Source organism: Stenotrophomonas sp. YJH_SMC_17 (assembly GCF_059371655.1).
The window spans coordinates 800,249-1,003,088 of record NZ_JCAFUU010000002.1; the positions used below are offsets into that span (position 1 = coordinate 800,249).

Sequence of the window (202,840 nt, forward strand, 5' to 3'; positions counted from 1 at the left end):
TGCGCAGCGGCGCTTCGGTCAGCCAGCTCTTGGCGTTCAGCGTGGTGCCGGTCGGCGCGGCGATGGTGCGGGACGGGTCGTTGCGGGTCATGCGGCGCTCCGGTTCGTAGCGAATTCAAGGCAGGCATTGAGCACCTGCGCCAGGGTGTTGCGCAGCGGTGCGGCGTGGTCGGGGTCGAGCGGGGTGGGCCAGCTGTGCTCGTCCACTTGGTCGGGCAGTGGCTCGTGCATGTAGCCGCGGCAGGCCAGCTCCATCTGCAGGCTGTGCACACCACCGGCGACGTTGCTGTAGTGGCGGGTGATCCAGCCACCCTTGAAGCGGCCGTTGCGCACGTGGCTCATGCCACTGATTTTCAGCAGGTTTTCCACCACGTCGCTCAGGGCGTTGTCGCAGGACGTGTCCGGTGCGCCGGACGGACCAGCAGTGCCCAGGTTGAACTGCGGCAGCTCGCCGTCGAACAGGTGCGGGATATGCGAGCGGATCGAGTGCGCGTCGTACACCACCACGGTGCCGTGGCGTGCACGCAGACGGGTGATCTGCGCTGCCAGCGCATCGTGGTAGGGCAGGAAATACGTGTCGCGGCGGCGGGCGATCTCGGCGTCATCCGGTTCGCGCCCGGCGTGGTACAGCGGCTGGTTGTCGAAGGTGGTCAGCGGGCACAGGCCGGTGGTGTTCTGGCCCGGATACAGCGAGACCCCGCTGGGGTCACGGTTGAGGTCGATCACCGAACGCGAGATCGCCGAACGCACCGTGGTCGCGCCCATGCCGCGCACGAAGTCGTACAGCTCGTGCACCCACCAGTCGGCGTCGCGGCGCGCCAGCCACGGCGAGTGGTAGTCGCCGATCAGGTCGTGCGGCAGCTCGCTGCCGGTATGCGGGAAGCTGACGATCAACGGGGCATCGCCTTCGTGCACCGTCAGCCATTCGGGATGGGTCTTCATGCCTGTGGTTCCACAGTCGGCAACAGATCGGCAAGGCCCTGCGCCAGCGCACCGCTGCGCACCAGGTTCGTGGCGGTCACCATGTCCGGGTGGAAGTAGCGGTCCTCTTCCAGCGTCGGTACCTGTGCACGCAGGGTGGCACGCACGTTCTCCAGCGCGGCGCTGGAGCGCAGCGGGGCGTGGAAGTCGCAACCCTGCGCGGCGGCCAGCAGCTCGATGCCGATCACGTTGGCGGCGTTCTCGGCCATCTGCATCAGGCGGCGTGCGCCGTGCGCGGCCATCGACACGTGGTCTTCCTGGTTGGCCGAGGTTGGGATCGAATCGACGCTGGCCGGGTAGGCGCGCTGCTTGTTTTCCGAAACCAGCGCCGCAGCGGTCACCTGCGGAATCATGAAGCCGGAATTCAGGCCCGGGCGCGGGGTCAGGAACGCCGGCAGGCCGGACAGCGCCGGGTCCACCAGCATCGCCAGGCGGCGCTCGCTGATCGAGCCGATCTCGCACACCGCCATCGCCAGCATGTCGGCGGCGAAGGCTACCGGCTCGGCGTGGAAGTTGCCGCCGGACAGCGCTTCGCCGGTATCGGTGAACACCAGCGGATTGTCGGACACGCCGTTGGCTTCGATTTCCAGCGTGGTCGCGGCCTGGCGCAGGATATCCAGCGCCGCGCCCATCACCTGCGGCTGGCAGCGCAGGCAGTACGGGTCCTGCACGCGCACGTCGTTGTCGCGGTGCGATTCGCGGATGCCTGAGCCCTGCATCAGCGTGCGGAGCGTGGCGGCGGTGGCGATCTGCCCGCGCTGGCCACGGATGGCATGGATGCGTGGATCGAACGGCGTGTCCGAACCCTTGGCCGCTTCCACCGACAACGCGCCGGTGACCAGTGCCGCCTGGAACACGGTTTCGATGTCGAACAGGCCGGCCAGCGCATAGGCGGTGGAGAACTGGGTGCCGTTGAGCAGCGCCAGGCCTTCCTTCGCGCCCAGTTCGATCGGCTGCAGCCCGGCACGCGCCAGTGCGTCGGTTGCGGGCAGGCGTTCGTCACCAATGCAGGCTTCGCCCACGCCCAGCATCACGCTGGCCAGGTGCGAAAGCGGTGCCAGATCGCCGGAAGCACCCACCGAGCCCTGCGCCGGCACCACCGGCAGCACGCCCTTGACCAGCATCGCTTCCAGCAGCAGCAGCGTTTCCTCGCGGATGCCGGACGCACCCTGCGCCAGGCTGACCAGCTTCAGTGCCATCATCAGCCGCACCACACTGGCCGGCATCGGCTCGCCCACGCCGGCGGCGTGCGAGAGCACGATATTGCGCTGCAGGGTGGCCAGGTCCTCGCGCTCGATGCGCACGCTGGCCAGCTTGCCGAAGCCGGTGTTGATGCCATACACCGGCGCGCCCTTGGCGACGATGGCGGCCACCGCCGCAGCGCTGGCGCGCACCACCGGCAGCGCGGCCGGGTCCAGCGCAAGCGGCACGCCGCGATAGACCTGCCGCCACTGGGCGAGAGTGACATGGCCGGGGCGAAGAACCAGGGTGTTGCTCATGTGTTGCTCCAGGAGGCAGGCAGGTCGGGCTGCCCGCGCACCACGCGCGCGTGCAGCGGGTTGAATCCCATGCGATAGACCAGATCGGCGGGGGCGTCGATGTCCCAGATCGCCAGGTCGCAGTCCATGCCGACGGCGAGGCGGCCGATGCGCTCGCCATGGCCCAGCGCGCGCGCCGCTTCACGGGTGAAGCCGGCGATGCACTCGTCCACGGTCAGGCGGAACAGGGTGGCGCCCATGTTCATCGCCAGCAGCGGGCTGGTCAGCGGCGAAGTGCCCGGGTTGCTGTCGGTAGCCAGTGCCAGCGGCACCCCGGCCGCGCGCAATGCGGCCACCGGCGGCAGGGTGGTATCGCGGGTGAAATAGAAGGCGCCCGGCAGCAGCACGGCGACGGTGCCGGCAGCGGCCATCGCGGCAATGCCGGCGTCGTCCAGATGTTCGATATGGTCGGCCGACAGCGCGCCGAAACCGGCGGCCAGTTCGGCGCCGTGCTGGTTGCTCAGCTGCTCGGCATGGATCTTCACCGCCAGCCCGTGCGCACGCGCCGCTTCGAAGACCTGCCGTGCCTGCGCGGGCGAAAAGGCGATGTTCTCGCAGAACACGTCCACCGCTTCGGCCAGGCCTTCGGCAGCGATGGCCGGAATCATCACGCTGCACACCTCGTCGGTGTACTCCTGTGCCTCGCGGCCCGGCGGGATTGCGTGCGCGCCGAGAAAGGTGGTCACCACGTTGACCCGGCATTCCTGGCCCAGTGCACGTGCGACCTGCAGCTGCTTGCGCTCGTCGTCCAGGGTCAGGCCGTAGCCGGACTTGATTTCGATCGTGGTCACGCCTTCGGCGCGCATCGCCAGCAGGCGTGGCCGGCTCTCGCTGGCCAGCTGCCCGGACGTGGCAGCGCGGGTGGCGCGCACGGTGGAGACGATGCCGCCGCCGGCACGGGCGATGTCGGCATAGCTGACGCCCTGCAGGCGTTGCTCGAATTCGTTGGCGCGGTTACCGGCGTACACCAGGTGGGTGTGGCAGTCGATCAGGCCCGGCGACATCCAGCGGCCTTCGCCGTCGATGCGGGTGGTTGGCTGCAGATGGGCATCGCTGCCGGCGGCCCCGACGTGGACGATGCGGCCGTCGGCGCAGGCCAGTACGCCGTCGCGGATGACACCCAACCCCTCGCCATCAAGGGTGATCAGGTGGACGTTGGACCAGAGGGTATCGACGTGCATGGCATCCACAACGCGGCTGTGCTTATATGTCTATACAATATAGGCGTCCATTTCGGGTTGTCCAGCCATGTCCGATTCGCGTTCCCAGCTCAGTTTCCATGCCACCCACGCCTTGCTGGCCCAGGGCTGGGCCAGCGATGTTCGGCTGCAGGTCCAGGACGGCCGCATCACAGCGATCAGCATGGGGCAGGGCGCGCAGGACGGTGACACCCGCGTCGGCATCCTGGTGCCGGGCCTGCCCAACCTGCACAGCCACGCGTTCCAGCGCGGCATGGCCGGCCTGACCGAGATCGGCGGTGGCGACGGTGACAGCTTCTGGAGCTGGCGCGAACTGATGTACCGCTTCCTGGCCCATCTACGCCCGGACGCGGTGCAGGCCATCGCCGCCCAGGCCTACATGGAAATGCTGGAAAGCGGCTTCACCCGCGTCGGCGAGTTCCACTACCTGCACCACGATGCCGACGGCCGCGCCTATGCCAATCGCGCCGAGATGAGCGCACGGATTGCCGCCGCCGCCGACCAGGCCGGTATCGGCCTGACCCTGCTGCCGGTGTTCTATGCGCACGCTGATTTTGGTGGCGCACCGCCGAATCCGGCGCAGCGGCGCCTGATCCACGATGTGGAGGGCTTCGCCCAGCTGCTGGACGCGGCGAAGCCGTCGTTGGCCGCGTTGCCCGACGCGGTACTCGGCATTGCCCCGCACAGCCTGCGCGCGGTCACCGGCGCGGAACTGAGCGCGCTGCTGCCGCTGACCGACGGCCCGGTGCATATCCATATCGCCGAGCAGGTGCGCGAGGTGGAGGCCTGCCTGGCGTGGAGTAGCCAGCGCCCGGTGCAGTGGCTGTACGACCACGCGCCGGTGGATGACCGCTGGTGCCTGGTGCATGCCACCCACATCACTGACGACGAACGTGCGGCCATCGTGGCCAGCCGCGCCGTGGCCGGCCTGTGCCCGATCACCGAAGCCAACCTGGGTGACGGCCTGTTCCCGATGCAGGCCTTCGCGCGCGAGGGCGGGCGCTTCGGCGTCGGTTCCGATTCCAACGTGTTGATCGATGCCGCCGAAGAACTGCGCCTGCTCGAATACGGCCAGCGGCTGACCGTGCGCGGGCGCAACGTGCTGGCCCCGGATGCCACCCGTAGTACCGGTCGTTTCCTGTTTGAAGGCGCACTGCACGGAGGTGCGCAGGCCCTGGGCGTAGCCGCTGGCCTGCAGGTCGGTGCCAGTGCCGACCTGGTCGAGCTGGACGCCACGCATCCGGCGCTGCAGGCGCGACAGGATGACGCATGGCTTGACAGCTGGGTGTTCGCCGCACGTAATGGCGCGCTGCGATCGGTCTGGCGCCATGGCCGCCAGTGCGTGGCCGACGGCCGCCACCTGCAGCGCGAGGCGATCACCACCGCCTTCGCCACCGCCCTGAAGGGCGTGCTGGGCTGATCGCCTCCCGCCACAGAGATCCCATTACGTGAAGGCCAGCAAGTCCGCCACGCTCAACCAGCGTATCCGCAGCGACCTGGAAAGCCGCATCCTCAGCGGAGAATGGGCGCCGGGCTTTCGTATTCCGTACGAGCACGAGCTGATGGAACAGTACGGCTGCTCGCGGATGACGGTGAACAAGGTGCTGACCGCACTGGCCGAGAGCGGCATGATCGAGCGCCGCCGCCGCGCGGGTTCGTTCGTGGCGCGGCAGCCGCCACACCTGGAGCAGGTGGCGCTGGAAATTCCGGACATCGCGATGGAAGTCGGCTCGCGCGGCCATCAGTACGGCTACCGCCTGCTGCAGCGCGAGCTGCGTCTGGCTGAAGTGGGCAATGCCGGCGAGGTGGAGCTGGCCGGCGAGCAGGAGCTGCTGGCGATGCGCTGCCTGCACCTGGCCGATGGCCGCCCGCTGGCACTGGAGCATCGCCTGATCAGCCCCGTCGGCGTGCCCGAGGTGCTGGACATTGATTTCAGCACCACCGCGCCGGGCAGCTGGCTGCTGCAGAACGTGTCGTGGACCCGCGCCCAGCACCGCATCAGCGCCTGGGGCGCAGACACCGCCTCGGCCAAGCTGCTGGAGGTGAAGCCGGGCACCGCCTGCCTGGTGATCGAGCGCCTGACCTGGCGCGGTGAACAGCCGATCACCCGCGTGCGGCAGGTGTTCCTGGGGGACGCCTGGGACCTGGTGGCGCGCTTCGCGCCGGGCGCGCGATAGGGATTCCCTCCACGCATGGCGTGGATCAACCACGGGGTTCGCGCATCGGGATTCAGTAGATCCACGTCGTGCGCGGATGCTGCCCCGATCAGTATGTGGCGCACTGCCGCCAGCGCACCGGCTCGTTCACGCCGGGGCGGGCATTGAGCTGGATGCGCACGTTGCGCAGGGACGGGTAGCGCAGTACTTCCTCGCAGACCTGGGGCCACACCGCTTCCAGTTCGCCGGTGCGATTGATCGCCAGGGTCTGGCGGGTCAGCCAGACACCACTGGCAATGCCGGGTTTGCCAGCCAGCGCGCGGGCCAGGTCCGACTGGAAGCGCTCCAGCGTGGTTGCATCCGGATCGGGGTTGTTGCGCGCGTCGGTCGCTGGGGCGACGGCAGCCACGGGTGCAGGGACGGCCGGGAGCACTGCCGCGACGTGAGCGGGTTTGGCCGCGGGCGCGGGCGAAGGCGTCGCCATCTCCGGTGCTGCGGCAACGGGCGCGGCATCTTCCACATGCAGGCCCTGCAGGCCGAGGCCCACCAGCAGGCCCAGCGTCACTGAGCCCAGGGCGGCGATGGCGATGCGGCGCTGCGCCTCGTGCCGGGCGCTGCTGCGCACGCGGGCCTCGATATCGCCCGGCAGATAGGGCTGCAGCAGCGGCCACAGACGCGGTCCATCGAGAACTTCAACCGCCTGCTTCTCGGCAGCGCTGAGGCCGTCACGCTCCATCCGGCCTTCGGTCAGCAGCACGCCGCCCTTGGCGCCGGCCAGACGCGCCGCGGCCCCCAGCTCGTTCACTGCCGCAGTGCCGATGCGATAGGCCAGGCCGTGCTTGCACGACACCAGCCACTGGTTGGGGCCATCGCTGAGCAGGAAGTCGCTGCTCGGTTCGCGTGACTCCTCGGACGGGTCGTTCAGTTCACGCAGGCCGCGCTGTTCGCGCAGCATGCGTTTGATCAGCACGGAGAACTCGCGCCAGTGCATGCCGGCCAGTGCCTGCAGGCCCAGTTGCATCTCCTTCTGTCGCCGCTTGATCCACCAGAGATAGACAACGGCCAGGGAACAGGTAAGCAGGGCCGACAGCAGGGCCAGGATCCAGGGGAGCATGCAGGAGGTGCGCGGAAGGGGCGAATGCGGAAGACGACAGTGTAAAGGCCGCACTGTCCCGCTGGGTCAGGGCGTTCCTGACAGGAAGCGTGATGGAACGCCCAGATCGGCATACCGCGGGCACGAAAAACCCGCCAATCCTGAAGCCGTGAGGGGAGGGAACAAACGGCAGCCGAAGCGATTGGCGGGTTGCTCGCGATTCTCAATCAAAATTTATTGCATTGCAACAATCTGCGTTCAGGGCACGCTGCCGGGCGACTGATGGCTGCCCGGCGCGGGGGCATCGGTGCCCGAGGCGGCACGGTTTTCCAGCTTGGCCAGACGGGCATGCAGCGCATCGATGCGGGCTTCCAGCGCGGTCACTTCATCGGCAGTGGGCACGTGCAGGCGCTTGAGCACGCCCTGCACCTGGTCATCGAAGGCTTTTTCGACCTTGTTCCAGGTACCGGAGGCCTTTTCGCGGGCCTCATCCAGCGAGGTTTCCACGTTGTCGCGCCACCCCGGGCCCTGTTCGCTGTTGCGTTCACGGCGGCGGGCCTCCCAGGCTTCGCCTTCTTTCACCAGGCCATCAAAGAATCGGCTGCCTTCGGCCTGGGCCCGGCCCAAGGCCCCCAGGCCGGCCAGCCAGACCTGCTGGGCCGAGTCACTGAGCTTGCGCGAGAAGCGCTCGGCCTGGTCACCGAACGAGGCGTCGTCGTTGCGGCGGTCATCGTTTTCGTACTGGTTCATCGCACTTCCCGTGGGAGTTGGGTCCGGCCCGAGAGTAGCGCGCGTTGGCGTTGCACGGCCGTGACGGCCGCCGCCGGGGTTCAGCCCAGCTTTTCCTTCAGCACGCGCTGGATCTCGCCTTCGACCATGCCTTTCATCGCCGACAGCAGGAAGCCCAGCTTGGCGGTCACGCGCACGGCGCCTGGCTGCAGTTCGATCGCGCCATCCACGCCGCTGCCGGAGAAGTTCAGTACGTCGGCGGTCCAGGACGACTTCAGGCCGAAGCGCTCGGACAGCTTGGCGGCAACCTGTTCGATCGCGGCGCGTGCCTGTGCGTCGGGCAGGGCGTGGGCGTGGCGGACATCGATGGTGGACATGCGGGCTCCTGGCGCAGGGCGGGGATGATCTATGAGGGCGAGCATTGTGCGCATCGAGGGCCGTCGCGCCAAGCACTCATCGCAGGTTCTTCTTCGTTGGCGGCCAACCTGCTAGGCTGCGCCGCGTGCAGAACCTGCTTGTTCACTTCAGTCAACAACAACAGCCCGACCAGCCGCTGCGGCCCGGGGTGCAACGCATCGTGCGCCAGGCCAACGGCAGTGTGCGGCTCGGCGACGCCGGCCACGGCGCCCTGCTGCTGGCGCAGTTCTGCATGGACGATCGCGGTCTGTGGCTGCAGGTCGGCAACGGTATCCGTGGCATCCACGTGAATGGTCGCCCGGTGCGCCGCATGGCCCTGCTGCGTGCGGGCGATGCGGTGTATGTGGACGGCGTGGAAATGGTCCTGCAGGGTGAGGTGGAAAGCCTGCTGCAAGCGCCCGCACCGAAGAACGACGACGGCAACGATGAGCAGCAGCGTCTGCTGCGTGGTGTCGGCGGCCTGCATCATGGCCGCAGTTTCACCCTGTCGCGCGCCCGCCTGGTCGGTCGCGGCAATGAGGCCGACATCGCCATTGACGATCCGGCCTTCGCCGAACAGCACGCCCGCGTGGAAGTGCACGGTGATCGTGTGCTGCTGCGCGACCTCGGCAGTGCCGACGGCACCCGGGTCAACGGCGTGGCCGTGCGCCACTGCTGGCTGCAGGCCGGCGACCAGGTGGTGTTCGATGGCCAGCACCGGTTTGTGCTGGAAGTGCCGCACGACCCGCGCCGGCGGCCGCTGCCGGCCGAGGATGAGTCCAGCCAGGACGCGGAACAGGCGCCGGCGCTGCCGGTGACACCGCGCAGGGTCCGGCGCTGGCCGTGGCTGCTGGTCAGTGCGCTGCTGCTGGCCGCGCTGCTCAGTCTGCTGCTCTGGTTCGGCGCGCGCTGACCCCGCATCCGCCGGGTCCACTCTGGTGGGTGCCGACCTTGGTCGGCACGCTCCTCCGCTTGGCATGACGCCTGACGGCGTACGCCGACCAAGGTCGGCGGCTACCAGTGCGATGCTGCGGGCCAATGGATTCCAATGAAACCAAATTTCCCTTGCGCCACAAGGCCGCAAGGCTGGTGCACTGCGGCATACTAGGGGTCTTGCCCCACAGGTGTGACATGACGCGCGCGTTCAACTTCAGTGCCGGCCCTGCAACCTTGCCGGAATCGGTCCTGCGTCAGGCGCAGGCGGAAATGCTGGACTGGCACGGTTCCGGTGCCTCCATTGTGGAAATGAGCCATCGCGGCGCGGAATTCATGTCCGTGGCTGCCGAGGCGGAAGCCGATCTGCGGCGCCTGCTCGACATCCCCGACGACTATGCGGTGCTGTTCCTGTCCGGTGGTGCGACCACCCAGCAGGCGTTGATCCCGCTCAACTTCGCTGCCCCCGGCCAACGTGCCGACTACGTGGTCAGTGGCCACTGGGGCAAGACCGCGGTCAAGCAGGCCGGGGTCTACGTGGACGTCAACATCGCCGCCAGCAGCGAGGCCGATGGCTACCGCACGCTGCCGCCGCGCGCGGACTGGCAGCTTTCGGCCGATGCGGCTTATGTGCACATCACCGCGAACGAGACCATCCACGGCGTCGAGTTCCGTGATGTGCCCGACACCGGCAACGTCCCGCTGATTGCCGATTTCAGCTCGTCCATCGCCAGCGAGCCGCTGGACGTGCGCCGCTACGGCGTGATCTATGCCGGCGCGCAGAAGAACCTCGGCCCGGTCGGCATCGCGGTGATGATCATCCGCCGCGACCTGCTCGAGCGCAGTGGCCAGCCGCGCGCGGACATCTTCGATTACCGCTCGCACGTCGCCCGCGATTCAATGCTCAACACCCCGCCGACCTGGAACTGGTACCTGGCCGGCCTGGTGTTCAAGTGGATGCTGGCCGAAGGCGGCGTGACCGAGTTCGCCAAGCGCAACGCCGCCAAGGCCGCACTGGTGTACGGCGCCATCGACGGCTCCGGCGGCTTCTACCGCAATGAGGTCGCACATGCGGCCCGTTCGCGGATGAACATCCCGTTCTTCCTGCCCGATGCCGAACTTGACGTGCGCTTCGTTGCCGAAGCCAAGGCCGCAGGCCTGCTCGCGCTGAAGGGCCACAAGGTGGTCGGGGGCATCCGGGCCTCGCTGTACAACGCCATGCCGCTGGCCGGGGCCGAGGCGCTGGTCGCCTTCATGGCCGATTTCCAGCAGCGTCACGGTTGAGCAATGAACGGCGCGCACCGTCGGGTGCGTGCCCCGCAACAGGGAATTCCGATGGCAAGCAGCAAATCCAGCAAGAAGGCGCCGAAGAAGGCCGAACCAGCCAGGGACAGCGCGCCCACCAAGGCGAAGGGCAAGGCCAAGGCCGCGTCGAACCCGGCGCCCACCCTGGCGCCGCTGGCGCTGGCCGATGTGCGCTCGAAGATCGACCAGATCGACCGTGACATCCAGAACCTGATCGCCGAGCGCGCGCGTTTCGCACACCAGGTCGGCAAGGCCAAGGGCAAGCTGGCCGCTGCTGTCGACTACTACCGCCCCGAGCGCGAAGCACAGGTGCTGCGCATGGTGGTCGATCGCAATGAGGGCCCGCTCAGCGACGAGCTGCTGGTGCACGTCTACCGCGAGATCATGTCGGCCTGCCTGGCCCAGCAGGAGCCGCTGAAGATCGGTTACCTCGGCCCGGAAGGCACCTTCAGCCAGCAGGCCGTGCTCAAGCACTTCGGCCGCTCGGCACTGGGCCTGCCGATGGCCAGCATCGAGGAAGTGTTCCAGGAAGTGGAAGCGGGCAATGCCGATTTCGGCGTGGTGCCGGTGGAGAATTCCGGGCAGGGGACCATCCAGATCACCCTGGACATGTTCCTGACCTCCAACCTGAAGATCTGCGGTGAAGTGGAACTGCGCGTGCAGCAGTACCTGATGTCGCGCAGCGGCCGCATCGAGGATATCGAGCGCATCTACGCGCACCCGCAGTCGTTCATGCAGACCTCGGCATGGCTGCGTGCCAACCTGCCGAAGGCCGAGAAGATTCCGGTGTCGAGCAACGCCGAAGGCGCGCGCCGTGCCCGCAATGCCGACGACGCGGCGGCCATCGGTGGCGAGAGCGCCGGCCATGTGTACGGCCTGAAGAAGGTCGTTACCAAGCCGATCCAGAATGATGCCGACAACACCACCCGTTTCCTGGTGGTGGGCCGCAACATCTTCCCGACCTCGGGCCATGACCGCACCTCGGTGCTGGTGTTCATCCATGACAAGCCCGGTGCGCTGTTCGACGTGCTCAGCCCGTTCGCCCGCCACGGCATCAGCATGAACCGCATCGAGTCGCGCCCCTCGCACCACGGCAAGTGGGAATACGGCTTCTTCATCGACCTGGCTGGCCACATCGACGACGCGCCGATGCAGGCTGCCCTGGCCGAACTGGAAGCGCACTCTGCGCAGATCAAGGTGCTCGGCTCCTACCCGGTGGCCGTGCCCTGACTGCTGCTTCGGCGGCAACAGCCGCCGCTCCCTGATGCATCGCCGGCGCTGCCGGTGTTTACGGAATGATCGAACGATGAGCAACGCGCAACACTGGATTGCCCGCAAGGGCCAGCCGCTGCAGGGCAGCCTGACCATTCCCGGCGACAAGTCGGTCTCGCACCGCTCGGTGATGTTCGCCGCGCTGGCCGATGGCACCTCGCATATCGAAGGCTTCCTGGAAGGCGAAGACACCCGCGCCACCGCGCGCATCTTCAGCCAGCTCGGCGTCCGCATCGAAACGCCCAGCCCGTCGCAGCGCATCGTGCATGGCGTCGGCATCGACGGCCTGCAGGCACCCAGCGCACCGCTGGATTGCGGCAACGCCGGTACCGGCATGCGCCTGCTCGCCGGCCTGCTTGCAGGCCAGGCATTCGACTGCACGCTGATCGGCGACGAGTCGTTGTCGGGCCGCCCGATGCGCCGCGTCACCGGCCCGCTGGCGCAGATGGGGGCGAAGATCGACACCCAGGACGACGGCACGCCGCCGCTGCACGTGCATGGCGGCCAGTCGCTGCACGGCATCGATTTCGCCTCGCCGGTGGCCAGCGCACAGATCAAGTCCGCAGTGCTGCTGGCGGGCCTGTACGCACAGGGCGAAACCAGCGTGCTGGAACCGCACCCGACCCGCGACTACACCGAGCGCATGTTGTCCGCGTTCGGCGTGGACATCGAATTCTCGCCGGGCAAGGCCCGCCTGCGTGGCGGCCAGCGCCTCCGCGCCACGGATATCGTGGTGCCGGCCGACTTCTCGTCTGCCGCGTTCTATCTGGTGGCGGCCAGCATCGTTCCCGGTTCCGAGCTGCGCCTGAAGCAGGTCGGCCTGAACCCGCGCCGCACTGGCCTGCTGCACGCGCTGCGCCTGATGGGCGCGGACATCACCGAGGAGAACCCGGCCGAGCAGGGCGGTGAGCCGGTGGCGGATCTGGTGGTGCGCTACGCTCCTCTGAAGGGCGTGCGCATTCCGGAAGCCCTGGTGCCGGACATGATCGATGAGTTCCCGGCGCTGTTCGTGGCCGCCGCCGCCGCAGAAGGCCAGACCGTGGTCAGCGGCGCCGCCGAACTGCGGGTGAAGGAATCCGACCGCCTTGCTGCGATGGCCACCGGCCTGCGCGCGCTGGGCATGCAGGTGGATGAAACTGAAGACGGCGCCACCCTGCACGGCGGCGTGCGCCTGGGCAACGGCACCATCGAAAGCCACGGTGACCACCGCATTGCCATGGCGTTCGCCATCGCCGGCCAGATCAGTGACGGCGAAGTGCGCATCAACGACATCGCCAACGTCGCCACGTCCTTCCCGGATTTCGACGGCCTGGCGCGTAGCGCCGGGTTCAACCTGACCTGACCGGCACCGCAACCGCCGGGCCACGCCCGGCGGATCGCATTGCACGGCAGGTGCCAACCCTGGTTGGCGCGCTTTTCCGCATAAAAGGACGGAGGCCGAAGCCTCCGTCTAAACATCACGAACCCCTCGTCCGCGATCAACGCTGCTCGGTGCGGAAATCCACCGGGACCCGCACCACGCTTGCGACGGCACGGCCCTCGTGCATCGCCGGCTGGAACTTCCAGTTCTGCACCGTGTTCAGCACCGCGCGATCCAGATCACGACTGCGCTCGCCGCTGCGCGAAACGATCGCAGCATTGGCGACATTGCCCTGGGTATCTACATTCAGGCTGGCGATCACGCTGCCCTGCACGCCACTCCGCAGGGCGGCGGCGGGATAGGTGGGCATGCGATTGCTGGCCAGCGGGCGGGCCTCGCGATTGCGCACAACCGGTGCGGCCTTCCGCGAAACAGTCGCCGGGGCTGTCTGGCGCGCTCCAGGGGCTGCTGCATCTTTCACCACGGCCTGCTCGGGGGCTGGCAACATGCGTTCGCCGACAGGGGCCGGTGCCACGTCTTCCTGGTCTGAATGACGCAGCCAGAGCAGGGCGGCAGCAAACATCGCCACGATCAGCGCGATCCACATCCAGGGTGACGTGGGTTTGTGCTGCAGGCTGGAACCCTGCTGCAGCTGCGGCGAATGAAGGTCTTCGTGGGTGGTGGCAGCCATCGCTAACTCCTTCCGTCAATGGACGACGTGGGAAGTGTTGCGCGAGCCACGGACGAGAAGTGTCAGCGTTGCGTCAACGCCACCGGCAGGGTTCAGTTTGCCTGCCGGGAAGCGTTCAGTTACTGGGTCTTGAAGTCGAACGGCACTTCAATGCTGCCGGGGACGGCCTGGCCATTGTTCTGAGCCGGGGTGAAGCGCCAACGGCGCACGGCATCGGTGGCGGCACGGTCGAGCTCGCGTGAACCGCTGCGCTGGATCACCTTGGCGTTGTTGGGATAGCCGGTAGCGTCCACGTCCACGCGTACCACCACGGTGCCGGTTTCGCCGGCGCGTAGGGCGGCGGCGGGGTACGACGGCGGTGGCGACTGGCCGGCGATCGGCATCGGCTGGCTGTTGCCGGTCGTGGCCGGCGCAGCGCCCGGGGTGGCCGGGGCCGGCTCGGCGATGGGGGCGGGGGGCGGCGGGGCGGTTTCGACCAGCTTCGGCGCTTCTTCCTCGACCGGCGCTGGCTTTGCATCGGGCATGTCGCTGGAACCGGCCGCAGCGGCCAATGGTTCCGGAAGGGGCTCGATCTGGGCGGTTTCCTGCGGCGTCTGCGCGGCAGGATCGGCGCGGAAGAATTCCTTGTCGCGACCGGTCAGCCAGACCAGCACGAACAGCAGGACGCCCACCCCGAAGGCGATACCGGCGATCTTCAGGGCGTTGCGCGGGATATGCACAGTGAACGACTTGGCGGACGACGAGCGGGGTGCAGACATGGACCGGACCAGTACGGAATGGTTCGATTCTGCCACGGCGGGAATGAACCGGGCGGCAGAAATCCGTATAACAAGCGATAATCCCATCCCTGATACCCACCACGACACCTGCCATGCTTGATCCAGCCCTGCTCCGCCACCAGCCCGCCGACCTCGCCGAACGCCTGCGCACCAGCCGCGGCTTCGAGCTCGACGTGTCTGCCCTGGAGTCCCTGGAGGCTGATCGCAAGCGCATCCAGGTGCGGACCCAGGAGCTGCAGAGCCTGCGCAACAGCCGTTCCAAGGCCATCGGCCAGGCCAAGGCCAAGGGCGAGGACGTTTCGGCCATCATGGCCGAGGTTGCTGCCTTCGCCGACGAGTTGAAGGCTTCGGAAGTGGCGCTGGACGAACTGCGCGAGAAGATCGAAGCGATCTCGATGGGCATTCCGAACCTGCCAGCCGATGACGTGCCGGCCGGTGCCGACGAGAACGACAACGTCGAGCAGGCGCGCTGGGGTACTCCGCGCCAGTTCGATTTCAAGGTGCTCGACCACGTCGAACTGGGCGCCCGCAACGGCTGGCTGGACGGCGAGACCGCGGCCAAGCTGTCCGGCTCGCGCTTCACCGTGCTGCGCGGCCCGATCGCGCGCCTGCACCGTTCGCTGGCCCAGTTCATGGTGGACCTGCACACCGGCGAGCACGGCTACGAGGAAACCAACGTGCCGCTGCTGGTCAACGCCGATTCGCTGCGCGGCACCAGCCAGCTGCCGAAGTTCGAGGACGACCTGTTCAAGACCGCCGTGGGCGACTCCACGCGTTACCTGATCCCGACCTCGGAAGTGCCGCTGACCAACATCGTGCGCGACGAGATCGTCGACGCCGAGCGCCTGCCGCTGCGCATGACTGCCCACTCGATGTGCTTCCGCGCCGAGGCCGGCAGCGGCGGCCGCGACGTGCGCGGCATGATCCGCCAGCACCAGTTCGAGAAGGTCGAGCTGGTGTCGATCAGTCGCCCGGAAGACAGCGATGCCGAGCACCAGCGCATGACCCGCTGTGCCGAAGTGGTGCTGGAAAAGCTGGGCCTGCCGTACCGCAAGGTGCTGCTGTGCACCGGCGACATGGGCTTCTCGGCCATCAAGACCTACGATCTGGAAGTCTGGCTGCCGTCGCAGGAGACCTATCGTGAGATCTCCTCGTGCTCGAACTGTGGTGATTTCCAGGCCCGCCGCATGCAGGCGCGCTGGCGCAACCCGGCCACCGGCAAGCCGGAGCTGGTGCACACCCTGAACGGCTCGGGCGTGGCGGTCGGTCGCGCGATGATCGCGGTGATGGAGAACTACCAGAACGCGGACGGCAGCATCACCGTGCCGGAAGCACTGCGCCCGTACATGGGTGGGCTGGAAACCATCGCCTGACAGCCGGCGCGTTGCGCCCCCGCCCGAGCATAGGCTCGGGCGCTACAGATCCATGTAGAGCCGAGCCTATGCTCGGCTGCGCCTGCCCATCGCCGGCCGCATTGATTGTCGGCGCTCGGCGCCGCCGCCCGAGCATAGGCTCGGGCGCTACAGATCCATGTAGAGCCGAGCCTATGCTCGGCTGCTCCTGCCCATCGCCGGCCGCATTGATTGTCGGGGCTCCGCGCCGCCGCCCGAGCATAGGCTCAGGCGCTATAGATCCATGTAGAGCCGAGCCTATGCTCGGCCGCTCCTGCGCATCGCCGGCCGCATTGATTGTCGGCGCTCGGCGCCGCCGCCGAGCATGGGCTCGGCGCTACTGGGTTTCTGCTGCCCGCAGCTTCTCCAGGGGTACCCATCCCGGTTCGCCGGTCTCCGGCACGCACCACGCCCAACCGTTGAGCGTGCGCAGCCCACGCAGCCTCTGCCCCGGGTCCACATCCAGTTCCCGCGCGCAGTAATCCTCCGTGGCAAACGCGTCACCCTGCGCATCGCGACCGATCACCGGTGCCGGCACGAATCCGGGCTGCTGCCCCTCGGCCTCGCACAGGAACCAGTCCTCCCAGCCCTCCGGGCCTTCATAGCGTTCGCCCACCACCAGCGCTTGGCCACGACGCAGGGTGATCGGGTGCGGAAATTCGCTGCGGTGCGCAGTCGTCACGATGTAGTTCATGACCCACTGTACCGTTCCCGCCGGGCATGACCCGGCGCTGCCCTCCCGATCCGGTAGCACCGGGCCATGCCCGGCGGGCGGGAATCGGTCCACAAAAAAACGGCCCCGCAGAGCGGGGCCGCCAGGATGGGCCGGGATGGGGGAGGGGATCCCGGCCCGCGTTCAGCGCCTCGACGAGGAGAGAACGGCGCCGAACGCTGGAACGCTTATGCCGCGACGGCGTCTGCCGCTTCGTGCGACGGCAGTGCCGCCAGCGCGCCGGCAATGGCGTCTTCACGGTGCTGCGGCGAGTAGGCGATGCCTTCGGCACGCACGAACTCGATGTCGTTGATGCCCCAGAACGCGAACGTCTGGCGCAGGAAGGGCTCCTGGAAGTCAGCCGGCGAATCGGTGTAGATGCCACCGCGGCTGCTGACCACGATCACCCGCTTGCCGCCGGCCAGGCCGACCGGGCCGTTCTCGGTGTACTTGAAGGTGCGACCGGCCACGGCGACGCGGTCGATCCAGGCCTTCAGCGTGGACGGAACGCTGAAGTTGTACATCGGCGCGCCGATCACCACGATGTCCGCGGCAAGGAACTGCTCGAGCACCTGTTCAGCATCGGCGGTCTCCGCCGCATCCGCCTTGGCCAGCGAGCTGCTGCGCAGATGCGGTACCGGATTGGCGTCAAGATCGCGATAATCGACCTGCAGGCCTTCGATCTGCTGCTTGAACCGGGCCACCACGGCGGCGGTCAGGTGGCGGGAGACGGAGTTCTCGCCAAGCACGCTGGCGTCGAGATGCAGAAGCTTCATGGCAGTCACCTATGTTCTGGGAGGGAGGGGCGGGTAGCCCCCGCCGACGGAGAGAACGATAGGTTGTTGCAAAGGCGGGATAAAGGTGTTTGAATGCCACGTATTGTTCTAGATATGGAACTCGGGCATGCATGACCTGAATGATCTGTACTACTTCGCGATGGTGGTCGACCACGGCGGATTTGCCGCCGCCGAGCGTGCGCTGGGCATTCCCAAGTCGCGCCTGAGCCGCCGTATCAGCCAGCTGGAGACCGACCTGGGCGTGCGCCTGCTGCAGCGCTCCACGCGCCGTTTCGCGGTCACCGACGTCGGCACCAGCGTGCACCGCCACGCGCAGACGATGCTGGCCGAGGCACAGGCTGCACGCGAAGTGGTGGACCGCCTCAGTGCGGAACCGCGCGGCGTGGTGCGTGCCAGTGTGCCGGTCTCGCTGGCGCAGATGCAGCTGCCCAAGCTGCTGCCCAAGTTCCTCGAGCAGTACCCTAAGGTGCGGCTGCAGCTGAACATCAGCAACCGCCGCGTAGACATCATCAATGAAGGCTACGACGTGGCCCTGCGCGTGCGTTCGCGCCTGGACGACGACGGCAGCCTGGTGATGCGCAGCTTCGGCCAGGTGCAGGAACTGCTGGTGGCGAGCCCGAAGTACCTGGACCGGGCCGGCCGTCCCAAGGATCCGGAAGAGCTGACCCAGCACGTCACCCTCAGCATCAGCGAAGACGAAGCGCGCCAGCGCTGGGAGCTGCACGGGCCGGAAGGCGAAGTGCGCCGCGTCGACCTGCAGCCGCGTGTGGCCGGCTTCGACTTCCCGCTGCTGCAGAGCATGGTCAAGGACGGTTTCGGCATCACCATGCTGCCGGAAACCGTGTGCGCCGATGCCGTACGCAATGGCGAGCTGGAAGTGGTGCTGCCGGACTGGTCGCTGCCGCAGGGCGTGTGCCATGCCGTGTTCGCCTCGCGCCGTGGCCTGTTGCCGGCGGTGCGCGTGTTCATCGATTTCCTGGCCGAGCACCTGCCGCCGCAGCTGGAGGCCTCGCGCCTGCATTGCGATGGAGCCTGCGAGAAGGCCAAAGAGCGCATCAAGGCCAGTGCGCTGGGCGCGTTGGCGGTGGACGCCGGCTGAGGGACATCAACGGTAGCGCCGGGCCATGCCCGGCGTTGCTGTATCCGGCGGCGATCACTTCCGCCCGAACAATCTGTCCCAGAAGCTGCGTCGCGGGGCTGCCTGCGGCGCTGGCTGGGTAGCAATGACCGGTGCCTCCAGCACCGCCATCAGCGCCGCGCTGCGCGGCTTCTTCAGGAAGCGCGCATAGTCCAGGTAGCTGGTCACCTTGCTCATGTGCAGGCGCTCCGGCATCGCCGGCAAGGCGCCGCCCTGCAGCAGCACGCGTAACGCTTCTGGGCGGTCCAGCCGGATCGCCTCGAACACGGCGGTGCCTCCGCATCCAGGCTCGATCTGGTTGGCACGCTGTGGCGCATCCTTCAGCAGGTCGCGCAGCGCATCGGCGTCGTCCCGCTCCACGGCCGCCACCAGTCGTGCCAGCGCTTCAGCTTCTTCGGGTGGAAGACTGTCGCGATAGACCTGGTCGGCGATCTCGCGCTCGTCGCGCCCGTCACCGCCCTGGATGCACAGGAAATCGGTGACCAGTGCTACCGGAATGCCGGAGGTATCCAGTGCCCAGTAGCTCGGATACACACCGTCGCCCCAGCCGCTGGTGAATACGACCAGGGCGTGCGGCGAGTCCTCGCCCCAAGGGTGGTACTCGGCGCCTTCGTCGAGGCCGTCGTGGTCGATCAGGGCATCCGGCCACGCATTGTCTTCGTCACCATCGGCCTGTTCGATCAGGGCCAGCAGTGCCTGCTGGGTATCGGTGTCCATGAAACAGCCGATGCCGGCGTCGACCGGATAGCCGATGAAGCTGTCCTCATCCAGGCCGGTCAGGTCCTGCGTGGTCCAGCGCGCCATCTGCCAGTGCAGTGCGGACGCGGTGAGTGCCTGGCGCGGCTTGAACCAGACCACGGCCAGCGCCGGGCGTCCGCTGTGCACGATGATCTCCACCGGATGGCTGCCTAGCGGGGCGGTGTAGTCGGCCAGCGCCGGTGCCTCGGCCTGGACCAGCGGATCGCAGACCACCAGATGCCCGCTGCTGACCGGCAGGTGGCCGGCGAAGGTGCGGTGCAGGGCCACTGCGGCCAGCTGGGTGTCGTCCAGCAGGGTGGTGCGCAGGTTGGCCAGGTCGAGGTGGGCCATGGGGGCTCCGGATGCAGTCGAGCCCCCACCGTGCCGGATGCGAGGGACGGGGGCAAGGGTGGTCTTGGGCAAATGGCCTTCACGTGCGAGAATACGCCGCTGCCCGGGCGACCGGGACCCGATTGGAGAGATGGCCGAGCGGTTTAAGGCACCGGTCTTGAAAACCGGCGAAGGGTTAAACCTTCCGTGGGTTCGAATCCCACTCTCTCCGCCAGTCTTTGCAAAAAGCTCCTAGAAATAGGGGCTTTTTCGTTTCTACAGCCCTTGCTACCCGCCCGCTTACCCATCCACCTGCAAAGGTCGATTCTGCGCGATCTGCTGCCGAACCCAGCCTTGCACCTCGGATTGTATCCAGAGTGCGCGGCGACCGATGCGGATAGAGCGAGGGAAGCGACCGGCCTTGATCTCTCCGTAGATGAAGGTGGTCCCCATGCCGGTCATCTGGCGCACGCGATCGAGCGATAGCAGTTCTTCGAGCCTTTCAGCCGCGCCCATGATGACCTCCGATGCGGCGAGCCTTTGGCGTGCGTTCGGTCAGGCCAAGCTGGAACTGCAGTACGTTGTCGATCGGCATATCGACCGATGCGGGACGCGCGCTGCGCGCCGGGCGATTCAGTCTGCGCCATGCTGCGATGGCCTTGTCGGGGTCGGCATGCTTGCTGGTCGACCTGCAGGGGCACTCGACCAGGTGGCCACCGCCGGCGGAGGCGCAGCGCTTGTCGTGGATGTGGCGCGCGCGGTGGCCGGCGGCGCAGTTCGGCAACCCTTCCGGGTGGCTGATATGTTCCTGGGTCATGTGTCAGCTCCGATGCAAATGCGGGGAATGGCTGGCGCTACACTGGGGTGCATGAGTCAATATGCGAATTCGACGCATGCGGAGTTGTGGCTCCGCGCCAAGGCCGAGGCGGGCGCTCTTCGACAGAGCGCTGACGTTCAGGACTTGGTATTGGCCAAGAGGCCGACGACGCATTGGCAGCGGCAGCAGATCCGAGCCGCCATGGCTCCTGGCGCTGACCGATCGCTGGCCGATCTGTTGGAGGCACTGGCCAGGCAGGTTCACCACGGTGAGCACCTGGAGGGCGATGCGGCGCAACAGCTTCTGGAGCCGGGCGCGACGCTGCTGACTGTGTTCGGCCCGCGGCTCGCGATTGGGCAGAGGAATGCTCGCCACCATGTAGTTCTGGAAGCGGCAAACCTGGTGCTTCGGACGCGAGCGAAGGAATGGCTCAACGCGGGAAAGCCCGGAGAGACCCGGCATGATCGAGCTATTGCCAGCAATCGCGGCCTGGCGGCCGTGCTGGGGGAGCTTGAGGCGGAGCGGAAGCGATAGAGCGGTCATGGGAATAGGTCCAGTTGGGCCGGCAGCGCCGGTGCGCGTGGCGATGCAGGCAGTGGTGCGGGAGCGGTCGCGCGCATGCGCGCGCGCTGTGCAGCGTTGAAGGCGAACCAGAAGCCGAGGCCGTGTCGGCGTGCCCGGCATTCGGTCAGCAGCACGCGCGCTGTGTGCTTGGCCTGTGCAGCCGTGAGCTGCTGGTCAGCCATGGCAGCTCTCCGTGCGCCACGGCATGGCAGAATGCCGGCGAGTCCACAGGGGGATCAGGAAATGGATTGGTGGCTTGGCTTCAATCAGTGCTGGTCGCTGGGGGCGACATGTGTAATTGACTGGGATGCCTGGACAGTTGTTGTTGCGGTATTTGCCGCTGTCCTGTCGTGGTTGTCCGTACTGGTTACGGCTGTGTCGGCTGGATCGGTCTTCTGGCTTGGACGTCAGGCAAACCTGTTGGCAGGCACTGCTAAGGAAGCGCAAGAGCGCTATATCCGCGAAGGCCGAAAAGAGGCAGCCGATGACCGTGAACGCGAAGGGAAGGTTGTTCTTGCGTATTGCAGCGCAGAGCTGAAAGTCATGGGTCCCACGCTGGCTGGGCTGGCCGGGATGCTTAGAGGGGACGATGTCGAAGACCTCTTTGTGAGGAGCCGTGACTTCAGAAGGCAAGTAAACGACAGAGCCCGGGAGCTGTCGTGGGAGATATTGGAGAAGGTGCTTCCTCGTCTCCACGCAATTCCGCCGGCCACTGGGATGCGACTCGCTAGGCTTTTGGGCGCATGTAAATCCTTGACCACGTCTTTCGCTATTCACGCAGATGAGGTAAGTCCGCATGAAAGGGAAGATGGTCAAGAAGAATGGGAGGAATACCTTCGAACCTCCATCTCGAATCGTTTGCGGCTCGTTGTTGCCGCGCGCGAATTGGCGAACAGCCTGTGGCTTGAATCCAACGCGGCACTCGAAGGAATTGGCGAGCGGGGCTAGGCAAAAACTTGATCCGAGTTCGCTGTTGGAGTCAGCCGGCAAGGGCGCCGGGGTGACGGGCGGAGTGATGGGCGGGATGCCGACGGCCATGGCGGCGAAGAAGTCGTGGTCGGTCATGCGGCACCGCTTTTGACGCGGGCGAGGGCGGTAGCACGACGTGCCCAGGCTTCGCGTGCTGCCTCGAACGATTCGTGATCACTTGGCGAGTTGAGCCAGCGATCGCGCGCTTGGTCGTAGTCGTCATCGGCGGCAATCAGCGCATCAATGGCCTCGGCCGCTTCCTGAAGCGCATCCGCGTAGCGGCGGGTGTCTGCGCCGTCGTCAGCGGCTCCGTGGAGCGCGCTCACCGCGTGGCGGATGGCCGCGATCTTGGACGGGGCGCTCATGCAGCACCGCCTTTGACGCGCATTTGGCGCATGGCGGCGCCGAGCTGGTCGACCATTTCGCTGACGGCGCGCGCGGCGCTGTATCGGCCGCTGAGGAAGTCCTTGCGGGCGATGGCGGCTGCTGCATCGGCGTTGTGCGGGTGGTATCCGAGCCGCAGCGCGGCGTGTCGCACGGCGTCGGCTACGGCCTTGGCGCGGACGCGGCGGGTGGGGAAGTAGAGGATGGCGGCGCTCATGCTGCAGCCGCCTGCTGGAGCGCCAGCGGCTTGGAGCGGGCGATGGTGGCGGTTTCGGTCGCGCCTTCGTCGATAGCGTCGGCGCAAACGGCCAGGTGCTCGGCCAGCTCGCGGGCCTCGGCCGATGTCAGGCTGAGCAGCGCGGTGCCACCGACCTTGACGACGATGGTTCCGGCGTGAGCCCGGGTTTCGGCGCTGGCTGCGCCACGGCTGGTGGTGGTGATCGCGGCCAGGGCAATCCCTCTCAGCGGTGAAGGAACGTAGAAGGCCGCTCCTGCAGCCATTGCCGGCGAAGTTGCTACGAGCACTTGAACATAGATCGAGCCGCGATGGTCTACTTCGTGAGCCGGTTGGCCGCTTGGATCTGTTGGTGTGTGCTACGTACATTGTGGGGCCTCCATTGATCCAGAGGATGACACGCGCAACTGCGACTATGACTTGCAGCGTAGCCCCGAAGAGATGCTTGCCGTGCTAGAGCAAGCAAGGTGTGAGTGACAAACATGGAGTCTATTTCACATTTGTGAAAATTAACGTATGTTTGCTGCCCCTACTTGTTCTAAAGGAACAGAATACGTGGAAGGAAGTGCGGTGTTTAAATGGATTGGTGCGGCTACGCTGACAGCGATGGCCTGGCTCGGAGGATCATCTGAGGCATACGCACAACAGGTCACGACGCGTGATTGCAATGGTTGCAGTTGGCAGCAGATGGAGGGCGTCGCTGAGTCCTTTGCACACGGGATGAGCATGCCGTCGCACAGGATCATCTATGTGTTGAATCCCTCGGGAAACATGGCCCGCAAGTTCAGCGTCATGCGGGATCGCGAGGGCGGCATTCGTTGTGACAAGATGGAGCCGGGGGCAATGGAGTGTGAGCCCTTCATCATCGTTGATGAACTCCCCGTCGAGCAGCCGGCGATCGACTATCTGCAGTTTAAGAGGATCGTTGCTCAGTCGGTGATTACTCTGAGTGAGCCTGGCTTTCCCACTAACGTCTACGACGATATCCAGAACCCACAGCGAAGGGATGCCGTCAGTCAGTATCTAGAGCGTCGATTTGAGACCTACATATATCTCGCATCAGGCGCATACTCTCTTGGCATCAATGTGTGGGCACCGCAAGAAATTAAGTACGCTGATGGGTCTGGGGCTTCCTATAACTACAACATGACCAATCGCCGCTGGGAGCCCAACACGCTATTGTATAAGGACCGGTTTGGTAACACCGTTCCTCTAAGTGTGACCCAGCTGAGTGAGGGACGCGGAGGGGTGACTCACCGCTTCGAGTTCCCGGGAGGCAATGCGACTGATATGGGGAGCTTCGTTAATGCGCTCATCAACATTGGCGTTCCGGTCACTGGTTCGGGTAGCCGCACGATCACTTGCACTAGCACGATCCGGTTAACTGAAGTTAAAGTGATGTGCAACAAGGACTAATGAGGCCCTGAGATGCGCGTTACACCTGGACTGGGATCCACTATTGTCTTTGCGACCTCAGTGCTCGGGGTGGTTCTCTTTGGCACTGTGCTTCCGCACATCTCAGATGGGCCGCCACGGTTGAAGCCGTGGATGCTAGACGCTCTCTTAGCCTTTGGTGCAGTAGCGGTTCTTAGCGCGCCTTTTGGCTGGCGGGGCTTGAAGAACTGGCTTTCGAGTCGCATGAATTGAGGGGGCGGGCGGGGCTGACAGCTGTGCAGCCCTGCCCTTTTTACCTCGCGGCGCGTATGGCAGGTCTGGCCGCGCTGTACCAGATATTTGTCGACAAGCGGCACCCGTTCTACGAGCACCGGCTGGCGGGGTAGGGACCCCTGATCCTGTCGCGCGCGGTTGCCCGATGGCGCATGGCCGGCGCAAGGGGCATGTTAGGCCTGCCGGACCCGGGGCCGATGGCCGCTCAACCCGGGGGCGGGTGAGCAGCGCCGTGTCCGCACCAGAGGAGTGACGATCGGGCGTGAGCGTCGCCGATTTGTTCAGTCAGAACCGTCAGTGATTGCTCGAAGGCCGCAGCGAAGAGATCGATGCTGTCCAGCCTGTGTTTGGCCGCAATGCTTGGCAGAAGCCGATGCCAAGCGTTAGAGAGGTCGTTGGGTGCTGGGTGTGTCAGTACGCAGATTCGCAATGCGTACTCCATCGCCTTGAGGTAGCCGCGGTGCATCTCAAGTCCGGCCTCGCAGGTCTGGAGGCGATCAAGGATTTCCGTGATTTCGGTCGTCATGATGGTCTCGACAGGCAGGGACGGGGAAGGCGATATTCTGCGGAAGCCCAGAAGAGCCCGCTATGAGCATCCTCAATGTTCTGCTGCGTCCTGACCAGCTTCTTGTCGCGGTCGATACCCTTGCTGAGGACGCCCGAACCGGAGCCCATTCGTCCGGCGCGAAGGTTCTCCTGATCCCGCAGCACAACGTGGTGTTGGCGGCACGCGGGTCCACTCAGTTCTTCCTGCGCATCTACGAGCTTGCCCTGCAGGCAAGCTTCCGGGCAGACTTCACAATGGAGCAGCTGACAAAGGAGCTGGGGCTTGTGATCGACAAGCTCTGGCCGAGCTATGAGCGCGCTGCGGTCGACGCAGGCCTTCCGAAGCAGAGCTTGGGCACAGAGATTGTGCTTGGCGGCTGGTCGCCGAAAAGCGGGCGGATGGTGGCAACCGCCTACGCCAAGAACGACAGCGCGACTCTCGCCGTCGTGCAGCAGCTCGATGGGGGGCTTGGCCTCGCCAGGTGAACCACTACGAGGCCGCCCGGACAGTTTTGCGTCGGAGGACGTCTTGGCTGCGGCAAGGCTTCAGGCGAACTACCTCAACGAGCATATGGGCCGGCAGGTTGCCGGCGGCCGCTTGCTGATCGGCTTCCTTCAGCAGGGCCAAACCGTCATCAAGGACCTTGGGGCAATATGAAATTGACGGGGTGGGGGCGCCATAAGCAAGTGTCCCCGCTTGCGCGGGGACTGTTTCTGAGACGGTCAGGTGTCCTAGGTCGGCCTACTGCTGGCAGTAGAACTCGGCTGACACCTCGTTCACTCGGTCGTAGTAGTCATTGGGCATGTTTCCGTTGCCGGAATACACAAGCTCTGCGCGTCGCATGTAGCTGATTGCATAGGCTCCGGGCGTGCTGCATGTTGCTGGTATAGCTCCCGAGTATGTTTGACCACCAAACGTGTGCGAGTACTCTGTGCAGGAGTACCCTCCGCCAAGATGTTCGGGCTCCGGTCTGCAGTAGCCAACGCTCCCGGCGTAATTTGCTGCCCAGCCTGTGTTTGCGTCGGAAGGGCACGAGCCCAGTCCCTCTGGACCCCAGTCCCCGTAGGTGTAGAAGCCCGAGGGTCCTTCCACTCCGCCTTGGCAGGTGTTGGTCCAAGACACGATGTAAGGTGCTATACCTTCCGAATCTAACAGTAGCACCCTGCCAGTTTGGACCCACTGGCCTGCGAAGGCATTTTGGGCGAGGCCGGCTGACATCAGGCAAAGGGACGCGCCCAGCAGCAGTGGGCGGAGGGCTGAGCGGGCAGTTTTGCGGTCGTTGCGCTTCGATTTCACTTCCATCTCTCCATGAGTAGGGTAGTGCTGCACTGCTCGCGCAAGGTGGCAACAGTGCGCCTGGGGTGCAATCGGAAAACTGGCCGGTTCGGTGTAGGTAAAGCCCCACCGAGGCGAGGGGTGTGACACAAGTCCAAATGTGAGCAATTCAGCCATGTGCTCGCCTGCTTCGCAGGATCTGCGACGGCCGGTCGTATCCTTCCGGCCATGCAGTACTCCCACGGCTTCCGCACCGCCCCGATCCCATCTGGCTGGGTCCAGACGGGTGAGCGCTGGGCGCTCTGGTACAACGGCCGCGAGACGGCCAGCGTCACGCCTGATGGCCGTCCCGGGGTCCGGCTATGGATGGAAGGCCAGAAGATGTGGCAGGTGAAGGAAGTGCGCGCCGCCAACGTCCGACAGGCGAAGCGCTACGCCGAGCGCTGGTGCGCCGCCAGGCTGTATCCCGAGCTGCCGCTGCGTGAGGCCGTTGCCCGGCTGACCGACAGCACTCCGATTCAGTTGCCGCCGCCGCTGCCCGGCCTGCCGCCGACCTGTGAGCAGCAGCAACAGGCCCGGCGCCTAGCCGAGGCTGGGACGAAGGAGCTGCAGCGGATCAAGGAAGCGCTGGAGCCGCGCCGACCGCCGAAGGAGATCAAGCGCAGGGCGAGGGATCCCATGAAGGCGTGGCTCAGGGCAGGTAGAGAGCAGCTTTCCCGCGCTCGAATCTGATCCCCCGTTCAGGGGAGGCGGTAGACGCAAACTGCTTGCCACACTTGCCCTTTCACCAGAGAGAGCAATGATGAGCGCTACCAATCGGAAGACCGCCAGCTTCGGAGTGCCGTGGGAGTCGGCCTACGGGTACGTACAGGCCGTTCGCGTCAACAACACGATCTTCGTGTCCGGCCAGCTCTCGCACACGCCGCATGGGGAGCTGGTCGCGCCGGCGGAGCTGGGGTCTGACGGCAAGCCCGCCAACTTCGACACCATGGAAGCCCAGATGAGGCGCACCTACGAGAACGCCCTGGTGCTGCTGGCGGAGCTGGGTGGGTCGCTTGCGGACGTGGTTGAGGAAACGCTGTTCGTCATCGACGTGCCGGCAGCTTTCGCCGCAAGTGGCAAGGTCCGGCCGGCCGTTTACGGCCAGCCGGTGCCGCAAGTGGCGAGCAATCTGATTGGGGTCTCGGCGTTGGCCTTCCCCGAACAGCTGATCGAGATTGCCTTCCGGGCAGAAGTGCAGAACTGAAGACACGAGCGGGTGGGGCGGGTGTGCGCGCCATCCGCCAAGTCCGCGCCGTAGGCAGCGGACGCAGGGCTGGCCGCTGGGTGCGCCGACCGCCGAAGAAAAACCCAGCCTAGGGGAGGGATCCCATGAAGGCGCGGGCCAGGGCGGGGCGGTCGCAGCTCCGCTGTGGCTACTGATCAGTAAACGCTTTCCGGCTGTTCAGGAGCAGGCCACGGGCAGGGAAGTACTGGCACCACGTCGTCCAAGACCCAAGCCTATAGCGGAAAGATGATCCAATGAACGCTTGGGTTGAGGGTGCGTGCGAGGTGGTCGTAGCCTCGATTGAGCGGTTCTGCTATGTTCAGCCTATCCAAGGAGACGGATCTAAGGGGAAGGGCGTGCGCCCGGTTAAGCAAAGTCATCCTGAACGCCTACACATGGAATTTATACCGTGGGCGGTATAAGGTACTATCTTCACATCCATGAGGATGCCGAAGCCGACCTGATCGCTATCGGGCATGTCGATGCGCAGACAATGGCAGATCTTGCGGTCGTCCTTGAAGAAGTCGGGGACGACCAAGATCTGTTGGACAGACTCTCTCAACACAACTTTGAAGATCCTCATAACCCAGACTGGCCCCAGAAGCTCAGCATTTCGCGGTGGCTTAAACAGTGGTATGTCGGAAGAAATCTGTGGCGACTGAAGAACCTGGATCTTGAGTCGGACGGGCTTAGATATAGGGTTATATACGCCTTCCTGCCCAAAAAACGCACCTACATGGTCCTGGCAGTATTACTTCGCTCGGCAATCGATTATGACAATCCGCGCCATCCAAATGTTAAACGAATCTTGGCAAGCTACGACGAGATCGCCTAATGTAACGCCGCTTACCATTTCAGCAAATCTTGATGTTCGTGGCGATAGGGCGGGGCATGTTGCGCTGATTCCTCAGGTCGTATATCCCTCCAGTGCCGTTGGAATGCCGGGTTCTGTTGCAGGCACAAATGTTGCCTTTATTGCCTCTAAGTTTCACGAGGAGCCTTGCGCCCCGAAGACTTCAAAAATCTCAGACTTCGTTCGCAAGATGGAGGCCAATGGCTTCTCCGAACAAATTAAGTCAGCAAGAAGTCGCTTCGCTCACAGGGTAAAGCCTAATGCATCGGGCGGATTGAGTCTAAAAGGGCTTCGTTTAAAGCACGGACTGTCACAGGTGGAGCTTGCTGAAAAGCTTGAGACCAGCCAACCTCACGTCGCACGGCTGGAATGTGGCCGTGCGGATCCTACCCGAAACACCATGAGAAAACTTGCTTCGGTGTTCGGGATAGATATGAATGCAATCGATCAGGCATTTGAAAAGGAACATTCCAAGTGAGCATTAGGACGCTGAGCGGCTATTTCTGTGATGATATCCGCGAAGAGATTGGAGGCAAGACCTCGTTAATCGGATGCTATGGTCCAGAAATGATTGTGCCAGAGTTTCCGGTTACCCTATCCAAATTGTGTGTCGCGGTTAAAATTATCAGTCAAGGTGCGCAAGATTATAATAGTGTTCGCGTCACTGTATTGCGCGGCCAGGATGAGATTGCCTCCGCTGAAATGCCGGCTGGTGCGTTGAGCCAGCTTAAAGAAATTGCATCCGGTACTCCTCGGGGGGAGGACGTTCACCGCGTCGTTGCGGTGAATTTTGTAATGTCTCCCGTCCAGATCGAGAGTGCCACATCTCTCAAGGTTCGCGCGATAGTCAACGGTGAGTCAGTTCAAGGGCTTAGTCTCAAAGTTGATACCGTAAAGACCATTCAGACCGTTAAGAGCGGGGCCTCTGAGAGAGTTTCCGTTCCGCGGCAGCGTAAGAAGGGCGATTAGCTTTGATTTTGTTAGAGAAGCCGCTTGAATTTAAGTGGCGGCATCGACGTTCAGGGGCGGCCGAACGGAAGCGGGACTGAGGTCTTATGGGGGGCGTAGGAATCTCCCCCACTCATGCGATCCAGGCCCGGCAGAGGCATGCCCGCATAGCCTGGATGAAGGCATGGCCGTGGAAATGACGCGCTTAGCCGGAGTGCATTACTTCAGCGTAGCCACAGTATTTGGCCCACTCCGCCATCATCTTTCGTCGCTTTTCCAACATTTTTTCTCTCTTGTACGCAGCCTTGGCCTTGTCGCGTATTTTGTGTGCCAGCGCAGCTTCGGATAGGTCGTCGGGAAAGTCGGTGGTCTCGCTTGACCAATCTTTGAAAGTCGATCTGAACCCATGAACCGTGATGTGGCCATAGCCCATACGTTTCAGCAGAGCGAGCATCGCGTTCTCGCTGAGGGGCTCATTGCTGAGGTCATTGGGGAAGAGGAGGTCACGGTTAATGCGTGGCCGCGCGAGCGCCAGCGCAGGCGTAGAAAGCGGAACCGTGTGCTCTACCTTGGCCTTCATCCGGCTACCCGGTACGGTCCACGTGCCGGCGGCAAGATCGACCTCACCTAGCGTAGCTCCTAACGTCATTCCCGTTCGTGCCGCTGTGAGGATCGTGAACTCGAGGGCGCGCGCAGCTTCCCCGTGCTTTGACCGCAGGGCAGCCATGAAAGAAGGGAGCTCGGCATAAGGGAGCGCGGCGAAGTTCTCCACCTTGGTCACCGCAGTGGGTTTCGGCAAGATCACGGCCAAGTGCCCGCGCCATCGCGCTGGGTTCTCCCCACTGCGCTTCTTCTGCACGGTCATGGCATCAAGCACGGCCTCCAAGCGTTGCCGGACCCGGCTGGCAGTCTCCGTTTTGGTGGTCCAGATTGGCCGCAGCACGGCCAAGACATGCTCGGTCTCGATACGATCCACCCGCAGATCTCCCAGCACCGGCTTTGCATACGTCTCTAGTGTGCTGGTCCACTGGCCCGCGTGCTTCGGGTTGGTCCACCCTGCTTCGCGCTCTGCGATGTATTCCGTGGCGGCCTCCCAGAATGTTGGGATGCTGCCAGTGGCGACAGCCGCCGCTCGCCTACCCGCAAGTGGGTCTTGACCTGCCTGTACCATCTTCCTCGCGGCACCTGCCGCCTCCCGCGCCTCGGCCAAGCCGATCACGTGTAGCGGGCCCAAGCCCATTTCCGGGCGCTTCCCTTCAAATCGATACCTAAACACCCAGCTCTTGGCGCCGGAAGCGGTCACCTGCAGGTATAAACCGCCACCGTCCGGGTGATAGCCTGGCCTGGTCACCGTAGCCACCCCTCTCGCCGTTAGGCGATTGATCTTCAAACCCATTTCCTACCCATCCATGTACCCGCCCAGCAAGCGCGGCTTTCCGCGAAGGTGTACGAACCAGACCGGATGGTGAAACGTAGCTGGCGCAAGGGCTGAGACTGGTTTCACGAAGGCGCACGGAAGCTAGGGAACGCCCTAGATTCAGACACTCTCTCCGCCAGATAGATGAAGAAGCCGCCCACTGGGCGGCTTTTTTATGTGGCTGGCGGAGAACATCGAGCGAAAGAAGCCCCGCAGGGTTCGATGCCGGTAAGCGCTTCTGGTAAACAAACCTTGAGGTAGGTGCCGGTCAATTTGAATGTGCCGGATGCCCGCGCTAGGCTTCGGACGCCCAAGGAGGGCGACCAACGGAGTCATGGCATGAAGATTGGATTCAAGCTTGCTGTTGCGTTTGCGGCCTGTGCGTTGACCTTTGGAATCAGCAGCGCGACCGCGAAATCACCCGGGCCGTGCTCCTACTGCGAGGTTCAGTACGTGGCATGTGAGACGTCAGGTACAGATGCGAGCATCTGTTTCCGGAACTACATGCAATGCCTGCGCACCAACGGCTGCATCATCCCGTAACAGGACACCGGGGCGCTTGCAGGGTCCTTGTGATGCCTGCTGGTATCCAGACCAAAGCCTCGGCCCAGCCGGGGCTTCTTCTTTTCCGGGAACGCCATGGCGTAGAGGCGACATCCTGTTGTGGGCAGGCGTGCGTGGATGGAGCGGGATACATTCATCCCCGCCGCCCACCCTTCGGCTTGTTATGGCACAACGGATAGCTGGAGCACGATCTGAACGCCCCATGCGGACCGGTCCTGTCCACGAACACGCCCACCTTGCACACCGGGCAGCGTTCTTCGTGGATGACCGCCCCTGAGATCGCGGTCACCTCCACGGCCCCTTCCGCCACCAGTTCATCGAGGAACGGCGAACGTTTCCCCTGCAGGGTGAACATTGCAACCGACCGTCGCGCGCGCGTGAGCGCGACATAGAACAGGCGCCGCTCTTCGCTCAATGGGTAGGCATCCCCATCCGGCATCGCCAAGGAAAGCACAGGATCATCCGCACGCAGGCTCGGGAAGCCGCGGTGGACCATTCCCGGCAGGATCACGTAATCCGCCTCGCGTCCCTTCGACCGGTGCGCCGTGAGGAACTCCACGTTCATCGTGCGGCCGAATGCCGTCTTCCAATCCGAGGGCACCGCGCTGTGATCGGCGCGGTAGCGGCCCAGGACGAACACCGTCACGCGTCCATTGCGCCCTTGTGGCACCGCCCCGGACAACAATTGCTGATGCAGCTTGGTGAGGTACTGGCGAACGCCATCCTGCACCTCCTCACGCCGATTCATCTGGAACGCCTGCAGCACCGGGCCCATTGCCGGTGCAGCGGAGCGAACCTGCTTGACGATCTGCGCGGGGTTGCGGCTGATGAAGCGGCTGGAAACATCACACAGCACCTGAGGGCAGCGGAACGTCTGCTCGAGTTTCAGCACCTGGCCATGGCCCATCCATTCGCGGAATCCGGTCATCACCGAAACGTCGGCGCCGGCGAAGCGATTGATCGACTGCCAGTCATCGCCTACCGCAAACAGATAGCGGCCGGGGCGGCTGACCAAGGCACGGCAGAGCCGGGCGCGGGCGCGCGAAGCGTCCTGGAATTCGTCGGCCATCACCAGTTCGTAGGGTGATTCATAGTGGCCCTGTTCCAGCAGCCCGGCGGCCATGTTGAGCATGTCTTCGAAATCAATGCTGCGCTCTTCAGCCAGTGCATCGTCCCAGGCCTGGAAAACCGGCCCGGCGATCTCCAGGAAGCGCCGGTAGCGTTCCTTGAACTGATCCTCAGGCATCTGCCGCAGGCGCGCTGCCATATCTTCCAGCGTCAGGCAGTTGCTCTTGGCGTGCGCAATGAAGGTCCGCATCAAGCCGATCAGGTCGGCATCGGGCATCGGCCTGGCACCCTGGTCAGGCAGCTCGCGATCCGGGTTCGGGTCGAGTTCGACACCAGACGCACCCAGCCGCTCGGCCAGATCCTGCAGGGCCTGTCCACTGCGCAGGCCGAACGACGTCGTTTCGACCACTGCGGTGCCGCGTGCCGCATGCTGCGGCCGCTTCCAGTGCATCCCTTCGTTGTAGTTGGGAAAGTGCTTCGGCGGCTGGCCATCGGCATCCAGCGCAAAGTGCTCGTGACAGAGCCGGGCGTCCGGATAGTAGAAGTCCGGGCGATACTGGCGATGGGTATCCGTCGCGGTATCGAACTCGTAGCGCCGCTCGTAGTCATACGCCACGCCGTTGTAGAACAGCCAGTTGGCGATCACGCACTCTTCCAGGCTCTTTACCCGCTCGCCCTGCAGTGTGCGGATGTAGGGCCTGCCATCGCGGTCGTAGCCGTCAGCCTCCATTTCCGTGCCGAAGGATGGGAGGTCGCGACCGAACACGAGGCGGAACATGTCCCATTGGGTGCGGAAGTGGGTCGAGCGGTCCTTCAGATCGTCGACCAGTTCGACCAGCTTGTTGAACCCCTGCGTGGCGTCAGTGGCCCATTCCGGGATAGCGGGCTTGCGCCCCGTGGCCTTGGCGATGATGGCCAGGCCCAGCGCGTGGAAGGTCTGCGCTTCCACAGCGGCACCGGCAATTCCAAGTCGCTCGAATGACTGCTGCGCACGCGCCTCCAGTTCCTTGGCGGCATCCTTGTTGAAGGCGAGCATCACGATGCGCTCGGGTTCGACAAAGCCCCGATCAATGGCATAAGCGGCCTTGGCGACCAGGGTGGAGGTCTTGCCCGAACCGGCTGCGGCCACCACCTGAACCCGGTTGTCGAAGCAGATGACCGCGCGGGCCTGTTCCTCGGTCAGTGGTTTGCTCTCGACCCGATCCAGGAAACTCCTGGCCAACGCCAGTTCCCGCAGGGTCATCGCTTCATTGGCGGCGGCCCAGGCAGCGGGCCAGTCCAGATTCCAGTCGCGCAGCGCGTCCAGCGCCGCACGATGGCTGTGCCCGTGCAGATCTTCACGCACGTCCTCATCGAGGAACAGCCGCTCCAGCTCCGATGGCGGCAGGGGCAGGGCGGCGCGCTCGGCCAGCAGCGCCTGCTGCTGCTCGTGGGTGATCCAGCGGCGGCCCGTAGTGCCCCGGTCGATGAGGTCATCTGCTGCGCACAACCAGGACTGGATCTGCTGCAGTACTTCGTCAAACAAGGCCTTGCGCCCACGCCCGGTGTGGGCAAGGCGTACCTGTTGCAGGGCTGCGGCAAGCCGCGATGCTTGTCCGTTGGGCAGCCCGTCCACGCACAGCCCGTCGGTATTGCCGAGCTGCAGCGCGATCCGTGACCAGAAGACCCCTGGAATGATCTGTACCTGTGGATCATCCGCCATGCGCCGCCGATGCTGCTGGCCGGAAACCACCAGCTCGACGTGTTCGCCATCAAGCCGCAGTCGCCAATCAGGCGAGCGGGTCACACGTCGGCCCCAGCGCGAGGGGCGCCATTCCATAGACATCCAGATACTGCCCTGCAAGCGTCAATGGGGCGTACAGCGCCCCCAGCCCCACATGATAAGGGCCCCTGACGATGCGTGCGGCCTTGCCTGCGGGCACGGCATGTTCACCATTCGCCACAGCATGGGAGCTGCATCAACGGCCGTTGATCCGGATGATCCGCTTACGCGTTCACATCCACGACGATGCGGCCGCGCACCTTGCCGGGGATGATCTGCTCATAGACATCCAGCACCTCAGCGAGGCCGATCTGCTGCACGGTGCTTTCCAGCTTTTGCGGATCCAGGTCGGACGCAAGCCGATCCCAAGCGCGCTGGCGAACCTCTTGTGGAGCATTCACCGAATCCACGCCGGCCAGGGTCACGTTGCGCAGGATGAAGGGCAATACCGAGCCGTGCAGAGCGTCGCTCTGCGCCAGGCCGCACGCGGCCACGGCACCGCGATACTTTGTCTCGGCGATGGCGTTGACCAGGGTAGGGCCGCCGGCCACATCCACCACGCCGGCCCAGCGTTCGGGGCTCACGGGCCGGCTGCGCGGTTCCGAAAGCTGCGCGCGGTCGATGATTTCGCTCGCACCCAGGTTGTGCAGATACTCAGCATGCTCCGGGCGCCCGGTAGCGGCCACCACGCGGTAACCCAGCTTCGAGAGGATTGCCACCGCGATCGAGCCGACGCCACCGTTGGCGCCGGTCACCAACACATCGCCTTTGTCGGGCGTCACGCCGGCATGTTCCAGGGCCAGCACGCATAGCATGGCGGTGTAGCCCGCGGTGCCGATGGCCATGGCGTCGCGGGTGCTCAGGCTGCCGGGAATCCGGTTGAGCCATTCGCCGCGTACACGGGCGCGTTGGGCGAGGCCGCCGTGGTGGCTCATGCTCAGGTCCCAGCCATTGAGCACGACGCGGTCGCCTGGCTTGAAAGCGGCCCTGCTGGATTCCAGCACCACGCCTGCCAGATCGATTCCGGGGATGAGCGGGAATGTCCGGATGATCGGACTCTTGCCGGTGAGCGCAAGCGCATCCTTGTAGTTGAGCGTGGAGTACTCGACCTGCACCAGGACGTCGCCGTCCATCAGGTCGGCCTCGTCGAAATCGACCAGTTCCGTGGAAACGCGGTTCTCGCTCTTGCGGGTCAGCAGCGCCTTGAAACTCATGTTGGGGCCTCACGTTCAGTGGATGGCCCCATGCTAGGCTCGCACCACTATCGCAACAAGAACGATGATTTTCCGTAGGTACTATGGTTTTCCGGAGTATGCATGCGTAGCAGGCGTTGGGACGGCAAGAGCGGTTGCGCGGTGGAGGTCACGCTGTCAGTGATCGGCGGTGTGTGGAAGCCGATCATTCTTTTTCACCTGATGAGCCGCAAGCGACGTTTCATGGAACTGACGCGGCGGGTGCCCAACGCCACCCAGTCCATGCTCACCAGCCAGCTGCGGGAACTGGAGGCGGACGGGGTGGTGATCCGCCATGTCTATCCGGAGGTGCCGCCCAAGGTGGAGTACGAGCTTTCCGAATTCGGCCGCACGCTGGTGCCGGTGCTGCTGGCCATGCGCGAGTGGGGTGAAACCTATCGCGGCCATGGAAGCACGGACAGCGGTTGCTGAGCGACGGGACCGCCGATCACCCGGCCGGCCACAACGTGCCCGTGGTGGCGGGCGCGATGAATGATCCCGCTCACGTGCGCGGTTCGATGCCCACCGACGTGGCGGTGCAGACCCCGGTCGCTCAGTCGCTGCAGCAGATCGTGGCCGACAGTAGCGGATAGAGCGATGCCCCTCGCAGGAGGGGCATCACGGGTTCTACGGAGCTGCTTTCGGTTGACGCGGATCGGCGATGATCCGCGAGGGTGATCCATACAGCACCAGGACCCGCATGCCGGTGCTGAACACCGGATCGGGGCCCTGCACGACGGTCATCAGGTTGCCGTTCTCCGTCTGCACCACGTACTCGAGGCCCTTGGCCTGGGAAAGTGCGCGTTCGGAAGCTGCACCGGCGATCGCGCCCACCACCAGGCCGCCGATGGCACCGATGGCGGCAGCCTGGTCGCTGCCACCGATGGTCGAGCCGGCCACGCCGCCAGCGGCGGCGCCGGCAACGGCACCGCCTCCCTGCGAGCCGTCGATACTGACCGCGCGAACGCTGATGACCGTGCCGCTGACCGTACGGTTGACCTGTCCCACTGAACCGATGGAGTAACTGTCCGTGCGCACGTTGGGTGCGCAGGCCATCAGCATTGCCGCCACCGAAGCGGTCAGCAGCACGCCCTTCACGGCGCTTCCTGCTTGTTCGGGAACATCGGCCGGGTGATGTCCACGGTCTCCAGCGCCTGCAGGAACTGGGCGATGTTGTTCTGCGCCGAGCGGCTGATCGATTCGCGGGCGCGGATGACACCGGCAAAGGCATAGTTGAACGGCACCTCGCCCGAAGCGCTCACGTCCTGGGTGTAGACGATGCTACCGGTGGCGCGATCGATCAGTTCATAGCGGGCGATCGTCTTGGTCGTCATCGATGCCCCGAAGCTGGGAATGTCGATGGCCAGGATCTTCACCGACAGGCTCAGCTTCACCGGCGCATCGTCGCGGAACACCGCCATCTTGTTCAGTGCTTCGGTCAGCGCGTTCTGCCACATCTGCGGCACTTCATGCTGGGCCTGCGCCGGAATCTTGCCCTTGGCCTCGTCCGGGCGTGCCAGCGTGACCGTCAGCGACTTCAGTTCACCGTCGATCTTCTTGCTGCTGACCCCGACGTTCGGCACCGAGAAATTGAGCGGCGGATTGGTGGTGCAGCCCACCAGCGACGCAGCGAGGATCGCTGCGAACAGGAACTTCTTCATCCATTTTCCCCTGTGATTACGTTGAAACATCCATGGTGCGTCTTGTGCTTGTCCGCAACGTCCGTGCTGCACCGCATGCGTTGCCACCGGTGGCCTGCTGGCGTGGCTGAACGCGCGAAAGCATACCTGAATCGGGGGCGCATGCAGCGCCGCCCGATTCAATGCCTCGACCAACCCGTGGCAGCGGGCAGGGGCGACGACTCAGAAGGCATAGGCGGCCTGCACATAGACCCGTCGTGGCTCGCCCGGGAAATGCCCGTTCCGGGCGATGAAGCCACTGGCCGCATACACCTTGTCGAACAGGTTCTTGACGTTGGCCTGGAACTGCCATTGCTTCCACGTGGTCTTCCAGCTCATGTCGAACACGGTATAGGCCTTCACCGCCTGCCCATCCAGGCTGACGCGTTCGCCGACGTGGTCCGCGCCGAAGCCAATGGCCGAATGGATCGCCGGCAGGTCGTAACGTGTCCACAGGCCCAGCGTGTTGCGTGGTGCATTGGCAAAACGGTCGCCGGAGGCATTGGTGATGCCGCCCGGGCCCGCGTCCTTCACCCGCGCATCGTTGTAGGCGTAGGTCAGGTTCACCACCCAACGTTCGGTGACGTCGGCCAGCAGGTCCAATTCCATGCCGGTGCTGCGTACCAGCCCCAGCGCGGCCAACTGGTTCACGCCACCGATCACCGCGCCGGTGGCCTGCACGATGTTGCTGCGATCGATGCGATACGCCGCCATGGTCACGCTGACGCGCTCGGCCAGCAGCGATTTCAGCCCGACCTCCCACTGCTTGCTGCGCTCGGCATCGAACGGGCCACCGGCGGCCGGGTTCTGGTTTGCCGCACTCTGCGGCACGAAGCCGCTGGCCACGTTGGCGTAGACGTTCAGTCCATCGCGCACGGTAAACGTGCTGCCCAGCCGCCAGCTGAGATCGTTGCCATCGACACCGCTGCCGGCGATGCGATCCTCATCCTTGAAACCATCCCAGCGCAGCCCGGCCAGCACATGCCAGCGCGGGCCCAGCGCCAGCTCATCCTGCAGGTAACCGCCATAGCGTTTGCTGCGGGTGGACGTGCTGCGCCAGGGCAGGGCGCCCAGGTTGTAGTCGTGCCAGGTGCTGGCGCCGTACACCGGGTTGAACAGGTCGATGCCGCGCACCGGGCCCGCCCCGCGTGCCAGGTCGGCACTGTTTGCCGTCTGCGCGGTGAAGTCGGCGTCGAGCTGGTACACGTCGGCACCGAACAGCACCTTGTGTCCGATGCGGCCGGTGTCGATCCGCCACACCGCATTGGCATTGGCGGTGAACGCCTCATTGTCGCGGATCTGGTTGCGCAGCTGCCGGGTCATCCATTCGGCCACGCCATCGCGGTCGCGGTCGATCAGGCCCATCGGCTCGTGGTACATCTGGTGCTCGTTGTTGCTGAACCAGCGTGCGGCGACCTCCACGTCCAGATCGTCCCGCGGGGCGAAGCGGTACTGCGCCAGCGCCACCCTGGCGCGCATGTCGAGGAAATCGCTGGCCTCGTTGTGGTTCCAGCGGCGGTTGGTCATGAAGGTGCCGGCATCGTCCACCGGCACGCCGCGCAGGCGGTTGCCGCCCAGGTTCTGGGTGATGTCGGTGAACTGCAGCACCAGCTCGCCGGTCTGGCCCACGTCGAAGGCCAGCGAGGCATCGCCGATCACGCTTTCGCTGTCTGCGTTCCAGCGCAGGCCCCGCTCGGTATCCCCGTACAGCCCGGCGCGATAGCGGATGCTGCCGGTGGCGTTCAGTGGGCCGGTGCCCTCGACCGAGCCGGCACGGAAGCCCTCGTTGCCCATCTGCACTTCGATGCGGCGCTCGGCGGTGGCCTTCGGCTTGCGTGTCACGTAGTTGATGACGCCGCCGGCGTCTCCGCCGCCATACAGCGCTCCCGCCGGGCCCTTCAGCACCTCCACCCGTTCGATGTTGAACAGCTGTGGTACCGAGAAGCCGGCGTACGGGTCGCCACGCAGGCCGTCATACAGCACGTTTTCCTGACGGAAGCCGCGCAGGGTGACCCCGGCGTAGCTGAAGAAGCTGATGCCACTGATGCTGCGGTACAGGTCGGTGACCTGGCGTGCCGCCTGATCGTCGATCAGCTCGCGCGGAACCACCTGGATCGATTGCGGTACCAGCGCCAGTGGAGTGTCGGTGCGCGTGCCCACGGCGGCATCGTCCACCCGGTAGAGGGTCTGTGCCCGGCCGCGGACCTCGACCTTGTCCAGCGCCGTCGCGGTTGCAGGGGGTGATTCCGCGGCGTGGGCGAGGGTTGCCAAGGGTAAGGTCAGTGCGAGGTGCAGGGCGCGCTGGCGGAACAGAACGGTAGGCATGGGGGAGGTGTCGGTGATTGCAAATGAGAAAGAGTAGCATTTGCAATGCTTCGTGACCTATCCCCCGAATGCGCTATGGATGTGCACCCGGGTCTGTGTAGGGCGTGCCAGCCAGGGCGACCAGCACTCCGGTGGCGCCGCGCACGATCATCTGCACCATCGCCTCGCGGGGATCTTTGCCCAGTGCCTGGCTGGCCAGGCCCTTTTCGTAGGCGGCCACCATCGAGGCCACCAGCATGGCAGCGCCCAGACGCGCTTCCGCGTCGCCGGCGGGTCGCCCAATCGCCTCCGCCATCCACTGGGCCAGGTCGTCGGTCAGTTGCGCCTGCAGGCGCCGGGCATGCGCGACCAGTACCGGGCTGTCGGCCACTGTGGACCAGAACGCGGCGGCGCCAGGATTGATCCGCAACAACGGATGGCCGGAATCGAGCAGCTCGCGCACCAGCGACTGGAACGCCGCGAGCGGGGTCATTCCGCGCCGCGCCGCCATGCCCTCGCGCAGCAGTGCGCGCGCTTCTTCGTCACGGTCGAAGACCAGGTCTTCCTTGCTGGCGAAGTAGTTGAACACCGTCTTGCGCGAGACCCCGGCGGCCTCGGCGATCTCGGCTATGGACACGGCCTCGAAGCCGCGCGCGACGATCAGCCCGGTGGCAACGTCGGAAATCGTTTGGCGGGTCTCGGCTTTTCGCTGCTCGCGGCGGCCAGGCGGCGGGATCATGAGGGGTTCACTTGCGGAAACGTACACCGAGTGTAACCTTCTACTGGCCAGAGCGCCGGCCCGGCGCTCGTGAGGAATCCCCCCCATGCAGTACGACGTTGTCATTGCCGGGGCGGGCCCGGTGGGTCTGTTCCTGTCCTGCGAACTGGCCCAGGCCGGATGTTCGGTGCTTGTGCTGGAACAGGCCGGGTCCCCTGATTCGCCCTTGAAGCGCTTGCCGTTCGGCCTGCGTGGCTTGAACGCGCCTACCCTGGAGGCGCTGGACCGACGCGGCCTGCTGGACGCGGTGGTCGCAACGCAGGTGCTGAGGCCCGACAAAGGGCCGCCGCCGCCCGGCACCGCGCACTGGCTGGCACAGTCACGGCCGTTGGGCGGCCACTTCGCCGGCATTCCGTTCGCCTTGGAGGACGTGGACAGTGGGCGCTGGCCTCGCCGCCTGCCGACGCCAGTACCTGACCAGATGGCGGTGGCGTTGCAGTCACTGGAGGCGGTCCTGGCCGAACGTGCGATCGCCCTGGGTGTCCGCATCGTGCGTGGCTGTGCAGTGCTGGCTGTATCCCCGGATGAAGCAGGGATGGCCATTGAGACATCGGGTGCACCGGTTCATGGACGCTGGTTGGTCGGTTGCGATGGCGCCCGAAGCACGGTGCGCAAGCAGTCGGGCTTCGTGTTCGCAGGCAGCCCGCCGGAGTTCACGGGACACACGCTGCAAGTGGAGCTGGCGGACCCGACGGTGCTCACTCCGGGGCGTCAGTTCACCGAACATGGCATGTGCAATTTCAATCCGCCGGGCACGCTGGCGCTGGCCGATTTCGATGGCGGTGCAGGTCATCGCACGCCACTGGACCTGCGCACCGCCCAGGCCCTGCTGCGGCGGGTGTCAGGTCGCGAGGCAACGATCACCGCATTGCATCTGGCCACGACATGGACGGATGCCGCGCGCCAGGCAACGGCCTATCGCAGCGGCCGCGTGCTGTTGGCCGGAGACGCCGCGCACATGCATTCGCCGCTGGGAGGGCAGGGCCTGAACCTCGGCATCGGCGATGCCATGAACCTGGGTTGGAAATTGGCCGCAGTGGTGCGAGGCCAGGCCGCTGATTCACTGCTGGACAGCTATCAGGCTGAGCGCCATCCGATCGGCGCCAGGGTGCTGGACTGGTCGCGCGCCCAGGTGGCGCTGATGCGTCCGGGCCCCGGCTCGCGCGCGCTGGCGGCGGTGGTCGCCGATCTGGCCGCGACCCGCGACGGCGCCACCTATCTCGCCGAACGATTGTGGGGCGTAGCACAACCAGCGCTGTTCGATGGCGATCATCCGTGGGTTGGCCGAAGCGTGCTTGACGTCCGTCTGGCCGATGGACGTCGCATGGGAGAGCTGCTGCGTGCGGGGAAGGGCCTCCTGCTGGGACTCGATAGCGGTGTTTCGCTCGGCCCGATCATTGATCACGTGTCCCGGTCGTTTCCCTGCGTGATGTCCGCGGCGCGCGGCGCCCTGGGACTGGGCGCCGTGCTGGTGCGCCCTGACGGTATCGTTGCCTGGGCCTGCGATGCGGGCGGCGACGCATCGGGGCTGGAGTCCTCGCTGGAGCGATGGTTCGGTGTGCGGCGGTGACCGGCCCGCTAGCGGGCTGCTACCTCGGCCTGCGGGCGGCGCCCGGCTTCGCTCATCACCGAGGCCAGCTGCTTCAGTGAGTAAGGCTTGCGCAGCAGCGTGAAACCATGGCCAGGATCCCGGGCCAGCAACTCGCTGTAGCCGCTGGTGAGGATCACGGGAAGCTCAGGCAGGCGACTGCGGATGGTGCGGGCCAGATCCAGGCCGTTCATGCCTGGCATCACGACGTCGCTGAACACGACATGGAAACGGCCGGCATCATGTTCCAGCTCCTTCAGGGCCTCGTCGGCATTGCGCGCAAGTACCACGCTGTAATCCAACTCGCGCAGGGCTCCGACGGCAAACTCGGCCACGTCGACGTTGTCTTCCACAACCAGCACGCAGACGCCGTGACCATGCTGCAGACCCGGTTGCATCGCTGGCCGCTCAATTGTTCCTTTTTCCTGCGCCAGCGGCAGGTACAGCGTAAAGCGGGTACCCGTCCCGGCCCGGCTCTGTACGTCCACCTCGCCTTCTGACTGTTTGACGAAGCCGAACACCTGGCTGAGACCGAGTCCAGTCCCGGCGCCGACGCTTTTGGTGGTGAAAAAGGGCTCGAAAATGCGGTCGACCACGGCAGGGTCGATTCCCGCGCCGGTATCGGTCACGCTGATCGCGGCAAAATCGCCCTTCATCGGCGCGGCGAAGCGCACTGAAGGCACTGCGGTTACCCGCTCCACCTCGATGGTGACCTTGCCCTGTCCCTCGATCGCATCGCGGGCATTGACTGCGATGTTGATCAGTGCAGTGTCCAGCTGCGTCCGATCCAGCAGCACCGGCAACGGCGTGCCGGGCAAGGTCAACGAGACCTGGATGCGCGCACCCAGTACCGTGGTGATGATGTCCGAAAGCGCATGCACGCTCTCGCAGAGATCGAAGACCTCCGGCGACAGGCTCTGGCGACGGGAGAACGCTAGCAGCTGCGCGGTCAGCTTGGTGGCGCGGTCCGACGCTGTTGAAATGGCCTGGATGTACCGGCGCCGGTTGTCGTCCGTCGGCCAGGTGTGCAGGAGCATGTCGACCGAACCGGTGATGACCTGCAGCAGATTGTTGAAGTCGTGGGCCACCCCGCCGGTGAGCTGGCCGATCGCCTCCAGCTTCTGCGACTGGCGCAGCTGCTCGCGGGCGCGCACCAGTTCCAGGTGAGCCTCCCGTGCCTGCTCGGTGATCGCCGCCACCTGGCGGCTGTGTCGGTCCCGCTCGATCACCCGTTCGGTCTGCTCGCTGACCACGCACAGGATACCGGCGACGCTGCCGCAGCCGACGCGCAGCGGCGAATAGGAGAAGGTCCAGAATGTTTCACGCAGCACTCCGTCGCGATCCATCATCAAGGGCAGATTCTTGAAACTCCGGCTGATGCCGGCAAACGCGTCGTTGACGGCATGCACCACGTCCGGCCACACGTCGGCCCAGACATCTTCCAGACGGTTGCCCATCGCGCCGTGCAGCTTTCCCCCCAGCATCGGCAGGTAGGCATCATTGAAGAAGAACGCCTTGTCTTCGGTGCCCCAGGCAAGCCACAGGGGTTCGGGCGAATCCAGGATCATGGCCAGCAAGGTGCGAAGCTCGGAGGGCGCGCTGGTGGCCGTGGCCGAGCGGGCCCAGTCACTGTCCTGCAGCAGTCGGTAGGCGAGCTGGTCGGGTGCAGAGACAGGCAGGGGAAAAGGTTGCATGGCCGCCATGGGTACAGGAGGGGGCGCAGCATAGCCGAGCGGGTGTCATGGAGCCCTGCACACCCGCGGCACGAGGGGCAGCGGCCTCATATGCCCAGCAACGATGCCGGTTGCCAGTCCGACAGCCGGGCATGGCTGACCGGTTGGTGGCAGCCGCACCCATCGCAGCGGAACAGTGCTCCACCCGGCAGTTGTACCAGATTGTGTTCGCTGGCCGAGCTGGTCGACGAGCAATGCATGCAGGTAACAGTAAGCGCGGTGATGCGCTGCACGCTGCCTGACAGATCGAACACGGCATCGAAGGCGCGGATGACAGGGTGGCAGGGTTCCGGCATTTGAGTCTCTAGAGGATAAGGAAAGCGCATCGTTGCGGGTCGGCCGTGACGGAGCAGTCAGCTGGATGCATGGGCGTGATCAAGACAGACGCAGCAATCAGGAGCGTGGGTTTCAGTGATGCCTTTTCCCGCCGCTCAGACAGGCAATCCGCCCCAGCACACTTGTTATCTCGTAACAATTGCGCGATAGCCCGGCCCATGTGGCGATCAGGCGACGCAGATCGCCAGGATCATGCAAAGCGCCAGCATCAACACGAATACGCGCCGACTCAGTGCAAGGCAGGCCAGGTAGGCGGCCAGTGCCCAGGCACCCAGCAGCGCGCAGGCCAGCAGCCACAGCCCGATGGCCATCAGTGATCCACTTGCCAGCGCCGACAGCGCGATCGCCTTGAACAGCGCCACGCCCAGCACGCTGCCGAGCATGCCCGCCTGCAGGGCAATGGCATCGTGGCGCGCAGGGGCGGGGGAGTACATGTCGGCCGGGCTCGTTGAGTGGAAGGGCGGCGCAGGTACTGTGCCCGACCGCATATCCACGTCATGTGTTTTTCGCGTGCGCGTGGCGCAGCCGGTGCAGGCCTCAGTCGAACTCGCCCTCGGCCGATTCCAGCCGCTGCCGGTAGGCCGCCCGATGCTGGTACAACCGCTGGCATTCGGCGGATCGGTGGATGCGGCTGGCCGGTTCGTTGGCCACCGAGTCGCACATCCGCGCGATGTGGTTGTTGGCCGCCAGCTCAGTGACGAAGAACACGGCAGTGACGCCGGTGCCCAGCAGGACGAGATACAGCAGACGGCTGAGCCAGCGTGACAGCTTCCGCTGGAAATGCTGCTGGATGGTCAGGTCGAAGCGGATGATGCTGAGCACGATCCAGATGATCGCGACGAGGAAGCAGAGCGTCGGCAACAGGCCGCGCCAGATGCCTGCTTCGTACACCGACTCGCTGTAATGGACCGCGGCACCGGCACCGGCGATGGCGATGGCCAGCGCCCAGTTACGGCCCAGCGAGAGCAGGTCATCGAGCAGCTTCTCGCGGTTTCTGTTCGGTCCTGCTGCCACGTCGAGTCCTTCTGCATGCTGCGACCGGCGACGGACTGCCGCCGGCCATGCAGATGGTGGAGCATCGCTCCAGTGATGAGAAGCCCGCCCGCACGGTATCCGCCCGGGACGCCGCCGCCGTACCGACAGCGGCTGACGCCCCGTCGCGGTGATCAGCGGCTGCCGGCGACGGCGGCGTTGCGCTTCCTGTCCAGCATCACCGCCACGCCCCACAACAGCAGGCCGCCAATGGCGGTGGCGGCCCCGACGTAGCCGGTGCTGGCGGGGCTGAAGCCAGCGCTGATCGCCATGCCGCCCAGCCACGGACCGAGCGCATTGGCGGTATTGAAGGCGGCATGGTTGGAGGCGGCGGCCAGCGTCTGCGCCTCGCCGGCCACGTCCATCAGGCGGGTCTGCAGCACCGCGGCCAGCGCACCCATGGTGCCGACGGTGATGATCACCGGGCCGATCGTCCACGCTGACTGCGCGGCCAGCGGATACAGCAGCAGCATCACGATGGACCAGAGCAGCACCACGGCGGCGGCCTTGAAGTGGAACCTGTCGACCAGCCAGCCACCGGCGATGTTGCCGATGATCGCGCCGATGCCGAACACGCCCACTGCCAGTGGCATCCAAGATTCAGCCACGCCCGTGACCTGCACCAGGGTCGGCGCCAGGTAGGTGAACACGCAGAACATGCCGGCGAAGCCAACCGCGCCGATCGCCAGCGCCAGCCACACCTGAGTGGTATTGAAGGCACGCAGTTCGCGCATCGGCGAGGTACGCACTTCGTCCGGGTCTGGCAGCAGGAAGCGCGCGATCATCCCCACGGTGGCGATGGCCAGCACGCTGACCAGGGCAAAGGCGGTGCGCCAGCTCAGCTGCTGGCCCAGCCAGGTGGTCAGTGGGTTGCCGATCAGGATCGCGATCGACAGGCCCAGCAGCACGCGCGACATCGCCTGGCCACGCTGGCCGGCCGGGCTGATCGCCGCCGCCACCAGCATTGCCACCCCGAAGTAAGCGCCGTGCGGCAGGCCGGCCACAAAGCGCGCCACCAGCATCGTGCCGTAGTTCGGTGCCAGTGCACTGGCGAGGTTGCCGATGGCGTAGAAGCCCATCAGCGCCAGCAGCAGCTTGCGGCGCGGGAAGCTGGCGCCGACGAAGGCGAGGATGGGCGCACCGACGACCACGCCGATGGCATAGGCGCTGATCAGGTGGCCGACCTGGGTCTCGGAGATCGACAGGCCACGGCTGATCTCCAGCATCAGGCCCATGCTGGCGAACTCGCTGGTGCCGATGGCAAAGCCGCCCAGTGACAGGGCGAGGATGATCAGGGTGCGCTGACGGGGCGTCAGCCGCGCAGCCAGGGAAGAGTTGGGGCTCATGCGGGGGCGCGATGGGGGCGGGGAGCCGGCCATTGTACTGCTGCATCGCAGCAAGGGCAGCCGCAGTCAGGGTAAATCAGCGTTTGATCGGTGGCATGTTCGCCCACCCCGTCACCGTGCTGCGCGATCAGATGCCCAGCGCGGCCCGGGCGTGCGCATACTTGCCGCGCAGGCGCCCGGCCGTCGCCGCGTCGAGCATTGCCAGGCGCTGCGGATCGGCGTTGTCATTCAGATCGGCCTGCTTCACTTTCAGTGCCAGCGGGTGGGCGGCAATGCGCGCGTAGTAGCTGTCCGCGTCGGGGGCCGCGTCGCGGTTGAGCAGTTGCACCGCCTCGCGCAGCGGTGCGGGAAATGCCTCGATCCGGGCGGCAAACGCCGGGCAGTCTTCGGCTACGTCATGCAGCCAGGCCACCACTTCGGCGTCATCGTCGCCGCGCACTGCGGCCGCCACCCGCGCCACATGGCAGATGTAAGGCTGGCCGGCCTTGTCCATCTGGCCCGTGTGGGCCTCGGTGGCCAGTGTGCGTGCAAGTGCTACCCAGTCCATTGCAGTCTCCTTGGATGTCCGCAGACAGTTTCGCGCAGAAACCGCAGCGGTTGTGCATACGCCGATGACACTGCGACGGGCATGATGGCGGGGCAGGGGGCGCAGTGTTGACCCGACAAGGAGGAATGCGATGCAGGAATTCAGGCATGTGCTGGAAACCCGCGGCCGCTATCAGCTGGTAGCAGTGTCCTACGAGCCGGTGTACGCTCCGGGCGATGTGGTCGGCCATGCGGTCGTCGCCGACGATGGGGATCGTCTGACCGACCTGGTATCACTGGCCGAAGCGCGCCAACTGCTGTTGCAGCGGGTGCGTGAAGAGGGCGAAGAGCCCGGGCTGGAGAACGAAAACAACCTGCGGAAGAAGGCGTCGCGCTGGCGCCGCCGCTAGGCCGTCGCGCCCTCGTGCGCATCATGGAGGATCCGGGTGTTGCCCAGTAAGAAGTATTCGATCATCGCCATCATCACGCTGGCGACCCTGCTGCTTGGTTTCGTGTTTTCCGGCTACCTGACCCTGCTGTTCCTGGGGCTGGACACCAAGCTGTTCACCTGGAACACGTACTACCAGTACTACCACGCCATCGGCCAGCCGCAGGTCGCGCCGTTCGTGGGCAAGATCAAATGGGCCGGCTACGTGGGCTTCGGCCTGCCGCTGCTGGTGCTGCTGGTCACCGGCCTGGTGCTGCTGCTGAAGAAGGACAAGCGTTCGCTGCACGGCGATGCACGCTTTGCCACCGGCGCCGACCTGGCCAAGCATGGCATGTTCAAGAAGACCGGGCAGAGCATCGTGGTCGGCAGCCACAGCGGAAAGCTGGTGCGGCTGGACGGCCAGCAGTTCGTGATCCTGGCCGCGCCGACCCGCTCGGGCAAGGGCGTGGGCGTCGTCATCCCGAACCTGCTGGAGTACGGCGAATCGCTGGTGGTGCTGGACATCAAGCAGGAGAACTTCGACCTGACCAGCGGCTGGCGCGCCAGCCAGGGCCAGGAGATCTACCTGTTCAATCCCTTCGCAGAAGATCGCCGTACGCACCGCTGGAACCCGCTCAGTTACGTGTCCGATGACCCGGCGTTCCGGGTTTCGGACCTGATGAGCATTGCCGCGATGCTGTATCCCGACGGCGCCGAGGACCAGAAGTTCTGGGTCAGCCAGGCGCGCAACGCGTTCATGGCCTTCACCCTGTATCTGTTCGAGAACTGGGACGACGAGCGCAGCAGTGGTTTCCCGGGCGGCTCGGGCACGCCCACGCTGGGCGCTGTCTACCGGTTGTCATCGGGTGACGGCACCGAGTTGAAGAAGTACCTCAAGGCCTTGTCGGAGCGGCCGTTCCTCAGCGCCAACGCGCGCTCGGCGTTCGCCAACATGCTGTCCCAGGCCGATGAGACCTTCGCCTCGATCCTGGGCACCTTCAAGGAACCGCTCAATCCCTGGATCAATCCGGTGCTGGACAAGGCCACCAGCAGCAACGACTTCCTGCTGACCGACGTCCGCAGGAAGAAGATGACCATCTACATCGGCATCCAGCCGAACAAGCTGGCCGAGAGCCGGCTGATCATCAACCTGTTCTTCAGCCAGCTGATCAACCTCAATACCAAGGAACTGCCCAAGTCCAATCCGGACCTGAAGTACCAGTGCCTGCTGCTGATGGACGAGTTCACTTCGATCGGCAAGGTGGAGATCATCGCCTCGGCGGTGTCCTACATGGCCGGCTACAACATTCGCCTGCTGCCGATCATCCAGAGCATGTCCCAGCTCGATGCCACCTATGGCCGGGAAGTCTCGCGAACGATCATCACCAACCACGCGCTGCAGATCCTGTACGCGCCGCGCGAGCAGCAGGACGCCAACGACTATTCGGACATGCTGGGCTACACCACCATCCGAAAGAAGAACGTTACCCACGCCCGTGAGAAGACCCACAACTTCACCGAGGAGCGCCGTGCGCTGATGCTCCCGCAGGAGCTGAAGGCGATGGGGCCGGACAAGGAAGTGTTCCTCTACGAGGGCATACCGCATCCGGTGAAATGCGACAAGATCCGCTATTACAAGGACCGCTACTTCACTTCGCGGCTGCTGCCGAAAGTCGATGTTCCCATGCTTAACGTCTAATTCACGTCGCTAAATATGTGACATGGATTCATATTCATCGACATGAAAACGTGAGCTGAGTCAAAAATTGGGCATCTGTTCATAGATTTTCAGACTTGTCTGACATGGAATTGACGCGTGGGTGTGTAACTCTGTGTGCGTCATCCAGAAGTGCGTGTTGGATGGCAAAAGTTGTAACGCAGGGTGGCCAGGAGTTTGTGCCATGGAAACAAGGATGGTTTCGACGTTGGTGAGGGTATGCGGGTGTGTCGTCGACAGTGTCTGGCGGCCCCGCGACTTGGTTGGCAGCTTTCGGGCTGCAGGGGAGCCGGGGCAGGTGTGCTGCATGCCAGCGCGCCTCCCCGATTCCGGCGTGCGCCATGCAGCGCCGGACGACCAGGGAGCCAACGCTCGGGACTGCTTTTTCGTACGTCAAAGTGAAGCCCGTATGAATCAGGCGTTTATCGCGAAAATGTCCATCGCCGCAGTCGCGGCGCTGATGGTGGCAGGCTGTGCCACCAAGTCCGCCCCCGATTTTGGAGGCCGTTGGAAGCCGGTCAACCGCTTCGCCGCGGCCACGACCGAAATTCCGCTGTATTCCAGCTACGTCTACCAGGCCTCGCCGATGGATGGCACGCTCAAAGCCATGCTCGAGCGTTGGGCGAAGGATTCCGGACGCACGCTGGACTATCGCCTCAGCTCGGACTTCACCCTGTATGGCGCGGTTTCGAACATCGACACCACCAACGCGCAGCAGGCCGTGATCGACCTCACCGCAGCGTATGCGGCGCAAGGCATCTCCGTCTCCATCGTCGGCAACCAGATCGTTGTGCAGAGCGCTGGCTCGACGCCCACCGCGTCGGCGCAGGGCGCTGATTCCAAAAGCGGCACCTGAGTCCACATAGAAATCATCGAACGTGCCGCTCCCCGCGCCTGTCGCAGGGGCTCCACGCCCATTGATGTTTCAGCAGTACGGAAGAATCCATGTTCCGCAAGAAGGATCCCGGCAATAGTCCCAAGGTCGAGCAGTCGGTCGCCAAGGCGGTCAGCTACGAGATCACCGTGGCCGATATGGCGCGTCGCAGTGAGCGCCGTGCCTGGTGGGTGGCCACCGGCTCATTGCTGATGTCGCTCGCACTGGCTGGCGGCTACTACTACATGCTGCCGCTGAAGGAGAAAGTGCCGTTCCTGGTGATGGCCGATGCCTATACGGGTACCGCTACCGTGGCGCGACTGCGTGGCACGTTCCAGGGCGAGACCATCACCGCCAACGAAGCCATCAACCGCAGCAACGTCGCCCAGTACGTGCTGGCGCGCGAATCGTACGACTCGGCGGTGATGGGCCTGCGTGACTGGGAACTGGTGTTCGTGATGTCCAACGGCCCGGTGTCGCAGTCGATGCGGCAGCGATATGCCGGCAACAACCCGCAGAACCCGTTCGTGATGTACGGCCGGGAGAAGGCCATCCGGGTCAAGATCCTCAGCATCACGCCGCTGGGCGCAGAGCCCAATGGCAGCTTCCGCGGCGCCTCGGTACGCATCCAGCGCAGCCTGCTGGACAAGCGCACCGGTGCGTCCACGTACCTTGACAACCAGCTGGTGACGATGCGCTTCGAGTACAACCAGAACCTGGCGCTGTCCGAGCAGGATCGCATCCTCAATCCGCTGGCCTTCCAGGTCACCGAGTATCGCGTCGACAACGACTACTCGCGTGGTGTTCCGGTGCCGGACGACGGCGCCATGCAGGCGCAGGCCCAGCAGGCGGCACAGCAGGCAGCGCAGCAGGCAGCGCAGCAGGCGCAAGGCGTGTACGACCCGAACAATCCGGCCGCCGCCACCATGATCGACCCGGTCACCGGCCAGCCGGTCGCCGCACCGGTGCCGGCCAACGGCCAGGTCCCGGGCCAGCCGATGCCAGGCCAGCCTGTGCCGGGACAGCCCGTGCAGGGGCAAGCAATGCCGGGGCAGGCCATGCCCGGACAGCCGGCCATGAGGCCGGTGCAGAACAATTCCACCGGAACTGCTGATGGAGCAAGCAACCGATGAGTAGTCGAAAGATCAGGGGACGCGCGCTGGCGCTGCTGTCGATGTTGTCGCTGTTGTTTTCTGCAGCAGCGATGGCGCAGGCGGTGGACCACTACGAATACGAGAAGGACCGCATCTATCCGGTTCGCACCGGCCTGGGACTGACAACCCAGATCGAGCTGAGCCCGAACGAGAAGATCCTCGACTACAGCACCGGCTTCAGCAGCGGCTGGGAGCTGACGCGCCGCGAGAACGTGTTCTACCTCAAGCCGAAGAACGTCGACGTGGACACCAACATGATGGTGCGCACCGAAACCCACTCCTACATCTTCGAACTGAAGGTGGTGGCGACCGACTGGCGTCAGCTGGAGCAGGCGCGTCGTGCCGGCGTGCAGTACAAGATCGCCTTCGTCTATCCGAATGACACCGTGTTCGGCGTCGCCCAGGAAGCGGTCGAGGAAGAAGCCAAGCCGTTGCTGAGCGCTGAACTGGCCAAGGATCGCCAGTACAACTTCAACTACTCCTACTCGACCAGCAAGGCGAAGAAGATGGGCTGGCTGATCCCGGTCAACGCCTATGACGATAGCCGTTTCACCTATCTGAAGCTGCCGAACTCGCCCGAATACAAAACCGGCATCTTCCCGGCCGTTTTCGGTCGTGAAACGGAATACGGTGAAGACTTCGTGGTCAACACCACGGTTGAAGGCAACACGCTGATCGTGCACGGGACCTACCCGTACCTGGTCATCCGCCACGGCGACTTCGTCGTCGGCCTGCGAAGGAACGTGAAGAAATGAGTCAGCAGAACACCCCGGGCAACGACCCGAACCCGTCTCCCTATTCCCAGGGCGCCGCAGGCCAGGAGCCGCCGTCCAATCCTTACTTCGGCAACGCAACCGAACAGCAGGCCGCGCCTGATCTTGATGCAGGAGCCCCGCAGCTGCGCTCGGCAGAGGAACAGCGCCTGAACCGCAAGGCGTTGCTGTTCCTGGGCGGTATCGTGCTGCTGCTGATGGCAATGGGTTTCCTGCTGTTCCGAAAGGGGCAGGACGATGCAGCCGAGCAGAAGAAGCCGCAGGAAGAAGCACGCGCCACCACGCCGCAGCTTCCGAGCGTTGTCGGGGCGACCGAGCCGGCGCCCCCGATCGCGGTTGCCGATCCGATCCCGATGCTGCCGCCTCCGCCGCAGCAGGAAGTGCCAATGCCGGGCTTCCCGATGGGCAACGAGGCCAAGGCGGATCATGATCGCGGACCGACGCTGATGGACCGTCGCATGGGCAGCGGCTCCGGCGTGGGCGGAAGCGAGGCGGGCGGCGCCGCCAACGGCCAGAGCGGCTCCGACTACAACCAGGCGATGATCGCGGCCATGCAGGCGGCGGCCAATCCGCAAGCGCAGCCGCAGAAGGTGCGCCGTGGACCGGATGTGGAGGATGTCTCCAGTGCCACCTACATCCGCAGTCCGGATGCACTGCTGGTGCGGGGCACGTACCTGCGCTGCGTGCTGGAAACCCGCATCATCACCGACATCGCTGGCTACACCTCGTGCCTGCTGACGGAGCCGGTGTACTCGATCAACGGCCGCAACCTGCTGCTGCCGAAGGGCTCCAAGATCTATGGCGCTTACGGTGGTGGTCCCACCGGAAAGCGCGTGGAAGTCATCTGGGATCGCATCACCACCCCCAATGGCATCGACGTGGCCATGTCCAGCCCCGGTACCGATGGCCTGGGCGGCGCCGGCCATCCAGGCCAGTACAGCGCGCATTGGGGCAGCCGTATCGCCTCGGCGTTGATGATCAGCCTGCTGGCCGACGCGTTCAAGTACGCCGCTGCCGAGCACGGTCCGGAGACCACGACCGTGGCCAACAACGGCATGACCATCCAGTCGCCCTATGAAAGCGCCACCGCACGCACCATGGAGCGCCTGGCCAACGAAGCTCTCGGCAGCAGTCGCCGTCCGCCCACCGTCACCATCAACCAGGGCACCGTGGTGAATGTCTACGTCGCCAAGGACGTCGATTTCACCAACGTGCTGCATCCCCGCCGGTAACCCAACGAACGACCATGGACGCTGAAGTGTCACCCCTCGCCCTCGTCTCCAGCGACTTCCTGCGCTATCAGTACGAAGTGCTGGGCATCGCCGAGTACATGACTTCGCCGGAAGTGACGGAAATCTGCATCAACCGTCCCGGCGAGCTGTACCTGGAAACCCGGGCCGGGTGGCAGCGGGTGGAGGTGCCGAGCCTGACCTTCGAGCGGGCCCGGCAGTTCTGCACGGCGGTGGTGAACGAGAGCAACACCGGGCAGCGCATCACCGATGCCGATCCGGTGGTCTCGCTCACGTTCCCGACCGGTCAGCGTGCGCAGTTCGTGATTCCACCGGCCTGTGATGCGGGCAAAGTGTCGATCACCATCCGCCTGCCGTCCAAGCACACCAAGTCGCTCACGCAGTACCACGAGGATGGATTCTTCAACCAGATCCTGGAAAGCGACGGCAGCATCAGCGAGCATGACCGCGAGCTGCTCGAGCTGCGCCATTCACGCGAATACGCCGAGTTCTTCCGGCGTGCGGTGATGTACCGCAAGAACATCGTGGTATCGGGTGCAACCGGTAGCGGCAAGACCACCTTCATGAAGGCGCTGGTCAATCACATTCCCGACAGCGAGCGCCTGGTCACGATCGAGGACGCCCGCGAACTGTTTCTGACCCAGCCCAACGTGGTCCACCTGCTGTATTCGAAGGGTGGACAGAGCGCCAGCAATGTCACTGCCAAGAGCTGCATGGAGGCCTGCCTGCGCATGAAGCCCGAACGCATCATCCTCGCCGAGCTGCGAGGCGATGAAGCGTTCTACTTCATCCGCAACTGCGCATCCGGCCATCCCGGCTCGATCACCAGCTGCCACGCCGGCAGCCCGGAGCAGACCTGGGACCAGCTGGCACTGATGGTGAAGGCTTCCAGCGAAGGCTCGGGCCTGGAATTCAACGTGATCAAGCGCCTGCTGATGATGACCATCGACATCGTCGTCCACATCAAGGCGCATGCCGGTTCGCGCTACATCACCGGTATCGACTTCAATCCTGGGCGTGCCCAGGGGCAGGAGGGCTGAGGGATGCTGCCAGGACTTGAAATGATGGCGTGCCCGGAGATGGCCGTGTCGATGGACGTGATGCAGCACGTCATCAATGTCGAATCGTCGCGCAATCCCTACGCGATAGGCGTGGTGGGTGGAGCGCTGGTGCGCCAGCCCAAGGCGCTGGACGAGGCATTGGCCACCGTGCGCATGCTGGAAGAGAAGGGCTACAACTTCTCCATCGGCCTGGCCCAGGTCAACCGCTACAACCTGGGCAAGTACGGGCTGGATTCGTACGAGAAAGCGTTCCAGCAGTGCCCGAACCTGCAGGCCGGATCCCGCATCCTCGCCGAGTGTTACAAGCGCTCGGGTGGCGATTGGGGCAAGTCGTTCAGCTGCTACTACTCGGGCAATTTCGAAACGGGCTTTCGTCACGGCTATGTGCAGAAGGTCTACGACTCGATCCGCCGTGGGCAGCAGGTCGCCAGTAATGGCGTTGCGCCGATCGACGTGGTGAGCCGTGGCGAGCGCCGCAGCGTGAAGATCGAGCATCACCCGCAGCTGGCGTCGCCGGCACAGGCGCGCATTGTCGCCCAGTCGAACGGACCGGTGTACGTTCCTTCGGATGATCCGGCACGTGCGTACGTGGTGTACCCGTCCACCGGTGCGATGGCGCGCGGCAGTCTGCTGAATATTGCCGATCAGGGGCTGTCCAAGGTCGTCCTGGGGTCGGTGGACCGGATGATGCAGCCCCAGCAGGCAGGTCAGCAGGGCGGGGCTGCACAGCCGCAGCAGGCGCAGTTCCCGCAGGGCATGGCGCAGCGCCTGCCGTCCCAGAACAGCTTGGCAATGCCGCAACAGCTTCCTGGTGCCGCGGGCGGCACCGACAATGGCCCGGTGATGCTGCGTCCGTGGAGCGAACGCAACCTGCCGGTGGCGGAAAGCGCAGATTCGTACAACGCGCCGGCGCAGGGCGCGCCGGTGCAGCAGATTCCCGCAGGGGATGCGGCCTTCGTGTTCTGACGAAGTCGTGGTGCGGCCAGTCCCCCGGCTGGTCGATTCAGTTGTGTTAGTCCATCAACAAGGAAATCAATCCATGAAGCGATCCAATCTCGACCTCGTCCAGGCCCAGCGCACGCTGAAGACCCTGCTGATGGCAACGATCTTCGTCGGCGCATTGTTCGCCCCGCAGGTGTTCGCCACCAACGGCGCCACCAACTACGGCGGTACCGACGGCAAGGTCTGCGGCTTCTTCTCCAACATCAATGGCCTGCTGAACATGGCCTCGATTGCCGTCGTCACCATCGCGGTCATCTTCGCCGGCTATCAGATTGCCTTCGCGCACAAGCGAATCAGCGAGGTCTCGCCGATCCTGATCGGTGGCGTCCTGATCGGTGCCGCCGGCCAGATCGCCCGCATGCTGCTGGGTGACGAGTACGGCACCTGCGAAGGCAAGACCGGCATGCTGATCCAGCAGGCAGTGCTCTACTACAGTGCATAAGAACGTCGTCTTCCGCGGTTGCACTCGCCCGGCAATGTTCCTGGGCGTTCCCTACCTGCCATTCTTCATGGTGGCAGGTGGGTTGCTGCTGCTGAGCGTCTACACCAATTTCTGGTTCCTGCTCACCATTCCGGTAGCAATCTTCATCATGCGGCAGATGGCCAAACGTGACGAGATGATCTTTCGTCTGATGGGCCTGCGCCTGATGTTCAAGCTGCGGGTGCGCAACGTGCAGCAGCACGACGGCATGTGGGTATTCAACCCGAATCATTACCGCAACAAGCCGGCCCGAATGGATTGAGGTCCGGAATGGCCTGGCGGGCGCGTGCTGCCCGCCAGGCCACCTCGAAGTTCCCTGGCAGCAACTCTTTGGAAGCAGTCGTATGTTCAGCCCAGATACCTCCATCAGTGAGTTCATTCCCCTGTCGACGCATGTCGCCCCGAACGTGGTCAAGACCACGGGCGGTGACTACCTGTTGACCTGGTACCTGGAGGGGCTGCCGTTCGTCGGACGTGAGGAATGGGAACTCGAGCATCGGCACAACACCTTCAATCGCCTGCTGCAGACGCTGCGCGCGCCGGACTTCGTCAACGTGGCTTTCTGGGTGCACGACATCCGGCGCCGTCGCACGTTGAAAGGCAAGAGCACCTACCGGCAGCGCTTCAACCAGGACGTGTCCGATCAGTACATGGGCATGCTGTCCTCGCAGCGCATCATGCAGAACGAGCTGTACCTGACCATGATCTATCGCCCGGTGGTATCGGGTAAGCGCTTCGTGGAGAAGTCGGCGAACGTCGATCGCCTGCGTGCCGAGCAGGAACAGGCCATCGAGAAGCTGATGGAGCTGGCCGGCAACGTCGAGGCAGTGATCCGTGATTACGCGCCGTATCGCCTGGGCATGTATGAGGCAAAGAATGGCGTGGTGTTCTCCGAGACGCTGGAGTTGTTCGGCTACCTGATCAACCGCATCGACGAGCCGGTTCCGGTGCTGCCGGCGCCGATCAAGGATTACCTGCCGGTCAGCCGGCACATGTTCTCGGCCAAGACCGGCGACTTTGTCATCAACACCCCGAATGGTGCCAACCACTTCGGTGCCATCCTCAACATCAAGGAGTATGCCGAGGGCACCTACCCGGGCATTCTCAACGGCCTGAAGTACCTGGACTACGAGTATGTCATCACCCATTCGTTCAGCCCGATGGGGCGCCAGGACGCGCTGAAGGTGCTCGACCGCACCAAGGGCATGATGATCTCCTCCGGCGACAAGGCGGTCAGCCAGATCGTCGAGCTGGACCAGGCCATGGATCAGTTGTCGTCCGGCAACTTCGTGCTGGGCGAGTACCACTTCATCATGGCGGTCTACGGCGATACCCAGGCCAAGCTCTCGCAGAACGTGGCCTCGACCCGCGCCGAGCTGTCCAATGCCGGGTTCGTGTCGACCAAGGAAGACCTCGCGGTTACCTCGTCGTTCTATTCGCAGCTGCCGGGCAACTGGCGCTACCGTACGCGCCTGGCCAATGTCAGCTCGCTGAATTTCCTGGGCCTGTCGCCGCTGCACAACTTTGCCACCGGCAAGCAGCACAACAACCCCTGGGGTGACTGCGTCACCACGCTGCAGACCACCAACGGCCAGCCGTATTACTTCAACTTCCACGCGACCCATCCGTCGGAGAACTCGCTGGGCGAGAAGGCCATCGCCAACACCATGGTGATCGGCAAATCCGGTACCGGCAAGACCGCGCTGATCAACTTCCTGCTCAGCCAGGTCCAGAAGTACGAGCCGTCACCGACCATCTTCTTCTTCGACAAGGACCGCGGCGCGGAGATCTTCGTGCGCGCCTGCGGTGGCAACTACCTCGCGCTGGAGAACGGTGCGCCGACCGGCTTCAACCCGTTCCAGTGCGAGAACAACGAGTCGAACGTGCAGTTCCTGGCCGACCTGATCAAGGTGCTGGCCGGCAAGCGCGAGTACAGCGCCCGTGAGGAAGAGGACATCTACCGCGCGGTGGAGAGCATGCTCGATACGCCGATGCACCTGCGCAGCATGACCAACTTCCAGAAGAGCCTGCCCAACATGGGCGATGACGGTCTCTACGCGCGGATGCGCCGCTGGACCTCGGGCAACTCGCTGGGCTGGGTGTTCGACAACCCGGTCGATACCGTTGATCTCAGCAAGGCCAACATCATCGGGTTCGACTACACCGACATCATCGACAACCCTGAAGTGCGCGTGCCGGTCATCAATTACCTGCTGCACCGCCTGGAGTCACTGATCGACGGCCGTCCGCTGATCTATGTGATGGACGAATTCTGGAAGATCCTAGACGGCGAGGGTGGCCTGAAGGAGTTCGCGAAGAACAAGCAGAAGACCATCCGTAAGCAGAACGGCCTGGGCATCTTCGCTACGCAGAGCCCGGAGGATGCGCTGAAGAGCGACATCTCCGCGGCGCTGATCGAACAGACCGCCACGCTGATCCTGCTGCCGAACCCGAACGCCAGCAAGAGCGACTACATGGATGGCCTGAAGCTGACCGAGGCCGAGTTCAAGGTGGTTACCGCGCTGGACGAGCGTTCGCGCTGCTTCCTGGTCAAGCAGGGTCATGCCTCGAGCGTCTGCCAGCTCAACCTGCGCGGCATGGACGACATCCTGTCGGTGATCTCGGCCTCGACCGACAACATCGACATCATGCATCGCGTGCTGCAGACGGCAGCGGTCCGCAACCGTGTGACGGTGGACGAGCTGACCCCGGATCAGTGGCTGGACGCGTTCTACAAGAATCGAAAGGGCTCGGGCAAGCGGGCCGAACAGGATCAGGAGGAGACGGCATGAACCTGCCCACTCAAACGAACAAGGAAACTGCCATGACGACCGAAACCCAACGCAAGCCCATTCGCCGGCGTCGCATGGCGCCCCTGATGGCCGCCGTACTGACGCTGGGCCTGACCGTGAGCACCGGCACCAGCCCGGCGCAGGCGATGACCGTCTATGACCCGTTCAACTGGGTCATGAACTTCCTGCAGGAGATGAAGGCCGGCAAGGAGTACTTCGAGACGGCCGCGCGCTGGAGCCAGACGGCAGAGCAGTACGGCAAGACCATCGACAACTGGCTGTCCAAGCTGCAGAACTGGACCCAGATCATTGCTTCGCCGCTGATGCCGCCGACGCCCACACTGACCAAGATTCCCGAAAACTGGAACGTGGCCGAAAAGTGCGGTGGCGATTCCATGATCAGCATGAGCGGCCTGATGGCGGTGCTGAACATGAGCCCGGGTGGCGATATCGGCGCGCAGCAGCGTGCGATCTGCTCGTACATCCAGGTGCTTGAGAACAAGAAGTACAACGAGACCGTCGAGGTCGTGCAGATGTCCATGCCGGCAATGGAGCAGATGCTGCAGCAGCTGCGCCGGATCCGCAATGCGTTCAAGAACGAAGGCGCGCTGCAGGAGGATATCTCCAACAACACGGCAACCGCGGTCGAACTCGATAAGGCATTCAAGAAGTGGGAAACCACCGTCAAGGTCTACGATCAGCAGATTCTTGCCCTTCAGGGGCGGCAGAAGAACCTGGCCGAGCGCGCGTTGCGTGGCGAGCGCAATCCGATTGGCAGCGTCATCAAGGCCGGCGCGCTGAAGGCCGCGCTTTCGAAGTGAATCACGTGCGCAACGCACTCCAGCAGGGCCCCGATGCGGGGCGGGTGATGTGATGAGTCAGGGAATGATGCACGGTATGGTGTTCAATGATCTGTTGCACGGCACGTTGTTCGCGTCGGTGGGCGACTTCGTCTTCTTCCGGCTGATCCTGGATTATCTGCGCGACGAGATCACCAACTTCGGTAACGGTATCCTGAGCCGGATGATGACCTGGGTCGGCACGATGGCGTTGGTGCTGATGACGCTGTGGGTGCTCATCCAAGGCTTCCGCATCGTGACCGGACGGAGCCGTGACTCGATGGCTGCGCTGATGACGAACATGGCGCGCGCCGCCCTGATCGTTACCGTCGCGACGTCGATGGCGATGTTCGGAACCAAGCTGCAGAACTTCCTGACCGGCGATGTGCAGGACCAGATCACCTACATTGTGACCGGCAAGAAGTCGACCGCGGAGGAGCTGATCGACAAGAACCTGGGCTACATGCAGCTGGCACTCACGTCGGTAAGCGTGCTGGATGTGGCCGGCGACGTGGCGCTGGATAGTGCCAAGACCCGCGCGATGTGGTTCATCGGCCTGGGAACGGGCGGTCCCGCCGTGACTGCGGGTGCGATGCTGCTGCTGTACCAGATCGCGCTGGCGCTGTTCATCGGATTCGGACCACTGTTCATCCTGTGCCTGCTGTTCGAGCAGACAAAGTCGCTGTTCCAACGATGGTTGTTCTATGGCATCGGCACCATGTTCTCGATGGCGGTGCTGGCGGCGATGACCGGCATTGCCATGGAAATGGTGGCACGCGTGGCGGCTTCGTTCTGGGGCGCATCCGCGCTGGGTGCACTGCTGGGGTCGAACCTGACCGAGGGCATGAGCAGCATGGCGCTGCAGCAGGGCGGCATGGGCCTGATCCTGACGACACTGATCCTGACTGCGCCCCCAATGGCCGCGATGTTCTTCCAGGGCACCCTGGGTACCTTCATGGCATATTCGCAGATAGGCGGTAGCGCGGTGCCGACGTCGCCGGGTCCGAATGGGCAGCCGCCGGGTTCTAGTGGGTCGGGCGGAGGAATGTACATGCCTCCTGTTCCCACCAATTCGAGGGCCTCAAGTCAGGTTCCGGTTCAAGATACGATGCCTAGATTTGGAGGCGCGACCACTGAATCTCCGATTCAGAGTGGGCAGCGCGGCAATGCTGGAACAATGAATTCGTAACTCTTCGGGAATTGGAGGCCATGATGCGAACGACTTTGACCTACATAGTTCTCGTTGTATTGTTGTTATGCGTACACTCCGCATCAGGAGAAGGTGGGTGCCCCCCAGGGTCGTATCCGATTGGTGGGCAGGGTGTCCAGGGTTGCGCGCCAATTCCTGGTGCAGTTGGTGGAACGGCATCGCCCTCTGCTCCCGCTCCTGCTCAGCCGTTGGGGGAGTGGTTGACGAGATGGGGAGCCGTGGCTGAATCGCCTACGTCAAATCTCGTCGGCACCGCAGCCAATGAGTCCAGCGAGCGTCGTGCGGTGGATGTGGCGATCAAGAAGTGCGCCGCAGAGGGTGCAAAGGACTGCAAGTCTTCGGTCACCTATTACAACCAATGCGTTGCATTCGCTGTACCGTCCTCAGGAAAGGGGCAGGGCTCCTTGGATACGGCGGTAGATGCAGAGACCGTCGCTGGAAATGCAATTGGTCATTGTCGGGATACCGGAGGCGGAAAGTGCGCCGTCGTCTATTCCGAATGCTCCTTGCCCGTCTTCCGGAAGTACTGATAAGACTTCGGATAGGTCAACGGCGCAGAACGGGAAGCTGTGCAAGCGTGCGCCGCCTTTTGGGCGCGTGATCAGGGGCGGCATGACTTCCTTCAGTTGGTGCGCTTTCTGGATCACCCTGAGCGGGGGAAGTACATAGTCCCTGTCCGGCATGGATACGGTCTGGCGCAGGCGGAGGCTACGGGGGCGCCTCAAGGGAGGTGCTGGAACCAACCGTCGTGAGCACGTACAGCATCTTACGCAGATTGCACTGAGCCTCTGTTCAATGTTTAGAAGGTGCTGATCCATCGATGCTTCAGCTGGGTGTTCGGCATGCGAACCAGGATAGCCACGCTGTACAAGGTGTCCGTAGCGAATGCTCACGCGAACGACTAAGCAATCATTCACGATAACCGTGCTTTTTGTATGATCAAGTCCGTTTTTCGCTCTAGACCCCTTCGACGACCGAAATCTCCACGCAGTAAGCTGCGTGCGCGAAAGAAGTCCGGCGCATCGGGGCCATTGGCAGCAGGGCGGCATGGGCCTGATCCTGACGACACTGATCCTGACTGCGCCCCCAATGGCCGCGATGTTCTTCCAGGGCACCCTGGGTACCTTCATGGCATGTTCGCAGATAGATGGTAGCCCGGTAGCGCAGGCGCCCAGCTCAAACGGCCAGCCGCCGGGTAGTTACATGCCGCCTCAGACTTTTAATGCGGAGAAGCATGTTTCACCACCAGTAACCTATGCAACCAGTGGAAGGTCTATAGGTGAAGGCGGGTCTAGCGGAAGTCTTGGGCCTGGTACGCATGGCAAGGCTGCTGGAAGTTAGTTGAGGCTTGATCAGCGCATGATTCAGGGATTGGAGTAAACACTATGATCAAGTTCTTTCTTGCGGCCGCGCTGCTGATAGCCCCTTTTTCCGCTCTGGCGGAGGGGAGATGTCCCCCTGGGCAGTACCCTGTTGGAGGGCAGGGCGTCGGCGGGTGTGCGCCTATTCCTGGCGGAAGCAGCTCTCCCTCCACTGGATCTTCTGCGCCGGCTCCGGCCGGGAAATGGGAGACGCGCTGGGGAGCCATCGCTGAGGACAAAAAACCAGCAACTGGTGGCTTGATGGCAACCGGTGTTTCCGTATCCCAGAAATCGAAGCGAGCTGCGGAAGCGGCGGCGATCGACGGATGTGTCCGGCGAGGAGGGAGCAAGTGTGAGATTCGTCTGAGCTATCACGATCAATGCGCCGCGATCGCCGATCCGTCGCCCCGCTCGGGCGGAAAGGCTGCCGGAAATTCAATCGTTGCCAGCGCTGAAACACTTGACGAAGCTCAATCGCTCGCGTTGAAGGAATGCGCCTCTGTGAATGATGGAGGAGCGTGTGAAGTGGCCTACTCGGCCTGCAGCATGTCGGAGTTCAGGGCGTTTCGTTGATCGCCAGGTTCTGCATGATGGCTGTCAGCAGACATGCATGCCGCGTCGGAAGGGGGGGCACTATGCGTGACAGCGTCTGATATGACTTGGGCTTTTTCCAGCGTGCCCCGGAGACTTCATGCATGTTCGCAGATGGTTGGAAATTGTATCGGACGCGAGTGAGTGACAATGACTAGTCGTTTGATTCAAGTGGTCGTAGCAGCAATGCTCTGGCTGGCATTCTCGTCCGCAAGCGCGGAGGGCAACTGCCCCCCTGGTATGTATCCGATCGGAGGACAGGGAGTACAGGGCTGTGCGCCTATCCCGGGAGCAAACAATGGCGGGATGACCGCTCCCGTTTCGTCGCCACAACCGTCTGGAGAATGGATCACCACCTGGGGTGCAATTGCCACATCCAAGCGAACTTCGGATGCAGGTGTGTCGACAGGGCAGCGAAGGAAGAGTGGAGCGGAGCAGGAAGCCCTTGGCAAATGTTCTTCCGCGGGTGCGAACGATTGCGAGGTTGTGCTTGCCTACTTCAATCAGTGTGCGGCATGGGTAGTTCCCAGCGGCCGTACAGGTCAGGGTGGCTCTGGCATTGGACGAGGGCCGACACTCGACGTGGCAGAGCGCGAAGCTCAGAAAGGCTGCACGAATGATCAAGCAGGGGCATGCGAGGTTTTCTACTCGGATTGCACAAAGCCGATCTTCAAGGCGTATTGATGCTGCGGCCTCTCCGCTGTGCCACTGAATCAGGAGGTTGGGATGATGAAATGCGGTCTGGCCGGGGTGTTGGTTGCTGCTGCCGCCGGGTTTGTTTGCGGTGTCAGTTCCGCGCAGTCGCGTTGGGAGGGGTGAGGCTCGCGCTTTGGGTCCTACAGTGGGTGGGCTGCCGGGAGCCCATGCGGCGATGGTAGAGTGCGCCGAGCCGTGACCCACCGCGCCGGGTCCGCACGAACAACTGCCGGGCGCTGACGGATGGTGCATCCCGAACCGGGACCCATCAGCGTCACTCCCGCTTTTATGTGATCAAGTCCGCTTTTCGCTCCGTTCCCCCTTCGACGACTGAAGCCTCCTCGAAGTAAGCTGCGTGCGCGTCAAAATTCCGGCGCATCGGTGCCATCGAACGCAGGAGCTTTCCCGTCCATGAGGACGCTGACGACCCGCGGTGCGGGTGACGCACACCCACAACACCACCACCGCAGGGCCGGGTCTATCATCCGCTCTGGCGGACACCGGGGCCTGCGGCGCATTGCGCGGTATCCCGGCCGGCGCACGCGTACTGGCAGGACGGGATTGAAGGAGTGGCAGCGGATGCAGAACGGGAGTGGCGCGAACATGGACAATGCCCTGGCGTTCGTGCCGTCCGGCGCGAACCTGCTGGAAGCCGTGCGCGGTGATCTGACCGGCAATGGCATCGACGACCAGTTGCTGGTGATCGATCAGCCCGCCCCCGATGGCCTGGTGCCCGGAGAGCACGGTCCCAACCGGGTGCTGTTGCTGCTGCTGGGCGATGCCGCGGGACAATGGCAGCTGGCGGCGCGCAACGACAAGCTGGTGCCGTGCTCTACCCGCGGCGGCATTGCCGGTGATCCCTTCGCCTACGTGACGATCGAGGATGGCGCGTTCAGCGTGATCACCAACGGCGGCAGCCGCGAGCGCTGGAGCAGCACCTATACGTTCCGCTACGCGCCGTCCGAGCAGGTCTGTTGGGTCCATGGCGTGCAGCGCCGGGTGGTCGACACCGAGACCGAGGCTACCCACACCCGTGACTTCTCGGTGGCCGAACTGGGCAGGGTGCGGTTTGAGGACTTCGATCCATCCGTGGTTGCCGACGTGAGCTTGCCTTGAGTGCCGCGCCTGTGAGGAGGCAGGAGGACCCCACGATGATCGAGCAGGAGTTTGACCGTGTCGCAGGATAGAGAGTCGCAGTTGTTGCGACAGGCCACGGAGGCCGGCATCACCTCGTCCCGGGAACTGGCCAACTTCATGGCGCAGGCCGGGCACGAGTCGCGTGGCCTGAGCCGGCTCAATGAAAGCTTCAACTTCACCCGGGGCATCTCGCAGATCCCGGTCGAGGCGGCGTGGCGTAACGGCAATGGTGCGCTGGAGAGCGCCCGCCAGGAGGCCCTGCGTGGCCGACCGGAGCACCTGGCCGAGCTGATGTACGGCGGGCGGATGGGCAATGACGCGCCGGGCGACGCGCTGAAGTATCACGGCCGCGGCTATCTGCCGCTGGTCGGCAAGGAGAATTACGAGCGTGCCGGCAAGGCGCTGGACCTGGACCTGGTGAACCACCCGGAACTGGCTGCGCAGCCCGAGCACGCCGGCCGCATCGCGGTCTGGCAATGGCAGACACGCGTGCCGGAGGCGGCACGCGAGGATGTGCGCGAGGCCACGCGTGCGATCAACGGCGCACTCAACGGCATCGAGGCCCGCCAGCAGCGCTTCGAGGTCTGGCAGCAGAAGCTGACGCCGGACGTGATGGCGCGGCTGGATAGAGGCGAAGTCGGGGCGCCGGCGCAGCAGGCCGGTGCACGGGACATGTCGCAGCCGGGCGAGCCGGGACACGTCCTGTTCCAGAACGCACGCCAGCACCTGCAGCAGATGGGGCCGCAGAGCGGGCTGCGCAGTGCGCAGGAACTGGACAATGCGGCCGGCGCACTGGCGCTGAGCGCACAGAAGGCGGGGATGTCGCGCATTGACCATCTGCTGGCGGGCAACGACGGACGCACGTTGTTTGCGGTGCAGGGCGCGTTGGGTGATCCGGCGATGCTGCGCGCGTCCATAGACAGGGAACAGGCCGCCCAGCAGCCGTTGGCGCAAAGCAGCCAGCAGATGGCGGCCAGTGTTTCGCAACAGGATCAGGCAGCTTCGGTTGCCCGCGAGCAGGAGCAGCGCTCGCGCTCAATATGATTCAAGGGGCGCTTGCGGGGTGGAGGCCCGCAGGCGCTGGACGCACGACGCGTGGCGCTTATCGGCGCCGATAGGGAAACCCAACGTAAGGACACCACATGCGAACCGTACTTCCAGTGTTCCGGCACGCCGTTGCCAGCTTCACGTCTGTCCGGCCGAGCCCGTCGCCGGTCTGGCTCCTGTCATTGAGTCTGGCTGCCTCATTGGCGCAGGCCCAGGACGCGCCACCACCGCTGCCGGAGGCTCCGCCGATGCCTCCTGCACTCGCCATCGTGCCGTTGCCGCCGGAACAGGCCACCGAGCGCGCGCTGGGCGCCCGCTGCCCGGTTGATCTGGCCGGACGTCTGGCTGCACAGGGTGATCTGCTGATCGGTGCCTGTGAGGGGCAGATGCCGGCGCACCTGGCGGCCGTGCTGGTCGCACTGCCTGAGCAGGACATTCACCTGCCGCGCAGCTGGCGCGAGCGTGAGGTGCGCCAGAAGGTGTGGTTCAAGGCGGTACCGGGCTTTGGCCAGCGTCCGGACTTCATTGCGCGGATGGGGGATGTCTGGGTGCGTTCGCTGGAGGGCCGTGACGCCGAAAGCACGTTCTATCTGGTGTCGGCGCCTTTCCTCTGCAGCAATCCGGCGGCCGGGACCACGGTGCAGGCGCAGGAGCCGGTGCGCGTGCCGGCCGGTGAGTGCCGCGAGGCTTACATCGCCCAGCGCGTATACCAGGTGCGCGGCGATGCTGCACCGAGGGAGGTAACGGCCGAGATCATGCCGGCCATGCCACCGTTGACGGAAGCCGATCGTGCGCGCCAGCTGGCTCGCGAAGGCAGGATCACGCTGGATCACAGCAAGCTGCAGTTCGGCCCGGCCATGCGCTGGTTCGTGCAGTACCCGGAAACCGCCCAGAAGGGTGGCCCGCGTGCGTTCAGTGACTGGAACCGCGAGCACCTCGCCTTCCTGGTCTGGACCGGTGATCGCTTCGAGCTGCGCGAGAAGATCCCGCGCAGCCAGTGGCCCTGCGACCCGGTGGCACCGGGAGATCGGGCCTGCGGCGGCTTCCCGGATTCCGGCCCGGATCTGTTTGTGACGGCCGGTACCTCCGCGCCGATGGCTGCCTCCGGTCCCTGAGCGGGAGTGCCGACGTGCAGCGGGAGCCGGGATGACCGGCTCCCGCGCCATCCATCAGGCCTGCATGCTGCGGGTCTGGTTCTGCTGCTGTTCCAGTTGCTGGTCGCGCTCCAGCGCAAGGCGCTGACCGGCGGCCTGCTGGTCGATGCGCTGGCTGCTCTGCTCCAGCGGCGTGTTCATCGCCACCGCGGTATCCACCGACACGCGCAGGTGTGCCGGGTCGCCGCCCTGGCCCTGCACCGCGAAGCTGCGCGATGCATCGGCATTCATCACGACTTCGTCGATGCGCTTGCCACCTGCGGCATGCATTTCGGCCGCCAGGCTGCCGGCCAGCTGCGTACTCATCACGTCCGGCACGCGCCCGACCCGCACGTCCTGCGCATGCACGCCGCGGATCGCGTCGTTGAACAATGGGTTGCCCAGGTGGTTGGCATCGTCCATGCGCAGCATGCTGGTGTGATGGCCGTTCTTCTCCGCCTCGCGGCGTGCCGGCTCACCGGGCTGCAGCGGGCCGCGGATGTGGTCGTACAGATCGATGGCGCCGCCCGGGATGCCTCGCGCTGCACGGGTAACGCCACGGCGCAGTGACTCTACGTCGTCGCGGTACTCCTCGATCATCTTGGCGTTGTCTTTGGCCAGCGTCTGCGTTTCCGGGTGCTTGAGTGCCGAGCCGTCGCCGAGGAAGTTGCCCAGTTTGTGCGCACCGAACGAGCTGCCTGCTGCAATGAGCGGGCTGTCCGGGATCAGGGCGCGCATCGGATGGTTGCTGAAGCCGTTTGCGGCGAGTGTCTTGATTTCATCCGGCTTCGCATAGATGCGCACCTGGCCGAAATGCGGCGACGCGGCGCTGACCGGATCGGAGGCCATGACGTGGTTGATCATGGTGTTGCCGCCTTCCGGGATGCGGTAGCTGAGGCTGACCGCGCCATAGGCATTGAAGGTCTCGCCCTTGACGTTGAAATGGTGCGAGGTGATCTGGGCGAGGGCGCCGCCGAGGGAGTGGCCAGTGACGGTGACTTCGGGTGGACGCTGCCCGAGATCCTGCCCCTCCTTCTTGGCGTAAGCGATGGCGCGTTGAGTCAGCGCGATGGCGTCTGGAGCCTGCACATTGGTGCGGGCAACGACCATGCCGCCATCGGTCAGAATCGCATCGCGTGCGATTTGTTCGGTTCCGCGATGTGCGACGACAATTTCATTGGTGTCGACTCGCTGGTAGATCGTTCCCTGATAACCGTTCAGTCGATTATCAACGTGCTCGAGAATCTTGTATTTGTGCCCGTTGATCGGGACGATTTCTTCTTGGCCAGGTGCACGACGACCGACTGCATAATCCTTGTATGCATCTTCGGATAGCGCAGCATAGTCTTGGCTGTTGAGGCTCATTGGCGGACCTCGCTGGCTTCAAGCGAAGCGGAGAACAGCGCATTCCGCAGTTCAGGGCGGAACTTGGTGGGATCTTCCTGGCCGCTTGCGCCGTAATCAGGAATCTCATTCACGCGCGGATAGTCTGCGCGAGGATAGTGGCGAGTCTCGGTCTCGCCTTTGACGAAGGGCGCTGCCTCAATGAACGACAGGAAGCGGGTCTCACCCTCGGCGCCGGTGGCTTTCAACATCGCGCCGGCGCCGCTGAATGCCCATTTGCAGACGCCACGACCGTAGTAGTCCTCATCCAGCATCCGGTCGAGGTACACGGTGCCGCGATACTCGCCCTCAGCGACCCTGCGCAGCTCCACAGGTTCCTGGCTTGTGATGCGGGCGGCGGTGCCGGTTGCCGGCTCGATGTGGCCGCACTGATCCTCGTTGGTGACGTCGTACTGCGCCACGCCTTCGACCACCGCGAAATCGCCGGGAGCGTCCTTCAGGCGCAATACCAGTTCATAAGCCTTGCGCGGGCTGGGGTTTAGCTTGGCGAGGCCGCGCCCACCCTGGGCGACATCGGCTTCGGCAGCGGCACGTTCCTGGTTCATGGCGGTCTCCGGGTTGCAGGCGGTCAATAGAAGCAGAGCAAGGCACGGGATCATCTTGTGGCGCAATGTCGGCCTCCTTGGGGGTAGAGGTGAATATGACCCTGGCAGTTCATGGCGCGAGCTTCTGCACAGTGGTGGTGGTTGAGAACAGCGCGTCGCGTAGATCTTCTTTGTAACCTGAAGGATCTTCTTTGCCACTTGCAGGATAGTTGGCAGCAAGTTCTGCGCGAGGATAGGCAATCTTCGGGTAGTAGAGAGTCAATGGCGATCCAGCGTTCACGCGTTCCTTTTTGAGGTACGTCAGGAATCTCGTATCTGCCTCGCCGTTCGTAGCGCGCAACATCGCACCGACACCCGTTAGCGTCCAATGGCAGGCGCCACGCCCGTAGTAGTCCTCGTCCTGCATGCGGTCGAGGTAGAACGTGCCGCGGTATTCGTTCTCACCGACCTTGCGTAGCTCGACGGGTTCCTGGCTGGTGATGCGCCCTGCAGTGCCGGTCGCGGACAGGATTCGGCCACAGCTTTCATGATTGCTGACGTCGTACTGCGCGACACCCTCCGCAACTACGAACGGGCCCGGCGCGTCCTTCAGTGTGAGCACCAGCTCATAGGCCTGCTTCGGTGCGGGATTGAGCTTGGCCAGGCCGCGTCCGCCCGCGGCGACATCGCGCTCTGCGTCTGCGTAAGGCGAGCACGCCGCCAGTGCCAGCAACAACAGGGTCGCCGGCAGCCAGCATCGTGCAGTGCGCGATGGCGTTGCCGTGCTCAAGGCGTGTTCCTGCATCGTGCATCCATGTCCATATATCCTTCCCTGGTGACAGGTTTCCCGATTATGGGGTGCCCGGGAAACCCGGCGCCACCCGAGAGCGGGCATGAGTGCCAGAAATTTGACGCATTCAGGATTGGGTGGTGTCGCGGAAGCGCTTGCGGCACAGTCGATCTGCCGGCATCGGAACGACCGCGTACCGCCTTCGACATTCTGCTGTCGTTCTGTGACATCGATCATTAATTCACGCGATCATCACCAGGCGAAGTCTTCCACCATGAACTACACGATCCGCCCCGAATCCGCTGCCGATCACGCCGTGATTCATGCGCTCACTGAAGCCGCCTTCCGCGAAGCCCCGCACAGCAGCCACACCGAGCAGTTCATCGTCGATGCGCTGCGTTCGCGTGGGGAACTGAGCATTTCGCTGGTCGCCGAAGCTCAGGGCCAGGTGGTGGGCCACATTGCGCTGTCGCCGGTCACCATCAGCGATGGAAGCACAGGCTGGTTCGGCCTTGGCCCGATCTCGGTGCTGCCCGCGTGGCAGGGGCAGGGTATTGGCGTGGCGCTGATGGGCGCGGCACTCGACGCGCTGCGTGGACTGGGCGCACAGGGTTGCGTGCTGCTGGGCGAGCCGGCGTATTACGGCCGCTTCGGCTTCCGTGCCGAGCCAGGCCTGGTGCTGCCGGGTGTGCCTGCGGAGTACTTCCAGGCGCTCTGCCTGCAGCCTCCGCTGGCGCAGGGCGAGGTGCAGTACTCGCCGGCCTTCGAGGCGACGGCCTGATCCACGGCGAGCGCGTGCCCGTCAGGGCGCGCGTCAGACCCGACAGATGTCAGCCGTTATGCCGAAGATGGATCAGCGGATACGGACGCCCCTGCGAATCGAGCGGTGAGCGACCGGTTTCGACGAAACCCATGCGCAGGTAGAAACCAACCGCCTGCGCGTTCTGTGCGTTGACGTCGGTGCTCAGCTGTGGGGACAGGGTCAACGCGTGCTGCAACAGCTGGCGACCAACCCCGGTGCCACGCACGTCCGGATCGATGAACAGTGCTTCCATGTGGGTGCCGTCGATCAGCATGAAGCCTACGGGCCGATCCTGCGCATCGACGGCAACGGTCATCTGCGCCTGCGGCAGGAAACCAGCCACTTCGGCATCGATGGCCTGGCGGTCTTCGGCACTGAGGAAATCGTGGGTGGCGTCGACGGCGCGACGCCAGAGGTCGACGAGGGCGGCGCCGTCGTCGGCGCGCGAGGGGCGCAGGGTGGTCATGGGTTCACCAAGGTGCTTCGGAAGAACACGAAGTATGAGGCTTTCCGGTAACGCCTGCAGGCGAAGATTCATCCCGCGTCGCGGTTGCAGGACGCGGCCCGCGAGCGCTTCGACGCACGCTGGCGCCGCCTGCACGACGCGGGGCGTACAATGCGACCCCGGCGGCCATCCTGGCCCAGTTGAAACGCGAGAACCGCCATGACCGATGTCCTGGGTGTACCGGTGCACGACGCCGATGAACACTGGATGCGCCATGCGCTGGCCTTGGCCGAGCGCGCACAGCGTGAGTTCGACGAGATTCCGGTCGGGGCCGTGCTGGTTAGCGCCGACGGCCAGCTGCTGGGCGAAGGCTGGAACCTCAACATTGCCTCGCATGATCCCAGCGCGCATGCCGAGATCGTGGCCATGCGGGCTGGGGGTAAGCTGCTGACCAACCATCGCCTGCTGGGCAGCACCCTGTACGTGACGCTGGAACCGTGCGCGATGTGTGCGATGGCGGTCGTGCATGCACGGGTATCGCGCTTGGTCTACGGCGCCAGTGATCCAAAGACCGGAGCGTGCGGCAGTGTGTTCGACCTGCTCGGTGACGCGCGCCACAACCACCGGGTGGAGATCCACGGCGGAGTGCTGGCCAAGGAAGCCAGCACGCGCCTGACCAATTACTTCCGCGCCAAGCGCGGCAAGCCGCCGCTGCTGCTGGAAGACCACGTCGGCGAGGGCTGAGGGGCGAACGGGTATGATGGGCGCCTCTTTCCTTCACCGGTAGGCCGCGCGCCTGCCCAGCAACGAGGCGACACAATGGCGGACACCGGCGCGGCCAACGAGCGACTGATCTGGATCGACCTGGAGATGACCGGGTTGGACACCGACAACGATTCGATCATCGAGATCGCGACCGTGGTCACCGACGCCCAGCTCAACGTGCTGGCCGAAGGTCCGGAATTCGCCATCCACCATCCGCTGGAAACGCTGGAGGCGATGGATGAGTGGAACCGCAACCAGCACCGCCGCTCGGGCCTGTGGCAGCGCGTGGTGGACAGCACCACGACGCTCGGCCAGGCCGAGGCGCAGACAGTGAACTTCCTGGCCCAGTGGATTCCGGCCGGCCTGTCGCCGATGTGCGGCAACTCGATCTGCCAGGATCGTCGCTTCCTGCACCGCCAGATGCCGCGGCTGGAGAAGTACTTCCACTACCGCAACCTGGACGTGTCCACGGTGAAGGAACTGGCCAAGCGCTGGGCGCCGACTGTGGCTGCCGGTGTCGGCAAGAACAGCAACCATACTGCCCTCAGCGACGTGCACGATTCGATCGCCGAGCTGCGCCATTACCGCCAGTTCATGGGGGCGTTGTCGGGGTTGCCGGCTGCTTGAACGACGCCGCCGGGCATGGACCGGCGCTACCCTCCGTTCAACTCCTTGGCGCTAAGATCGGCGCCATGAACGAGCCCATCCTGCTCCCGCGCGACATCGCCCACGACGCCCGCGACTGGTCCGACCTGCAGCGGGCGGTGGCCCTGCTGGAAGCGCCGACCCTGACCGCGCGCATGGCCAACCTGGTCGGCACGCCGCTGGAGTTCGCGGTGAAGGCGCTGCCCAGCTCGGTCTCCAATCGCATCCATGGCGCCGTGCAGGCGGCACTGTCCAAGTCCGCGCAGGCCGCGCTATGGAGCATGGACAACACCCCGGGCAAAGGCGCCTCTACCCGTTGGCACAAGCTGGCGGCGGCCACCTCCGGCGCGGTCGGTGGGGCGTTCGGCTTTGCGGCCTTGTTCATCGAGCTCCCGGTATCGACCACCATCATGATGCGCGCCGTGGCCGACGTGGCCCGCAGCGAGGGCTTCGACCTGTCCGAGTTCAGCACCCGCCAGGCTTGCCTGGAAGTGTTCGCGCTGGGCGGCAATTCGCCCCGTGATGACGCCAGCGAGACCGGCTACTACCTGGCCCGCGGTTTCACCACCGATGTGATGCGCCACCTGTCGGCCGAACTGGCCGGGCGCGTGGTGACCGGCCGTGACCTGACCCTGGGCGTGGCGCCGAAGGAGGCCGGCAAGCTGCTGGCGAAGATGGTGGAGAAGGTGGCGGCGCGGTTCGGTGTGGTGGTTACCGAGAAGTTCGCCGCGCAGGCGGTGCCGATTGTCGGTGCCGCTGCCGGTGCAACGCTCAATACCATGTTCACCGACTACTACCAGGACATGGCGCGTGGCCACTTCATCGTGCGCCGGCTGGAGTTGAAGTACGGGGAAGATGTGGTGCGCACCTGCTATGACCGGGTGGCGCATGGCGGGGTATTGATCGAGCCGACGCTGTAACCGGGTTTGGGGTCAGAGCCCTTTGCATTGCAAAGGGATCCGACCCGGCAGCGCGCGGTGTCGCATCCCGTTCCGGATGAAGGGGCTCTGGCCCTTGGCCACGCCATCCTTGCCTGCCGGGCACAACTGTTTTGCCACGGCACGCCTGTTGCCTTTCGCAGGCGGTCCCCATTCTTGCAGGTACTCCCCCCGCAAGAGATGTCCGCCATGTTGTTCACCTCCCACCGTCTGGGCCCGCTGACCCTGCCCAACCGCATCGTGATGCCACCGATGACCCGCTCGCGTGCCGCCGATGGCAACGTCGCCACCGCGGAGATGGCCGCCTACTACGCGCAGCGCGCCAGCGCGGGCCTGATCGTCAGCGAAGGTACCCAGATCAGCCCGCAGGGCCAGGGCTATGCCTGGACCCCGGGCATCCACAGCCCGGAACAGGTAAAGGGCTGGCGCCAGGTGACCGATGCGGTGCACGCCGCCGGTGGTCGCATCTACGCCCAGCTGTGGCATGTCGGCCGGGTCTCGCATGTGGCGCTGCAGCCGGGTGGTGCGGCGCCGGTGTCGTCGTCGGCGTTGTTGGCGGAAGGCGTGAAGGTATTCGTCGACCCGACCGGGGCAGGTCCCGAAGCCGGAGTGGGCGAAATGATCCAGCATTCGATGCCGCGCGCGCTGCGCGAGGACGAGATTCCGGGCATCGTCGCCGATTACGCGCAGGCCGCCCGCAATGCGCTGGCGGCGGGCTTCGACGGCGTTGAACTGCATGGTGCCAATGGCTACCTGATCAACCAGTTCATCGACTCGCAGGCCAACCAGCGTACCGATGGCTATGGCGGTTCGCTGCAGAACCGGCTGCGCTTCCTGCGCGAGGTGGTACAGGCGGTAGTGGCAGTGGCCGGCGGTGATCGCGTTGGCGTGCGCCTGGCGCCGCTGACCACGCTGCAGGGCGCGGTGGACGATACGCCGCAGGCGACCTATCTGGCGGCTGCACACCTGCTCGGTGAGCTGGGTGTGGGCTACCTGCACATTGCCGAGGCCGATTGGGATGATGCGCCGCTGATGCCGGTGGCCTTCAAGCAAGCGCTGCGCATGGTCTACCCGGGCACGCTGATCTACGCGGGCAAGTACACCGCCGAGCGCGCCGGGCAGGCGTTGGCTGAAGGTTGGGCCGACCTGATCGGGTTCGGCCGGCCGTTCATCGCAAACCCGGATCTGCCTGAGCGCCTGCGCACGGGTGCAGCGCTGAATCCGCCGGATCGCGCCACATTTTTCGGTGGTGGTGCCGAGGGTTTCACCGATTACCCGGCGCTGGAAGAGGCTGTCGAGGCCTGATGCCCCTCGGTGGGTGCCGACCGTTGGTCGGCACTACCGGGATGGATCAGGGCTTGTCGCGCACCAGCGCGTCGGCTTCGACCACGCCACCATCCTTGCCGTGCAGGTACAGGTGCATGTCCTGCTGCGGATACGGAATGTTGATACCGGCCTTGTCGTAGCCCAGCTTCAGCTGCTCCAGCAGCGTCACCTTGGTGCCGAACCAGTCGGCCGACTTCACGTAGCAGCGGATGCCGAGGTTGATCGCATGCGCGCCGAGTTCGTACACCACCACGTCCGGTGCTGGCGTCTGCAGCACGCGCGGGTCGGCCTTCATCAGCGCCAGTGCGGTATCGCGTGCCAGCTGGATGTTGTCCTCGTAGCCGATGCCGATCACCAGCTCGACGCGGCGCGTCGGTTCGGCGGTCAGGTTGATGATCGGCGCGGCGGTGATCAGCGTGTTGGGAAGGGTAGTGTGCTGGTTGTCGGCGCCGGTAAGCACCGTCTGGAAGATGCGGACTTCACGCACCGTGCCGGTCTGCCCGGCGATGGTGACCACGTCGCCGACACGGAATGGACGCAGCGTCACCAGCATCACGCCCGAGGCGATGTTGGACAGCGAATCCTTCAGGGCCAGGCCAACAGCGAGGCCAGCGGTGCCGAGTACAGCCAGCAGCGGCGAGATCGGCACGCCAAGCGTGGCGATCGCCAGCACCACCACGATCACCAGTGCCGCGGCGTAGACCACGTTGCGAAGGAAACTGCCCAGCATCGGATCCACGCCCATGCGCGAGGTGGCACGCGGCATTGCGTTGGAAATGCGGCGAGCGATCCACAGGCCGATCAGCAGTACGACGACCGCGGCCAGCAACGGGAGGCCGTAGGTTTCCAGCAGGCGTTCCCAGTCGAGTGAGTGGAACCAGGGGGTTGCGGCGGGAGTGGCGGGTGCTGCGGCGACGATCATGCGGACATCCTTTGCTGCGAAGGGCAGAGCGTCCTTGGACGCCAGAAACACGAAGCCCCGCAGCGGCGGGGCTTGCGTGCAGCAGCAGTATGGGCAGACGCCGATGAACACGACGTCAGCCCGCGGCCTTCACTGCATCAGCCGTTGGCCTTCAGCTTGGCCAGGCGCAGCCAGGTATCGACCACGGTGTCCGGGTTCAGCGACACCGACTCGATGCCTTCCTGCATCAGCCACTCGGCCAGATCCGGATGGTCGGATGGGCCCTGGCCGCAGATGCCGACGTACTTGCCCTTGGCGCGTGCGGCCTTTATTGCCATCGACAGCAGCTTCTTCACCGCCGGGTTACGTTCGTCGAACAGGTGGGCGACGATCGACGAGTCGCGATCCAGGCCCAGGCTCAGCTGGGTCAGGTCGTTGGAGCCGATCGAGAAGCCGTCGAAGATTTCCAGGAACTCATCGGCGAGCAGTGCGTTGGACGGCACTTCGCACATCATGATGATCTTCAGGCCGTTCTCGCCCTGCTTCAGGCCGTTCTGTTCCAGCACCTCGATGACCTTGCGGCCTTCTTCCAGCGTGCGCACGAACGGAATCATGACCCACAGGTTGTCCAGGCCCATTTCGTTGCGCACGCGCAGCACGGCCTTGCACTCCAGCGCAAAGGCGGCCGAGAAGCTCGGGTCGACGTAACGGCTGGCGCCGCGGAAGCCGATCATCGGGTTCTCTTCGTGCGGCTCGTAGTTGCTGCCGCCGATCAGGTTGGCGTACTCGTTGGACTTGAAGTCCGACAGGCGCACGATCACGGCATTCGGTGCGACCGAGGCGGTGAGGGTGGCGATGCCCTCGGCCAGGCGGTCCACGTAGAAGCTGACCGGATCACCGTAACCGGCGATCTTCTCGTCGATCTTCTTCTTGGTCGCCGCGTCCTGGCGGTCGTATTCCAGCAGCGCGTTCGGGTGGATGCCGATGTGGCTGGCGATGATCATTTCCAGGCGGGCCAGGCCGATGCCGGCGTTCGGCAGCTGGCCGAAGTCGAAGGCACGTTCCGGGTTGGCCACGTTCATCATGATCTTCAGCGGTGCCGGCGGCATGTTGCCCAGATCGGTGGTGGTGCGCTCGAAGCCGAGCTTGCCCTCGTAGATGAAACCGGTATCGCCTTCAGCGCAGCTGACGGTGACCAGCTGACCATCTTCGATGACCTTGGTGGCGTTGCCCGAACCGACCACGGCCGGCACGCCCAGCTCGCGCGCGATGATCGCAGCGTGGCAGGTACGGCCACCGCGGTTGGTGACGATGGCCGAAGCGCGCTTCATCACCGGTTCCCAGTCCGGGTCGGTCATGTCGGCGATCAGCACGTCGCCCGGCTGGACGCGGTTCATGTCATCCAGCGTCTTGACCACGCGGGCCACGCCCGAGCCGATCTTGGCACCGACGGCACGGCCTTCGGCCAGCACCTTGCCACCCTTTTCGGTCAGCGCGAAACGCTCGATCTGCGTGGCGTGGCTGCGCGACTTCACCGTTTCCGGGCGCGCCTGCACGATGAACAGCTTGCCGCTGACACCGTCCTTGGCCCACTCGATGTCCATCGGGCGGCCGTAGTGCTTTTCGATGACCAGCGCCTGCTTGGACAGTTCCTGCACGTCCTCGTCGCTGATCGAGAAGGTGTTGCGCAGTTCGGCCGGGGTGTCCTCGATCTTCACGCGCTCGCCGGGGACATCCGAATACACCATGCGGATCGCCTTGCTGCCGAGCGAGCGGCGCAGGATCGCCGGCTTGCCGGCCTGCAGGGTGGGCTTGTAGACGTAGTACTCGTCCGGGTTGACCGCACCCTGCACGACCATTTCGCCCAGGCCGAACGAGGAGGTGACGAACACCACGTCGCGGAAGCCGGACTCGGTGTCCAGGGTGAACAGCACGCCGGAGGAACCGACGCCCGAACGCACCATCAGCTGCACGCCGGCGGACAGGAACACGTCCTCGTGCTTGAAGCCGTGGTGCACGCGGTAGGCGATGGCGCGGTCGTTGTACAGCGAGGCAAACACTTCCTTGACCTTGTGCACGACGTCGTCGGCGCCGGTGACGTTGAGGAAGGTTTCCTGCTGGCCGGCGAAGGACGCGTCCGGCAGATCCTCGGCGGTGGCCGACGAACGCACGGCAACGGCCACGTCGCCACCGCCGTTGTCGGCGCTCAGCTTGGCGTAGGCGGTGCGGATGTCCTGGTCCAGCTGCGGCTGCAGCGGGGCATCGATCACCCAGGTGCGGATTTCCTTGCCGGCGGCGGTCAGCGCGTTGACGTCCTCGACGTCCAGCGTGGCCAGCTTGTCGAAGATGCGCTTGGACAGATCGTTGTGCGCGATGAAGTCCTTGAAGGCTTCAGCGGTGGTGGCATAACCGCCCGGCACCGAAACGCCCAGACCGGCGAGGTTGCCGATCATCTCGCCCAGCGACGAATTCTTGCCGCCTACGCGGGCCAGATCGGCCAGACGCAGTTCGTGCAACCACAGGATGTTCTCGTTCAAGCGCGATGCTCCGTTTGGCCATCGCCCGAGGCGGGCTGAGTGGCCGCGTCCGTAGGAAGAAGCCGATATGATGCCGGGCAGAGCACCGTCGGCACAAGCTTGTGCTGGCGGCCTTTTTAAGCTTCGTAGGGGGTAAAAGCGCGCATGTCGACCATCCGTCCGGTGTTCTACGTTTCCGATGGAACCGGTATCACCGCTGAAACCATTGGGCATAGCCTGTTGACCCAGTTCTCCGGGTTCAGCTTCATTACCGACCGGATGTCGTTTGTCGACGACCCCGAAAAAGCGCGTGAAGCCTGTGCCCGGATCCAGGCGGCGGGGGAGCGGTACCAGGTCCGGCCGATCGTGGTGAACTCCTGCGTGGACCAGAGCCTGAGCCTGATCCTCGCCGACAGCGGCGCGCTGATGCTGGATGTGTTTGCGCCGTTCATCGAGCCGCTGGAGCGTGAACTGGCCAGCCCGCGCCTGGCCCGGGTCGGCCAGGCCCACGGCATGGTTGATTTCGACACCTACCACCGCCGCATCAACGCGATGAACTTCGCCTTGACCCACGATGACGGCATCGCAGTGAACTACGACGACGCCGACGTGATCCTGGTGGCGGTGTCACGCGCCGGCAAGACGCCGACCTGCATCTACCTGGCCCTGCATTACGGGGTGCGCGCAGCCAATTACCCGTTGACTGACGAAGACCTGGAAAGCGACCGCCTGCCGCCGCGCCTGCGCAACTACCGGCGCAAGCTGTTCGGTCTGACCATCGATCCCGACCGCCTGCAGCAGATCCGCCAGGAGCGCCGCCCGAACTCGCGCTACGCCAACCTGGATACCTGCAAGCGCGAGGTGGCCGCGGCCGAGGTGATGTTCCAGATGGAGCGCATCCCGACCCTGAGCACCACCCATACCTCGATCGAGGAGATCTCCAGCAAAGTGCTGGCCACGCTGGGGCTGCAGCGCGAGCTGTATTGAGGCGCGCGCCACGTACGCCGGGCATCGCCCGGCGCTACCCGTGGATGCTGCGCCCTGTACAGCCGAGCCCACGCTCGGCGGCTCTTGGGCCAGAACCCGGTGGCCCAGTCGAGCATGGGCTCGGCGCAACAGGGGGATCACAGTCGGTGGGTTGGCTGTGGCGCGGACCGCCCCCACGTTGAAGCACCAACGTGTAGGATCGACCCATGGCCCGAGCCTTGCCCCGTACCGAACGCATTCCCAGACTGAGCCGGCTGAGCTGGCTGATGGGTCTGTACGCGGAGAACTATCGCCATCTGGTACGCCTCTTCGAGCCGGCCGGACTGGTGGCGGGCAGCTACATTTCCTCGATCGGCGACGGCCTGGATGTGCGCCTGGACGTGATCGAATGCCACCGCTACACGGTGGAGCTGCGCCTGACCTACGACTTGGCCGACCCGGTCACCGGCGAGCCGGATCCGTCGGCCTATGTGCGCCTGTACCGCGACGCGCGCCAGGCTGAGACCACCCATTGCTACGTCGGCCGCCGCTGGCAGGACACGATGGGCCTGTACCCGCCGCCGGCGGAGCTGATCAGCCACCGCATGCGGATGAACACCTTCCTCGGCAAGTGGCTGGAATACCTGGCCGAGCGCGGCCACGGTGTCGCCACCCTGCGCCGCGCCCCTGAGGGTGCCGTCGCGCCTGCAGAACGCCGCCTGTCGCTGGTGCGCTGATCGGCCATAATCCACGGCTGACCTGCCGCTGGATGCTGCCCCATGCCGTATACCCCGATCGTCGCCACCCTGGGCTACGTGCTGTCGCCTGATCGTCGCCAGGTGCTGATGATCCATCGCAATACCCGCCCCGGTGACCATCACCTGGGCAAGTACAACGGACTGGGCGGCAAGATCGAAGCGGACGAGGACGTGGCCGCCAGCATGCGCCGCGAGATCCAGGAAGAGGCGGGCATCGACTGCACTGGCATGCGCCTGCGCGGCACCCTGAGCTGGCCGGGTTTCGGCAAGCACGGCGAGGACTGGCTGGGCTTCGTGTTTGTCATCGATACCTTCGAAGGCACCCCGCACGGTGGCAACCACGAAGGCACGCTGGAGTGGGTGGACCTGGACAAGCTGGACACGCTGCCGATGTGGGAGGGCGACCGCAACTTCCTGCCGCTGGTGTTCGACGCCGACCCGCGCCCGTTCCATGGGGTGATGCCGTACAAGGACGGGCGCATGGTGAGCTGGTCCTACAGCCGGCTGTGACCCGACGAATCGGATGGGTGCCAACCATTCCGGTGGGTGCCAACCTTGGTTGGCACGCTCTCCCGGTCAATTAATACCCGGGTGATATTGACGAGCGCAAATTACCCGGGCAATATTTGCACATCGCCCCCGATGCCGATGCCATGCCTGCGTTCCGACTGCCCCCCTTCAGCTGTTTCGACGGCCATTGCCTGGTCGTTTCCGGTACGCCGGAAGTGGCCGCGCTGGCGCTCAAACAGCTGCGCGCCGACAACGCCGCAGGTCCGTTGCTGGTATTCGACAATGCCACTGGCCGCACCCGCGATTTCGATACGCGAGGCAGCGACGCGGAACTGCTGGCGCGGGTGGCCGAAGCGTTTCCGGCGCCGCTGCAGACGGATGTTGAAACCCACGCCGATGACACCGAAGATGCACCGTCACCCCCACGTGGCCGCGGTCGCCCGAAGCTGGGCGTGGTTGCGCGCGAAGTGACGCTGCTGCCGCGCCATTGGGCGTGGCTGGCCGAACAGCCGGGCGGGGCCTCCGTGGTCCTGCGCAGGCTGGTGGAAGCGGCCAGCCGTGCGGGTGCCGACAAGGACCGGCAGCGCCGCGATACGGAGCGTGCCTATCACTTCCTGCAGGCCATTGCGGGTGATCTGCCCGGCTTCGAGGAAGCCATCCGCCTCCTGTTCGCGCATGACCGCGCGGGCTTGGAAGCGGCGTTGCACCGCTGGCCCGGGGACGTGCGCGATCACGCCCTGCGGCTGGCCTTCGATATCCCACCTGCTTGAGTACTGACGACCGACCCAGGGCGCCGTGGATGAACGACGGCGCCGCTTGATCGCGGGCGACTGCCCGCTTCCCACGTGCTTGCTTTGCTGGCGGAAACGCCGGGCAGGGCAGCGCCTTGCCCAGAGAAACCCCATGAGCCTTTCTGCACACGCGACACCTCCGGTTGCGCCGCCGCTGTCGCGCACCTACCTGGCCCTGCTGCTGCCCATGCTGATGACCAATGCACTGCAGCTGGCCGCCGGCACGCTGGACAACGTCTACCTGGGCCATCTGCTTGGCACGCAGGCGGTGGCTGCCGCCGCGGCGTTCTTCCCGGTGTTCTTCCTGCTGATGGCCCTGGTGATGGGCCTGGCGACGGGCGCAATGGTGCTGATCGGCCAGGCCTGGGGCGCCGGCCAACCGCAGCGGGCACGCGCGGTAGCCGGCAGTGCGGTGGCGCTTGTCCTGCTGTTGTCGCTGCTGGTGATGGGCGTCGGCGGCGTGTTCGCGCCGCAGATGCTGGCGGCGCTGGGGACGCCGGCGCCGGTCCTCGGCGAGGCCATCGTCTACGCGCGGGTGCTGCTGCTGAGTGCGCCGGCGTTCTTCCTGTTGTGGCTGGCGACGGCCGTGAGCCGCGCGGTGGGTGACGCAAAGACGCCGCTGCACGCACTGCTGCTGGCGACCGTGCTCGGCCTGCTGTGCACGCCACTGCTGATCCTCGGCTGGGGCGGCCTGCCGCGGCTGGGCGCGGCCAGTGCCGCGGTGTCGGCGGCATTTGCCTCGCTGCTGGCGTTGCTCTGGTTGCTGTGGCGCTGGCATCGCCTGGGGCATCCGCTGGCACCGGGCCATGAGCTGCTGCGGGCCATCCGTTTCGATGGCGCGATCATTCGTTCGATGCTGCGCATCGGCGTGCCGTCCTCGCTGCAGATGCTCAGCCTGGCCATTGCCGAGATCGTGTTGCTGGGCTGGATCAACCACTATGGCTACACCGCGACGGCGGCCTACGGTGCGGTCAACCAGTTGATGAGCTGGGTGCAGCTGCCGGCGATGTCGCTGGGCATCACCGCCACCATCCTCGCCGCGCATGCGATGGGGGCAGGGCGTGCGGCACGATTGCCCGCCATTGCCCGCACCGGCGTGATGCTGGGTCTGGTGATGCTGACGGTCGTGGTGCTGCTGGTGATGGCGCTGGCGCCATGGCTGACCGGCCTGATCCTGGCGGCGCCGGAGGTGCGTGAACTGGCCGCATTGCAGCTGCGCACGGTGGTGTGGGGCGTGCTGGCGATGGGCGGCACCACGGTGCTGGTCGGCGTGATGCGTGGCAGCGGGACTGTGCTGCTGCCGGCGTTGCTGGGCATGACAGCGGTGCTGCTGCTGGAGCTGCCGTTGGCGATGTGGCTGCAGGCGCGGCACGGGCTGACCGGCCTGTGGTGGGCGTGGCCGCTGGGACTGGTGGCGATGCTGCTGTTGCAGATGATGTGTTTCGCCAGGTGGCGCGGTCGGTTGCCGGCAGCGGCCTGAGCGCAGCGCCATTGCCGGGGCAGCCGGCCAGCGGCCGGCTCTACCGCTCGGTCGGATCGCATCCGGCGGAAATCAGCGCCGATGCGCCAGCAGCAGGTGGAAATGCTTCTCCCGCGCCTGCCCATCATTGCCGGGCGCGGTTTCCAGATGGCTGCGCCAGGCCGAGAGGCTGAACCCGGATACACGCAGCGCCAGCTCCACGGCGTCCAGTTCATGCAGCTGGAAATCAGCGGCAAATGGCAGGCTGCGCATGAAGGCCGCATCGCCAAAGGCCAGGCACAGACGGCCACCGCGGCGCAGCACGCGTGCCAGTTCATCCAGCACCGGGGCCAGGTTCGGCCAGAAGTACAGGGTGTTGACCGCCAACGCTGCATCCATCGAGGCATCGCCGACGGGCAGGGCGTGGGCATCGCCGTGGCGCATCATGGCGCGGTCGGACAAGCCAGCGCTGGCCAGCCGCCGGTTGCCGGCTTCAACCATGGCAGGGGACAGCTCGATGCCGAGGTAGTGGCTGCCCGCGGCCCGCAGAAGTTCGGGCGCGAACGCCGCATTGCCGGGGCCGATCTCCAGAATCCCTTCGCCGGGCTTCACCGCCAGCAGCCCGATCGCGGCCAGGTTCAGGGCGCCGTTGCTGCGGTTCATCGAGTCGGCCACTGCCAGCGCGGCCTCGCCATGGGGCTGCCGCAGCTGTGCGGCCAGGGTGGAAGCATCCAGCATCGTCATCGTCCGTGGAAGAAATTCGGACGTGGCGGCGGCGGGTCCGCCGGTGACCATAGCGCCGACCTGATGGCTTGGGAAGTAGGGAAACCCCGCTGCGGGGTGATGAGGAAATGTCCAGCGTCGCAGTCGGTGAGATCTGGTTGTCCACAGGGGGTGTGGATTACGCGTGGGCAACTTTGTGGATAAGCCGCGACAGGCGCCACCCCCCTAGGCTGTCAAGATGGGTGGCGAAAAATTCACCGCTGGTGAGGACAGGTGAGGGAGCGGTGAAGAATCGCCTCGGTCGGCGCTGTCACCCACGGCAGCGCTCGCGGTAACCTGTGGGCCTTGATGCTCCGTGAGACCCCATGAAACGTCACTTCTCGATGCTGCGCGAATTCCAGCTGGCCGACTGGTTCACCCTGGCCAATGCGTTCTGCGGCACCGGTGCGGTCTTTGCCGCGATGCGCTTCCTGCAGGACGGCGAACGTGGCTACCTGCTGTTCGGCATGGCGCTGATCCCGCTCGCCTTCATTTTCGATGCCCTCGACGGGCGCATCGCGCGCTGGCGCAAGTCCAGCTCCACCCTGGGCCGCGAGCTGGACTCGCTGTCCGACGTGATCTCCTTCGGCGTGGCCCCGGCGGCGCTGGCCTACGCCTGCGGCATGCAGGGCGGCTGGGACTGGCTGGTGCTGAGCTACTTCGTCTGCTGCGGCGTCAGCCGCCTGGCCCGCTACAACGTCACCGCCGAGGCGCTGGCCGGCGACGAGGGCAAGGTCAAGTACTTCGAGGGCACTCCGATCCCGACCAGCCTGGTGCTGGTGATCGTACTGGCGATTGCCGCCGGTACCGATGCCATCGGCCAGAACATCTGGTTCGGCCAGTGGCAGATCGGCCCGTGGCAGCTGCATCCGATGGTGCTGCTGTTCGCGTTGTCCGGATCACTGATGATCAGCAAGACCCTGCGCATCCCCAAGCCATGAGCCAGCCCAGCGGAGACCTGCGATGACCAGCTCGGCCAACGACGCCGGCAGCAGCGATTTCGAAGCCCTGGCCCGGCAGTACTTCGGCGCCTGGGGAGATGCCCTGCGCCATGCATCCACGCCGGGTGCACCGGCCGGTGACGACCCCGGCAGCTGGCAACGGCTGTTCGACTGGTGGGGCCAGCTGCTGCCCGAACAGGGGCAGGGCGCGCCGGAAGATGCCATGCGCCGGTTCCGCGAACAGGCGGGCAGCTGGTACGGCACGATGCAGGAAGTGGCCGCACGTTTCGCTGGCCGCGACGCCAGCAGCGCCGAAGTCGCACAGGCCTGGCGCGAGGCGGTGCAGGGGCAGGGCGACGGCATGTTGCAGTGGATGCTGCAGGGTGCGCGGGGCAGCACCCACGCCGGCGCCGCCGTGCCCGAGTTCGCCGCCTGGCTGCAACAGTTCCAGCTGCAGGCCGGCCCCTGGCTGCAGAGCCCGGCATTCGGTCCCGGCCGTGAGCATCAGGCGCGCTGGCAGGCCCTGCTGCGCGCGCAGGAGGACTACCAGCAACATTCGGGTGCTTACGTCGAGCAGATCAAGCAGGCGCTGGACGAAGCCTTCGCGCTGTTCGAGCAGCGCCTGGCCCAGCACGAGCAGCCCGGCAGCCAGCTGACCAGCGCCCGCGCGATGTTCGACCTGTGGATCGAAGTGGCCGAGGAGGCCTACGCCAAGGTCGCCATGTCCGAGCCGTTCCAGCAGGTGTATGCCTCGCTGGGCAACGCACAGATGCGCCTGCGTGCCGGCCTGCAGCGCGAGGTGGAACAGATGAGCGAACGCATCGGCCTGCCGACGCGCAGCGAGATGGACGCCGCACACCGCCGCATCGCCGAGCTGGAGCGCAGCCTGCGCCGCCTGCAGGCACAGGTGGCGGTGCTGGCGGGCACTGCCGCGGTGGATCCGGTGTCACAGCCGGCACCGGCGAAGGTGAAGCCGGCGGCGCGCAAAGCTGCGAAGAAGGCTGCGCCGGTGAAGAAGCCGGCGGCGAAGAAGGCACCGGCGAAGAAAGCCGCCGCCCGCACCCCCTCACGGGCGCGTGACCGATGAAAGGACCGCTGGGCTTCAATGCCGATGACCTGATGCAGGAGACCCTGGCCATGCAGCGCAAGCTGATGGAAGGGCTGAAGCTGCTGCCGCAGGTGGAAGACGTGGACTATGGCGTGACCGCCCGCGAGGAAGTCTGGCGCGACGGCAAGGTGGTGCTGTACCGCTTCGTCGGCGAACAGGCCCCGACCCGGCGCACGCCATTGCTGATCGTCTACGCGCTGGTCAACCGGCCGTACATGGTGGACCTGCAGGCCGATCGCTCGCTGGTACAGAAGCTGCTGGCGCTGGGCCAGGACGTGTACGTGCTGGACTGGGGCTACCCGGACCGCTCCGAGCGCTTCCAGACCCTGGAGGACTACCTGCTGCGCTACATCGATGGCGCGGTGGATGCGCTGCGCGCGCGCAGTGGTGGCCCGGTGGACCTGCTGGGCATCTGCCAGGGGGGTGTATTCGCACTGTGCTATGCGGCGCTGCGCCGGCAGAAGCTGGGCAAGCTGATCACCATGGTCACCCCGGTCGATTTCCAGACCGCCGACAACATGCTCTCGCACTGGGCACGGCAGGTGGATGTGGACCTGCTGGTGGACACGCTGGGCAACATTCCGGCCGACCTGATGAATGCCAGCTACCTGATGCTCAAGCCGTTCCGCCTGAACGTGCAGAAGTACGTCGGCCTGCTCGACATCCTCGATGACAAGGCGGCGCTGGAGGACTTCCTGCGCATGGAGAAGTGGATCTTCGATTCGCCGGACCTCGCAGGCGAGGCGTTCCGTGACTTCATCAAGCAGTTCTACCAGGGCAACGGGCTGATGAAGGGCACGGTGCGGATCGGCGAAGAAGCGGTGGACCTGTCGCAGGTGACCCTGCCGGTGCTGAACATCTATGCCGAGCAGGACCATCTGGTACCGCCGGATGCCTCGCGCGCGCTGCGCGGGCGGCTGGGTACGGAGGACTACACCGAGTCCAGTTTCCGTGGCGGCCACATCGGCATTTACGTGTCCGGGCGCGCGCAGCGCGAAGTGCCGGCCACGATCGATGGCTGGCTGAAGGCACGCGACGTGTAGAGTCGAGCCACGCTCGACTACACGGACGCTCCGATGTTCCGACGAAATCTGCTCATCTTTGCCGCGCTGCTGACCGCGCCGCTCGCCCACGCCGCCCCCGGTCCGCAGGCACAGCGCGAGATTGCCCAGTTGATTGCCAGCCTGGACGGTTCGCAGTGCCGGTTTCAGCGCAATGGCAGCTGGTACGACGGCAGCGACGCGCGCGCGCACCTGCAGCGCAAGTACGACTACCTGCTGAAGAAGGACATGGTGGACAGCGCCGAGCAGTTCATCGAGCGCGCTGCCAGCCAGAGCAGCATGAGCGGCAAGCCGTACCGTATCCAGTGCGCGGGGCAGCCTGAACAGACTGCTGCCACCTGGTTCGGCACACGCCTGAAGGCGCTGCGCCAACGCACGCCGTAGACACGAGCCCGGTGTAGAGTCGAGCCACGCTCGACCGCCTTTGCGCATTCCCAGGAGACACCGCCATGAACACCACGCCCAAGACGCTGTCGCGTTCGCTGAACGACCGCATGATCGCCGGCGTGATGGGGGGCATCGCCCATCGCTTCGGCTGGAATGCCACCCTGGTGCGAATCGTGTTCGTGCTGGTATCGATCGGTTCGGCCGCCTTCCCGGGCATTCTGGTCTACCTGATCCTGTGGCTGCTGATGCCGAACGAGGCCGATTGAGGACTGCCTTGACGCCCTCGCCGATCTGGCTGCGCCCGCTGCAGGTGCTGGGCGCGGTGTGGACGTCACCCAATTCCCTGATCGGCGTGGTCGGCGGCTTGGCCGGCATGCTCGGCGGCGCGACATTGCGCTGGAGCGGCCGTGATTGCGCATTGGTGTTCGATCGCTGGCCGTGGGGGCCGGGTGGGGCGATCACGCTGGGCAATGTGATCCTGCATACCGGTCACGATCTGGGCATTTCGTGCCGGACCTATGCGCATCAGGCGGGGTGGGGCGTGGAGCCGCTGATCCGGCTGGATGATCACGAACGCGCACACATCTACCAGTACATGGTGCTGGGGCCGCTGTACCTGCCGGTGTACCTGCTGTGTGGCGGGGTGAGTGCGCGGAATCCATTCGAGCGCGCGGCGGATCATTACGCCCGGTTCGGGCACGGCTGGTGGCCGTAGTTTCCAGCCAACGGCGCAGCCCCTCGTGGGTGGTGATGCCTGGTCGCCAAATGCAAAACCCTCGCGCTGGTCGGTCGGGGTGGGTTCGCGGGGGACGCCGTGAACCCGTCCATGGGGGCTTGGCCGCGGCATCCATGCCGCGGACACCCCCGCGAACCCACCCCGACCGCCCTCTGACAGATGGCTGAGACCTGTACCACCCACGGAAAAGAAACAGAACAGCAGAAGCGGGTCGCGCGCTGCGCTTGCTCGTGTAGAGCCGAGCCCACGCTCGGCTGCGTTCAGGCCAGTCCGCGAAGCCCAGCGCAGGCTCGGCTCCACAACAGAAAGCAGCCAGCCCACAGGAAACCGGCTTTTCGCGAACAACCAATCCACCCACGAGCGGCTGCGCCGTCGGCTGGAATCGCCACGATTCGTTAGCTGGAAGTTAAGGATCCGTAAGCATTCTGCTGCGATCCCGCAGTCATCTGCATGCAACCGATCGTCATTAGCCTTCGTGACGTTCCAGTCAGGTTCGACGCGGTAAGCTCTCCCCCGATGAGCTCGCAGCATCGCTCATCGAGTGCAGTACGCAGTAGCAATTTGGAGGAAGACATCACATGGCAATCGTTCTTTATGTCGGTGGTAGCAAGGATGGCGAGAAGGGCGTGGTGCCCTACGGCTTCAGCAAATCCCGCGCCGACACCGCGCTGGGGCCGGAGTTCTACACGGAGCGGTTCATGGAACTGCAGGGTGTCGGCAAGGTCCGCCTGATGGCCCTGGAAGGCATGCGTGACGAGATCGTCATGCAGCGCGCCGCCCGCCACTACCGCTGACCTTCGCAACACGCGGCAGGGCGCGCTCCACCATCGCGCGCCCGCGCCGGCATCCCAGCCGCGGGCCAGTCCGAGCCTATCCGCCAGGATGCCGGCGTCCAATCCGGCCGCCGCCGCTGAACCTCGCCCCGTGTCAATGCCTTGTCCGGCTCCGTCGTGGATTGCCAGAATGGGGTCTTCCCGTAACGCGGCACAGACCTGAAGCAATGCACGACGCCAAGAACGCCCAGAGCGCGCTCGCCCAGCAGATCGCCCAGACCATCGCCGACGAGATCGGTGCCCAGTCCGCCCAGGTACGTGCCGCCGTCGGCCTGCTCGACGAGGGCGCCAGCGTTCCGTTCATCGCGCGCTACCGCAAGGAAGTGACCGGCGGCCTGGATGACACCCAGCTGCGCAACCTGGAAGTGCGCCTGACCTACCTGCGCGAGCTGGAAGACCGCCGCGCCGCAGTGCTGGCCAGCATCGGCGAGCAGGGCAAGCTCAGCGACGAACTGCGCAACGACATCCTGGCCGCCGATACCAAGAGCCGCCTGGAAGACCTGTACCTGCCTTACAAGCCCAAGCGCCGCACCCGCGCCCAGATCGCCCGCGAGGCCGGCCTGGAGCCGCTGGCCGATGGCCTGCTGGCCGACCCGACGCAGGACCCGCAGGTCTTCGCCGCCACCTTTGTCGATACCGGCAAGGGCGTGGCCGACGCCAAGGCCGCGCTGGAAGGCGCGCGCGCGATCCTGATGGAGCGGTGGGGCGAAGACGCCGCGCTGGTCGGCGAACTGCGCACCTGGCTGGGCGACACCGGGGTCATCCGTGCCCGCGTCGTCGAGGGCAAGGAAACCGAAGGCGCCAAGTACCGCGACTATTTCGAGCACGCCGAAGCGCTGGCGAAGATTCCCTCGCATCGGCTGCTGGCACTGTTCCGTGCGCGCCGCGAGGAGATCCTGTTCCTGGAACTGGACCCGGGCAGCGATGCCGAAGCGGGCCACCAGTACGCCGAGGGGCGCGTGGCGCGCAAGGCTGGCATCGCCGACCAGGGGCGTGCCGCCGACCGCTGGCTGCTGGATGCCTGCCGTCTGACCTGGCGCGCCAAGCTGCACACCCATCTGCTGCTGGACCTGTTCAACCAGGCCCGCGAAAAGGCCGAAGCCGAAGCCATCGCGGTGTTCGGTGACAACCTGAAGGACCTGCTGCTGGCGGCACCCGCCGGCCCGAAGACCGTGCTGGGGCTCGACCCGGGCATCCGTACCGGCTGCAAGATCGCGGTGGTGGATGCCACCGGCAAGCTGGTGGCCACCGACACTATCTACCCGCACGAGCCGCGCCGACAGTGGGAGCAGTCGCTGCAGACGATCAAGCAGCTGTGTGCCAAGCACAACGTTGAGCTGATCGCGATCGGCAACGGTACCGCCAGCCGTGAAACCGACAAGCTGGCCGGTGAAGCGATCAAGGCCGCTGGCAACCCGAAGCTGCAGAAGGTGGTGGTCAGCGAGGCTGGCGCCTCTGTGTACTCGGCGTCCGAATTCGCGGCCAAGGAATTCCCGGGGCTGGACGTGTCGCTGCGAGGCGCGGTTTCGATCGCGCGCCGCCTGCAGGATCCGCTGGCCGAGCTGGTCAAGATCGAGCCCAAGGCGATCGGTGTGGGCCAGTACCAGCATGATGTTGACCAGTACCGCCTGGCGCGGGCGCTGGACGCACGGGTGGAGGACTGCGTGAACGCGGTGGGCGTCTACGTGAATACCGCGTCGGCCGCGCTGCTGTCGCGCGTGTCCGGCCTTTCGCCCACGGTGGCCGAGAACATCGTGCGCCACCGCGATGACAACGGCCCGTTCAAGCGCCGCAAGGACCTGCTGAAGGTCGCGCGCCTGGGCGAGAAGACCTTCGAGCAATGCGCCGGCTTCCTGCGCATCGCCGACGGTGACCAGCCGCTGGATGCCTCGGCCGTGCACCCGGAAGCCTACCCGGTGGTCGAGCGCATCGTCGCCAGCACCGCGCGCCCGATCAAGGCGCTGATCGGCGACGGCAGTTTCCTGCGCGGACTGAAGGCCGAACAGTTCACCGATGACACCTTCGGCGTGCCGACCGTGCGCGACATCCTGAAGGAGCTGGAGAAGCCGGGCCGCGACCCGCGTCCGGAGTTCAAGGCGGCGCGCTTCGCCGAGGGCGTAGAGGACATCAAGGACCTGCGCGAGGGCATGGTGCTGGAAGGCGTGGTGAGCAATGTGGCGGCGTTCGGCGCATTCGTCGATATCGGCGTGCACCAGGACGGCCTGATCCACATCTCGGCGCTGTCCGATACCTTCGTGAAGGACCCGCGTGACGTGGTCAAGGCCGGCGACATCGTCAAGGTGAAGGTGCTGGAGGTGGACGTGGCGCGCAAGCGCATTGCCCTGACCCGGCGCCTGGATGACACCCCGGGACAGGCCACCAGCCGCCCCGGCCAGCGGGAGGAGCGTGGCCAGGGCCAGGGGCCGCGCCGCGAGGCAGGTGGCCAGAACCGCGGACCGAACCGGGGCCCGGGCCATGGCGGCCGGGCCGGCCAGGCCGCGCCGCCGGCCAACAATGCCCTGGCCGAGGCCTTCGCCCGCGCCAAGCGCAGCTGAGGATCGTGCCCCCCGTCACGGTTGATCCGTAGCGGGGGACTTGTCGGTTTTCCCCGTGATTGCGCACACTTGCGCCTGAGGGGGGCGTTCGGCCTCCCCGCTGTCGCTGGGGAGGGCCATGACGCCAGCACGACCCGCCGTCTTCGTCGCAGGCTGCAGCGCTTCGCTGCGGTCGGCGCCTGCCCGTGCCGGCAGGGGACCGGAGTGATGGCGGGCCAGGGAAACAACGGCAACGGTCTGCTTGAACGGCGCCTGCAGGAGCTGGCCGAAGAGCGCCGCCGGCTGGCGATGATCATCGACGGCACCGCCGCCGGCACCTGGGAATGGAACGTGCAGACCGGCCAGATGCGGGTCAATGCGCGTTGGGCCGAAATTGTCGGCTATCGCCTGGACGAACTGGAGCCGGTCTGCCAGAAGACCTTCCTGAAGCTGGTCCATCCCGACGACATCGCAGTGTCCGATGCGGCACTGGATGAACATTTCGACGGGCGCACCGACAACTACGCCTGCCTGCTGCGGATGCGCCACAAGAACGGCCAGTGGATCTGGATCCAGGACCGTGGCCGGGTCTTCGAGTGGGATGGCCAGGGCCGTCCGCTGTGGATGGCCGGTGCGCATGCCGATGTGACCGAGCTGCAGCAGGCCCGCCACGATGCGGCCGAGACCCGTCAACGCCTCCAGGCGGTGGTCGATGCGTCCGATGAGGTGGCGGTGATCGCCACCGATACCGATGGCACCATCACCCTGTTCAATACCGGCGCGCAGCGCCTGCTGGGCTACAGCGCGGCCGAGGTGGTCGGGCAGCGCAGGCTCGATGCCTTCCACGACCCACAGGAACTCAATGCCTGGCTGCGACCGCTGGCCGATGCCGATGGCCATCTGCCAGGCGTGTTCGAGGCGCTCAGTGCGCGTGCCGACGGCCAGACCTATTCGCGGCAGTGGACCTTGCTGCGCAAGGACCGCCAGCCACGCCAGGTACGCTTGTCGATCAGCCGCATGGACGGTGCCGATGGGGCGCGCATCGGCTATGTCGGCATGGCCATCGACATCACCGAGATCCTGCAGGCGCGCGCCGAGGCACGCCTGTCGGCGGAGAAGTTCGCCGGTGCATTCACGTCGGCTGCGCTGGGCATGGCGCTGGTGTCGCTGGAGGGGCGCTGGCTGGACGTCAACGACGCGCTGTGCCGGATCCTTGGTTATCCGCGCGAGGAACTGCTGCAGGTCGATTTCCAGCGTCTGACCCACGCCGATGACCTGCAGGCCGATCTGGCCCTGGTACAGGACCTGCTGGCGGGCCGGCGCAGCCACTACCATCTGGAAAAGCGCTACCTGGACCGCGATGGCCGCATCATCTGGGCGCGCCTGTCGGTCTCGCTGGTGCGCAACGAGCATGGCGAACCGCTGCATTTCGTCTCGCAGATCCAGGACATCACCGCCCAGCGCAGCAGTGAGCAGCGCCTGTTCGAGAGCGAACAGCGCAGCCGCATCACGCTGGATGCGGTGGCCGACCTGGTGCTCAGTGTCAGCCTGGACGGCCGCATCGACTACGCCAATGCTGCAGCGGTACGCACGCTGGCCGGTGATGGCGCGTTGTCGCTGGCCGGGCACAAAGTGCAGGACGTGCTGGCGCTGACCACCGAGTACGCGCCAGGTTCGGTGCTGGACGTGTCGGTGCTGCTCGACCCGGAAAGCAATGCAGTGGACCTGCATGCCGATCTGCTGCTGCGGCTGGGCACCGCCACGGTGCCGGTGGATCTGACCCGCGCCTGGTTGCGCGATGACGAAGGCCACGTGCGCGGCGCGGTATGGGTGCTGCGCGACGATACCCAGCAGCGCGCACGCCAACGCGAGGCGCGGCACCTGGCCGAGATCGATCCGCTGACCGAACTGAGCAACCGCCGTGGCTTCGAGGCGCATCTGCAGCAGGCGATCACCCGTGTGGAACGCACCGGCCAGGCTGCATCGCTGATGTTCATCGACCTGGACCGTTTCAAGCCCATCAACGATACCTGGGGCCATCTGGCCGGCGACGCCGTGCTGTGGGCGGTGGCCAGTGTGCTGCGTCACGGCGTGCGCGATTCGGATGTGGTGGCGCGGCTGGGCGGCGATGAGTTCGCGGTAATCCTGTCGGGCTGCACGCCACGCCGCGCCGCCCGCATCGGTGGCGAGCTGCTGAACACCCTGGCTGCGCTGTCGATTCCGTGGGACCAGGGCCGGCTGCGGGTCGGCGCCAGCATCGGCATCGCGCCGCTGGCCGGCGGCATGAGCGTGGACCAGGCGGTGGCCGCAGCCGATGCCCAGTGCTACCGGGCCAAGGCGATGGGCCGCAACAACGTGCAGGTGCAGGGCGAGCTGTCCGAACTACCGACCGACGACGGCGAGCCGGCCTGAACCGGCCCGCACTCGCGGGCGCGGATGAAGGATGTTTCATTTGCCCGCGTCGGCCGATTTGGCGAGCATGGGCGAGCCTGGACTTCCGAAGTGCCCATGTCGCGCGTATTGACCATCGAGGATGACGCCATTACCGCTCAGGAAATCGTGGCGGAACTGGGCAGCCATGGACTGCAGGTGGACTGGGTGGCCGACGGCCGCGAAGGCTTGGTGCGCGCGGCCAGTGGCGACTACGACGCGATCACGCTGGACCGTATGTTGCCCGGGCTGGATGGGCTGGCCATCGTCACCACGCTGCGACGGATCGGCATCGACACGCCGGTGCTGATGCTCAGCGCGCTGTCGGACGTGGACGAGCGGGTACGCGGGCTGCGTGCCGGTGGCGATGACTACCTGACCAAGCCATTCGCCTCCGACGAGATGGCCGCGCGGGTGGAGGTGCTGCTGCGCCGCCGTCAGCGCCCGGCCAGCAACGAGACCCTGCTGTGCGTGGGCGACCTGCAGCTGGACCTGCTGGCACGCACGGCGCATCGTGGCGGCCGCAGCCTGAGCCTGCTGCCGACCGAATTCAAGCTGCTGGAGTACCTGATGCGCAACGCGGGCCAGGTGCTGACCAGGATGATGCTGTTCGAGGAAGTGTGGGGCTATCACTTCGATCCCGGCACCAACCTGATCGACGTCCACATCGGCCGCCTGCGGCGCAAACTGGACCAACCCGACACGCCCTCGTTGATCCGTACCGTACGCGGCAGCGGCTATGTCCTCAGCGAAACTGTCTGACGGCTGGCGTTCTTCCAGCAGCCGCCTGCTGGGCCTGTACAGCCTGCTGTTCGTGGCCTGGTCGTGCGTGCTGCTGGGCGTGTTGTACTGGCGGGTCTCGCTGTACCTGGACGAGCTGGCACAGTCGGCGGTGCTGCAACGCGCCCATCTGTTCGAGCATTTCAGCGGAGACGGGCTGACCGCCGCGCTGCGCGAGAACCGCCGCTACGACCTTCACGGCATCGATGCCTACGGGCTTTTCACGCCCGACGGAAAACCGCTCGCCGGCATGTTGAAGTCGTTGCCGGCGCAGCTGCCGCTTGATGGCAGCGCGCATCCGGTGTCTGGCCTGCCGATCACCGATGCCTATGCGCGCGGAAAGCGTGGTTTCGGCCTGGCGATGCCCACCCGCGATGGCCGCATCCTGGTACTGGTGCGTTACAGCGGGCCGCTGAACGAGGTGAACCATCTGATCCTTGATGCGCTGCTGTGGGGCGTGTCGCTGACCCTCCTGCCGGGCCTGCTGGGCTGGCATCTGCTGCGGCAACGCCCGTTGCGGCGCATCCAGGCAATCGAGCAGGCGACGGCCAATATCGTTGCTGGCGATCTTGGCCAGCGCCTGCCGCTGTCCAACCGCCGCGATGAGCTGGACATGCTGGCCGCCATCGTCAACGCCATGTTGGACCGCATCGAACAGTTGATGACCGAAGTCAAAGGTGTGTGTGACAACATCGCCCACGACCTGCGCACGCCCCTCACACGGATGCGCGCGCAGCTCTACCGCATGCGCCAGCAGCTGGTCGATGGCGATCCGCAGGCACTGGCACTGGAGCAGGTGCTGGAGGAAACCGATACGCTGATGGCGCGTTTCCGCGCACTGCTGCGCATTTCCGAGCTGGAAGACCATCAGCGCCGCTCCGGTTTCAGCACGCTGGCGCCGGACGCGCTGCTGCAGGAGATCCATGCCTTCTATGCGCCGCTGGCAGAAGAGAAGGGGCAGCTGTTGCTGCTTGAACTGGCCCCTGATCTGCCGGGCGTGATGGGGGATCGCGGCCTGATGTTCGAAGCGATCGGGAACCTGCTGGACAACGCGATCCGGTTTGCGCCGGAGGGAGGGCGTGTGCAGTTGTCTGCCCGGGTCGAGGAGGGCGCCACGTGCATCGTGGTGGAGGATTCCGGTCCGGGTATTCCCGAGGGCGAGCGCAGCCTGGTGTTCCAGCGTTTCCATCGCGCGGAGGCCAGCAAGGGTGGTGGCTTCGGGCTTGGCCTGTCGATCGTGGCGGCGATTGCCGGGTTGCACGGATTCCGCCTGCAGGTGGCGCAGTCCACGCTGGGTGGCGCCCGATTCAGCCTGCTGTGCCGGCCGCAGGTGCTGTAGGAGGGTGTTCTTTTGCAGGGCTTGCAGCCCTGCACCCGCCGAAGCAACGTCAATGTCGAAAGCCGGGTTTCCTGCGGGTAGGCGGGGTGGATCCGGTTGCGGGGGACGCCGTAAACCCGTCCATGAAGTGCCCCCCGCAACCGAACCCACCCCGCCTTCGCAGATTCCCGCGATCTGCCGGAACTTCCATTGGGGTCGGATCCCGTTGCTGCGCAACGGGCTCTGACCCCATGCTTGATTGTCGATACCGGATGGATTTGCTCCACGCATGGCGTGGATCTACTGGCCACCGGGAAACTGTCAGAGGTGGGGCACTGTGGGTTTGCGGGGTGTCCGCGGCATGGATGCCGCGGCAAAGCCCCAATGGATGGGTTTACGGCGTCCCCGCAAACCCACAGTGCCCCGCCAACCCCCAGCAAACCGCTCTGGCTTTTGATGTTGACGTTGCTTCGGCGGGTGCAGGGCGCCGCCCTGCCGAACCCACCCCTTTCATGAAATATGTTTCATCCGCGGCACAGCATTGTTTTAGCCGGCAGCGCCGATACTTGCCGGCCTGCGCTGCCCGCGGTGGGCAGTGGCATCGCTGGAGAGCCGCATGCTCGGGTTGGTCAAGACCGCGCTCAACAAGCCTTACACCTTCGTGGTGATGGCCATTTTCATCTGCATCGTCGGTCCGCTCAGCGCGCTGCGCACCCCCACCGATGTGTTCCCCGATATCGGCATCCCGGTCATCGCGGTGGTGTGGCAGTACACCGGGCTGTCGCCCGATGCGATGGCCGGCCGCGTGATCTCGCCCTACGAGCGTGCGCTCAGCACCACCGTCAACGACATCGAGCACATCGAATCGCAGTCGCTGGCCGGCATGGGCGTGGTCAAGGTGTTCTTCCAACCCGGCGTCGATATCCGTACCGCCAACGCACAGATCACCGCCATCTCGCAGACCATCGTCAAGCAGATGCCGGCCGGGATGACGCCGCCGCTGATCCTCAACTACAGCGCCTCCACCGTGCCGGTACTGCAGATGGCGTTCTCCAGCCCGACCCTGGGTGAATCACAGATCCGCGATCTGGCGCAGAACACCGTGCGGCCGCCACTGACCTCGATCCCGGGCCTGGCCATTCCCGCCCCCTACGGTGGCAAGCAGCGCCAGATCACCCTCGACCTGGACCCACAGGCGATGGCGGCCAAGGGCCTGTCCGCGCAGGACGTCGGCAATGCGCTGGCCGCGCAGAACCAGATCACCCCGGTCGGTACCGCCAAGCTGGGCAGCAACGAATTCACGGTGCTGCTCAACAACAGCCCCAGCGAGATTGAAGCCCTCAACGACCTGCCGATCCGTACCGTCAATGGCGCGGTGGTCACCATCGGCCAGGTCGCCCACGTCCGCGATGGTTCACCGCCGCAGACCAACATCGTGCGTGTCAATGGCGGTCATTCGGTGTTGATGGCCGCGCTGAAGAACGGCGATGCCTCCACGCTGACCCTGGTCAGCCGCATCCGCAGCATGCTGCCGCAGATCGGCGAGACGCTGCCGCCGTCGCTGAAGATCTCGCTGCTCGGCGATGCCTCCACCTTCGTGCGCGAATCGATCAGCAGCGTGGCCCGCGAGGGCATCATCGCCGCGCTGCTGACCAGCGTGATGATTCTGGTGTTCCTCGGCAGCTGGCGCTCGACGGTGATCATCGCAGCGTCGATTCCGCTGGCGGTGCTCTCGGCCATCGCGCTGCTGTCGGCTGCAGGGCAGACGCTCAATGTGATGACCCTCGGCGGCCTGGCACTGGCGGTGGGCATCCTGGTCGACGATGCCACCGTCACCATCGAGAACGTCAACTGGCACCTGGAGCAGGGCAAGGGCGTACGCGAGGCGATCCTCGATGGTGCCGCGCAGATCGTCGGCCCGGCGTTCGTATCGTTGCTGTGCATCTGCATCGTGTTCGTACCAATGTTCCTGCTTGATGGCATTGCCGGTTATCTTTTCCGGCCGATGGCGCTGGCGGTGATCTTCGCCATGGCCAGTTCGTTCGTGCTCTCGCGCACGCTGGTGCCGACCATGGCGCTGTATCTGTTGAAGCCGCATCGTGTGGAGCGGGGCACCGGGCATCATCCCGAAGATGCCTTTCTCAACCATCATGAGGGCGATCATCCTCAGCCGCGCCGCGCACGCATTACCGCTACGCTGGTGCGCTGGCAGCAGCGCTTCGAGGCCGGTTTCTCCGCAACCCGCGACCGCTACCACGCGCTGCTCGGCCTGGCGCTGGCCCATCGCGGACGTTTCCTGGTCGGCTTCATGGCCTGCGTGCTGCTGTCCTTCGCGCTGTTGCCGACGCTGGGCCAGGACTTCTTCCCGGCCACCGAGGCCAGCGCGTTGTCGCTGCACGTGCGCCTGCCGCTGGGCACGCGCATCGAGGAAACCGCTGCGGCCTTCGATCGCATCGAGGCACGCATCCGCCAGGAGATCCCGCCGCACGAGATCGATGCCGTCGTCGATAACCTCGGCCTGCCGATGACCGGCATCAACATGGCCTACAGCGCCAGCGGCACCATCGGCCCGCAGGACGGCGACATCCAGGTCTCGCTGAAGCCGGGGCACGGCGATGCGGCCGAGTATGAGAAGCGCCTGCGCGAGGTGCTGGCGGCCGCATTCCCGGGCGCCACCTTCGCCTTCCTGCCGGCCGACACAAGCAGCCAGATCCTCAACTTCGGTTCACCGGCGCCGCTGGATATCCGCATCGCCGGACCGGACGCCGCCGGCAACCGCGCCTATGCGCAGGAGCTGCAGCGTCGCCTGCGCCACGTGCCGGGCCTGGTCGACCTGCGCCTGCAGCAGCCTGATGGTTATCCGACCCTGAAGGTGGATGTCGACCGCCTGCGCGCCAATGGCCTGGGTATCACCGAGCGCGATGTCACCAACAGCATGGTGGCGTCGCTGGCCGGCAGCGGCCAGGTTGCACCGACCTTCTGGCTGAGCCCGAAGAATGGCATTTCCTACAGCGTCGTGGCGGCCACGCCGCAATACCGCATGGACAGCCTGGCCGCACTGCAGGCGCTGCCGGTGACCGGCAGCAGCGGCACGCCGCAGGTGCTGGGCGGCCTGGCTGACATCCAGCGCGGCTCCAGTTCCGCGGTGGTCACCCACTACAACGTGCAGCCCACGCTGGATCTGTTTGCCAGCGTGCAGGGCCGCGACCTGGGCGCGGTGGCGGCGGACGTGCAGAAGGTCATCGACGGTATGGCGGGCCAGCGTCCGCGCGGCACCGAGGTCGGCCTGCACGGGCAGATCGACGCGCTGCATGTGGCGTTCACCGGCCTCGGCTACGGCCTGCTGGCGGCGATCGTGCTGATCTACCTGCTGATCGTCATCAACTTCCAGTCCTGGACCGACCCGTTCGTGATCATCACCGCGTTGCCGGCCGGGCTGGCCGGTGTGGTCTGGATGCTGTTCCTGACCCACACCACGCTGTCGGTGCCGGCGCTGACCGGCGCCATCCTGTGCATGGGCGTGGCCACCGCCAATTCGATCCTGGTGGTCAGCTTCTGCCGCGAGCGCCTGGCCGAACACGGAGATGCCCCCAAAGCCGCGCTGGAAGCCGGGTTCACCCGGTTCCGACCCGTGTGCATGACCGCGTTGGCGATGATCCTCGGCATGTTGCCGACCGCGCTGTCCACCGAGCAGAACGCGCCGCTGGGTCGCGCGGTGATTGGTGGTCTGCTGCTGGCGACCTGCGCCACGCTGATCTTTGTGCCTGTGGTGTTCGCGCTGGCCCATTCCCGTAAAACCCGTACTGCTCCTGCCGGAGAAGCCCTGCATGTCTGAGTCTTTGCTGCCGCAGCGTTCGCTGCGCCGTCCCCTGGTCCTGGCCGCTGCGGTGGCGCTGGCGCTGGTGGCCGCCGGTCTGGCCCTGCGCGCACAGCAGGCGCACGCGGTGGTCGACTGGACCGAACGCCAAGCGGTTCCTTCGGTGCAGGTGGTCACTGCTGGAGAGCAGGGCGCTGCCGGTACCTTGACCTTGCCGGCGCATCTGAGTGCCTGGACCGAAGCGCCGATCCATGCCCGCGTGGGCGGCTACCTGAAGTCCTGGAGTGCCGACATCGGCCAGCCAGTGAAGGCCGGGCAGGTATTGGCGGTGATCGACAGCCCAGAGCTGGACCAACAGATCGCCCAGGCTCACGCGCATCTGCTGCAGGTGCAGGCCGATGCAGCGTTGGCCAAGGTCAGCGCCGAGCGCTGGCAGGGCATGCTGGGCAGTCACTCGGTGTCGCGCCAGGAGGCCGACGAGAAGCAGGCCAATGCGGTGGCCGCGCAGGCCACCGTGGAAGCGGCGCAGGCCGACTATGCACGGCTGCAGGAACTGGGGCGCTACCGTACGTTGCGCGCGCCCTTCGACGGTACGGTCACCTCGCGGCAGACCGACGTCGGCCAGCTGATCCGCGCCGATGACAGCGGTCGCGAACTGTTCAACATTGCCGATACCCGGCGCTTGCGCCTGATGGTGCCGGTGCCGCAGAACAGCGCGGCCAGCATCCGCCCTGGCCTGCAGGCCACGCTGCAGGTGCCGGGGCAGGACGCGCGCCACTTCACTGCCACGTTGCAGGGCGATTCCAGCGCGATCGATCGCAGCTCGGGTACGTTGCTCGCGCAGTTCGTGGTCGACAATACCGACGGCGCATTGTTGCCCGGCAGCTATGCGGAAGTGACGTTGCCGCTGCAGGGCGGGGGGGCGGGTGTGAGCGTGCCAGCGGAGGTGTTGATCTTCCGTGCCAAGGGCACGCAGGTGGCGGTGGTCGATGCCAACGACATCGTGCACCTGCGGGACATCCACATCGCCAGTGACCTCGGCAGCACCCTGCGGGTGGATCGTGGCCTGAAAGCGGGCGACAGGGTCATTCCCAATCCGCCGGACGCGTTGCGCGAGGGCGATCATGTGCGCGTGGTCGCTGGCAACGCGGAGCCTGCGCATGTCCGCAGTTGAGCGCACAGCGACACTGGCGGTGATCGGCCTGCTGCTGGGGGGCTGCTCGCTGGCGCCGACTTACCAGACGCCGGTGGTGGCGATGCCCGCCCGCTATGAGCACGCGGAGGCAGCAACCCCAGCGCCCTTGCCTCAGGCGTGGTGGCGCGCCTTCCAGGATCCGGTACTGAACCAGTTGCAGCAGCGGTTGATCGCCGCCAGCCCGAGCCTGGCATTGGCCGTGGCGCACTACGATGCGGCGCGCGCGGCCGCCGGTGAGGTAGCGGCGGCACGCTTGCCGCAGATCGGCTTCAGCACCGGCCCGGTGCGTCAGCGCCAATCCGATGACAAGCCCCTGCGCAGTGCCACCCAGCCGGCGATCTATGACAGCAACACCGCGACGTTCTCGTTGTCGTTCGACCTCGATCTGTGGGGGCGCCTGCGCAACGCTGCTGCCGCGGGCAAGGCGCGCGCCGAGGCCAGTGGCGATGATCTGGCTGCCGCACGGCTGAGCCTGTCGCAGCAGTTGGCCGGGCTCTATCTGCAGCTGCGCGGTGCCCAGGCACAGCAGGCGACCCTGCGTGGCAGCATCGAGGATTACCGGCAAGCGTTGACGTTGACCGAGGACCGCTTCCGCGGCGAGATCGCTTCGGAACTGGACGTGTCCCGCGCGCGGCACCAGCTGGCCAGCGCGCAGGCCGACCTGGACGCGCTCGACGGACGCTGCGCGCTGCTGCGGCATGCCATCGCCGAGCTGGTCGGTGCGCCCGCCAGCGGCTTCGCCGTCGCCGATGCGGGCCTGCCGTCGCTGCCATCGGTGCCGGCCGATCTGCCCAGCAGCCTGCTGCGGCGACGGCCGGACATCGCCGCCGCCGAACGCCGGGTGTTCGCCGCCAACGCAGGTATCGGCGTGGCGCGTGCAGCGTGGTTTCCGCAGCTCAGCGTGAGCGGCCTGCTGGGGGGGCAGACCTCGGGTGGCAGCGCGCTGCTCGACGCAGGCAACCGCTATTGGGCCCTGGGCCCATTAGCGGCGCTGCCGGTGTTTGATGGCGGCCGGCGCAAGGCAGCCAAGGCCGAGGCTTATGCGGAGTTCGACGCAGCGTCGGCACAGTACCGCGCCACCGTGCTCGCTGCGATCCGCCAGGTGGAAGACCAATTGACCCTGCTGCGCCAGCTCGACGCCCAGCGCGGCCACGAGCAGGATGCGGTGGCCGCCGCGCGGCGTGCCGAGCAGATCGCACATGATCGCTATACCAGCGGCGCGATCAGCTATCTGGACGTGGTCAGTGCGCAGACCGATGCACGCCAGGCTCAGCTCGGTCTGCAGGACATCCAGAGCCGGCAGTTGCAGGCCAGCGCGGCCCTCATGGCCGCGCTCGGTGGTGGCTGGTCGCAGTAGCAGCGGCAGGCGGTCTCAGCCTGTGAGAGGGCGGGGCGGAACAATCGCCGCAACCCCATCTGGAAGCGAGAACGCAGGATGATCACCTGGAATCGGAATGCCGTTGCCGCCTACGCGCCGGCCATGGTGGGCTGGTGCCTGGCACTGGCCAGTGGCCTGCGTCTGGAACAATTGCGCGACGACCGGCTTGCCCAGGCGATGCTGCCGCTGCTGCACGGCGGCGTGGTGGCGTCGCTGCTATTGACGCTGGCCTGCACGGTGGCGGCCAGCGTGCTGCTGTGGCGAGGTGGCCACCGCAATCGTGGTGGCATCGATGCGGGCACTACAGCGGCGCGGCATCCATCAGCAGGAACCGGCACGGTGCACGCTGGAAGGCGTTGATCCGGGGCACAAGGCGCTGGAAATGTTCGCTGGCGCAGTGCAGGTCGAGCGCCGCGCGGTCCGGCCACCGTTCGATGAAGATGAAATGACCCGGATCCTTCTGGTCCACGAACAGTTCATAGCCGAGGCAGAGCGGCTCGCGCTGCGTGCACGCGACCAGCTCACGATACAGCGGCAGCACGGTGTCCACGGCATCGGGACGGATGAAATCCTCGGCGATCACTTTCAGCATGTCCGGCACCTGCAGATCGGGCCCTGCAGGATAGTGCCGGCGCGTGGCCGGCACCTATCCCCGTCGCCGCAATACTGCGTCCGCGTTGACCAGGTGCACATCGTGCATCTGGTTGAGGTAGGCCTCGTAGTAGCCCCTGTGCGAGGCACCGACGATGGTCAGCATGCGGCTACCCGGGTGCTGGCCCAGCACGTCGTGCGATGGAGCGCAAGCAGGTCATCGGGTTTGCTTAGGTTGGCCTTCATCGGCTCGTCCGCGGTGAAGCGCGCCGCACTTGCCGGGTTGTCCCAGGCTGCTTGCAGGGCCGCGCTGCAGGCATTTTTCTGTGCTTCCGGGATGGGAGCGTCGCCGGTGAGGTCATCGACCGACCGTAAGCGCTCCAGGTCTAGGCGTGGCGAGCACGCCGGCGATCATGCCCACCTCGTAACGCTTGGCCGTGCGCTTGTCGAGGAACGGCACCAGTTCCGGTGTCAGGCTGTCGGCGGTGCGACGTTCGTCCTTGGGCAGGCGCAGCCATTGCACCACCGCCGAAGCAGGGCCTCGAGCAGCGGCTGCAGAATGTCCGGCGTGAAGGTCTTCGGCAGCCCGGAAAGATGGGGCGTGCCGAGGACCAGAACTTCGTTAGGGCGCCCGGCGGGTGGCCCCTTCACTGGTCTGGCTGGAAGGCGGGGCGATAGCCGGCATCGGTGGCAAACGCGCAAGTGCTGCACAGGCCAAGGAGGATGAGGCCGTCCAACCGAACGAACATGTGATCTCCTTGTCGATGTACCTCCTGCAGATGGCTGCACGTCGCCATTTTCACGTGGCGGGGTATCTCCCGTGGGTCATGCAGACATCACCGGCTCGAACTGCACCCGCTTCCGCAGCGCGTGAGTACGCCGTGAAGTACACCGCAGCGTCGGCGGAAGTTGAGACGGAAGTCGCGGAATTCCGCTAAAGCCGCCGCCGGCATCGCCGATATCCCCTCTGGATCCCGCTCCAGTCGCCCGCTGCAGGACCCCAGGCTGCCCCCGATGGGCGGCCCGCGCTGTGTGTTCCGCCGCTCCCAGATGCCGATCGCACCCGCACCAGATGTTCTTGCCAGCCGCTCGAGGGGTGCCTGCCGGTACCTGTAGTCCTTAGCAACTGAAGTTGCCGCCGGGCATCCCGCCCGTCGGGTCGCAACCCTTTGTCGGACACCGAGGATCAGACAATGCTCATTCCAGGCTTCACGGCAGGCGCGCAGGCGCCAGCCGAGCTGCATACCCGTTGGTCGCCGTGGCGCGCGCTGCTGGGCGTCCTCGCCCCGCAGCACCGCGCCAGCGCCATGCCTGCAGCGAACGATCGCTCCGAACTTGAGGCCCAGGTTGCGGCGCTGCATCGGGTGCAGGCTGTCATCGAATTCGCGCTCGACGGCACCATCCTGCAGGCCAATGACAATTTCCTGCAGGCGGTGGGCTATCGGCTGGAGGAGATCCAGGGAAAGCACCATTCCCTGTTCGTCGATCCGGAGCAGGCGCGCAGCGTCGAATACCGCGATTTCTGGGCGCGGCTGGGGCGTGGCGAGTACGACGCCGGGCAGTATCGCCGCTTCGGCAAGGGCCAGCGCGAGATCTGGATACAGGCCTCGTACAACCCGGTGCTGGACCGCCAGGGGCGGCCATACAAAGTGGTCAAGTTCGCTACCGACATCACCGCGCAGAAGCTGCAGACGGCTGATTCGGCCGGGCAGCTGGCGGCGATCGGCAAGTCGCAGGCGGTGATCGAGTTCAGCATGGACGGGCGCATTCTGTCGGCCAACGACAATTTCCTCGCCACCACCGGTTACAGCCTCGACGAGGTGCGCGGACAGCACCACTCGCTGTTCGTCGAGCCTGGCCATCGTGGCAGTGATGAGTACCGCCGGTTCTGGGAAAAGCTTGGCCGCGGCGAATACGACGCCGGGCAGTATCGGCGCCTGGGCAAGGGCGGCCGCGAGGTCTGGATCCAGGCGTCCTACAACCCCATCCTCGACCTCAACGGCAAGCCGTTCAAGGTCGTCAAGTACGCCACCGACATCACCGCGCAGGTGCATGAAAACCAGGCGATGCAGCGCGCCGTGGCGCAGACCCGCGAAGTCGTGGCCGCGGCCAAGCAGGGCGACCTGACCCGCCGCGTTGCCACGGCCGACAAGCAGGGCGCGATCGCCGAGCTGTGCGAAGGCGTGAATGCGCTGGTCGAGGCGATGGCAGCGATCATTGGTCAGATCAAGTTCGCTGCCGACACCATTGCGGTGGGGGCGACCGAGATCGCACAGGGCAACAGTGACCTGTCGCAGCGCACCGAGCAGCAGGCGGCCTCGTTGGAGGAAACCGCGGTATCGATGAAGGGGCTGGCCGAGACCGTGCAGCGCACTGCCACCAACGCGCGCCAGGCCAGCCAGCTGGCCGGCGGTGCCGCTGACGTCGCTGCGCGCGGCGGTAGCGTGGTGCATGAGGTGGTCGAGACGATGGCGGTGATCAATGCCTCCTCGCGGCGCATCGTCGACATCATCGGGGTAATCGACGGCATCGCGTTCCAGACCAACATCCTCGCACTGAACGCAGCGGTGGAAGCCGCACGCGCCGGCGAGCATGGGCGTGGATTTGCCGTGGTCGCCACCGAGATCCGCGAGCTGTCGCAGCGCTCGGCCAGCGCAGCGAAGGAGATCAAGCAGCTGATCGATGAGTCGGTGGCCAACGTCGGGGCCGGCACCGCCCAGGTCGAGAGCGCCGGCCGCACCATGGACGAGATCGTGACCAATGTCCGCCGGGTCAGCGACCTGATGACCGAGATCAGCACCGCCTCGCAGCAGCAGAGCGACGACATCCAGCAGATGAACCAGGCGGTCGACCTGATCGACCAGGGCACCCAGCAGAATGCTGCCCTGGTCGAAGAGGCGTCGGCAGCAGCGCGCAGCATGGAAGAGCAGTCGGCACAGCTGCTGCAGACCGTGGCCGGTTTCCGTGTCCAGGACGGGGCAGGGCATCCGCATGGCGGCGCAACCCTGCGGGTGGTCTAGGCGCGCGGGGCAGCGGGTGCGTCCCGGGCCTGCAGGGCCGGGGCAAGATGCACGCGGTTTCGCCCGGCATGCTTGGCGCGGTACAGGGCCTGGTCGGCACGGTCGACCAGGTTACCCGGCTCGTACGGATCACTGGCGGCCTGCCAGGCCACGCCCACGCTGATGGTCACATGGCCCTCGGCAGCGGGTAGTGCAGCGCTTTCGACCGCAGCACGCAGGCGTTCTCCCAGATGCAGCGCGTGCATCGCCTCGGGCGATGGCAGGGCCGCGATGAACTCCTCGCCCCCGTAGCGGGCCAGCAGGTCATCTCCTCGCTGCAGGCAGCCATCGAGGATGCCGACGACGGCACGCAGGCGGCGGTCACCTTCCGGGTGCCCGTAGGTGTCGTTGAGCCGCTTGAAGTGGTCGATGTCGATCATCAGCACGGCCAGGCCCCGCCCCTGGCGGCGCGCGCGGCGGTGGGCGGCACCCAGCGACTCATCGAAGCTGCGCCGGTTGCCCAGCCCGGTGAGGGGATCACGTCGTGCCAGTGTTTCCAGTTCATCGCGCTGGCGCTGGACCTCGACCTGGCTCAGCACGCTGCGCAGCGCGTAGGCGAGCATGGCGCCGATGAATCCGGCCATGGCCAGGCCCGGTTGCAGGCGGGCGACCAGCAGCGCCACCATCATCAGCAGCAAGGGCAGCATGAGTGGTACGCCGGCATCGACGATGCGCCGCAGGCTGCGGGATACTGCCACTGGCGGGCGGCGGCGACTGCCTGCCATGACCGCCAGCAGCACGAACAGTGCACTGATCAGCAGGTCCGCCCAGCTGCCGTCAGGTATCTGCGGCTGGTAGGTATTGATGTAGAGCGCCAGCAGGAAGTATCCCAGCGCGTAGATCGAGAGCGTCCGGAAGAAATCGCGGCGGTCGGGATTGTCCTCGGCCAGGAAACGGATCAGCGCGAAACAGAACACCAGGCTGTTCTGTACGCTGCTCATCGTGTGCAGGCATTGCGTCCACAGCGCTGTGTTGAGGGGCGCCATGGCCCGCATATGCAGGTAGTACAGCAGCCACAGCAGGGCAATGACTGCAAGGTCCACCGTGCGGATGCTGCGGTTGCCACCTCCGGGGCTGGCGGCCACGTAGGTCAGGGGGACCCGGTAGAACACATACAGGATCAATGACGATGCCGTCATCTGCGCCGGCGCGAGGCCGGCCACGTTCCGGTACAGCAGTGCCAGCAGGGCGAGCGAGAACAAACCGACGGCCGCGCCGAGCAGCCGCCATTTGCAGGCTGCCTGTCTGCCGCGTGCCCGCCGCACGCACGCCAGTGCGGCCAGCGAGGGGGCGGTGATCAGCAACAGGTAGGAACCGACAGGGTCCTGCGGGCCGATCAAGGCAATGACGAGAGCGTGCGTGACCAGAAAAAACAGTGCAGCACGTAGCGTCATGCATTCCCCCGCCCCCGGATCCGGCGGGATCACGATAGGCAGATGTACGTGAGGCTGGCAAGAAAAGTGTGCGCTGCGTCTAGTGTCAACCTTGTCAGCAGTCGCGGTTGTGGCGCACTGGGCTCCGGAGCCCCTCGGCGCTGCCCAGGACGACCGCCTGGACGCGGCGTGCAGTTCAGCCCCGGAAATGCAAAAGGCCAGGTCGGGGACCTGGCCTTTGATGCAGTGGTGCCGGTGAAAGGACTCGAACCTTCATGGGGTCACCCCCGGCTGATTTTGAGTCAGCTGCGTATACCATTCCGCCACACCGGCAGGCAGCGTGCGAGTGTAACCGAGGTGGGCAGGGCTTTCATAGGGGCAAGGCAGATCGAGGCGTTTCCTGTCGGCATCAGCCTTGTGATGGCTATACTGCGGCGGCTTGAATACCTCCAGGAGCGGTAGCCGATGACAGTGTTGCAGGACCTGAGGGTGCTGGTGGTCGAGAACGACGAGATGAGCGCGGCCCTGCTGCAGATGCAGCTGGTGCATGCCGGAGCCACCGTGGTCGGGTTGGCGGCGAGCGTGGCTGAAGCACTGCGCCTGCTGGAGGAGACGTCTCCGGATGTGGCCCTGCTGGACTATCGCCTGGCCCGCAACGAGACCAGCGAACCGGTGGCGGCAGCGTTGTCGGCGCGCCGTGTACCGTTCGTGCTCGCCACCGGGATGCTGGCCGAACAACTGCCGGATGCGATGCTGACCGGCATCCTGCTGGTCAAGCCGTACCTGTCGGCGGATCTGAGCGAGGCGCTGGTTCGCGCAGTGGGTCGCTCCCGCGTCAAGGCCTGACTGGCCCACGTGGAGACGGCCGGCGTATGCTGCCCGGGCCTGAATGCTCAGGCCTACAAGGAGAGTGGCATGAAGAAGTGGATCAAGCGCATGGTTGCTGCGGGTGTCCTTTCGATGGCGGTCTTCGGTGGTACGGCAACTGCCGCGTGGTGCGGCCAGCCCTGTTTCCAGCTCTACAAGAGCTGCATCGCACGCGGCGGTGAGGTTGAGCAGTGCCTGCAGGAACAAGCTTTCTGCGAAGAGGCGATGTGCGGCGGCAATCCCTGATCCAGGAACCCCGCCTCGGCGGGGTTTTTCATCTGCGCAAGGCGCTCAGCCCGCTTCTTCATGTACGTAGCGGATGTCCTCGCGGTCGTCGAGGATGCGGTACTGCTCGGCCAGGTTGTCCGGGTCGGGCGTGAGCCAGGCATCCAGGTGCTCCCTGCGGATCGGTATCACGCCGCGGTCGTGGCCTGCCGCGGCGACATCGCGTGGTGGGGTGTCGGTGATCGTGGCGAACGAGAGCAGGCGGCCTTCCGGGCCCTCCCATTCCGCCCACAGGCAGGCCAGCAACAGGTCGCGGGGCGGCTCTGGACGGAACTCCAGCACCACATCCTGCTCTTTCTCGTCCGTGCCCAGTGTGCGACCGGCAATCGCGTGCCGGGGCACGTGCTCATAGAACGCGCTGACCACCACCACGCCGTGGCGCAGGCCGAACGCGCCTCGCCAATACCCTTCCAGGCTGTCGCGCCGCGCGTTGTAGGTGCCCGGGTAGAGCACGTCGTTACGTGCGGGCTTGTCGGGGAGGCGGCACTGGTAGCGCATCGGCTTGATCACTCGCTGGCCTTTCTCAGTGACCATCACCGGCGCGTAGGTGCCGGGGAAAATGCGGTTGTCGCGCGGCAGCAGCTGCACCCGGTGCAGATCCTCCAGTCGGGCCTGGGCGCGCTCGATGCGGTTCCCGGCCACGCGCAGGTCGTTGCGTGCCTTCTGGGTGGGGCGGGTTGCCAGCGTGGCTTGGGCAATATCCCGGCGCTCGCGCTGGCGGGCCAGCTCCGCTTCCAGATCCTGGCGTTCCTGCGCATGCCACTGCTGGATTTTCGCGACGATGTCGCGGCCCTGTTCGGTGCGGGCGCCGGCAAAGCCGTCATCCATTGCTTTCGGAGTTTTCGGCCGCTTCTTGCCGGGGTCGTGCGCGTACAGTTCCGCGAATTCCTCCAGTGACAGGATGGCGCCGAACTCGCGCACCAGCTTGGCGTAGTCGGCGCGGATCAGGGCGGAATAGCACATGGGGACTCTGCTGGAGGTGGGTCGCAGCGGCTGCGACGCGGATGCGGCAGGATAGCCTGACCCTTTGGAGAGAGTGTATGAACGATTCTGTCACCTGCCAGTTCCGCGAGGCCGTGCCCACGGTGGAAGACTACTGCCAGCTGCGTGTGCTTGCCGGCCTCAGCGCCAAGAGCCGGGAAGCGGCTGAACGCGCGCTGCCCAACACCCTGTTCGGCGTGTGCGCCTATCAAGGGGCTGAGCTGGTGGCGATGGGGCGCATCGTCGGCGATGGCGGATGCCATCTGCAGGTCTGCGATATCGCTGTGCTGCCGCGGTTGCAGGGGCAGGGCCTGGGCAAGGAGGTGATGCGGCGTCTCGATGCATGGATGCAGGCGAACCTGCCGCCGTCGGCGTACGTCAGTCTGCTGGCTGATGGTGAAGCACATCGCCTGTACGCACAGTTTGGTTTCGCGCCGACCGCGCCGGCCTCGATCGGGATGTATCGCCGGTTCTGAAGAGGGGTGGCGGTGAGGTCATCCACGCATGCGTGGATAGGGCCTTCCCTGGAATCGCAGGCAAAGAAAAACCCCGGCCGAAACCGGGGTTTTCAAGAATTGGCGTCCCCACGGGGATTCGAACCCCGGTCGCCACCGTGAAAGGGTGATGTCCTAGGCCTCTAGACGATGGGGACGCACGAAAACTTCAAGTTGTAGATCCTTCGACGGCCTAATGTCGAAGTGGTGGAGCCAAGCGGGATCGAACCGCTGACCTCCTGCATGCCATGCAGGCGCTCTCCCAGCTGAGCTATGGCCCCATGAAACTCCGGATGATCTGCCGGGAGCAGAGTCCGTTTTGAAACTGGCGTCCCCACGGGGATTCGAACCCCGGTCGCCACCGTGAAAGGGTGATGTCCTAGGCCTCTAGACGATGGGGACGCACGAAAAACTTCAAGTTGTAGAACCTTCGACGGCCTAATGTCGAAAGTGGTGGAGCCAAGCGGGATCGAACCGCTGACCTCCTGCATGCCATGCAGGCGCTCTCCCAGCTGAGCTATGGCCCCGTGTTACCGAGCCGCCTATCATACCTGCGTGTTCACGTTTGTGGAAGTCTTTTTTGAACTTTTTTCGTTCCGGTTCAACCATCGCCACAAGGGCGGGGGAACCGCAACGCCACAACCTGAATGCCGGTAGGCGGTGAACAAAAAAGACCCGGTTATCGGCCGGGTCCTCGTTGTTCGTGATGAGTGGCGTCCCCACGGGGATTCGAACCCCGGTCGCCACCGTGAAAGGGTGATGTCCTAGGCCTCTAGACGATGGGGACGCAATTCTCATCAATGTTCTTCGCGACCTTTCGACGGCCTAATGCCGAAAGATTGGTGGAGCCAAGCGGGATCGAACCGCTGACCTCCTGCATGCCATGCAGGCGCTCTCCCAGCTGAGCTATGGCCCCACGTCGCTGAGGAGCGAAATAATAGCCTTGCCCTAGGGGGTTGGCAAGCATTTGTTGCACTTTTCTTCACGTGCGCTGCGACGCTGCTGTCCGTCGCCTGTGGTCAGGCATTGTCCTCGGTCAGTGCCGCCAGGATCGGGCACTGATCCCGTGCTCCGTGTCCCGGGCAGGCGTCGACCAGCTGCGAAAGTGCCGTGTGCATGCGCTGCAGCTCGGCCATTCGTTGCGCGATGTCCTGCAGGCGCGCCTGGGCGGTGTCACGCACGCTGCCCATGTCCTGCGAGTGGTGGTCGCTCAAGGCGAGCAGCTCGCCGACCTCTTCCAGGCTGAAGCCCAGCGCCTTGGCGCGTCGGATGAAGCGAAGGCGGCGCAGGTCCTGTTCGCCGAAGATGCGGTACCCGCCGGCCGTGCGGGCTGCCGTCCGCAGCAGCTGCTGCCGCTCGTAGTAGCGCACGGTATCGATGGGCACGCCCGCCTGGCGGGCCAGTTGTCCAATGTTCATGGCGGATTCCTGCGGATGCTGCGGGCCATTGTGAAGCCTGGAGCCGGCTCGAGGGTCAAGGCCGGACGCTCGCGCCGCGTATTCAGCGTACTTTGCAACTTTCTTCATAGCCCCGCTGATGGGCCAGTTCCTACGCTTCGCCTGAACCGGCCACCCGATGGCCTGCAACGAAGCGAGGAGGTGGTCTGTGGATGGAATCAGCAACGAAGGATTCGTCGAGGTCGCAGTGGTCGAGTATCCGGGGGGCGACCCCTCCGCCGCGTCGGTACTGGCCGAGATGACTCATGTCGCCAACCGCCTTGCACAGCAGCAGCGTCGGCCATTCAAGCGCGTGGTGGTCACGCGATGGATCGTACCCGCCAGCCAGACCGGCGTGCATCGCATTGCCGGTGCGGAGATGCTGGAAGCCGCCATTCCCGCGGTGATCGCGGTCCCTGGCCAGATCAGCCCGGGAACCTGCCTGCGCGCCGAGGAAGTCCTGCTGGACTGGCTGCGGGCCCATTACGACGGCGGCAGCCTGCTGGCAGCCGCCAGTGACGGAGTGGGTGTGCTGGCGCGGGCCGGCCTGCTGGCGGGCCGAACGGTCAGCGGGCCCGATCTTGGGCGGCATCCCGGTTTGCAGGCCCAGGCGGTGAGCTGGGTGCCCAGCGAACGTGCGCTGGTCGACGACGGCGATCTGCTGACGGTCGGTGGCTCGCAGGCCTGGCGGTTCCTGGCCCTGCGGCTGCTGTACCGGTTGCACGGGCAAGGCGTGGCCAGTGCGGTCGCACAGCAGTTGGGAATCGCCGTACCCGCCGGGATCCAGCAGGATCTGGAGCGCTTCAGTGCGAACTTCGCCCATGGTGATCGTGATGTGCTGAAGGCGCAGCGCTGGCTGCATACCACTGCAGCACGAGGTGCCACCCTGGCTGCCATCTGCGAGGTTTCCGGATTGGAGCCGCGGACGCTGCAGCGACGCTTCCTCAGGGCCACCGGCCTGCGACCGATCGAGTACTGCCAGCGGCTTCGTATTGCCAAGGCGCAGACGCTGCTGCAGCAGGGCGCCGGGATCGACGAGGTGGCCTGGGGTGTGGGCTACGCCGACCAGAGTGCATTCCGACGCCTGTTCCTTCGCATCGTGGGCATGACGCCGGCCAACTATCGCCGCCATGTCAGTTGCAAGCGGCGCGAGCGACCGCTGATGCCGTCGGTGGCCGGAAGCCTGCGCGGGCTGCAGGCGCCGTCGGGTGTGCAATCGGGACGAAGTGCCGCGTGATGCGTGGTGGTGGGGAGTGCTTGCAACCTGGGGGCGAGGCTTCGACCATGCAGGCAGTGGACGATTGAGCGGGTGGGCTGATGTCGAGCGTAGGGCCGGTACCGATGCCGGTGGTGTTGATCCTTGCATGTGCGTTGCTCGCAATGGGCATTGCCCGCCTGTGGCCACGCGGGAAGGGCGAAATGCCGGTGCCCTCGGCAGCCAGCATGGTGCTGGACATGTTGCTGATCGGCCTGCTGTGCGGGCGCATCAGCTTTGTCGCGCTGAATGTTGCACTCTATCGCCAGGCACCCTGGAGCATCCTGCAGATCACCGACGGCGGCTACCACCTGGGGGTGGTGCTGGTATCAGGGCTGGCCTGGGCACTGTGGCGCCTGCGGCCGTGGCGCGCACTGCGTGTACCGGTGTTGGCCAGTGCGCTGGTCGGCGTGCTGCTCTGGGCCGGTGGTGGCGCGTTGTTGTCTGCCTGGCAGGAGCGGCAGATGCCGCTGCCAATGCTGCAGGTGGAAGACCTGAAGGGCGGCAAGGTCGATCTGCAGCAGTTTCGCGGCAAGCCACTGGTGCTGAATCTGTGGGCCACGTGGTGCGGGCCCTGCCGCCGTGAGATGCCGGTGCTGGCAACGGCTCAGCAGCTCCATGCCGATGTGCAGTTCGCATTCCTCAACCAGGGCGAAACCCTGGATGAGGTCCAGGGTTTCCTGGCCAGCCAACGACTGGAGCTGGGCAATGTGCTGCTGGACGATGAGGCTGCCGCTTCAACCGTGCTGGGTGTGCAGGCCTATCCTTCGACGCTCTTCTTCGACGCCGATGGGCGCCTGCGTGAACTGCACCTGGGCGAACTGACGGCGGCCGGTCTTGAACACAAACTGCGCCGGCTGCGGTAGCCTGCGCGGGCATCTCACTACGGAGTTCCCATGTTGTCGACTTCCCTGCGCACTGCTCCGGCGGTGCTCTTGCTGCCGGTCATGCTGGCATTGGCCGCCTGCAGCCAGGCACAGACGCCACCGGGCAAGGCCGCCACGGCGCCGACGGCCGGCGCACCGGCCACGACCGCCAAGGGCGATCGCCCGGCGGTGCTGAAGGGCATCGAGAAGCACGGCTTCGAGGTCGTTGCCGAATTTGATGCGCCGGGTGGCCTGCGTGGCTTTGCCGGCGTGGTAGGTGGCCAGCAGCCTGCAGCGGCCTATGTCACGGCCGATGGCAAGCATGTGCTGGTGGGCAGCCTGTTCGATGCCGAGGGCAATGATGTGGCCGCCGAGGCGGTCGAAAAGCTGGTCGCCGCACCGATGTCGGCCAAGATGTGGACCAAGCTGGAAGCCAGTGCCTGGGTGCGCGATGGCAAGGCCGATGCGCCGCGCGTGGTCTACACCTTCAGTGACGCCAACTGCCCCTACTGCCACAAATTCTGGGAAGCAGCGCGGCCGTGGGTCGATGCCGGCAAGGTGCAGCTGCGTCACATCATGGTTGGTGTGATCCGCGAGGACAGCCCGGCCAAGGCCGCCGCCATCCTCGCCGCGCGTGATCCGAGCGCGGCGCTGCTGGAGAACGAGCACCAGTTCGACCGTGGCGGCATCAAGGCGCTGCCGAACATCAGCCGCGAGATCGCAGGCAAGCTTGATGCCAACCAGGTCCTGATGCTGGAGATGGGCTTCCAGGGCACGCCAGGCATCCTGTTCCAGGATTCACAGGGTCAGGTGCAGCGCCGCGCCGGACTGCCGCAGGGCGACGACCTGACGACGGTGCTCGGCCCGCGCTGACCCGTGTCGACATGATGACGTAGCCCACAGGCCCGCATGGCGACATGCGGGCCTGTCGCGTTCTGTGCCCCAGGCCGACACAACCGCTTGCGCATGACCTGTTCAAGGTCACGTCTGAATCGTGACTGAGATCAAGCATCGCGCCTTGATTCCAATCAAGGCCAAAAACGACAGGCGGATTAGCCTTTGACGCATGGAATACAGCGTCAACGCGCCATGGATGCCGCGCCACGGCTGCCCCGATTCGGGCAGTGTGGCACCGCTATTCACGACACTCTCACTCCCTGCTTGTTACGCAGACCGCTGCGGTCGCCACCTCTCTGGCAGCGCGGCCTTGATGGAAGCGACATGGGTACAGGCAGGGCAATGTCATCGTCCTGTTGTCTGCCGCGCGCAGGCTGACCGGTGTCGTCGACGCAGTACCCGCATTTCCAGCAACGGCAACGCGAAGCCAGGGCGGCGCATGCGTGCGCTCCAGGACCGTGATGCGAGTGTTCGTCCGGGGAGGATGCAATGCGTTTGGCGGTACTGAGTCTGGCGTGTATGGGTGCACTGGCGATCTCGCCAGCGTATGCGCAACAGGGCGATGCGGAGGATGCGCAGGCATTGCGGCGTGAGATTGCCGCCATGCGTCAGGCGCTGGAAGGCATGCAGCAACGGTTGAATCGGCTGGAGGCGCGCGATGATGCGCCGGTGCAGGCACGGACGACGGCAGCGCCTGCAACGACGCCTTTGGTTTCGGCACCTGTCCCTTCCGATGTGATTCATGGCACGCAGGTCCCGGGTGTCGCACAGCCGGTGTTGCCACAACGCGACTCCGTGGCCGATCCATCCACAGCGGCATCGCGTCCGGACAGTGCCGCGGGCCCGACCGATCCCGACCTCAAGGGCTTCTTCGCCATTCCCGGCACCGACACCGTGATCCGCATCGGCGGCTACGCCAAGCTTGATGCCATCGCCGACTCGCGCGCGGCCGGTGACGAGGACCAGTTCATCCCGTCGTCGATGCCGGTCGGCGGCAGCCACCGTGATGTGTCCAACTTCAACATCCATGCCAAGCAGACGCGCTTCAGCTTCGAGGCGCGACGCCCGACCACGCACGGCAACCTGCGCTTCTACCTGGAGAACGACTTCTTCGGCAGCAGCGACGGCTACGAGTTCCGCCTGCGTCATGCGTATGGCCAGCTCGGTAATACCTATGCCGGTTATGGTTACTCCAGCTTCATGGACCCGGACAGCCTGCCCGACACGCTGGATTTCGCCGGGCCCGGCGGCGCGGGCTATCTGCTGGTGGCGGGCATCCACCACAGCTTTGCGATGGGCAAGGGCAACACCCTGACCGTCGCCGCCGAAGACCCGAAGACCGAACTGGCCGGTGCCAGTGATGAGCGGGCCGCGGTGAACCGTCTGCCGGACGTAACCGTGACCGCGCGCATGGAGCGCGACTGGGGCCACCTGCAGCTGGGCGCGGTGGCGCGCAGCCTGGCCTACGACGGCGAGGACGAGCGCGACCGGCGCATGGCCGGCGGCCTGCAGCTGAGTGGCTCGGCCTCGGTAGGCGAGCGCGACCTGCTGCTGTTCGGTGCACTCGGTGGCCGCGGTCTCAGCCGCTACACCGCCGACCTGACCGGCTCCGGGCTGGACGCGGTGGTCGGTGCCGATGGCCGTCTCGACGCGCTGGACCTGCACGGCGGCTTCGTTGGCTACACCCATTACTGGTCCGAGCTATGGCGGTCGAACCTGATCTTTGGCCAGCTGACCCTGGAGCGGAACGCGGCACTGGCCGCCGACGCGTTCCGGCAAAGCCGCTACGGCGTGTTCAACCTGATCTGGAGCCCGGCGCCCTCGTGGACCATGGGCATGGAGCTGCTGTACGGCCGCCTGGAACAGCAGGGCGGCGCGCGCGGCGACACGGTCCGGGTGCAGGGCAGCCTGCAATACAACTTCATCAAGTAAGCGCGAGCAGTCGTACGCCAGCGTAACCGTCCCCACGCCCGGTCAAGCCGGGCTCATGCCAGTACAGGAGATTGTCATGGCAGAAGCAAAGAAAATCGGGGTGGTCGGAGCCACCTTCCTCGTTGCCGGCAACATGATGGGCTCAGGCGTGTTCCTGTTGCCGTCCAGCCTGGCCAAGATCGGCACCGCCTCGATCTGGGGCTGGCTGATCACCACCGCAGGTGCGCTGCTGCTGGCGTTCGTGTTCGCCAAGCTGGGCAAGCTGGCGCCCAAGGCGGGCGGTCCGTACGCCTATGCGCGTGACTGGTTCGGGCCGTACATGGGCTTCCAGACCAACACGATCTACTGGTTCGCCAACTGGATCGGCAACGTCGCCATCCCGATTGCGGCGGTCGGCTACTTCAGCTACTTCTTCCCGATCCTGTCCGAGCCGCTGGTGCGCTGCATCGCGGTGCTGGTGCTGGTGTGGGCGCTGAGCTTCGCCAACGTGATCGGCCCAGCCTTCGTCAGCCGCGTGCAGACGGTTACCACCAGCTTTGCGCTGGTACCGATCCTGGGCATCGCCATCTTCGGCTGGTTCTTCTTCGATGCCGACATCTTCAAGGGCGCCTACAACGTGTCCGGTGAATCCAATTTCGGCGCGATCTCCAGCGCCGCGGCGCTGACCCTGTGGGCCTTCATCGGTGTCGAGTCGGCCTCGGTGACGGCCGGTGTGGTCGAGAACCCGGAAAAGAACGTGGCCCGTGCCACCCTGGCCGGCGTGTTCCTGGCCGCAATCGCCTACATCGCCAGCTCCTCGGTGATCATGGGCATGGTGCCCAATGGTGAACTTCAGACGTCCGATGCGCCGTTCGCACTGGCCGCGGCCAAGGCAGTGGGCGGTTGGGGCGGTGCGCTGGTCAGCCTGTGTGCCTTCATCGGTGCGGCCGGTTCGCTGGGCGGCTGGATCCTGCTGACCGCACAGAGCGCCAAGGCCGCTTCCGACGACGGCCTGTTCCCGAGCATCTTCAGCAAGACCAACAAGGATGACGTGCCGGTCAAGGGCGTGCTGATCGTGGCCGTGCTGATGACCCTGGCCGTGCTGGTCACCTCCACTTCGGAAACCGCCTCGGCCCAGTTCGACGTGATCACGTCGGCGGCCGTGGTACTGACCCTGCTGCCCTACATCTACTCGTGCGTGGCCTGCTACTTCGTGGTCGAGCGCTCGCACACGATCATTCATACCGGTGCGTTCTGGACCCTGACCAGCCTGACCGTCGTGTACTGCCTGTGGGCGATCTACGGCTCGTCCGGAACCATCGTGCAGTACGCGTTCCTGTTCGTGCTGTTCATCACCGTGTTCTATCCCTTCTTCAGCGAGGAGCGCCGCCAGCAGCGGCAGCGCGCCCGCGAGGCTTCGGCGATCAGTGCCGGCGCCCAGCGTTCCTGAGTTAGACAAGGAGAATCAACGTGTACTTCAAGTCCCTGGACTATCCGGTCATTGTCATCGACAACGACTACGAGTCGCCGCGCATCGGCGGCATCCTGATCCGCGCCCTGGTGGAGGAGCTGCGCAGCAACGACCAGCGCGTGCTGTGTGGCCTGAACCTGGATGATGCCCGCGCCGGTGCCCGTACCTACGTGGCGGCGTCGGCGGTGCTGATCTCGATCGATGGCAGCGAGGAGGTGGATGGCGAGTTCCAGCGCCTGACCGCCTTCCTGCGCGAGCAGAGCGCGCGCCGCGCCAACCTGCCGGTGTTCCTGTACGGCGAGCGCCGCACCATCGAGAAGGTGCCGAGCAAGCTGCTCAAGTACATCCACGGCTTCATCTTCCTGTTCGAAGACACCAAGAGCTTCATCTCGCGGCAGGTGATGCGCGCAGCCGAAGACTACATGAAGAACCTGCTGCCGCCGTTCTTCAAGGCGCTGATCCATCATGCGGCCGAGTCGAACTATTCCTGGCACACGCCGGGCCATGCCGGTGGCGTGGCGTTCACCAAGTCGCCGGTGGGGCGTGCATTCCACCAGTTCTACGGCGAGAACACCCTGCGCAGCGACCTGTCGATCTCGGTGCCGGAGCTGGGCTCGCTGCTCGACCATACCGGCCCGATCAAGGATGCCGAGGAAGAAGCCGCGCGCAACTTCGGTGCCGACCATACCTTCTTCGTCACCAACGGCACCTCCACTGCCAACAAGATCGTCTGGCACGGCACGGTGGCCCGCGGCGACGTGGTGTTCGTCGACCGCAACTGCCACAAGTCGCTGCTGCACGCGCTGATCATGACCGGCGCGGTGCCGGTGTACTTCACCCCCAGCCGCAACGCGCACGGCATCATCGGCCCGATCAGCCTGGACCAGTTCACGCCCGAGTCGCTGCAGCAGCGCATCGCCGCCAACCCGCTGGCCAGCAAGGCCTACCAGGCCGGTTCCAAGCCGCGCATCGCAGTGGTGACCAATTCCACCTACGATGGCCTGTGCTACAACGCGGAGAAGATCGCCGACGAGATCGGCAGCGCGGTCGACTTCCTGCACTTCGATGAAGCCTGGTACGCCTATGCCGCCTTCCATCCGTTCTACGAGAACCACTACGGCATGGCCAAGGGCAAGCCGCGAGAGCAGGATGCGATCATCTTCACCACGCATTCCACCCACAAGCTGCTGGCCGCGTTCTCGCAGGCATCGATGATCCACGTGCGCAATTCGGCGCAGCGCGACCTGGATGCCGAGCGCTTCAACGAGTCGTTCATGATGCACACCTCGACGAGCCCGCATTACGGGGTGATCGCGGCCTGTGATGTGGCGTCGAAGATGATGGAGGGCGAGGCCGGCCGTTCGCTGGTGCAGGAGATGCATGACGAAGCCATCGCGTTCCGTCGCGCGATGCTGCACGTGCGTGACGATCTCGGCCGCGACGACTGGTGGTTCAGCGTGTGGCAGCCCACCAAGGTCGAGCGCAGCCTGGACAAGGGTGACACGCCGGCACCGCTGGTGGCCAAGCGCGAGGAGTGGTACCTGCAGCCGGACGCGCATTGGCACGGCTTCGAAAATCTGGTCGACGACTACGTGCTGATCGACCCGATCAAGGTGACCCTGCTGAGCCCGGGCCTGGCGATGGACGGCAGCATGGGCAGGCTGGGCATTCCGGCGGCGGTGCTCAGCAAGTTCCTGTGGGGCCGCGGCATCACCGTGGAGAAGACCAACCTGTACTCGGTGCTGTTCCTGTTCTCGATGGGCATCACCAAGGGCAAGTGGAGCACGCTGGTCACCGAACTGATGGCATTCAAGGAGCTGTACGACCGCAACGCGCCGCTCAGCCAGGCACTGCCGTCGCTGGCGGCCGACTATCCCAATGCCTACGCTGGTTGGGGCCTGCGTGACCTGTGCGATGCACTGCATGCGTTCAACCAGGAATTTGCGGTGGCCAAGGTGATGCGCGAGATGTACGTGGATCTGCCGACCCCGGTGATGACCCCGGCCGATGCCTACAACCACCTGGTCAAGGGCGAGATCGAGCGGGTCGACATCGAGCAGCTCAGTGGCCGCGTCGCCGCGACCATGCTGGTGCCGTACCCGCCGGGCATTCCGACCATCATGCCGGGCGAGCGCTTTGGCGACAGTGACGAGCCGATCATCCAGTCGCTGCGCATGGCCCGCGAACAGAACGCTCGTTTCCCGGGCTTCGAGTCGGACGTGCACGGGCTGATCATCGAGCAGGAGGGTGATGCGGTTTCGTACAGGGTGGAGGTGCTGAAGGCCTGACCGGCAACGGTCGGCCCTTCGGCGGACGATGGATACCGCGCGCGAGCAACGCATCCTGAAGTTCTCCATCGGGGTAACCATCGCAGTCAGCGCGGTTGGCTTCAGTGGTGGCCTGCTGGTGGGATCGCAGGCCATCCTGTTCGACGGCGTGTACAGCCTGGTCGACGTTGCCTTGACCCTGGTGTCGTTGTCGGTGCTGCGGCTGGTTGCGCGGGAACAGAGCCCGCGCTTCCAGTACGGCTACTGGCACCTGGAGCCGATGGTCGAGGCACTCGGCGGGGTGATCCTGTCGCTGGCCTGCGTGTATGCGCTGGCCAACGCAGTGATCGGCTTGACCACGGGCGGGCACGAAGTGAAATTCGGGCCTGCGCTGTGGTGGGCGGCATTGCTGAGCGCCAGCAACCTGGCGATGGCGGCATTCGTCGCGCAGCGTGCGCGGCGCCTGCGCTCGGCGTTGTTGTGGCTGGACGTGCGAGGTTGGCTGCTGGGGGGGCTGATGAGCCTGGCGGTGGTGCTGGCCTTCGTGCTGGCACTGGCGTTGCACGGCGGCGACTGGCACCACTGGGTGCCGTACCTGGACTCGATCGTGCTGGCGCTGATCAGCCTGGCGGTGCTGCCGGTGCCTGCGCGCAGCGCGTGGAAGGCGATGCGCGAGGTACTGCAGGTGGCCCCGGATGATCTGGACCGGCGCGTGCAGCAGGTCATGCAGGCGTTCGTGGCAGAGCGCGGCTATGCCGGTTTTACCAGCCACGTGGCGAAGATGGGGCGGATGAGCTTCATCGAGATCCACGTACTGGCCGATCCGACGACGCCGTTGGGTTCGGTGGGCCAGGTCGATGCGATGCGCGATGAGATCGCGGTACGCCTGGATGCCCGTGGCAGCACGTTCTGGCTGACCATCGATTTCACCGCCGACCCGGCGTGGACGTAGCCCTGCTTCTTTGGCGCCGGGGCCTTGCCGGGCCGGGTTCTGCTCCCCTGTAGAGCGGAGCTCATGCTCGGCTGCCGTTCGCGTGGAGCAGCCGAGCATGGGCTCGGCTCCACAACTGCCGATCGCGTGCAGTAGCAAAGCGCTGGCGTGGCGACGCAACATGCCGCGTTCGTTGCGCACGGCGGACTGCTCTGTTGCGTCGGATGTATTTGATCTCAACCCGGGTTGAGGTCGCAGACTGCCTCGCAGTTCCAACGCGCCTAGCGCAGGTAGTACTCCACCGGCACCACCAGCTCCTGCGGTGCCTTCAGTTCATCGGGAATGGGGGGGAGTGGCTGGGCGCGACGGAAGGTCTGCAGAGCTGCGTCATCGAGCATCCGCTGGCCACTGGACTGCTCCAGCCGCAGTGCCAGCAGGCGACCCTCGCGGTCGATGCTGGCCCTGACCCAGGCAGTGCCCTGCTGCCGGCGCGAGCGCGCGGCAGCGGGGTAGTAGCGGTAACGTTCCAGCCGCGCCATCAGGCGGGCTTCCCACTGGTCGCTGGCGGCGCCGGCCTGGAAGTCTGCCGGTGGCGCGTCCGGAGCGGGCGGCGCGGCCGTGATCGATGCCGGTGCGGGACTTGCATCGGTCGCGGCCGCAGGCGGGGCGACCGGCAGTGGCTGGCGGCCCGTGCCACCCGGTTCGCTGGCGGCCTGCTCTCCCTCGCGCGCCGCCGTAGGCTTGGGCGGCGGCGGTGACTTTGTGGGCTGCGAGGCGCGGGCCTGCTGCGCCTGGCTGGGGGTTTCGGCCTGGCGCTCCTCTACCGGCTGTGGCGGCGTGGCCGGTGCCAGCAGGCGCAGGCTGATGCGCACGTCCTGCTCCGGCGGCGGCAGCATCGGCGGCATCGCGACCCAGTGCATCAACAGCAGCAGTGGCAGCAGGTGCAGGACGACGGTGATCGCGATCGCCTGCCAGTGTTGGCCGCGCTCACTCATCGTCCAGCACCCACAGCAGATCGGCATCAGCTGCATCGACGGTTTCACCCGGTGAAGCCAATGCGATCACCAGCGCAGGCGTGTCCGGTGACAGGTAGCCCGGTACCCCGGTACCGCGCAGTACATGCCAGCGACCTGCTACCAGCAGCGCCGGTGCGGGCGCATCGAGCAGCACCTGGGCCATGCGCGTGTCGCGGGCCTGTTGTACGGCCAGCATCCCTTCCAGCATCGGTGCCGCGTCTGCGTGCTGGGCCAGCACCACCGCCGACAGGCGCTGGCGGGCAGCGGCCACTGGGAATCGCACGCCCTCGGTCGAGGCCAGCAGCGCATTGACCTCGGCACGCGCCAGGTTGCCACCGAACAACGGCGTGCCTGCATCGGCAGCCTCCCGTACCAGCCCGCCATACGCGGCCCACGGCCAGCGCGCATCCCAGTCCAGCAGTTCCTGCAGGCGTGCACCCTCGGCATGGTTGCCCTTGGCCAGCCAGCGCTGCACCCCTTGCAGGCGTGGCTGGCGCGCGCTGGCGATCATTTCCATCACCAGGGCGCCCTGCGGGCGTTCCCGCAGCAGAGCGTGCAGCAGCCAGCGCTGGGCGGCATGGTCTCCGGCGAGGTCATGGCGTTCACCCAGCAGCAGCCGCTGCGCACTGGCCGCACGCTGCACGAATGCGGCCTCGTCCACGCGCTGGCCATTGGCCAGATCGATCACCGAGCCCGGCATCGGCTGCGCGCCAACCATGCTCGCCAGCGCCAGCGCCAGCAGGCACAGTGGCAGCCAGCGACGGCTAGAACGCCACATTGATTCCCATCGAGACGGTACGGCCGCGGCCGTTGCCGCGGTCCAGGATCGGGCTGAAGATGCTGTCGATCGAGGCATTGTTGTCATAGGCCTTGTTCTGCAGGTTTTCGATGTTCAGCCACAGCGTGGTGTTGGCCTGGGGCTTGAAGCTCGCGTAGAAATCCAGCAGCACACCGGTGCCGCCGGTCTTGCGGGTCTGGAAGAAGTCGTAGCCCTCCTCGGTCGGGCCCGAGTACTCGGCGCGCAGGCCGGCCTGTACACGCTGCTGCCACCAGCGGCCACCCACATCCAGCGTCCAGTAGCGGTCGGGCAGGGCGGTGATGTCTTCCAGGTTGACGAACTCGATGGACGGCGCGCTGGTACGTGAGCGGGTCCAGCTCAGCGTGGCGTGGTAGTGCTCGCTGGCGTAGTGCGCCTCCAGCTCGATGCCGCGCATGCGCACGACGCCGGGATGGTTCATCCAGCGGGTCGTGGCGGTGAAGTCATCTGCATCCAGCACATCGGTCCAGGCATTGAGCTGCGGATCGCTGTCGATCGGCACCACCAGCGGTTCCATTTCCGGCGGATGCACGATCAGCAGGTACTGCGGCTTGATGTAGTCGCGGATGCGGTTGTCGAAGCGGGTGATGCGCAGCTGTGCCAGATCACCGTCGACCAGCAGCGAGTCGGTGCTGAGGTTGGCGCCGAACTGGAGGTTGCGCGAGCGTTCGCGACGCAGGAACGGGTTGGCGCCGACGCCATCGGCATCGCTCATGCCTTCCAGCGGGATCTTCTCGAAGAACATCTCCTGCACACGCGGCGGGCGGGAGGTACGGGAGACTTCGGCGAACAGCTGCAGCCAGTCGGTGGCCTGCCACGAAACCGTCAGGCTGGGGCTGAGTGCGCGCTGGGTGCGGCGCACATCGATGCCGCCGCCGTTGATATCGGCACACTGGCCCGGGACATCCGAGCAGATCGGCACGTGGCCACGGATGCCATAGCGATCCTGGCGCAGGCCGGCAGTCAGCGCGTAGACGTCGTACCGCAGTTCCAACGTGCTGAACACACTGTCCAGCTGGCTGCGACCCTGCGGGTTGGCACCGCGCAGGATGGGCGTATCGGCCACATAGATGTCCGACTGGTGCTTGACGCCGGTGTTCCAGCGCGCCTGCACGGCGCCGATATCGAAGCGGCTGGTGTTGTCGACGGTCCAGCTGCTCAGGCTGCTGTGGGTGCGGCGGCCGATGTAGCTTGAATCTTCCACCGGCGGATAGAACAGCCGGGTCTTGTTGCTGGCGAACGTCGCACGCAGGTCAATCCACGGCGTGTAGGGCGTGTAGTGATAGCTGGCGCGCTGGTTGCGCGCGGAAATCTGCCACGGGTAGTTGTGGTAGAAGTCGTTTTCGTAACGCATGTGGCTCAGGTCGAGCCGATGCTGGTCGCTGGGCTGCAGGCGCGCTTTCAGCAGCCAGCTGCTGGGCTGCTGGCTGCCCGGGTCGGCATCGTTCTTCTGCCCACGCGCGGTCGCGTATTCGCTGCTGCGGCTGCTGCTGGCAGCAGCCAGCAGGCCGAACTGGCGGTCACCGCCGTCGTCGCTGTGGCGCCAGGCACCGGCGAAGGTACGGCCACTGCCGTAGCCGTTGTTACCGTGGCGGTAGCCTGCACGAAGGCCCCAGTCGCGGCCCTCGCCAAGCAGATCGTCGATATCCAGGGTGCGGAAGTTGGCACTGCCGGCCAGCGTACCGGCGCCGTCACCGCCAGCGACCGCACCGCGCTGCACGTCCACGCCTGCCAGCAGGAAGGGGTCAACATAGGCGAACGGACCGCCCGAGCCATGCCCGGCATTGTTGCGGAAGGTCTGGGTGACACCGTCGATCATGGTGTTGACCCGGCCGGCACCGGTCATGCCGCGGATGTTGACCTGCAGGCCCGGCTGGCTGCGCGAATGGAAGCTGTGGGTGCCGGGCATCGAGCGCAGGAGGCTGTTGCCGTCCTGGTGTTCGGCCATTGCCACGCGTTCGCTGCCGACCGTGGGTGCGAAGCCATTACGGGTGGCCGGCACGTACTGGCTGGCACCGGTGCCGGGTGCGTGGCCGTGCGCGCTATCGCCCTGCACACGGAGGGGCACGGTGCGTCGGCTGCCGTCGCTGCGCTCGGCCGGCGCCGGTTCCAGAGTGGCGCGGCGCGCATCGATGAAGCGTGGGCGCAGGCCACTGCCGGCCAGCAGGCGCGACAGGGCCTGCGCATCGTCGAAGTTGCCGCGCAGCGCCGGCGCTGCATGGCCGGTGGGAAGCGCCGCGCCAACGATCAGGTCGATGCCGGTCAGGCGGCTGTAGGCATCCAGCGCGGCAGCCAACGGTTGGGCGGGCAGGTCATAGGTACGCGTGGCGGCCTGCGCGTGGGCGCTGGAGGGCAGCAGCGGAACGGTGCCGGCGCAGGCCAGCGACAGGGCAAGGACAAGAGGGCGAGGGCACAGCATCGGGGGCTCCAGGGGCTGACGCAGAGCGTCGTCATCCTGGGTAGACGCAGCCATGGGCTGGTTGTCAGGGTCCATCACGATGCTCCGCACGCGGCGGCAACCACACCTGTACGCCGTTGCCAAGGCGCAGTACGCGCACGTGCAGCTGCGCGGCCAGCTGGTCGCGGTTGCCGGCGGCGCCGTCTGCGCTGCCCAACAGAGTGACCGGCTGTTGCCGCAGTCGCGCCCCGATGATCCAGGTGTGCCCACCGTGCCAGCGGTCGAGACCCTGGGTGACCTCGGTCAGCGGCGCCGATACCCAGCGCAGCCGTCGCTCGCGCCAAGCCAGCGCACCTGCATCGGCGGCGCGCGGCAGGGCCCGCGTCTTTCCGTCGAAACGCATCTGCTGCCCCTCGGACGCTTGGACGGTGCTGCTGCCGGACACCACGCTGACGCGATGCTCGGTGACTGTGACCACGCTGTCATCACGCTGTACCGCCAGATCGAAGGCGGTACCCAACGCGGTGACGGTACCGTGCGGGGTATGCACCTGGAACGGTCGCGCAGCGTCGACGCTGACCTGGAACCAGGCCTGGCCGCGCTCCAGCTGGAGCTGGCGACGCTGTGCGTCGATGCGCACGTGCACTTCGCTGCCCGGCGAGAGCAGCACATGTGAACCGTCCGTCAGAGTTTCGTCGCGGATCTCGCCGGACGCAGTACGCAGTACCTGTGCGGCGGGTGGCGAAGCATGCCGGCTGTACAGGCCGAGCGCGCACAGCAGCAGCACCGCAAGGCCGGCTTCACCCAGGCGGCGGCGCTGCCGTCGTCGCTGCTGCCGCTGCAGGCTGGGCGTCGCCGCGCCGGCCTGCCACAGCTCCTGCAGGTGCAGGTACTGCGCCGCATGGCGTGGATCTGCCCGGCACCATTGCTCGAACGCGTTCTCATCACGGTCGCCATCGTGCGCATCCAGCCACCAGCGCGCAGCTTCGCGTGCAATGGTCTCCTGGCTCATGCGCCCGGCACCTGCTGCAACGCGACCAGGGCGCGCAGCAGATGGCCGTGCGCGGTCTGGCGGCTGATGCCGAGCTGCCGGCCGATCTCGGCCAAGGCCATCTGCTCCACACGGGCCAGCAGGAACACCTGGCGCGAGCGTGGCGGCAGCGCGGCGATGATGGCATCGAGGTGGCGCAGCTGTTCGGCATCAAGCAGGCGCTGTTCGGGCAGGGGCGCGGGATCGGCGATGGCATGCAGTTGCGCGTCCTCCAGCGCCTCTTCGCGACGGCGCTGGCGTTGCCGGTAGTGATCGGCGATCAGGTTGTGGGCGACGCGGTACAGGTACGCGCGGCCGTTGCTCAGCAGGCCGCTGGCGGCAACTTTGACGACGCGCAGCCAGGTTTCCTGGACGACGTCATCGGCATCGCTGCGTTGCGGGAGTTTACGGCGGACATGGGCGTGCAGCGGCCGGTAATGGGCCGCGCACAGCTGCGCGACATCCGTCGGTTCGACAGGCGTGGACACGGGGCGGGCGACAACTGGGAAAGGGAACAGCCCGCGGCGGCAAGGGCAGCGGCTGCACCTTACAGCAAAAGAGAATCATTTGCATCCATATGCGATGTGCGTCGACGGGTGGTGGTTGCCGCGTGGCAAGGTCAGCAGGGTGGAAGATTGGCATGCGGCCAGCACTACCGTGACGATCGTCAGAGATCGCGGTACTGGATCTGCGCGGCCAGCACACGCAGTCCGTCGGCATTGCTGGACAGGATGCGCTCCTCGCCGACACCCTTTTGCCGCTTCAACTGGAAGCCCTGGTCGGCAGGCAGCTGTGCGGCGATGCCGTCCAAGCGCTGCAGTGCATCGGGGCCGCTGCAATCGAAATGGCCCCAGTAGGCGCCATCGCGGTGAATCTGCAATCGGTAGTTCATCGCGGTATCTCCTGCAGGTCCTGCAGCCAGTGGTCGAACATCGCAGTGGCGGCTGCGGCCAGTGGTGCGCCATAGCGGCGCGCCTGCGCGCGTAGATCGTTGGGGTCGATACCGGCCTGGGCCAGCTCCAGCGTGTGGCCGATCAGCCAGCGCTCGAACTGGCGTGCATCCAGTTCCGGGTGGCATTGCAGCGCCAGTGCGTGGTGGCCAATGGCAAAGGCCTGGTGGCGACAGGCTGGCGTGCTGGCCAGGCGGCGTGCATCGACTGGTAGTTCGAACGCCTCGCCGTGCCAGTGCAGCACCGGAATGCCCTGCAGTGCCTGCAGCGGTGAGTGCTGGCCATCATCGGTAAGCAGAAGCGGCGCGAAACCGATCTCCTTGCCGCCACTGGGCACAACGCTGGCACCCAGCGCACGCGCCATCAGCTGCGCGCCAAGGCAGATGCCAAGGGTGGGGCGCTGCTGCTGCAAACGCCCTTGCAACAGCGCGATGCTATCGTTGAGGAACGGGTAAAGATCAACATCGTTGACGCTGATCGGGCCACCCAGCACCACCAGCAGGTCAGCCGCTTCGGCCGGATCGAGTGCATCTACACCCGCCTGCAGCACCTGCAGCTGCCAGCCCTGGGCCAGCAGCAACGGTTGCAGGGTGCCAAGGTCCTCGAAGGCAACGTGTTGCAGGACAACCGCGTGCTTCATGCCGGGGCTCCGCTGTTCGGCCAGTAGATGCTGTCCGGAGTGGCGCGGGCGCCGAAGATGGCCTGGCCGACACGGACCACGGTGGCGCCTTCCTCGATGGCCACTTCGAAGTCGCCGGACATGCCCATCGACAGCTGCGACAGGTCGATGCCGGGCGGGGCGGTATGCCGCAGCTGGTCGCGCAGTTCACGCAGGCGCACGAAGCACGCTCGCACACGTTCGACTTCGGGAGTGAAGATGGCCAGGGTCATCAGGCCACGCACGCGTAGCCGGTCGAAGGCTGGCAGCTGCTGCACGAATGCCTCCATGGCATCGGGTTCCAGACCGTACTTGCTGGGTTCGGCAGACGTGTTGACCTGGACGAATACATCCAGTGTGCGGTCTTCCAGCTGCAGGCGCTGCTGCAGCGCTTCAGCCACGCGCAGGCTGTCCAGCGCCTGGAATTCGCTGGCGAAGCGCGCCACGTAGCGCGCCTTGTTGGTCTGCAGATGGCCGATGACCGACCAGTGCACGTCCAGGTCGGCCATTGTCTCGGCCTTGCGCTGTGCCTCCTGCACCTTGTTCTCGCCCAGTTCGTGGCAACCGGCGGCCACCGCCATGCGGATGCGGGCGTCATCGACGGTCTTGCTGACTGGCAGCAGGCGCACGCTGGCCGGATCCCGGCCGACGCGGGCACAGGCATCGGCGATGCGTTGTCGCACCGTGACCAGGTTGGCGGCGATCTGTTCAACAGACTGGGCGACGGGCCAGTCGGCGGCGGCAAGGGGCATGCGGGTACCTCCAATGCAGGGCGGCCAGGGTGGGATACACTGGCACAGGACAAGAATTATTTTGGCATAGGACAAAATGAAAATCACCGGGCATAGCGCCGAGTCGATCTTCGACAGCATCCGCGATGGCATCGGCAAGGGCCGTCTGCCAGCCGGCAGCGTGCTGCCGCCGGTGCGCGATCTGGCCGATCAGCTGGGGGTCAATCGCAACACCGTGGCCGCCGCCTACAAGCGATTGGACGCGGCGGGCCTGGCCAGCACCGCGGGCCGGCGCGGCACGGTGGTGCGTGGCCTGCCGCCGATGCTGGCGCGCGAGGGCAGTACGCCAGGGTTGGCGTTGCAGGACCTGGCCGGTGGCAACCCGGATCCGCGCCTGCTGCCCAGCCTGCGCCTGGCCGCAGCGGCACCGCGGCTGTATGGCGTGGGTACAGTCGACCCGCGACTGCAGGCGTTGGCACGCGCTTCGCTGGATGTGGACTGCCCTGATGGGTACGCGCTGGAGCTGACCCATGGCGCGGTCGATGGCATCGAACGCCTGCTGGCGGCGTGGCTGCTGCCGGGCGATCGCATCGCGGTGGAAGATCCGTGCTTTCTTGGCAGCCTGAATGTGCTCAACGCGGTGGGCCACGCGCCGTTGCCAGTGGCGGTGGATGAACACGGTATGCAGGTCGAATCGCTGCGGCAGGCACTGGAGAGCGGCGCACGCGCGGTGCTGTTGACCCCACGGGCGCACAATCCGACCGGGGCCAGCCTGGATGCGAAGCGGGCACGCGCATTGCGCCAGCTGCTGGCCGCCTATCCGCAGGTGGCGGTGTTGATCGACGATCACTACGCACTGCTCTCGCAGCAGGCCTATCACTCGGTGCTGCCGCTGGATGGCCGGCGCTGGGCGCTGCTGCGCTCGCTGTCCAAGCCGCTGGGCCCGGACCTGCGGCTGGCCTGGCTGGCCTGCGATGAAGAGACTGCGATGCGGCTTCGGTTGCGGTTGGCGTCCGGTACTGGCTGGGTCAGTCACCTGCTGCAGGATGCGGCGACGTCGGTACTGGCGTCGGCGTCGCAACGGGCGAAGATCGCCTCGGCGGGGGAGTGTTACCAGCAGCGGCTGCAGTCATTGCAGACGCTGCTGCATGCGCGTGGCCTGCCGACGGCACAGCCGATGGAAGGATTGAACCTGTGGCTGCCGTTGCAGGCCGACAGCCATCCCCAGGTGCTGGCACTGGCTTCGCGCGGATGGCATGTGCGCGCGGGTGAGGTGTTCGCGGTGGCGGCGCCGGGGCATGGCCTGCGCATCACCTGCGCGGCACTGGGGGCGGCGCAGTTGCGGCACTTGGCCGATGACCTCGCGGCGGTGTGTGGGGTGTAGCGTCGAGCCATGCTCGACTGCCCGTCATGTAGAGTCGAGCCATGCTCGACTGCTTCTAGCAACAGCAGCCGAGCATGGCTCGGCTCTACAAAGATGAAGCAAAGCCGAGCATGGCTCGGCTCTACAGAAGAAGATCAGGGCGCGGCGTTGGCACCCGGGCGCACGTAGTAGGCCTGGCCGCTGTCATCGAGGAACATCAGTTCCGGCTTGCCCTGCCAGGAGGTGAGCATGGCGCCGGTGTTGTTCTGGTGCTTGACCATCAGGCTGGCGCCACGGTCCGGGTTGGCGACGACCTTGAAGACTTCGGTGGTGCCGGTGGCATCGTCGAGGGTGAGCAGGGCTTCGCCGCCGCGGTCGCTGGTGCCATAACCGCCGCGCTCGGAACCATCGGGGCCAAGCAGGATCAGGCCGGACAGCGCGGTGGCGCGCGGGCCTTGGGTGCGGCCCGCGCTGAGCGGATCGGGGACCGGTGCGCCGAGGATCACCCGCGGCTGGCCGCTTGCATCGTGGATGACCAGCCCGCGCGCTTCGATGATCCGCTCTGGCGATTGGCTGCGATGCAGGCTCCAGGCGGTCCAGCCGGAAACGAGCAGGGCAAGGGTCGAGACCATCAACGTGGTCAGCAGCAGTGCGCGGGGCATCGGATCGTCCTTCCTTGGATGTGCCGACGATAGCGGATGCAAAAGAGGATGGGTAGAGTCGACTGTTAGTCGACTGCTGTTCGATCAGGTCGCGGAAATCCCCGCGCTGACGCGCGCTGGTCGACTGACAGTCGACTCTACCCAGTGGCCATCATTCAGTCGCCATCACCCAGGCGACATCACGCAGCAGCCATCGCTCACTAACCTTTGCGCCGTCATTCCCGGTATCAGTGAAAATCGCGGCTGTGGCTGCGCAGGCCCTGCAGCAGCTCATCCAGGCAGTGCATGCGCTGCACGATGACATGCTGCACGCCATCAACGCGTTCCAGGCGGCCGTCGATCTGCATCAGCTGGGTGTCGACCAGCACCCGGTGCTGGCGGTCGGCCAGATGCCGCCAGACCACCGCATTGACCATGCCGGTCTCGTCTTCGAGGGTGAGGAAGGTCACGCCGCTGGCGGTCTGCGGGCGCTGGCGCATGCGTACCAGGCCGGCGATGCGCACGCGGCGGCCATGGCCGTGCCCCGCCAGTTGTGCGGCATCCAGGCAACCGCGACTGCGCAGTTGCACACGCAGGAACGAGATCGGATGGCGGCCGAGGGTGGTGCCGGTGCTGCGGTAATCGGCCTGCATGTCGTCCCATGCGCTGGGCAGTGGCAACGGCACGCGGGCTTCGGTGGTGGCGCGGGTCTGGTCGAACAGTGGCAGCCGGTGTTCTACACCGGAGATATCCCAGCGTGCGCGATGACGATGGCCGCTGAGCCCGCGCAGCGCACCGGCATCGGCCAGCAGGCCCTGATGGCGGCGGTCCAGGGCGGTACGCTGGCACAGGTCACCGACATCGTCGAACGGGCGCCGCGCACGCTCGCGCGTGATGGCCTGCACGGCCGCTTCGTTGCAGCCGTCGATCAGGCGCAGGCCGAGCCGGATCGCCGCCGGTCCCTTGCTGAAATCCAGGGTGCAGTCCCAGTCGCTGTGGCGCACGTCCACCGGCAGCACGCGGATGCCATGGCGGCGTGCATCCTGCAGCAGCTGGTCGGGGCTGTAGAACCCCAGCGGTTGGCTGTTGATCAGGCTGGCGGTGAACGCGGCGGGGTGATGGCACTTCAGCCAGCAGCTGTTATAGGTCAGCAGGGCGAAGCTGGCAGCATGGCTTTCCGGGAAACCGTAATCACCGAAGCCCTTGATCTGCTCGAACAGGTGCTCGCCGTACTCGCGGCTGAAGCCGTTCTTGAGCATGCCGGCCAGCAGCTTCTCACGATGCGGCTCCAGGCCGCCACGGCGCTTCCACGCCGCCATCGAGCGGCGCAGGGCATCGGCCTGGCCCGGCGTGTAGCCGGCCGCTTCCACCGCCAGCTGCATCACCTGTTCCTGGAACAGCGGCACGCCCAGCGTGCGTGCGAAAACGCGTTCCAGTTGCGGTGGATAGAGCGGGTTGTCCGGGTCGTTCAACGCGTCCGGTCCCTGTTCGCGCAGGATCCGGCGCCGCTCCAGATAGGGGTGCACCATGTCGCCCTGGATCGGGCCAGGGCGCACGATCGCCACCTCGATCACCAGGTCATAGAACGTGCGTGGCTGCATGCGCGGCAGCATCGCCATCTGTGCGCGTGATTCGATCTGGAACACGCCGATGGTGTCGGCGGCGCAGATCATGTCGAAGGTCTTTGCATCCTTGGGCGGGATCGCATCCATGCGTCCTTCATGCAGGCCGTGCTGCTTCAACATCGCCAGGCATTTGCGGATGGCGGTGAGCATGCCCAGCGCCAGGCAGTCGACCTTCATCAGGCCGGTGGCATCCAGATCGTCCTTGTCCCACTGGATGACGGTGCGGTCGGCCATCGCTGCGTTTTCCACCGGCACCAGGGTCGACAGCGGATGCTCGGAGATGACGAAACCGCCCGGATGCTGAGACAGGTGGCGCGGAAAGTCGATCAGCTCATTGGTCAGTGACAGCAGCCGCCGCATCAGCGGCGTGTCCGGATCGAAGCCGCGCTCGCGCAGGGTGTCCGGCAGCGGGATGCTGCCACCCCAGTGGTCCATCGCAGCGCCGAGTTCGTTGACCTGGTCCATCGGCAGGCCGAGCGCACGGGCCACGTCGCGGATCGCGCTGCGGCCACGGTAGCTGATTGCTACTGCGGTCAGTGCGGCGCGCTCACGGCCATAGCGCTTGAACACGTACTGCAGCACTTCCTCGCGTCGCTCGTGCTCGAAGTCGATGTCGATGTCCGGCGGCTCATTGCGCTCGGCGGAGATGAAGCGTTCAAACAACAGATTGCTGCGCGCAGGATCGATCTCGGTCACGCCCAGCACAAAGCACACCGTCGAATTGGCCGCCGAGCCACGCCCCTGGCAGAGGATGTCCTGGCTGCGGGCGAAGCGCACGATGTCATGCACAGTAAGGAAGTAGGAGGCGTAGTTTTTCTCGCGGATCAACGCCAGCTCATGTTCGATCTGCTTGCGCTGCGCGTCCTTGACGCCTTCTGGCCAACGCCATGGAATCTTTTCTTCGACCAGCTCGCGCAGCCAGCTGTCCGGGTCGTGGCCCTCCGGCACCAGTTCGCGCGGGTAGGTGTACTGCAGCTGCTCGAGGGTGAAGTGGCAGCGCTCGGCGATGCGCAGGGTCTCGGCCAGCAGTTCGGGCGGATACAGCTGGGCCAGCGCGGTACGCGGGCGCAGGTGGCGCTCGCCGTTGGGAAACAGGCGCCAACCGGCTTCGGCCACGCTGCAGCGGTGGCGGATCGCGGTCAGCGTGTCCTGCAGGGCGCGGCGGCGGCGTACATGCATGTGCACATCACCACTGGCCACCAGCGGCAGGCGATGGCGTTCGCCGAAGGACTGCAGCTGCTGCAGGCGGCGCGCATCGTCGTGTTCGTGATGCAGCTCCACTGCCAGCCACAGGCGATCATCGAAGCCGGCACGCAGCAGTTCCAGCTCGGTGGCCGCCGGTTGCCGGTCCAGCCACAGGCACAGCAGGCCGTCGGGCAGGCCGAGCAGATCGTCGCGCAGGCAGCGGTACTCGCCCTTGGCCGCCCGTCGCCGGCAGGTGGTGATCAACTGGCAGAGCCCGGCATAGGCGGTTTGGTCGGTGCACAGCAGGGCCAGTTTCGGCCCATCCTCGACCTGGAATTCGGCGCCGACGATCAGCGCCACGCCATGCGTCTTCGCGGCCTGCCAGGCGCGCACGATGCCCGCCAGCGAGCATTCGTCGGTGATCGCCAACGCGCGGTAGCCCTGGCCGGCGGCGCGCGCGAACAGTTCTTCGGCGATCGAGGCGCCACGCTGGAAGCTGAAGGCCGACAGGCAGTGCAGTTCGGCGTAGCCGGGCAGTTCACTGTGCATGGCGGCTCAGCCGAACCAGCCGTGCAGCATCCACGGCGCATGCGGATCGTTGCGCTCACGGAACGCCCAGCCGCGCTGGCCGTGCGCGGTTTCCACCACGTAGTAGTCGCGCCGTGCGTCGGCCTGGTCCCACCAGCCCGATTCGATCCGCTCCGGCCCGGCGATGATGCGCAGGCGCGGGTCACGCAGTGGTTGCGGGGTGTCCAGCAGCCAGCCTGGGCGCAGTGGCCAGTAAGCGGGCGGCTTGGTCGGGGGCTGGATACCACTGGCGCGCTCGGGGCGATGGTCGGCCTGTACCGCCAGCGGCTGTACGGCGTCATCGCCCAGCCGCGCGCGCAGGCGCTCGCGCAGCTGGTTCCAGGGCATCGCCTGTGCCGGCCGGGTGTCGAACAGGTCGCGCGCGGCCGGTACGAACGGCGGCAGCTGCTCGGCCTGCAGGCGCAGTGCACGGCTGCCGGCAGGCAGGGCGAAGGCCTCCATGCGGTTGCGTGCGATTTCGAACAGCAACGCAGCATCGCGTTCGGGGGCCAGCAGGCCGATGGTCAGCACGCTGGCCGGGAGCAGGTCATGCTCGAAATGCAGGTCGAAGCGCTGCACGCCGCCATCGCGCGAACACAGGAACGCTGCCAGGTCCAGTAGCAGTCGACGCAGCGGGAACAACAGGGCCTGACTGGATTCGATCTCGTACTCGAATTCGATGCGCGCATCGAACCGGTCCGGTGGCTGGTAGTAGCGCAGGGGCGCGGTGGGCAGGCCACGCAGTGCGTCCAGCTGCTGCAGCACGTCCGGTGCGAAGCGCCGGGCCAGGCTGTCGCGCGGCAGTTCGAGCACCGCACCCAGCGTGCGCAGGCCGGAGCGGCCGAGCACCGTCACCGCTTCGCTGGGCAGGCCGCAGCGCGGCAACGGCAGTTGTGCCAGCGCCGCCGGTAGCTGCTGCGCATCGATGCCGAGGCCATCGTGGACGTTGGCCAGCACGCGCGCGGCATGCGCGGTGGGTGCAGCCACCAGGCGATGGCGGAAACCGAGTTCATGCAGTTCGTTGCGCAGGCGCTTTTCGATTGTCAGCCAGTCGCCGAACAGGGCGCGGCTGGCGCCGATCTCCAGCACCAGTGCATGCGGGAAATCGAGGCTGACCTGCGAGCTGTAGGCGTAGGCCCAGCTGGCCAGCAGCTGCCGGGTGTGCTGTTCGGCGTTCGGGTCGTAGTCGTGCAGGTGTATGTCCTGCACCAGCACCTGCGCAGCCGACAGCAGCATGCCCGGGCGCAGCCCCGCTGCGCGTGCCGACGGGCTGACCGCACGCAGGACGCGACGCTGTGCCGGCCCCTGCAGCAGCACCAGTGGCCGCTGCGGGTCCGGCTGCAGGCGCAGCACGCTGTCCAGCGCCAGCTGCGGCAACAACAGGCAGGCCCAGTGCATGGCGCGACCTCAGTGGACGATGGCCAGCGGCAACGGCTGCGCCGGCGGCAGGCCGCCTCGGCACTTCAGCACCCGCACCTGGCCATGGTCGAGCTGCAGGCGCAGGCTGGCCGGAGAAGGGTTGCGCGCCGCCTGCGCCTCGCGGAACACGAAGCCCAGGCACTGGCCGCTTTCGGCGGCGACCTGCAGGCGGCGCAGGGCGCGGTCATCGGCCTGGTGTGGCCAGCACAGCACCGCCGCGCAGGCGGCAGAGCGCAGGCATTGTTCTGCGGCCCACAGCGCCTGCTTCGGCGCAGCATGGATGATCTGCAGCTGGGCCAGGTCCAGCCCGGCTGCGGCCCAGGCCGGGGCATGCGGGCGGTAGGGGGGGGCGACCAGCACGATCGGGCGGTCGCGCTGGCTCAGCTTCGCCAGTGCGGGCCAGACCAGCGCCAGCTCACCGACGCCGGGCGCCACCTGCAGTACCTCGCACAGCCCGCTGGCCGGCCAGCCGCCGCCGGGCAAGCGCGCGTCCAGCGCCGGATGGCCGCTGGCCAGATGGTCGCTGGCGGGCCCTTGGCGGGCCGGGCCGCGCCACAGCTGGCGGCCGTCAAGCAGCCGGTCGAGGGCGACGACGGCGCCCATCAGCCGATCCTCCAAGGGAGGCGCCGGGCGGGCTGGAAGCGGCAGGGATGGGCGAAAACGGCGGGCATGGCGCGAGTATCGACGGGCCGGTATCAGGGGCTGAGACCGGACATGCTACTCGCGTTGTGAGTAGAATTACTAATGAAATCGGCGGACTGGGTTTCAGGTTGCTGAAGGGTAAAAAGGAGTGCCGACCAAGGTCGGCACCCACAGCTCCCGGTTACAGGCGCACTGGCAATGCCACCGGGCGCAGCGGTGCGGCATCGCCGCCACGGATCTTCAGCGGGCCGCCGATGAAGGCGAACTCGTAGATCTTGTCGCGAGCCAGTTCGTCCAGCGCCACCAGCTCGATGATCGGCGCACCCTGCTGGGCCAGCAGGTAGGTATGCAGCGGCACGTAGTCGTCGGACACCTCCGAGGGGAAGGTCTCGAAGCTGAGGTTGTCGGCACCGACGATCATCGCGCCGCTGTCCTCCACCAGGAAGCGTGCCGCGTCCAGGCCCATGCCCGGCGGGTTGGCCATGTACGCCCTGGGCTGCTCGAACAGGCGCATGCGGCCGGTGCGGATCAGCACCACGTCACCCTGCTGCAGTTTCACCTTCTGGCGTGCCAGCGCATCCTTCAGGTCCTGGCGGGTGACGCGGTAGCTGTCCGGCAGCATGTCCACGCCCTTGGCGCCGGCCACGTCGATCAGCACGCCACGCGCGATCAGCGGCGGGAATTTCTCGATGCCGGTGACATTCCAGCCGCGGTCGCCGAGGTGCTTGTCGGCCTCGAAGCCGTTCCAGATCTTTCCATGGATGCCGAAGTGGTTCAGGGCATCGATGTGGGTGCCGGTGTGGCTGTACATCGAGAACGCGGTGCCGGTGTAGCTGCGGGTGAGGTTCATGGTCTCGCCCACGCCCATCGGATCATCCATCACCGTGCCGCGCGGGGTGTGGGTCATCCAGAACTGGTAGTGCGGGTCGCCGGCGTCCTGCCAGCTGGGCATGCCGACGTAGTACTCGGTGGCCAGGTCATAGGCCTTGCCGCCGCTGACCCGCGACAGGATCGCCGCACGCGAGGCCTCGGTGATCAGGTTGAGGCGGCCGATCTCATCCTTCGGTCCCCAGGGGCTGGTGCCGACCTGCTGGCCGGAGGGAACGCGTTCGTGCGCGGACACCGTGGTGGAAGCGGCGGTGGTGGCCACCAGCAGGGCCAGCGCGGTGGCCAGGGTACGTGGGGTCATGGGAAATCTCCTTGCAGGGTGGGGGAGGGGGCGGCTCAGGCCGCGACCAGGGGCGCCAGGGCCTGGCGCAGGTGTGGCAGCGGCAGGGTCTGCAGGCGCAGGCCGTTGTCGCCGATCACGGTGGGTATGGAACGGATGCCGAGGGCAGCGGCTTCGGCGCGATCGGCCTGCACGCGCTGGCGCACTGCGTCGCTGTGCATGTGGTCAGCGAAGGCGCCACGTCGATGGCCCAGCGATTCGGCGATATCCAGCAGGACTTCGGCATCGCCGATGTTGCGGTGCTGGTGCAGGTGCGCCCACTGCACGGCATCGAACATCGCGCCATGGGCATCGTTGCCGCCCATCAGCCCGGCGGCCTGGCAGGCCAGTGCGCCAAGCCAGCCAGAGGGATATTCGAAGTCCTGTGCGCGCATGCCTTCGATATCGATGCGCGCGGTGTCTTCATGCGCGGCGCAGTCGGTCCAGTGGCGCAGGATGACTGCCTTGGCACGCGCCATCGAGCCGAACACCTCGACCATCTGCGCGCGCGAGTCCTGCAGCACGAAACTGCGGTGGCGCACCTGGATGCCGAGTTCGGCGGAGACCTGCTGCAGGCGTGGGGCCAGCACGAAGCACCAGCCGCAGACCACGTCGTGGAAGAAATCGACCACCGGCGCGGCGGTGGTGGGGGACGGAACGGAAGACATCTGCCTGCCATCGGTGAGAGGGGAGGCGGCAGAGTAGGCAGCGCGGCGGGGCCGAAACAGCACGCCGCGGGCAGCTCAGTTTTCGCTGGCGGTTACGAATCCAGGCCGGCGCAGCCGGGCAGCTCGGCGTGCAGGAAATCGATGAAGGCGCGTACCTTGGGCTGCAGGTGGCGCGAGGTGGGATAGACCGCATGCACGAAGCGCGGCGGATAGCGGTGGTCGGGCAGCACCTGCTGCAGTTCGCCCCGCACCAGTGCCGGAGCGGCCAGGAACGAAGGCAGCGCGCCGATGCCCATGCCGGCCACCAGCAGTTCGCGCAGCAGCAGGCTGTTGTTGACGGTCACGCGCGCCGGCAGGGTGATGGTGACCTGTCCATCGGGGCCGAGCAGCGGCCAGCTGCCGGGCGAGTCGGACAGGCTGTAGGCCAGCACGCTGTGGACCTGCAGATCGTCCACTGCCTGAGGTGCCGGGTGCTGCTGCAGGTAGGACGGGGCCGCGCACAGCACCTGCTGCAGCGACGCCAGCCGGCGCGCCACCAGGCGTGAATCATCCAGCTCGGCACGCAGCCGCAGCGACACATCGAAACCTTCGCCGACTGCATCGAGCAGGCGATCTTCCATCACCAGGTCCAACGACAGCTGCGGATGCTGCTGCAGGAAGCGTGGCAGCAACGGCGACAGCGTGCTCAGCGCGAACGACTGTGGCGCATTGACGCGCAGGCGCCCGGCCACCTCACCGCGCTGTTCGGCGATGCCGCGTTCCAGCGCGTCCAGTTCGTCGAGCAGGCGGCAGCATTCGCGGTAATAGGCATGGCCGGTCTCAGTCAGGCTCATGCGTCGCGTGGTCCGTTGCAGCAGCACCACGCCCAGGTGGGTTTCCAGCGTGCGCAGCTGCTTGCTCAGCCCGGCCGGCGACATGCCCAGGTCTTCGGCGGCGCGGGCCAGCCCGCCGCGTTCGACGATGCGGCGGAAGGCGCGCATCAGGTTGAAGGAATCCATGCCGGCCCCGGGCGCGATGAAGGCGCCATTGTAGATCCACGCCATGCGTGGATGTGGGAAACGCGGTGCGGCAGGGTTGCGCCGTTTGTTCAAGCCAGCAACCCGCACGCCACGCCAGCATGCAGGCCCTCATTTCCCGGGTTGCCCATGAAACACTGGATCCTCCGCCTGTATGCCCCGTTGTTCCTGCTGGGGTTCGTTGCCACTGCCGTCGTCTGGGTCGGCCACTGCCACGGTGACCCGCTGTGGTTGCTGGCCCTGCTGGCGGCCGCCATTGCGCTCTCGTTCGCCGCCGAGCGCGCGTGGCCGTACGATCCCGCGTTCAACCACGATCATGGCGACCGCCTGCGTGACACCCTGCATGCGCTGGTCAACGAAGGCCTGAACCTGTTGTCGATCGCGGCGGTGCCGCTGCTGGCGGCGATCATTCCGTGGCAGGTCTGGCCGCTGCAGTGGCCGTTTGCGCTGCAGATACTGATGGCCATCATCGCTGCCGATCTCGGCATCACGCTGGTGCACTACGCAAGCCATCGCATCGGCTGGCTATGGCGCCTGCATGCCGTGCATCACAGCGTCACCCGCATGTATGGCTTCAACGGCCTGATGAAACACCCGCTGCACCAGGCGGCCGAAGCGGTGGGCGGCGTGTTGCCGCTGCTGCTGCTGGGCCTGCCGATGCCGGTGGCCGCGGTACTGGCCTTCGCCATCGCCATCCAGCTGCTGCTGCAGCACTCCAACGTGGACATGCGCCCGGGCATGCTGGGCCGGGTGATGGCGTGGGCGCCGCTGCACCGTTTCCACCACATGCGCTACGGCACGGCGGGCGACGTCAACTTCGGATTGTTCCTGACGGTCTGGGACCACCTGCTGGGCACGGCCTTTGCTGCACCGGGCTACCGGCTGGGCACACGCGACCTGGGCATCGGCAGCCAGCCTGACTATCCGCGCTGCTATGCCGGGCAGCTGCTGGCGCCGTTCCGCGAACTGCCGCATGGGCCGGTGCCCGAGCTGCCTGAAGGCCTGCGCCGCCGCTGAATGCGCGCCTCAGGCCGCGTGCAGCTGCAGCCCCTGCAGCTGTGCCGCACCGATGCCGAACATGCGGCGCAGGCTGCGTGACAGATGGGCCAGATCGGCGAAGCCGGCCGCATGCGCGCTGTCGGTCAGGCTGTGCCCCTGCAGATGATGTGCCAACGCGATGCGCAGGCGCTGCCACAGCACCCAGCCGCGCAGGGTCACTGCCAGGTCGGAGTGGAAGCGCCGGTGCAGCTGGCTGGTGGACAGATGTGCGGCGCCGGCGATATCGGCGGCGGGCACCGGGCCGGGCAGGTGCTGGGTGATGCGTTCCAGCGCCATCTGCACGCGGCGGTCCAGCGCCTGCGCACGGCTCAGCTGCGGCAGCCGTTCCCGCAGGGCGGTGATGTCGGTGGGCAGCGTGGGCAGCTGCTGCTGGATCTGCTCGAGATCAGCGTGGGTCGGTTCCAGGAACAGCGTGCAGCCGTCCTGTGGCGCCGAAACGATGGCGTGCGGTACGAAGGAGGGCAGCCACAGGCGCTGGCCGTGCCGTGCCACGCCGTCGATTTCCACCTGCCAGGGTGCGCCATCGCTGATCAGCAGCTGGTGGGCATAGTGCGCGTGCGTGCCGCTGTCACCGGCGTGGCCCTGCAGCAGGGCCGTGTGTGCATCCAGCAGCAGGGTGCCGGTCCAGGGCAGGGCGGGGTGGGGCATGGCGCAATTGTAGATCCATGCCATGCGTGGATGGATCTCCACCGGAATCGAATATCGCGTGTTGATTTGAAAAGCATCCACGCATGGCGTGGATCTACTGGCCACCAGCGAGCTGTCGAAGGCGGGGCACTGTGGGTGTGCGGGGTGTGAGCCGCATGGATGCGGCGACCAAGGCTACATGGACGTACTTGCGCCGTCCCCGCAGACCCACAGTGCCCCGGCATCCCACGGAATGCAGGCTTTTGACGTTGACGTTGACGTCAGCGGGTGCCGGGCGGCAGCCCGGCCGTCCCCTCACCGGCCGTGCGGGTCCGGGCGATGGTGCACGTACTCCACCACCGTGCCATCGGGATGCACCGCATTGAATGCCGCACCGGTGGGCACGACCTGCAGCGGGAAGATGATCTCGGCCCCGGCCGCCACCAACCGGTCGTGATAGGGCCGCACATCATCGACCAGCAGGGTGCCGGTGGTGGAGGTGAACGGCGCCAGCGCATCGTCGCTGCCTTCGATCAGCAGGAACGCACCCACCATCGCCAGGCGAAGCCCGGCCTCCGGGAATGGAAACCCGGCATCGGCCACCAGTCCCTGCAACTGCTCGTAGAAGGCCACGCTGCGCTCCAGCTCACCGGGCGCCACGAACACGCGGATCAGCACGCGCGGCGCGCGCTGGCTGGAGGTATCACAGCGGTCGCGCCAGAGATGGTCGAAGTCGCGATGTACGGTCATGGGCTCGGTTCGTGGCCAGGGACCCTCATTATCGGCAGCCCCGCACGGCGCGCTGATGACCGCCGGTGATGGCCTGATAACCAGCCGCGGGATACGCCTGTGACTTAGGTCCTGTTGACAGGTGTGAACGCCCTCCCACAATCTTCACAGGATTGGGTCGCTCTGCGCGGCCCGGACAGGCAGGTTGTCACGCCGGGAGGAGGGTCCCGCGCGCAGACCGGCCCGTCCTTCGGCCTGCGGGAGGTTGCCTGGCAACCCCTGCGCGGCATGAACGCTGCACCCTTCGGCGGCACTTTCCCTGGACCGATTGCCTTGGCAACGGAATTACGCCTGCCGATGAAAACGTTTACAAAGCCGCTCGCTCTCTCCCTTGCCCTGTCTGCCGCACTGGCCGCCCCGGCTTGGGCCGATCCCGCAGCCTTCACTGTCTTGACCCTGGAACAGGCACCCGACGCCGAGGCGATGCCGGCCCTGGCCGCGCAGCTGAAAAGCCTGAAGGTGGACGCGGTGAGCGTGCGTCAGGTGCAGCGCGGCATCGGCCAGGTCGATCCGCTGCAGGTGCTGGCCGATGGCCTGGGTTACGAATACCGCTTCGTCGCCGCCGGCAAGGACGATGGCCAGACCCAGCGCGGCCAGGCCGTGCTGACCCGGCTGCCGATTGCTGCCGAGTCCGGTCCTGACCAGCCAGGCTTGAACTACCTGCGCCTGGACGATGGCCGCCACACGGTGGCGGTCTATACCGATGCCGGCGCAGGTGCCGCGCAGCTGCCAGCGCTGGTCACCCGTTCGCGGCTGGGTGCACCGGCGGTGCTGCTCGGCGCGGTGGCCGGTGAATCGGCCAAGGCCGCCGGCTTCGATCCGGCGCGTGTGGCGCTGGAAGCGGACGCCAGCTACTTCAGCGACGGCTTCCAGGCGGCCAGCAGTTCACCGTTCAAGGTGGAAGGCAGCACGCTGCGTGCCACCCTGCTGACCCTGGCCTATGCCGCCGACAAACATGGCGACAGGCCGTGGATGGACACCACCCTCAACGCCGATGCGCGCGCTGCGCTGCTGCTGAAGGCGATGACCGAGGACGAGAAGTTCCAGATGCTGCACAGCTACTTCGGGCTGGGCAAGGACGGTGGTCCGTTGCCGGAGGGCGCGGTCGGTTCGGCCGGCTTCGTGCCGGCAGTGCCGCGCCTGGGCATCCCGTCGCAGCAGTCGGCCGATGCCGGCGTCGGCGTGACCAATCCCGGTGGTATCCGTCCGGGTGACTTCGCCACCGCCATGCCGTCCGGCCCGTCCACCGCCTCCAGCTGGAACCGCGAAGTGGCCTTCGCCGGTGGCGCCACGATGGGCCGCGAGGCATGGCAGCAGCGCTTCAACATCCTGCTGTCAGGCAGCGTCAACCTGCAGCGCGACCCGCGCAACGGCCGCAATTTCGAATACGCCGGTGAAGACCCGCTGCTGGCCGGTTCGATGGTCGGCGCGCTGATCCAGGGCGTGCAGAGCCAGCACGTGATCTCCTCGATGAAGCACTTCGCGCTGAACGACATGGAGACCCGCCGAAACTTCCACGACGTGCGCATCGGCGAACAGGCCATGCACGAGTCGGACCTGCTGGCCTTCGAGATCGCGCTGGAAGCCGGCCGCCCCGGCGTGGCGATGTGCTCGTACAACAAGATCAACGGCACCTACGGCTGCGAGAACGGCTACCTGATGAACCAGGTGCTGAAGCAGGAATGGAAGTTCCCTGGTTTCGTGATGTCCGACTGGGGTGGCGTGCACAGTGGTTCGAAGGCCGCGCTGGCCGGCCTCGACCAGCAGTCGGCCGGTGAAGTGTTCGATGCGGCGGTGTTCTTCGATGAGCCGCTGCGCCTGGCCGTGCACGGTGGCGTGGTGCCGCAGGCGCGCCTGAACGACATGGTCGCGCGCATCCTGCGCACGATGTTCCTGCATGGCAACTTCGACAACCCGCCGCAGCACCAGAAGGTCGATGCCGAGGCCGGCTTCGCCGTGGCCCAGCGCACGGTGGAAGAGGGCAGCGTGCTGCTGCGCAATGAAGGCAACCTGCTGCCGCTGGCCGACACGGTGAAGCGCATCGTCATCATCGGTGGCCACGCCGACAAGGGCGTGATCGGTGGCGGTGGTTCGTCGATGGTGGGCGTGACCGCCAAGGGCACCAATGCGGTGCCGGGCGTGATGCCGACCACCTGGCCGGGCCCGGTGATCTTCCACCCGTCCTCGCCGCTGGAATCGCTGCGTGCGGCGCGCCCGGACGCGACCATCGAGTACGTGGACGGCACCAACGCCGCTGCGGCGGCCAAGGCGGCCGCGCAGGCCGACGTCGCCATCGTGTTCGCCACCCAGTGGGCGGCCGAATCGGTGGACCTGCCGGACATGCAGCTGCCCGACAACCAGGACGCCCTGATCTCGGCGGTGGCCAAGGCCAATCCGAAGACCGTGCTGGTGCTGGAAACCAACGGCCCGGTGCGCACGCCGTGGCTGGCGCAGGTGCCGGCGATGCTGCAGGCTTGGTACCCGGGCATCCGCGGTGGTGAAGGCATCGCCGCGCTGCTGACCGGCCAGGCAAACCCGTCCGGTCGCCTGCCGGTGACCTGGGTGGTGGACGAATCGCAGCTGCCGCGCCCGCATATCGACGGCCTCGGTTTCAAGCCAGCCAAGCCGTTCGGTGATGTGTTCGATTTCGATATCGAAGGCGCCAACGTTGGCTACAAGTGGATGGCGGCCAAGGGCCTGACCCCGACCTTCGCCTTCGGTCATGGCCTGTCCTACACCTCGTTCGCCTATGAGAACCTGAAAGTCAGCGTGGAAGGTTCGCGCCTGGTCGCCAGCGTCGACATCCGCAACACCGGCAAGCGCGCCGGTGCCGACGTGGCCCAGCTGTACCTGAAGCTGCCGACCGGCAGCGCCACGCCGATCCGTCTGATCGGCTACGACAAGGTGAGCCTGCAGCCGGGCGAACAGCGCCGCATCCGCATCGAAGCCGAGCCGAAGACCCTGGCCCACTACGATGCGCAGGCCCGCCAGTGGAAGATCGACGGCGGCACCTACCAGGTGCAGCTGTCACGCAATGCTGCCGAACCGCTGCAGAGCGTGGACGTGCAGCTGGTGGAGCAGGTGCTGCGCTGATCCAGCGGCTTGTTGATGCTTGAAGACACGGCCCCGCAAGGGGCCGTTTCTGTTTGTGGGCTGCCAATCTCATCTTCCTGACAAGTCAGGGCTCGTGGATTGTAAAAAGTGTCACCGCATGCCAATTTGGCGGTAGGCCGAGCAAGAGGCCGCCTTCTTGTTGAATAGCCTGTTCTCGGGGAAGGTTATGGAGTTGTGTGGATCCAGAATTGTGTCTCTTGAGACTGGACTGGAATGTTTAAGTTGCTTCTAGAAGTGGGTAACTGGTGCGCGACGGGTGGGTGTGATGAGTGCGAGGTTGACGCTTTAGATTCGGTGTCAACTGGAGAGCGCAGGATTTAGCGATGACGATCTAAATTTTGTTAATATTTTTTAATCAATTGCTATTTTGCAATTTAGAGGGGGTGTTGTGGGTGATGTAATTGTTGAGCTTTCAAAACCGGCGTGGTGGATTAGTGTTGTTGTTTTTGGGGTGCTCGTAAATATTGCCTCTTCTTATCTAAAAAAATCCTTGGATGGTTCGTTTAGCAGGGCTTCGGCCTGGTGGCGAGATAGATCCATCAAGCGCAAGATCGCTTGGCGTCAGCGAGTTTTGGAGATTAAGTCGAGTGACAATGTGCGGTTAAAGATAGAGCGGCAGGAGATGCGGTGTAGGCTGCAGGCGATTCAGTTGGCAGTTATGTCGGCAATAATGATGCTGATGCCAATTTATGTGGGATCTTTGGGTGCGCCGTTTGGCAAGGTGGTTGAGGTTGCTGCTCTTGGCTTTGCTTTGCTCATATTTCTTGCTTCTTTCTATGCATTTCGAGATGCGGCAAATTGTGCAGCGCTACTCCATGATGCTGCTCAAGATTAGTTGAGAATTTTGACCTTGATGTGTCGATGTCTGGTTGTTTCGTGTAATTGGTGGCGCTGGGGGCGGAATCGGTGTCGGTAATGCAATGGCAATGCCGAAGGGCCGAATTTGGGGTGGGTTGGGTAGTGGTAAGGCCTCTATATTCTTAATGCTAAATAATTTTGTTTATTATTTGGTTTTAATTAAGGGGTTTCTTCAGATGCGGATGCATCAAGCCTAATGCGCAGGAAGTCGATCAGATGTCGCACCTTCGGTGAGGGCTGCGTGCTGTGCGGATAGACCGCGCACACGCTCTGCTGCGGGAAGCGATGATGGCGCAGCACTTGCCGCAGGCGGTCCTGGGCCAGGTCGTCCTCGATCAGCCAGCGTGGCAGCACGGTGACCCCGGCGCCGGCCAAGGCGAAGGTGCGCAGGCTGCTGGCGCCGTCGACGCGGACCACGGCATTGCCCGGATTGGTGGCGAACAGCGCGTCGCTGCCATCGGGGGCAACCACCGGTACATCGGCCAGGCGCGGGTAGCCGAGGCGGGGCAGGGCACCCAGCTGCACCGGGTCATCGGCTGCATCCGCGGAGGGCAGGCGTGCCAGCAGGGATGGAGCCGCCACCGCGCACAATGGATGCCGTTCCAGTTCGCTGGCATGCAGCCCTGAATCTGGCAGGCGGCCGAGGCGGATCGCCAGATCGAAGCGTTCGGGAATCAGGTCGGCCGGTGCCGGTGAGGTCGACAGGTGCAGCTGCAGCGCCGGATGCCGCGCACGGAAGGCTTCCAGTGCGGGAATCAGGCGAAGCTGCGCGTACTCCGGGGTGGTGGTCAGGCGCAGCACACCCTGTAGCTGGTGCTGGTCGCGCCGCGCGGCATCGATCGCTGCCTGTGCGGCGTCCAACGCCTGCACGCAGTGCTGCAGGAACTGTTCGCCGGCCTCGGTCAGGGCCAGGTGGCGGGTGCTGCGCAACAGCAGGGTCACGCCCAGCTCCTGCTCCAGCCGCTTCAGGTTGAAGCTGACCACCGCGCGGCTGAAGCCGAGCCGATCGGCTGCTGCGGTGAGGCTGCCGGCCTCGACCACGGCGCGGAAGATATCGAAGCGATCGAGGCTGACCATGGCAATTCATTGTCAAATTGGATTTGACAGTGTTGCATTTGCTGTCGTGTTTTTCCAGCAAGGCCCGCACGGCATGCTGGCCGCTTCCCTGCTGGAGCGCCGCCGATGCCGTCCCCCCGCCTGCGCCATGAGGCGATCTTCCTGCTGGTGTTCGCCCTGGATCTGGTCAATATGTTCATCGCCACGGTGGCCTATCCGGCATTGGCAGCGGAGCTGCACGCCGATATCAGCACCTTGGCCTGGGTGGGCACCGCCTACATGCTGGGCCTGAGCGTGGTGATTCCGCTGGCACCCTGGTTGGCCGCGCGCTGTGGTGAGCGTCGCCTGCTGCTGGTGGCGTTGCTGTTGTTCGCGGTTGCCGCTGTGCTGGCCGGCGCCGCACCGGGTATCGGCTGGCTGCTGGGCTGGCGCCTGCTGCAGGGGCTGGCCGGTGGCCTGCTGATTCCGGTGGCACAGGCGGCAGCGTACCGACAATGCACGTCCGACCAGCGTGGCGCGCTGACCCGCCGCATCCTGCTGGTGGCGCTGTTGGTGCCGGCACTGGCGCCGGCGCTGGGCGGGTTGCTGGTGCAGTGGTTGTCCTGGCGCGGCGTGCTCTGGGCCAGCCTGCCGTTGGCGGTGGTGGCGATCGGCCTGGTGCTGGCCTGGATGCCGGCCGATGGCGCGCGCAGTGTGCCGCGCCTGCAGGCCTATGCGCTGTCCACCGCGATGCTGGCGTTGGGCGCGTTGCTGCTGGCGCTGACCTGGCTGGGTGAACCCGGCCATTGGGCCGCCGGTGCCGTAATGCTGTTGATCGCAATGCTGTTGGCGGCGGCCCACCTGCGGCATGCACGGCAGCAGACGCAGCCCCTGCTGCGCTGGTCGCTGCTGTCCCATCGGGGCCTGCGCCTGGCGATGCTGGTCTATCTGGCAGTGCCCGGCGTGTTCATCGGCAGCCAGCTGGTCAGTACCCTGCAGCTGCACCAGGCCGGTTACAGCGCGGCACGCATCGGCGCATTGATGCTGCCGTGGGCGCTGGCCTCGGCCGTGGCGATTACTGCCAGCAAACGCCTGCTGGCCCGTTTCGGCCCGGCCACGGTACTGCGTGTGGGCATGCTGCTTCAGGCCAGCGGCCTGCTGCTGATGGCGCTGCTGCTACAGCCGGCCTTTACCTTGGCTGCGTTGTTGTACGCACTGATGGGCGCCGGTGGCAGCCTGTGCAGCAGCACCGCGCAGACGCTGGCGTTCAATGGTGTCGAGGGCGAGGCGCTGGGCGACGCCAGCGCGCTATGGAACCTCAACCGCCAGATCAGCTTCTGCCTGGGTACCGCCGCCATCGCGCTGCTGCTGGCGCTGGCCATGCAGTGGCTGCCGGCACAAGCCACCAGCGTGGCGCTGGGCCTGGCCGCCGCAATGACGCTGTTGCCGATGGCGCTGTTGCGCCGCTCGCACTCTGTTTCCCTTTCGCAACCCGGGAATGCCTGATGGACACCACTGCAGAACATGAAATCCACCTCCTGCACGACACGCTGCAGGCCTGGTTCCGTGCCGACGTCGGCACCGATGCGCTGGAGGATCTGATGGCGCACTTCAGTGCGGACTTCAGCATGGTCGGCATCGCGGGGCGGCGGCTGGATCGCGATGCCGTGCAGGCGCTGTTCGTGGGAGGCCATGGCGCGCGCGCCGGGTTGCGGATCAGCATCGAGGCCGTGCAGGCCGTGGACGCGCCGTCACCGTTGGCGGTGCTGCGCTATCGCGAGGGCCATTCGATCGATGGCGGCACGCCTGCTTGGCGGGAGTCGCTGGCGGTGCTGCGGCAGGAAGCCGGGTGCTGGCGCTGGCTGGCGCTGCATGAAGTGACGGCGGCCTGATGTTGTAGAGCCGAGCCCACGCTCGGCTGGGGCCGCCGCAACCTGCCTGAAAAGCAGCCGAGCGCGGGCTCGGCTCTACAACGGTCAGATCGTTGCGTGCCCGTCGGGCAGCACATGTGCCATCAGTCCTGCCTGCTCCCGCCGCAGAATGCAAAGCCTGCACACACTTCACGGCACAGCGCAGGAGTAGGCTTGAGGCTTTCCTGCCGGGAGGGGTTGTCCATGCGTGTGCGTGCCGTCGCTGTAGCCATTGCCCTTTGCCTGTCCAGCAGCGTGCTGGCCGCCGATACCCCGCCGATGACCCCGGACATCAGCGGCAAGCCCTTCGTCGCCCCGGATGTCGGCCGCGACTACGACAAGCGCGTGGTGATGGTGCCGATGCGTGATGGAACCAGGCTGTATACGGTGATCGTGGTGCCCAAGGGCGCACGTAATGCGCCGATCCTGCTGACCCGTACGCCCTACGATGCTGCCGGTCGCGCCAGCCGCAGTGATTCGCCGCGCATGCGCGACCTGTTGCCACAGGGTGACGAGGTGTTCGTCGATGGCGGCTATATCCGTGTGTTCCAGGACATCCGTGGCAAGTACGGCTCCGAAGGCGATTACGTGATGACCCGGCCCTTGCGCGGGCCGTTGAACAACACCCAGGTCGACCATTCCACCGACGCCTGGGACACCATCGATTGGCTGGTGAAGAACGTGCCGGAGAGCAACGGCAAGGTCGGCATGCTGGGCTCGTCCTATGAAGGTTTCACCGTGGTGATGGCGTTGACCGACCCGCATCCGGCGTTGAAGGTGGCGGCACCGCAGAGCCCGATGGTCGATGGCTGGATGGGGGACGATTGGCTCAACTACGGCGCGTTCCGCCAGGTCAACTTCAACTATTTCGCGATGCAGACCGAGAAGCGCGGCAAGGGTACGCCGCTGCCCAGCCTCGGCTACGACGACTACAGCACGTTCCTGCGGATCGGTTCGGCTGGCGACTATGCGCGCTTCACCGGCGTGGACCAGCTGACCTGGTGGAAGAAGCTGGTCGAGCACCCGGCCTATGACGGCTTCTGGCAGGGCCAGGCGCTGGACGCGGTGATGGCGAAAACGCCGTTGAAGGTGCCGACCATGTGGCTGCAGGGCCTGTGGGACCAGGAGGACATGTGGGGTGCCAACCACGCCTACCAGGCCATGGAAGGGCGCGACAGTGGCAACAACCGCAATTACCTGGTGATGGGCCCGTGGCGACACAGCCAGGTGAACTACAGCGCCAGCGAGCTGGGCGCGCTGAAGTTCGACGGCGATACCGCGCTGCAGTTCCGCCGTGATGTACTCAAGCCGTTCTTCGACCAGTACCTGGTGGACGGTGCGCCGAAGGCCGACACGCCGCCGGTGCTGATCTACAACACCGGCGAAAACCACTGGGATCGCTTGAAGGGCTGGCCGCGCAGCTGCGACAAGGGCTGTGCCGCCAGCAGCAAGCCGCTGTACCTGCGCGCCGGCGGCAAGCTGGCATTCCAGGCGCCGGCGACGGGCGAGGGTGACTTCGAGGAGTACGTGTCCGACCCGGCCAAGCCGGTGCCGTTCGTGCCGCGTCCGGTCCGCTTCGGTGACCGGGACATGTGGACCACCTGGCTGGTCAAGGACCAGCGCTTTGTCGATGGTCGCCCGGACGTATTGACCTTCATCACCGAACCGCTGACCGCGCCGCTGCGCATCGGCGGCGCGCCAGTGGTGCATCTGCAGGCCTCGACCAGTGGCACCGACAGCGACTGGGTGGTGAAGCTGATCGACGTGTATCCGGACCAGGAAGCGTCGACGCCGGAGATGGGGGGCTATGAGCTGCCGGTGTCGTTGGCGATCTTCCGCGGCCGCTACCGCGAGAGCTTCAGCGATCCGAAGCCGCTGGCGGCCAACCAGGTGCTGCCGTATCGCTTCGACCTGCCCAACGCCAACCACACGTTCCAGAAGGGGCATCGGGTGATGGTGCAGGTGCAGTCCAGCCTGTTCCCGCTGTATGACCGCAATCCGCAGACCTACGTGCCGAACATCTACCTGGCCAAGCCGGGCGATTACCAGAAGGCCACGCAGCGGGTCTGGCACAGCGCAGCGCAGGCGAGCTACATCGATCTGCCGGTGTATTGAGGCGCCGGGGGAGGGGGCGCCGGGCCATGCCCGGCGGCGCGTGGTGGTGCCGGCCGCTGGCCGGCATCGGACATGGTGCCGAAGCGTGTCGACCAAGGTCGACACCCACCGGGCACAGGCTTTCAGCCGATCTTCGACGGGCCGGTGCGCCAGCGACTGGGCACCAGACCGAAGCGCTTGCGGAACGCCGCCGCGAAATTGCTGGGATGACGGTAGCCACTGGCGGCAGCGGCCTGCTCGACCGTCCAGCCATCTTCGCGCAGGCCCTGCTCGGCATGGCGCATGCGCTGTTCGTGCAGGTAGTCGAATACCGAACAGCCGTACTGCTGGGCGAAATGGCGGCGCAGCGAGCTTGGGCTCATGCAGGCCAACTGGGCCAGTTCGAGCAGGCTGTGGGCGTGGCTGGGATCATCGTGCAGGTAGGCACGTACACGCTCCAGCCGTTCGCGCTGGCCGGCGCGCAGCGTGCGCACAGGCTCGGTCTGCAGATCCTCGGCCTGCAGGCCGACGGCCAGCAGCTGAAGGGCAACGCCTTCGCGCCACAGCGCGTCGATGCCGTCCTGCCAGGGACTGTCGAACAACTGGCCCAGCACCGGCAGCAGCGTGTGCGGAATCGCCCAGTGGCGGCATTCCAGGTGAGTGCTGAGCGCCGTGTGCAGCTGCGGCAGCTGGAACAGATCCGGATCGATCTCCGCCGGTACCATCACGCTGACGCCGCGCATGCGCGTTTCGCCGGGATGCGCGCCGGTCATTTCGACCTGTTCGCGGTGGTGCGCGGTCATCGCAGTGCCCGCGCGCAGGGTGAAGCCACTGCGCTGGGGGATGCGTACATCCACCTGGCCCTGCAGCATCACGCGGATGGCCAGCCCGGGACTCTGCTGGGCCGTGGCGACGTACGGGAAACGATTATGCACGTCGGACGCGATCAGGCTCATGCCACCACGCAGGAACTGCTCGTTGACCTCGCCATGGCCGGCCCACTGGTCGTCACGCAGGTGTTCCGGGTCGGCGCGGTAATCAAAGCCGTGGCGGTGACCGAAGCGGCGGTAATCGGCAAAAGTGAAATATCGGGACATTGCTCGGCACATGCGCAGGAGGTGGACGCTGGCGGTGCCTTGCGGATGCGCACTGCAATGCAGGCGCAGCTCCGACCGTTACCCGCCGCGATGCGGGCGGCAACGGGATGCCGGAGGGCTGGGGAAACGCCAGGTTGGGATGAGTGTGTGTCGAAGTAGCTGGAAACGTTTCCCATTGTCGCCTTGATTCACCCGCATTTGATTTCAAGATGGTCAAAACGATTGGTAAATACGGCCAAATTGAAATATCCGGAAAACATACGGAAGCGTTTTGCACGCATATCCGTACGCAATTCCATACATCAACATGAGTTGAGGTTTTATCAGTGGAACGATCGCATGCGTGCGCGATGTCAGCCCGGTCGTCACGTGCAGGCGCGTAGCGTGATCGGTTGGCGGCTGCATGCCGCACCGAGACCCCCCACTGATGGAGAACACAGATGATTGATTACCAGCTCACCGGCAAGACCGCGATCGTGACCGGCGGCGTATCCGGCATCGGCCTGGCGGTGGCGCAGACATTGGCGGCATCCGGCGCCCGCATTTCGGTCTGGGACCTGAAGCAGGACGCGGTGGACGCTACCGTGGCGACGCTGCAGGCTGGTGGCACGCAGGCGATCGGCATTGCCCTGGACGTCACCGACGAGGCCGCGGTGGAGGCGGCGGTGACGCGCACGGTGAAGGAGCTGGGCGGCGTGCATATCGCGGTCAACAACGCCGGCATCAGCGGGCCGGCAGCCAGCAGTGGCGATTATCCGATTGATGGCTGGCAGCGCGTGATCGACGTCAATCTGACCAGCGTATTCCTGTGCCAGCGTGCACAGATCCAGGCGATGCGCGCGGCCGGCACGGGTGGCAGCATCATCAACATGGCCTCGATCCTGGGCCAGGTGGGGTATGCCGGGTCCACGGCCTATGTGGCGGCCAAGCACGGCGTTGTCGGGCTGACCCAGACCGCAGCCTGGGAGCATGCGGGCGACGGCATCCGTGTCAATGCGGTCGGCCCGGGCTTCATCAGCACGCCGCTGCTGGACAAGATGGACCCGAAGGTCCGCATGACGCTGGAAGGGCGCCACGCACTGAAGCGCCTGGGCACGGCCGAGGAAGTGGCGGCGCTGGTGGCCTGGCTGGCCAGCGATGATGCCTCGTTCGCGACCGGCGCCTACTACGCCATCGATGGTGGGTATCTGGCGCAGTGAGCGGATGCGGTCAGTGGATCCACGGCATGCGTGGATGAGCGCATGCGGTGAAGAAGGCGTGCCATCGCCTTCACCCCCGTCCCACGATCGCCACGCGACGCTCCGGGAAACTCCCGGAGCCTGCCCATGGAACTCACCCAGGATGTCTCGATCCTGCTGCGCGTGGCCGCAGCGATGCTGTTCGGCGGTGTGCTCGGTGTCGAGCGCGAAATGGGCAAGCACGCCGCCGGCCTGCGCACGCACATGCTGATCGCCGGGGCCGCTGCGCTGATCGTCGGCCTCGGCGACTCGGTCGCCGAACATTTCCAGCAGGAGCGCTATCGCGACCTGCTGCAGGTCGACCCGGTCCGTCTGATCGAAGCGGTGGTGGCCTGTGTCGGCTTCGTTGCCGCCGGCACCATCCTGCGCGGCTCGCGCGAAGACCAGGTCAGCGGATTGACCACTGCCAGCTCGTTGATCATGGCCGCGGCCATCGGCATCGCCGTGGGTATCGGCAAATACGTGATTGCGATCGGCGTCAGCGTGCTGTGCGTGCTGGTGCTGGCGGTGATGCGTCGGTTGGAGAAACGGATCTCGTGAGGAATCTCGAGTTTCTGGAATGGTAAGACCAATATGGCATCTAGCGCTATGGTCTAATAGGCTCCTCGTCGGAGTAACGGTTAAATCCGTTGCGAGTGGTCTGATCGAAACCCTTATTGGTACGACCAATATTCGTCAGTCACGGCGACCCACCGCCTGCGGTGGGGACCTTCCGCATCCAGTCGAGAGTCTTCATGCAGCCCTGGCAACACCTGTACGACCCCGCCGGCAACCTGTGGTTGTCGAGCCTGATCGCGCTGCTGCCGATCGCGTTCTTCTTCGTTGCCCTGGCCGTGCTGCGCATGAAGGGCTGGCTGGCCGGCACCATCACCGTGGCCATCGCACTTGGCGTTGCGCTGCTGTTCTACCGCATGCCGCTGACCCAGGCACTGGGTGCGGCCGGCTTCGGCTTCGTCTACGGGCTGTGGCCGATCGCCTGGATCATCATCGGCGCGGTGTTCCTGTACAAGGTCTCGGTCAAGACCGGGCAGTTCGACATCATCCGCGCCTCGATCCTGTCGGTCACCGAAGATCAGCGCCTGCAGATGCTGATGGTCGGCTTCGCCTTCGGTGCCTTCCTGGAAGGTGCCGCCGGTTTCGGCGCACCGGTGGCGATCACCGCGGCGCTGCTGGTCGGGTTGGGCTTCAAGCCGCTGTATGCGGCTGGCCTGTGCCTGATCGTCAACACCGCGCCCGTGGCCTTTGGTGCCATGGGCATTCCGATCATCGTGGCCGGGCAGGTCACGGGGCTGGATGCGTTCGAGATTGGCCAGATGGCGGGCCGCCAGTTGCCCTTCCTCACCATCATCGTGCTGTTCTGGATCATGGCGATCATGGATGGCTGGCGCGGCATCAAGGAAACCTGGCCGGCGGTGCTGGTTGCGGGCGGCTCGTTCGCCATCGCCCAGTACCTGACCTCCAATTTCATCGGCCCGGAACTGCCGGACATCACCGCGTCGCTGGCGTCGCTGGTGTGCCTGACCCTGTTCCTGCGCCGCTGGAAGCCGGTGCGGATCTTCCGCTTCGACACTGAAACCAGCGCCGAGGCGGCCGCCCAGGCACTGGAAGCGCCGCGCTACAGCGTTGGCCAGATCGCCAAGGCGTGGTCGCCGTTCCTGATCCTCACTGCAATGGTCACCCTGTGGAGCATCAAGCCGTTCAAGTCGCTGTTCGCGGCCGGCGGCCCGCTGGAAAGCTGGGTGCTGAAGATTCCGGTGCCGGGGCTGGACCAGCTGGTGCAGAAGATGCCGCCGATCGTGGACGCGCCGCTCAGCTATGAGGCGGTCTATAAATTCGACTGGTTCTCTGCCACCGGCACCTCGATCATCCTCGCGGCGGTGATCGCGATCATCGCGCTGCGCATGCCGGCCCGTTCGGCGGTGCAGACCTTCGGCGAGACCGTGCGCGAGCTGCGCATGCCGATCTACTCGATCGGCATGGTGCTCGCGTTCGCCTTCATCGCCAACTATTCGGGCCTGTCGGCCACGCTCGCCCTCGCGCTGGCGCACACCGGCGATGCGTTCCCGTTCTTCTCGCCGTTCCTGGGCTGGCTGGGCGTGTTCCTGACCGGTTCGGACACCTCGTCCAATGCGTTGTTCTCGGCACTGCAGGCCACCACCGCGCAGCAGATCGGCGTGTCCGACGTGCTGCTGGTCGCGGCCAACACCACCGGCGGTGTCACCGGCAAGATGATCTCGCCGCAGTCGATCGCCATTGCCTGTGCGGCGGTCGGCCTGGCCGGCAAGGAATCGGACCTGTTCCGCTTCACGGTGAAGCACAGCCTGGTCTTCACCACGATGGTCGGCCTGATCACCCTGGCCCAGGCCTACTGGCTGACCTGGATGATTCCCTGAGCCATGCCACGCCGGCCATCCCTCTGCCGCGTGCTTCGGGCCACAATGGCGCCATGAGCATGCAACGCATTTCCGACAAGGTGGCCGCACAGCTGCGCGGCCTGGTGCAGGAACAACGGCTGCAGCCCGGTGACCGGCTGCCGGCCGAGCGCACCCTGGCGGTGCAGCTGGGGGTCTCGCGCACGGCGTTGCGCGAAGCGATCGCGCAGCTGGCCAGCCAAGGCCTGCTGACCGCACGCGTCGGTGGCGGCACCTATGTAGCCGAACCTGCGGCGCGCGCGCGGCAGGCGCTGGATGAACCGCTGGCGCCGTACCTGCCGCTGTTCCAGGGCGACCCGGAATACCGCTTCGACGTGCTGGAGATCCGCCACGCGCTGGAAGGTGCCACCGCCTGGCATGCGGCGCTGCGTGCCACCGACGAGGATCGCACGCGCATCGCGCAGGCCTTCCAGACCATGATGGACGCGCACGGCAAGGACGACCCGACCAGTGAAGCGCAGGCCGACGCGGCCTTCCACCTGTCCATCGCCGAAGCCTCGCATAACCTGGTGCTGCTGCAGGTGATGCGTGGCCTGTTCGAGCTGCTGCAGACCAACATCTCGCAGAGCCGCGAGAAGCTCTATACCTCGGCGAGGACCTTCTCGCCGCTGTCCGACCAGCACCGCGAGATGATGGATGCGGTGCTGGCCGGCGACCCGGAACGCGCGCGCGCCGCCGCGCATGCCCACCTCGAGTTCGTGCACACCACGCTGCGCACCCTCGATGACAACGAGGCCCGGCGTGCGCGGGCCTCACGTCTGCCTTCCCCACACGGTTGACCCCATGATCATTTCCGCCTCCACCGATTACCGTGCCGCAGCGCAACGCCGGCTGCCGCCGTTCCTGTTCCACTACATCGATGGCGGCGCGTATGCCGAGCACACGCTGAAGCGCAACGTTTCCGACCTGTCCGACATCGCGCTGCGCCAGCGCATCCTGCGCAACATGTCCGACCTGAGCCTGGAAACCGAGCTGTTCGGCGAAAAACTGGCGATGCCGGTGGCGCTGGCGCCGGTCGGCCTGACCGGCATGTATGCCCGGCGCGGTGAAGTACAGGCAGCGCGCGCGGCCGACAGCCGCGGCATCCCGTTCACCCTGTCCACGGTGTCGGTCTGCCCGATCGAGGAAGTGGCCCCCGCCATCCAGCGGCCGATGTGGTTCCAGCTGTATGTGCTGCGCGACCGTGGCTTCATGCGCAACGCGCTGGAGCGCGCACAGGCCGCGGGCGTGACCACGCTGGTGTTCACCGTGGACATGCCGGTGCCGGGCGCGCGCTATCGTGATGCGCACTCCGGCATGAGCGGCCCGAACGCCTCGCTGCGCCGCATCGGCCAGGCCATCACCCATCCCCACTGGGCGTGGGACGTGGGCCTGTTCGGGCGTCCGCATGACCTGGGCAACATCTCCACCTATCGTGGCAACCCGACCGGGCTGGAGGACTACATCGGCTGGCTGGGCAGCAACTTCGATCCGTCCATTTCGTGGAAGGACCTGGAGTGGATCCGCGAGTTCTGGAAGGGCCCGATGGTGATCAAGGGCATCCTCGACCCGGACGACGCGCGTGATGCGGTGAAGTTCGGTGCCGATGGCATCGTGGTCTCCAACCACGGCGGTCGCCAGCTCGACGGCGTGCTGTCCACCGCACGCGCCCTGCCGGCGATTGCCGACGCGGTGCAGGGCGATCTGAAGATCCTCGCAGATTCCGGCATCCGCACCGGGCTGGACGTGGTGCGCATGCTGGCGCTGGGGGCCGATACCGTGTTGCTGGGCCGTGCCTTCGTCTATGCGCTCGCCGCACAGGGCGAGGCGGGCGTAGCCAATCTGCTGGACCTGATCGCCAAGGAAATGCGCGTGGCGATGACACTGACTGGTGCGCACCGTATTGCCGACATCGGCCGCGATTCACTGGTCAGCCTGCCGTGAGCAGTCACGACACGGTGCTGGCGCAGTTGCGCGACGCGGTCGGCAGCCGCCATGTACTGACCGGTGACAAGGCCACGCGGCGCTTCCGTCGCGGCTACCGTTTCGGCGATGGCCCGGTGCTGGCCGTGGTGCGCCCGGGCACGCTGCTGGAACTGTGGCGCGTGCTGCAGGCGGCGGTGCAGGGTGGGGCGGCGATCATCCTGCAGGCAGCCAATACCGGGCTGACCGGTGGTTCGACTCCGGATGGCAACGACTACGGTCGCCCGGTCGTGCTGGTCAGCACGCTGCGCCTGACCGGCATCCAGTTGTTGAACGAAGGCCGCCAGGTGCTGTGCCTGCCCGGCGCCACGCTGGACCGGCTGGAGCAGACCCTGGCGCCGCTCGGCCGCGAACCGCATTCGGTGATCGGCTCGTCCTGCATCGGCGCCTCGGTACTGGGCGGCATCTGCAACAACTCCGGCGGTGCGCTGGTGCGCCGTGGCCCGGCCTATACCGAACTGGCGCTGTACGCGCAGGTCGACGCGCAGGGCCAGCTGCAGCTGGTCAACCATCTGGGTATCGCGCTGGGTGATACGCCCGAGCAGATCCTGCAGCGCCTGCAGGCCGGTGACTACACGGCCGCCGACGTAGGCGATGGCGACGGCCGTGCGGCTTCCGATCCACGCTATGCCGAGGAAGTACGCAAGGTCGATGCCGATACCCCCGCACGCTTCAACGCCGATCCCAGTCGTCACTACGAAGCCGCGGGTTCGGCCGGCAAGCTGGCGGTGTTCGCGGTGCGCCTGGACACCTTCGAAAAGGAGGCCGCCGAGGTCTTCTACATTGGCAGCAACCGCGCCGGCAGCCTCACCGCGATCCGTCGCCAGCTGCTGACCGGCTTCGAGCGGCTGCCGATTGCCGGCGAGTACATCCACCGGGATGCCTATGACATCGGCGAGCGCTACGGCAAGGACAGCTTCCTGCTGATCGACCGCCTTGGCACTTCCCGCGTGCCGGCCGCGTTTGCGCTGAAGAGCCGCATTGATGGCTGGTTCGAGCGGTTGGGCCTGCGCGGCGTGACCGATCGGGTGATGCAGGTGCTGACGGGCCTGCTGCCCTCGCACCTGCCCAAGCGCATGGGTGAGTTCCGCCAGCGCTATGAGCATCACCTGCTGTTGAAGGTGTCCGCGCAGGACGCAGCGCAAACCGAAGCCTGGCTGCGCGATTTCTTCGCTGGCCACGAAGGCGGCTATTTCCACTGCACGGCGGAGGAGGGACGCAAGGCGTTCCTGCATCGCTTTGCCGTGGCCGGTGCCGCAGTGCGCTACCGTGAAGTGCATCGTGACCAGGTGCAGGATATCGTCGCGCTGGACATCGCGCTGCGGCGTGACGACGCCGACTGGTTCGAGCAGCTGCCGGCGGATATCGACGGCCGCCTGCTGCACAAGCTGTATTACGGGCACTTCCTCTGCCACGTGTTCCATCAGGACTACATCGCGCGCAAGGGTGAAGACCCGATGGCGATCGAGCATGCGATGTGGGCATTGCTGGACAAGCGTGGTGCCGAGTACCCGGCCGAGCACAATGTCGGCCATCTGTATCCGGCCAAGCCGGCGCTGGCGGGCTTCTACCGGCAGCTTGATCCGAGCAATACATTCAACCCGGGCATCGGCCAGACCTCGAAGGCCAAGGGGTGGGGTGGCTGCGACTGCGGATGATGTAGAGCCGAACCGGTGCTCGGCTGGTGCTTGTGGTGACAAGCGGTCGAGCATGGCTCGACGCCGCCCGGGCAGCGGTTACCATCGGAAGCCCATACGGAGGAGCCGTCCATGCCCACCGCTATCGCCCGCGCCACCCTGTGCGCTGCATTGCTGGCGACCCCGTTGCTGGCGCTGGCCCAGAGCGCGATCCTGCCGCAGCAGCGCGATGCCGCCGGCAACGTGATGGAGCCGCTGGGGCAGGTGCTGATCGCGAATGAGACCGGACCGTCAGGGCTTTATGACTGCACGCGGGACGGCCATTGGTGCGTGCGCGTGCAGCCCGCAGCCGAGGAGGGTGATCGGCCCACCCTGCTTGAAGTGCTTGAAAAAGTGCAGGGCCAAGGCAAGCCCCACAGCTATCACGTCAGCATTGATGTGCCGCAGGAAAGCGAGCTGAAGCTCTGGCCTTGGATCGTGCGCCTGGCCCCGGGCGTGGGCAGCGATGAAACAGTGACCGACCCGCAGCAGCGCGTCCGCCAGAATGTGCTGGTGGGCGGCATCGTCACGTTCAGCACCATGTATTCCGGTGGAGGTGCCGACGCGTCCACGCTGCAACTGGCACGCGTGCGCCACCTGCAGGACGACATCCAGGTGGACGACGACGTGCTGACCGTGCCATGGCTGGGCAATGCGATGATCCGCGCCTGTTTCAGCGAGCAGGACAGCAAGCATCGCGCAGGCGCCTGCCACGATGAATACAGCTTTTCGGCGAAGCTGGCGCTGGATCCAGCAGGGCAGGGCATGCCCGTGCTGCGCTACCAGACCGTGGCGACCCGGTTCCCGGCCGGCGTCTCACGTTTCGAGGATTCGCTGGCCAAAGGGCCGCTGAAGCAGAAGGACCTGCGCACCGAGCAGGATCCGGCATGCACCTATACGCGGCTGTTCCGCTTCCGCGAGGGAATGTTCCACCCCGACCAGGCATTGCCGGACTGCGCCGGCTATACCGAACCCTGAGCCCTGGAAAGCCGAGCCATGCTCGACCCGCGTTTTCTGTAGAGCCGAGCCTACGCTCGGCTGTCACGGAAGCGCAGCCGAGCGTAGGCTCGGCTCTACAAAAACCGAAGCGGCGCTTACTCGCAGCGGGTGGCGGTGATGATGTTGTCCTTGTCCACGTACACGCGCAGGCGATCCTGGCGGATGTCCTTGGTGGTGATGGTGCTGGGGCCGATCGGGTTGACCAGGCCGGCGCCGCTTTCGGCAGACAAGCGGCGGATGTTGGGTTCGTTGGCCGGCTCGCCGATTGCCCAGCCCAGCTGGCTGGCATCGCACCGGCCGCTGCCCTTTACCTGCGGGCCGGGCGTACTGACGCAGGCCGACAGCAGCAGGGCCGAGGCCGGCAGCAACAGGAACAGACGGAGGGTGGACATGCGAGCGCTCCTGCGCAGGGGAGATGGCGGGAACGATAGCACCCGGCGTGCGAAAGGCGTCAGCATCACGGTCATTGCCGGCAGAGCGTGGCCATTGCATAGTGGGAGGAATGGCTGGCAGTGCGCCAGCGGGCAGGCCGGGCCATTCCGGCGCAGGTGTTGGACACGGTATGACGGCAGGCAGTTTCCGCGACAAGGGCAGGACGACGATGGCACGGGTGCTGTCCATGCTGGGCGTGGCGTTTGCCGCCTCCGCTGCCGATCCGGAACCCGCGCCGGTCGATCCCCCGGTGTTCGGGGCCTGGCGCAACCTGCAGACCGAAGCGGGCTACGCGCCTGCGCAGCGCAATCTGGCCTTTGCCATGTTGCCGCAGGCGGCGACCCGTGGCGACCGTTTCGCCATCCTCGACCGCGAAGGCAAGCGCACGGTGTGCTGCCTGCAGGTGGCCAGTCCATCGCTGGGCGTGGCCGCGCTGCGTGAGCAGTACCACCTGCCGCAGGCCTGGGTGACCGACCTGAGCAATGGCCGCAGCCCGGCACGTCCCTATGTTCCGCACGTCTACGCGATGCAGCGGGTGGACGAGCTGGCCGACTACAGCTTCGCCGATGTACCGGGTGCCTACAGCGATCTGGGGGGACTGCTGATCCCCGAAGGCGCCGCCCTGGACGCCGATGGCAGCGCGGTGCGCCTGGGCGACAGCCGCTATCCGCTGCATTTCCAGCGCCAGCCGCATGCCGACGACGATGGTGCGCTGGATCGCTACACCCTGCAGGCAGGCGAGGGCGCCGCCCCGATCGTGGTTGAAGTGCCGTTCGGCACTTATTGATTGCAGCACTCCACTGGCTAGAATGCGGCGCGGCGCCGTCTGCCGTGTCTGTTCCGTGAGTCGTTGCCGTGTCCCTGCGCCCCTTCCTGCTGTCGTCCCTGCTGCTGTTGTCCGCCTGTGCCAGCGCGCCTCCGCCGCCGGCGCATTCCGATGCGCTGTGGCGATTGATCGAGCGTGACTGCCGTGGCGCCGAAGGCCCACGGGGTGATTGCCTGCGGGTTGACGCTGCGGCGGACCGCCGCGATGTGCTGGTCAAGGACGCGCACGGTGACTACCAGTTCCTGCTGATGCCGCTGGACAAGGTCAGCGGAATCGAGAACCTCGCGCTGTACCAGCGCGGAGCGCCGAATTACTTTGCCGCAGCCTGGCAGGCCCGCAGCCATACCGAACGGGCTCTGGGCCAACCACTGCCACGCAGCGTTGCCAGCCTGGCGCTGAATTCACCCCACGGCCGCTCTCAGCACCAGCTGCACATCCACGTCGACTGCCTGCGTGCGGATGTGCTGCAGGCCCTGGATGCACATGCCGGTGCTCTGGGGGCGCGGTGGACGCAATTGCCGGTGCTGCTGCGCGGCCATCAGTACCAGGCCCGGCTGCTGCCGGGCGCGGAGTTGACCGCCAATCCGCTCAACCTGCTCGCCTATGACCTGAGCGGCGTGGACGATGTCGGCCAATGGAGCCTGGTGGTGGCTGGCCGGGACAACGTGCAGGCTGGACCGGGCTTCATCCTGCTCGCCACCCGCGTCGACGCGGGTAGCGGCAACGAGGCCAGCGGCGAAGAGCTGCAGGACCATGCCTGCACGGTGCTGACCGGTGCCGGCGACGCGCTGGAGCGGGTGCGCTAATCCCCCGCCTGGTGCTGGCTGCGCCAGATCGGTGCGGTCAGCGCCAGCAGCTGGCGATCCTGCCAGCCATCCGGCCCAAGGTGCTGATCGCGCAACACGCCTTCCTGCTGGAAGCCACTGGCGCGAAGCGCGTGGGCAAAGGGCGCGCCGCAGTACGGCGGCAGCATCACGAACAGGCGGTGCAGGCCAACGTCCTCGAACAGGAACGGGCACAGGGCCTGCAGCGTCGCATCGGTGTGGGGATGCCAATGCTGCAGTGACAGCAGCTCGGCGCAGCGTGAATGCAGCGAATGCAGGCGGACGTGCAACTGGTCCAGCACGGTGCCGTGTTCGTCATCGAATACGCCCAGCATCAGCTGGTCGTTGTCCTGCTCCAGGCGTGAGCGGTGCATGTGCGCCAGGAAGCGGGCTTCTTCGTCGATGCCGGGCTGAAGATGCCGGCCGCGGCGGCGGCGGTCGTCGAACAGGCGCCAGCTCGGCAGGTCGGTTCGCTGGAACGGGCGAAGGGTGACCGGAGCCACCCGCAGCTGCAGCAGATGGCGGCGCGACACAGGTCGGAGAACGGGGAGCTCGGATGTGGGATACGGGGTCATCATCCCTGGAACGATGGCAATGCCCGGTTCGCCAGACCATTCAAAAGATTGCAAAAACGGGGCGATCACCGGACGGAGCCTGATTCGGTTCAGGCATAAGCCCATCAGGGCTGGTCATTTCCGTTGAAACCACCCACTCAGGACAATTTCGTTACGGGATCGTTATGCGCCGCACAGGCCTCCGGCCCCGTACCACCCGCCCAACTTCCCAGGAAGCCCATGTCCGCCTCCCCCAAGGCGCTGCGCCCGCGTCCGCTGGTGCTCGCGCTGTCGTCCCTGATGCTGGTCTCGTTGCCGGCCTTCGCGCAGGAAAGCGCACCCACGTCGTTGCAGGAAGTGAAGGTCACCGGCTCGCGCATTCCGCGCGCCAGCGTCGAAGGGCCGTCGCCGGTGACGGTGATCAGCCGCGAGCAGATCGACGCGCAGGGCTACCGCAATGCGTTCGATGCGCTGAGCGCACTGACCGAGAACACCGGCAACGTGCAGGGTGAGGACTTCGGCAACACCTTCACGCCCGCGGCCAACACCATCAACCTGCGCGGGCTGGGCCCGAACCGCACGCTGGTGCTGGTCAACGGCCGCCGCCAGGCCGATTACCCGCTGGCCTACGAAGGCTCGGTGAACGTGGTCAACCTCGCCAACATTCCCAGTGCGCTGATCGAACGCATCGAGGTACTGGCTGCCGGCGCGTCGGCGGTGTACGGCTCCGATGCCATTGCCGGTGTGGTCAACATCATCCTCAAGGATCGCTTTGAAGGTGTGGATGTGAACGTGCGCGCCGGCGGCACCCAGCAAGGCGGTGGCGACAACCAACGCGTGCAGGTGGTCGGTGGCAGTTCCGGCGAGCGCTGGGATGCGCTGTTCGGCTTCGAGTTCGACGTGCGCAAGGCGATCCATGCGCGTCAGCGCGACTTCATGGATTCGCTGGAGGACGATCCGACCGGCAAGGCGCCGCAGGCGACGGCGATCGCATATCGCCGCAACGCCGCCACCGGCCGCAACATCGATCCGGGCGCCAATGGCTGTGACGCGGCGTCGGACATCTATGGCGGCAGCGTGTTCCGCGCCTTCAACCCGCGCCAGGGCTGGTACTGCGGCAGCAACGAGGCCGCCGCCAGCTACTGGACGGTGCAGACCGAGAAGCGCAACCTCAACGGCTACGGCCTGCTGACCTTCCACGTCAACGAGACCACCGACCTGTTCGCCGATCTGGCCGTGGGCAGCGCACGCATCACCAACAACACCCGTGCGCCCACCTGGACCTCGGCCCGTAATTACTTCTACAACCAGACCACCGGCAACCTGGAAAGCTGGTACCGCCGCTTCGCGCCCGAGGAAATCGGCGGCCTGCCGCGCAATGCCAATCGTTTCCTGGAAAACTCGTGGTCGTTCAACGTCGGCGCGCGCGGCCAGATCGGTGACAGTGGCTGGGATTATGAAGCGGTCTACAGCCGCTCACGCTACGAGAACCGCACCCGGCGCCCGGTGCTGCTGGCCGGCATCAATGAATACCTGCTGGGCCCGAAGCTGGGCGTACGCAATGGCGTGGAGGTCTATGCGCCGGACCCGGCACGGCTGTTCAAGCCGCTGACGCCGGACGAGTACCAGGGCCTGTCCGGCTACCAGGAAAGCCGCAATGCGGCGTGGTTGCAGACCTTCAGCGCCAGCGTCAATGGCCGCCTGTTTGCGCTGCCCGGTGGTGATGCCGCGCTGGCCGCGGTGGTCGAGGCCGGCAGCCAGGGCTACCGCAATCGCCCGGACCCGCGACTGGGCACCGGCGAGTTCTGGAACACCAGCGCCGGCATCGGTGCCGGTGGCGAGCGCGACCGCTATGCCGCCGGCGTGGAGCTGCAGCTGCCGCTGCTGCAGTCGCTGACCACCACCCTGGCCGGTCGCTATGACCAGTACCGTGCCGGCGGCGAGCACATCGGCAAGGCGACCTGGAGTTTCGGCGTCGAGTTCCGCCCGATCGAGAGCCTGTTGATCCGCGGCTCTGCTGCGACCAGCTTCCGGGCGCCGGACATGAACTACGTGTTCGCGACCGAGACCCGCGGCTACAACCCGGGCATGACCGACTACTGGCGCTGCCGCACCGCAGGCCAGTCGTACGACAACTGCGACTACAACGGCCTGTCGATCGACTACAGCAACCGCGCCAACGCGCAGCTGCAGCCGGAAACCGCGAAATCCTATGGTTTCGGCGTGGTCTGGTCGCCGCTGTCCGGGCTGGATTTCAGTGCCGACTACTACGACATCCGCATCGACAACGAGGTGACCAGCCTCGATACCAGCCGCATCCTGCGCGACGAGGCCGATTGCCGTCTGGGTCGCACGCTGGGGGGCGAAGCACGCGATATCGGTTCACCACTGTGCCAGGACGCGCTGTCGCGGGTGATCCGCAATCCGTCCAATGCAACCGTACAGCCGGACCAGGTGACCCGTGTGCTGATCAATCCGATCAACGCCGCCTCTGAATCGGTGCGCGGCCTGGACCTGAAGGGCAACTGGCGTTTCGATGCCGGTCGCTATGGCCGATTCACCACGCGCCTGGCCTACACGGTGGTGCTGGAGCACAAATACCGGCAGTTCTCCGATGATCCGGAGCGTGACATCCGCAATTCGCTCGATGACTACCAGTGGCGCAGCAAGGCCAATGGCAGCATCACCTGGAACCAGGGTGACTGGACCACCACGCTGTACGGCAATCGCTTCGGCTCGCTGCCGAAGACCGATGGCAGTGGCCGCATCGCGCCGTACATGACGTACAACGCCAGCGTGTTCCGTCAGTTCGGCGAGAATCTGTCGGTGGGCGTGATCGTCAACAACCTGCGCGACAGCCGCCCGCCGGCGGACAGGAACGGAGGCGGCTGGCCGTTCTACCCGGTCGGCAATTACGACCCCTACGGCCGTCAGTACTGGGTGCAGCTGGATTACCGGTTCCGTTGATCCAGCAGGCGAACGAAAGGCCCGGCAATGCCGGGCTTTTCGTCAGGAACCAAGCGCTCAGGCCATCAGGTCTTCCTCGATTTCCCTCACGATCACCTGGAATCGGTTGGCATCATCCCGGGAATTGCCGCCAACCTGCATCTGGTAGCAGACAGGGAGACGCGAAGGGCAGCTGCTGAAGTGGTCGATGCAGATATATTCACCCCGGGCGATCAGTTGCTGGAGATCTTCCGGTGACAACTCGCGTCGGCCGACGGTGGTGCCGTCCTCGGCCTGGGCGGTCAGGACCAGCGACTCGAGATCATCGGCAGCGCCGATTTCTGCGCCCAACCGCTTGACCTGCACCTGAAAGACGCGTCGGCAGATCAGTTTGTCCAGCCAGTGCTGCTCATCCGTCGCGAAATGAGTGTTGTCAGGCTCGGTTGCACGTGTCGCCTCCTCGTGCACACCCCGGTGAGTAAAGCTCAGCCCGGCGTAGCGCTCGTATTGTTGCAGGGAGCGCTTGCAGCCGAGCCCGTGCATGGCCAGTGCGGTCGCATCTCCTGATCCGGCTGCTGCAAGCATGTTCACTGCCTTGCTCGACGCTCTCAGCGAGCGATCGAAGGCACTGGCTTCGATTTCACCGCGTGACCGGCGCTCGTCGGAGTGATCATCCCACACCCTGTTCGCATCCGAGTTGTACTGGTGCCACAGCAGCGGTCGATGGGGGTGGAAGAAGTCGTAACCATGCGTATACGCCCTGACCGCCATGACGATCTCTTCCGTCGAGAAGAAATGGTCTGCATCGTTCATGACGTCCCGCACGAACTCTCCGTCGGAGAACAGGAACCCGCCACTGATGAATCGAGCTCGCATCGGTTCGTTGCGTACGGGATCCTTGGGCATGCGCACTGCTTTGTAGCTGACCACGCCGACACTGTTGAAGCCGCGGACCAGCATCTGGCCGACATGGTTCTGCCGGGTATCAGGATAGCTCTCGGGTTGAAACGCGGGCGGGTATCCGGTCAGCAGTGGTTTGCATGAACGTGTCCGCAGGGATTCCAGCATCTCCACCAGTAAACCGTCCCATGCATCCGAGAAACGGTGGTGCGAGTCGATCTGCAGGTTGTAGCGCTCGTCGCGATAGCGCTCCTGCGCCAGCCTTCGTGCCCACCCACAGCCGCGGGCGTGCATGAAGCCCACCTCGATCAGTTCAACTTCGGCCCCGTTCATGTGCAGGCGGTGAATCGGATGCTGATTGCCGATGCAGCTCGACTCCAGCTGGAAGCCCGCAGCCAGGAAATCCTGGAGGGTTGCTTCGTCACCATGCTGCCAGCACACCACCACGTGAAGTGCGGCCGGCGCGGCCGCGCGCCGCACGAGATCGATGAGTGTTGGGATCAGTTGCGGATCGCGATAACTGGGTATTTGGACGAACAGGCTTGCTGGAAGATCCATCTTCTATTTTCTCGGGCCGGTCAGACAAGGAAATGCGAATGACCGGCATCATGCACGACGCAAGGGGTGCATTGGAAACGCAATTATCGAAAGTATTATCGACAGGCATGTTTCGATATCGGGCCTGATGAAATCGAAAGATTTATTCGAGGGTTTCTTTGCATTTCAATGGCGGTTGCCAATTAGCATTTATGTAATTGACCGGTGCATTAACCGCTGCTAGTTTCCAGCTGCTGGAGTGACCCAGCATTGCAAACCGCCAGAGTCAAGGAGAGATCAATGAAGGCAAGCCTCATCGTAAGTCCGATCCTGTTGGGTGGACTCGCCATGGCCAGTGGAACGGCATCGGCGGGAGATTCGGTAACCGTCAATGGTGCGCGCTATACCTGCACGTCAAGCTGCGTCGTGCAGACCAATGGCAACGGTGGCTACACCGTGACGGACTGTTGTGGCGGGCGCGTAACCCGCGTGATCCGAACGCCTCCGCCCGAGGAGTAACTGCGGCCTGCGCGGCAGGTAGTACCGGTTTGAATCCGGCCTCTACGGGGGCCGGACAACGAGCGTGAAGGAGAAGCGGAACATGGATGCACGAGTACTTTTGATCACGATGGCAGCCGTATGTGTAGCGGGGTGCGCGCAGGAAGATGTGGCAGCGGGTGGAACCGCACAGGCGAACGCCGGGTCGTCATCTGCCGCCGTACGGAACGCGGGTAGTGGCCAGGAGGTGGCGCCTGCAACGGCTACAAGCGCGCGCGGAACGATTCCGTCATCTGCTGGGGGAGGCATGTCCGCTGGGGATTCGCCTTATCTGGCTGCAGAAAGTGCAATGCTGCAGGACGGTGCACTGTCCGTGGAGCAGAGTGATGCCATCCTCGCATCCGACAAGGTCTTCGAAAAGACAGTCCAGGCGTTTGCCGATGATGCCGGGAAGCGTCCTGAAGCGCAGGACCTGACCGCCCACTACAGGCAGGCGATTGCACGCAGCCTCGGCAAGGACGAATCCCTGGGTGAATTTGCGTGTGGGTACAGTCTGTGCATCGGTTCGGTGCGTACCCGATCGGCTGAAGCGTACGAAGCCTGGACCGAAAAGTTTGGATTGGACGCTGCTGCGCCCACCTACAGTTTCTCGGGCCTGAGCAAGAAGCTCGACCAGCGGAACCATGAGGGAAGGTTCGTGTTTTCCACCGATCCTGCTGCCCGTTCGATGATCACCAACCAATAGGCTGGCATGGTTGGGCAGCGCCCGCGTCTGGGCCGGCGCTGCCTCGGTCAAGGCAGCACTTGCACCAGGTACGACTCGATGACGTAGCTGAAAGGCTGCTGCTGGCGGTCGCGCAGCAGGGCGCGCACTTCCAGGATCACGCCGTGATCGCCTTCGCCCCGCGGAGGCCAGAACGTCTGGTCAGCCAGGGTCTGGCGCTGGAAACCGAGCGGGCCGACCACGCGACCGAACGGTTCGTCGGTGCTGTCCAGCACCTGGTTCATGGCCGGGCTGAGGTGGCCAGGCAGGTACCAGTTGTCGGCCTCGGACAGCACGCGGCTGCCGCAGACCAGCTGTACGCGGCGATAGCGCAGTTCGGTACCCGGCTTCGCGCCCAGCGCCTGCAGAACGTCGGCGGGGGCAGGCTTGTCCTGGCCGTGCACGCGCACCGCGCGCACCCGGGCTTGTTCGGCCAGCCCATGTTCGGCGCACCAGTGTTCCAGCGTGGCGGTGGCGCTCTGCCCGGACAGCACGCGCTGGTGCAGGCGCTCGACCAGTGCAGCCGGTGCGATGCGCTGCTGGCCCGGCGGCGACTGCAGCGGTGCAGCGGCCGCAGCATCAGTGGCGGACAGGCTGGCGATCGGGGCGGCGGCAAGCAGGGATGCGGCCTGCCAGCGGCGGAGACGATCGTGGCGGTCGGACGGGCCCATGCGGCATCACAACGGAAACAGGCGCCCATGTTACCTGTTCAGGAGTGTGCACGGCGTGGCTGCGACCGGTTGTCGCAGGCGCAATCATCGTCCTGGTGAATGCGTGCCATCCAGATATTTCGTTGGTCGATGGGTGCAGCGGGGCGCACGATGGCGGCAGTCTTGGCATTCCGGGAGTTCCCGATGACCCTCCAGTTCGTCCATGGCGGTGTCGACCGCAACGGTGCGCCGCTGCATTTCCATATCCGTGATGGCCGCATCAGCGGCCTCAATGGCGAGGCCGCGCCGGCGGACGGGACGGAATGCGTGGATCTGGAGGGCTTCGCGGTGCTGCCCGGCCTGGTCGACGGCCACATCCACCTCGACAAGAGCTTTGTCGGCGACCGTTGGCACCCGCACCAGCCGGTGAACACCCTGCGTGAGCGGCTGGCGGTGGAGAAGGCGGCTGTGGCGGGTGCGGCACCGATGGTTGACCGTGCCGAGGCGCTGATCCGCCAGTGCAGTGCTTTCGGTACCGTGGCGATGCGCTGTCACGTCGATATCGATGGCAGCACCGGCGTGCGCCACCTTGAAGCGGTACGCGAGGCCGCACTGCGCTGTGCCGACATCATGCGCATCCAACTGGTGGCGTTCCCGCAGGCGGGCGTGATGTCCTGTGCGGGCACCGCCGCGGTGCTGGAGCAGGCCCTCGCCGCTGGCGTGGAAGTGCTGGGCGGCATCGATCCGACGACCCTGGACGGCGATGCCGAAGGCCAGCTGGCGCTGCTGTTCGGCCTGGCCGAGCGCTACGGTGTGCAGCTGGACATCCATCTGCACGAGCCGGGCGAAACCGGCCTGGCCCAGCTGCTGCGCATCGCCGCGCGGACACGGGCCGCCGGCCTGCAGGGGCGCGTTGCGGTCAGCCATGCCTATGCGCTGGGCGACGTGCCACTGGCGCGCGCGCTACAGGCGGGCGAAGCACTGGCCACGGCGGGTGTGGCGATCATGAGCAACGCGCCGGGCGATCATCCGTTCCCGCCGCTGCGTGCGCTGCATGATGCCGGTGTGCGCGTGTTCGCCGGCAACGACAACATCCGTGACTGCTGGTGGCCGTATGGCAATGGCGACCTGCTGCAGCGGGCGATGCTGCTGGGCTACCGGTCCGGCTTCTACACCGACGCCGACCTGATGCTGGCGCTGGACATGGTCACCACCCATGCCGCGCAGGCGATCGGCCTGCCGCAGCATGGTATTGCCGAAGGCCAGCCAGCCACTTTCGTGGCGGTGCGTGCCGACCACGGCCCGGCCGCGGTGGCGGCGGTGCCGGTGGAGCGCCGCGTGGTGGTTGATGGTCGCTGGCTGTAGATCCACGCCGCGCCACCCCCTGTAGTGCCGAGCCATGCTTGGCGGCTTTTCAGGCGTAATCGTCAGCGCGGGTAGCGACGAATTCCTCAAGCCACGCCAGTAGATGGGCGATGTCGATGACCTCGCCCTGTTCGACGCGCTTGAGCAGCAGCGTGCTGGCGCCGATCTGCAGGCTGCTGTCGGCATAGCGCAGTACCGCGTCGATGCCCCAGGCATCGGTCACCTGCATCCAGGCCAGGCCCGGCACGCGCTGGGCCAGGGTGTCACCGAACGCCACGCCCAGCGCTTCCCAGCCGGCACAATCGTCACGATCGATCAGCTCGGCGTCGACCACCCGTTGCAATGTGCTGGCGGTCAGCGGCCACTGTACCGGCAACGTCGGGAAGCTGGCAGCCACGCGTGCGGCGATCAGTCCACGCTGGTGCTGCAGATGCGTCTGCAGGGCAGCGGGCAGGGGATCGAAACGGGTGGGAACTTCGTCGGACATGGCAAGGCGCCGTGGAGCACGGAAACAACAGGCACTCTACGAGGCGACGTTGCCGGCCGTGCAGCCGGATTGATCAGATATCGATGATCAATGCGCGAGATCCACGCACGTCGGGGTCAGATCCGTTCTCCTATGGAAAGCGGATCTGACCCCACGCCGGGCAATGCAGCGGTCGAGGTTGCGGGCCAGCGGCCGGCACCACCTCAGGTGCGGTGGTCAATCCGGTTCGCGTTGCACCTGCCGCCACAGCTCGCTGGCCAGTGCGCGCACGGCCTCATCGGCATCGGCACGATGCAGCAGGCCGATTTCGTAGTTGTCGATCACCGGCAGCTCACGCTCGCCATCGATGATGCGGTGCTCGCGGCTGACCGCGCGGCGCGGCAGCAGGCTGATGCCGATGCCATCGGCCACCGCGCCCTGGATGCCGCTCAGCGACGAACTGGTGAAGGCGATGCGCCAGCGCAGGCCCAGCGCTTCCACGGCGTGGATCATCTCGTCGCGGTACAACCCTCGCGGAGGAAACGTGACCAGCGGCAGCGGCTCCTGCTGCAGGCAGCTGCTGCGCAGGCTGTCGATCCAGTGCATCGGCTCGCGCCGGCAATGCACCGCCTGGCGGCTGTTGCGGCGCTGCTTGACCAGCACCAGGTCCAGCTCGCCGTGGTCGAAGCCCTGCGCCAGGTCACGGCTGAGGCCGCTGCTGATCTCCAGCTTCACCTGCGGGTGGCGACGGCTGAAGGCGGCCAGCATGCGCGTGGTCTGCGGGTTGACGAAATCCTCGGGCACACCGATGCGGACGGCGGTCTCCACCATCGCACCGGCCAACGCCTGTGCCATTTCCTCGTTCAGGTCGAGCATGCGCCGCGCGTAGCCGAGCAGGGTGTGGCCGGCGTCGGTGGGGTGAACGTCGCGGTGGCCGCGTTCAAGCAGGCGATGCCCGGCCAGTTCCTCCAGCCGGCGTACCTTCTGGCTGACCGTGGATTGTGTCGAATGCAGGCGCGTGGCCGCCGTGGTGAAGCTGCCGCAGTCGGCCACCATCACCAGCGCCCGCAGCAGGTCCAGTTCGAACAGGGTTCTATTCGATTTGGCACTGTCTTGCATTTGAACATTTCACTTCTGGATACCCAGGCCGACTTCTACCATGCAGGGCAGAGGCCGGCAATGCGCGGCTGTTGCTACCGTCACCCCGTGCTCCGTGGTGACGGACACGAGGAGACACTGCCATGCGCGTCCATCGTTCCCCTGGCTGGCCTGCACCGTTCGCGCGCGTGCTGCTGTTGTGCCTGCTGGCCATGGTCACCCCGGCCTGCACCGCAACGTCCAACGCCGACGTCGATGGCCGCCTGCGTGATGCTGCCAGCCGCGGTGACGCTGCTGCGGTGCGACAGGCGATCGAGGAGGGCGCCACGCTGGAGGCGCGCGATGGACAGGGCCGCACCGCGCTGCTGCTGGCCACGCATGGCAACAACGTGGATGCCGCGCGTGAGCTGATCGAAGCCGGCGCCGACGTCAATGCCAAGGATGCGTTGCAGGACAGCGCCTACCTGTATGCCGGTGCGCGCGGCCTGGATGAGATCTTGGCGATGACCCTGGTGAATGGCGCTGATCTGCGCAGCACCAACCGCTATGGTGGCACCGCACTGATTCCAGCCGCCGAGCGCGGCCACGTCGCCACGGTACGTACGCTGCTGCGCGCGGGCGTAGCGGTAGACCATGTCAACCGGCTGCACTGGACCGCGCTGCTGGAAGCGATCCTGCTCGGCGATGGCGGTGCGCGCCACGTGCAGATCGTGCAGCTGCTGCTGGATGCCGGCGCCGACCCGGAACTGGCCGACGGCGACGGCGTGACGCCGCTGGCGCACGCGCGCCAGCGCGGCTACACCGGAATCGAAACCCTGCTGCGCCAGCACGGCGCGGTGCGCTGAACCGCAACCCCTTCCACCCGCACGCTGGGCGTGCCCACCAGGATGCTGTCCATGTTCCGTTCCCGTCCGTTGTCCCTTGCCATCCTCCTTGCGGTGGCGCCACTGTCGGCCGCTGCCGCCGAGCGCGCCGACCTGCTGATCCGCAATGCCACCGTGGTCGACGTCGAGCACGCCAGCACCCTGGCCAGGCAGAGCGTGGTGATCCGCGGCGAGGACATCGTCGCTGTCGGCCCGGATGCACAACTGCGCAGCCAGTGGAGCGCAACCCGCCAGATCGATGCCAAGGGCAAGTACCTGATCCCGGGGCTGTGGGACATGCACGTGCATTTCGGCGGTGGCCCGGCGCTGATCGAGGAAAACAAGGCACTGCTGCCGCTTTACATCGCGCACGGCATCACCACGGTGCGTGACTGTTCCGGCGATCTGCCCGAGCAGGTGCTGCAGTGGCGTGGCGAGATCGCCAAGGGCACCCTGTTCGGCCCGCGCCTGCTCAGTTCCGGAGCGAAGATCGAAGGCATCAAGCCGGTCTGGAAGGGCACGATCGAAGTGGGCAGCGAGGCCGACGCCGACAAGGCAATCGCCCGCCTGCAGCACGACAAGGTCGATTTCGTGAAGATCACCGACAGCACGCTGAGGCCGGAACTGTTCCTGTACTCGGCCAGTGCCGCGCGCAAGGCCGGATTCAAGGCGTCGGGCCACATCCCGATGGCGCTGACCGTGGAGCAGGCGGTCGATGCAGGCCTGGCCTCGATCGAGCATCTGGACTATGTATTCAAGGCCGGCAGCAAGGACGAAGCGAAGATCGCCGCCGACTTCGGTGCCGGGCGCATCGACCGCGCCGAAGCCAACCGCCGCCTCGACGCCAGCTTCGACCGTGACACGGCGATGCATGCCTACCGTGATTTCGCCAAGCGTGGCGTGTTCGTGACCCCGACCCTCAACGGTGGCCGCATCCTCGACTTCCTTGACCAGGATGACCACGCCAACGACCCGTACCTGGCCTACATCGGCCCCGGCCTGCGTGCGACCTACCAGTGGCGCGTGGACCGCGCGGCGAAGGCGACGCCGGCGCAGATCGAAGCGCGCCATGCGCAGTACCACCAGGTAGCTGCAGTGCTGCCGATGCTGCAGGAGGCCGGCGTGACCATCATTGCCGGCACCGATGCGGGCTTCCTCAATTCGTTCAACTTCCCGGGGATCGCCCTGCACCAGGAACTGCAGCTGTTCGTGAAGGAGGGCCTGAGCGCGCCGCAGGCGCTGTCGGCCGCAACCCGTTCCGGCCCGGCCTGGTTCGGCCAGATGGACCGTTACGGTGGTGTCGCGCGGGGCAAGGCCGCCGACCTGGTCCTGTTGACCGCCAACCCGCTGCAGGACATCGCCGCCACCGAGAAGATCGACAGCGTGATCCTGCGCGGCAACGTGTATGACCGCGCCGCGCTGGACAAGATGCTGGCCGATACCAAGGCCAAGGTCGCGGCGTGGAATGCCGAGGCGGCGAAGGCCAATTGATGATGCGGCCGGTGACCTAGCGCGGCGCCGGCCGCATTCCGTGCAGCTGCGGCAGTGCGGCCTTCATCGCATCGATGAAGGCGCGCAGCCGCGGCGGCTGCTGGCGCGCGGCCGGAAATACCACGTGTACCGGCAGTGCCGGTGCCTGCCAGTCCGGCAGCAGCTGCACCAGCCGCCCCTGTGCAAGGTCGTCGGCCACCAGCCAGGCCGAGACCACCGCTGCGCCCAGCCCGGCGCGTGCAGCCTGCTGTACCACGAACAGGTTGTCGCTGAGCAGGCGTGGGCTGATTGACAGCGTATGCGCCCGGCCCTGCGCATCATGCAGCAGCAGGCGTTCGCGGTAGTAGGTGACCAGCGAGATCCACGGCAGCGACTGTGCCTGTTCCGGCGTACTGACCGCCGTGGCGTCCGCCAGCGAGGGCGCCGCCACGACGATGCGCGGCACTTCTGCCAGCGGCAGTGCGACCATGCGCGGCTCATCCACCGGGCCGACACGCACCGCGCAGTCGATGCCTTCGGCGATGAAATCCGGGCGCCGATCTTCCAGGATCCACTCCAGGCTCAGCTGTGGGTGCTGGGCGAGGAACGCGAGCATGGTCGGCAGCAGCTGCGCCTGGCCGAAGGCGTGCGGCACCATCACCCGCAGGCGTCCGCGCAGCGTTTCCGGTTCGCCGTTCAGTTCGGCCTGCAGCGACTCCCATTCGTCAACCACGCGCTGCGCATGACGCTGGCAGCGCAGGCCGTCCTCGGTCAGTTGCAGGCCGTGGGTGGAGCGCTGCAGCAGGCGCAGACCGAGCTGCCGCTCCAGGGCCTGCAGGCGGCGGCTGACCGTTGGCTGGGTGGTGCCCAGTTGCACGGCGGCGGCAGACAGGCTGCCCGCATCGACGATGCGCAGGAAGGTGCGCAGCAGATCCAGTCGATCTGCGCCAGCGGTGAGATCGGTCATGCGTACCACGTATGAAAGATATGCATTTCAGCCTACTACAGGCGTAAAGCGAATACCGGCAGGATACGTCCACTTTCTTCAGTGGACGCCCCATGTCGACTCCCTCGCTTTCCGTGGCCACCAACCCGGCGACAGCCCCCTCCACCCCGCTGGTGCTGGCAATGGCGGGCGGTGCCGGCTTCTCGGTCGCATCGCTGTACTACAGCCAGCCGATGCTGGGCCTGATTGCCCAGGACCTTGGCGCCGGTGAACGCGCCGCGGGCCTGGTGCCAACCTTGACCCAGCTCGGCTACGCACTGGGCATCCTGCTGCTGGCACCGCTGGGCGATCGCTTCGACCGCCGCCATCTGATCCTGTTGAAGTCCGCGCTGCTGGCGCTGGCACTGGGCGCCGCCGCGATGGCTGGGCACCTGCCAGGCCTGCTGATGGCCAGCCTGCTGGTCGGATTGATGGCCACGCTGGCGCAGGACATCGTACCCGCCGCTGCGGTGCTGGCACCGGATGCGCAGCGCGGGCAGATCGTCGGCCGGGTGATGACCGGCCTGTTGCTGGGCATCCTGTTGTCGCGGGTGGTCAGCGGCGTGGTGGCTGAAGCCTGGGGCTGGCGCACGCAGTTCGTGCTGGCCGCGGTATCGGTGGCGTTGATGGGTGCGGTGCTGTCACGCGCACTGCCGCGTTTCACGCCGACCAGCACACTGCGCTATCCCGCACTGCTAGGCTCGCTGCTGGCGCTATGGCGCGAGCAGCCGCAGCTGCGCCTTGCCGTGGCAAGCCAGTCGCTGCTCGCGGTCGGTTTCAGCGCGTTCTGGTCGACGCTTGCATTGATGCTGCATGCACGCCTCGGCCTGGGCAGTGCGGCGGCGGGTGCGTTCGGTATTGCCGGTGCAGCCGGCGCACTGGCCGCACCGTTCGCAGGTCGCTTCGCCGATCGATTGGGCAGCCATGCGGTGGCACGGTTGGCAATCGCGGTGGCGCTGCTGGGCTTCGGGTTGCTGCTGGCCGAGGCCTGGCTGCCAGCCGTCGCGCTGCTGCCGCTGCTGGTAGTGAGTGCGCTGCTGTTCGACTTCGGCTTCCAATCGGCGCTGGTGGCACACCAGACCCTGGTCTACGGCCTGGTGCCACCCGCACGCAGCCGGCTCAATGCGCTGCTGTTCACTGGTATGTTCATCGGCATGGCCGCGGGAGGGGCGCTGGGCAGCCTGGCGCTGGCGCAGTGGGGGTGGCTCGGCGTGGCCTGGCTGGCGGTGATGTGTGCCGGCGGCAGCCTGCTGCTGCGTTTGAAGTAGGAGGGGGCAGGGCTTGCAGCCCTGCACCTGCTGGAGGCAACAGCTACAGCAACAGCAACATCAATGGCGGGGTTCCTGTTGCGGCGCCCCCGCACTCCGACACCGCCCCGCCATCCCACGGAAAGCCCGCTTTTTCTGTTGAGGTTGCCGGCCAGCGGCCAGCACTGCCGCAGGTGCAGGGCCGCAGGCCCTGCCGAACAACCGCCTAATCGTGATCGCTGTCGTCCAGGCTGATGATGCCGCGCCGCAGCGCCTGGGTGACCGCATGCGTGCGATCGCCCACGCCGAGCTTGTCCATCAGGCTCTTCATGTGCGCCTTCACCGTCTGCTCGGAAATCTGCATGCGCTCGCCAATGCGCTTGTTGGACAGACCGCTGGCGACGTGGCGCAATACCTCGGTCTCGCGCGGCGACAGGCGATCTTCCACCACGTGCGCGGCGATGCTGGCGGCCACCGCTGGGGGAATCGGCGCGCGGCGACCGCCGGCCACCATGCGGATGGTGTCGACCAGTTCATGGCGCAGCATGTCCTTCAGCAGGTACGCGCTGGCGCCGGCCTGCAGCGCACGCACTGCGCGCACGTCGCCGCGGTAGGTGGTCAGCACGATGATGCGCGCACGCGGGTCGAGTGCACGGATCCGCACGATCGCTTCCACGCCATCCAGGCGCGGCATCTGCAGGTCCATCAACACCACGTCGGGTTGCAGCTGCTGGTAGCGCGCGATGGCTTCCTCGCCATCGGCGGCTTCGCCCAGCAGGCGCAGGTCAGGCTGGGCGCCGAGCAGCGCGGCCAGGCCATCGCGCAGCAGCGGGTGGTCGTCGACCACCAGCACGCCGATCGGGGTACGGGACTCAGTCATGGTTCGGTCTGCTCCAGGGCCAGCGCCAGCGCCAGCGCGACGGACGGCGGTGATACAGGCGCCGGGCAGGGACCGCCAGCGCCACTTCGGTACCCAGGCCTGGGCGGGTCCACAGCTGCAGCTCCGCGCCAAGCCGTTGCGCCCGCTCGCGCATGCCCTGCAGGCCCCAATGCCCGTAGCCGGCATTCTCGTCCGCGATGCCGACGCCATCGTCGCGCACGTGCAGCAGGAAACAGTGCGTGCCGTAGGACAGTTCCACTTCGATGGCGCCCGCATTGGCGTGGCGCAGTGCGTTGCGTATCGCCTCGCGGCCGATCAGGAACACCTCTTCTGCGGCATCGGCCTGCAAGGGGGGCGTCGCGCCCTCGACGGTCAGGCGCAGGGGGTTGGTGCCGTGGCCGGCATACTCGGCATGCACGTCGGCCAGTGCCGAGGCCAGGTCGCGCCCGGCGAACGGACCGTCGCGCAGCGCGTTGACCCGCTCGCGGCCCTCTGCCAGGTTGCGTTCGGCCAGTTGCATGGCCGCTTCCAGCTGGCTGCGCACCGGCTCCGGGGTCTGGGGTGACTGGCTGATCGCATGCAGGCGCAGGATCAGCCCCTGGCTGCCCTGCAGCAGGGTGTCATGCAGGTCGCGCGCGATGCGTTCGCGCTCACCATTGCGTTCCTGCAGGCGCGCGCGGAACAGTGCCGCCAGCTGGCTACTGCGGATGCGCACTGCCACCACCAGCAGCGCCAGTACGGCAATCGTGCACAGCAGCTTGAACCAGACCGTCTGCATGAAGGTGGGTGCGATGCGGAAGCTGCGGCTGGCTGGCGTGGCGCTCCAGATGCCGTCTTCGTTGGCGGCCTCCACTTCGAAGCGATAGCTGCCTGGCGCCAGGTTGGTGTAGTAGGCACGCGTGCTGCTGCCGGCATCCTGCCAGCGATCATCGACGCCGGACAGGCGATAGCGGTAACGGTTGCGCTCCGGGCGTGCCAGCGACAGCGCGACGTAGTCGATCTGCAGCTGGCTGGTGCCCGCCGGCAGGCGCAGGCCGTCATGCAACGGCTGGTGTTTGCTGCCGTACAGGACGTCACCGATGCGCACGCTGGGTGGCGTGATGTTGACGTGCGAACGCGTGGTATCCAGCCACGCCAGGCCCTGGTTGGTGGCCAGCCACAGCAGGCCGTCATCGGCCAGCGCGGCGGTGGGGATGGGGCCGCTCTGCAGGGCGATGCCCGGCATGCCATCCACGGCATCGAACAGGCGCGGCGTCACCGGGGATCCCGCGCGCAGTGCGCGCCGCAGCTGGCTGCTCTCCAGCCTTACCAGGCCACGGCTGCCATTGAGCCACAGGTGCCCTCCCGCATCGGCGACCATGCCGGTGATGCCTTCGAGGACGCCGGCCATGTCGGTGCGCACGGCAACGAACGGCCCCTCGCCGACGCGCGCGGCCAGCCCGGCTTCGCCGGCTACCAGCAGCAGGTCCCGGTGCTGCAGCAGGGCGGTCACCGGCCCTGCCGAAAGGCCCTGCGCTGCGCCAAAGGTCTCGATGGCCGCAGTGCCCATCCGGCGCACGCGACCATCGGCGTAGCCGAGCAGCAGCTGGCCATGGGCGTCCAGCGCCAGCGACGAGCAGGCCTGCTCGGGCAGGCGGCCAGCGCGCTGCCATTGGTTGTCCCGGTAATGCAGTACACCGCGTTCGCCGGCGCATACCCAGGCCTGCGCCTGGTCGGGAAACAGCAGGGCCTGCAGGGGTTGCCCGGTGAAGGGTGCGGGCAGCGGAATCAGCGTGGTGCGGCCTTCGACAGTGCGCGCCAGGTTGACCCAATCAAACTGCCAGATCGGTGCAGGTGCCCGCCGTGCCGCGGCCTGCAGCTGCGCGGCGCTGCCTTCCAGCAGTGGGCGCCGCAGGTCGTAGGGCTTGAGGTCTTCACCGTAGCCGTACACCCGCCCGTCAGTGGTGCGCACCAGCGAGCGGTACGGATCAGCGGGGCCGGCCGCCAGGGTGTGCACGCTGCGCGCGCGGAAGCGGTTGAGGCCAAGATTGGTACCGACCCAGAGGTTGCCTTCGCGGTCGGCGATGATCGGCACCGCCGAGGTGGCAGTCAGGCCGTGCGGTGAATCGAAGCGCTCCATGCGCACGGCACGGGTGCCGTCGAATGTGACCCGGGCGACGCCTCCATGCGGGCTCATCGTCGCCCACAGTGTGCCGTCGGTGGTGAACTGCATGCGGGCAGCGACCAGGTCGGGCAGGCGCCGCGCCTCACGTTCGGGCCCGGCCAGCAGCCCCTGTGCGTTTGCCAGCGGCGAGGCGCCACGGACGCGGTCAGCCAGCCACACCTCGCCCTGCGGGTTCTCCGCCAGTGTTGCCATCTGGGAGACGGCGATGCCGGTATCGGTGAACGCTGCCTGGTGCGGCCCGCGCATCCAGATCTTCAGATCGGCCAGTACCCAGAATGTGCCACGGCTGTCATGCAACACCCATTGCACGCGGTGTTCCGGCAGCCCGGCGGAGGCCGGCGGGGGCTGCCAACGCCGGCCATCGAACCAGCGCAGTCCACCATTGACCGCTGCCCAGAGGCGGCCCTCGCGGTCCTGGCTGAAGTGCGGCACCACGCCGACCGGTACGCCTTGTTGCCGGCCATAGTTGTACAGTTGGCCGCGTGCGAGTTGGCTGATGCCGGCCTGGAAGTAGCCGATCCACATTGCGTCATCGCGCCCGACTGCCAGGGTGACCATGTTGGTGGACGGCAAGCTGCTGCCCGCTGGCGGCGCCTGGCGTTCAAAACGGCGGCCGTCGAAGCGGTACAGGCCTGAACCGGTCGCCAGCCACAGCAGTCCATCACGGTCCTGCGCAATGTCCCAGATATCGCCAGGCGCACCCTGGCCGACCCGCCACGCGGTGTGCTCGTAGCCAGGCAGTCCGCTGCTCAGCACGGGACGCTGCGCGGCGAGCGCGGGCAGGGCGGTCATCAACAGCAGGCACGTCAGCAGCGCAGGCAGGCGACGCAGGAACGGGAAGGAGCGGCCACGCATGGCGCGCATTCTGGCAGGTGCGGGGCAGGCCCGGGTGACCCGAACGGGGTAGGCGCCCCGCGTCACCGTCGGCTATCACGCCGGCATGTTCCCCGGAGCCCGGCCATGCAGCGCCTGTTCGTGATGTTTCCCGACCGCGACCCGGGCGTCGGCCTGCTGTGGCTGCGGCTGTGCGTTGCGGCCGCTCTTTGTGCGCCCGGTATGCCAGGTGGCTGGTTGTCGGCCTTGTGCCTGCTGGCCGTGGCGATGCTCGCACTCGGCGTGCTGACCCCCCTGGCGGCGGTGATGGCGGCCACAGGACTGTCCGCGCTGCCCGGGCCATGGCCATTGGCGCTGCTGCCTCTGGCCCTGCTGGTGCTGGGGCCGGGCGCCTATTCGCTGGACGCGCGGTTGTTCGGTCGCCGCGTGATCGGGCGCCGGCCTCCCCCATTCGGGTAGGTGCTGGCCTCGACCGACGGGGGTAGGGCATCGCGCGCACGCGCCGCACCATGGGCCATCCCCCCGCGGCGTCCTCGATGGCCACCGTCCTTCCGCATGCCCCCCCCGCCGCGTCGCTGGCACCGCAGCAAGCCGCCGCGTTGCAGCGGGCACTGCGCTATGTCGATGAACACCTGTCACAGCCGCTGCGGGTGACCGAACTGGCGGCCGCTGCTTGTGTCAGCCGTTTCCATCTGGTGCGCCTGTTCCGCACCGGTACCGGCGCCAGTCCGCTGCGCTACGTCCGCCGGCGCCGTATCGAACGTGCGCGCCAGCTGTTGTCGATCCAGCAGCTGCCCATGTCCAGCCTGGCGCAGCAGCTGGGCTTCTTCGACCAGAGCCATTTCGTCCGTAGCTTCCGCGCGGAGACGGGCTGCAGTCCCGGCCAGTACCTGGCCGGTGATGCCGCCCTCCTGCTTCCCCCAGACCTTGATTCCAACGGAGTCCACGCATGAACCCTGCCACCGCCACGCCCGCCCCGTCCCTGCTGTCACCGACCGACCATGCGCTGGTACTGATCGATTTCCAGTCGCAGATGGCATTTGCCACTCACACCATCGACATCTCCGCGCTGCGCAACAACGTGTCGTTGATCGGCAAGGGCGCCAAGGGCTTCAACGTGCCGGTGCTCCTGACCACGGTGGCGGAGGCCTCGTTCTCCGGCCCGATGTTCCCGGAGCTGCCGGTGATCTTCCCGGGCCAGCCGGTGTTCGACCGCACCTCGATGAACACCTGGGAAGACCAGCCTGTGATCGATGAGATCAACCGTATCGGCAAGCGCCGGCTGGTGATGGCCGGCCTGTGGACCAGCGTCTGCATCGTCGGCCCGGCGCTGTCGGCACTGGCGCAGGGCTTCGAGGTCTATGTGATCACCGATGCCTGTGGTGATGTCAGCGAGGAAGCGCACGAGCGCGCGATCACCCGCATGGTGCAGGCCGGTGCGGTACCGATGACCAGCGTGCAGTACTTGCTGGAGCTGCAGCGCGACTGGGCGCGTGGTGAGACCTACGACCTGACCACCGGCATCGCGCGCGATCACGCGGGTGGCTACGGCATAGGCATCCAGTACGCCAAGCGCATGTTCGGCGCGCAGGAAGGCGGGCACTGAGCATGCTGGCTGGCCATGGCCTCGACCTGGCCCTGCTGATGCTGCGCGTGGCCGCCGGCGGATTCCTGCTGCCGCATGCGCTGGGCAAGCTGTTCGGCTGGTTCGGTGGCCCGGGGCTGCCCGGGTTCGCCACCGAGCTGCGCGGCTTCGGGTTGCCGGCGGCAGCGCCGTTGCCGCTGCTGCTTGCCCTGCTGCAGGTGCTGTCCGGGCTGGCCGTGCTGCTGGGCTGGCAGACCCGCATCGCCGCGCTCGTGGCAGCGGCTTTCATTGGCTTCACCGTACTGTTGGCCCTGCCCAAGGGCTGGTTCTGGATGCGCGGGGGCAGCGAGTACCCGTTGATGTGGACCACGGTACTGCTGGCCCTCGCGCTGGCCGGTCCCGGTGCCTGGGCGCTGGACGGCCAACGCCTTCCGGGAGATATCGCATGAGTCACGATCCACTCGACCACGGCCGCCGCAACGTGATGCTGGCCAGCGGCGCAGCCGTGGCGCTGGGCTTGGCCGGCCGCGCCGGTGCCGCACTCGATTCCACTTCCAAGGAGCGTCGCATGAGCACGCTGGTCATCCGCAATGCCCGCATCACCACGCTCGATCCGCAGCAGCCGCATGCACAGGCGTTGGCCGTGCAGGAAGGACGCATCGTCGCGGTCGGCAGCGACGCGGAGATCATGCGCGATTGGGGCAATGAAGCGACCCTGGTCGACGCGCAGGGCCGGCGCCTGCTGCCGGGGCTCAACGACAGCCATACGCATCTGATCCGCGGTGGCCTGAACTACAACCTGGAACTGCGCTGGGATGGACTGCGCTCGCTGGCTGACGCGATGGCGATGCTGAAGGCACAGGTCGACCGCACCCCGGCGCCGCAATGGGTCCGCGTGGTCGGTGGCTTCACTGCCGCGCAGTTCAACGAGAAGCGCCTGCCCACGCTGCAGGAGCTCAACGACATCGCGCCGGATACGCCGGTGTTCCTGCTGCACCTGTACGACCGCGCGCTGCTCAATCGCGCCGCGCTGCGCGCCTGTGGCTACACCAAGGACACGCCGGATCCGCCGGGCGGGCAGATCGTGCGTGATTCGCAGGGCAACCCGACCGGGCTGCTGCTGGCCAAGCCCAATGCGCTGATTCTGTACGCGACGCTGGCGAAGGGCCCGCGCCTGCCGATCGAGTACCAGGCGAACTCGACGCGACATTTCATGCGTGAACTGAACCGGCTCGGCATCACCTCGGTGATCGACGCCGGCGGTGGCTTCCAGAACTATCCCGAGGACTACCAGGTCATCGAGCAGCTGCACCGCGATGACCAGCTGACAGTGCGCATCGCCTACAACCTGTTCACCCAGAACAAGGGCAAGGAGGTGGATGACTTCCGTGGCTGGAGCGAGATCCTGCAGCCGCGCCAGGGCGATGACCTGCTGCGCCACAACGGTGCCGGCGAGATGCTGGTGTTCTCCGCGGCCGACTTCGAGTTGTTCAACGAACCGCGACCAGAGCTGCCGCCGGAGCTGGAGCCGGAACTGCACGACGTGGTGAAGCTGCTGGTCGAGAAGCGCTGGCCGTTCCGCATCCACGCCACCTACGACGAGAGCATCAGCCGCATTCTCGATGTCTACGAACAGGTGAACCGTGAGGTGCGGTTCGATGGCCTGCACTGGTTCATCGACCACGCCGAGACCATCACCCCGCGCAACATCGAGCGCATCCGCGCGCTGGGTGGCGGCATCGCCGTGCAGCACCGCATGGCCTACCAGGGCGAAGCCTTTGTCGAGCGCTACGGCGTGCAGGCCGCACGGCAGACGCCGCCGGTGAAGCGGATGCTGTCCGAGGGCGTACCGGTGGGCGCGGGTACCGATGCCACCCGCGTGGCCAGCTACAACCCATGGGTGGCGCTGTCGTGGCTGGTGACCGGGCGTACCGTCGGTGGCCTGGCCCTGTATGGCGACGAGAATCTGCTGGAGCGCGAACAGGCGCTGCGCCTGTGGACCCAGGGCAGCGCCTGGTTCTCCGGCGACGAGGCGGTGAAGGGCACCCTGAAAGCCGGCCAGCTGGCCGACTTCATCCTGCTCTCGGCCGACTTCTTCCGTGTTGACGATGCGCAGATCGCCGACATCACCAGCGTGCTGACCGTGGTCGGTGGACGCATCGTGCATGCCGACGGCGACTATGCGGGGCTTGCGCCGCAGCTGCCGCCGGCGATGCCGGACTGGTCACCGGTCAACCGTTTCGGTGGCTACCATGTCGGGGGCGCCGCCACCGGATTGGCGGCCGCCCATCGCCACCATCACGGCGTGGCCTGCAGTACCCACGGCGTGCACGGGCATGCCGCGCAGCATGCGGCGCCCACCGATGACCTGACCGCGTTCTGGGGCGCGATGGGATGTTCGTGCTTCGCGTTCTGAGCCTGGCGGTGTTGGCTGTGCCAACGCTTGCACTGGCCTGCGAGGGTGGCCGTTGCACTGACGCCGGTGACGACCAATTGCGATGGGACGCCTCACTGCGCTTGCGCGGCCTGTACTACGACCCGGCCCGGTTTGGCATCGGCGGCGGCGAAGATAGCTATGGCCTGCTGCGTGCGCTGGCCTCGGCTACCTATGTGGAGGATGCCTGGCAGGCGAAGCTGCAGCTGGGCGTGCATGCTGAGAATGGCAAGGCAGGCGGCCCCGGCCGCACGGACCGCAGCGCGCTGGACGTGCAGCAGGCCTACTGGCGGTGGCAGCGTGGCAGCTTCCACCTGCAGCTGGGACGGCAGGAAGCAGGCTATGGCAGTTCGCGGCTGCTGTCGGTGCGCGATGGGCCGAATATCCGCCTGGCCTTCGATGGTGCACGCTTGGGATGGAAGGGTAGCCTCGGCACGCTTGATCTGATGGCGCTGCGGCCGGTGCAGAATCGACCGGGAGCCTTCGATGATCGCGGCGAGCACGGTGCCCACCTGTGGGGTGCCTATGCCACCACGGCACGCGCGCAGGGCGCAGGACAGTGGGATCTGTACCTGCTGGACTACCGCCGGGAAGGCGCACGCTTCTCGGCGGGTGTCGGCACCGAGCGTCGGCAGACCGTAGGTGCTCGCTGGTTCGGCCAGTCCGGTGCACTGGACTGGAACAGTGAACTGGTGGCGCAGGGCGGTGAACTGCGCACCTCGGCAGCGACGCTCGACATCCGTGCCTGGACGCTGGCCACCGATACCGGCTGGCGCTGGACGCACCTGCCGCTGCAACCGCGGCTGGGGCTGAAGGCGGACATCGCCAGTGGCGATGGCAATCCACGAGACGGCCGCCTGGGAACCTTCAATGCACTGTTCCCGAAATCGGCCTACTTCAGCGAGGCCAGCCTGCTGGCGCCGGCCAACCTGATGGACCTCCAGCCGACCCTGACCCTGCGCCTGCACGACGCGGTGACGACGGAGCTGGGCGTACAGATGGCCTGGAAGCATCGTCGCGCCGATGCGGTGTACACCACGCCGGCACCGCTGGTGGCGTTGCCGGGCAGCGCCGGTGGCGCTCGCCGCATCGGCACTCAGTACAAATCCGAAACCCGCTGGCAGGCCAGCGAACACTGGCAATGGCAGCTGCAGCTGGCCTGGGTCGATGCTGGTCCTGCACTGAAGCAGGCCGGTGGCCAGGACACGCTGTTCGCCTCGATCGTTGGAGCATGGCAATGGTGAACGCAACCGCGTCGCAACCCCCCGCACAGGCCGCAGGTGCCTGGTCCCCGCTGAAGATCCGGATGTTCCGTTCGATCTGGCTGGCGATCCTGGCCAGCAACATCGGCACCTGGGTCAACGATGTGGCCGCCGCCTGGGTGATGGCCGAGCGTACCGGCTCGCCGCTGATGGTGGCCCTGGTGCAGTCGGCCACCACCGTGCCGATCGTGCTGCTGGCGCTGGCCGCTGGAACGCTGGCCGACATTGTCGATCGCCGCAGGTACCTGCTGGCAACCCAGGGCTGGATGCTGCTGGTCGCCGCCGTGATGGCGACGCTGACGGCTTTGGACATGCTGACCCCACAGCTGCTGGTGCTGCTGACCTTCTGCATGGGGTGCGGTGCGGCGATGGCGATGCCGGCGCAGGCCGCTATCGTGTCCGAACTGGTGCCTCAGCCGATGCTGGCCTCGGCGGTGGCGCTGAACTCGATCGGCATCAACATCGCACGCTCGATCGGCCCGGCCATCGGCGGTGTGATCGTCGCTCAGCTCGGTGCGGTCTGGGCGTTCGGTTTCAACGCCATCACCTTCGCCGCGATGCTGTTCGTGGTGTGGGGCTGGAAGCGCGACCCGAAGCAGTCGAGCCTGCCACCGGAGGGTTTCGGCGCCGGTCTGAAAGCAGGCCTGCGCTACGCCAGCCGTGCGGGGCGCCTGCAGGCGGTGTTGATCAAGTCGGTCGGCTTCTTCTTCTTCGCCGCAGCGATGAACGCGCTGCTGCCGGTGGTGGTGCGTGGGCAGATGCACGGCGGGGCGGGGCAGTACGGCATGCTGCTGGGCTGCATCGGTATCGGTGCAGTGGGCGGTGCCTTGCTGCTGCCGAAGCTGCGCGCACAGCTGGACCGCGACCTGCTGGTGCTGCTGGCCACGCTGTCGCTGGCGCTGAGCCTGGTCGGCCTGGCGCTGACCCGTAGCTGGTACGTGCTGCCGCTGGTGATGCTGGTCAATGGTTTCGCTTGGATCACCGTACTGTCATCGCTGCAGATCGCCGCGCAGACCGCGGTGCCGGCATGGGTACGTGCGCGAGCGCTGGCGCTGTACATCATGGTGTTCTCGGCCGGCATGGCGGCCGGTGGCCTGAGCTGGGGCGCGCTGGCGCAGCGTACCTCGCCGGAGCTGGCGCTGCTGGTGGCCGCCGCAGGTGCGGTGATCGGTGGCCTGCTGGTGTGGCGCGTGCGCATCGCCGGTACCGAAGACCTGAACCTGCGTCCGGCCGGGCATTGGCCGGCACCCGAGCTGTCGGTGCCGGTGTCGAACGATCGTGGCCCGGTGCTGGTCACGATCGAGTACCGCATCGACGATGCTGATCGTGCCGCGTTCCAGGCCCAGATGCGCGCTCTGGGCACCATCCGTCGTCGTGATGGTGCCGTGGTCTGGGGCGTGGTCGAGGATGTGGCCACCCCGGGCATCCTCCTGGAGTATTTCGTGACCCCGTCGTGGCTGGAGCACCTGCGCCAGCACGAACGCATCACCGCCGACGACAGGGCGATCCAGGAAGCGCTGCGGGAGCTGCATCGCGGTGAGCGTGCCCCGGTGGTGCGTCATTTCGTAGGCGGGCACGACCCGCTGCCGAAGACCGGCGTGCCGCACCACCACAGCGATATCTGACCTGCCGGCTCTACCGAAGGTGCGGCGGCACCGTTACGGTACCGCCGCCGCACATCAACTGCGTGCGAACGCCAGCAGATCGGCGTTGAACTGCTCGGCGTGGGTGATGGTCAGGCCGTGCGGGGCACCGGCATACACCTTCAGCTCGGCATCTCTGATGATCTGCGAGGACAGCTTGGCCGAAGCGTCAAACGGCACGATCTGGTCGTCATCACCGTGCACGACCAGCGCCGGCACGTCGATCTTCTTCAGGTCGTCGGTGTAATCGACTTCCGAGAACTCATGGATGCAGTCATACTGGCCCTTGACGCCGCCGAGCATGCCCTGCAGCCAGAACGCGTCACGCATGCCCTGGGTGACGCTGTTGCCATCGCGGTTGGCGCCGAAGAACGGCGTGGTCAGATCCTTGAAGAACTGCGAGCGGTCGCCGCCGGTACCCTTGCGGATGCCGTCGAAGACTTCCAGCGGGGTGCCGGCCGGGTTCGCCTCGGTCTTCAGCATCAGCGGCGGCACGGCGCCGACCAGCACCACCTTGGCCACGCGGCTGCTGCCATGGCGGCCGATGTAGTGCGCGACTTCGCCACCCCCGGTGGAGTGGCCGACCAGGATCGCGTCCTTCAGGTCCAGGGCCTCGATCACCGCCGCCAGGTCATCGGCGTAGGTGTCCATGTTGTTGCCGTCCCAGGTCTGGCTGGAGCGGCCGTGGCTGCGCCGGTCATGGGCGATCACGCGGTAGCCGTTCTGGCCCATGAACAGCATCTGCGGGTCCCAGGCATCGGAGGACAGCGGCCAGCCGTGGGCGAACACGATCGGCTGGCCGGTGCCCCAGTCCTTGTAGAAGATGCGCGCGCCGTCGGCGACGGTGACGAAGTTGCTCATTGCGGTTTCCTTGGCGGAAGGGAGGGATGGCGCTGACGAACGTGCCAGTGCCGCCGCCAGTACAGCGCACGGCCCGGCAGCCGGCTTGCACGGCTGTGCTTGAATGCCGCTGTTGTGACGCGTCTCGCTCTGGTCTCCGGCGGCTTCCGCGCTGATGATGATGGCCTTCCTGTCGAGGCGCCTGCGATGTCGAGAGTGCGATGCAGCCCGCTGTTGGGCCTGCTGCTGGCCACGGCGGTTCACGCGCAGACCAACGTCTACAAGTGCGTGGATGGGCCACATCCGGTCTATCAGCAGACACCCTGCCAGGGACGCGCGGAATGGCGCTGGGAGGTGCCAGAGGAGCAGTCGCTGTCGCGCGGACCGGTGCCAAGGACGACCCGGTCGGGCAACGCGTTGCGGACGTCGCCGCGTACCGCGCGCTCGGGGCGGGCGCAGGCCGCGCTGATACCCATCAGTACGGACCCCGGAGCTTGTGAACGCGCACGCCAGCACCGCGGGAGCGTGCTGGCCAGGACCAAGCGACTGGACTTCCTGCAACGCCGTCAGCTGGACGACGCCGTGTACGACGCCTGCCGCTGAGCGCGGCTCACGAAAGGCCAAAACGGCAACGGCGCCCTGAGGCGCCGTTGTGCGTGGATACGGATGGCGGGGCCTCAGCGGCCGTCGCTGGCGGCAGCCGGTGCCGGCGAAGACACGCTGTCCGGCTTGGGCAGGCTCAGTTCCGGGTTGCCCTGTTCGGCCTGCAGGATCTGGATGCGGCGCTGCAGGGCATCCAGCTGGCTGTTGGTGCTCTGCACGTCGGTGCTGAGGCTGACGGCCTGCTGCTGTGCCTGCTGCAGGGCGGCGCTGACCTGGGCCGACTGTGCCTGCTGCTGTTCCATTTCCTGCTGCAGGGTGCGCAGGCGTTCCTCGTTGTAGGCCACCAGGCGCTCGGTGTAGCGCTTGCCGGCTTCCAGGCGGGTGGTATCGATGTAGACCTGGGCCAGCTGTTCGGACTGCTGCGCAAACGTACGGTAGACCCGCTCGGCGTTGTCGACGGCATCGGTCTTGATCACCCTCCAGAAGTTCTTCTCCTGGAACAGGGCGACGTAGTAGGTCAGGGTGTTGGCGTTGAACAGCAGGCTGGCGCCGTAGTTGCCGTTGTAGGTCGTGCGCAGCTCGGTCAGCTGGCGCGAATCCATCAGCTGCTTGAGCTCGTCAACGGTGTTGCGCACCACCGGCGCGCTGCGGGCGGCCGGCTCGGCGGCTGCCTCACGGTCGCCACGGGCAGCCATCGCCGCCGGTGCCACCAGCATCATGGCCACGGCCAGCAGTGCCGCGCCGCGCGCGTGCCGGGCGAAGACCGCGCCCCCTGAAGTTTCTCGCATGTCTAGACCATCCACGGATGAGTGTGGGTTGAGATGAAGGTGGTTCCCCGCCTGGAGTCTAGCATGGGCGCGGGCGCCGCCAAGGGCGCCCGTCACGGGTCAGTAGACCAGCTGCGCCGCGCTGCACTGGATCGACTGCACGTTGACGTCGGTGCGGCCGAGTTCCAGGCCCAGCACGCTTGCCAGCAGGTTGGTCAGCAGGGTGCCGACGCTGTTGAGCACCGGCCGAAGGGCGGCCAGGATCGGCTTGAGCAGCGTGCACAGCAGGCCACTGCAGCTCACGCTGCCATCCGGATTGGTGACGCCGGTTCCACCGGTACCATCGAGGAAGCCGGCCGGCGCGGTCTGGATGTACGAGGCGAGGTTGTTGCGTACGCAGCCGTTGTAGTCGATCAGGTTGCCGAGCAGGCTGTCGCAGCGGTTGATCAGGAGGCCGCCGACCAGTGAACCCAGCAGGCCATCGAGAAGGCCCAGGCCCTGTCCGGTGACGGTTGTCTTGTAGCCGGTCCACACCGAGCCATCTTCCCAGCACGTGGTCAGGCCCAGCAGGCAAGGCTTGGGTACACCATTCTTCACCGTCCAGTTGCCCAGCGGCGTCAGGTTGCGCGACGGATCGCCATCGCGCAGCAACGGGATGACCTGATCGACGTTGTAGCGCCCCCCCGTGGGAAAGGCCGCGAGCAGATAGCGGTCGGCCAGTGCCTTGGCAGTGTCGTTGGCGCTCATGCCCTGCTTGGGCGAGCTGAGCATGCCCGCCAGCACGCGCAGCAGTTCATTGACCAGGTCCGACACTGCGTTGCCCACAGCCAGTGGATTGATCCGGGTCGAGGCGGTTTCGCCGGCAGCCAGGGTCAGGCTCTGCGAGCCGGTCAGGGCCGGCAGGGTGATCTTGTCATTGATCAAGGGCTGCCCGAGCAGTTTCAGTAGTTGCTCGTTCTTCAGGGTGGCGTCGCAGACATTGCTCCTGGAAAAGCGCTGCGCCGGGTCGACGTTGCCGACACAGGCGCGCAGCACCGACGAATCGACCTGGATGGTGGCCTTCTGTGGGCTGGCGCCGCATTGGATGCCGGTCAGCGTGCCCATCGCATTGGCGACATCGACATGCAATGGCAGGTGCAGTCGCGTGCCCAGCAGGTTCAGCAGCGGGCCCACCGCGAACAGGTTGTTGCTGTCCACGTCGACCATCAGCCGCACCTGCGCGTTGTACGCGCGTGTGCCGACACCGCCGATGGCGATCGAGGGTGGTTCGACCACGCCGGCCTGGATGTTGATGCCCAGCAGGTCCAATCCCTTGACCGCCACGCCGTTGCCGTCGTTGGCGATGGAGATGGCGGTGCTGATCAGGTTGAGGACATTGACCTTCGTTTCCAGCGCGCTGCCGACGGTGCCATCCGGCGAGACGACTTCGGCGAACAGGCCGCCGCCGCCGGACTGGCTGCCCAGCACGATATTGAGCTTGTTGATGTCCAGTTGGGTGGCGACCAGATCGGACAGTGCGCGCAGCTGTACGCCTACGGCGGTATCGCGGCCGACCACGGTGGCAGTGGCATCGACCAGCTGTGCCAGCGAGATCTTGTTGACCGACAGCAGCCGGTTGAAGTCGGCCACGCTGAGGTTGGCGCTGACCGGGATGTTCAAGGCCTTGAGCAGGCCCGATGGGGTGACATTGGCCTGGGCCAGGCCGTCATAGGACAGGACGGTGGCATTGGTGACATCCAGGCCGACCAGGCGCAGGGTCGACAGCAGGACCGAGTCGCCATTGGTGCGCAGCAGCTGCGAACCGACCGCGAACACCGCAGTCGGTTCGGAACGTCGGGCCACCGCCTCCACGCTGACGGTGGGCAGGCGGGTGTTCTGGCCGAAGAACGGCAGCACGCTGCGCTGCGCGACCACCTGCACGGCATTGCGTGGGTTGCTGGCATCGATGGTGGTGACGAAGCGGTTCGACGTGCTGCGTGCGGCGCTCCAGTTGCCGCAGCGGATCTGCAGGGTGCCTGCAAACTTGTTCTGGGTGACCGCGCTCTGCCGTGCTGCGCTGTTGTCGCTGTTGTCGGACGCGCACAGCTCCAGCCGCTGTGCACCGGCCAGTGCCGCGAGGTCGGCGACTTTCTGTGCGTCGCGCTTGGCCCAGAACAGGTAGCCGATCTCGATCAGGCCCAACATCGCCAGCAATGCCAGCATGACCAGCATCATGGTGATCGACATGCCGCCGCGTGGGCGGCTGAAACTGAACTGGCGTGGGCGTTTCATGGCCTACCTCAGCGTCCGGATGAGGATGTTCCCTTGGACTTGGCGACATCGGTTTCGAAGAAGTCCGGGATTTCGTGTTCGAAGCTCTTCAAATAGCGGGCATAGCTCAGCGTGGCCTGGTCGCCGAGGATCGGCAGGCGCTGCCCGGCCTGCTGCCCCGATGCCTGCAGGCGGAACAGGTCGCGCGCGGTATCGCCGATCTGTGTGCGAACAGGGCGGGCCACGGGTGCGACGTGATCGGTGGCAGCGATCGCCGGGGCAGCGATCGGTGATGCCGATGGAGCAGGGGCGGCAGGGTCCACCGTGGCCAATGCCTCGGACTGCAGTGGTTGCGGGGCCGCTGCGACCGGCGCATTGCCGCCGAGCATCTGCCCGGTCAAGGGTTGCTGCTGCGCCTGCGCGACACCGGTCATCAGCAGGCAGGCCAGTGCAGGCAACAGAGGTCGAGTCAGGGGCATCGCGCTCATGGAGTATTCCCGTTCGGCTGATCGGAGGTGCTGAAACGTTCCAGCATCGAGGGCGGCAGACGTTGCGGGTCGCGCGCATCGCGGGCGTCGCGACGTGGTTCGGCGGCGAGGCGCGTGGTGCTTTGCTGCACGCGGCTGGTGGCACCGGCGTTGGCGCGGGCATACGGGGACGCAGGAGCAACCTGCGCCGCGGCGGCCTGGCGCTGCTGCAGGCGCGTGCGGATCTGCGCGGCCTGTTGCTGGATGCTGTGCTGGGTGTCCTCGTTGAGGTTGGCCTGCTGGACCAGGCGCTCGGCGGTGGCGACATCCCCGCGCAGTACCGCCCACAAGGCAAGGTTGGCGGTGGCCTTGGCATTGCCCGGCGACAGTTCCAGTGCCTTGGCAAGTGGCTCGCGCGCCTGCTCGAAGCGGCCGGCGCGCAGGCGTGCGTAGCCAAGATCACCCAGGTAATCGGTGTTCAAGGGCTGCAGCTGCGTTGCCCGCGCCAGTGCCTCCTCACTGCCGCGGTCGTCATCACGTCGCGCAGCGATCAGGCCCAGGCCGTGCGCGGCTGCAGCGGCCTGCGGGCTGCTGGAAAGTTCCCGGTACAGGGCGATGGCCGCGTCGGCCTGGCCGGTCTCGCGCAGGGCGTCGGCCTGCAGCAGGCGCAGCGCCGGCGGATCGCCGTAGCGCTGGCGGAAGGCGTCGACGTGGGCCAGCGAGGCATACCACGCACCCTGCTGCTGCATGCGCCCGATCAGTTCCAGGTAGGCATTGCGGCTGTCCTGCGGTGCCGGTTCGGGCGCGGCCAGGCTGGGCGCGCGCAGGTACTTCGGCGTGGTCGATGCGCAACCACTTGCGACGGCGGCGAGGGCAAGCAACAGGCAGGAGGTACGCAGGGCAGGCATCAGGGCGATCCCATCTTGGACATGGTGGTGGCCAGCGCGACCAGCGCCGGGCCGGCAAGAACCAGCATCAGCGCTGGCAGCAGGGTCAGCATCATCACCACGGTCATCTTCACCGAGAGCTTGCCGACCTTTTCCTTCAGGGTGTTGCGGCGCTGTTCGCGCAACCGGATGCTGAACTGCCGCAGCGGTTCCTGCACCGCGCCGCCATGCGCGTGGACCTGCAGGATCAACTGCATCAGGCTGGTCAGGTCGTCATCCGCATAGACCTCACTCAGGCGACGCAGGGACTGCGCGCGGGTACGGCCATGGGTGTAGGCGACGTTGGCTTCCTGCAGCTCGCCGCCGAGCACCGGCAACGCATCGCGCAGCTTGTCGCCCAGCGTCTGCAGGCTCTGGTCCATGCTGAACCCCACGCCCTGCAGCAGGCGCAGCAGGTCGATAAATAGGGGCAGCTCGTTGTCGACCGCGCGTCGGCGCCGCTTCACCCACGAAGAGAGGATGAACTTCGGCAGTAGCAGGCCTGCTGCGAGCGCACCGATCACGACCATCATCTTGGCCAGCCCCTGGGCGCTGCTGAATGCCAGGGCCAGCGCCAGCACCAGCACGCCCAGCAGCAGGCGCAGGCCAAGATAGATGGCGGTGCCACGCCGTGTGTTCCAACCCGCCAGGTCCAACAGCAGCCGGTCTTCATTGGCCAGCAGCGCGGATTCCAGGCGGCCGCCACTGAGCGCGCGCCCGAAGCGTTCCAGCCAACCCAGCGAATCACGGCGCGCGGCCTCCGTGTCGCGCACCTCATCCCGGGGTTGCAGTGCGGTCTTCAAGGTGGCCGAGGTGCGATGTTCGCGGTGGCTGCGGACCCATCCGGCGATGCCCAGCAGGGCAACACCGGCGGCCAGCACCAGCAGGGACAGCGCAAACCAGGTGCTGGCACTCATCGGGCACCTCCGTGGTGGATTCGGGTGGTCATAGCGATTTGGCCAGGCGATAGAGCAGGAAGGCGCCAAGCAGCTCCAGCCCAAGCGCGATCAGCAGGATCTTGTGACCCAGCGGATCGTGCAGCACCGGCTGGAAGAACTCAGGGCTGGAAATCGCCATCAGCACCGCGCTGGCCGGTGGCAGCAGGCCCAGCACCCAGGCGGACATGCGCGTTTCCGACGTGGTCGCGGCCAGCTCCTGCTGGGCCTGCTCCAGGTCGCGCATGAAGTCGCCCATGCGCTGCAGGATCTGATCGGAGCGTCCGCCGATGCGGACGCTGACGCCGATCACCACGGACAGTACCTTGAGCACGTCCATCCGGTAGGGCTGTGCCGCCAGACCGAGGGCACGGTCCAGGTCCATGCCGCTGCGTGCGTAGCGCACGGTGGTGTCCAGTAGTCCACGCAGCGGCGCGCTGGTCTGCATTGATGCCACCTGGAACGCCGCCTGCAGGCTGTTGCCGAGTGCGGTCAGCCGCACCAGGTTGTCGAGGAAGTCGGGCAGCTGGTGCAGCAGCTGTGCACGCAGTTTCGTGGTGCGGCGCATGACCCACAGCCAGCAGCCCAACAGGTACAGCAGCAGGGTCAGGGGGAACATCCACGCAGTGCCGAGCCTGAGTGTCGCCACGACCGAGAGCACCAGCCCTGGCACCAGCATCATGATGGGCAGCTTCCAGCCCGTCTGCAGGCCCGCACGTTGCAGCAGGCCATCCAGCGGCAACACCCGGCGCCCGGCACTTGCCGGTCGCGCCGCGTCGCTGGCGGCGGCCACGGATGCCCCGGCCGGCGCGCCACCACTGGCACTGCCGCGCGCCAGCTGCTGCTCGGCGTGCTGCAGCGAGGCCTGGCGCTGTTCGCGGTTGCTGGCGGTGCCCCACAGCCACACCGCCAGCGCCAGCAGCACCGAAATGATGCTCAGTACACCCAGCAGCAGGCCTGTGCCCATGCTCAGAAGTCTCCGTACAACGATTCGCGCAACTGCTGGCGGAACGGTTCCAGCTTGTGCGAATGCGGATGGAAACCCAGTCCGATCCAGCGATCGGTTTCCTTGCCGCTGCCGTCGATCTGCAGTTCGTGACGGAACATCTCCTGGGTCGTGATCAGGTTGTCGCTGACACCGGTGATTTCCGTGATCGAGACCAGCACGCGCCGGCCGCTGCCCAGCCGCGAGATCTGCACGATGAAGTCGATGGCGCTGGCGATCTGCCGGCGCAGGCTGTCCTCGCTGCCCTGGAACCCGGCGAAACCGGCCAGCATCTCGATGCGGTAGAGGCAGTCACGGGGCGAGTTGGCGTGGATGGTCGCCATCGATCCATCGTGGCCGGTGTTCATGGCCTGCAGCATCTCCAGCACTTCGGCACCACGCACCTCACCGACCACGATGCGGTCGGGGCGCATGCGCAGGCTGTTGCGGACCAGGTCGCGGATGCTCACCGCGCCATGGCCTTCTGCACCACCGATGCGGCTTTCCAGGCGGACCACGTGCGGGTGGTTCAGTGACAGCTCGGCGGTGTCTTCGACCGTGATCACGCGCTCGTTGGGCGGCACGTAGCTGGCCAGGGCGTTCAGCAGCGATGTTTTGCCCGAGCTGGTGCCGCCGGACACCAGGATGTTGCAGCGTCCCAGCACCATCGCCTTCAGCAGCGCCTGCATCGGCGCATCGAAGGTGCCCTTGGCCAGCAGCTCGTCGGGGGTGAACGGGTCCTTGCGGAACTTGCGGATGGAGACCATCGGCCCATCCACTGCCAGCGGCGAGATGATCGCGTTGAGGCGGCCGCCGTTGGGCAGGCGCGCGTCGACCATCGGATTGGAGTCATCGAGGCGGCGGCCCAACGGCGCGAGGATGCGGCGCAGGATGCGCAGCAGATGGGTGTCGTCGGTGAAACGCTGGGTGGCGCGCTTGAGCTGCCCGCCCTGCGAGACGTGCACATCCTTGAATCCGTTGATCAGGATGTCTTCGATGGTCGGGTCATGCAGCAGGTCGTCAAGCGGGCCGAAGCCGGTCAGCTCCTTGACCAGTCCTTCGGCCACCACCTGCATCTCCTCTTCGTTGATCGGGATGCGCCATTCCTGGATGAAGCCCACCGTCTGCACCTGCACCCAGCGGGCGATGGTGTCAGGCGCCCAGGAATCGATGTCGATGCGCTCGTCTTCGATGCTGTTGAGCAGGTGCTCATGCGCGGCCGACAGCACCTTCTGGTACTGCTCGGTCTGCGCGAACGGCAGGTGGCCCGGGGCACTGTCGGGCAGCACCGGGCGGGTGGCGGCATGCGGGAACGGGGTTACCTTGTCTTCCATTGCGATCCACCCAGGGCAAGGGAGAGTCTTTCCCGCAGGCCATGGGCCTGGACCGGGACGGCAGCCGGATCCAGGCGCGACACGAGCGGGGCGAGGGCACGCAGGTAGGGGTCGCGCGGTGCGTCCTGCAGCAGCAGATGTCCCTGGCTGGCGGCCAGGCGTACGCGCGGGCGTTCGGGCAGCGTGGCCAGCAGTGGCACTTCGAATCGGCGTGCGATCTGTTCGGGGCTCATGCCGCTGCTGTCGTCGTGGCGGTTGATCACCAGCTGCAGGCGCTTCTCGCGTTCACGCTGGCCGGCCAGGTGCTTCAAGGCCTGGTCGAGCGATACCAGGGTGGCGATCGAGGGGTCCGTGACCAGCCAGATCTCGTCGGCCTGGTCCAGCAGCAGGGGCGGCAACTGCCGCAGCGGGCAGCCACCGGCATCGCACAGCACGCTGGCGAACACGCTGCGCAGGCGCTGCAGCAGTGCACCCGGGTCCGAGGGCGGCACAGCATCACTGCCGCTGGCGCGGTCGAGCAGCACCAGGCCGGTGTCATGGCGGGCCATCGCGGTGCGGGCAAGGGTGGCGTCGATGCGGCTGGCGTTGCGCAGGGCATCTTCGTAGTGGAAGCGGCTGTCCAGGTTGAGGTACAGCGCCAGGTCGCCGGACGGCTGCGCCAGTTCCATCAACAGGCCGTCCTGCTGCAGGGCTTCGCCCTGGGCCAGCGTGCGGGTCTGCTGGGCCAGTACCGAAAGATGCGCGGCAAGGGTGCTGGTGCCGACCCCGGCACGCACGCCGAGCAGGACGATCAGGCGCGCCTTGTGCGCATGCTGCGCGGTGGCGGCGGGATGCGGCGACAGGGCCCGTCGCAGCGCGGCTTCGATACCGATGTTGTCGCTGTCCAGATCCAGCACATCGCGCAGGCCGGCGCGCAGGGCGATCACCACGCCCTCGACCTGGCCGGCGCTGGTGGCGCCGACCGCGACCAGCGGCAGGTCCGGCTGGGTCTGCTGCAGCTGCTGCGCCAGCAGGCTGGAGGCTGCCGCGTGTTCCGGACGGAAGTCGAGCAGCACCAGGCTCTGTGGGCCGCGCTGCAGGTCCTGTGCGGAGGTCGGCATGCTGCTGTCCTGCCAGTGCAGGATGGTGGTCGGCGGCAGTTTCGCCGCCAACCGGGGCAGCAGTTCCCGATCCATTCCGTACAGGACCAGATTCATCGGCGGTCCTTGCGGATGCAGCGGCTGGGCGGTGGCGTAGGGCATGGGCGTGGTATCGCAGGCATCATGGAATCAGCGTGAGAAGCCAGGTACCGGGTCCTGGCTGATCGGGCCAAGCAGCCAGGACCCCCACTCGGGAAGGTTCGGCCTGGCCTCGCGTTCGCCGGGCAACGGCAGCTCGGTGTTGCGTGCCAGCGGCTGCACCAGCCGCGGCGTGACGATGATCACCAGCTCCTTGTCCTGTCGCTTGTAGTCGAAGTTGCGGAAGAATGAACCGATGATCGGCAGGTCGCCAAGCAGGGGGATCTTGCCGACGTTGGAGACGACATTGGAGCTGACCAGGCCACCGATCACGAAGCTCTCGCCGTCGCCCAGTTCGACCGTGGTATCGGCACGGCGCGTGGTGATCGATGGGATCTGCACGCCATTGAGGGCAATGGCGTTGCTGTAGTCCAGATCACTGGCTTCCGGTGCAACCTTCAGCGCGATGCGGTTGGGGGCCAGCACCGTCGGGGTCACCGTCAGGCCGATGCCGAACGGCTTGTAGGTGATGGTGGTGGTGCCCAGTCCCTGCGGCTCGAGGATCGGCAGTTCGCCGCCGGCCAGGAAGCTGGCGCTCTGGCCGGACAATGCGACGAGGGTGGGTTCGGCCAGCACGCGCGCCATGCCGTTGCTCTGCAGCAGGTCGACATCGGCGTTCCACAGGCCCTTGGTCGAGCCGAACACCAGCCGGAACGCTGAAGAAATGGGCGATTCGGCCTCATTGCCGGAGTTGCCTTCCTGCATGCCGGGCAGGATGCCGGTATTGCCCGGCAGCTGGCCACCCGGGCGGGCGAAGCCATAGGCGAAGTTGCCGTTGCGGTTCTGGAAGCTGATGCCGATCTGCTTCAGCGCCGTCTTGTTGAACTCGACCACCTTGACCTCGACCTGGACCACGCCGCCGCTGCTGACCGTCGACGCATCGGCCAGCAGCCCGTCCTTGCCCAGCGCCATGGCGGCGGTCTTCTGTTCCTGCATGTGCGAGAGCATGCTGTCGGTGCTTCCCTGAAGCAGGCCCTGGTTGTCCTGCTGGGTGAACACCAGCCCATTCGCGCCCGCGTCTGCTGCGCCCTGCACGGCACTCTGTACGCGCACCTGCAGGCGTTGCGGCTCGGCCTGCTTGCGGTGCCAGAGCAGGAGGGTGGTCGTACCCGGTGCCTTTCCGACCAGCAGCGCCTGGCGCTGCCCACGCAGCATCACGATGTCGGCGACGCCCGGATCGGCGATGGCCACCCGTTCCAGGTCGGCCGGGAGGGTCCATGGGCGCTGCTCACGCGCCTGCAGCACCAGATCGTCGGCGGCCACGCTTGTCGCCGGAGCCAGCAGCACCAGCAGCAGGGCCAGCCAGCGCTGGCGGGGGGAGGGGCGTGGACGGCGGCGGCGTTCGGTCATGGATGCACTCGATGCAGGTCAAAGGGAACCACGAGGGGCGGAGCTGTCGCCACGGATGATCTCGATGCCCGACGCACGCGGTGCGCTGCGTCGAGCCGCCGGCGCACGCGCCGGAGTCTCCGGGTTGCTGCGGGCCGGCGTGTTGCCGCGGCCGGCCAGAGCATCGCCATCGATGCCGGCGAAGGCATGGTTCTCCGGCCGCTGCAGCGCGAGCTGCTGTTCGGCGTCGAGGCCACGCAGGGGATCGATCACCCCACGCGCCTGTGGAAACAGTGCAAGGTCGGGTTGCCCCGTGTCAGCCGGGTTGCGCAGGGCCAGGAACAGCTTTCCCTGCTGCGCACCCAGCAGCAGCCGGTTGGCATCGGCCACCGGCACTGCCAGCACCGCGCTGCGTGCCGGCTGGGTGGCCTCGTTGCCCGAGGCATGGCTGCTGCCATTGCCGGTGATGTCGGCGGCGCGGGGGTCGTTGCGGGTATCGCCTTCGTTGCCGGCGATGGCATCGCCGGTGACCGGCGCGATGTCCTGTTGGCCGTAGCTGAGCACGCGCAGCCGTGACAGCAGCAGTCGGGTCTGCGCCGCCTCTGCCGGACCGCTGGCGTTGGGCTGGGCATTACGCAGGTTGAGGAAGACATCCACGAAATCACCCGGCAGGATGCGGTTTCCGGCGCCGACCAGTTCGTCCACCGGCACGGCCAGGGCGCGCTCACCCGCACGCAGCTGCAGCGAGAAGCCTTGGGCCAGCGCGCTGCTGCTGATGGCGGTGCCTTCGGCAATGTCCTGCACCGGGACCTTGCCGACCACGGCGGAGATGCTGGTGGCGGCACCTGCCACTGGCGTGGTCCGCTGCGCCAGGCGCAAGCCGTTGGCGGTGATCGGTTCACCCGCAGGCAGGCGGGCGACAGCCTCGACCACGGTGATCGCCTGGGCTTCGCTGTGGGCGACGGGGGCGGCCGTCGCTGGCGCGGCCGGTTTGCGCCCTATCATCAGGGCGATCACGGCCAGCAGCACGGCCAGCCCGATCAGGGCGACGGCAGCGATGCGGGTCAACTTGAGCATGGAACCGTCTCCTGTACCGATCGTCAGTTGCCGCTGCCGAGGTCGAGCTGGGCGACCGCGACACTACGGATGGGAGCCTGCATCACCCACTTGTAAAGCGTGGCGGTGCCAGGCAGGAAGGGATGGCTGGCGTAGTCATAGCTGACCGTCACCGTCATGCACTGGGCCGTGGCCAGGCCGGCGCAGGGAGCCTGGGCAGAGACCACGATGGCGTTGCTGCCGCCGTTGCTGCAGTCCACACCCTGACCAGAGAACTTCAACAGCCACTGCATCGAGCTGCGGGCGGCGACGCAGGCGGCGGTGCGCCGTTCATTGGCGCTGCCATAGCGCAATGAAGCGCGCGCGCCCTCGGCCGAGGCCGTCGCCAAGGTCTGTTGTGCGGCCATGATCATCACGCCGGAGAACGTGAACAACAGCAGTGGCAGCAGGCCCAGCATCAGCATCAGCGCGAATTCGATGCTGGCCACGCCCCGTTGGTGCCGTGGATTGCGGATGTTCATGCCATGCCTCCATAGACGCTTGCCAGGACCCAGCCGATGCCGGCGATGGCCAGGTAAGCGGCATAGGGGATGCCGCGCCGGCCTTGGCGGGCCGCCTGCATGTCACGCAGGGCCGGGTGCGATTGCCACAGGCTGCTGGCGCGGTTGACCTGCATCTGAAGGCCACCGGGCAGCATCACGCCCAAGCGGCGGCCAGCAATGATCAGCGCTGCGTGCAGTCCCGCCGCCAGGCTGGCCACTACCCAGATCGGCAGCAGCGCCTTCCAGCCCAGCAGCAGGCCCAGCACCGCGAAGAACTTGACGTCGCCGGCGCCCATCCAGCGGATGGCGTAGAACGGCAGCAGCGCCACCAGCCCGAGCGCCGCGCCGGCTGCGTGGGTACGCCACGGCTGGCGCGGCGCGCTGAACTGCTCCGCGATGATCAATGCGATGGCAATCACGGCCGCAGACAACAGCCAGGCATTGGGCACCCGGCGGGCATACAGATCGCTGATGGCGATCCGCAGGCACAGGCCGATGGCCAATAGTCCCAGCACAGTCATCGCACACTCCGTCGCCCGTCACTGGACGCTCTGCTGTTGCCCCGTGCAGGCCCCCCGCATTGCGACAGGGAAGTGCCTGCGTACCGGCTCAGCCGCCGGTTGCCGGCGCGGACCCGGAGGCCTTGGTGGCAAGGTCGGAGAGATTCTTGAACAGCGTTTCGAAGAACCCCTTGATCTCCTTGTTGCCGACCGCGATGAGGATGCCGGCGATGACGGCGGCCAGCAGCCCGTACTCGAGTGCGGTGACACCATCTTCTTCCTTCAGGAACTTGCGGATGGATGCGTTCATGGCCTTGTCTCCCTCTACTTGTTGCCTGCAGATGCAGGACACCTGTTGGGCGTTGGCCCGGCTCCGCCGGGATCGTCCGTGGGCCCCGCACGTCCTGGCGGGGAGGCATGACGGGTCATGGCCCGCCATACTCATGCTGGGCGATCAAATCCGGGGAAAGTGCCGGCCGCAATATCGCAACCACGCGGCGTGGCGCCGGTGATCGATTCGTGCTGCGATACGGTCGTGGTCATGCGCTCCCCCAGGTGTGGCCGTTTTCGCTGGCCGGATCACCGTGTTATCGACTTTGCCTGAATGGCGGTTGGCTGCAACCGGAACCTATATGCAAATTCGGCAGAATTCGCCGAACCCTTAAGTGGTCAGGCTGTTTCTGTGACGCATGGCCGTTTGAAGGCAAAACGATTCATCGAGGTGCAGATAATGTGATGCTGCAAATGCCGCATGCGAAAGCCGTGCCACTGGCAACCACATTTTCTTCACCTGTGTATCTATTTTCTTCAGTGCAGTAAGTGGGTTTACCGTGAGGGATTATCGGGCATACTCGCTTTCAAGCTGTGGCTTTTACCAGGTCTGGTCGCGGGGCATCGGTCGCACCCAGCCGGGCGACGGCGCAGGTTTCTGGAGTGGTGTGGCCCTGTAAGGCAGTGGGGGCCACGGCATGTGGCGGATCAACGGGGGACGACACTGTCATGGTCGATGGTGGGGTGGGAGACAGCGACGACGGCGGCCTGCGATCAATCGATCTGGCGACGCTGAGCGGCGTATTGCGCGTGTGCGATGTCGAACTGCTGCTGCTCGATGGCAATGGGCCGCGCGCGGCATTCGCTTCACGCGTGCATGAGGAAGCCTTGTTCTGCAGTATCAGCTGCGGTTTCCATTGCCGCGGCCGTTTCATGCTGCCGCCTGACTGGGCGATGCTCGGTTACCTGCACGCGACCGATGAAACGCTGAGCTGGTGCCACGGCGTGCCACTCACGCCGGGCATGGCATTGACCGTGATGCCCGAAGGCATCAGCGAGTTCACGCTGAGCCCGGGTACGCACATGACCCTGATGCTGGTGCCGGTCGCGCGCGTGCAGCGCAAGCTGACCGAACTGAGCCTGCGCAGCACGCCACCTGCGGGCCAGGCGCTTTCCCTGTTCAATCTGGCGAATGATTCGGCGCCACTCGCCCAGCATTATCAGCAGCTGCACGTCCAGCTTGGGCGGGGAGCTAGTCTGCAGACTGAAGAAACCGAACAACTGCTGCATGAGCACGTGCAGGCCCTGCTCGGTGCAGGGGTTGCGGATCGTCCCGGCTGCAGCCGTGCGCGGCGCACGCATTATCTCATCGCGCAGCGGGCGGAAAACTTCATGCGGCTCAACCTGCGCCGGAACATCTACATGAACGAGATATGTGATGCCGCTGGTGTCAGCGAACGTGGCCTGCGTTATGCCTTCGAGGATCTGTTTGGAACCTCGCCCAACCGTTACCTGTCCATGCTGCGCCTGTGCGCAGCCTGCCGCAGCCTGTCGATGGCCGACTCCAGCCGTCGTTCGGTGAAGGCGATCGCCCTCAGTTGTGGCCTCTGGGACCTCTCTCGTTTCGCCGACAACTACCGCAAGGTCTTCGGCGAACTGCCCCGCGATACGCTGATGCGCGCCCCCGCGCAGATTGGGCAGCCGGCCTGAGCCAAGCGCCGCAAGGCTTCCGGTGCGGTTTCTGCCGGAATTGCCTATCCGCTTGCCGATATCGTTGCCGCTTCTGCATAGCCCGCTGCCGAATCCGGCCGTGGATTTGCCGGAATGCGCGATTGCCGTGCCGGAATGAAGTGCGCCACCGCTGCTGCGAGCGTTGAAATGTCAGTCACCTGCCAAACGGCAAGTCCACTGACATTCCAGTTGTTCGCCTACGGGGGAAGTGCTCATGAATCGCATCTACCGGCGTGTATGGAACCGCCAGCTCAATGCTCTGGTCGTGGCCTCGGAACTGGCCACCGGCGACAGCGGTGGCAGTGCCGCGCGTGATCCGCGCGCCTTCCTGCTGATGCCCACCACTCTGGCCCTGGCCCTGCTGTGCGGGCTGGCCAGCGGCCACGCAGGCGCCTCGGAATCCAATCAGTCGCTGCGGGACCTGCAGGCCCTGGCTGCGAAGTACGCGCAGCCGATGCCGGTCAAGGTCGATGCCGAGGTGGCCCTGGCCGCTGCCGCAAGCCAGGCCCAGAGCAGCCCGGCAATCAGCGCGGATGCGCGCGTCGGCCTGCAGTTGAGCACCGCGTCGTTGCCGGTGGTGCGTGACGTGCTGCCAGCTACGGTGCAGGTAAAGGTGGCCGCAAACGCGGCGCCGAAGCAGGTCGCCGTCCCAGGGCTTGCTGCCGATGTCCGCGCGAAAGCCAACATCGGCCTTGGCGGTGCGCAGGTGGCTTCAATCGATACCGGTGCAAAGGTGGCCGCCGGGATCAGCGGCGCGCCGGCAGGTGCACTGCGGGGCCTGCAGGCTTCGGTCGATGGGGCCCTGGATTCGAAGCTGAAGGTGGCAGGCCATCAGATCGACGCCCAGGGCCAGGCCAAGGCGACGGCAGCGGTCACGCTGCCCGCCAAGGAGGAGCTGCCGGGTGAAATCCATGATCGTGCGATCACGGCTGCCTTCGATACCGGGGTCGCCGGCAAGGTGCGCGTGCAGGCACCGGATGGGCAGGAGGTGGTCGCCGACCGCAACCTGAAGCTGGCAGGCCAGGCGACGATTGCGGCGCAGAACAGCGCGCTGGGTGTCGGTGGCCTGGTGGGCGGGGTGGTCGGTTCTGCAGGGAACGCAGTGGGCGGTGCGCTGAATGGCACGGTCGGCACGGTCGGTGGCGCAGCCGGCGGAACCCTCAATGGCGCAGTGGGTGCCGTCGGTGGCACGGTCAACAACACCGTCGCTGCGGTGGGCGGCACCGTCGGGACCATCGGCGGTGCAGTTGGTGGTGTGCTCAACGGCGCGACGGGCGTGGTTGGCGGCGCAGGCGGTGCCCTGGGTGGCACGCTCAACACGGCTGTCGGCACAGTGGGCGGAACCGTCGGCACGGTCGGTGGCGCAGTCGGCGGAACCGTCAACGGCGCAGTGGGTGCGGTCGGTGGCACGGTCAACAACACCGTCGCTGCGGTGGGCGGCACCGTCGGGACCATCGGTGGTGCAGCTGGTGGTGTGCTCAACGGCGCGACGGGCGCAGTC

Annotated in this window: 192 protein-coding genes, 8 tRNA genes and 2 pseudogenes (1 of these 202 only partly in view); 109 read left to right on the forward strand and 93 right to left on the reverse strand. The window is 66.0% G+C overall.

The window, feature by feature from the left end; genetic code table 11:
* The 4 genes in view from hutU to hutI are tightly spaced (each overlapping or abutting the next) and all read right to left on the reverse strand, a layout consistent with a single transcriptional unit that may run on beyond the window.
* Window positions 1-91, reverse strand: the start of a protein-coding gene (gene hutU / locus AC5P8Z_RS08685; protein ID WP_495228784.1) for a urocanate hydratase. 1,577 nt of this gene lie to the left of the window's left edge; only the first 91 of its 1,668 coding nucleotides appear in the window; its start codon is at window positions 89-91; its stop codon lies off the left edge, out of view.
* Window positions 88-942, reverse strand: coding sequence for an N-formylglutamate deformylase (gene hutG, locus AC5P8Z_RS08690; protein WP_495228785.1), 855 nt, complete (start codon window positions 940-942; stop codon window positions 88-90). The genes hutU and hutG overlap by 4 nt, the downstream gene beginning before the upstream one ends.
* Entirely contained in the window at window positions 939-2,480 is a 1,542-nt protein-coding gene (gene hutH / locus AC5P8Z_RS08695) for a histidine ammonia-lyase (protein WP_286068942.1), read from the reverse strand. The genes hutG and hutH overlap by 4 nt, the downstream gene beginning before the upstream one ends.
* Window positions 2,477-3,700, reverse strand: a complete 1,224-nt coding sequence (gene hutI / locus AC5P8Z_RS08700; RefSeq protein WP_286068940.1) for an imidazolonepropionase — start codon at window positions 3,698-3,700, stop codon at window positions 2,477-2,479. The genes hutH and hutI overlap by 4 nt, the downstream gene beginning before the upstream one ends.
* A gap of 67 nt (window positions 3,701-3,767) precedes the next feature.
* Between hutI and AC5P8Z_RS08705 the strand changes: the two genes are divergently transcribed.
* Both AC5P8Z_RS08705 and hutC read left to right on the forward strand, forming a co-directional pair.
* Window positions 3,768-5,138 (forward strand): formimidoylglutamate deiminase, encoded by a 1,371-nt coding sequence (locus tag AC5P8Z_RS08705; RefSeq protein ID WP_495228786.1) that lies wholly within the window; start codon window positions 3,768-3,770, stop codon window positions 5,136-5,138.
* A gap of 28 nt (window positions 5,139-5,166) precedes the next feature.
* Complete coding sequence (gene hutC, locus AC5P8Z_RS08710; RefSeq protein WP_286068936.1) at window positions 5,167-5,895, forward strand: histidine utilization transcriptional repressor HutC; 729 nt, start codon at window positions 5,167-5,169, stop codon at window positions 5,893-5,895.
* Between the two features lie 88 nt (window positions 5,896-5,983).
* On the opposite strand, the gene AC5P8Z_RS08715 is transcribed toward hutC, so the two are convergent.
* The 3 genes from AC5P8Z_RS08715 to AC5P8Z_RS08725 all read right to left on the reverse strand — a co-directional run bounded on the left by AC5P8Z_RS08715 (window position 5,984) and on the right by AC5P8Z_RS08725 (window position 8,073).
* Window positions 5,984-6,988 carry a restriction endonuclease gene (locus tag AC5P8Z_RS08715; protein WP_286068935.1) on the reverse strand — a complete coding sequence of 335 codons (1,005 nt, stop codon included), beginning with the start codon at window positions 6,986-6,988 and terminating at the stop codon, window positions 5,984-5,986.
* 237 nt (window positions 6,989-7,225) lie between these two features.
* A complete protein-coding gene (locus AC5P8Z_RS08720; RefSeq protein WP_286068933.1) occupies window positions 7,226-7,717 on the reverse strand; it encodes a phasin family protein in 492 nt (163 codons plus the stop codon).
* Window positions 7,718-7,797: 80 nt separating this feature from the next.
* Window positions 7,798-8,073 (reverse strand): polyhydroxyalkanoic acid system family protein, encoded by a 276-nt coding sequence (locus tag AC5P8Z_RS08725; protein WP_005417302.1) that lies wholly within the window; start codon window positions 8,071-8,073, stop codon window positions 7,798-7,800.
* A gap of 125 nt (window positions 8,074-8,198) precedes the next feature.
* On the opposite strand from AC5P8Z_RS08725, the gene AC5P8Z_RS08730 reads away from it, so the two are divergent.
* The 4 genes from AC5P8Z_RS08730 (at window position 8,199) to aroA (ending at window position 12,944) form a co-directional block, all read left to right on the forward strand.
* A complete protein-coding gene (locus tag AC5P8Z_RS08730; protein WP_286068932.1) occupies window positions 8,199-9,005 on the forward strand; it encodes an FHA domain-containing protein in 807 nt (268 codons plus the stop codon).
* Window positions 9,006-9,223: 218 nt separating this feature from the next.
* Window positions 9,224-10,309, forward strand: a complete 1,086-nt coding sequence (gene serC, locus AC5P8Z_RS08735) for a 3-phosphoserine/phosphohydroxythreonine transaminase (protein WP_495228787.1) — start codon at window positions 9,224-9,226, stop codon at window positions 10,307-10,309.
* A 51-nt stretch (window positions 10,310-10,360) separates the two neighbouring features.
* Window positions 10,361-11,560, forward strand: a complete 1,200-nt coding sequence (gene pheA, locus AC5P8Z_RS08740; RefSeq protein WP_495228789.1) for a prephenate dehydratase — start codon at window positions 10,361-10,363, stop codon at window positions 11,558-11,560.
* Between the two features lie 76 nt (window positions 11,561-11,636).
* Complete coding sequence (gene aroA / locus AC5P8Z_RS08745; RefSeq protein ID WP_495228790.1) at window positions 11,637-12,944, forward strand: 3-phosphoshikimate 1-carboxyvinyltransferase; 1,308 nt, start codon at window positions 11,637-11,639, stop codon at window positions 12,942-12,944.
* Between the two features lie 136 nt (window positions 12,945-13,080).
* Here the strand turns inward: aroA and AC5P8Z_RS08750 are convergent, their stop codons facing one another.
* Both AC5P8Z_RS08750 and AC5P8Z_RS08755 read right to left on the reverse strand, forming a co-directional pair.
* On the reverse strand, window positions 13,081-13,653 hold the full coding sequence (locus tag AC5P8Z_RS08750) for an energy transducer TonB (protein ID WP_495228791.1): 573 nt from the start codon (window positions 13,651-13,653) through the stop codon (window positions 13,081-13,083).
* Between the two features lie 119 nt (window positions 13,654-13,772).
* Window positions 13,773-14,411: an energy transducer TonB gene (locus AC5P8Z_RS08755; RefSeq protein WP_295568733.1), complete on the reverse strand. Its 639-nt coding sequence runs from the start codon at window positions 14,409-14,411 to the stop codon at window positions 13,773-13,775.
* Window positions 14,412-14,524: 113 nt separating this feature from the next.
* Here AC5P8Z_RS08755 and serS point away from each other — a divergent pair, with 113 nt between their 5' ends.
* Complete coding sequence (gene serS, locus AC5P8Z_RS08760) at window positions 14,525-15,805, forward strand: serine--tRNA ligase (protein ID WP_295568734.1); 1,281 nt, start codon at window positions 14,525-14,527, stop codon at window positions 15,803-15,805.
* Between the two features lie 355 nt (window positions 15,806-16,160).
* Here serS and AC5P8Z_RS08765 read toward each other — a convergent pair whose 3' ends face one another.
* Together AC5P8Z_RS08765 and AC5P8Z_RS08770 are read right to left on the reverse strand one after the other, a co-directional pair.
* Window positions 16,161-16,517 carry an SH3 domain-containing protein gene (locus AC5P8Z_RS08765; protein WP_286068926.1) on the reverse strand — a complete coding sequence of 119 codons (357 nt, stop codon included), beginning with the start codon at window positions 16,515-16,517 and terminating at the stop codon, window positions 16,161-16,163.
* A 206-nt stretch (window positions 16,518-16,723) separates the two neighbouring features.
* The gene (locus AC5P8Z_RS08770) at window positions 16,724-17,311 is read right to left on the reverse strand and encodes an FMN-dependent NADH-azoreductase (protein WP_286068924.1); all 588 of its coding nucleotides are present in this window, start codon (window positions 17,309-17,311) and stop codon (window positions 16,724-16,726) included.
* A gap of 127 nt (window positions 17,312-17,438) precedes the next feature.
* Here AC5P8Z_RS08770 and AC5P8Z_RS08775 point away from each other — a divergent pair, with 127 nt between their 5' ends.
* On the forward strand, window positions 17,439-18,431 hold the full coding sequence (locus AC5P8Z_RS08775; RefSeq protein WP_049429058.1) for a LysR family transcriptional regulator: 993 nt from the start codon (window positions 17,439-17,441) through the stop codon (window positions 18,429-18,431).
* 54 nt (window positions 18,432-18,485) lie between these two features.
* On the opposite strand, the gene AC5P8Z_RS08780 is transcribed toward AC5P8Z_RS08775, so the two are convergent.
* Window positions 18,486-19,559: a DUF4241 domain-containing protein gene (locus tag AC5P8Z_RS08780; RefSeq protein ID WP_495228793.1), complete on the reverse strand. Its 1,074-nt coding sequence runs from the start codon at window positions 19,557-19,559 to the stop codon at window positions 18,486-18,488.
* Window positions 19,560-19,683: 124 nt separating this feature from the next.
* Here AC5P8Z_RS08780 and AC5P8Z_RS08785 point away from each other — a divergent pair.
* Window positions 19,684-19,773, forward strand: a tRNA-Ser gene (locus AC5P8Z_RS08785).
* A 65-nt stretch (window positions 19,774-19,838) separates the two neighbouring features.
* Here AC5P8Z_RS08785 and AC5P8Z_RS08790 read toward each other — a convergent pair.
* On the reverse strand, window positions 19,839-20,054 hold the full coding sequence (locus AC5P8Z_RS08790) for a helix-turn-helix transcriptional regulator (protein ID WP_010480570.1): 216 nt from the start codon (window positions 20,052-20,054) through the stop codon (window positions 19,839-19,841).
* On the reverse strand, window positions 20,041-20,355 hold the full coding sequence (locus tag AC5P8Z_RS08795) for a hypothetical protein (protein WP_495228794.1): 315 nt from the start codon (window positions 20,353-20,355) through the stop codon (window positions 20,041-20,043). The genes AC5P8Z_RS08790 and AC5P8Z_RS08795 overlap by 14 nt, the downstream gene beginning before the upstream one ends.
* 51 nt (window positions 20,356-20,406) lie before the next feature.
* Here AC5P8Z_RS08795 and AC5P8Z_RS08800 point away from each other — a divergent pair, with 51 nt between their 5' ends.
* Complete coding sequence (locus tag AC5P8Z_RS08800; RefSeq protein ID WP_180849089.1) at window positions 20,407-20,889, forward strand: hypothetical protein; 483 nt, start codon at window positions 20,407-20,409, stop codon at window positions 20,887-20,889.
* Window positions 20,890-20,894: 5 nt separating this feature from the next.
* On the opposite strand, the gene AC5P8Z_RS08805 is transcribed toward AC5P8Z_RS08800, so the two are convergent.
* Window positions 20,895-21,101 (reverse strand): hypothetical protein, encoded by a 207-nt coding sequence (locus tag AC5P8Z_RS08805; protein WP_495228795.1) that lies wholly within the window; start codon window positions 21,099-21,101, stop codon window positions 20,895-20,897.
* A 61-nt stretch (window positions 21,102-21,162) separates the two neighbouring features.
* Here AC5P8Z_RS08805 and AC5P8Z_RS08810 point away from each other — a divergent pair, with 61 nt between their 5' ends.
* Window positions 21,163-21,867, forward strand: coding sequence for a hypothetical protein (locus AC5P8Z_RS08810; protein WP_495228796.1), 705 nt, complete (start codon window positions 21,163-21,165; stop codon window positions 21,865-21,867).
* A 113-nt stretch (window positions 21,868-21,980) separates the two neighbouring features.
* Here the strand turns inward: AC5P8Z_RS08810 and AC5P8Z_RS08815 are convergent, their stop codons facing one another.
* The 3 genes from AC5P8Z_RS08815 to AC5P8Z_RS08825 are packed head-to-tail and all read right to left on the reverse strand — an operon-like array spanning window position 21,981 to window position 22,773.
* Window positions 21,981-22,253, reverse strand: a complete 273-nt coding sequence (locus AC5P8Z_RS08815) for a hypothetical protein (RefSeq protein WP_495228797.1) — start codon at window positions 22,251-22,253, stop codon at window positions 21,981-21,983.
* Window positions 22,250-22,489 (reverse strand): hypothetical protein, encoded by a 240-nt coding sequence (locus AC5P8Z_RS08820; protein ID WP_495228798.1) that lies wholly within the window; start codon window positions 22,487-22,489, stop codon window positions 22,250-22,252. Before AC5P8Z_RS08820 ends, AC5P8Z_RS08815 begins: the two co-directional genes overlap by 4 nt.
* Window positions 22,486-22,773 (reverse strand): hypothetical protein, encoded by a 288-nt coding sequence (locus tag AC5P8Z_RS08825; RefSeq protein WP_495228799.1) that lies wholly within the window; start codon window positions 22,771-22,773, stop codon window positions 22,486-22,488. The genes AC5P8Z_RS08820 and AC5P8Z_RS08825 overlap by 4 nt, the downstream gene beginning before the upstream one ends.
* 289 nt (window positions 22,774-23,062) lie before the next feature.
* On the opposite strand from AC5P8Z_RS08825, the gene AC5P8Z_RS08830 reads away from it, so the two are divergent.
* Complete coding sequence (locus tag AC5P8Z_RS08830) at window positions 23,063-23,923, forward strand: hypothetical protein (RefSeq protein WP_495228801.1); 861 nt, start codon at window positions 23,063-23,065, stop codon at window positions 23,921-23,923.
* Between the two features lie 457 nt (window positions 23,924-24,380).
* Here AC5P8Z_RS08830 and AC5P8Z_RS08835 read toward each other — a convergent pair whose 3' ends face one another.
* Window positions 24,381-24,701 carry a hypothetical protein gene (locus AC5P8Z_RS08835; RefSeq protein WP_495228802.1) on the reverse strand — a complete coding sequence of 107 codons (321 nt, stop codon included), beginning with the start codon at window positions 24,699-24,701 and terminating at the stop codon, window positions 24,381-24,383.
* A 62-nt stretch (window positions 24,702-24,763) separates the two neighbouring features.
* On the opposite strand from AC5P8Z_RS08835, the gene AC5P8Z_RS08840 reads away from it, so the two are divergent.
* From AC5P8Z_RS08840 to AC5P8Z_RS08865, 6 genes are all read left to right on the forward strand, one after another.
* Entirely contained in the window at window positions 24,764-25,207 is a 444-nt protein-coding gene (locus AC5P8Z_RS08840) for a hypothetical protein (RefSeq protein ID WP_495228803.1), read from the forward strand.
* Window positions 25,208-26,225: 1,018 nt separating this feature from the next.
* The gene (locus AC5P8Z_RS08845) at window positions 26,226-26,729 is read left to right on the forward strand and encodes a hypothetical protein (RefSeq protein ID WP_495228804.1); all 504 of its coding nucleotides are present in this window, start codon (window positions 26,226-26,228) and stop codon (window positions 26,727-26,729) included.
* A 70-nt stretch (window positions 26,730-26,799) separates the two neighbouring features.
* The gene (locus AC5P8Z_RS08850) at window positions 26,800-27,243 is read left to right on the forward strand and encodes a RidA family protein (RefSeq protein ID WP_495228805.1); all 444 of its coding nucleotides are present in this window, start codon (window positions 26,800-26,802) and stop codon (window positions 27,241-27,243) included.
* A 430-nt stretch (window positions 27,244-27,673) separates the two neighbouring features.
* Window positions 27,674-28,099: a hypothetical protein gene (locus AC5P8Z_RS08855; protein WP_495228806.1), complete on the forward strand. Its 426-nt coding sequence runs from the start codon at window positions 27,674-27,676 to the stop codon at window positions 28,097-28,099.
* The gene (locus tag AC5P8Z_RS08860) at window positions 28,038-28,595 is read left to right on the forward strand and encodes a helix-turn-helix transcriptional regulator (protein ID WP_495228808.1); all 558 of its coding nucleotides are present in this window, start codon (window positions 28,038-28,040) and stop codon (window positions 28,593-28,595) included. Before AC5P8Z_RS08855 ends, AC5P8Z_RS08860 begins: the two co-directional genes overlap by 62 nt.
* Complete coding sequence (locus tag AC5P8Z_RS08865; RefSeq protein WP_495228809.1) at window positions 28,592-29,086, forward strand: DUF6941 family protein; 495 nt, start codon at window positions 28,592-28,594, stop codon at window positions 29,084-29,086. Before AC5P8Z_RS08860 ends, AC5P8Z_RS08865 begins: the two co-directional genes overlap by 4 nt.
* 184 nt (window positions 29,087-29,270) lie before the next feature.
* Here AC5P8Z_RS08865 and AC5P8Z_RS08870 read toward each other — a convergent pair whose 3' ends face one another.
* The 3 genes from AC5P8Z_RS08870 to acuI all read right to left on the reverse strand — a co-directional run bounded on the left by AC5P8Z_RS08870 (window position 29,271) and on the right by acuI (window position 35,090).
* On the reverse strand, window positions 29,271-30,461 hold the full coding sequence (locus AC5P8Z_RS08870; protein ID WP_495228810.1) for a tyrosine-type recombinase/integrase: 1,191 nt from the start codon (window positions 30,459-30,461) through the stop codon (window positions 29,271-29,273).
* A 718-nt stretch (window positions 30,462-31,179) separates the two neighbouring features.
* Entirely contained in the window at window positions 31,180-33,933 is a 2,754-nt protein-coding gene (locus tag AC5P8Z_RS08875; protein ID WP_495228812.1) for a UvrD-helicase domain-containing protein, read from the reverse strand.
* 167 nt (window positions 33,934-34,100) lie between these two features.
* Window positions 34,101-35,090, reverse strand: coding sequence for an acrylyl-CoA reductase (NADPH) (gene acuI, locus AC5P8Z_RS08880; protein WP_495228813.1), 990 nt, complete (start codon window positions 35,088-35,090; stop codon window positions 34,101-34,103).
* Between the two features lie 102 nt (window positions 35,091-35,192).
* Between acuI and AC5P8Z_RS08885 the strand changes: the two genes are divergently transcribed.
* On the forward strand, window positions 35,193-35,540 hold the full coding sequence (locus AC5P8Z_RS08885; RefSeq protein WP_286068920.1) for a winged helix-turn-helix transcriptional regulator: 348 nt from the start codon (window positions 35,193-35,195) through the stop codon (window positions 35,538-35,540).
* Between the two features lie 35 nt (window positions 35,541-35,575).
* A complete protein-coding gene (locus AC5P8Z_RS08890; RefSeq protein ID WP_495228935.1) occupies window positions 35,576-35,701 on the forward strand; it encodes an XVIPCD domain-containing protein in 126 nt (41 codons plus the stop codon).
* 34 nt (window positions 35,702-35,735) lie between these two features.
* Here the strand turns inward: AC5P8Z_RS08890 and AC5P8Z_RS08895 are convergent, their stop codons facing one another.
* The 4 genes from AC5P8Z_RS08895 to AC5P8Z_RS08910 form a co-directional block, all read right to left on the reverse strand.
* The gene (locus AC5P8Z_RS08895) at window positions 35,736-36,206 is read right to left on the reverse strand and encodes an outer membrane lipoprotein (RefSeq protein WP_286068919.1); all 471 of its coding nucleotides are present in this window, start codon (window positions 36,204-36,206) and stop codon (window positions 35,736-35,738) included.
* The gene (locus AC5P8Z_RS08900) at window positions 36,203-36,769 is read right to left on the reverse strand and encodes a UDP-N-acetylglucosamine acyltransferase (RefSeq protein WP_286068917.1); all 567 of its coding nucleotides are present in this window, start codon (window positions 36,767-36,769) and stop codon (window positions 36,203-36,205) included. The genes AC5P8Z_RS08895 and AC5P8Z_RS08900 overlap by 4 nt, the downstream gene beginning before the upstream one ends.
* Window positions 36,770-36,970: 201 nt before the next feature.
* On the reverse strand, window positions 36,971-39,112 hold the full coding sequence (locus tag AC5P8Z_RS08905; RefSeq protein ID WP_495228815.1) for a TonB-dependent siderophore receptor: 2,142 nt from the start codon (window positions 39,110-39,112) through the stop codon (window positions 36,971-36,973).
* A 73-nt stretch (window positions 39,113-39,185) separates the two neighbouring features.
* Window positions 39,186-39,830, reverse strand: coding sequence for a TetR/AcrR family transcriptional regulator (locus AC5P8Z_RS08910; protein WP_495228816.1), 645 nt, complete (start codon window positions 39,828-39,830; stop codon window positions 39,186-39,188).
* 85 nt (window positions 39,831-39,915) lie between these two features.
* Here AC5P8Z_RS08910 and AC5P8Z_RS08915 point away from each other — a divergent pair, with 85 nt between their 5' ends.
* A complete protein-coding gene (locus AC5P8Z_RS08915; protein ID WP_495228818.1) occupies window positions 39,916-41,439 on the forward strand; it encodes an FAD-dependent monooxygenase in 1,524 nt (507 codons plus the stop codon).
* Window positions 41,440-41,447: 8 nt separating this feature from the next.
* Here AC5P8Z_RS08915 and AC5P8Z_RS08920 read toward each other — a convergent pair whose 3' ends face one another.
* From AC5P8Z_RS08920 to AC5P8Z_RS08945, 6 genes are all read right to left on the reverse strand, one after another.
* On the reverse strand, window positions 41,448-43,151 hold the full coding sequence (locus AC5P8Z_RS08920) for an ATP-binding protein (RefSeq protein ID WP_345783120.1): 1,704 nt from the start codon (window positions 43,149-43,151) through the stop codon (window positions 41,448-41,450).
* 86 nt (window positions 43,152-43,237) lie between these two features.
* A complete protein-coding gene (locus AC5P8Z_RS08925; protein ID WP_495228819.1) occupies window positions 43,238-43,516 on the reverse strand; it encodes a hypothetical protein in 279 nt (92 codons plus the stop codon).
* 177 nt (window positions 43,517-43,693) lie between these two features.
* A complete protein-coding gene (locus tag AC5P8Z_RS08930) occupies window positions 43,694-43,960 on the reverse strand; it encodes a hypothetical protein (protein WP_495228821.1) in 267 nt (88 codons plus the stop codon).
* Between the two features lie 103 nt (window positions 43,961-44,063).
* A complete protein-coding gene (locus AC5P8Z_RS08935) occupies window positions 44,064-44,540 on the reverse strand; it encodes a hypothetical protein (RefSeq protein WP_295568745.1) in 477 nt (158 codons plus the stop codon).
* Window positions 44,541-44,692: 152 nt separating this feature from the next.
* Entirely contained in the window at window positions 44,693-45,904 is a 1,212-nt protein-coding gene (locus tag AC5P8Z_RS08940) for an MFS transporter (protein ID WP_495228822.1), read from the reverse strand.
* Window positions 45,905-46,031: 127 nt separating this feature from the next.
* Window positions 46,032-46,451, reverse strand: a complete 420-nt coding sequence (locus AC5P8Z_RS08945; RefSeq protein ID WP_286068903.1) for a phosphohydrolase — start codon at window positions 46,449-46,451, stop codon at window positions 46,032-46,034.
* A gap of 130 nt (window positions 46,452-46,581) precedes the next feature.
* Between AC5P8Z_RS08945 and AC5P8Z_RS08950 the strand changes: the two genes are divergently transcribed.
* The 20 genes and pseudogenes from AC5P8Z_RS08950 (at window position 46,582) to AC5P8Z_RS09045 (ending at window position 65,956) form a co-directional block, all read left to right on the forward strand.
* Complete coding sequence (locus AC5P8Z_RS08950) at window positions 46,582-46,839, forward strand: hypothetical protein (RefSeq protein ID WP_005410128.1); 258 nt, start codon at window positions 46,582-46,584, stop codon at window positions 46,837-46,839.
* Between the two features lie 36 nt (window positions 46,840-46,875).
* Window positions 46,876-48,555, forward strand: a complete 1,680-nt coding sequence (locus AC5P8Z_RS08955) for a type IV secretory system conjugative DNA transfer family protein (RefSeq protein ID WP_286068898.1) — start codon at window positions 46,876-46,878, stop codon at window positions 48,553-48,555.
* A 427-nt stretch (window positions 48,556-48,982) separates the two neighbouring features.
* Window positions 48,983-49,429 carry a hypothetical protein gene (locus tag AC5P8Z_RS08960; RefSeq protein ID WP_295568748.1) on the forward strand — a complete coding sequence of 149 codons (447 nt, stop codon included), beginning with the start codon at window positions 48,983-48,985 and terminating at the stop codon, window positions 49,427-49,429.
* Between the two features lie 89 nt (window positions 49,430-49,518).
* Complete coding sequence (locus AC5P8Z_RS08965; protein WP_495228823.1) at window positions 49,519-50,580, forward strand: VirB8 family type IV secretion system protein; 1,062 nt, start codon at window positions 49,519-49,521, stop codon at window positions 50,578-50,580.
* A complete protein-coding gene (locus AC5P8Z_RS08970) occupies window positions 50,577-51,356 on the forward strand; it encodes a TrbG/VirB9 family P-type conjugative transfer protein (RefSeq protein WP_049455402.1) in 780 nt (259 codons plus the stop codon). Before AC5P8Z_RS08965 ends, AC5P8Z_RS08970 begins: the two co-directional genes overlap by 4 nt.
* A complete protein-coding gene (locus tag AC5P8Z_RS08975) occupies window positions 51,353-52,606 on the forward strand; it encodes a TrbI/VirB10 family protein (RefSeq protein ID WP_295568750.1) in 1,254 nt (417 codons plus the stop codon). The genes AC5P8Z_RS08970 and AC5P8Z_RS08975 overlap by 4 nt, the downstream gene beginning before the upstream one ends.
* Before the next feature lie 14 nt (window positions 52,607-52,620).
* Window positions 52,621-53,664, forward strand: a complete 1,044-nt coding sequence (gene virB11, locus AC5P8Z_RS08980) for a P-type DNA transfer ATPase VirB11 (RefSeq protein WP_049455400.1) — start codon at window positions 52,621-52,623, stop codon at window positions 53,662-53,664.
* A 3-nt stretch (window positions 53,665-53,667) separates the two neighbouring features.
* Complete coding sequence (locus AC5P8Z_RS08985) at window positions 53,668-54,651, forward strand: lytic transglycosylase domain-containing protein (RefSeq protein ID WP_495228824.1); 984 nt, start codon at window positions 53,668-53,670, stop codon at window positions 54,649-54,651.
* A 73-nt stretch (window positions 54,652-54,724) separates the two neighbouring features.
* Window positions 54,725-55,129: a TrbC/VirB2 family protein gene (locus tag AC5P8Z_RS08990; protein ID WP_053443246.1), complete on the forward strand. Its 405-nt coding sequence runs from the start codon at window positions 54,725-54,727 to the stop codon at window positions 55,127-55,129.
* On the forward strand, window positions 55,122-55,430 hold the full coding sequence (locus AC5P8Z_RS08995) for a VirB3 family type IV secretion system protein (RefSeq protein WP_080392955.1): 309 nt from the start codon (window positions 55,122-55,124) through the stop codon (window positions 55,428-55,430). Before AC5P8Z_RS08990 ends, AC5P8Z_RS08995 begins: the two co-directional genes overlap by 8 nt.
* An 82-nt stretch (window positions 55,431-55,512) precedes the next feature.
* Window positions 55,513-57,960, forward strand: coding sequence for a VirB4 family type IV secretion/conjugal transfer ATPase (locus tag AC5P8Z_RS09000; protein WP_164191462.1), 2,448 nt, complete (start codon window positions 55,513-55,515; stop codon window positions 57,958-57,960).
* Window positions 57,961-57,992: 32 nt separating this feature from the next.
* Entirely contained in the window at window positions 57,993-58,781 is a 789-nt protein-coding gene (locus tag AC5P8Z_RS09005) for a TrbJ/VirB5 family protein (protein WP_231298632.1), read from the forward strand.
* Between the two features lie 52 nt (window positions 58,782-58,833).
* Window positions 58,834-59,988 carry a TrbL/VirB6 family protein gene (locus AC5P8Z_RS09010; RefSeq protein WP_495228826.1) on the forward strand — a complete coding sequence of 385 codons (1,155 nt, stop codon included), beginning with the start codon at window positions 58,834-58,836 and terminating at the stop codon, window positions 59,986-59,988.
* Window positions 59,989-60,011: 23 nt separating this feature from the next.
* Entirely contained in the window at window positions 60,012-60,539 is a 528-nt protein-coding gene (locus tag AC5P8Z_RS09015; RefSeq protein ID WP_409349630.1) for a DUF4189 domain-containing protein, read from the forward strand.
* 505 nt (window positions 60,540-61,044) lie between these two features.
* Window positions 61,045-61,350, forward strand: a pseudogene (locus AC5P8Z_RS09020) (TrbL/VirB6 family protein); the annotation flags it as partial.
* A gap of 44 nt (window positions 61,351-61,394) precedes the next feature.
* Window positions 61,395-61,943, forward strand: a complete 549-nt coding sequence (locus AC5P8Z_RS09025; protein WP_495228827.1) for a DUF4189 domain-containing protein — start codon at window positions 61,395-61,397, stop codon at window positions 61,941-61,943.
* 324 nt (window positions 61,944-62,267) lie between these two features.
* On the forward strand, window positions 62,268-62,645 hold the full coding sequence (locus AC5P8Z_RS09030; protein WP_228354626.1) for a DUF4189 domain-containing protein: 378 nt from the start codon (window positions 62,268-62,270) through the stop codon (window positions 62,643-62,645).
* A gap of 591 nt (window positions 62,646-63,236) precedes the next feature.
* The gene (locus AC5P8Z_RS09035; protein WP_295568754.1) at window positions 63,237-63,773 is read left to right on the forward strand and encodes a hypothetical protein; all 537 of its coding nucleotides are present in this window, start codon (window positions 63,237-63,239) and stop codon (window positions 63,771-63,773) included.
* 57 nt (window positions 63,774-63,830) lie between these two features.
* Window positions 63,831-64,838 carry an XVIPCD domain-containing protein gene (locus tag AC5P8Z_RS09040; protein ID WP_495228828.1) on the forward strand — a complete coding sequence of 336 codons (1,008 nt, stop codon included), beginning with the start codon at window positions 63,831-63,833 and terminating at the stop codon, window positions 64,836-64,838.
* 98 nt (window positions 64,839-64,936) lie between these two features.
* Window positions 64,937-65,956, forward strand: coding sequence for a hypothetical protein (locus AC5P8Z_RS09045; RefSeq protein ID WP_495228830.1), 1,020 nt, complete (start codon window positions 64,937-64,939; stop codon window positions 65,954-65,956).
* Between the two features lie 54 nt (window positions 65,957-66,010).
* Here the strand turns inward: AC5P8Z_RS09045 and AC5P8Z_RS09050 are convergent, their stop codons facing one another.
* The 3 genes from AC5P8Z_RS09050 to AC5P8Z_RS09060 are packed head-to-tail and all read right to left on the reverse strand — an operon-like array spanning window position 66,011 to window position 68,707.
* Window positions 66,011-67,339 carry an XVIPCD domain-containing protein gene (locus tag AC5P8Z_RS09050; RefSeq protein ID WP_286068888.1) on the reverse strand — a complete coding sequence of 443 codons (1,329 nt, stop codon included), beginning with the start codon at window positions 67,337-67,339 and terminating at the stop codon, window positions 66,011-66,013.
* A complete protein-coding gene (locus tag AC5P8Z_RS09055) occupies window positions 67,336-67,989 on the reverse strand; it encodes a hypothetical protein (RefSeq protein ID WP_286068887.1) in 654 nt (217 codons plus the stop codon). Before AC5P8Z_RS09055 ends, AC5P8Z_RS09050 begins: the two co-directional genes overlap by 4 nt.
* Window positions 67,990-68,032: 43 nt before the next feature.
* A complete protein-coding gene (locus AC5P8Z_RS09060; RefSeq protein ID WP_286068886.1) occupies window positions 68,033-68,707 on the reverse strand; it encodes a hypothetical protein in 675 nt (224 codons plus the stop codon).
* Window positions 68,708-68,966: 259 nt separating this feature from the next.
* On the opposite strand from AC5P8Z_RS09060, the gene AC5P8Z_RS09065 reads away from it, so the two are divergent.
* Window positions 68,967-69,473: a GNAT family N-acetyltransferase gene (locus AC5P8Z_RS09065; protein WP_495228832.1), complete on the forward strand. Its 507-nt coding sequence runs from the start codon at window positions 68,967-68,969 to the stop codon at window positions 69,471-69,473.
* A 49-nt stretch (window positions 69,474-69,522) separates the two neighbouring features.
* Here AC5P8Z_RS09065 and AC5P8Z_RS09070 read toward each other — a convergent pair whose 3' ends face one another.
* A complete protein-coding gene (locus tag AC5P8Z_RS09070; RefSeq protein ID WP_286068883.1) occupies window positions 69,523-69,960 on the reverse strand; it encodes an acetyltransferase in 438 nt (145 codons plus the stop codon).
* Between the two features lie 198 nt (window positions 69,961-70,158).
* Between AC5P8Z_RS09070 and tadA the strand changes: the two genes are divergently transcribed.
* The 4 genes from tadA (at window position 70,159) to AC5P8Z_RS09090 (ending at window position 73,592) form a co-directional block, all read left to right on the forward strand.
* Window positions 70,159-70,683, forward strand: coding sequence for a tRNA adenosine(34) deaminase TadA (tadA, locus tag AC5P8Z_RS09075; RefSeq protein ID WP_495228834.1), 525 nt, complete (start codon window positions 70,159-70,161; stop codon window positions 70,681-70,683).
* Window positions 70,684-70,758: 75 nt separating this feature from the next.
* The gene (orn, locus tag AC5P8Z_RS09080; RefSeq protein ID WP_106549108.1) at window positions 70,759-71,331 is read left to right on the forward strand and encodes an oligoribonuclease; all 573 of its coding nucleotides are present in this window, start codon (window positions 70,759-70,761) and stop codon (window positions 71,329-71,331) included.
* Between the two features lie 65 nt (window positions 71,332-71,396).
* A complete protein-coding gene (locus AC5P8Z_RS09085; RefSeq protein WP_014647556.1) occupies window positions 71,397-72,269 on the forward strand; it encodes an EcsC family protein in 873 nt (290 codons plus the stop codon).
* Window positions 72,270-72,476: 207 nt separating this feature from the next.
* Window positions 72,477-73,592, forward strand: coding sequence for an alkene reductase (locus AC5P8Z_RS09090; RefSeq protein ID WP_286068882.1), 1,116 nt, complete (start codon window positions 72,477-72,479; stop codon window positions 73,590-73,592).
* A 46-nt stretch (window positions 73,593-73,638) separates the two neighbouring features.
* Here AC5P8Z_RS09090 and AC5P8Z_RS09095 read toward each other — a convergent pair whose 3' ends face one another.
* Together AC5P8Z_RS09095 and ppsA are read right to left on the reverse strand one after the other, a co-directional pair.
* On the reverse strand, window positions 73,639-74,535 hold the full coding sequence (locus AC5P8Z_RS09095) for a mechanosensitive ion channel family protein (RefSeq protein WP_495228836.1): 897 nt from the start codon (window positions 74,533-74,535) through the stop codon (window positions 73,639-73,641).
* 137 nt (window positions 74,536-74,672) lie between these two features.
* On the reverse strand, window positions 74,673-77,051 hold the full coding sequence (ppsA, locus tag AC5P8Z_RS09100; RefSeq protein ID WP_495228838.1) for a phosphoenolpyruvate synthase: 2,379 nt from the start codon (window positions 77,049-77,051) through the stop codon (window positions 74,673-74,675).
* A gap of 144 nt (window positions 77,052-77,195) precedes the next feature.
* Here ppsA and ppsR point away from each other — a divergent pair, with 144 nt between their 5' ends.
* The 5 genes from ppsR to AC5P8Z_RS09125 all read left to right on the forward strand — a co-directional run bounded on the left by ppsR (window position 77,196) and on the right by AC5P8Z_RS09125 (window position 81,535).
* A complete protein-coding gene (gene ppsR, locus AC5P8Z_RS09105; RefSeq protein WP_006452040.1) occupies window positions 77,196-78,017 on the forward strand; it encodes a posphoenolpyruvate synthetase regulatory kinase/phosphorylase PpsR in 822 nt (273 codons plus the stop codon).
* A 206-nt stretch (window positions 78,018-78,223) separates the two neighbouring features.
* A complete protein-coding gene (locus tag AC5P8Z_RS09110) occupies window positions 78,224-78,733 on the forward strand; it encodes a DUF1249 domain-containing protein (RefSeq protein ID WP_286068876.1) in 510 nt (169 codons plus the stop codon).
* A 42-nt stretch (window positions 78,734-78,775) separates the two neighbouring features.
* Window positions 78,776-79,264: an NUDIX hydrolase gene (locus AC5P8Z_RS09115; RefSeq protein ID WP_295569753.1), complete on the forward strand. Its 489-nt coding sequence runs from the start codon at window positions 78,776-78,778 to the stop codon at window positions 79,262-79,264.
* Window positions 79,265-79,407: 143 nt separating this feature from the next.
* Window positions 79,408-80,034 carry a DUF2239 family protein gene (locus AC5P8Z_RS09120; protein ID WP_495228839.1) on the forward strand — a complete coding sequence of 209 codons (627 nt, stop codon included), beginning with the start codon at window positions 79,408-79,410 and terminating at the stop codon, window positions 80,032-80,034.
* Between the two features lie 133 nt (window positions 80,035-80,167).
* The gene (locus AC5P8Z_RS09125) at window positions 80,168-81,535 is read left to right on the forward strand and encodes an MATE family efflux transporter (RefSeq protein WP_495228840.1); all 1,368 of its coding nucleotides are present in this window, start codon (window positions 80,168-80,170) and stop codon (window positions 81,533-81,535) included.
* 72 nt (window positions 81,536-81,607) lie between these two features.
* Here AC5P8Z_RS09125 and AC5P8Z_RS09130 read toward each other — a convergent pair whose 3' ends face one another.
* Window positions 81,608-82,258 carry a class I SAM-dependent methyltransferase gene (locus tag AC5P8Z_RS09130; protein ID WP_495228842.1) on the reverse strand — a complete coding sequence of 217 codons (651 nt, stop codon included), beginning with the start codon at window positions 82,256-82,258 and terminating at the stop codon, window positions 81,608-81,610.
* Between the two features lie 344 nt (window positions 82,259-82,602).
* Between AC5P8Z_RS09130 and AC5P8Z_RS09135 the strand changes: the two genes are divergently transcribed.
* The 15 genes from AC5P8Z_RS09135 (at window position 82,603) to AC5P8Z_RS09205 (ending at window position 101,154) form a co-directional block, all read left to right on the forward strand.
* Window positions 82,603-83,217 carry a CDP-alcohol phosphatidyltransferase family protein gene (locus AC5P8Z_RS09135; protein ID WP_100442258.1) on the forward strand — a complete coding sequence of 205 codons (615 nt, stop codon included), beginning with the start codon at window positions 82,603-82,605 and terminating at the stop codon, window positions 83,215-83,217.
* Window positions 83,218-83,239: 22 nt separating this feature from the next.
* Window positions 83,240-84,304, forward strand: a complete 1,065-nt coding sequence (gene phaE, locus AC5P8Z_RS09140; protein WP_495228843.1) for a class III poly(R)-hydroxyalkanoic acid synthase subunit PhaE — start codon at window positions 83,240-83,242, stop codon at window positions 84,302-84,304.
* A complete protein-coding gene (locus AC5P8Z_RS09145; protein ID WP_495228845.1) occupies window positions 84,301-85,368 on the forward strand; it encodes a class III poly(R)-hydroxyalkanoic acid synthase subunit PhaC in 1,068 nt (355 codons plus the stop codon). Before phaE ends, AC5P8Z_RS09145 begins: the two co-directional genes overlap by 4 nt.
* Before the next feature lie 33 nt (window positions 85,369-85,401).
* Window positions 85,402-85,770 (forward strand): YfeK family protein, encoded by a 369-nt coding sequence (locus AC5P8Z_RS09150; protein ID WP_495228846.1) that lies wholly within the window; start codon window positions 85,402-85,404, stop codon window positions 85,768-85,770.
* A gap of 65 nt (window positions 85,771-85,835) precedes the next feature.
* Entirely contained in the window at window positions 85,836-86,039 is a 204-nt protein-coding gene (locus AC5P8Z_RS09155; RefSeq protein ID WP_295568770.1) for a PspC domain-containing protein, read from the forward strand.
* Window positions 86,036-86,488 carry a hypothetical protein gene (locus AC5P8Z_RS09160; RefSeq protein ID WP_495228848.1) on the forward strand — a complete coding sequence of 151 codons (453 nt, stop codon included), beginning with the start codon at window positions 86,036-86,038 and terminating at the stop codon, window positions 86,486-86,488. Before AC5P8Z_RS09155 ends, AC5P8Z_RS09160 begins: the two co-directional genes overlap by 4 nt.
* A 599-nt stretch (window positions 86,489-87,087) precedes the next feature.
* Window positions 87,088-87,303, forward strand: a complete 216-nt coding sequence (locus tag AC5P8Z_RS09165) for a hypothetical protein (protein ID WP_005410085.1) — start codon at window positions 87,088-87,090, stop codon at window positions 87,301-87,303.
* A 206-nt stretch (window positions 87,304-87,509) separates the two neighbouring features.
* Complete coding sequence (locus AC5P8Z_RS09170; protein ID WP_286068865.1) at window positions 87,510-89,897, forward strand: Tex family protein; 2,388 nt, start codon at window positions 87,510-87,512, stop codon at window positions 89,895-89,897.
* Between the two features lie 207 nt (window positions 89,898-90,104).
* A complete protein-coding gene (locus tag AC5P8Z_RS09175) occupies window positions 90,105-92,288 on the forward strand; it encodes a PAS domain S-box protein (RefSeq protein ID WP_286068864.1) in 2,184 nt (727 codons plus the stop codon).
* A 96-nt stretch (window positions 92,289-92,384) separates the two neighbouring features.
* A complete protein-coding gene (locus AC5P8Z_RS09180) occupies window positions 92,385-93,068 on the forward strand; it encodes a response regulator transcription factor (protein WP_286068863.1) in 684 nt (227 codons plus the stop codon).
* Window positions 93,046-94,425, forward strand: a complete 1,380-nt coding sequence (locus tag AC5P8Z_RS09185) for a sensor histidine kinase (protein ID WP_495228851.1) — start codon at window positions 93,046-93,048, stop codon at window positions 94,423-94,425. Before AC5P8Z_RS09180 ends, AC5P8Z_RS09185 begins: the two co-directional genes overlap by 23 nt.
* A gap of 595 nt (window positions 94,426-95,020) precedes the next feature.
* Window positions 95,021-98,239 carry an efflux RND transporter permease subunit gene (locus AC5P8Z_RS09190; protein WP_495228852.1) on the forward strand — a complete coding sequence of 1,073 codons (3,219 nt, stop codon included), beginning with the start codon at window positions 95,021-95,023 and terminating at the stop codon, window positions 98,237-98,239.
* Window positions 98,232-99,395, forward strand: a complete 1,164-nt coding sequence (locus AC5P8Z_RS09195; protein ID WP_495228853.1) for an efflux RND transporter periplasmic adaptor subunit — start codon at window positions 98,232-98,234, stop codon at window positions 99,393-99,395. The genes AC5P8Z_RS09190 and AC5P8Z_RS09195 overlap by 8 nt, the downstream gene beginning before the upstream one ends.
* On the forward strand, window positions 99,382-100,773 hold the full coding sequence (locus AC5P8Z_RS09200; RefSeq protein WP_286068859.1) for an efflux transporter outer membrane subunit: 1,392 nt from the start codon (window positions 99,382-99,384) through the stop codon (window positions 100,771-100,773). Before AC5P8Z_RS09195 ends, AC5P8Z_RS09200 begins: the two co-directional genes overlap by 14 nt.
* Window positions 100,774-100,851: 78 nt before the next feature.
* The gene (locus tag AC5P8Z_RS09205) at window positions 100,852-101,154 is read left to right on the forward strand and encodes a hypothetical protein (protein ID WP_286068858.1); all 303 of its coding nucleotides are present in this window, start codon (window positions 100,852-100,854) and stop codon (window positions 101,152-101,154) included.
* Here the strand turns inward: AC5P8Z_RS09205 and AC5P8Z_RS09210 are convergent.
* Both AC5P8Z_RS09210 and AC5P8Z_RS09215 read right to left on the reverse strand, forming a co-directional pair.
* Window positions 101,096-101,386 (reverse strand): putative quinol monooxygenase, encoded by a 291-nt coding sequence (locus tag AC5P8Z_RS09210; protein WP_286068857.1) that lies wholly within the window; start codon window positions 101,384-101,386, stop codon window positions 101,096-101,098. The genes AC5P8Z_RS09205 and AC5P8Z_RS09210 overlap by 59 nt on opposite strands.
* Before the next feature lie 54 nt (window positions 101,387-101,440).
* Window positions 101,441-102,134: pseudogene (locus AC5P8Z_RS09215) on the reverse strand (hypothetical protein).
* Window positions 102,135-102,578: 444 nt separating this feature from the next.
* On the opposite strand from AC5P8Z_RS09215, the gene AC5P8Z_RS09220 reads away from it, so the two are divergent.
* Window positions 102,579-104,405: a methyl-accepting chemotaxis protein gene (locus AC5P8Z_RS09220; RefSeq protein WP_495228855.1), complete on the forward strand. Its 1,827-nt coding sequence runs from the start codon at window positions 102,579-102,581 to the stop codon at window positions 104,403-104,405.
* Here the strand turns inward: AC5P8Z_RS09220 and AC5P8Z_RS09225 are convergent.
* Window positions 104,402-105,838: a GGDEF domain-containing protein gene (locus AC5P8Z_RS09225; RefSeq protein ID WP_495228857.1), complete on the reverse strand. Its 1,437-nt coding sequence runs from the start codon at window positions 105,836-105,838 to the stop codon at window positions 104,402-104,404. The genes AC5P8Z_RS09220 and AC5P8Z_RS09225 overlap by 4 nt on opposite strands.
* A gap of 226 nt (window positions 105,839-106,064) precedes the next feature.
* A tRNA-Leu gene (locus tag AC5P8Z_RS09230) sits at window positions 106,065-106,150 on the reverse strand.
* A gap of 132 nt (window positions 106,151-106,282) precedes the next feature.
* Between AC5P8Z_RS09230 and AC5P8Z_RS09235 the strand changes: the two genes are divergently transcribed.
* Together AC5P8Z_RS09235 and AC5P8Z_RS09240 are read left to right on the forward strand one after the other, a co-directional pair.
* A complete protein-coding gene (locus tag AC5P8Z_RS09235) occupies window positions 106,283-106,663 on the forward strand; it encodes a response regulator (protein WP_286068782.1) in 381 nt (126 codons plus the stop codon).
* A gap of 69 nt (window positions 106,664-106,732) precedes the next feature.
* The gene (locus AC5P8Z_RS09240; RefSeq protein ID WP_006461763.1) at window positions 106,733-106,930 is read left to right on the forward strand and encodes a hypothetical protein; all 198 of its coding nucleotides are present in this window, start codon (window positions 106,733-106,735) and stop codon (window positions 106,928-106,930) included.
* A gap of 45 nt (window positions 106,931-106,975) precedes the next feature.
* On the opposite strand, the gene AC5P8Z_RS09245 is transcribed toward AC5P8Z_RS09240, so the two are convergent.
* Window positions 106,976-107,932: an SOS response-associated peptidase family protein gene (locus AC5P8Z_RS09245; RefSeq protein WP_286068780.1), complete on the reverse strand. Its 957-nt coding sequence runs from the start codon at window positions 107,930-107,932 to the stop codon at window positions 106,976-106,978.
* Between the two features lie 77 nt (window positions 107,933-108,009).
* Between AC5P8Z_RS09245 and AC5P8Z_RS09250 the strand changes: the two genes are divergently transcribed.
* Window positions 108,010-108,426: a GNAT family N-acetyltransferase gene (locus AC5P8Z_RS09250; protein ID WP_295568780.1), complete on the forward strand. Its 417-nt coding sequence runs from the start codon at window positions 108,010-108,012 to the stop codon at window positions 108,424-108,426.
* A 100-nt stretch (window positions 108,427-108,526) separates the two neighbouring features.
* On the opposite strand, the gene AC5P8Z_RS09255 is transcribed toward AC5P8Z_RS09250, so the two are convergent.
* The 7 genes from AC5P8Z_RS09255 to AC5P8Z_RS09285 form a co-directional block, all read right to left on the reverse strand.
* Window positions 108,527-108,602, reverse strand: a tRNA-Glu gene (locus AC5P8Z_RS09255).
* A gap of 47 nt (window positions 108,603-108,649) precedes the next feature.
* Window positions 108,650-108,725 (reverse strand) — tRNA-Ala (locus AC5P8Z_RS09260).
* Window positions 108,726-108,770: 45 nt separating this feature from the next.
* Window positions 108,771-108,846: transfer RNA gene (locus tag AC5P8Z_RS09265), tRNA-Glu, on the reverse strand.
* Window positions 108,847-108,895: 49 nt separating this feature from the next.
* Window positions 108,896-108,971 (reverse strand) — tRNA-Ala (locus AC5P8Z_RS09270).
* 184 nt (window positions 108,972-109,155) lie between these two features.
* Window positions 109,156-109,231, reverse strand: a tRNA-Glu gene (locus tag AC5P8Z_RS09275).
* Between the two features lie 53 nt (window positions 109,232-109,284).
* Window positions 109,285-109,360 (reverse strand) — tRNA-Ala (locus AC5P8Z_RS09280).
* 103 nt (window positions 109,361-109,463) lie between these two features.
* On the reverse strand, window positions 109,464-109,862 hold the full coding sequence (locus AC5P8Z_RS09285; protein WP_495228859.1) for a heavy metal-responsive transcriptional regulator: 399 nt from the start codon (window positions 109,860-109,862) through the stop codon (window positions 109,464-109,466).
* Between the two features lie 187 nt (window positions 109,863-110,049).
* Between AC5P8Z_RS09285 and AC5P8Z_RS09290 the strand changes: the two genes are divergently transcribed.
* From AC5P8Z_RS09290 to AC5P8Z_RS09320, 7 genes are all read left to right on the forward strand, one after another.
* Complete coding sequence (locus tag AC5P8Z_RS09290; protein WP_495228861.1) at window positions 110,050-111,117, forward strand: GlxA family transcriptional regulator; 1,068 nt, start codon at window positions 110,050-110,052, stop codon at window positions 111,115-111,117.
* An 80-nt stretch (window positions 111,118-111,197) separates the two neighbouring features.
* Window positions 111,198-112,001 carry a redoxin family protein gene (locus AC5P8Z_RS09295; protein ID WP_495228863.1) on the forward strand — a complete coding sequence of 268 codons (804 nt, stop codon included), beginning with the start codon at window positions 111,198-111,200 and terminating at the stop codon, window positions 111,999-112,001.
* Between the two features lie 30 nt (window positions 112,002-112,031).
* Window positions 112,032-112,874 (forward strand): thiol:disulfide interchange protein DsbG, encoded by an 843-nt coding sequence (gene dsbG / locus AC5P8Z_RS09300; RefSeq protein ID WP_295568782.1) that lies wholly within the window; start codon window positions 112,032-112,034, stop codon window positions 112,872-112,874.
* A gap of 513 nt (window positions 112,875-113,387) precedes the next feature.
* Window positions 113,388-114,830 carry a DcaP family trimeric outer membrane transporter gene (locus AC5P8Z_RS09305; RefSeq protein ID WP_495228865.1) on the forward strand — a complete coding sequence of 481 codons (1,443 nt, stop codon included), beginning with the start codon at window positions 113,388-113,390 and terminating at the stop codon, window positions 114,828-114,830.
* A 76-nt stretch (window positions 114,831-114,906) separates the two neighbouring features.
* On the forward strand, window positions 114,907-116,259 hold the full coding sequence (adiC, locus tag AC5P8Z_RS09310; RefSeq protein WP_049433663.1) for an arginine/agmatine antiporter: 1,353 nt from the start codon (window positions 114,907-114,909) through the stop codon (window positions 116,257-116,259).
* A gap of 20 nt (window positions 116,260-116,279) precedes the next feature.
* Window positions 116,280-118,568: an Orn/Lys/Arg family decarboxylase gene (locus AC5P8Z_RS09315; RefSeq protein WP_495228866.1), complete on the forward strand. Its 2,289-nt coding sequence runs from the start codon at window positions 116,280-116,282 to the stop codon at window positions 118,566-118,568.
* 28 nt (window positions 118,569-118,596) lie between these two features.
* A complete protein-coding gene (locus AC5P8Z_RS09320) occupies window positions 118,597-119,499 on the forward strand; it encodes a cation diffusion facilitator family transporter (protein WP_495228867.1) in 903 nt (300 codons plus the stop codon).
* A gap of 260 nt (window positions 119,500-119,759) precedes the next feature.
* On the opposite strand, the gene AC5P8Z_RS09325 is transcribed toward AC5P8Z_RS09320, so the two are convergent.
* The 8 genes from AC5P8Z_RS09325 to AC5P8Z_RS09360 form a co-directional block, all read right to left on the reverse strand.
* Window positions 119,760-120,473 carry an energy transducer TonB family protein gene (locus AC5P8Z_RS09325; RefSeq protein WP_495228868.1) on the reverse strand — a complete coding sequence of 238 codons (714 nt, stop codon included), beginning with the start codon at window positions 120,471-120,473 and terminating at the stop codon, window positions 119,760-119,762.
* On the reverse strand, window positions 120,466-121,272 hold the full coding sequence (locus AC5P8Z_RS09330) for a ChaN family lipoprotein (RefSeq protein ID WP_495228869.1): 807 nt from the start codon (window positions 121,270-121,272) through the stop codon (window positions 120,466-120,468). The genes AC5P8Z_RS09325 and AC5P8Z_RS09330 overlap by 8 nt, the downstream gene beginning before the upstream one ends.
* On the reverse strand, window positions 121,259-123,730 hold the full coding sequence (locus AC5P8Z_RS09335) for a TonB-dependent receptor (RefSeq protein ID WP_495228870.1): 2,472 nt from the start codon (window positions 123,728-123,730) through the stop codon (window positions 121,259-121,261). The genes AC5P8Z_RS09330 and AC5P8Z_RS09335 overlap by 14 nt, the downstream gene beginning before the upstream one ends.
* Before the next feature lie 64 nt (window positions 123,731-123,794).
* A complete protein-coding gene (locus AC5P8Z_RS09340) occupies window positions 123,795-124,721 on the reverse strand; it encodes a FecR family protein (protein ID WP_495228872.1) in 927 nt (308 codons plus the stop codon).
* Complete coding sequence (locus AC5P8Z_RS09345; protein ID WP_286068760.1) at window positions 124,718-125,227, reverse strand: RNA polymerase sigma factor; 510 nt, start codon at window positions 125,225-125,227, stop codon at window positions 124,718-124,720. The genes AC5P8Z_RS09340 and AC5P8Z_RS09345 overlap by 4 nt, the downstream gene beginning before the upstream one ends.
* A gap of 179 nt (window positions 125,228-125,406) precedes the next feature.
* Window positions 125,407-125,631 (reverse strand): hypothetical protein, encoded by a 225-nt coding sequence (locus tag AC5P8Z_RS09350; RefSeq protein WP_286068759.1) that lies wholly within the window; start codon window positions 125,629-125,631, stop codon window positions 125,407-125,409.
* Entirely contained in the window at window positions 125,628-126,329 is a 702-nt protein-coding gene (locus AC5P8Z_RS09355) for a glutamine amidotransferase (RefSeq protein WP_495228874.1), read from the reverse strand. The genes AC5P8Z_RS09350 and AC5P8Z_RS09355 overlap by 4 nt, the downstream gene beginning before the upstream one ends.
* A complete protein-coding gene (locus AC5P8Z_RS09360) occupies window positions 126,326-127,099 on the reverse strand; it encodes a YggS family pyridoxal phosphate-dependent enzyme (protein ID WP_495228875.1) in 774 nt (257 codons plus the stop codon). The genes AC5P8Z_RS09355 and AC5P8Z_RS09360 overlap by 4 nt, the downstream gene beginning before the upstream one ends.
* Window positions 127,100-127,175: 76 nt before the next feature.
* Between AC5P8Z_RS09360 and ptsJ the strand changes: the two genes are divergently transcribed.
* A complete protein-coding gene (ptsJ, locus tag AC5P8Z_RS09365; RefSeq protein ID WP_286068756.1) occupies window positions 127,176-128,462 on the forward strand; it encodes a MocR-like B6 salvage transcription factor PtsJ in 1,287 nt (428 codons plus the stop codon).
* A gap of 134 nt (window positions 128,463-128,596) precedes the next feature.
* On the opposite strand, the gene AC5P8Z_RS09370 is transcribed toward ptsJ, so the two are convergent.
* From AC5P8Z_RS09370 to AC5P8Z_RS09400, 7 genes are all read right to left on the reverse strand, one after another.
* A complete protein-coding gene (locus AC5P8Z_RS09370; protein ID WP_495228877.1) occupies window positions 128,597-129,103 on the reverse strand; it encodes a single stranded DNA-binding domain-containing protein in 507 nt (168 codons plus the stop codon).
* 227 nt (window positions 129,104-129,330) lie between these two features.
* Window positions 129,331-132,441: an error-prone DNA polymerase gene (locus AC5P8Z_RS09375; RefSeq protein WP_495228878.1), complete on the reverse strand. Its 3,111-nt coding sequence runs from the start codon at window positions 132,439-132,441 to the stop codon at window positions 129,331-129,333.
* A 6-nt stretch (window positions 132,442-132,447) separates the two neighbouring features.
* A complete protein-coding gene (locus AC5P8Z_RS09380) occupies window positions 132,448-133,857 on the reverse strand; it encodes a Y-family DNA polymerase (RefSeq protein WP_286068753.1) in 1,410 nt (469 codons plus the stop codon).
* A gap of 9 nt (window positions 133,858-133,866) precedes the next feature.
* Window positions 133,867-134,481 (reverse strand): translesion DNA synthesis-associated protein ImuA, encoded by a 615-nt coding sequence (imuA, locus tag AC5P8Z_RS09385; RefSeq protein WP_495228880.1) that lies wholly within the window; start codon window positions 134,479-134,481, stop codon window positions 133,867-133,869.
* A gap of 220 nt (window positions 134,482-134,701) precedes the next feature.
* Window positions 134,702-135,709 (reverse strand): cyclase family protein, encoded by a 1,008-nt coding sequence (locus tag AC5P8Z_RS09390; protein WP_495228881.1) that lies wholly within the window; start codon window positions 135,707-135,709, stop codon window positions 134,702-134,704.
* Window positions 135,710-135,744: 35 nt separating this feature from the next.
* Window positions 135,745-136,395, reverse strand: a complete 651-nt coding sequence (locus AC5P8Z_RS09395; RefSeq protein WP_286068749.1) for a DsbA family oxidoreductase — start codon at window positions 136,393-136,395, stop codon at window positions 135,745-135,747.
* Window positions 136,396-136,487: 92 nt separating this feature from the next.
* Entirely contained in the window at window positions 136,488-137,438 is a 951-nt protein-coding gene (locus tag AC5P8Z_RS09400) for a LysR family transcriptional regulator (protein WP_495228884.1), read from the reverse strand.
* 102 nt (window positions 137,439-137,540) lie between these two features.
* Here AC5P8Z_RS09400 and AC5P8Z_RS09405 point away from each other — a divergent pair, with 102 nt between their 5' ends.
* Window positions 137,541-138,428: a sterol desaturase family protein gene (locus AC5P8Z_RS09405; protein ID WP_495228885.1), complete on the forward strand. Its 888-nt coding sequence runs from the start codon at window positions 137,541-137,543 to the stop codon at window positions 138,426-138,428.
* A 9-nt stretch (window positions 138,429-138,437) separates the two neighbouring features.
* Here AC5P8Z_RS09405 and AC5P8Z_RS09410 read toward each other — a convergent pair whose 3' ends face one another.
* Entirely contained in the window at window positions 138,438-139,142 is a 705-nt protein-coding gene (locus tag AC5P8Z_RS09410) for a helix-turn-helix domain-containing protein (RefSeq protein WP_495228886.1), read from the reverse strand.
* Between the two features lie 270 nt (window positions 139,143-139,412).
* Window positions 139,413-139,847, reverse strand: a complete 435-nt coding sequence (locus tag AC5P8Z_RS09415; RefSeq protein WP_286068742.1) for a VOC family protein — start codon at window positions 139,845-139,847, stop codon at window positions 139,413-139,415.
* 336 nt (window positions 139,848-140,183) lie between these two features.
* On the opposite strand from AC5P8Z_RS09415, the gene AC5P8Z_RS09420 reads away from it, so the two are divergent.
* Window positions 140,184-142,979: a beta-glucosidase family protein gene (locus AC5P8Z_RS09420; RefSeq protein WP_495228888.1), complete on the forward strand. Its 2,796-nt coding sequence runs from the start codon at window positions 140,184-140,186 to the stop codon at window positions 142,977-142,979.
* 409 nt (window positions 142,980-143,388) lie between these two features.
* On the forward strand, window positions 143,389-143,835 hold the full coding sequence (locus tag AC5P8Z_RS09425) for a hypothetical protein (RefSeq protein ID WP_495228890.1): 447 nt from the start codon (window positions 143,389-143,391) through the stop codon (window positions 143,833-143,835).
* A gap of 182 nt (window positions 143,836-144,017) precedes the next feature.
* On the opposite strand, the gene AC5P8Z_RS09430 is transcribed toward AC5P8Z_RS09425, so the two are convergent.
* Complete coding sequence (locus tag AC5P8Z_RS09430) at window positions 144,018-144,935, reverse strand: LysR family transcriptional regulator (protein WP_495228891.1); 918 nt, start codon at window positions 144,933-144,935, stop codon at window positions 144,018-144,020.
* Window positions 144,936-145,040: 105 nt separating this feature from the next.
* Between AC5P8Z_RS09430 and AC5P8Z_RS09435 the strand changes: the two genes are divergently transcribed.
* From AC5P8Z_RS09435 to AC5P8Z_RS09445, 3 genes are all read left to right on the forward strand, one after another.
* Entirely contained in the window at window positions 145,041-146,399 is a 1,359-nt protein-coding gene (locus AC5P8Z_RS09435) for an MFS transporter (protein ID WP_495228893.1), read from the forward strand.
* Window positions 146,399-146,785 (forward strand): DUF4440 domain-containing protein, encoded by a 387-nt coding sequence (locus AC5P8Z_RS09440; protein WP_495228895.1) that lies wholly within the window; start codon window positions 146,399-146,401, stop codon window positions 146,783-146,785. The genes AC5P8Z_RS09435 and AC5P8Z_RS09440 overlap by 1 nt, the downstream gene beginning before the upstream one ends.
* Before the next feature lie 222 nt (window positions 146,786-147,007).
* Window positions 147,008-148,918 (forward strand): CocE/NonD family hydrolase, encoded by a 1,911-nt coding sequence (locus AC5P8Z_RS09445; RefSeq protein ID WP_286068734.1) that lies wholly within the window; start codon window positions 147,008-147,010, stop codon window positions 148,916-148,918.
* Window positions 148,919-149,040: 122 nt separating this feature from the next.
* On the opposite strand, the gene AC5P8Z_RS09450 is transcribed toward AC5P8Z_RS09445, so the two are convergent.
* Complete coding sequence (locus AC5P8Z_RS09450; RefSeq protein WP_495228896.1) at window positions 149,041-149,994, reverse strand: helix-turn-helix transcriptional regulator; 954 nt, start codon at window positions 149,992-149,994, stop codon at window positions 149,041-149,043.
* 440 nt (window positions 149,995-150,434) lie between these two features.
* Between AC5P8Z_RS09450 and AC5P8Z_RS09455 the strand changes: the two genes are divergently transcribed.
* The 7 genes from AC5P8Z_RS09455 (at window position 150,435) to AC5P8Z_RS09485 (ending at window position 158,280) form a co-directional block, all read left to right on the forward strand.
* Window positions 150,435-151,193, forward strand: a complete 759-nt coding sequence (locus tag AC5P8Z_RS09455; RefSeq protein WP_286068730.1) for an SDR family NAD(P)-dependent oxidoreductase — start codon at window positions 150,435-150,437, stop codon at window positions 151,191-151,193.
* Between the two features lie 126 nt (window positions 151,194-151,319).
* Window positions 151,320-151,772 carry an MgtC/SapB family protein gene (locus AC5P8Z_RS09460; protein WP_005410036.1) on the forward strand — a complete coding sequence of 151 codons (453 nt, stop codon included), beginning with the start codon at window positions 151,320-151,322 and terminating at the stop codon, window positions 151,770-151,772.
* A gap of 194 nt (window positions 151,773-151,966) precedes the next feature.
* Window positions 151,967-153,625, forward strand: a complete 1,659-nt coding sequence (gene lldP, locus AC5P8Z_RS09465; RefSeq protein ID WP_286068723.1) for an L-lactate permease — start codon at window positions 151,967-151,969, stop codon at window positions 153,623-153,625.
* Between the two features lie 53 nt (window positions 153,626-153,678).
* On the forward strand, window positions 153,679-154,443 hold the full coding sequence (gene lldR / locus AC5P8Z_RS09470; RefSeq protein WP_286068721.1) for a transcriptional regulator LldR: 765 nt from the start codon (window positions 153,679-153,681) through the stop codon (window positions 154,441-154,443).
* 4 nt (window positions 154,444-154,447) lie between these two features.
* Entirely contained in the window at window positions 154,448-155,587 is a 1,140-nt protein-coding gene (gene lldD, locus AC5P8Z_RS09475) for an FMN-dependent L-lactate dehydrogenase LldD (protein ID WP_088026305.1), read from the forward strand.
* Window positions 155,584-157,284, forward strand: coding sequence for a D-lactate dehydrogenase (gene dld / locus AC5P8Z_RS09480; RefSeq protein WP_286068717.1), 1,701 nt, complete (start codon window positions 155,584-155,586; stop codon window positions 157,282-157,284). The genes lldD and dld overlap by 4 nt, the downstream gene beginning before the upstream one ends.
* Before the next feature lie 111 nt (window positions 157,285-157,395).
* Entirely contained in the window at window positions 157,396-158,280 is an 885-nt protein-coding gene (locus AC5P8Z_RS09485; RefSeq protein ID WP_286068715.1) for a hypothetical protein, read from the forward strand.
* Window positions 158,281-158,396: 116 nt separating this feature from the next.
* On the opposite strand, the gene AC5P8Z_RS09490 is transcribed toward AC5P8Z_RS09485, so the two are convergent.
* Window positions 158,397-158,693, reverse strand: a complete 297-nt coding sequence (locus tag AC5P8Z_RS09490) for a hypothetical protein (protein WP_286068713.1) — start codon at window positions 158,691-158,693, stop codon at window positions 158,397-158,399.
* A gap of 170 nt (window positions 158,694-158,863) precedes the next feature.
* On the opposite strand from AC5P8Z_RS09490, the gene AC5P8Z_RS09495 reads away from it, so the two are divergent.
* Together AC5P8Z_RS09495 and AC5P8Z_RS09500 are read left to right on the forward strand one after the other, a co-directional pair.
* Window positions 158,864-159,520 (forward strand): decarboxylase, encoded by a 657-nt coding sequence (locus AC5P8Z_RS09495; RefSeq protein ID WP_286068711.1) that lies wholly within the window; start codon window positions 158,864-158,866, stop codon window positions 159,518-159,520.
* Window positions 159,521-159,588: 68 nt separating this feature from the next.
* On the forward strand, window positions 159,589-160,365 hold the full coding sequence (locus AC5P8Z_RS09500; RefSeq protein WP_495228899.1) for a CDP-diacylglycerol diphosphatase: 777 nt from the start codon (window positions 159,589-159,591) through the stop codon (window positions 160,363-160,365).
* Here AC5P8Z_RS09500 and AC5P8Z_RS09505 read toward each other — a convergent pair.
* Window positions 160,362-160,961, reverse strand: coding sequence for a GNAT family N-acetyltransferase (locus AC5P8Z_RS09505; RefSeq protein ID WP_286068708.1), 600 nt, complete (start codon window positions 160,959-160,961; stop codon window positions 160,362-160,364). The genes AC5P8Z_RS09500 and AC5P8Z_RS09505 overlap by 4 nt on opposite strands.
* A gap of 216 nt (window positions 160,962-161,177) precedes the next feature.
* On the opposite strand from AC5P8Z_RS09505, the gene AC5P8Z_RS09510 reads away from it, so the two are divergent.
* Complete coding sequence (locus tag AC5P8Z_RS09510; protein WP_295568815.1) at window positions 161,178-163,904, forward strand: TonB-dependent receptor plug domain-containing protein; 2,727 nt, start codon at window positions 161,178-161,180, stop codon at window positions 163,902-163,904.
* Window positions 163,905-163,961: 57 nt separating this feature from the next.
* Here the strand turns inward: AC5P8Z_RS09510 and AC5P8Z_RS09515 are convergent, their stop codons facing one another.
* Entirely contained in the window at window positions 163,962-165,341 is a 1,380-nt protein-coding gene (locus AC5P8Z_RS09515; protein ID WP_295568816.1) for a GlcNAc-transferase family protein, read from the reverse strand.
* A 784-nt stretch (window positions 165,342-166,125) separates the two neighbouring features.
* Here AC5P8Z_RS09515 and AC5P8Z_RS09520 point away from each other — a divergent pair.
* Window positions 166,126-166,563: a hypothetical protein gene (locus AC5P8Z_RS09520; RefSeq protein ID WP_295568817.1), complete on the forward strand. Its 438-nt coding sequence runs from the start codon at window positions 166,126-166,128 to the stop codon at window positions 166,561-166,563.
* Window positions 166,564-166,610: 47 nt separating this feature from the next.
* Here AC5P8Z_RS09520 and AC5P8Z_RS09525 read toward each other — a convergent pair whose 3' ends face one another.
* Complete coding sequence (locus AC5P8Z_RS09525) at window positions 166,611-167,252, reverse strand: hypothetical protein (RefSeq protein WP_295568818.1); 642 nt, start codon at window positions 167,250-167,252, stop codon at window positions 166,611-166,613.
* A gap of 183 nt (window positions 167,253-167,435) precedes the next feature.
* Between AC5P8Z_RS09525 and AC5P8Z_RS09530 the strand changes: the two genes are divergently transcribed.
* The gene (locus tag AC5P8Z_RS09530; RefSeq protein WP_495228901.1) at window positions 167,436-168,596 is read left to right on the forward strand and encodes an amidohydrolase family protein; all 1,161 of its coding nucleotides are present in this window, start codon (window positions 167,436-167,438) and stop codon (window positions 168,594-168,596) included.
* Between the two features lie 49 nt (window positions 168,597-168,645).
* Here the strand turns inward: AC5P8Z_RS09530 and AC5P8Z_RS09535 are convergent, their stop codons facing one another.
* Together AC5P8Z_RS09535 and AC5P8Z_RS09540 are read right to left on the reverse strand one after the other, a co-directional pair.
* Window positions 168,646-169,083: a DUF3806 domain-containing protein gene (locus AC5P8Z_RS09535; protein WP_286068698.1), complete on the reverse strand. Its 438-nt coding sequence runs from the start codon at window positions 169,081-169,083 to the stop codon at window positions 168,646-168,648.
* 216 nt (window positions 169,084-169,299) lie between these two features.
* Window positions 169,300-170,181: a LysR substrate-binding domain-containing protein gene (locus tag AC5P8Z_RS09540; protein WP_286068697.1), complete on the reverse strand. Its 882-nt coding sequence runs from the start codon at window positions 170,179-170,181 to the stop codon at window positions 169,300-169,302.
* A gap of 122 nt (window positions 170,182-170,303) precedes the next feature.
* Between AC5P8Z_RS09540 and AC5P8Z_RS09545 the strand changes: the two genes are divergently transcribed.
* Together AC5P8Z_RS09545 and AC5P8Z_RS09550 are read left to right on the forward strand one after the other, a co-directional pair.
* Complete coding sequence (locus AC5P8Z_RS09545) at window positions 170,304-171,005, forward strand: ankyrin repeat domain-containing protein (protein ID WP_495228903.1); 702 nt, start codon at window positions 170,304-170,306, stop codon at window positions 171,003-171,005.
* 51 nt (window positions 171,006-171,056) lie between these two features.
* Window positions 171,057-172,514: an amidohydrolase family protein gene (locus AC5P8Z_RS09550; protein WP_495228905.1), complete on the forward strand. Its 1,458-nt coding sequence runs from the start codon at window positions 171,057-171,059 to the stop codon at window positions 172,512-172,514.
* Between the two features lie 16 nt (window positions 172,515-172,530).
* Here AC5P8Z_RS09550 and AC5P8Z_RS09555 read toward each other — a convergent pair whose 3' ends face one another.
* Entirely contained in the window at window positions 172,531-173,460 is a 930-nt protein-coding gene (locus AC5P8Z_RS09555) for a LysR family transcriptional regulator (protein ID WP_295568822.1), read from the reverse strand.
* Window positions 173,461-173,552: 92 nt separating this feature from the next.
* Here AC5P8Z_RS09555 and AC5P8Z_RS09560 point away from each other — a divergent pair, with 92 nt between their 5' ends.
* A complete protein-coding gene (locus tag AC5P8Z_RS09560; protein WP_495228907.1) occupies window positions 173,553-174,746 on the forward strand; it encodes an MFS transporter in 1,194 nt (397 codons plus the stop codon).
* A 205-nt stretch (window positions 174,747-174,951) separates the two neighbouring features.
* Here AC5P8Z_RS09560 and AC5P8Z_RS09565 read toward each other — a convergent pair whose 3' ends face one another.
* A complete protein-coding gene (locus tag AC5P8Z_RS09565; protein ID WP_495228908.1) occupies window positions 174,952-175,605 on the reverse strand; it encodes a response regulator in 654 nt (217 codons plus the stop codon).
* Entirely contained in the window at window positions 175,598-178,633 is a 3,036-nt protein-coding gene (locus AC5P8Z_RS09570; protein ID WP_495228910.1) for a sensor histidine kinase, read from the reverse strand. The genes AC5P8Z_RS09565 and AC5P8Z_RS09570 overlap by 8 nt, the downstream gene beginning before the upstream one ends.
* A gap of 96 nt (window positions 178,634-178,729) precedes the next feature.
* Between AC5P8Z_RS09570 and AC5P8Z_RS09575 the strand changes: the two genes are divergently transcribed.
* The 7 genes from AC5P8Z_RS09575 to AC5P8Z_RS09605 all read left to right on the forward strand — a co-directional run bounded on the left by AC5P8Z_RS09575 (window position 178,730) and on the right by AC5P8Z_RS09605 (window position 185,509).
* Window positions 178,730-179,062 (forward strand): hypothetical protein, encoded by a 333-nt coding sequence (locus AC5P8Z_RS09575; RefSeq protein ID WP_495228912.1) that lies wholly within the window; start codon window positions 178,730-178,732, stop codon window positions 179,060-179,062.
* A gap of 50 nt (window positions 179,063-179,112) precedes the next feature.
* A complete protein-coding gene (locus AC5P8Z_RS09580) occupies window positions 179,113-179,556 on the forward strand; it encodes a helix-turn-helix transcriptional regulator (RefSeq protein ID WP_286068686.1) in 444 nt (147 codons plus the stop codon).
* Window positions 179,553-180,209 carry a hydrolase gene (locus AC5P8Z_RS09585; protein ID WP_495228914.1) on the forward strand — a complete coding sequence of 219 codons (657 nt, stop codon included), beginning with the start codon at window positions 179,553-179,555 and terminating at the stop codon, window positions 180,207-180,209. The genes AC5P8Z_RS09580 and AC5P8Z_RS09585 overlap by 4 nt, the downstream gene beginning before the upstream one ends.
* A 2-nt stretch (window positions 180,210-180,211) precedes the next feature.
* On the forward strand, window positions 180,212-180,637 hold the full coding sequence (locus tag AC5P8Z_RS09590) for a DoxX family protein (RefSeq protein WP_286068682.1): 426 nt from the start codon (window positions 180,212-180,214) through the stop codon (window positions 180,635-180,637).
* A gap of 119 nt (window positions 180,638-180,756) precedes the next feature.
* On the forward strand, window positions 180,757-182,604 hold the full coding sequence (locus AC5P8Z_RS09595) for an amidohydrolase (RefSeq protein WP_495228936.1): 1,848 nt from the start codon (window positions 180,757-180,759) through the stop codon (window positions 182,602-182,604).
* The gene (locus AC5P8Z_RS09600; RefSeq protein WP_495228915.1) at window positions 182,583-183,866 is read left to right on the forward strand and encodes an alginate export family protein; all 1,284 of its coding nucleotides are present in this window, start codon (window positions 182,583-182,585) and stop codon (window positions 183,864-183,866) included. Before AC5P8Z_RS09595 ends, AC5P8Z_RS09600 begins: the two co-directional genes overlap by 22 nt.
* A complete protein-coding gene (locus AC5P8Z_RS09605) occupies window positions 183,860-185,509 on the forward strand; it encodes an MFS transporter (RefSeq protein WP_495228916.1) in 1,650 nt (549 codons plus the stop codon). Before AC5P8Z_RS09600 ends, AC5P8Z_RS09605 begins: the two co-directional genes overlap by 7 nt.
* Before the next feature lie 54 nt (window positions 185,510-185,563).
* Here AC5P8Z_RS09605 and AC5P8Z_RS09610 read toward each other — a convergent pair whose 3' ends face one another.
* Window positions 185,564-186,388 carry an alpha/beta fold hydrolase gene (locus AC5P8Z_RS09610; RefSeq protein WP_295568830.1) on the reverse strand — a complete coding sequence of 275 codons (825 nt, stop codon included), beginning with the start codon at window positions 186,386-186,388 and terminating at the stop codon, window positions 185,564-185,566.
* A 186-nt stretch (window positions 186,389-186,574) separates the two neighbouring features.
* Here AC5P8Z_RS09610 and AC5P8Z_RS09615 point away from each other — a divergent pair, with 186 nt between their 5' ends.
* Window positions 186,575-186,970 carry a hypothetical protein gene (locus AC5P8Z_RS09615; protein ID WP_495228937.1) on the forward strand — a complete coding sequence of 132 codons (396 nt, stop codon included), beginning with the start codon at window positions 186,575-186,577 and terminating at the stop codon, window positions 186,968-186,970.
* Between the two features lie 74 nt (window positions 186,971-187,044).
* On the opposite strand, the gene AC5P8Z_RS09620 is transcribed toward AC5P8Z_RS09615, so the two are convergent.
* The 13 genes from AC5P8Z_RS09620 to AC5P8Z_RS09680 all read right to left on the reverse strand — a co-directional run bounded on the left by AC5P8Z_RS09620 (window position 187,045) and on the right by AC5P8Z_RS09680 (window position 199,648).
* Window positions 187,045-187,758 carry a DUF2968 domain-containing protein gene (locus AC5P8Z_RS09620; RefSeq protein ID WP_495228917.1) on the reverse strand — a complete coding sequence of 238 codons (714 nt, stop codon included), beginning with the start codon at window positions 187,756-187,758 and terminating at the stop codon, window positions 187,045-187,047.
* 99 nt (window positions 187,759-187,857) lie between these two features.
* Window positions 187,858-190,008: a TadG family pilus assembly protein gene (locus AC5P8Z_RS09625; RefSeq protein WP_495228918.1), complete on the reverse strand. Its 2,151-nt coding sequence runs from the start codon at window positions 190,006-190,008 to the stop codon at window positions 187,858-187,860.
* Window positions 190,009-190,016: 8 nt separating this feature from the next.
* Window positions 190,017-190,475 (reverse strand): DUF3613 domain-containing protein, encoded by a 459-nt coding sequence (locus tag AC5P8Z_RS09630; RefSeq protein WP_495228919.1) that lies wholly within the window; start codon window positions 190,473-190,475, stop codon window positions 190,017-190,019.
* The gene (locus AC5P8Z_RS09635; RefSeq protein ID WP_286068668.1) at window positions 190,472-191,362 is read right to left on the reverse strand and encodes a tetratricopeptide repeat protein; all 891 of its coding nucleotides are present in this window, start codon (window positions 191,360-191,362) and stop codon (window positions 190,472-190,474) included. The genes AC5P8Z_RS09630 and AC5P8Z_RS09635 overlap by 4 nt, the downstream gene beginning before the upstream one ends.
* Window positions 191,362-192,297, reverse strand: coding sequence for a type II secretion system F family protein (locus AC5P8Z_RS09640; protein WP_495228920.1), 936 nt, complete (start codon window positions 192,295-192,297; stop codon window positions 191,362-191,364). The genes AC5P8Z_RS09635 and AC5P8Z_RS09640 overlap by 1 nt, the downstream gene beginning before the upstream one ends.
* Window positions 192,298-192,325: 28 nt before the next feature.
* Window positions 192,326-193,282 (reverse strand): type II secretion system F family protein, encoded by a 957-nt coding sequence (locus AC5P8Z_RS09645; protein WP_495228921.1) that lies wholly within the window; start codon window positions 193,280-193,282, stop codon window positions 192,326-192,328.
* A 2-nt stretch (window positions 193,283-193,284) separates the two neighbouring features.
* Window positions 193,285-194,634, reverse strand: coding sequence for a TadA family conjugal transfer-associated ATPase (locus AC5P8Z_RS09650; RefSeq protein ID WP_495228922.1), 1,350 nt, complete (start codon window positions 194,632-194,634; stop codon window positions 193,285-193,287).
* Entirely contained in the window at window positions 194,619-195,875 is a 1,257-nt protein-coding gene (locus AC5P8Z_RS09655) for a CpaE/TadZ family protein (RefSeq protein WP_495228923.1), read from the reverse strand. The genes AC5P8Z_RS09650 and AC5P8Z_RS09655 overlap by 16 nt, the downstream gene beginning before the upstream one ends.
* Window positions 195,876-195,902: 27 nt before the next feature.
* Entirely contained in the window at window positions 195,903-197,261 is a 1,359-nt protein-coding gene (locus AC5P8Z_RS09660; RefSeq protein WP_495228924.1) for a type II and III secretion system protein family protein, read from the reverse strand.
* Window positions 197,262-197,279: 18 nt separating this feature from the next.
* Window positions 197,280-198,317, reverse strand: coding sequence for a Flp pilus assembly protein CpaB (cpaB, locus tag AC5P8Z_RS09665; protein WP_286068661.1), 1,038 nt, complete (start codon window positions 198,315-198,317; stop codon window positions 197,280-197,282).
* A gap of 23 nt (window positions 198,318-198,340) precedes the next feature.
* Window positions 198,341-198,817, reverse strand: a complete 477-nt coding sequence (locus AC5P8Z_RS09670; RefSeq protein WP_295568838.1) for a TadE/TadG family type IV pilus assembly protein — start codon at window positions 198,815-198,817, stop codon at window positions 198,341-198,343.
* Window positions 198,814-199,359: an A24 family peptidase gene (locus AC5P8Z_RS09675; protein WP_495228925.1), complete on the reverse strand. Its 546-nt coding sequence runs from the start codon at window positions 199,357-199,359 to the stop codon at window positions 198,814-198,816. Before AC5P8Z_RS09675 ends, AC5P8Z_RS09670 begins: the two co-directional genes overlap by 4 nt.
* Before the next feature lie 88 nt (window positions 199,360-199,447).
* Window positions 199,448-199,648 (reverse strand): Flp family type IVb pilin, encoded by a 201-nt coding sequence (locus AC5P8Z_RS09680; protein WP_049426692.1) that lies wholly within the window; start codon window positions 199,646-199,648, stop codon window positions 199,448-199,450.
* 689 nt (window positions 199,649-200,337) lie between these two features.
* Between AC5P8Z_RS09680 and AC5P8Z_RS09685 the strand changes: the two genes are divergently transcribed.
* Together AC5P8Z_RS09685 and AC5P8Z_RS09690 are read left to right on the forward strand one after the other, a co-directional pair.
* On the forward strand, window positions 200,338-201,318 hold the full coding sequence (locus tag AC5P8Z_RS09685) for an AraC family transcriptional regulator (protein WP_495228938.1): 981 nt from the start codon (window positions 200,338-200,340) through the stop codon (window positions 201,316-201,318).
* Window positions 201,319-201,553: 235 nt separating this feature from the next.
* The coding region (locus AC5P8Z_RS09690) for an ESPR domain-containing protein (RefSeq protein WP_495228926.1) at window positions 201,554-202,840 on the forward strand (1,287 nt) is incomplete at its 3' end.

What these genes read in the sequence shown, in the direction of transcription:
- AC5P8Z_RS09070 (WP_286068883.1), bottom strand. Translation starts at nt 69,960, where the DNA reads ATGACCACCCTGCGCCCCTCGCGCGCCGACGACGGCGCCGCCCTCGTC.
- AC5P8Z_RS09680 (WP_049426692.1), bottom strand. Translation starts at nt 199,648, where the DNA reads ATGAACGCATCCATCCGCAAGTTCCTGAAGGAAGAAGATGGTGTCACC.
- AC5P8Z_RS08755 (WP_295568733.1), bottom strand. Translation starts at nt 14,411, where the DNA reads ATGTCTGCACCCCGCTCGTCGTCCGCCAAGTCGTTCACTGTGCATATC.
- lldP (WP_286068723.1), top strand. Translation starts at nt 151,967, where the DNA reads ATGCAGCCCTGGCAACACCTGTACGACCCCGCCGGCAACCTGTGGTTG.
- AC5P8Z_RS08940 (WP_495228822.1), bottom strand. Translation starts at nt 45,904, where the DNA reads ATGAGCCCCAACTCTTCCCTGGCTGCGCGGCTGACGCCCCGTCAGCGC.
- AC5P8Z_RS09660 (WP_495228924.1), bottom strand. Translation starts at nt 197,261, where the DNA reads ATGACCGAACGCCGCCGCCGTCCACGCCCCTCCCCCCGCCAGCGCTGG.
- AC5P8Z_RS09685 (WP_495228938.1), top strand. Translation starts at nt 200,338, where the DNA reads ATGGTCGATGGTGGGGTGGGAGACAGCGACGACGGCGGCCTGCGATCA.
- AC5P8Z_RS09375 (WP_495228878.1), bottom strand. Translation starts at nt 132,441, where the DNA reads ATGCACAGTGAACTGCCCGGCTACGCCGAACTGCACTGCCTGTCGGCC.
- AC5P8Z_RS08810 (WP_495228796.1), top strand. Translation starts at nt 21,163, where the DNA reads ATGGATTGGTGGCTTGGCTTCAATCAGTGCTGGTCGCTGGGGGCGACA.
- AC5P8Z_RS09655 (WP_495228923.1), bottom strand. Translation starts at nt 195,875, where the DNA reads ATGCCCTACGCCACCGCCCAGCCGCTGCATCCGCAAGGACCGCCGATG.
- AC5P8Z_RS09450 (WP_495228896.1), bottom strand. Translation starts at nt 149,994, where the DNA reads ATGTCCCGATATTTCACTTTTGCCGATTACCGCCGCTTCGGTCACCGC.
- AC5P8Z_RS09615 (WP_495228937.1), top strand. Translation starts at nt 186,575, where the DNA reads ATGTCGAGAGTGCGATGCAGCCCGCTGTTGGGCCTGCTGCTGGCCACG.
- aroA (WP_495228790.1), top strand. Translation starts at nt 11,637, where the DNA reads ATGAGCAACGCGCAACACTGGATTGCCCGCAAGGGCCAGCCGCTGCAG.
- AC5P8Z_RS09410 (WP_495228886.1), bottom strand. Translation starts at nt 139,142, where the DNA reads ATGGCATGGATCTACAATTGCGCCATGCCCCACCCCGCCCTGCCCTGG.
- AC5P8Z_RS08765 (WP_286068926.1), bottom strand. Translation starts at nt 16,517, where the DNA reads ATGAACTACATCGTGACGACTGCGCACCGCAGCGAATTTCCGCACCCG.
- AC5P8Z_RS09395 (WP_286068749.1), bottom strand. Translation starts at nt 136,395, where the DNA reads ATGTCTTCCGTTCCGTCCCCCACCACCGCCGCGCCGGTGGTCGATTTC.
- AC5P8Z_RS08900 (WP_286068917.1), bottom strand. Translation starts at nt 36,769, where the DNA reads ATGAAGAAGTTCCTGTTCGCAGCGATCCTCGCTGCGTCGCTGGTGGGC.
- AC5P8Z_RS09520 (WP_295568817.1), top strand. Translation starts at nt 166,126, where the DNA reads ATGTCCGCTGGGGATTCGCCTTATCTGGCTGCAGAAAGTGCAATGCTG.
- AC5P8Z_RS09530 (WP_495228901.1), top strand. Translation starts at nt 167,436, where the DNA reads ATGACCCTCCAGTTCGTCCATGGCGGTGTCGACCGCAACGGTGCGCCG.
- hutH (WP_286068942.1), bottom strand. Translation starts at nt 2,480, where the DNA reads ATGAGCAACACCCTGGTTCTTCGCCCCGGCCATGTCACTCTCGCCCAG.
- AC5P8Z_RS09010 (WP_495228826.1), top strand. Translation starts at nt 58,834, where the DNA reads ATGAGTCAGGGAATGATGCACGGTATGGTGTTCAATGATCTGTTGCAC.
- AC5P8Z_RS09590 (WP_286068682.1), top strand. Translation starts at nt 180,212, where the DNA reads ATGCTGGCTGGCCATGGCCTCGACCTGGCCCTGCTGATGCTGCGCGTG.
- AC5P8Z_RS09325 (WP_495228868.1), bottom strand. Translation starts at nt 120,473, where the DNA reads ATGAGTGAGCGCGGCCAACACTGGCAGGCGATCGCGATCACCGTCGTC.
- lldD (WP_088026305.1), top strand. Translation starts at nt 154,448, where the DNA reads ATGATCATTTCCGCCTCCACCGATTACCGTGCCGCAGCGCAACGCCGG.
- AC5P8Z_RS09120 (WP_495228839.1), top strand. Translation starts at nt 79,408, where the DNA reads ATGCCTGCGTTCCGACTGCCCCCCTTCAGCTGTTTCGACGGCCATTGC.
- AC5P8Z_RS08720 (WP_286068933.1), bottom strand. Translation starts at nt 7,717, where the DNA reads ATGAACCAGTACGAAAACGATGACCGCCGCAACGACGACGCCTCGTTC.
- AC5P8Z_RS09135 (WP_100442258.1), top strand. Translation starts at nt 82,603, where the DNA reads ATGAAACGTCACTTCTCGATGCTGCGCGAATTCCAGCTGGCCGACTGG.
- AC5P8Z_RS09180 (WP_286068863.1), top strand. Translation starts at nt 92,385, where the DNA reads ATGTCGCGCGTATTGACCATCGAGGATGACGCCATTACCGCTCAGGAA.
- AC5P8Z_RS09360 (WP_495228875.1), bottom strand. Translation starts at nt 127,099, where the DNA reads ATGCCCCTTGCCGCCGCCGACTGGCCCGTCGCCCAGTCTGTTGAACAG.
- AC5P8Z_RS09610 (WP_295568830.1), bottom strand. Translation starts at nt 186,388, where the DNA reads ATGAGCAACTTCGTCACCGTCGCCGACGGCGCGCGCATCTTCTACAAG.
- AC5P8Z_RS09175 (WP_286068864.1), top strand. Translation starts at nt 90,105, where the DNA reads ATGGCGGGCCAGGGAAACAACGGCAACGGTCTGCTTGAACGGCGCCTG.
- tadA (WP_495228834.1), top strand. Translation starts at nt 70,159, where the DNA reads ATGACCGATGTCCTGGGTGTACCGGTGCACGACGCCGATGAACACTGG.
- AC5P8Z_RS09340 (WP_495228872.1), bottom strand. Translation starts at nt 124,721, where the DNA reads ATGAGCCAGGAGACCATTGCACGCGAAGCTGCGCGCTGGTGGCTGGAT.
- AC5P8Z_RS09185 (WP_495228851.1), top strand. Translation starts at nt 93,046, where the DNA reads ATGTCCTCAGCGAAACTGTCTGACGGCTGGCGTTCTTCCAGCAGCCGC.
- AC5P8Z_RS08715 (WP_286068935.1), bottom strand. Translation starts at nt 6,988, where the DNA reads ATGCTCCCCTGGATCCTGGCCCTGCTGTCGGCCCTGCTTACCTGTTCC.
- AC5P8Z_RS08820 (WP_495228798.1), bottom strand. Translation starts at nt 22,489, where the DNA reads ATGAGCGCCGCCATCCTCTACTTCCCCACCCGCCGCGTCCGCGCCAAG.
- AC5P8Z_RS09355 (WP_495228874.1), bottom strand. Translation starts at nt 126,329, where the DNA reads ATGAAGCACGCGGTTGTCCTGCAACACGTTGCCTTCGAGGACCTTGGC.
- AC5P8Z_RS09200 (WP_286068859.1), top strand. Translation starts at nt 99,382, where the DNA reads ATGTCCGCAGTTGAGCGCACAGCGACACTGGCGGTGATCGGCCTGCTG.
- AC5P8Z_RS09415 (WP_286068742.1), bottom strand. Translation starts at nt 139,847, where the DNA reads ATGACCGTACATCGCGACTTCGACCATCTCTGGCGCGACCGCTGTGAT.
- AC5P8Z_RS09025 (WP_495228827.1), top strand. Translation starts at nt 61,395, where the DNA reads ATGATCAAGTTCTTTCTTGCGGCCGCGCTGCTGATAGCCCCTTTTTCC.
- AC5P8Z_RS09050 (WP_286068888.1), bottom strand. Translation starts at nt 67,339, where the DNA reads ATGAGCCTCAACAGCCAAGACTATGCTGCGCTATCCGAAGATGCATAC.
- adiC (WP_049433663.1), top strand. Translation starts at nt 114,907, where the DNA reads ATGGCAGAAGCAAAGAAAATCGGGGTGGTCGGAGCCACCTTCCTCGTT.
- AC5P8Z_RS09065 (WP_495228832.1), top strand. Translation starts at nt 68,967, where the DNA reads ATGAACTACACGATCCGCCCCGAATCCGCTGCCGATCACGCCGTGATT.
- AC5P8Z_RS08875 (WP_495228812.1), bottom strand. Translation starts at nt 33,933, where the DNA reads ATGGAATGGCGCCCCTCGCGCTGGGGCCGACGTGTGACCCGCTCGCCT.
- AC5P8Z_RS09335 (WP_495228870.1), bottom strand. Translation starts at nt 123,730, where the DNA reads ATGCTGTGCCCTCGCCCTCTTGTCCTTGCCCTGTCGCTGGCCTGCGCC.
- AC5P8Z_RS08750 (WP_495228791.1), bottom strand. Translation starts at nt 13,653, where the DNA reads ATGGCTGCCACCACCCACGAAGACCTTCATTCGCCGCAGCTGCAGCAG.
- AC5P8Z_RS09110 (WP_286068876.1), top strand. Translation starts at nt 78,224, where the DNA reads ATGGCCCGAGCCTTGCCCCGTACCGAACGCATTCCCAGACTGAGCCGG.
- hutI (WP_286068940.1), bottom strand. Translation starts at nt 3,700, where the DNA reads ATGCACGTCGATACCCTCTGGTCCAACGTCCACCTGATCACCCTTGAT.
- AC5P8Z_RS09350 (WP_286068759.1), bottom strand. Translation starts at nt 125,631, where the DNA reads ATGAACTACCGATTGCAGATTCACCGCGATGGCGCCTACTGGGGCCAT.
- AC5P8Z_RS09220 (WP_495228855.1), top strand. Translation starts at nt 102,579, where the DNA reads ATGCTCATTCCAGGCTTCACGGCAGGCGCGCAGGCGCCAGCCGAGCTG.
- AC5P8Z_RS09005 (WP_231298632.1), top strand. Translation starts at nt 57,993, where the DNA reads ATGACGACCGAAACCCAACGCAAGCCCATTCGCCGGCGTCGCATGGCG.
- orn (WP_106549108.1), top strand. Translation starts at nt 70,759, where the DNA reads ATGGCGGACACCGGCGCGGCCAACGAGCGACTGATCTGGATCGACCTG.
- AC5P8Z_RS09445 (WP_286068734.1), top strand. Translation starts at nt 147,008, where the DNA reads ATGCGTGTGCGTGCCGTCGCTGTAGCCATTGCCCTTTGCCTGTCCAGC.
- acuI (WP_495228813.1), bottom strand. Translation starts at nt 35,090, where the DNA reads ATGAGTTTCAAGGCGCTGCTGACCCGCAAGAGCGAGAACCGCGTTTCC.
- ppsR (WP_006452040.1), top strand. Translation starts at nt 77,196, where the DNA reads ATGTCGACCATCCGTCCGGTGTTCTACGTTTCCGATGGAACCGGTATC.
- AC5P8Z_RS08835 (WP_495228802.1), bottom strand. Translation starts at nt 24,701, where the DNA reads ATGACGACCGAAATCACGGAAATCCTTGATCGCCTCCAGACCTGCGAG.
- virB11 (WP_049455400.1), top strand. Translation starts at nt 52,621, where the DNA reads ATGGACGCTGAAGTGTCACCCCTCGCCCTCGTCTCCAGCGACTTCCTG.
- AC5P8Z_RS08905 (WP_495228815.1), bottom strand. Translation starts at nt 39,112, where the DNA reads ATGCCTACCGTTCTGTTCCGCCAGCGCGCCCTGCACCTCGCACTGACC.
- AC5P8Z_RS09145 (WP_495228845.1), top strand. Translation starts at nt 84,301, where the DNA reads ATGAAAGGACCGCTGGGCTTCAATGCCGATGACCTGATGCAGGAGACC.
- AC5P8Z_RS08795 (WP_495228794.1), bottom strand. Translation starts at nt 20,355, where the DNA reads ATGACCCAGGAACATATCAGCCACCCGGAAGGGTTGCCGAACTGCGCC.
- AC5P8Z_RS09420 (WP_495228888.1), top strand. Translation starts at nt 140,184, where the DNA reads ATGAAAACGTTTACAAAGCCGCTCGCTCTCTCCCTTGCCCTGTCTGCC.
- AC5P8Z_RS09675 (WP_495228925.1), bottom strand. Translation starts at nt 199,359, where the DNA reads ATGACTGTGCTGGGACTATTGGCCATCGGCCTGTGCCTGCGGATCGCC.
- AC5P8Z_RS08725 (WP_005417302.1), bottom strand. Translation starts at nt 8,073, where the DNA reads ATGTCCACCATCGATGTCCGCCACGCCCACGCCCTGCCCGACGCACAG.
- AC5P8Z_RS09495 (WP_286068711.1), top strand. Translation starts at nt 158,864, where the DNA reads ATGACGGCAGGCAGTTTCCGCGACAAGGGCAGGACGACGATGGCACGG.
- AC5P8Z_RS08915 (WP_495228818.1), top strand. Translation starts at nt 39,916, where the DNA reads ATGCAGTACGACGTTGTCATTGCCGGGGCGGGCCCGGTGGGTCTGTTC.
- AC5P8Z_RS08805 (WP_495228795.1), bottom strand. Translation starts at nt 21,101, where the DNA reads ATGGCTGACCAGCAGCTCACGGCTGCACAGGCCAAGCACACAGCGCGC.
- imuA (WP_495228880.1), bottom strand. Translation starts at nt 134,481, where the DNA reads ATGGGCGCCGTCGTCGCCCTCGACCGGCTGCTTGACGGCCGCCAGCTG.
- AC5P8Z_RS08780 (WP_495228793.1), bottom strand. Translation starts at nt 19,559, where the DNA reads ATGGCCCACCTCGACCTGGCCAACCTGCGCACCACCCTGCTGGACGAC.
- AC5P8Z_RS09625 (WP_495228918.1), bottom strand. Translation starts at nt 190,008, where the DNA reads ATGAAACGCCCACGCCAGTTCAGTTTCAGCCGCCCACGCGGCGGCATG.
- dsbG (WP_295568782.1), top strand. Translation starts at nt 112,032, where the DNA reads ATGTTGTCGACTTCCCTGCGCACTGCTCCGGCGGTGCTCTTGCTGCCG.
- AC5P8Z_RS09035 (WP_295568754.1), top strand. Translation starts at nt 63,237, where the DNA reads ATGCAGAACGGGAGTGGCGCGAACATGGACAATGCCCTGGCGTTCGTG.
- AC5P8Z_RS09400 (WP_495228884.1), bottom strand. Translation starts at nt 137,438, where the DNA reads ATGGCGTGGATCTACAATGGCGCCTTCATCGCGCCCGGGGCCGGCATG.
- AC5P8Z_RS09440 (WP_495228895.1), top strand. Translation starts at nt 146,399, where the DNA reads ATGGACACCACTGCAGAACATGAAATCCACCTCCTGCACGACACGCTG.
- AC5P8Z_RS09125 (WP_495228840.1), top strand. Translation starts at nt 80,168, where the DNA reads ATGAGCCTTTCTGCACACGCGACACCTCCGGTTGCGCCGCCGCTGTCG.
- hutG (WP_495228785.1), bottom strand. Translation starts at nt 942, where the DNA reads ATGAAGACCCATCCCGAATGGCTGACGGTGCACGAAGGCGATGCCCCG.
- AC5P8Z_RS09650 (WP_495228922.1), bottom strand. Translation starts at nt 194,634, where the DNA reads ATGGAAGACAAGGTAACCCCGTTCCCGCATGCCGCCACCCGCCCGGTG.
- AC5P8Z_RS09240 (WP_006461763.1), top strand. Translation starts at nt 106,733, where the DNA reads ATGAAGAAGTGGATCAAGCGCATGGTTGCTGCGGGTGTCCTTTCGATG.
- AC5P8Z_RS09555 (WP_295568822.1), bottom strand. Translation starts at nt 173,460, where the DNA reads ATGACCGATCTCACCGCTGGCGCAGATCGACTGGATCTGCTGCGCACC.
- AC5P8Z_RS08965 (WP_495228823.1), top strand. Translation starts at nt 49,519, where the DNA reads ATGTTCCGCAAGAAGGATCCCGGCAATAGTCCCAAGGTCGAGCAGTCG.
- AC5P8Z_RS09595 (WP_495228936.1), top strand. Translation starts at nt 180,757, where the DNA reads ATGAGCACGCTGGTCATCCGCAATGCCCGCATCACCACGCTCGATCCG.
- AC5P8Z_RS09115 (WP_295569753.1), top strand. Translation starts at nt 78,776, where the DNA reads ATGCCGTATACCCCGATCGTCGCCACCCTGGGCTACGTGCTGTCGCCT.
- AC5P8Z_RS08950 (WP_005410128.1), top strand. Translation starts at nt 46,582, where the DNA reads ATGCAGGAATTCAGGCATGTGCTGGAAACCCGCGGCCGCTATCAGCTG.
- AC5P8Z_RS09150 (WP_495228846.1), top strand. Translation starts at nt 85,402, where the DNA reads ATGTTCCGACGAAATCTGCTCATCTTTGCCGCGCTGCTGACCGCGCCG.
- AC5P8Z_RS09250 (WP_295568780.1), top strand. Translation starts at nt 108,010, where the DNA reads ATGAACGATTCTGTCACCTGCCAGTTCCGCGAGGCCGTGCCCACGGTG.
- AC5P8Z_RS09570 (WP_495228910.1), bottom strand. Translation starts at nt 178,633, where the DNA reads ATGCGCGCCATGCGTGGCCGCTCCTTCCCGTTCCTGCGTCGCCTGCCT.
- AC5P8Z_RS09630 (WP_495228919.1), bottom strand. Translation starts at nt 190,475, where the DNA reads ATGAGCGCGATGCCCCTGACTCGACCTCTGTTGCCTGCACTGGCCTGC.
- AC5P8Z_RS08800 (WP_180849089.1), top strand. Translation starts at nt 20,407, where the DNA reads ATGAGTCAATATGCGAATTCGACGCATGCGGAGTTGTGGCTCCGCGCC.
- AC5P8Z_RS09015 (WP_409349630.1), top strand. Translation starts at nt 60,012, where the DNA reads ATGCGAACGACTTTGACCTACATAGTTCTCGTTGTATTGTTGTTATGC.
- AC5P8Z_RS09285 (WP_495228859.1), bottom strand. Translation starts at nt 109,862, where the DNA reads ATGAACATTGGACAACTGGCCCGCCAGGCGGGCGTGCCCATCGATACC.
- AC5P8Z_RS09370 (WP_495228877.1), bottom strand. Translation starts at nt 129,103, where the DNA reads ATGCCCCGCGCACTGCTGCTGACCACGTTGATGGTCTCGACCCTTGCC.
- serC (WP_495228787.1), top strand. Translation starts at nt 9,224, where the DNA reads ATGACGCGCGCGTTCAACTTCAGTGCCGGCCCTGCAACCTTGCCGGAA.
- ptsJ (WP_286068756.1), top strand. Translation starts at nt 127,176, where the DNA reads ATGAAAATCACCGGGCATAGCGCCGAGTCGATCTTCGACAGCATCCGC.
- AC5P8Z_RS09455 (WP_286068730.1), top strand. Translation starts at nt 150,435, where the DNA reads ATGATTGATTACCAGCTCACCGGCAAGACCGCGATCGTGACCGGCGGC.
- serS (WP_295568734.1), top strand. Translation starts at nt 14,525, where the DNA reads ATGCTTGATCCAGCCCTGCTCCGCCACCAGCCCGCCGACCTCGCCGAA.
- pheA (WP_495228789.1), top strand. Translation starts at nt 10,361, where the DNA reads ATGGCAAGCAGCAAATCCAGCAAGAAGGCGCCGAAGAAGGCCGAACCA.
- AC5P8Z_RS09515 (WP_295568816.1), bottom strand. Translation starts at nt 165,341, where the DNA reads ATGGATCTTCCAGCAAGCCTGTTCGTCCAAATACCCAGTTATCGCGAT.
- AC5P8Z_RS09090 (WP_286068882.1), top strand. Translation starts at nt 72,477, where the DNA reads ATGTTGTTCACCTCCCACCGTCTGGGCCCGCTGACCCTGCCCAACCGC.
- AC5P8Z_RS09305 (WP_495228865.1), top strand. Translation starts at nt 113,388, where the DNA reads ATGCGTTTGGCGGTACTGAGTCTGGCGTGTATGGGTGCACTGGCGATC.
- AC5P8Z_RS09510 (WP_295568815.1), top strand. Translation starts at nt 161,178, where the DNA reads ATGTCCGCCTCCCCCAAGGCGCTGCGCCCGCGTCCGCTGGTGCTCGCG.
- AC5P8Z_RS09225 (WP_495228857.1), bottom strand. Translation starts at nt 105,838, where the DNA reads ATGACGCTACGTGCTGCACTGTTTTTTCTGGTCACGCACGCTCTCGTC.
- AC5P8Z_RS09295 (WP_495228863.1), top strand. Translation starts at nt 111,198, where the DNA reads ATGTCGAGCGTAGGGCCGGTACCGATGCCGGTGGTGTTGATCCTTGCA.
- lldR (WP_286068721.1), top strand. Translation starts at nt 153,679, where the DNA reads ATGAGCATGCAACGCATTTCCGACAAGGTGGCCGCACAGCTGCGCGGC.
- AC5P8Z_RS09030 (WP_228354626.1), top strand. Translation starts at nt 62,268, where the DNA reads ATGACCGCTCCCGTTTCGTCGCCACAACCGTCTGGAGAATGGATCACC.
- AC5P8Z_RS09505 (WP_286068708.1), bottom strand. Translation starts at nt 160,961, where the DNA reads ATGATGACCCCGTATCCCACATCCGAGCTCCCCGTTCTCCGACCTGTG.
- AC5P8Z_RS08815 (WP_495228797.1), bottom strand. Translation starts at nt 22,253, where the DNA reads ATGAGCGCCCCGTCCAAGATCGCGGCCATCCGCCACGCGGTGAGCGCG.
- AC5P8Z_RS09600 (WP_495228915.1), top strand. Translation starts at nt 182,583, where the DNA reads ATGTTCGTGCTTCGCGTTCTGAGCCTGGCGGTGTTGGCTGTGCCAACG.
- AC5P8Z_RS09380 (WP_286068753.1), bottom strand. Translation starts at nt 133,857, where the DNA reads ATGCACTGGGCCTGCCTGTTGTTGCCGCAGCTGGCGCTGGACAGCGTG.
- AC5P8Z_RS09545 (WP_495228903.1), top strand. Translation starts at nt 170,304, where the DNA reads ATGCGCGTCCATCGTTCCCCTGGCTGGCCTGCACCGTTCGCGCGCGTG.
- AC5P8Z_RS09190 (WP_495228852.1), top strand. Translation starts at nt 95,021, where the DNA reads ATGCTCGGGTTGGTCAAGACCGCGCTCAACAAGCCTTACACCTTCGTG.
- AC5P8Z_RS09640 (WP_495228920.1), bottom strand. Translation starts at nt 192,297, where the DNA reads ATGAGTGCCAGCACCTGGTTTGCGCTGTCCCTGCTGGTGCTGGCCGCC.
- AC5P8Z_RS09620 (WP_495228917.1), bottom strand. Translation starts at nt 187,758, where the DNA reads ATGCGAGAAACTTCAGGGGGCGCGGTCTTCGCCCGGCACGCGCGCGGC.
- phaE (WP_495228843.1), top strand. Translation starts at nt 83,240, where the DNA reads ATGACCAGCTCGGCCAACGACGCCGGCAGCAGCGATTTCGAAGCCCTG.
- AC5P8Z_RS08845 (WP_495228804.1), top strand. Translation starts at nt 26,226, where the DNA reads ATGCAGTACTCCCACGGCTTCCGCACCGCCCCGATCCCATCTGGCTGG.
- AC5P8Z_RS08925 (WP_495228819.1), bottom strand. Translation starts at nt 43,516, where the DNA reads ATGCGCTTTCCTTATCCTCTAGAGACTCAAATGCCGGAACCCTGCCAC.
- AC5P8Z_RS09085 (WP_014647556.1), top strand. Translation starts at nt 71,397, where the DNA reads ATGAACGAGCCCATCCTGCTCCCGCGCGACATCGCCCACGACGCCCGC.
- AC5P8Z_RS09635 (WP_286068668.1), bottom strand. Translation starts at nt 191,362, where the DNA reads ATGCCTGCCCTGCGTACCTCCTGCCTGTTGCTTGCCCTCGCCGCCGTC.
- AC5P8Z_RS09245 (WP_286068780.1), bottom strand. Translation starts at nt 107,932, where the DNA reads ATGTGCTATTCCGCCCTGATCCGCGCCGACTACGCCAAGCTGGTGCGC.
- AC5P8Z_RS09540 (WP_286068697.1), bottom strand. Translation starts at nt 170,181, where the DNA reads ATGCAAGACAGTGCCAAATCGAATAGAACCCTGTTCGAACTGGACCTG.
- AC5P8Z_RS08910 (WP_495228816.1), bottom strand. Translation starts at nt 39,830, where the DNA reads ATGATCCCGCCGCCTGGCCGCCGCGAGCAGCGAAAAGCCGAGACCCGC.
- AC5P8Z_RS08790 (WP_010480570.1), bottom strand. Translation starts at nt 20,054, where the DNA reads ATGGGCGCGGCTGAAAGGCTCGAAGAACTGCTATCGCTCGATCGCGTG.
- AC5P8Z_RS09490 (WP_286068713.1), bottom strand. Translation starts at nt 158,693, where the DNA reads ATGTCCACCCTCCGTCTGTTCCTGTTGCTGCCGGCCTCGGCCCTGCTG.
- AC5P8Z_RS08705 (WP_495228786.1), top strand. Translation starts at nt 3,768, where the DNA reads ATGTCCGATTCGCGTTCCCAGCTCAGTTTCCATGCCACCCACGCCTTG.
- AC5P8Z_RS09195 (WP_495228853.1), top strand. Translation starts at nt 98,232, where the DNA reads ATGTCTGAGTCTTTGCTGCCGCAGCGTTCGCTGCGCCGTCCCCTGGTC.
- AC5P8Z_RS09580 (WP_286068686.1), top strand. Translation starts at nt 179,113, where the DNA reads ATGGGCCATCCCCCCGCGGCGTCCTCGATGGCCACCGTCCTTCCGCAT.
- AC5P8Z_RS09170 (WP_286068865.1), top strand. Translation starts at nt 87,510, where the DNA reads ATGCACGACGCCAAGAACGCCCAGAGCGCGCTCGCCCAGCAGATCGCC.
- AC5P8Z_RS08850 (WP_495228805.1), top strand. Translation starts at nt 26,800, where the DNA reads ATGAGCGCTACCAATCGGAAGACCGCCAGCTTCGGAGTGCCGTGGGAG.
- AC5P8Z_RS09585 (WP_495228914.1), top strand. Translation starts at nt 179,553, where the DNA reads ATGAACCCTGCCACCGCCACGCCCGCCCCGTCCCTGCTGTCACCGACC.
- AC5P8Z_RS09575 (WP_495228912.1), top strand. Translation starts at nt 178,730, where the DNA reads ATGCAGCGCCTGTTCGTGATGTTTCCCGACCGCGACCCGGGCGTCGGC.
- AC5P8Z_RS09330 (WP_495228869.1), bottom strand. Translation starts at nt 121,272, where the DNA reads ATGTGGCGTTCTAGCCGTCGCTGGCTGCCACTGTGCCTGCTGGCGCTG.
- AC5P8Z_RS08990 (WP_053443246.1), top strand. Translation starts at nt 54,725, where the DNA reads ATGAAGCGATCCAATCTCGACCTCGTCCAGGCCCAGCGCACGCTGAAG.
- AC5P8Z_RS09435 (WP_495228893.1), top strand. Translation starts at nt 145,041, where the DNA reads ATGCCGTCCCCCCGCCTGCGCCATGAGGCGATCTTCCTGCTGGTGTTC.
- AC5P8Z_RS08960 (WP_295568748.1), top strand. Translation starts at nt 48,983, where the DNA reads ATGAATCAGGCGTTTATCGCGAAAATGTCCATCGCCGCAGTCGCGGCG.
- AC5P8Z_RS09525 (WP_295568818.1), bottom strand. Translation starts at nt 167,252, where the DNA reads ATGGGCCCGTCCGACCGCCACGATCGTCTCCGCCGCTGGCAGGCCGCA.
- AC5P8Z_RS09430 (WP_495228891.1), bottom strand. Translation starts at nt 144,935, where the DNA reads ATGGTCAGCCTCGATCGCTTCGATATCTTCCGCGCCGTGGTCGAGGCC.
- cpaB (WP_286068661.1), bottom strand. Translation starts at nt 198,317, where the DNA reads ATGCTCAAGTTGACCCGCATCGCTGCCGTCGCCCTGATCGGGCTGGCC.
- AC5P8Z_RS09550 (WP_495228905.1), top strand. Translation starts at nt 171,057, where the DNA reads ATGTTCCGTTCCCGTCCGTTGTCCCTTGCCATCCTCCTTGCGGTGGCG.
- AC5P8Z_RS09060 (WP_286068886.1), bottom strand. Translation starts at nt 68,707, where the DNA reads ATGCAGGAACACGCCTTGAGCACGGCAACGCCATCGCGCACTGCACGA.
- AC5P8Z_RS09165 (WP_005410085.1), top strand. Translation starts at nt 87,088, where the DNA reads ATGGCAATCGTTCTTTATGTCGGTGGTAGCAAGGATGGCGAGAAGGGC.
- AC5P8Z_RS08985 (WP_495228824.1), top strand. Translation starts at nt 53,668, where the DNA reads ATGCTGCCAGGACTTGAAATGATGGCGTGCCCGGAGATGGCCGTGTCG.
- AC5P8Z_RS09235 (WP_286068782.1), top strand. Translation starts at nt 106,283, where the DNA reads ATGACAGTGTTGCAGGACCTGAGGGTGCTGGTGGTCGAGAACGACGAG.
- AC5P8Z_RS09460 (WP_005410036.1), top strand. Translation starts at nt 151,320, where the DNA reads ATGGAACTCACCCAGGATGTCTCGATCCTGCTGCGCGTGGCCGCAGCG.
- AC5P8Z_RS09095 (WP_495228836.1), bottom strand. Translation starts at nt 74,535, where the DNA reads ATGATCGTCGCCGCAGCACCCGCCACTCCCGCCGCAACCCCCTGGTTC.
- AC5P8Z_RS09565 (WP_495228908.1), bottom strand. Translation starts at nt 175,605, where the DNA reads ATGACTGAGTCCCGTACCCCGATCGGCGTGCTGGTGGTCGACGACCAC.
- AC5P8Z_RS09130 (WP_495228842.1), bottom strand. Translation starts at nt 82,258, where the DNA reads ATGACGATGCTGGATGCTTCCACCCTGGCCGCACAGCTGCGGCAGCCC.
- AC5P8Z_RS09205 (WP_286068858.1), top strand. Translation starts at nt 100,852, where the DNA reads ATGATCACCTGGAATCGGAATGCCGTTGCCGCCTACGCGCCGGCCATG.
- AC5P8Z_RS09670 (WP_295568838.1), bottom strand. Translation starts at nt 198,817, where the DNA reads ATGAACATCCGCAATCCACGGCACCAACGGGGCGTGGCCAGCATCGAA.
- AC5P8Z_RS08860 (WP_495228808.1), top strand. Translation starts at nt 28,038, where the DNA reads ATGACAATCCGCGCCATCCAAATGTTAAACGAATCTTGGCAAGCTACG.
- AC5P8Z_RS09210 (WP_286068857.1), bottom strand. Translation starts at nt 101,386, where the DNA reads ATGCTGAAAGTGATCGCCGAGGATTTCATCCGTCCCGATGCCGTGGAC.
- AC5P8Z_RS08775 (WP_049429058.1), top strand. Translation starts at nt 17,439, where the DNA reads ATGCATGACCTGAATGATCTGTACTACTTCGCGATGGTGGTCGACCAC.
- AC5P8Z_RS08920 (WP_345783120.1), bottom strand. Translation starts at nt 43,151, where the DNA reads ATGCAACCTTTTCCCCTGCCTGTCTCTGCACCCGACCAGCTCGCCTAC.
- AC5P8Z_RS09560 (WP_495228907.1), top strand. Translation starts at nt 173,553, where the DNA reads ATGTCGACTCCCTCGCTTTCCGTGGCCACCAACCCGGCGACAGCCCCC.
- AC5P8Z_RS08975 (WP_295568750.1), top strand. Translation starts at nt 51,353, where the DNA reads ATGAGTCAGCAGAACACCCCGGGCAACGACCCGAACCCGTCTCCCTAT.
- AC5P8Z_RS08930 (WP_495228821.1), bottom strand. Translation starts at nt 43,960, where the DNA reads ATGTACTCCCCCGCCCCTGCGCGCCACGATGCCATTGCCCTGCAGGCG.
- AC5P8Z_RS09000 (WP_164191462.1), top strand. Translation starts at nt 55,513, where the DNA reads ATGTTCAGCCCAGATACCTCCATCAGTGAGTTCATTCCCCTGTCGACG.
- AC5P8Z_RS08770 (WP_286068924.1), bottom strand. Translation starts at nt 17,311, where the DNA reads ATGAAGCTTCTGCATCTCGACGCCAGCGTGCTTGGCGAGAACTCCGTC.
- AC5P8Z_RS09155 (WP_295568770.1), top strand. Translation starts at nt 85,836, where the DNA reads ATGAACACCACGCCCAAGACGCTGTCGCGTTCGCTGAACGACCGCATG.
- AC5P8Z_RS08885 (WP_286068920.1), top strand. Translation starts at nt 35,193, where the DNA reads ATGCGTAGCAGGCGTTGGGACGGCAAGAGCGGTTGCGCGGTGGAGGTC.
- AC5P8Z_RS09535 (WP_286068698.1), bottom strand. Translation starts at nt 169,083, where the DNA reads ATGTCCGACGAAGTTCCCACCCGTTTCGATCCCCTGCCCGCTGCCCTG.
- AC5P8Z_RS09485 (WP_286068715.1), top strand. Translation starts at nt 157,396, where the DNA reads ATGCCCACCGCTATCGCCCGCGCCACCCTGTGCGCTGCATTGCTGGCG.
- AC5P8Z_RS08870 (WP_495228810.1), bottom strand. Translation starts at nt 30,461, where the DNA reads ATGGGTTTGAAGATCAATCGCCTAACGGCGAGAGGGGTGGCTACGGTG.
- AC5P8Z_RS08840 (WP_495228803.1), top strand. Translation starts at nt 24,764, where the DNA reads ATGAGCATCCTCAATGTTCTGCTGCGTCCTGACCAGCTTCTTGTCGCG.
- AC5P8Z_RS09320 (WP_495228867.1), top strand. Translation starts at nt 118,597, where the DNA reads ATGGATACCGCGCGCGAGCAACGCATCCTGAAGTTCTCCATCGGGGTA.
- AC5P8Z_RS08825 (WP_495228799.1), bottom strand. Translation starts at nt 22,773, where the DNA reads ATGGCTGCAGGAGCGGCCTTCTACGTTCCTTCACCGCTGAGAGGGATT.
- AC5P8Z_RS09605 (WP_495228916.1), top strand. Translation starts at nt 183,860, where the DNA reads ATGGTGAACGCAACCGCGTCGCAACCCCCCGCACAGGCCGCAGGTGCC.
- AC5P8Z_RS09390 (WP_495228881.1), bottom strand. Translation starts at nt 135,709, where the DNA reads ATGACCCCACGTACCCTGGCCACCGCGCTGGCCCTGCTGGTGGCCACC.
- AC5P8Z_RS09045 (WP_495228830.1), top strand. Translation starts at nt 64,937, where the DNA reads ATGCGAACCGTACTTCCAGTGTTCCGGCACGCCGTTGCCAGCTTCACG.
- AC5P8Z_RS08970 (WP_049455402.1), top strand. Translation starts at nt 50,577, where the DNA reads ATGAGTAGTCGAAAGATCAGGGGACGCGCGCTGGCGCTGCTGTCGATG.
- AC5P8Z_RS08945 (WP_286068903.1), bottom strand. Translation starts at nt 46,451, where the DNA reads ATGGACTGGGTAGCACTTGCACGCACACTGGCCACCGAGGCCCACACG.
- AC5P8Z_RS09405 (WP_495228885.1), top strand. Translation starts at nt 137,541, where the DNA reads ATGAAACACTGGATCCTCCGCCTGTATGCCCCGTTGTTCCTGCTGGGG.
- AC5P8Z_RS09645 (WP_495228921.1), bottom strand. Translation starts at nt 193,282, where the DNA reads ATGGGCACAGGCCTGCTGCTGGGTGTACTGAGCATCATTTCGGTGCTG.